This window comes from Rhodospirillaceae bacterium (assembly GCA_016722635.1).
Lineage (GTDB): Bacteria > Pseudomonadota > Alphaproteobacteria > JAEUKQ01 > JAEUKQ01 > JAEUKQ01.
Genome location: JADKIX010000003.1, coordinates 1 through 230,686, shown reverse-complemented (window position 1 = coordinate 230,686; position 230,686 = coordinate 1). Strand labels below are relative to the sequence as shown.

Genomic DNA, 230,686 nt, shown 5'->3' with positions numbered 1-230,686 from the left:
TTTATGATGGCAAAGAAATGACGATTGCCTAAATTAAGGAAATAAGATTGAACCTATTTTATTTCAGCCAGAAAATTGTAGATTTTATACGACTATCCCTATTTGTACTGGCCATCGTAATAATATCAGGGGGTAAGATTTCGCCTTATTCACATTTGTTAGCAGATGTGGAGAAAGGAAGATATGTGTTCACCCTAGCTGGCTGCCAGTCTTGTCATACCGCCGGTTCATCTTCTCCTATAGGGGCGGGTGGAGTTGAGCTTAAAACCCCATTTGGAATATTTTATACGCCGAATATTACCCCGCACCCCAAGCAGGGAATTGGAAATTGGTCAAGGGATCAATTTGCTGACGCTATCAGATATGGCAAAAATAGTGTGGTTGGTTCTTTTTTTCCTAGTTTCCCTTATACTTCTTACACGCAAATGAGCGATGAAGATATTATCTCTTTATATGGGTATATCATGACACTACCCATATCAGAGAACCGGAACCAGCCGCATAATATAGATTTTCCTTTTAATTGGCGCTTTTCAAGTAATTTTTGGCGATTTATGTTTTTCCAACCAGGACCTTATAAATATGATCCCTTGAAAACCGAAGAATGGAATCGGGGTGCATATGTCGTTCGGGCAATTGGACATTGTGCGGAATGCCACTCGCCTAGAAAATTGTTCGGCAATATAGAAAAAGGCCAAGAGTTAAGTGGTAATCCTAAAGATTACGAAGGATCGTTAGTTCCAAATATTACCCCTGATGAGAAAACCGGATTGGGAAAGTGGCAAGAAAGCGATATTATTGCCTTGCTTAAATTCGGCAATTTACCCGACGGTGATGTGGTAGGGGGTAAGATGATGGAATTTGTCATTAATTCCAGTAGTAAACTATCCAATTATGACCTTCAGGCTATTGCTATTTACCTGAAAAGTTTGCCACCCATTTATAATCCTGCAGCCCCTGCAAAGGCACCGGATTTCTAAAAAAAATATACCGTCACCTGTTCATTAAGTTGTGTATTACGTTAAGTCCTTATATAATACTTCATTATTTATAAAACTACCCATGGCTAAAATAGGCTAAAAAATCCTGCCAATATGTTGTTTTTTAAGAAATTAACTACCATAAGAGGTTCAGTTGATACGTTATATATTACCGCCAATCCATCCAAGTGGCTGGGTTTTTATTTTTTTGTTTTTCACTTTAACAGTGTTGTCTTTTTTGCTCTGGATACCTTTAGGGCTTGGTTTTTTATTACTATTTGTTTGGTGTTTATATTTTTTTCGTGATCCCCGTCGAATTATCGATGATAATGACCGAGAAATAGTTGCCCCGGCTGACGGGTTGGTCATAGGGGTTTCCAAAATCTTATTCCCGCCAAAGCTTTTAACCCAAAAACCTTTTGAAGAATGCATAAAAATCAGCATCTTTATGAGCGTATTTAATGTCCATGTAAACCGGATTCCTACGACCGGCGAAGTTATCGCTTTAAAATATCATTCAGGACAATTTTTAAATGCTTCATTTGATAAAGCGAGTGATGCCAACGAACGTCAAGCTATTTGGGTTAAAAGGAATGACGGTCAAGATATTGTATTTGTGCAAGTGGCAGGATTGGTGGCACGACGTATTGTATGCCGCTTGAAGCCAGGACAAAAAGTGATTAAAGGGGCGAAATTTGGTATCATTAAATTCGGCAGCCGTTTAGATATTTATTTACCATTAGGGGTTAAAATCAAAATATTAAAAGGCCAAACAGCGGTTGGTGGTGAAACAGTGCTTGCTGCTGTTAATGAATAAAATAATTGGCGTATAAAAATGTCTAAGAAAAAAAATAATCACATAGCAACCCAACCGCTTCATAAATTAATCCCCAATATGATTACTATCATGGCGCTTTGTGCGGGCTTAACGAGTATTCGTTTTACCTTGCAGGGTCGTTGGGAGGACGCTGTAGCGGCAATTTTTGTGGCCGCAATCCTTGATGGGTTGGACGGCAGGATAGCCCGCTTATTAAAGGCTACCAGCAGATTTGGGGCAGAGCTTGATTCGCTTTCTGATTTTGTGTCTTTCGGGGTTGCTCCGGCAGTTCTTATTTACCAAGCTAGCTTGTTCCAATTACAGGCGATTGGGTGGGCCATTGTTTTGATTTATACGATTTGTTGCGCCTTAAGATTAGCCCGGTTTAACATCAACAGCCAGCTAGGGTATCAGCCAAATTCCTATGACCCGAGATTTTTTACAGGATTGCCTTCGCCTGCTGCAGCCGTGTTAGCCCTTCTCCCAATTATTATCAATTTTGAAATTAAAAAAGAATTTGTTGTTTTCCCTTGGGGATGGGGGATATGGCTAATGGTAGTTGCTATTTTGATGATCAGTCGATTCCCTACTTTATCTTTGAAAAGTTTTCGAATTAAACAAGAATTAATTTCTACGTATCTGCTGATCGGGGGGATGATCACTGCATTAGTGGCAACTTTCCCCTGGCTCGTTATTATTACCTTAGCGCTAGCTTATTTAGCATTTCTTCCTGTGGGTTATCATATGTATCGTCGTGGCCAGAGAGCTAAAGAAAACCCTTTTATTAAAATGCCGAAATCGGAAAATCATCCTTGACCGGAAAGGGAGCAAAAATAAGGTAAATACCTACCTATGCTGAGATTTTTTATGTTGTTGATGTAAGCTTTATTTAATCAGTGTCTCGCTTGGTTTTTTCCAGGCGTTCATGGAGTTCTTGAGCCTCCAAGGTCAAGGTAGCAATCGGCCTGGCTTCTAGCCTTTTAATTCCTATGGGTTCATTCGTTTTTTCACAATAACCGTAGGTTCCATCTTCAATGCGCAGCAAAGCCGCATCAATTTTGGCAATTAGTTTTCTTTCCCGATCCCGTGTTCTTAATTCTCTTGCCACATCCGCTTCATGAACGGCACGGTCTACCAAGTCACTGTCATCTAAGGGCTCTGCTTGCAGATTATTTAAAGTTTCCGCTGTTTCTCTTACCAGGCTGATGCGCCAATCTAAAAGTTTTTTCCGAAAATATTCTAATTGGTTGGGGTTCATAAACGGTTCGTCTTCGGATGGTTTGTAATTTGGCGGTAATTTCTTAGCCATTACGGATCCCCAATATTAAAAAAGTTTAAGTTGGATTATCAAAGTAACCATCAATAAAAATTCAACAAAATCAGAAAATAGCCAAAATCTGACGATGAGCAAGTAAATTTTTATATATTAAATTCCGTCAATAATTCGGATTGCTTTATATTTGTCAAAAATATGTAATAAATTCCTTAAATTTTTTCCATCCCCCTCTTTTAAAAATGGGTCTTTTTGTATCACTAATTTTGCCTGCTGATGGGCGGGTTGAAATAAAATATGGTGGGAATGGATATCGACCAGCTTAAAAACATTGAAACCACTTTGTTGGGTTCCCAATATATCGCCACTACCACGAAGTTTTAAATCTTGCTCAGCAATTTCAAAGCCATCTTGGGTTTTAACCAAAATTTCTAAACGGGATTTAGCTATGGGGGAAAGTGGTTCACGATAGAGCAGTACACAATAGCTCTGGCGCCTATTTCTGCCAACCCTGCCTCTTAATTGATGCAGCTGCGAAAGGCCAAATTTGTCTGCATCATCAATAACCATAATATCAGCTTCGGCTACATCAACCCCAACTTCAATAATTGTGGTAGTTGCTAATATTTGCAAGGTGCCATTCGTAAAATTGTCCAGCACCCGCTGTTTTTCTATGTTTTTTAATTGACCATGAAGCAATCCAACGAGGGGGCCAAAAATTTTTGTAATTGTTCAAAACGCTTCTTAACCGCAACTAGCTGGCTATCAGTTTCATCAATTGAAGGGCAGACCCAAAATATTTTTGATCCTTGTTTAACCATATGTTTCAGCCGATCAACTAATTCGGGCAGCCGTTCATTTCTAATGGCTTTCGTATCAATTGGTAAACGTCCCGCAGGCTTTTCATGCAAGATGCTTACATCAATGTTTCCATAAATCGCCAATGCCAAAGTACGGGGGATGGGTGTGGCAGTCATAACCAAGATATTGGGTTGGTTGCCTTTGCTTCCTAAAATAAGGCGTTGATGAACCCCAAAGCGGTGCTGTTCGTCGATGACAATAAATTCAAGGCTTTTAAACTGGACCTCATTTTCTAATAATGAATGGGTGCCAATCAGTATATGAATTTTTCCTTCCTTCAATTCTTTTAATATAATTTGCCGTTGCTTATTTGCAGTACTGCTGGTGATTAAAGCTACCCGGCATGTTCCATCAGGGGGAAGGATAGCGGCGATTTTTTGATAATGTTGTTGGGCCAATATTTCTGTGGGGGCTAACAGGGCTGATTGATAACCGGCCTCCACAACCATCATCATAGCCATTAACCCGACAATGGTTTTTCCGCTGCCAACATCGCCCTGTAGTAATCTTAAAAGACGTTTCCCGGATAATAAATCTGCCTCAATTTCTTGCACGACTTTCTGTTGGGAACTCGTCATTTGGAAGCCCCATTTTTTAAGGATTAGGGGGCGTAAAGAAGTTTTGGGGAGTAGGGGCGGTTTATAGCCAGTCCTATAATGTTTACGAATCAATTGCATGGCCAGTTGATTCGCTAATATTTCATCGTAAGCTAAACGTTGCCGCACTGAAGAACTTGGATCAATAATTTCCGGATAAGGGGGGAAATGTATTTGTAACAAGGCTTGTTTCCAACTCGGCCACTGTTTTTTAAGAAGAAATTGAGGGTCAATCCATTCAGGAATTTCTGGAATATGGGCCAAAACCGATTGAATAAATTTTTGTAAATTTCTTTGCGATAAGCCTGCCGTTAATGGGTAAACAGCCTCAAATTGGGGTAATTTTTGATAATAATCCAAAGAATTTATTAAACTTGGGTTAACTATTTGATAATGATGTTTGGGGGTTTTCTTAACGCTGCCTACAACGACATATTCTTGGCCTATTTTAAGCCTTTGTTCGACGTGGTCAGCCGGAACATTGAAAAAAACCAGCTCAGCGATACCCGTATTATCATGGCCTAATACTTTCTGGGGCCATTTAAGGTAAGAACGATTTAATATGTGGCGATCAATTTTAATAAAAGTTGCAGCAATGGTATGCTTTTCAGTATCAACCAAATTCCCGATGGGAAGTTTTTCTTTCGTGCCTGTGGGCAAATGATAAAGCAAAGAGATAATTTGATTATTGCCGCATAATTTTTCAATCAAGCTGGCATAGTGGGTGCCAATGCCCATAATGGAGGTATAGGGGGCATAAAGTAAGTTTAAAAAACCCTCAATAGAATTTTTTTCTGTAAAAGGAGTTCCCATCGCGGCAGGTTATTTTTTCTTTTTTATCAATTGTGATCATATGTTATTAATGCTTTAATGATTGTATCCTTCCTTATTCAGATATAAAAGTGATATTTTGACAATAGAGACCATAGAATCAGCCAGTTTATCTTTATATAGAAAAAAACTATACTTCCGCAGCATTCATCGTGGCACTAAAGAAATGGATAAGTTGCTGGGTGAATTTGCCACAAAATACTTATTAAAATTTACCTTTAATCAATTATCCGTTTATGAACAATTGCTGGAATTGAGTGATGATGTTTTATATAGGGGTTTTCTGGATCCAGAAAAATTCTCCACTCTGGTTACCGAAGGGATCGGGGAATTCCTCCAAGAATTTCAATATTCATTTAAATTATCTTAAATTTTTGCAGGTTGATATCCGTGGATATTTAAGAAGTTGAATTTTAAAAAATTATCAATAGTCTTTTGAATAATTTATTGAAGCACCTTTTAATACAAGATATTACTATTAATAATAATTTCATAAAAACAGGTAAGGAGTTGATCGGCATAATGGCTTTACCTCAAGAATGGATGAATATTGCCAAACAACATCGACATGCGGGTCGCTTGGAAGCAGCCGAGGTAGCTTGTAGGCAGGGGTTAGAAGAAAACAGGGATAATACCCAGCTCTTGCATTTGTTAAGCGTCATTTTATACGAAACCCGAAAATTTCCAGAATCCCTGCAAGCAATTGATAAAGCAATCTCAATCAACGGTGGTATCACTTCTTATCATAACAATCGGGCCGTGCTTCTTTATGAAATGGGGCAGATCGGGGAAGCTGAGGCTTCCTTGCGCCGGGCTATTACATTGGATTCCAAGAATGCCAGTGCTTACAATAATTTAGGGAATGCCCAGCGTTTTTTAGGAAAATTAGAAGAAGCAGTGGCAAGTTTTACGCAAGCTTTGCAGATTCAACCTAACCACGTGGATGCACTTAACAATTTAGCGATCAGCTTGCGGGAACTTGGAAAATTGGATGAAGCAGAAGAGGCCTGGCAAAGGGCTCTTCTGCTTTCCCCACAATCTGTTGATATTATTTATAATTTAGGTGTGTTACAATATTCAAGGCAAAAAGTCAGTGAAGCTGAAAACCTTTTCAGGCAGGCCATTGATAACTTACCCACATATCCCCCTCTTTATCGCGGCTTAATCAATTTATTGTTACTAGAAAAACGCTGGAATGAGGCTTTAGTTGTTTTGAAGCAAGCAAATTCTGTGCTACCCCCCAGCCGTGAACTTTCCTATATGAATAGGCAAGTTTATGGTGAAAATGTGGCCAAGGAATTTCTTCATGCAACTTTGGATGACCCTTTATTTGACGCTTATGAAAGTGCTATCCGTAAGGCTGTTACCCCTCGCTCCACTTTAATTGAAATTGGTGATGGGTTGGGGTTGTTTAGCTTAATGGCGGCTAGGGCTGGTATACAACAAGCCTATATTATCGAAAGCAATGAATTGCTGGCAAGCCTCAACCAACAAGTTGTGCGAGCCAATGGCCTGAGCCAGCGGGTAACGGTCATTACCGAAAAATCAATCAACATCACTGTGGGCGATCAACTTTCAGAAGCCGCGGATGTGTTGGTTTATAGCAAGTTTGGCCCAGGGTTGTTGCAGCATGGAACAATTATCACACTGCAGCATGCTAAAACCCATTTGCTGAAACCCGGGGCAAGGGTTATACCGGCCGCTGCTGCCGTATATGCTATATTAGTTGAAACACCCTCTCTGGCAAAAATCAGCCCTGTTAATAATTTACGTGGTTTTGATTATAGCCCGTTTGATTTGACGCGCCCCACCAGTTTTATGAGTTTTGATTATTTACAAGACCAGTATCAAACATTAACTGAGGTCATCTTAGCTTTAGACTTTAATTTTGCCAAGTTTATCCCCTTGCAGGGTAAGAAAGAAACAGCTTTATCGGTTACAAACAATGGTTTGTGTCATGGAGTAGTCTTTTGGTACGACCTTTATTTAGATGATCAAACCGCTTTTTCTCCCGCAAATTTTGCCCAGCAAAGATACTGGAAACAAATGATCCAGTTTTTTGATCAGCCCATTCATGTGACAAAAGGCGATCACATCCCACTACAAGCTTGTTGGGATGAAAATAGGATATATTTTGAATTGTTAAGAAAATAAAACGGTTCATTTTCTTCAACATCTCTTAAATATTTGCAGAGAATATTTTGTTGAAATAGGTTGATAGCGTTATATGCAAATTTATGGTGGGGATAGAACGGTTGTTTACCGACAATTGACGCCGTCCGAAAAAGAAGTAAAAACTTTTTTTGCGGTTGTGCCTGAGGGCATGCGTTCCTTAGTGCTAGCTGAAATTGCCGATTATGTTTATACCCACTCACAATCTGTTTTATTGCATATTGCGAAAAGCCAACTTGAAGCCGATAACATCAAAGAACAATTATCGTTCTATGCCCCCCAACACCAAGTGATATCAATCCCGGAGTGGGATTGCCTTCCTTATGATCGAATCTCACCCAGTCGAGAGGTCATGGCACAAAGAATAGAAGGTTTATCTAAATTATCCCATTTATTACTTAAGGGAACCCAAACCAGTACGATCGTTATCACCACAATAAATAATTTATTACAACGTCTTCCTGTGAAGGAGTTCATTGGTCACTTAACATGTACATTACAGCAAAAACAACAAATCAATATTCAGGAATTTCTTAATCAATTACATGATTGGGGGTTCATGAGGTTGGAAACGGTTACACAACCAGGTGAGTACGCCGTTCGCGGCAGCATTATTGATTTTTTTCCACCTGGACAGCTTAATCCCGTTAGATTGGACTTAGACGATATCATCATCGATCATATTCGTATTTTTGATCCCATAACACAGCGTACTATTGCTGAAATTAAAGATATTACGCTTAAACCTGCGGGAGAAATTTTTCTTAATTCAGGATCAATAGAAAATTTTCGCACCACCTATCGCCAAATTTTTCAAGTAACTGGAAATAATGACCCTCTCTATGAGGCTATCAGTAATAAAAGGCCATATGCTGGGATGGAACATTGGCTGCCATTATTTTATTCAACAATGGCAACAATTTTTGATTATCTGACAAAAAATTGTTTAATGATTTTTGACTCACAAACCTTGGATCTGGCCAAATCCCGGCTAACCACGATTACTGATTATTATCAGGCACGTTCCCAACCGGTTCGTTGGCAAGGACAGACTGTTTACCATCCTTTGCCACCCAATTATTTATATTTGGCTGAGGAAGAATTAGAACCGTTAAGCGATAATTTTCTTAAGCTGTGTTTTACCCCGTTTACCAAGGTATCTGCTGAAAATTCAATTGCAAAAAACAATCATTTACCAGATTTTGGCCAAAACAACTTGTTGTCTTGGTTAAAGGCTAAAGTCGGGATCGATTACAACATTTTAACCCAGTATATCCATGAGCAAAGAAATAAAGGCAAAAGAATTTTAATTGCCGGTTATACCTTGGGTAGTGTGCATCGATTGGAATTGATGTTAAAAGAACATGGATTTGTAGAAGTTGCTCAAATCAACCATTGGGATGACCTTGTTAAACTTCCAGAAAAATTTATTGCCATTACACAATTACCTATTGAAAAAGGATTTTTAACAGAAAATCTTTGTGTATTAAGTGAGCAAGATATTTTAGGGGAAAGAATTGTTCGCCCCTCCGTTGCCAGAAAAAGAAAAACCCAGGATCTACTATTAACCTTATCGCGATTTTCCATAGGTGATTTTTTAGTTCACCAAGAATATGGAATTGGCCGCTATGAAGGAATGGAAATCGTTCATGTGGGGAATGCGCCGCATGATTGCGTCAAACTTATGTATGATGGGAATGACAAGTTATTTGTTCCGGTTGAAAATATTGATCTTTTATCGCGCCATAGCTCAGGCGATTTGCCTGTTTCTTTGGATAAATTAGGTGGCGTTTCCTGGCAGAACCGTAAAGCAAAAATCCGCAACCTTATTCAAGATATTGCGGATGACTTGATTAAAACGGCGGCAGCCAGGGAAATAAAAGAAGGGCATGAAATTGTCGCTGACAACACTTATCAAGAATTTACTAAACGCTTTCCTTATGTAGAAACGGATGACCAAGAAAAAGCCATTGCCGATGTTCTGGCTGATTTGGCACGTGGCCATCCCATGGATAGGTTGATTTGCGGCGATGTGGGTTTTGGTAAAACTGAAATTGCTTTACGGGCCGCTTTTGTAGCTGCCTCAAAGGGTTTTCAGGTGGCTGTTCTAACGCCCACGACCCTTTTATGCCGTCAACATTATGAAACTTTCCAGCGGCGGTTCGCAGGGTTTCCTTTCCATATTGCTATGTTGTCTAGATTTAATAAAGCCAATGAAGCTATCGAGATTAAGAAGCGAGCGGAAGAAGGTAAAATTGATATCCTCATTGGCACGCATGCGCTATTGGCAGAAAGCATGCGTTTCAAAAATCTAGGATTATTGATCGTTGATGAAGAACAACATTTTGGCGTTGTTCAAAAAGAAAAAATCAAAAAAATTCAAGAAGATGTTCATATTCTTACCTTAACGGCCACGCCTATTCCTCGCACGTTACAGATGTCCATGGCCGATATTAAGCAAATGAGCCTGATTGCAACTCCCCCGATTGACCGGTTGCCGGTTAAAACACTCATTACCCCCTATGACCCTATTGTTTTACGAGAAGCGATGCTGCAGGAATTTTATCGTGGGGGGCAAATTTTCTATGTGTGTCCAAGAATTGAAGATTTGGGAGAAGTTTCCGAAGAATTAGCCGAATTGATGCCGGAATTAAAACATATTGTTATTCATGGCCAAATGCGAACTTCCGAATTGGAAAAGGCCATGATGGCATTTTATGACCGTTCTTACCAGTTATTACTGTCAACGAATATTATCGAATCAGGGTTGGACATTCCATCTGCCAACACTATTATTATCCACCGTGCGGATATGTTCGGTTTAGCGCAACTCTATCAATTGCGGGGTAGGGTGGGGCGCAGTAAAGTTCGCGGATATGCTTATTTAACTGTTAAGCCCAATCAGCAAGTCACCCCCGCTGCCCAAAAACGTTTGGAAGTCATGCAAAGTTTGGAAACATTAGGTTCAGGGTTTACTTTGGCCAGTTATGACCTGGATATTCGCGGCTCAGGTAATTTAATTGGGTCGGAACAATCAGGTCATATTCGGGAGGTTGGCATAGAACTTTACCAACAAATGTTGGCGGAAGCTGTTGAACGGGGTAAGAAAGGAGCCAAAGATAAAAAAATGATCCCAGATAACGGGCAACCTCAAATTAACTTGGGTGTTGCGGTGTTAATTCCTGAAATTTATGTTCAGGACTTGGGAATCAGGTTGGATCTTTATCGGCGGATTGCTTCCTTGGCATCAAAAGAAGAGATTGAGGCTTTTGCCGTGGAATTAGAAGACCGTTTTGGGGCTATCCCTCAAGAATTAGAAAACCTATTCACTGTCATCACTTTAAAAAGATCATGTAAAATTTTAGGCATTAAAAAAGTAGATGTAGGGCAAAAAGGTATTGTTTTATTGTTCTATCCGGAAGCGATTAAAAACCCTCAACCTTTGGTGTCGTTGGTTAGTCAATATCCTGGCCAATTCAGTCTTAAACCCGACAATCGTTTTATTTATCATACGGTTATTGACAAAGATCAACAACGTATCCAAAAAACGAAAAAACTGCTGGAACAATTACAAACCTTATCCCTGGTATAATTCAGATTCTTAGCTTTGAATCCAAACAATGGATTTTTAATTTTGTTTTAGAAAACGCCACTTCTTTACGTGCAACAAAAAAGAAAATGTACGGCACAAGTTTTGTTAATTGGAGGCCCGGGCCGGAATCGAACCGACATTGAAGGATTTGCAGTCCTCTGCATGACCATTCTGCCACCGGGCCAATTGAATAATCTACCTCATGCTTTTATAATTAACTGAAGATGTTGTAAATAAATTTTTATCATTTCTGGCCTTTAAAGTTTTAAAGGCATGGGAATAGAAAAAGCTATTAGCTTTCCTTAAGAAATTAAGATATAGGAATAAGGGAATATAAAATTCAGTTTTTTATTTTCTGGTGATAGGTTAAAAAATCTCTTTCAGCGAAACTTTTGTTAATTTAAAGCTAGGTAATAAATTAGGTATCTGGCGGGTAGAGGCAAAATTGGTGGCGAATATTAATTATGAGTTTGCAAGACGTAATATGGTAACAAATCAATTGCGTCCTAATAAAATTCAGGATGAACGGCTTTTGGATCGGGTTTTGGAAGTTCCAAGGGAGATGTTTTTACCAAAAGACGATCGTTGGAAAGCCTATATAGATCAATATGTATCTTTAGGAAACGATCGGTATTTATTTCAACCAATTGCAGTTGCACAGTTACTGCAATTGGCCAAGATCCGAGATATTGATCGGGTATTATTGATTGGGTGTGGGTCGGGTTATATGAGTGCTATAGCGGCAGGGCTTGCCAGTCAGGTTTATGCAATTGATGATGTTGATTCTTTTTGCGTGGAAGCCGCCCAAAATATGAAGGCTTTAGGACTTCAAAATGTTACCATCAAACATGCTAATTTAAAAACAGGTTATGCCAATGCTGCCCCTTTTGATTGTATAATTGTCGAAGGTGCTGTTGAAATATTGCCACCGTCTTTTTTGGAGCAATTAAGTGATGGCGGTCGCATTGTTTATGTAGAATATGTAAAGCCATTTTTAGGGAAGGCTAAAATTATTTCTAAATTAGATAATAACCATATGACCACAGATGCTTTTGATTTAACGTTGCCTTTATTGAAGGCTTTCCAAGTCCATAAATCTTTTGTTTTTTAATTCTTTTCTGTATAATTTTGGTAACATAGGAGTTTGAGGAATGCAATTTTTGACCTTAAAAAAGGGGAAGCTTCTTTTATCCATACCATCGAAAATAAATAAGACGATTCCTAGCTTAATTACCGCTTTTCTACTAACCAACCTATATAGCCATGTTTCTAGCGGACAGACGCTTAATGAGGCCTTAACGCAAGCGTATCTTAATAACCCTGTGCTAGCGGCTGCCCGTTCTGAACTGCAAGCGGTTAATCAGAAAATTCCCCAAGCCTTATCCGGATGGCAGCCAAATATTGCAGTGACAGGTTCAATCGGGCGAGGGTATCAAGTTATTGATAGTGCAATTGGCAATTCGAGTAAAATCAACACTTATCCTTGGCAAGCTGAAATAACTGTTGTGCAGCCATTATATCGCGGCGGTCGAACAATTGCGGCTACCAAACAGGCAAAAAATCTGGTTTCTGCCCAACAAGCTAGTTTCAGATCCACAGAACAGAATATTTTGTTGGAAACGGTAAGGGCTTATATGGATGTCGTTCGTGACCAGGCCATTTTGAGCTTAACAAAAAGCAATGAACAAGTGATTGGTCGGCAATTGTCGGCCTCGCAAGATCGCTTTAGGGTAGGGGAAATAACCAGAACTGACGTTGCTCTCTCTGAATCAAGGCTGTCTGGTGCAACCGCTCAAAGGATTAGGGCGGAAGGCAATCTCGCTATTTCTAAAGCTGCTTTTGTTCGTGTCGTTGGGGTGGATCCAAAGAATTTGCGGTCTCCCTTGGCACCTGCCAATTTACCGAAAACCCAGGAAGAACTATTGCAGGCTGCTGCAAACAATCCCGCAGTGTTGTTATCTGCTTACCTTGAGAAAGCAGCTAGGGATGGCATTGATTTATCTTTTGGTGAATTGTTGCCAACTGTTTCCTTAATTGGATCCTATTCAATGGAAGAAAATAATTTTCGTCATGATAACCGTAACACCCGCCTGAAAACAGGTACGATTATGGCCCAAATATCTATTCCTTTATATCAAGCGGGATTGCCAGAGTCGCGTTTGCGAGAGTCAAAATTGATTGCTAACCAACGCCAGCAGGAATTACGTGCACAACAAGAATTTACCATCCAAAGCGCCATTAGTTCTTGGCAAGAACTTATATCTGTTCGCGCGCAAGCTAAGGCCTATGAATCGCAAGTGCACGCTTCTAAAATTGCTTTGGAAGGCATTCGGCAAGAAGCTGCGGTCGGCTCACGCACCTTATTAGATTCTTTGGACGCTGAGCAAGAATATCTTGATGCTCAAGTTTCCTTGGTAATTACGAAAAGGGATGAAATTGTTGCCTCTTATAGTGTCTTGGCAGCTATTGGTAAACTAAGTTTAGATGACCTTTCGCTGCCGATAAAATAGGCTTTCGTTATAAAATAAATAGCAATCATTTCTTGTATTTTTGTAGTTAACAATGACTGATAAAAAAGATGAAAAACCAGAGATATCGATGTCAGAAATATTGGCCTCTATTCGCCAGATGGTCGCTAAAGAAGTGGTCTCCCAAAAGCAAAATGCGGATAACTTAAGGGGTGCAAACATTAAGGAATCCCCCCCCAGTTCTGTGGGGCAACCTTTGAAAGAACCTGATAACCATTCGCAATCGCCAAAAGATTTGGATGATGATGATGAATTATTGATGTTATCTGAGCGCGACATTATTTTTAAGGAGCCAGCGGAAACCTTCAATCAATCACCACATATACCTGCAACGCAAGCATCGCAAAATACCCGAAGTTCACCGGATTTATTATTGGATCAATCAACTATTAAACAAGCAATGGGAACGATTGACCGGTTGCAGAAAATAAAAACCGAGGGAAAAAATCCCTCGATGACAATTAACGACTTAGCGCAAGAAGCTTTAAAACCATTGTTACGAGAATGGTTAAATAAGAATTTGACGCCAATCGTTGAGAAACTTGTTGAGCGCGAAATTCAAATATTAACCAAAGAACATAAGCAAAAATAGAAAATCGATGATTATTGATAAGCACTTTTTACCGAAAGATAGTGAAAGTCGTCAGTACAAAATTTGGGCTGATTCCTTGTGTTTTAAAACCGGAAAAAATAAGAACCTTCCCCCTTACACCATTATGATGCCACCACCCAATGTCACGGGTCGTCTTCATATGGGGCATGCGCTAACTTTTACGCTTCAGGATATTTTAATCCGTTACCACCGCATGAGGGGGTTTGATGTTTTATGGCAAGCAGGTACTGACCATGCGGGCATTGCAACGCAGATGGTGGTTGAACGGCAGCTTGAGGAAAAACAACAATCAAGACGCGAGATGGGGCGCGACCAATTTTTAAAAAAAATTTGGGAATGGAAAGAACATTCTGGCGGAATGATAGTTGATCAATTAAAGCGTTTGGGGGCTTCAGCCGATTGGTCGCGTGAACGGTTCACCATGGATCAAGGGCTAAGTGAAGCTGTTACGAAGGTATTTGTCACCCTTTATCACGATGGATTAATCTACCGAGATAAAAGGCTGGTTAATTGGGATCCTAAATTACAAACAGCGGTTTCTGACCTTGAGGTCATTAATAAAGAAACCAAGGGGAAATTATATTTTATACGCTATCCTTATCTCAATGACACTACCCAATATATTGTGGTGGCAACGACGCGCCCAGAAACCCTTTTTGGTGATGTGGCAGTGGCGATTAACCCAGATGATAAACGCTATCGCAAAAGCGTGGGTCAACTGCTTAAATTGCCTTTAACCGACCGCCATATACCTATTATTGCCGATGCCTATAGTGACCCTAAAAAAGGTTCCGGTGCTGTCAAAATCACCCCTGCCCATGATTTTAACGATTTTGAGGTTGGGCAACGCCATAAATTACAGCCAATCAATATTTTTAACGAACAAGCCATTTTGAATGACCAAGTCCCTCAGAAATTTATAGGATTATCCCGTGAGAAAGCCAGGGATTTGGTTTTAAAGGAACTGGAGCAATTAGGGTTGTTGGATCATGTGGAAGACCATGGCTTGATGATACCCGTGGGGGATCGTTCCGGGGTGATTATTGAACCACGCTTAACTGATCAATGGTATGTGGATGCCAAAAAATTGGTCCAACCTGCTATTGATGCAGTTAAGAAAGGCCAAATTGTTTTTGTGCCACAGCATTGGGAAAAAGTTTATTTTGAATGGCTGGAAAATATCCAACCCTGGTGTATTTCCAGACAATTATGGTGGGGCCATCAAATTCCGGTTTGGTATGGACCGGATAAAAAGATATTTGTTGCAGAAGCGGAAGATCAGGCGAAAAAGCTTGCCTTTAACCATTATAAAAAGAATGTTTCTCTAAAGCGTGATGAAGATGTGTTAGACACCTGGTTTTCGTCTGCTTTATGGCCGTTTTCAACGTTGGGGTGGCCAGAAGAAACAGCTGATTTAAAGCGGTATTACCCCACCGACGTTTTGGTTACGGGTTTTGATATCATTTTCTTTTGGGTAGCCCGCATGGTGATGATGGGTCTGTATTTTATGAAAGAAGTACCCTTTAAAACCGTTTACATTAATGCTTTGGTGCGGGATCAGCATGGCCAAAAAATGTCTAAAACCAAGGGAAATATCATCGATCCAATTGATTTGATTGATAAATACGGAACGGATGCTTTGCGTTTTGCTTTGGCTTCGCAAGCAGTGCCAGGCCAAGATATTAAATTATCGGAAGAACGGGTTGAAGGACACCGTAATTTTGTTACCAAGATTTGGAATGCGGCCAGGTTCTGCCAAATGAATGAATGTGCCTATGACGCAGTGGTTAATGTTGAGTCGGTTCAATCACCCATCAATCAGTGGGTTTTGTCCCATTTATCAACCGTTATTAAGCAAATGACCGAAGCCTTAAACGGTTATCGTTTTCACGACGCTGCCCAAATATTATATCAATTCGTTTGGAGCCGCTTTTGCGATTGGTATTTGGAACTTGCCAAACCCATGTTAATGGATGTTCAGCCTCACATTCAGCAAGAAACTCGTAAAACGGTGGCATGGGTCTTTAACCATATTTTAAGATTGCTCCATCCATCCATGCCGTTTGTCACAGAAGAACTTTGGCAACATTTTTCAAATGGCAAACAATTGCTTATTTCTGCCAAATGGCCAGAGCAGTTGAAATTAAAGAGTGACGCGCAAGCAATTGAAGATGTCGATTTCATCATTGATTTAATTGCCCATATCCGCTCGATACGCACAGAAATGAACGTGCCAGCAGCAGCCACTCTGGCCATCAGTGTGTTGTTAGCCGATGTCAAGCAATGGCAACGTTTAGATAGTTACATACCCATTATTAAACGGTTGGCCAGGGTCGAAAAAATTGAACGGGTAACAAAGCCCCTTAATGAACGCCAGGTAAGCCATAGTGTATTGGGTGATGTAAGTGTTTTCATACATTTGCAAGGGGTATTGGATATCCAGGCGGAAAGCAGCCGTCTGTCAAAAGAATCTATACGCAATGGCCAAGACATAGAAAAATTAACAGGCAAATTGGCTAATGAGCAATTTTTAGCAAAAGCTGATGAGGATGTTGTAACAGAGGTTAAGGAAAAACTATCTGCAGCCGAAGAAAAACAAAAAAAGATTCTTCAGGCATTGCAACGTATCCAGAATTTAGTTTCGTAGAGTTCTGTTTATTATAAACTACCTTGTTATATTGCATATCAGAAGACCAGGGCATATAATGAACCCAAATGATTGACCTATGTAAATATCCTGAACGGAGAGGATTATGATGCAGCATCAAGATATTCCACACCGTCCTGATTGGACGATTGATCAAAATTGGGGAAAATATACCTCCGCCGAACACGGTATGTGGAGAACTTTATTCCAACGACAGTCAGAAATTTTAAAGAATCGGGCGACTCCGGAATTTATGGATGGATTGAGTAAGTTAAAGGTTGCTGCCAATGGGATTCCTGATTTTCGGCGTTTAAGTGACATATTAATGAAGCATACGGGCTGGCAAGTGGTGCCAGTGCCTTGTATTATCCCGGATGAAGTGTTTTTCGAACATTTGGCTAATAAAAGGTTTGTCTCCACTTGTTTTATCCGTCGCCCAGATCAGATGGATTATCTGCAAGAACCAGATGTTTTTCATGATACGTTCGGGCATGTACCATTGCTGACCCAACCTTTTTATGCCGAATATATGCAAGCCTACGGCCAGGCAGGCTTGCAGGCCTTGAAAAGTGGAAATTTAAAAAAACTGACGCGGTTATTTTGGTATACAATTGAATTTGGGTTGATCAAGCGCAAGGAAGGATTGCGAATTTACGGGGCAGGGATTGTCTCGTCAAAAGGCGAGTCCATTTATTCCTTGGAAGATTCGAAGCCAAAAAGAATAGCTTTCGACCTCAAGCGCGTTATGCAGACAGATTATTATATTGATAGATATCAAGATTGTTATTTCGTGATTGATAGTTTTGAACAGCTTTTCCAAGGATTAAGCCAGAATCTATTGGCAATTTACGACGAATTGAAAGATAAACCGGATATTCCGGCTGGCTATGTTCTATCTTCAGACCGTAAGGTTGCAGCGTGAGGCTTTATAGTTATTTTCGTTCCTCCGCCGCTTTTAGGGTCAGGATAGCCTTGGCTGTCAAAGACATTGATTATCAAATAATCCCCATCCATTTAACCAAAGATGGCGGGCAACAAAAAACGGATGCTTATAAAAAAATCAACCCACAAGGATTAGTTCCCGCTTTGGAAACGGATGGGGGAGATACCCTAACACAATCCTTAGCAATTTTGGAATATATTGAGGAAACTTATCCGAAGCCACATATTTTACCCAAAAATGCTGTTCAACGGGCTTACGTTCGCTCCATTTCCAATCAAATTGCTTGCGATATTCATCCTTTGAATAATTTACGGGTGCTCAAATATTTGGAAGAAAAGCTGTTGCAACCAAAAGACAAGGTAAATCTTTGGTATAAACATTGGATTGAGCAGGGCTTAAAACCACTCGAAGAGACTATTGCAACTTCAAGATATAAAGGGATTTTTTGCTGCGGGGATCAGGTGAGTATGGCGGATATTTGTTTGATTCCGCAGCTTTATAACGCTCGTCGCTTCAATTGCTCAATGGGTACCTACCCAACTTTATTATCGATTGAACAAGAATGTTTGAAACAAAGCGCTTTTCTTAAATCTCTTCCCCAAAATCAGCCAGACGCCGAATAAATTTAAAATGATTTTTAAACCTTTATAGCAGAAGCGTTTATTTAAAGGTGATTTGGCAACTAGGTTGCTTGTCCTGCCAGCAATTAAAAAAAATTAAATGAATGGATTAAAAAGTATAGGGAAACATATAAATTAAAACCGTTATATTGGGGTCGTTCTTGGTCAGAATTTCTAGGAAGATATCCGTATATATCTATCATTATTCTTTATTAAATGTTAAGATGCGAACAACAAATAGGGGGAAATTGAAATGTACAAAACAATTGTGAAAGCTGATGATAATCTTGAAAAAAAACCTGCTAAAAAAGGCTGGCTCATTTTGGGCATCATTGTGGGGCTTATTATAGCAGTTGGAGCCTATGGATTTTCCCAAGTAAATAAAATTCCTGCCTATCAGCAAGATGTTCAGGCTAAATGGAGCCAAGTTCTAAATAATTATCAACGTCGTACGGATTTGGTACCTAATTTAGTAGCCACGGTTAAAGGGTATGCTAGTCATGAACAGGCAACCTTGCAGGCGGTTGTTGAAGCGCGGGCGAAAATTGGCACCATTCAATTATCAGGTGATGCCCTCACCAATCCTGAAGCCATGAGGGTCTTCCAAGAAAGCCAACAACAGCTGCAAGGCAGCCTTAGCCGGTTAATGGCGGTTGCCGAAAGCTATCCGAATTTAAAAGCCGATAAAAATTTCTTGGCGTTGCAATCGCAATTAGAAGGAACGGAAAACCGGATTGCGGTGGCTAGACGTGATTTTATTCTGGCTGTTCAGCAATATAATACTGCCATATTATCCATTCCCGGGCGTTGGATTGCCGCCTGGTTGTATCCAGATGCGAAGCCCATGCCTAACTTCACCATCGATCCTGCGGTGCAAACGGCACCCACCGTACAGTTTAATTAAAGTTGCACCAAAGGATATTTCGTGAAATATATTTTTGCCTTTTTAATTTTTTGTTTAAGCAGCCTTAGTTCACCAAATATTTTTGGGGCACCACCGACTTACCCATCTTTAACCGGCCGAGTGGTTGACCAAGCCGGTATTTTGACGCCTGCCCAGAAGGATCAACTTTCGATTATTCTGGAAAAACATGAGCAAAAAACGTCCAATCAGGTAGTGGTTGCTATTGTCCGTTCTTTGGAAGGTCATGATATCGCCGAATATGCGGTTGGGTTATTACGTCACTGGCAATTAGGTGTTCAAGGGCAAAATAACGGTGTCCTTTTATTGATATCAATTGATGATCGAGAAGTAGACATTGAGGTTGGATATGGATTAGAGGGAACCCTAACCGATGCTATCAGCCATGATATTATCCAAGAAAAAATTATCCCATTTTTTAAAAAAGGCGAATATGAGGCAGGGATTTTTGAGAGTGTCAACTCTATTATGTTGGCATTGGATGGAGGGTATATTGCAACCGGTAAAGCAGTTAATCAAAAAGAAAATGATGATGAAATATCCTGGTTTGTATTGGGGCCGTTTTTATTCTTTTTCCTTATTATGTTCTTTATAAGAAACCGAAGGGGCGGCGGTGGAGGGGGATTTCCAAATACCATGATGGGTCCATCTTCATCGAATCGTTCCCGGTCAAGTGGTTTTTCTGGACGCGGCGGTTCATCTGGCGGCGGCGGTGCTAGGGGCAAATGGTAAGTTTTAAGCCCCCCTTATTTAACGAACCAAGCATTTGTTAGAAAAAATCATAGTTTTTTCATTCTTTGCAAGAATCCGAAGCGTTTAATGTGATATATTGCAAAAGAATTTTGTTGGGATAACCGTCTTGTCTAAGGCCCAGTTTTTTTTGTAGTACCCGGATTGCCAAACGTGTTTTAAGGCCTAATTTACCATCAGCTGTTTCTGACAATAAATTTGATTGGTTTAAATAACATTGAACCAATAATAATTCTTTAAAAGATATTGGGTGAAAGGATGTCGGGACAACCCAGCTGAGCCCTTTATAACCAACAATTTTATCAGCCATAATTCCAACAGTTAAAGCATAGTAAAGAGAGTTATTCCATTTTAGTATAAGATAAAAATTGGCATATATTAAAAAAACCGGCCCGTCGGCACCCATCGGCATCAGCACTGCAGCCATCGGATCATTGGCAGGAAAAGGTTTTGGATCAGCGGCTTTAATTCCAAGGCTTTTCCAGTATGAAAGTGGTTTTAAAATATCGGTTTCAGCTAGTTCATAAGGAAAATCCTTAGGTAAAATAATTTCTTGCCCCCAGCTAATATTTTTATCCCATCCCATGGCACTTAAATAATTGGCAGCTGAAGCCAAAATATCTTGGGGGTTATGCCATAGATCAATTTTCTTATCCCGATCCCAATCAACGGCAAATTTAAGAAAAGTGGTTGGGATAAATTGAATACCACCAAATGCCCCAGCCCATGAACCTTTAAACTGTGATATTTCCAAAGGGATTAATTGCCGATCAATGATTTTGAGGGCTGCTATCAGCTCAGCTTTGAAAAACTTCTCCCGTCTTCCTTCAAAAGCTAAGGTGGCTAAGGCCTGGATAACAGGGAAATTTCCCATAATTTTACTAAAACGACTCTCCAGTCCCCAAAAGGCTATGAGATACTGCTCTGGCACCCCATAGTTTTTATAAAGCTGCCTTAAAAGCGAGCGGTTTTTTTGACGTAAATTTCTGGCTTCTAACATTATCTTATTGGTGACGCGCATTTGATAATATTGGTTAAAACTCTGTAAAAATTCCGGTTGTTTCTGATCAAGGGCTATCGCTTGGGGTAGTAAGGCAATGTTATGAAAAGCTAAATCAATTGTTTGTTGGCTAATCCCAGCCTCTACCGCTTCCTGGCGGAACTGGTTTATCCACATTATAAAATCTTTGTTATGTAAAGGTGGCTGTTGCGCGAAAAGCAAGGCATAAGCGAAAAGAATCTCAACAATAATACTAAATAAAACCCAACGAAAAACCATCATTTCTTTACCCCACTTGCGCTTACTCAAGAAGTTTTTTTATTCAAATTTCCCAACAACTCTGTCTTTTTGAATAAATTTTATGATATGGATCATAGGCAAGTATTAAGAATATCCATTATAGCCTGGTAAACACATTTTTGACACAATTGCGAATTTAATATACATGATATCCAAATTAAAGTGATCATTTTACGTGAATATGGATTTAAGGCAGATTTAAAGTAATTAATTAGAAATTTTATTAACCTAAATTATAGCGAATTTACTGAAGGAACCCTGACATGAGAAAAATCATTTCTCTTTTTATCTTTATCCTTTTTACGTATGGCAGTACGGAAGGCTTGGGTCAAGTTCCGCCACAAAATGACATATTTAGCAAAAGTTTGTTAAGTCGCAGCGAATATTTGATGGATAAGATTAAAAGAAATAATGTAGCTGATGTCAGCGCTAATGATTGGTTGAAACAGGCAGAGAATGATTTAAAAGCAGGGGATATATCGGGGGCGATTAGAAACACCGAAAAGGCTTTAAAGGTTGATGATAAAAACCTGAAAACCTGGCAACAGCTAGCCAATCTATATGAAAAAATAAACAATACCTATTATGCGGTTGCCTCTTATATCCAATTGTATCATTTATCAACTAATCTAACGGATGCCGAAAAATCTGCCGCTTTGATTAAAATTGCCGATTTGCTCATAAAAGAAAATACCCAATCGAGCGCTAAAGAAGCGCTTGAGTTGTACACAAAAGCGAATGAACTTAAGTTCAATACCGTTATCGCTAAGAAAATCAATGATTTAAAAGAAGTTTTAGAATTCAACCCCAAAAACATTACAACCGTTGAAGTGGGGGATGAGCGGCAAGCTTGTATCAATTTTAATGACAATTTATCAACCATTCATACGGTGAGATGGTCTGATTATATCCGTGTTGAGCCAACGGTAAAATTTTCCGTCACCGTTCAAAATGAAAAATCATTATGTATTGACGGGTTGGCTTACGGGAAAGCATATAAAATTAATCTTTTAAAAGGATTGCCTAATTCGGCTGGCGAAGGCTTGTCCAGAAATCGGACGTTAGATGTTGCAGCGGCGGACCGTTCATTTTCCCTGGGCTTTAAAAATGCTGCCTATGTTTTGCCCAAAATTGGCAGTACGGGTGTCCCTCTAATTTCTGTAAATTATAACGAAGCCTATTTAAAGTTGTTACGGATTAATGATCGCAATCTGTTAAACGATTTTGTCAGTTATAACTTTCTTGCCAACATTGCAAAATATAATGTGACTGAAATATCTGACCGGTATGGCGAACTTGTTTGGAACGGTACAGTCACCATCGAAAGCCAAAAAAATCAACGGGTTACTACCTCCATCCCCTTATTAGAGATGGTAAAGAACCAGTTGAAACCAGGCGTTTATATTTTAACTGCTGGTAAATCGGTGGTAAATAAAAATGGAATGAAAGATCAGGCATCTGCGGGGGAGGAAGAAGATTATTATTCCTTGGCAACCCAGTGGATTATTGTCACTGATTTAGGCATCAGTACGTACAGCAGTGATAATGGCTTGACGGTTGCAGCCCGTTCTTTAGAAACGGGTAAGGCAGCTGTCGGAGTAAAAGTTCAGTTATATGCAACCAACAATGAGCAATTGGCAGAAGTAACGACCAATAATGATGGGGTAGCCACCTTTGCCTCAGGGGTTATGTTGGGCCAAGGCGGCAGATCGCCTGCTATGGTGATGATGACCTCGGCCAAAGCCGATGATTTTTCTTTCCTGGATTTAAACAAAGCTGCTTTTGACTTAAGTGACCGTGGGGTCAACGGCCGTTCTTATACAAAAAATTATGATCTGTATTTTTATACGGATCGTGGGGTTTACAGACCAGGGGAAACAATCCGCTTAGCCGGGTTATTAAGGAATAATCAAGGGTTGGCCGCTACCAAACTTCCTTTGATTTTACAAATTATCCGCCCGGACGGTGTTTTGGCTAGCCAATTCGTCGTGAATGACCGTGGGATTGGGGGATATGAAGTTTCTATTCCTACCAATACAGATAGTTTGACAGGCCGTTGGCGGGTTTTAGGGTATGTTGATCCAAAAAGCGACGCCGTGGGTACGGTTAGCTATTTGGTTGAAGAAGTAATACCGGCCCAATTAGAAGTCAGCTTAGCTGCGGATTTTAAAGATATCATCGTTCAACCCAATAAAAATTACGCAGTGAGCTTAAAAGCGGACTATTTATATGGTGCGCCAGCTGCGGATTTGGTTGCTAAAACACAAATTGTTTTCAAACAAAATTCTGATCCATACCCGGAATTTGCTGGCTATAAGTTTGGGTTGGTTGAAGAACCTTTTAAATCCGTCATCGTTCAAACCGAAGCCACCACTACAGAAAAGGATGGCACAGCCAATATTTCTTTACCTCTCCAATTGCCAGATAGCCAGCAACCGCTTCAGGCACAATTAAGCGTATCGGTTATTGAACCCAGCGGTCGGCCTGTCATGCGCTCATTGACGTTCCCAGTTAGGGGAATACATCCGTTGATTGGCATCAAATCAAATAAAGGGGCGGATGTTACTGAAAATAGCGTGGCTGATTTCCAGGTTATTTTGGTTGGCCAAAATGGCAAACAGCAGAATTTTGACAACCTAAAATGGCGTTTGGTAAAAGAAAACTATCGTTATCAATGGTTTTATCACTCTGGATATTGGGATTATAAAGTCTCCATCCAAGAAGAAGAAGTAGGTAGCGGGAAGTTGTCGGGTTCAGAAAATGCACCTGCTATTTTATCAACAAAATTTGGCTGGGGACGCTACCGCCTGGAAGTTTTTAATGAAGAGGGTACATCCGCTTCCAGCATACGCTTATATGCGGGTTGGGGGTGGGGTCTAGAAAGTGCGGATACCCCGGATAAATTAGAGATTGCCGCGGATAAACCATCCTATCTACCCGGTGAAAAAGCAAAAATATCCATTCGCGCCCCATTTAAGGGCGAGCTTTTGTTAAATGTGGCAACAGATAAAATCATTAGCAGCCAAAATGTTGCTGTTTCCCCAGAAGGTGTAGTGGTTGAAATCCCTGTCAGTAAAGATTGGGGCGCAGGGGCATATATTGTGGCCACTGCTTTCCGTCCTGGCAGTACGGCTGATAAAGGTCCTGGCCGTGCAATTGGAGTTGCTTGGTTGGGATTAAATAAAGATGTTTATAAAATTGGGGTTAGCATCAGTGTTCCAGACAAGGTTGAACCTAATCAACAGATAACTATTCCTGTAAAAGTTTCCGGGCTTCAAAATGGCCAGCCCGCTTTTATAACGGTGGCCGCTGTCGATGAAGGGGTCTTAAGCCTGACGGATTTCGTAAGTCCCGATCCGCTTCAGTACTTTTTTGGCCGACGGATGCTGGGGGTTGATCTACGTGATTTATACGGCCAATTGATTGACGGAAAGTCTAGGCGTCGGGGACAGATTCGTGAGGGTGGGGATGCGTCAGCTGAAAAAGGCGCACCTTCCCTAGTTAAACTGGTTGCTTTGTATTCTGGGATGGTGCAGGTAGATGCCCAAGGGAATGCCGCTGTTAAATTTGATTTGCCGGATTATAATGGCAAACTCAGGATTATGGCGGTTGTGCATACCCAAGATAAGGTGGGCTCTGCCAGTGCTAACCTTATTGTGCGTTCGCCGTTGGTTACAACGATGAATATGCCAAGATTTTTGGCATTAGGGGATAAAAGTCAGTTTGTCCTGTCCATCCAAAATATGGATGCCCTTCCTGGGTTATATAAAATATCGCTCACCAGCCCAGGGAAAGAGATCCAGCTGAGTGAGCAACAAGCGGTTTTTCAAACCGAGCTCAATCAGTCCCAACAAATTAACCAAGTAATCGCCGTCCAAGCCGATAAGTTAGGTGTTGCTTCCATCAAATTAAAGGTTGAGGGGCCTAATGGCTTTAGCTTGGAACGTCAATTCGCCATCCGTATTCGTTCTGCCCAAGCCGCCCAAACCGAGCGGACGGTTCAATTACTTAATACGGGTGAAAGTTTTAAATTGGAAGCCAGCTATTTTACAAGGTTTGTACCTGAAACGGTTTCCTTTAAACCTTCGATCAGTAACAGGCCTAATTTTGATGTGGCTGGTTTATTAGATGAACTGGATCGTTATCCGTATGGTTGTTTAGAACAAATAACCAGCCGTGCTTTACCATTAGTATATTTATTTGAGCTTGCCCAGAAATGGGATGTGGGTATTACGGATAATCCTGAGGAAATTAAGGGTAAAATTGAACGGGCTTTACAATTATTAACAGAAAAGCAGCGTTTTGACGGTAGTTTTGGGTTATGGTCATCCGGCTCGAATCCTGAACCTTGGTTGTCGGCCTATGTCATCGAGTTTATGGCAAGGGCGAAAGCAAAAGGTTTTGCCGTTCCTGATCTATCTTACCGCCAAGGGCTATCGTGGTTGGCAAAACATGCGGAGGATTACCAATTGACCAATTCTTCGGCCTTATCTTCCCGTGCTTATGCCTTATATGTTTTGGCCTATACGGGGGCTGGAGATATTTCGACAGCTAAGTATTTCTATGATACATATCTAAAGACTTTGCCGGATGCCTTATCTATCGCCCATGTTGCCGCTGCCTTATCGCTTTATGGCGATCAAGAACGGGCAACAGCCGGGTTTAAAATGGCATTGGCGCGTTATGAAGGCAATATTGCTTCTTGGGCTGATTATGGCAGTTCTATCCGTGATCTTGCCGCGATCATTTCTTTAACCAGCGAAAGCAAAGTGCCGACCATTAACTATAGTACCGAACTAAACCGTTTGGTTGGGTTACTGCAAAAACGCTATTATTTAAGCACACAGGAGCAGGTATGGCTGGTTATGGCTGCCCGTTCTTTGGCAGGAGAAAATGAGCCTTTAAACGTGGTTGTTAATCAATCGCAGAAGATGAGCGGGCTGAAACCCAGCTTGCCTAACCAAAGTTTTGCGGATTTAAGCAAGCAAGGGTTCTCGGTAACGAATGCTGGCAGCCCAATGTGGGTGGCCGCTAGTGTTACCGGTGTACCTGTTCAACCGCTGCCTGCCCTATCAAATGGGTTCATCATCAGTAAAAGGTTTTATGATTTAGACGGGAAAGAAATTGAGCTGTCTAATATGAAGCAAACCGATATCGTGGTAGTGGTTATTGAAGGGATGGCAATGCATAAACCTTGGAATCAAACCCTAATTGTTGATTTGTTGCCAGCTGGGCTGGAATTGGAAAATTCCCGTTTGGCAAATACTAATTCCTTAAAAGATATTGAATGGTTAAAGGATGATATCTCGGTGCTTGACCATGTGGAATATTTGGATGACCGGTTTGTAGCGGCTTTAACAACGCAAGAAGGTCAGAAATTTAAAGTTGCCTATATGGCCCGTGTTATTACCCCTGGCACTTATATGCTGCCAGCGGTACAAATTGAGGCCATGTATCAACCTGAAATTCGGGCGCGTGGAGAAATCTTAAAAATAATCATTAACCCTTTTAAGCTTCAAAAATAGGGAAATGATGTAAGCCATCTACCATGATGTGGATTTTTATTAACATTTTACGAGTATATTCTAAAGTCTTAAAAGCCCTGTTTTTAACAGGGCTTGTTTTCTTTATTTTAAATTTCATATTTCCGCTTGATACGACAAAGCTGCAGGAATATTCCGTGATCGTAACGGATTATCAGGGCCAGCCAATTCATATCTATCAAACCAAAAACGGATATTGGCGACTGCCTGTTAAGGTAGATAAAATTGATCCTAAATTTGTTCGCTTCTTACAAGTGGTTGAAGACAAAAGGTTTTTTCAACATCCAGGGATTGATCCTATTGCTCTTTTGAGGGCTAGTTGGCAATTAGTAACAAACGGCAGAATTGTTTCAGGGGCATCGACTATTACCATGCAAACGGCTAGGTTGCTTGAACCTCGCCCGCGTAATTTTGCATCAAAAATCGTTGAAATGTTTCGGGCCGTGCAATTAGAATTAGGATATAGCAAGCAAGAGATTTTGGAAATGTACCTGAATTTAACCCCTTATGGAGGTAATATTCAGGGGCTTCGCGCTGCTTCTTTATTATATTTTGGTAAGGAACCCTTCGTGCTTAGTGATGCGGAAATTGCCTTACTGATAGGCTTGCCACAATCACCCGAGTCAACCCGTCCAGATCGTTTCCCAGAAAAGGCAAAACTTATTCGGGATTTTGTTTTAGATAAATTGGCAAAAGCGGATGCGTTGACCAAAGACGAGGCAATGCAAGGGCAAGCGCAAACTTTACCCTATCGCCGATTTAATGTACCAAGGCTAGCCCCCCATTTATCTTATCGGTTATATAAAGCAGCAGAAAAATCAGCGCTTCTTCAGATTATTCCCACCTCTTTGGATATTAATATTCAGACAAGTGTTGAACAGTTGGCACAAAACAAACAAACGTTTCTGCAAAATGGGGCAACATTAGCTATTTTGGTGGTAGAAAATAAAACAAGGTTGGTACGAGCGTATGTTGGCTCTGGGAATTTCTATGACCCAAAAATTCTTGGACAAAATGATATGGTTCGCGCCATTCGTTCCCCTGGTTCAACTTTAAAACCTTTAATTTATGGGATTGCTTTCGATCAACTTTTTCTACATCCGGAAACATTGATCAATGATGCGCCTGTCCGTTTTGGAGATTATGCGCCGCAAAATTTCGATCGAAATTTTCATGGAAATGTTAATGCTAGAAAAGCGCTACAATTATCTTTAAATATTCCTGCTGTATTAATACTTGAACGGCTTGGGCCAGACCATTTCTTAGAAATTCTTAAGAAATCTGGCATTGTTTTTCATTTGCCACCAGGTGTTCAGCGGGCGGGATTACCAATTGCTTTGGGTGGAATTGGTATTAATTTGGAACAATTGGTAACCCTTTATACTGGTTTTGCTAATGATGGTTGGGTTAAGCCTTTAAATTATGCGCCTGTAATCCCCGCAACAGAAGGGGTAAGGCTGATGGGTGACATTGCCGCATGGTATATACGGCAAATTTTGCAAGATAGCCCTTCGCCCCCAGGGATGATAGCGGCCAAATATTTGAAACAGGGGCGGGAGGTGGCCTTTAAAACGGGCACCTCTTATGGGTTTAGGGATGCTTGGGCGATTGGGTATGATCAGGATTATACGGTTGGGGTGTGGGTGGGAAGACCGGATGGATCTTTTTCCCCTTATCAAATTGGCCGGGAAGAAGCTGCACCAATTTTATTTGATGTTTTTAACCAGCTTCCTGTTTTGTCTTCAAGCTCACCTAAAAAACCTGATAATTTTCAAGAAATAAAGTGGGAAGACCTACCCACAGCGTTAAAATTTTTTAATAACAAAAAAAACGTCGTGTCTTTAAACAGTTTATATTCTCAAGCCAATCAAATAAAAATTGATTTTCCGCTTGATAAGTCCGTTGTTGAAGTTAAGACCCAACCGGCAATCGAATCAATTATGTTGGAAATAAGTGGAGGAAAGCCACCTTTTTTATGGTTTGTTAATGGGCAACAAATCGATTTTCCTAGGTATCGGCGTAAAATATCTTGGACTCCCGCAGATGTTGGTTTTGCGAGAATTACAGTTATGGACAGCGACAACCAATCTTACACAGTTGAGATATGGCTGAAAGAACATGCTTTATAATCGCCTTTACAGTCTAAAATTTTTTAAGGCAATTTATTTACCTTGCAGTCCACCCACCTTCAATAGGTAAGGCAATACCTGTAATAGAGCGGGCGGAAGAAAGTGATAAGAAAATGGCCGCTTCCGCAATGTCTTCCATTTCTACAAATTTCTTTATGGGTTGCGGGGCAAGGATAATGTCATCCACCACTTTTTCGGCCGGAATGTTGTGTGCTTTTGCCTGATCTAAAATCTGCTTTTCAACTAAACTAGTCCGAACATAACCGGGGCAAATTGCATTGCAGGTGATATTTTTTTGTGCCGTTTCTAAGGCAACCGTTTTGGTTAAACCTATAAGGCCATGTTTGGCTGCAACATAGGCTGATTTAAAGGGGGAGGCAACTAAACCATGGGCAGAAACAATATTGATAATGCGGCCCCAGCCATTTACCATCATGAATGGCAATGAATATTTAATCATATGGAAACAGGCACTCAGGTTAATATCAATAATGTCTTGCCACTTATCAGTTGGGAAATCCTCAATCGGGCTAACATGTTGGATACCCGCGTTATTAATTAAAATATCAATTTTACCAAAATTTTTAACGGCAAAATTTACCAAGTCTTCAATCTCATTAGGCTTTTTCATATTTGCAGGATGGAATAAAATTTGTGGGTGTAAAGAATTTTGATCTTTTCCTGTATGGGCTACATTATTGACCTCATCCATCACTTTTTTGACTATCTCAGCTTTTTCCAAGCCATTAAGGATAATTTTACATCCTTTTTTAGCAAAACCTAAAGCAATGGCTCGACCTATTCCTGATGTTGATCCCGTAATAATAACTACTTTTCCACGTAATTCCGAATACATGACACACCCTATTTTAAATGACGATATTTTTATAGCTCAAAAGGTTAAGTAAAAAATTTGTTTATAGAATTTAGTTTTTTTGTAAAGAGAAGGTTTCTATCATTCCTTTTTTAATTAACAGACCGCTCTCCCCAAGTAATATTTTAAATGCGTCAGCCCCAAAAATCTCATAGCGCCACCCTTCTAACAAACGATTAGGGATGGTGGGGTGAAAAACCATATTTTCAATATCCTGTTGCGTGCCAATAACCCGCACAGCAATTTTTAGATTTTCTGCCTTCATTTTCATGTAAATTTTGATGAGTTCAACTAGAAAAAGATATTCATTTTTACTGTTTTTGAATTCTATCGGCAGGTCTTCCAAAGGCTTTTTAGGCTTTTTGATTATCTCACAAATTTCTGCAATAAATTGATTTTTATAAGAGCTCGTTTTTTGAGGTAATATATAAAGCTCCATTCTTTTCATTTCTTGAGAAGGTCGCTCGCAGATCTTAATAATATGATCATCGCTGATCATGTGTTGTCTAGGAACATCAATTGCTGCTGCTTTTTCCTCACGCCAGGCGCAAAGGTTTTTAAATAAAAAGAAATCTTTACTTTTAATATGACGCAGACCGATTTTTTTCCACGATTCTTGGGGTTTTATAATATATGTTTGCGGTTGCACCAATTCATTAATAAAATCTTCGATCCAGCTCTCTCTTTGAAGTTGGGATAAAAGATTTTGTAAATGTTTATGAATGGGCAGTAGATATAAAACATCATTGCCCGCATATTCAATTTGCTCAACTGACAAGGGTCGTTTTAGCCAATTACTCACCCTTGCAGACTTATCTAAAGGAACACCAATAATTTTCTGTACTAAATTCTCGTAACTGATCGATTCCCCAAAACCGCAAGCCATTGCTGTAACCTGTGTATCAGCGATTGGCGAGGGTATCCTTTTCCATAAATGCCAAAAAACTTCCAAATCTTGGCGTGCAGAATGAAACACTTTAATTTTCTTTTGATCAAATAATAGTTTAATTAAAGGGTCTAAACTTAACTCGGATGATAAAATATCAATAACCGCCACTTCATGTTCCCCCGCCACTTGCATTAAACAAGCTTGTGGCCAGAAAGTGTGTTGACGCACAAATTCTGTATCAAGGCCAATCATTTGTTGGTTGGCAAATTGTTCACAAAAGGCTATAAGCTGATCTGTTGTTGTAATAAAACGTTTTGTCATAGAGTGATAAAAAGTTTCTTGCTAGGTGATAAGGAAATAACAATAATCACGACATTATCTGGAAACTTAATTTTAGCCAAAGATATTTTAATAAACAGAAGGATTTCAGTTTGATGCATGAATATCGTACCCATCAATGTGGGGCATTGCGTAAAGCAGATATAGGTAAGATTTGCCGTTTATCCGGTTGGGTGCACCGGAAAAGGGATCATGGCAATTTGTTGTTTATTGATCTACGGGATAATTATGGAATTACCCAATGTGTGACGGATATATCCAGTGCCCATTTGAAATTATTGGAAACCGTAAAATCAGAGAGCGTCATTTGTGTCACGGGGCTAGTCGTGGCAAGGCCTTTGGAGACGGTAAATCCAAAATTGCCCACAGGGGATATAGAAGTTAAAATATCGGATATAAAATTGTTATCTTCTGCAGAAAACCTACCCCTGCAAGTTAATAGCGAAGAAAACGCCCATGAAGATATTCGTTTAAAATATCGTTTCCTGGATTTAAGGCGCGAAAAAGTCCACCATAATATTCTGTTGCGGTCAAAGGTTATTTCAAGTTTACGGCAAAGAATGATCAAACAAGGTTTTGTTGAATTTCAAACGCCAATTTTAACGTCAAGCAGCCCAGAAGGGGCACGGGATTTTCTGGTGCCAAGCCGGTTGCACCCAGGAAAATTTTATGCGTTGCCGCAAGCGCCCCAACAATTCAAGCAGTTACTGATGGTTGCAGGATTTGACAAATATTTTCAAATTGCCCCTTGTTTTCGAGATGAAGATAGCCGGGCTGACCGCTCTCCCGGGGAGTTTTATCAGTTAGACTTTGAAATGTCTTTTGTAACCCAAGAAGATGTTTTCCAGGCGATTGAACCTGTTTTACACGGATTATTTGTAGAATTTGCAAAAGACAAAATGGTCAGTTCCATGCCTTTCCCGCGAATTACATATGATGATTCGATGTTATATTATGGTTCCGATAAACCAGATTTACGTAATCCTCTTAAAATCCAGGATGTTACCGATATATTCCGTGATTCAGCTTTTGAATTATTTACAAAAGCAATTAAAAATAATTCTGCTGTTCGTGCGATTAACTGTAGCAATACTGCTTCTAAACCTAGAAGCTTTTTTGATAAATTAAATGACTGGGCGCGTGAGCAAGGTTTAGGAGGGCTTGGCTATCTTTCTTTCACGGACGAGGGAGCCAAAGGACCGATAGCCAAAAATCTTGATACGCAGAAAATAAAGCATTTGCAAAGTTTGTTTAAAGCGAAGCCTGGGGATAGTATTTTCTTTGTTTGTGAAAAAGCCAATAAAATTTCTAAAATTGCCGGGCTTGTTCGCACAAAATTGGGAGAGGAATTAGATTTAATCAACCGCCAAAAATTTGAATTTTGTTGGATTGTGGATTTCCCTATGTATGAGCTTAACCCCGATAATGGAAAAATAGAGTTTTGTCACAATCCATTTTCTATGCCCCAAGGCGAGCTTGAGGCCTTAGAACAAAAGGATCCTTTGTCGATTAAAGCCTATCAATATGATATTGTTTGCAACGGGGTGGAATTATCCAGCGGAGCTATTCGTAACCATCGTCCTGATATCATGTTTAAAGCTTTTGAAATTGCCGGATATTCGCGCCAAGAAGTGGAGGCAAGATTTGGGGGGATGTTGAACGCTTTCCGTTATGGGGCACCACCCCATGGAGGGTCAGCGCCGGGTATTGATCGAATTGTCATGTTGTTGGCGGAAGAAAAAAATATTAGAGAAGTAGTCGCGTTTCCGATGAATCAGCAAGCCATGGATTTAATGATGCAAGCACCTGCAGAGGTTCCTGCAGCCAGGATGAAGGAATTGCATATTAAGCTTGATTTACCTGCTGAAAAAAAAGCGAAATAAGCATAGAATGCCGTCAGTAAGTTGTTTTATTAAAATTGAAGGAACAAAATGACTGTCCCTACCGATGAGTCTTTTTATATGCCAGCTGAATGGCAGCATCATACAAGATGTTGGATGGCTTGGCCAGAGCGTGAGGAATTATGGGGCGAACATTTGGAATCAGCTCGGAATGCCTATGCCGAAGTTGCACATGCAATTGCTTTGTTTGAACCTGTAACAATGATTGCTAAATCAAAAAATGTAGCTGAGGTTTCTATCCGTTGTAAAGGCAAGGTCAATACCTTGGCAGTCCTACACGACGACTCTTGGTTGCGCGACAATGGCCCAACTTTTGTGGTAAATCCGAAAAAAGGCGTTGCAGCCATTCGTTGGCAATGGAACGCTTGGGGAAATAAGTATCCTGGTTATGAAAGAGACGCTCTTGTTTCAGAAGCTATTTTAAACCATCTGGGAATTCGTTGGTTTAACGCACCCATGGTAATGGAGGGTGGTGCAATCCATGTGGATGGCGAGGGTACGCTGATCACGACGGAAAGTTGTTTGCTTAATCCAAACCGTAATCCTAATATGGATAAACAAGATATTGAAGAAATTTTTAAAGAATATTTAGGAATTCAAAAGGTCATATGGTTAGCGGGTGGTTTACAAGATGATGATACTGACGGGCATGTTGATGAGATTGCATGTTTCTTTAAACCAGCCGCTCTCTGTATGCTGACCACCCCTGATAAAAGGGATGGCAATTATCATGTTTTACAAGAAAATATTAATAGGATTAAATCAGCCAAGGATGCTAAAGGCAGAGAATTTAATATCGTTGAGATAGAGCAGCCAGCCCCACAAAATTTATCAGATGGACGTCGGATGTCGTTATCATATTTAAATTTTTATTTGGCAAATGGGGCAATCATCATGCCATCATTTAAAGATGATCAAGACCACAAGGCCTTTGAAGCTATTGGCAAACTATATCCGGGTAGAAAAGTGCTTCAGGTTCCTGCAATTGATATTTTCAAAGGTGGTGGCGGTATTCATTGTATTACCCAGCAGCAACCAGGCTTTGTAATTCCTAATCCTGATGTGCAAATAAAATAGAGAATATAAGACAGGAAAATGCCGGATTACAATGGGTAATTGATCAATAAAATTTGCGGCAATCAATCTCCATAAGGAAATTTATTAAAGGGTCATACAAGTTTCTAAAAATGAATAAAATCCCAATAAAAAAGAAAATTTTGATTGTTGAAGATAATGAGCTGAATATGCGCTTATTCAACGATTTGCTTGAAGCCCAGGGATATGAAATTATTCAAGCTAGACAAGGAATTGAAGCACTTAAACTTGCCCATATGCACTTCCCTGACTTAATATTAATGGATATTCAACTTCCAGAAATTTCGGGTCTTGAAGTAACAAAATGGATTAAAGATGATGAAAAACTAAAGAAAATTCCCATTATAGCTGTTACGGCCTTTGCCATGAAAGGCGATGAACAACGAATAAGAGAAAGCGGCTGTGAAGGCTATATTGCCAAGCCTATATCCATTGTGCCATTTTTACAAACAATCCAGCATCATCTTGCTGCATCTGCGAAGAAAGATTAATTTTATGCCAGCATGTATTCTTGTTGTTGATGACATCCTCCCAAATCTACGCTTATTAGAAGCGAAATTAGTTATTGAAAATTTCCAGGTGATTTTGGTTAATTCAGGTCAGAAAGCTTTAGATATACTTAATCAGCAGCATGTGGACTTGGTTTTATTAGACGTGATGATGCCGGAAATGGATGGATTTGAAGTATGTCAACGGATACGTTCTAATAGTGTGATAGCTGATTTACCAGTGGTAATGATAACTGCCTTCGGTGACATCCAACATCGCGTGCGTAGTTTAGAGGTAGGGGCAGATGATTTCTTAACGAAGCCGATTAATGACATTGCTTTATTCGCAAGGGTACGTTCCCTCTTGCAGCTTAAATTTTTACTTGATGAGCTAAATACCAGAGAAAAAACCTTAGGCGATTTTTATCTGCTTCCAAGCAGCAATACAAGCATTGAGGATGATCTTGCCTATGATGACATCTTACTTATCCATGAATCCGGCTCAACTGGGGAGAAGATAAAGAAAACTTTAGAAGACGTCAAAAGCAAAGTTACCTATATAAATAACGATCAAGATGTAGTTAAAGCAATCCATACCCATGATTATTCTCTAATTATTTTAAGTTTAGGCTTGGAAAATAATAAAAATCTAGAACTTTTATCTTTTTTAAGGTCAGAAGACTTAACCCGCCGTATACCCATTTTATTGACCGGTGATGAAAGCCAATTATTAAAATTTGTAGCTGGGTTAGATATGGGTGCAAGTGATTATTTCTTGAGGCCCATCGAAAAAGCTGAAGTATTATTACGCTGCAAGACACAATTAAGAAAAAGCTCCTGCTCAGAAAGATTAAAGTCATTGCAGAACATGAGCGTTTCTGCAACTTTTATTGACCATTCAACAGGTCTTTATAATAAAAAATATTTACTCCGATATTTAGAAGGCTCCATTAAGAATGCTATACAAATGGCGAGGCCGGTTTCCTTGATCATGATGTCGATTGATTTTATAGGTGAGGGGACAACCCCTAAAACATCCCTTGCGGACATAGAGAAGATGATGGGTGAAATAGGTAAAAAAATTTCTGCCTATATATCGATTTCAGATTTATTGATCCGTATGGGTTCTCATGATTTGGCAATTTTAACGATGGATACCCCAACGGAAGTTGCCGTACAATTTGCAAAAAAACTGAGACAATATTTAGTAAAGCAGTCTTTGTTTCAAGATCAACAGGCAATTAAAATAAAAATTTCTTTAGGCATTACCTCATCTTCTGGGGCCAACTTAACTTCTGGCAGTTTTTTACAGAAAGCTGAAAAAGCACTGTTAGATGCTAAACAAAAACCTGCTGATAATGATCAGTCAGTTATTGTTTCATAAAATTGCGCTATAAAACCCACTAAAACGTTTTTTAGTAAAATATTGTTGAATTTTGCTTGACAGAATATGGAAACCACATAATTCTTCTGCAGTCGCTTTGTGTTATTTTAACCGGATAAGGGATTTATTTCTATGGCAAAAACAGGTCGTGTAATGATCAGATTAGTTAGCTCGGCGGATACGGGTTACTTCTACGTTACCAAAAAGAATCCCCGCACCTCAACAGAAAAATTGCAATTCCGTAAATATGATCCGGTAGTTAAGAAGCATGTGGACTTCAAAGAAGCCAAAATTAAATAGATGATTTAGCTGAGGCAAGTTTTTTTATTGGGTAAAGCCGTATTATTGATAAAGGGTGAGGCCTTTATTGGATAACTTGCCAAATTCACTGAAGTAATAGCTGTGCAAATCTTCCACTTTTTATTAATTTCTTGGCAACCAATTCCTCTATGTTGCGTACCGCCGTGCTTTTAGCGCATGTTGCGTTCGATGGCTTTTCTTGCAAGTAATAGCCTTCTAGTTGCTTGTCAATGGTTGTTTCAACTATATCCTGGGTACAAAAGTGAGGAATAATTCCTTTAATATTAATGGGGCTACCGTTAGGCGAATAAAAATTTGCCCAGGTAATGGATATTTCTGCGTTATTTGATAGGGAGGGGATAGTTTGGACGGTTCCTTTCCCGTAGGAAGTGGAACCAATGATGATCGCCCTTTTATTATCCTTTAAAGCCGCGGTAAGAATCTCTGCAGCAGAGGCACTTCTGCCATTAATGATAACTACCGTGGGCAAACGATGGAAATGATCACCCTCTGTTGCTTCAAAAAATTGATAACTTTGTGGATTGCGCCCTTTGACAATAGTGATAACACCTTGATCGAGGAATAAGTCAGCCGCTTCAACGGCTGGCAATAGTAGACCCCCGGATTGCTGCGTAGATCTAAAACAACACCTTCTAAATCTTGTTGCATATTTGCCAGGATAGGAGTGGTTTTATCCAATATAAGTGGTACGGTTAATTCGTTGAAATTAGTAATTTTTATGTAAAGGATTTTGTCCTGAACAAAAACCTTGACCGATGTATTTTTGTTATGTGATTGATCAATCGTAATTTCAAAGGGCGTGGAACTATCGCGCTGAATAGTTAAGGAAAGAGGATTAAGACTTGGATCATATAATAATTGATAAATTTGGGGAATGTCCAGTGCATGCAAAGATTTGCCATTGATAGCTATGATGTAATCTTCCTTCTTTAACCCTGCATTTGCAGCACTGCCTTGGGCTATAAGGGCTGCAATCACAATTCCGGTAGGGTTCTTTGATATTAGAATGCCTAGATTATTTCCTTCGCGCATCAATCTGTTAACGTGGGCTTCAAAAGGATCTACATATCTTGAATAGGGATCCAAGGATTTTAGTATGGTGTTAAAGAAAACCTTGTGCAAACTATCCTGGCTCATGGCAGATAGTTGGGGATCAGATTGCCGCGCCTTGGCAATTATTGTGTTAGCAAAATTAACCCATTCTTCCGTATCTTGCGAATATGGAGATGTAAAGCGAGCCAAAAATTGATGATTTTTTTCTAATAAAATCGCATTCTTATATGTAATAATATTTAGCGAAGAAGATTGCTGGATAACCCCTTTCAATGCCCGTTCAACCAGAGTTTTCGGATCGCTGACCTCAAGATGCAAATCGATAACATCCATAATCCCTTCTTCTAATAAATTTTCATCGAGGTTAGAAGAAGATTGTGTGGAAGTTAAACTATCGTTTTTCGAAGAAGTACAGCCCCATAAAATAGGTAAGAGTAGCAGTTCTATCAAAAATAAAATTTTAAATGGTTTAGGCATGATGCAATACTAACGTACTAAATTATAAAAAAACATCCTAAAACCGATACGGTTACTAAAAGATTAAGAACAGTGCATTAAAAATATCCTTGCGTTATGGTGATTAAAGCAACTTGTAAAAATGCTGCAGTAAAAATATTCATTGAACGAAAGTAGAATTAAAGCCTCTGTCTTATGAAACAATTAAAGCTTTTTATTATAAACTAACTTGCAAAGGAGATTTTTAAGGTGCAGAAAGTGTATAAAAATATCAACAATACAAAAGTTGGCCAAAGATGAGAGAAGCGCCATTTATCCACTCCGTTATTGTTTTACTAGAGGAAATATATAGTACACGTAAGGCTGCAGATAGAATTTGCACATCTTTTTTTCGGGCCAATCATTTTATGGGCAGTCATGATCGGCGCCATATGGGTGATTTCGTTTATGATGTTCTGCGCCACCATGCAAGGTTGCATTGGGTAATCAATCAAACGAATGTATTTCCAAAAAATCAATTGGAACGAATTCGTTTGTTGGTGCTGACCTATCTCAGTGTTATTAAAAATCAGTCTTTTGAAAGGATAAAAAACCATTTTGGCCAACAATTTGGCCCAGAAATGCTCTCTGCACCTGAAATAAAATTACTTGAAATATTGGCACGACACAAATGGGCAGAAAAACTAATGAATGGACCGGAATATGTCCGTTTTGAAGTGCCTGAATGGGTTTACCAATTGCTTTCTCTTGAATATCCACATGTTTTAAAAGAATTGTTAAGCAGCTTTTCTGAGCAAGCTTTCTTAGATTTAAGGGTTAACACCCTTAAAGCTCAGAAAGAAGATATTTATCGTAGATTAGCAGAACAAAAAATTCCTGTAAATTTAACCCCTTATTCTCCCTGGGGTTTGCGCATAAAAAATAAGATTAGTATTACCGCATCAACAGAATTTCAAAAAGGGGAGGTGGAAATTCAAGATGAAGGCTCTCAAATTATTGCTTTATTAACCCAGGTAAAACCCGGGATGCGGGTGCTAGATTTTTGTGCAGGAGCAGGCGGAAAAACCTTAGCTTTAGCTGGAATGATGCAAAATAAAGGTTTTATCCTTGCTTTGGATATTCATGAAGATAGGCTTGAAAGGGCGCGTAAAAGACTGGCTAGGGCGGGGGTACATAATGCAAAATGCCAATTGCTTCCTGAAGATGCTAATCAATGGATGAAAAGGCATATCGAAAATTTTGATCTTGTTTTGATTGATGCTCCTTGCAGCGGTAGTGGCACATGGCGGCGCAATCCAGAAGCAAGATGGCGGGTAGAGGAATCTCAACTCAAAGATTTATCCGCAATTCAAGAAAAGCTTTTAATGGATGCTGCACAATTAGTTAAAAAGGGGGGGCAAATTGTTTATTCAACATGCTCATTGTTTAGTTTGGAAAACGAAGCCGTTGTTAACAAATTTTTACAAAAATCTCAGTCCTTTAAACTTTATAAAATTGCTGACTGGCTTCACTATCACCAGCTAATTTCTTTAATGCCTTTGACACAAAAAAATGAAGATTATCTAAAACTTTTACCGTTTACCCATCACACAGATGGTTTCTTTGGAGCAATATTGGAAAAGAAAACAGAATAGCAAAAGACTTCATTGGAAATAATTTGTTAACCTTTTGTTAATAATTAGCAGATACCCTACCCTCTAATTCATAGATACTGAGGATTTAGAATGGCTGAAGAAAATGATATAATCGAAGGTGAAATGGCTGTTCTGAGCTTGGCTGAAATACAGAACAACAAATTAATGAAATTATTTGATTACTGGAATAATTTACGAAATGGGCGGCTTATGCCTGCACGTTCGGATGTTAACCCGGTGGACTTGGTTTTTATGTTGGGCTGGATTTTGCTAATTGAAATTTACCCTGATCCCACAGGTAACCAGCCATTTCTTTTTCGCTACCGCTTAAGCGGTGCGGAACTTGATAAAATCAGCAGATGTAGTCTTCAGGGGCATTGGGCCAACGAACTAAGTGATAATTTTCAACGTCATGCAACTATCCATGCTTTTAAAGAGGCGGCCAAAACAGCTGCTCCAAATTTTTATCGGGTAAATCTTAAGCGACGTGGTGAGAAATACTTGGTTTATGAAAGAATGACGTTACCCCTTAGCGTAGATGATCCGAATAAGCCGGGAATGCTTTTGGTAGGGATTCAAGGGGTAACGGAAACTGCAAGTCGTCAATATTATGTCGATTTACCAGCCATGCAAGATCTAGGCCAGCCAGCACCATCATCATATAAAACTTAGCAGAGCCTCAAGTAAGGCTGCTGAGAATGTTTTTTCAGTAATGCCTTATGATTTAAACCGTTTTTAATAAATAAGATTTAAACGATAAATTTTTATGCGGCTGACTCATGTTTTCGGTTATATGCAATAACACAATGTTCGGTACAATAAGGTCTTCCAACTTCCGAGTCGTGGCCACAAAAATGAAAATCCGACTGTTTAGGGTCACCGACTGGCCACATACAAGGTTTTTTAATAGCTTGCGTATCTGCTAACGGCTTTAAATCAGTTTGAAAAATTTCAATTGAAGTTTTCACTTCTTGACGTTTAATGGGGGACAGCCTTCCTGTTAAACCCATCCGATGGGCTTTGCCGATGACCGCATTTCTTGTAACTCCCCCAAGCTTTTTAGCAATCTGACTTGCAGAAAACCCTTGTAACCAAAATTTCTTAAGCATTTCTACGCGTTGATCTGTCCAGGCCATTTCTATTACTTCTTTGTTGGTTGTTGCGCGAAAGGTTTGCCAATAAAACATGCTATATGTTGTGTTATTTTTTAAACAATATACTATTAATACTAAATATAAATTTTAGTGAAGAGCAAGTTTTTTAATCACAAATAATGCAAAAAGTATCTTGCCTGATTTGCAAAATTCGTATCTATAATCCAAGTTTAATTTTGCTGAGAATTTTCTTATCCAATGGGATATGGCTATATTTTGATTGGACGCAATCTATTTTAGCTTAAAAAATTGTAACTGGAATAATGTTGCGCCAATGTTGGCACACCAAATTTAATTAAAAAAAGGTTTTTTAATTCTTGTCCCACTGCGATAAGATAATGCCGCAAAGATAGGAGAGATACTTTTGAATGAAATTTTTAGAGAAATTGAAGAAGATATCCGTCGTGACCAAATGTCTAAAATTTGGAAGAAATACGGATCTTGGCTTCTAACGATAATTTTAGCGATCATCTTACTAACTGTTATTCTGGTTTGGTGGCGGCAACAGCAGGAAAACCGACAGTATGAAAGGGCAATAATATATCAAAATGCACAAGACATCATTGCCTCCGGGAATTACACCAACGCTGAAGATTTATTACTAAATCTGGTGAAGTATGAAGACGGCTACTCTATGCTGGCAAGGTTTGAATTAGCAGCTTTGCGTGTTAAATCGGGTAAGCTAGAAGCAGCGATCAATCTTTATAAGGGTATTAGCGAAGATCAAGGGGTATTTTATCCCTACCGTCAACTATCCATGATCAAACAGGCTTTATTGCTTATTGGAATGCCGGAAATAAATGCCGATAGCTTAGCCGACATGAATAGAACCTTGGAAAAGTCTTTAAAAGCTCCCACCCCTCTTGCTTTAGCCCTATCCATTAATGAGGTGCGAATCTTGCTTCATCTGAAACTTGGGCAAATCTTAGAGGCCAAGCAGGGGATTATAAGGATAATAGACAATCCGAACGCTCCTGTTAATATGCGTCGGCGGTTAACGGAATTGTTAAAAACAATTGAATAATCTAATTAGGGCGTTTGGAATGATTAATTCAGATTTGAAGATGAAAGGTTCGTTAATGGGAAGTCATTGCAAGGGTTGGGTTGTATCAGGCCTGTTTTTATTGACATTATCAGCTTGTGGTTGGTGGGGTGCTGAGAAGAAACAACCCCATTTGCCGGGCGAACGAATCGATGTTTTACAAGAATTAGGTCGTACGGAAGGTGATCGGGAATTGGCTCATACAAAGATTATTTTGCCATCTCCGAAAAATTTAGTAAACTGGCCCCAGTTTCATGCAAATGCAAGCCATAATCCTGATCATTTATCTTTTACGGACCAACCTAAAGAATTTTGGCGGACTAATATTGGCCTTGGGCAAGACGGGCGACATTTTTTATTAACTGGGCCTGTGGTAGCGAATGACAGCGTCTTCATCGTCAATGGTAATATGTTTGTTTCAGCCCTTGATTTAGGTACGGGAAGAATTAAATGGCGGCTGAATTTAAAAATTTACGGGGAAACAGATGAATTTACGGGGGTAGGATTATCCGTAAAGGAAGATGGGCTGACACTATATCTCGCAAGTCCTTTTGGCAAAATAATAGCTCTTGATGCTAAAAATGGGAAAAAACTATGGGCAACATATCTTGCGGCTCCTATTCATTCTAGTCCTGTCTTATATAATAAAAAAATCTTCATTACCACTATGGACGGCCGTTTGGTTGCTCTAGAAGAAGATACTGGCGGTATTTTATGGTTTTATAAAGGCTCACAAGAAAATCCAACATTGGTTGGATCACCGGCGGTTGCTGTTGCCGGAGACATAGTGGTTGTGGCATTTAATTCAGGGGAAATATTCGGGTTAAGGGCAGAGACCGGCCAGTTGTTGTGGACTGACAGCATTAGCGCCTCCAAATTTGGTGGGTCGGTTGCTAATCTTAGCAGCGTTAAAGCAGGGGTTATCATTGATAAGGAATTAGTACTGGTCATTAACCATAATTCGTTATTGGTAGCTTTTGATCTCATACGGGGAGGGCGTCAGTGGGAATTGCAGATTGGCTCTGACCAGACGCCTTGGATAGCAGGGGATCATTTGTTTATTTTAACTGACCGTAAGGAATTGCTGGCTGTTCAACGTGGCAGTGGGCGCGTCTATTGGTCTAAATCTTTGCCTGATTTTTTGGATAAAAAACAGACACGGCAGGATATTCAGTGGTTTGGGCCGGTTATTGCACAGGAAAATCTTATCATCACCAATTCGGTTGGGGAAATTCTTTATCTTTCTCCCCAAGATGGCCATTTGATATCAAAGCAAAAAATCAATAATGGATTCGTTATGGCTCCGATTATTGTTAACAACATTATGTTATTAACAATGAAGAATGGCACTATCATAGCTTTTAAATAAATGTTTTGCGGAGCAATAAATTATAAAAACTAGCTTTGCGGGTGGGTGCTAAATAGTCATTATTATGTTGCGACCACAGTTTCTTGCCAAAACAAGTAAATGAAATTACCTTTATATTTTAATAATTTAACGGACATTCACCCATACCATACATGACTCATTTTACTGTTGCCATCGTTGGCAGACCGAATGTCGGCAAGTCGACACTTTTTAATAGATTAGTTGGCCATAAAGCCGCCATTGTATATGATCAGCCGGGCGTTACCCGTGACTGGCAAGAAGAAACTGTCAGTTGGGGGGATATGGAGTTTAAACTGGTTGATACGGCTGGTTTCCAAAATCATTTTTCTAGCCCCTTATCTGCTAAAGCCCAAACGATTAGCTGGGATGTTTTAAAGAATGTAGATTTAATACTATTTGTTGTTGACGGCCGGGTGGGGGTCATTGGTGAGGATAGGGATATTGCTAACCGGTTACGGAAACTTTCAAAGCCGATCCGCGCGGTTGCCAACAAAATTGAAGGAAAAATAGACCCGGATTTAATATCCTCTTTAAATAACCTTGGTTTAGGGGAAGGGTTGTTTGTTTCGGCAGAGCACGGCCTTGGCTTAGCAGATCTTTACCAGACAATTTATCAAGGTTATCAAAAATTCTTAACAGCTTCCCCTTCTTTATCGATTGCACTGAACGCTGAAGAAAAAAAAGTTTTTCCAATTAAATTAGCCATTATTGGTAGGCCGAATGTTGGTAAATCGAGCTTAATTAATGCCTTTCTTAAAGAAGAAAGGCTTATTACCAGCCCGGAAGCAGGAACAACCCGGGATACCATTTGGCTAAAATGGAACTATCGTGGTCATCAATTGGAATTAATCGATACAGCCGGGTTACGGAAAAAGGCAAAAGTTCTTGATGAACTTGAGAGAATTTCAACTGACGAAACTGAAAAAGCCATTAAACAAGCAAATATTGTTGTCCTGGTTGTTGATATTAATTCGGGATTGGAAGGACAAGATTTATCAATCGCTAATCAAGCGGAGAAAGAAGGCAAAGCCCTTATTATTGCTTTAAATAAATGGGATCTTATTTCCGACAAGAATAGTTTTATGGTTAATTTCCGTAAAAAATTAGAAAATTCTCTTCCTCAGAGCAGGGGGATACGTTTTGTGCCTGTTTCAGCAAAAACCTCTTTTAATTTAGAATTATTGCTTCAAGAAGTTATTCAGATTTACGATGTTTGGAACATGTCTTTCACGAATCAACAACTAAATCAATGGTTGGGTCAATCAATTGATAATATGCCGCCACCGCTTGTAAGCCGGCGTCAATGGAATATTAAGGCTATTAAACAAACCAGTACCCGCCCGCCAACACTCATGATATTATCAAACCTGACAGAAAATCTTCCGGAATCCTATCAAAAATATCTTGTGAACAGATTGCGGGATGAATTTGATATGCGTGGTGTGCCGATCAGGTTGCGATTCACGAAAAGACTTCGTTAAATAGCTTTTGTTCTTTTTGACAAAAATCAAATTAAATAATATAGGCCGTTTTTATCCTTGCTTTATGAAAAGCAAATCGTTACCCTGCGGTGCTGCTAATTATTTTAGCTCCTTGCCAGTATGTATATAATTATCTAATTGGCTATATCTGTAAAAATCAGATTGAACACAATCCATAGGGAGATTTTATGGCTTTATATGAGAATATTTTTATTGCCCGCCAAGATCTAACAACTTCACAAGTTGATAGTTTGGTTGAGCGTTTTTCGTCAATTGTTACCACCCAAGGTGGCCAAGTAACAAAGAAAGAATATTGGGGATTGAGGAATCTTGCTTATGCAATTAAGAAGAATAAAAAAGGTCACTATGTTCTTTTTAATTTAGATGCCCCGCCAGCGGCCATTTTGGAAATGGAGCGCAACATGGGTTTAAGTGAAGATTTGCTGCGTCATTTAACCATAAAGGTCGAAGAATTGGAAACCGAGCCATCGGCAATGATGCAAAGCCGTAACCGTGAATATTCACGGGAAGGTTCATTTAAACCTCGCTCTGAAAACGCTGATTCTGAAACGGAAATCAACCTTATCGATAGCGGAGAAAATTCATGAAACCGGCACCACAACAAGAAGATTATTCAAGCCAATCCGGTGGTCGCGAAGGTGGCAACACCCGACGTCCGTTTTTCCGTCGTCGGAAAATATGTCCTTTTTCAGGCGATAAAGCACCGAAGATTGATTATAAAGATGTGCGGTTGCTTCAAAAATTTGTGTCCGAACGGGGGAAAATCGTCCCCAGTCGGATTAGTGCAGTTTCTTGTAAGAAGCAACGTGTGTTATCCCAGGCTATCAAACGTTCCCGCTTTTTAGCCTTACTGCCATATGTCGTGAAATAAGTAAGGGTGATAATATGCAAATTATTCTTTTAGAACGTGTTGAAAAGCTTGGCCAAATGGGCGAAGTGGTTAATGTTAAGGCTGGCTTTGCCAGGAATTTTTTATTGCCCAGGAAAAAGGCATTGCGGGCGACAGATAAAAATCTGGAATTCTTTAAAGGGCAGCGCCAACAATTAGAAGCCACGAATTTACAGCGTAAGCAAGAAGCAGAAAAAGTTGCTGCAAAAATGCAAAATCTTACGGTAGTGGTTGTCCGCCAAGCCGGTGAATCTGGTCAGTTATATGGTTCGGTCACGGTGCGTGATTTAGCCAATGCTATTGTTGAAATGGGATTTACCGTCGATAAAAGACAGATTGTTTTGAATAAATCAATTAAAGCCCTTGGCTTATATCCTATCCAGGTGCAACTGCATCCCGAAGTCAAAATTGAAGCAACAGCTAATATTGCCCAATCCTTAGAAGAGGCTGCCGCGCAACAGAAAAATGGCGGCTATATCCCTAGGAACAGTGATCGCAAAGAAGCAAGTAACATCCAAAACGAGTTTGTTTTGGAAGAAACTGAAGAAAAAGCTGAAGAAGAAACGACAGAAGCTTAAAAACTGCTACATTATTGATGGCAGATTGTCCAATATGGGTAATCTGCCATTATTATTAGCGCAACGAATGTTTATAAGGTAAAAATCTACCTGTAGGGGTTATTGATGAAAGAGCAAGCACCCTTGACGAAAGATAGAGATCTGCCAATTAATTATGAGATTGAGCAAGCATTTTTGGGGGCCTTGCTAGTCAATAACCTAGTATATGAGAAAATTGCCGAATTTCTTAAAGTTGAGCATTTTTCTGATCCTTTGCATGGACGAATATATCAGGCTATTGGCCGTTTAATCCAAAGCGGACAAATCGCCGATGTCATGACTTTAAAAAACCAATTCGACCAAGATGAGGTTTTAAAGGGCCAGGGTGGATCCAAATATCTAACCCAATTAAAAGACTCCGTCATTAGTATTATTAATGCGGAAGATTTCGCGCGCCAAATTCAAGATTTGTTCATCCGCCGACAACTCATTGATGTTGGAGAAAAAGTAGTTAATCAGGCTTTTTCTTTTCAAGAGCCTGAAAAAAACGCCCATAAGCAGATTGAGATGGCTGAGCAAAATTTATATAGCTTGGCAGAAACCGGTCAAATTGAATCTAAAGCTCAACCTTTTTACATTTCCTTAAATAATGCGATTAAAACGGCGGAAGCCGCTGCCAGTAGGACTAGCAAAATTGCTGGTGTTACCACTGGATTAGTTGATCTTGATCGCAAGCTAGGGGGATTGCATCCCTCCGATTTGATTATCTTAGCAGGTCGGCCATCGATGGGTAAAACGGCATTAGCAATGAATATTGCGGTTAATGCGGTTGAGGCATATAAGCTAGAACCTGGTGATAAAAAAGGTGTAGATCCCACATCCGCCGGTGCTGTCACCTTGTTTTTCTCCCTCGAAATGTCATCTGAGCAGTTAGCGACCCGAATCTTAGCCGAAAGAAGCGAAATTTCTTCGGATCGTATTCGCCGTGGCGATATTAAAGGCGATGATTTTCTGAAAATAATTGAAGTCTCAAAGCAATTGAACAAATTAAATTTGTACATAGACGACACACCTGCCTTAAGTGTAGCCTCTCTTCGTACCCGTGCAAGAAGGGTTAAAAGACAATATGGGCTCGGCCTAATCGTGATCGATTATTTACAATTAATGCAATCCTCAGGGCCCGTCAGATCTGATAACCGAGTTCAAGAAGTTTCAGAAATAACTAGGGGGGTTGAAAGCGGTTGCCAAAGAATTAAACGTGCCTGTTCTTGCCCTTTCCCAGTTAAGTCGTGCCGTGGAAACAAGGGAAGATAAACGGCCGCAATTGGCTGATTTACGCGAATCAGGCTCTATCGAACAAGATGCAGATGTGGTCATGTTTATTTACCGGGAGCAATATTATCATGAGCGGGAACAACCGAAACAACGCAACGAAGAAGATGAAGGCAAATTTAACATTCGTTATGAACGTTGGAAGGAAAGAGGCATTAAAGTCCATAATATTGCAGAACTTAACATTGCGAAACAACGCCATGGTCCAATCGGTACGGTTGAATTGTTCTTTGACGGCTCATTAACCCGTTTTGGTAATATGGATCGGCAACATCAGCCTCTCAATGAACGCAGACAAATAAAATAAAATATAAAGTTAAATGAAAGCAAAACTGGTTATTAATCTAGCGGCCATTGGCCAAAATTATCAGCGCATCATACAAATGGCCCAACCTGCTGTGGTCGCCGCAGTTGTCAAAGCGGATGCCTATGGATTAGGGATTCATAAAATTGCGCCTTATCTTTACCTTCAAGGATGCCGGCATTTTTTCGTGGCCACTGTTGATGAAGGGATCATCTTAAGGAACCTTGTTAAAAACGATGTGCAGATATATATATTGTATGGCCCATCCCCTAAAAATTTATCTTTTTTCCAATCGCACCAATTAACTCCCGTATTAAATACAATGGGCCAAATCAAGTTATGGAAAAACTGGCTGCAAAACCAGCCAGTTAAAACAAAAGCTGTTATTCATATCGATAGCGGGATCAATCGATTAGGTTTCGTTCAAGAACAACTAACGGAAATTAAGGCCCATTTAACATTTCCAGTTGCTTTGTTCCTAAGCCATTTGGCCAGCGCCGATGAACCTGATAATCCTTCAAATATTAACCAATTGAATATTTTTACAAATTGTCAAAATCAATTGAAAGCTTATCCTGCCCAATTCTCGTTGGCGGCATCATCTGGGATATTTCTTGGGAAAGCCTATCATTTTGATATGGTGCGCCCAGGTATTGCTTTATGGGGTGGCAATCCGACGCCAACCAAACTAAATCCGATGTTGCCAGTCATCAGTTTAAAAATCCCGGTTATTCAAATAAGGACAATTAGGGCGGGCTGTAAGGTTGGTTATAATGGCACCTATCAATATCCCCATGCGGGTCGGCTTGCAACCATTGCTGCCGGTTATGCCGATGGCATTTTGCGCAGCTTGAGCAATAAAGGGTATGTGCGATTTAAGGATTTTAAATTACCGATTATCGGACGGATCTCCATGGATTTAATTACGATCGATATCACTTCATTACCCGAACATTTAATGCAAGAAGGGGATGAGGTTGAATTGATCGGTACTCATCAACCAATTGATGATATAGCTTCTTTTGCTGGAACAATAAGTTATGAAATGCTAACCTCACTTGGTAATCGGTATCAACGTGAATATATAGGTTAAATCACAAGTGTTTATCCAAAGGTTTCCCGCATCAATAGGTAGGACAACAATCAACAGATTAGAGGCATTGGGAAATTTAGTGACCTTCTGCCTGAAAGCTGTCGGTCATTGTTTATATCCGCCTTTTTATCCGCGATTAATTATCAAACAAATGATCGAAATTGGTTTTTATTCCTTACCGGTGGTGGGATTAACTGCTATTTTTACAGGCATGGTTCTCGCTTTACAAAGTTATACAGGTTTTTCAAGGATTGGGGGGGCGGAATCCGCTATCCCCAACGTAATTATCGTTTCTATTACCCGTGAATTAGGACCTGTTTTGGCGGGGCTAATGGTTGCGGGGCGGATTGGTGCGGCTATTGCCGCTGAATTGGGTACGATGCGTGTAACGGAGCAAATTGATGCTTTGGCAACCCTTTCGACCAATTCCATGAAATATTTGGTTGTCCCCCGAATCATTGCAGGTCTGATTACGTTGCCTTTATTGGTTTTAATTGCGGATATTATTGGCGTGCTGGGCGGGTATGTGGTTAGCGTTTACAAATTGGGTTTTAATCCTGCGGCTTATTTAAACAATACAGTGGGTTTCTTGCAAGTGATGGATGTGGTTTCTGGATTAGTTAAGGCAGGGGTTTTTGGCCTCATTATCACATTGATGGGTTGTTATTACGGATATTATTCCAAGGGCGGGGCGCAGGGGGTGGGGATGGCAACCACCAAAGCGGTTGTTGCCAGTTCTATTTTTATTTTAATATTCAACTATTTCTTAACAGAGGCTTTCTTTGCTATATGACCGATTTGACATCTAAGATTTCCATCAGGAATTTATATAAAAGCTTTGGAAAGAAGGAAGTTCTTCAGGGCGTAGACATGGATATTATGCCCGGTGAATCAGTCGTGATTATTGGGGGATCTGGTACCGGAAAATCAGTATTATTAAAATGTATTCTGGGTCTTCTTCAGCCCGATCAAGGCAGTATTAAAATCGATGGGGAAGAAATGGTTGGGAAACCTTGGAAGGCCAGGGAAAAGCATTTAAAAAAGATTGGGATGTTGTTTCAAGGTGGAGCCTTATTTGATAGTTTGAAAGTTTGGGAAAACGTGGCTTTTGGTTTGTTGCAAACAACCAAAATAACACGGATGGAGGCAAAACAGGAAGCAATTAAGAATTTGCAAACGGTGGGTTTGGATGCGTTGGTTGCGGATTTGTCACCGGCAGAATTATCGGGTGGCATGCAGAAAAGGGTAGGATTAGCCCGCGCGATCACGACAAAACCGGAAATTATGTTTTTTGATGAACCAACCACAGGCTTAGATCCCATTATGAGCGCTGTCATCAATGATTTAATCATCCAAACGGTGCAAAAATTAGGAGCCACAGCGGTCTCAATTACCCATGATTTGGCGAGTGCGCGGAAGATTGCTCACCGGGTCATTATGCTTTATCAAGGTAAAGTTGTTTGGCAGGGCCCTGTCAGGGAAATGGACTATTCTCATAATGAATATGTTGATCAATTCATTCATGGGCGTGCAGAAGGGCCAATCAAAATACCTGGTCAAATGTTTTCGTAAATTGTTCTGGAAAAATTAAATGAATGCCATGGTTTATCAATGCCAAAATTGCGGCACCCGTTTTCGGAAATGGGGTGGTAAGTGTGATGAATGCGGTGCTTGGAATAGCATTACAGAAGAAGCACCCATTGCGGTGCAAGGAAAAATTAAAAAACATCTTTCTAAAACGAAAGCTGACAATATTCAATTTCATGATTTAGTAGGCACTACGGTGCCAGCCTTAAGGTTAGAAAGTGGGTTGGGCGAATTTGATCGGGTATGCGGTGGCGGGTTGGTGCAAGGTTCAGCAATTCTGGTCGGTGGTGATCCAGGGATTGGCAAATCCACTCTATTGTTGCAAGTGTTGGCCGCTTTATCTCAACATAACCAACAACAAGAACTGGTTTATTACTATATTTCAGGTGAGGAGGGGATTGAACAAATCCGGATGAGGGCCCGGCGTCTGGAAATTAGCAATAGAAATATCTTGTTGGCTGCTAACAATGAATTACAAACTATCCTGCAAGCCATGGATAAAATGCCAAAATCATCCGTCTTGGTGGTTGATTCAATCCAAACATTGTATACGGACGCGCTTGAATCTGCTCCAGGTACCGTGGCGCAGGTAAGGACTTGTGCTTCTGAATTGATCCGTTTGGCCAAGCAAAAAGATATATGCTTAATTTTGGTAGGTCACGTAACGAAAGAGGGGGCAATCGCAGGACCACGAGTTTTGGAACATATGGTTGATTGCGTATTATATTTTGAAGGAGAACGCAATCACCAATTCCGCATATTGCGTACGGTTAAAAACCGCTTTGGTGCGACTGATGAAATTGGGGTTTTTGAAATGACCGAGCTTGGCTTAAAAGAAGTCATCAATCCCTCAGCCCTTTTTATCAAAGACCGTTTGCCAATCGCGGGCAGTTGTATTTTTGTTGGAGTTGAGGGTACAAGGCCGGTATTAATGGAAATTCAGACGTTAATATCTCCTTCCTCGTTTGGAACCCCCCGCCGTTCCGTTGTGGGGTGGGATTCTTCGAGATTATCGATGATACTGGCAGTTTTAGAAACTCGGTGCCAGTTGCCACTTGGAGCATATGATATTTACTTGAATGTGGCAGGCGGATTACGTATCCAAGAACCTGCCGCTGATCTAGCGGTGGCAGCTGCCTTAATGTCTTCCGCCCTTAAAAAGGCTGTAAATGACAAATTGGTCATTTTTGGCGAAGTTGGTTTAGGGGGCGAAATACGTAGCGTTGGGCATATAAATGCTCGACTAAAAGAAGCGGTTAAGTTAGGCTTTCACACATCTTATATTCCTACCCAACCTAAGGGGCAAATGAAAGAAATAGAACACTTGATTAAAACCAAAGAAATTGCCACATTGGGAATATTACTGAAACTGATGAATAATCCAGAAATAAATTTATAACGTAGGGTTAGCTTAAGGAGAGGGAAATGAATTGGGTCGATATCATCGTTATGGTTATTTTAGTTATTTCTGGAATTTTAGCTTTCAGCGTCGGTTTTATTAAAGAAATCTTAGGTCTTTTGGCTTGGATAATAGCAGTAGTTGTCGCTATTTACGTTGCTCCGTTGGTTTTACCGATGGTTGGAAGCTTTATCACCAATGATTTGGCCGCCCAATTGATAGCGTGGGGAGGGGTATTTTTTGTTACGTTGATCATTGTCCTCATCATCACATACGCTATAGGCAATTCTTTGGTTACAGGGTCACCAAGCATTATTGATCGTTGGTTTGGCCTGCTTTTTGGGTTAGTTAGGGGAGTGGTCATTGTTTGTCTTCTATATATGTTGACGTTATGGATTTTCCCAGCACAAGAGGATCGTGCATTCTTAGAACACAGCTTTACTAAGCCATATTTAGATAAAGGGGTTGAAGTGATTAGATCATTTATCCCAACCGATCAACCAAATAGTTTGTAAAATAAGCGTTTGGATCAAATGAATAGCGGTAATTCCTCTCAGCGCCTGCTAGGTAAGATTGCTTTAATTACTGGCGCCTCTCGGGGAATTGGTTTAGGGATTGCCCAAGTTTTTGCGGAAGCTGGAGCTAAAATTATCTTGCTTTCAAAAAATCAACGTTCTTTAGAAAAAATTGACGATACGTTTAAAAGCCAAGGACATAACCCCACTCTTTTACCTTTTGATTTAGAACAATGCGATCAAATTGATGCCTTAACCCAGGCTATTTACGATCGCTTCGGAAGATTAGATATTTTGGTGGGCAATGCTGCAGTTTTAGGAACCTTGACCCCACTTGCCCAAATTGAACCGAGCGAGTGGGAAAAAGTTTTAAAAATTAATTTAACTGCAAACTGGCGTATTATTCGTGCGCTTGACCCACTTTTACGGTTATCTTCAGCAGGGCGGGCAATATTTTTGACATCTTCCGTTGCCACTCAAATTAGGCCCTATTGGGGAACTTACGCTATCAGCAAAGCAGCTTTGGAAATGATGGTAAAAATATATGCTGCTGAAACCAGCATGACCAAAATTCGGGTGAACTTAGTCAATCCGGGCGCTACCAGAACAGATATGAGAAAATCAGCTTTCCCAGGTGAAAATTCGGGGCGTTTGCAAACACCTCAAGATATCGCGTCTGCTTTTTTGGGTTTAGCGGAGGATAGTTGTCAGATTCATGGAGAATTAATTAATTTATCAAACTATGGTCGGACTTAAAAATCTTTTGGGTATAAAAATAAGGAGAAGAAAAAATGGGGCTGGCTTTTATTTTTCCAGGACAGGGATCGCAGTTTGTGGGGATGGGGATAGAGCTTGCAAAAAACTTTTCTGTGGCAAGGGAGGTTTTTCAAGAAGTAGATAGTTCTTTAAACCAATCCTTATATAAAATTATCGTTGAAGGGCCAGATTCAGCCTTAATGCTAACCGAAAATACCCAGCCAGCTTTAATGGCTGTTAGCTTGGCGTTTATGCGGGTGCTTGATCAGGAGGTAGGTTATCCGGTTATCCGTAAAGCAGATTTCTTGGCTGGACATTCGTTAGGTGAATATACTGCCTTAACTGTGGCAGGAGTTTTTAGTTTGGCGGACAGCGCTAAGCTATTGAAGATTCGTGGACAAGCCATGCAATCAGCAGTACCGGTTGGTATAGGGGCAATGGCCGCTTTATTAGGAGCCGATTTAGCAATAGCCCAAGCGATCTGCAATCAAGCGGTAAAAGAGGAAAAGGGTGGAATTTGTACCCCTGCGAATGATAATTGTCCGGGACAAGTGGTCATTAGTGGGTTAAAAACCACCGTCGACAAAGCATTGGAATTAGCTCCTAAACATGGTATTAAAAAAGCTATTTTACTTCCTGTTAGTGCACCTTTCCACTGTGCTTTGATGCAACCGGCGGCTGATCGGATGGCAGAGGCGTTAAAGAGTGTTACTTTTAAAAAACCTTCCAAACCAATTATTGCAAATATTAACGCTAAACCAGTCAGCGATCCTTCAAAAATTCAGCTGTTATTGGTGGAACAAGTCGTCGGAATGGTCAAATGGCGGGAATCAGTGTTAACGATGAAAGAAAATAATGTTAACCAATTTATTGAGGTTGGTGCAGGTAAAGTGTTATCAGGATTAATCAAAAGGATTGATAAAGATTTAACCACTATGAATTGTACAGATATTGCTGACATAGGCCAAATTACTCAATGGCTTTTGCAACAATAATCACATACCTAATATTTTTTATAGAAGGCGGAAAATTGGATGTTTAATTTAGATGGAAAAACAGCATTGGTAACAGGGGCTTCTGGCGGAATTGGCCAAGCTATTGTCGCCTCCTTACATCAACAGGGTGCCACTGTTATTATGTCAGGAACAAAAGTTGATACGTTGAATAAAATTGCGGGCAATTTGAAAGAACGAATCCATTTTGTGGTAGCTGACCTTAGCCATGGTGGCGATGTTGAAAATTTGGTAAAAAATGCTGAAATTGCTCTTGGGAAAGAAGTTGATATCCTTGTTAATAATGCAGGAATTACCAAAGACAATTTATCCATTCGCATGAAAGATGAAGATTGGGCATCTGTTATTGATTTGAATTTAACGGTGTGTTTTAAACTGGCGCGACAAGTATTAAGGGGAATGATGAAACGCCGCTGGGGGAGAATCATTAATATCAGTTCTGTGGTTGGGGTTACCGGAAATGCTGGGCAAGCAAATTATGCTGCGGCAAAAGCTGGATTAATAGGTATGACAAAATCTTTGGCTTTAGAGGTTGCGTCACGTAATATTACGATTAATGCTATTGCGCCAGGGTTTATTGTGACACCCATGACAGATAAACTAACCCAGGAACAAAAAGATAAATTGATACAACAGATCCCAATGGGTAGATTAGGAATAGCCGAAGATATTGGTCCGTCTGTTGCTTTCTTGGCGAGCGAAGAAGCAAGCTATATTACGGGGCAGACCCTCCATATTAATGGTGGGATGGCAATGATTTAATTTTAAACTTGAACTTTTCGGTAACTTCAGTAAAACCAGCAATGATGCTTATTTCAGCCATTGATCTCGTCGAGCAAATTGCATTAAGATAACATGATTGTTTTGATAAATATTAAAGGTTACAAATATTAATTAATATTTTAATATCATACAGTGAATTTTAACCATAACATTATAGGACATAAACATGACTGACATTGCCCAACGCGTAAAAAGGATTATTGTCGAACAATTGGGTGTTGAAGAATCAAAAGTCACGGACAATGCAAATTTTGCCGATGATTTGGGTGCAGATAGCTTAGATACAGTTGAGTTAGTAATGGCTTTTGAAGAAGAGTTTGGTTGTGAAATTCCTGACGATGCAGCCGAACGTTTTTCTGTCGTTAAAGATGCGGTCAGTTATATCCAGAAAAACTCAAAATAGCTACTGTAACCCTATATAGCAGGGATAATATTAAAAATGTTGAGGCGCGTTGTTGTTACTGGTCTTGGGTTATTAACGCCATTGGGAAATGGGGTTAAGGTTACTTGGGAAAGATTATTGCAAGGACAATCAGGAATTAAGAAGATTGATTCTTTCGATGTAGCTGATTTACCAAGCAAGATAGCAGCGCAGATCCCTACAGGCCATGCCCCGAATGAGTTTTTTGCAGATAACTATTTATCCCCTAAAGATCAAAAAAAAGTAGAACCATTTATTCTATATGCCATTGCTGCGGCTGCAGAAGCGTTGAAAGATGCAAAATGGGACCCTCAAAGTGAAGAAGATCGTTGTAAAACGGGCGTCATGGTAGGTTCAGGGATCGGCGGACTGCAAGGTATTTACGAATCCTCCATCGTTCTGCATGAAAAAGGGCCTAGGCGTGTCAGTCCATTTTTTATCCCTTCATGTTTGATTAATTTAGCTTCTGGCAATATCTCAATCAAATTCGGTTTAAAGGGTCCTAATCACTCGGTGGTAACCGCCTGTTCAACCGGTGCCCATGCGCTAGGAGACGCCGCCAGGCTGATTGCGTTGGGGGATGCAGATTTAATGGTTGCAGGTGGTGCAGAAGGTTCCGTTAACAGGATCGGCTTGGCTGGTTTTTCTGCGCTTCGAGCCTTATCGACAGCTTTCAACGATACTCCCCAAAAAGGATCGCGGCCTTGGGATATTGATCGGGATGGGTTTGTGATGGGAGAGGGGGCGGGTATTGTTGTTTTAGAAGAATTAGAGCATGCCAAGCGCCGAGGAGTTAAAATTTACGCGGAATTAATCGGTTACGGCTTATCAGGGGATGCGTACCATATGACGGCACCTGCACCAGATGGTGATGGAGCTTTTCGTGCGATGCAGGCCGCCATTAAAAGGGCAGGAATAAAACCGGAGCAAATTGATTATATTAATGCCCATGGTACATCTACCCCACTTGGTGACGAAATTGAATTAAATGCCGTTAAAAGGCTGTTTGGGCCATCCGCCTATAAGCTTTCTATGTCTTCAACAAAATCTGCTATCGGCCACTTGCTTGGTGCCGCAGGCAGTGTTGAAGCAATATTTTCTATTTTGGCTCTACAAGGTCAAATTGTTCCACCGACACTGAATTTAGATAATCCGTCCCCTAATTGTGACATTGATCTTGTCCCCCATAAGGCTAAAAAACGCCAAGTTCGTTATGTTCTATCAAATTCATTTGGATTTGGTGGTACAAATGCCAGTTTAATTTTTGCACCACTGCCTCGATAGGTGAAATTAGTGCTGCCTATTGCCCGATGGCTATTTCAGGTGATATTACTTACAGCCGTTCTTTTAAATTGGCATTACTATTCAGCTGCAAACAATAAGATTTTCAAAGAATTCCAAATAGTTATCCCTTATGGGCAGCCCAATTTGTCTATTGCAAGAACCCTAATTAAAGAAGGGGTTTTTAAAAACACGACAGATTTTACTTTAACTTATTGGCTAGTAACTGGTGGTCGAACGTTAAAGGCTGGCGGATACACTTTTAAAGGGCAAGTTTCTTCCCGGGATGTTTTAAGAAGACTTTATTTAGGGCAAGTGGATCAGTACCGCATCACTATCCCTGAGGGTTTAACCAATTACCAAATTATCCAATTACTACAAAATCATCCCAATCTTGAGGGTATTATCACATCGGAATATTGGGAAAAACTTCCTGAAGGCAGCTTTTTACCAGAAACATATTATTTTACTTTATCAGAAGATAGGTTGAAGTTGCTTCAACGTATGCAAGCTGCCCTAGAAACAGTGATAAATGAAGTATGGAACAGCCGTCCAGCAGATTTTCCGTTAAATAATCCCCGCGATCTTATTGCGCTGGCTTCTATTGTAGAAAAAGAAACAGGCAAAAATGAAGAAAGACCAAGGGTTGCGGCTGTTTTTTTTAATAGGTTAAAGCAAAAGATAAAACTTCAGTCCGATGCGACAGTCATTTATGGGTTAACTTTGGGACGTTTTGAATTAGAAAGATCGCTGAAACGCGAGGATTTAAAAAATCCAACTCCATATAATACTTATACGAATTTTGGGTTGCCACCAACACCTATCGCCAATCCTGGTAAAGCCAGTATAATTGCTGTTGTACATCCATTACAGACGAAGGAATTATTCTTTGTAGCAGATGGCAAGGGTGGGCATTCTTTTGCAGAAAATTTAGAACAGCATAATAAAAATATTCAGGAATGGTTGAAAATTATCCGCAAACCCACTATCCTCAATCCATGATTTATGTAATTTTAGTATTTATGGACCGCCAAATATTAGTCAGGTAGTTTTTGTTTTTTTGGCAAGCGATACAATAATTTATCCGTAATGATGGGTGGTAGAAAATTTAAAAAGCGGATCGCTAAATATGTAATCTTTGGAAAAACAATCAAAGGTTTATAAGATTTAAGAGATTTTTTAATGATTCTTGCGGCTTTATCCGCAGACATCAAAAATGGCATTGGAAATTTATTTTGATCCGTCATCCTGGTGCCGACAAAGCCCGGGCAAATAACTGATAAATTTATTCCCTCCATTTTTAAAGACGGTCGCAAAGCATCTCCCCAGACTTTGATGGCTGCCTTGCTGGCACAATAAGCAGGTGCCCCAGGAAACCCCTTCAGCCCCGCTAACGAACTAACAATGGCAATTTGTCCTTTTCTTCTTTTTTTCATAATCTCAATGGCTGGAATCAAAGAATACAAAACACCAAAAAAATTTGTTTCCATGATTTGGATAGTTTGGTCTACACTTTCCATGTCTCCATCATTTCCACCCGAAACCCCAGCGTTAGCGATAACCAGATCAATAGGTTGCTTTTGATCGGATTCTATAATCCAGTTTTCCATTGTCTTTTGGTTCGTAACATCTTGAATGCGCCAGAAAACAGTTGCTCCTTTTTTCTCACATTGCTCCGCAACATGGACTAGCCGCAATTTATTTAGGCCACAAATAAAAAGCGTACACCCAGGTTTGGCGTAAAGAAAAGCCAACGCTTCGCCGATGCCACTACTGCCCCCTGTAATCAGAACAGAGATGGGTTCATGATGCGGCACTATTTCTGTACCGTTTTAATACCCTTAGCGACCAGTAAGTCTTTTAATTCGCCGCTTTCATACATTTCTTTCACAATATCCGCCCCCCCAATAAACTCACCTTTAATATATAATTGGGGTAAAGTTGGCCAGTTTGCAAAATCTTTGATTGCTTGACGAATAGCTGGATCTGGTAACACGTCAACACCTTTAAATGATACCCCCAAACGATTTAGCACTTGTACAACCAATGAGGAGAAACCGCATTGTGGAAGGTTTGGTGTGCCTTTCATATAAAGGATTACATCATTTTGTTGGACATCCTTTTTTATGACTTCCAGGGCATTTTTTGTATTCATCTTATCTTTCCTAATTTTAAAAACAGGGGTTTATACATGTGTAGATCATATCATTTATTTAGCAGGGGGGTAACCGTGGTTAACGATAAAGCATGTAAGGCACCCCCAATATATCCTTGTAAAGCTGCATATACAATCTGATGTTGCTGAATTTTTGATTTTCCAATGAATCGGCATGAAGTTATGGTCGCCGCATAGTGGTTGTTATCCCCAACTAAATCTATAATATCAACAATAGCGTCTGGAATAGATTTTTTAATTAATCGGGTTATTTCTTCCGGGTTCATTGCCATCAATTTTTCCTTTACAAAAATATGCTCGGTGAAGGTTAAATAGAAACAAAAAGAAAAATATTCAATAGGCCATGATCTTATTGAATAACAATCGCTGTTGCCATCATCTTGCATAAAAAACTCATTAACCTTATAAAAACAATACAGACTTTAATCAAAACTGTAGTAAATTTCGGTAGCAGGCCAATATCATTAAAGATGACAATGATTATAGAATATCATTATATAAACCTAAGATGTGCTATAAATAGGAAGGAAAAAAAAGATTATGACAACTTTTGATGGACGCGAGAAAGCAGCTGAACAAAAATATAAAATGGATCAAGAAACGGAGTTTAAAATTACGGCACGGAGAAATAAATTATTAGGTTTGTGGGTTGCTATATCAATGATTTGGTTGGAATTCAAAAAAATCCGAGGAGTATGCCACCGCCGTTGTGATGGCTGATTTTGAAAAACCTGGGGATGATGATGTGATAGAAAAAGTAATGGCTGATTGTAAGCAATACAAACTCTCAATGTCTGAAGCTGCATTGCGCAAACAAATGCAAGATTTGAGGCAGTTAGCTAAACAGCAAGTTTTAAATGATAAAGAAGCTGGAAAATTTTAATATAAATTAAAATTTTCTCAACTATTTATGTCCGCTTCAAAAACTCTTTGAAAAATAAAGGGAATTTGCTTTAAATAAAAATCGACGTCAAACAAGTTTTCTAATTCCTCAAGGCTTAGTATTTCTCTTATCTCTGGATTTTGTTGGCATAGATGAAGGAAATTTTGACCTTCTTGCCAGCATGCGTGACTGAGTTGCTGAATTAAATGGTATGATTTTTGACGATCTAACCCCTTTTCTGTGAGTTTTAATAAGATTCTTTGAGAAAAGATAATGCCGCCCGAGTTATAGATATTTTTTAACATCTTATCTGGGTAGACAACCAGGCCATCCATCACTTCAGCCAATCGGGATAACGCAAAATCAAGCGTAATAGTGACATCAGGACAAAGAACGCGCTCAACTGAGCTATGAGAAATATCGCGTTCATGCCATAAGGTCACATTTTCCAATGCCGCGATACAACCGGAACGGATTAATCGAGATAATCCTGTTAGATTCTCACATTTAATGGGGTTGCGTTTGTGAGGCATGGCGGATGAGCCGGTTTGTCCTTTGTCAAAGCGTTCTTCCACTTCCCGGACCTCGGATCTTTGCAAATGACGGATTTCTGTTGCCAAATTTTCAATAGAACTTGCGATAACGGCTAAAGTACAAAAGAATATAGCATGACGATCCCTGGGGATTACTTGAGTGGATATAGTTTCAGAACTTAAGCCGAGCTCCTTTATAACATAGTTTTCAACGCGTGGATCAATCGTGGCATACGTTCCGACCGTCCCAGAAATTGCACCTACAGCAATTTCTTTCCTAGCATGTATTAATCGTTGACGATTTCTATAAAAAGCAGCCCAATGAGAAGCTAGTTTTAGTCCGAAAGTCATAGGTTCAGCATGGATCCCATGTGTTCTACCGCTACAAACTGTATCTTTGAACTCAATCGCCCGTCGCTTTAAAACAGCCAGTAATTTTTCAAGTTGTATTAAAATGGCATCAGCAGCTTGCGTCAGTTGGATGGATAAAGTTGTATCTAAAACGTCCGAAGAGGTCATTCCATGGTGTAAATAAGCGGCGGAAGGCCCAATATTTTCAGACAAGTTTTTTAAAAAAGCATTAAATTCATGTTGGGTAATAAGTTCAATTTCTTTGATACGGCTTATTTGGTAATCGGCCAAACGACAAATATCTTGTGCAGCCTTCATGGGGATAATACTAAATTTTGCCTGCGCTTTAGCTACCAAACATTCAATTTTTTTCCACAAATCAAGCCGGTTTTCATCGGACCAAATTTTTGCTGTTTCTGCGCGACTATAACGATCAATGGCCATTATTTTTCCATCTGTGAATGTTTAAATTGTTGATCTGTTTTAAAGCTATAATAACCCAATTTTGAAATGATCAGATGATCAATAATTTCGATACCTAGTTTTTTTAAGATATTACGCAATTCCTCGGTTGTCTGCCGATCCTCAATTGATGGTGTGGTATCCCCCGAAGGATGGTTATGAATAAAGACCAGATAACTTGCGGAAAGTTCTAATGCTCGTTTAATTAACTCTCTGGGAAAAATATTTATATAATTTACTGTTCCCGTTTGTAGGGCTTCATCTTGAAGTAGTTGGAATTGATGATTTAAAAATAAAACATGAAATTCTTCTCGTTGAACATGGGCTAATTTTAAGTGGTAGTAATTGATAACATCTGTATTTTGATGAAAAATCAAGGATTGCTGCATATCTTGTTTTAGCATTCGCAAGCATGTGGCATGAATAAGTTTAATAACCACAATTGAAGCTAAACCAATACCTTGAACCGTTTTTAATTCTTCGCTAGATGCTTGGATGACAGCGGATAAACTACCAAAATGTTGCATCAGTTTTTTAGCAATCGGTTTGACATCCTGCCGGGGATAGGCTTGGAACAAGGCCAATTCCAATAATTCATAATCCGCCAGACCATTTCCCATGCCTTGGATAAATTTTTCTCGTAACCGCTGCCGATGACCTAAATAAGTTGGTTTGTCTTGTAAGTTTGTCATATATAAAAATTTCACGAGGTTATCTTTTAAGGTCTTAGGAAGAGAGGGTAAAGATTATGGCACCGGTTTCAGTAATACCAATGGTATGTTCATATTGTGCAGAAAGAGAGCGGTCACGCGTAACGGCCGTCCAACCATCAGCCAAAATCTTTACATCAGGTTTACCGATATTTATCATGGGTTCAATGGTAAAAAACATTCCGGGTTGCAGTTTTAATCCAGTTGATGGTAATCCATAATGCAAGATATTTGGTTCATCATGGAAAACCTTGCCAATACCATGCCCACAGAAATCACGAACCACCGAAAACTGATGCTTTTCTACATAATTTTGAATGGCATAACCAATATCTCCTAAGGTGTTGCCTGGCATTGCTGCAGCAATGCCAAGCATCATTGCCTGATATGTAACATCGATGAGGCGTTGAGCTTTTAAAGCGATTTTACCCACTGCGAACATGCGGCTGGTATCTCCATGCCAACCGTCTAAAATAACGGTAATATCAATATTTAATATATCGCCTTCAATCAAGGGACGTTCGCTAGGGATACCATGACACACCACATGGTTAACAGAGGTGCAAATCGATTTAGGATATCCTTTATAATTCAAAGGGGCAGGGGTGGCTTGGTGATTGATAATAAAATCGTGACATAAAACATTAAGCTTTTCAGTTGTAACTCCAGGTACGACATGAGGAGTAATAAAATCAAGACAAGCCGCAGCTAAGGCACCTGCATTGCTCATTCCAACAAAATCTTTCTCATTGTGTATTTTAACAGGCAAAGCATCCCTCGCAAAATTATTGAATTATTTAAAAATCTATTTTTTTATCATTAACAATTAACAAAAGATTAATCACAATAAATGAATCATTCATGTAAGCTGAATAACACCCTATATAAGATCATAATTAAGGACAATATATGCCTGAAACAAAAAAAATTGAAGCGGCAATTATCATTATTGGCAATGAGATATTATCTGGGCGTACCCAAGATACGAACCTTCAATACATTGCTATAAAACTGGCAGAAAAGGGGATATATCTCCGTGAAGTGAGGGTAATTCCTGATGTTAAATCCAACATTATTGCGACCGTACAAGAATTATCCATGAAATATAATTATGTTTTCACAACCGGGGGTATAGGGCCGACACATGACGATATTACCACGGAATCAATTGCTGAAGCGTTCCGGCGAAAAGTCATTCTAAATCCTATAGCCAAGCAAATTTTAGAAAAATATTACAATTCGGAATCATTGAATAATGCCAGGCTTAAAATGGCCTGCCTTCCAGAAGGTGCCGAATTAATTGATAACCCAATCAGCGCTGCGCCGGGATTTAAGTTAAATAATGTGTATGTTTTTGCAGGTGTTCCCATTATTATGCAGGCGATGTTACATAATGTTCTGCCAACGTTAATTCAAGGAAACCCGATTGTTTCTATAGTGCTCAAAGTTGAAAGCGGGGAAAGCAAAATTGCAGGTGAACTTCAAACTATCCAGGATAAATACCAAGATGTTGATATTGGAAGTTATCCTTTCCTGCAAAACAGCAAGCCTATGACAAATATTGTTTTTCGGGGAAAAAACAATATTCATATTGATCAAGCAATAGCCGATACCAAATCAATGCTGCAGCAGCTTTCCATTTTTTTCGTCCAGGCTAGTGTCTAACTTCAATAAAATATCAAAAAATCTCATGATGTTTATTTATCGATAGTTTTACGAAATAAATAATCAAAGGATAGACCGCCTGGACCACGGAGGACAATATATAGTAAAGGGCCTAACCACATTAAATGATCAGGGTAACTTTCCGGGTAAACAAATATCTGGATTACCAGGGTCATTCCTAACATGGCGGCGGCAGCTATACGACTACCTATACCAAATAACAGCATTAAGGGTGCAAACAGTTCAACCGATGCAGCTACATAAGCAGTTAGCTCGGGAAATGGCATATGATATTCATCGCGGAACAAAAATATGGTTTGTTGCGATAAAGCCCAACTATTTTCTTGTAGCTTGGCTAAACCGGAGCGAAAAAAAACTAATGAAACCCCTAATCTTAGGATAAAAGCTGGTATCGCTTCCGGTATCATTTCTAATATTTTATAAAAACTTAATATAAAATTTTTGTGGCACCTGACTGAAGGCGGAGAAGGTTCTTCCATTATCAGCTACTCCCTCATTTAAGTATTATAACTAGTTAGGACTTGAAACTGGATCAACCGTCGGATCGTTTTGGTCAGATTAAAATTCGGGTAAATATTGGAGATAACAGAAAACGCTTTTTCAAAAGTCATACCTTGTTTCAAATGCTGAATAAAACCTGCCTCATCTTGATCAATTTTCTCAAAATAAACTGTATTATTTAGCCGGTAAACCAAATAGTTTTCAGGGTTCTTTGCCTTAATAATTTTCAATTCAACCATTTGCTCGATTGAATGATCATTATGAATAGACCAGATGTCATCAATAGGATAAAACGATTGAATCAATTGCAAGGAAGGCTGAAAATTCAGCACTAGGTCGCCGTATTTTTCTGCTGGTATTAAGGAGAGATCTTCCGCTGTTAAGACTGGATAATCTTCTGCATAAAAAGATTGCTGCATCGCATATTCAAAAGATGCAACATCAATGATATAGGGCCAATCCTTAATTTCTATCAGGGAAGATAAAAATTTTGAAAAATTTTCCCCATAAAATATCAAACAACCATTGGTTGGCGGGAAATCAATAATGTATTTTCTAGCTGCTTGGGTAAAAAACTTTTCCCCAAGAATTTGCTGCGATACGGGAAAAGTGGACTTCAAACATTCTTGTAAGCTAATGAAGGTATTATTGCGGTAAATATTAAGACGCTCCATAGGGTTTATAATATCACCTTTAATTAATTTATCTAAAGATGGGTGATATTCCCCATACAAAATATACCGCAAGAATAGCTGTTGGATCTTGATAAATTCCATGATTAGTTCTCACGCTCCAGATAACTTTCTGCGATACGTGCTTGCTCTAATATTACATTCAAAGCCGGGATGTTGCTGTCCCACTCAATTAAAGTAGGTTTTCGGCCCATTATTTGTAGTGTACGCTGGTATAAGGCCCATACTTCATCATCCACTTTACTGCCATGATCATCTAGCAGAATGGAAATTTTTTTGAATTGTTTTTTGGTATGGCCTGCTAAGTGAATTTCTTTAACCGCTTCAACTGGAATTTTCAGTAAATATTCATTCGCATCAAACCGATGATTCTTGCTACTAACAAAAATATTATTAACATCAAGTAATAAGCCACACCCCGTTTTTTTAACGAGGGCCGATAAAAAATCAGCTTCCGAGTAATCGGCCACATTGAACTCTAAATAAGTTGAGGGGTTCTCAATTAAGATCTGTCGTTTGAAATAGTTCTGTGTTTCATCAACATGACGAGAAACAATGGCCAACACTTCATCGGTATAAGGGGTTGGAATTAAATCATTTAAATAAACGCCATTAATGATGTTCCAGGATAAATGTTCTGAAACCAAAGCAGGGGAGATAATATGAATTAATTGCTTAAATTTTTCTAAATGGGTCTGTGATAGGTTGTCAGCAGAACCAAGAGAAAGGCCAACGCCATGCAGGCTGATTGGGTAATCGAGACGAATTTTTTTCAGATAATCAAGTGCTAAGCCGCCGCCAAAATAATTTTCACTATGAACTTCAAGCCAATTAATCCGGGGCTTACTATGTAAGACATCTTCATGATGCTGATATCTCAACCCTATTCCGGCACCATAAACAGGCGGGGGAGAATAGGTATCATTTTCCATATATCTCCCTCCATATTCAACTAAAAATTAAGTTGAAACTACCTATTTAATTTACCACCCGTTTTAGCACAAGTGCCTTCTGGCAACCAAATCCAATCAGTGGCTTGTTTGTCAGCAGTTGATTTGCCAGCACATGCGTGCAGAGCAGTTTTGCAGTCATTCATGCCTTTTTTGGCAATGCCCATGCACTTTTCCATATGTGCTTTATTATCTGTCGTTGTACAGGCACTTAAAGCAAAAGCAGCACTGATAGCAGAAGCAATTAATAATTTATTCATTTTTATCATCCTTATTGTTGAGATCTAAGTTAGATTAATTGAAATTAGAAAAACAATTATTTCTTTAAAGTTAAACTACCGCCGACTATTTTTTCGCATGTTCCTTTTGGCACATATATCCAAGCATCACCTTGACTATCACGGGTAGAAGTGCCAGCGCAGGAAGATTTGGCTGTTTGGCAATCATTTTTGCCTTTTTTGGCAATGCCATAACATTTTTCCTGAGCAGTTTCTTCCGCCATAACCGGGGTTACACTATTCACTATCAAAGCCGCAGCAAAAGCCGAAGCTACGAGTGCAAAATTCTTCTTCATTTTACCACCCTTAATTTTTAATTCACTAGTACGATTTTACTAAGCAATTAAACTTAAACGAACTATCATCAGCATCCGACGAATCAGTAACACAAAATTTAATATAAACAAACAATAAAAAAAATTCTTATTAAGTTGTTATGATTTCATGGGATATAAGTTATAAAAATAATTAAAATCAATTTATAAATAATGATCAAAGAGCAATGGTAGAAAAAACTTTCTCAAACGTACCTTTTAAGCCAATTTTTAAAGCTGGAAATGTGTGGTTGGTGGGTGCGGGCCCTGGCGATCCTTCGCTTTTAACTATTGCTGCCTATAAAGCCATACAAGAAGCTGATATTATCGTGTATGATGCTTTGGTTTCGGAAGAAATTTTAAAACTGGCCCCTTCAAAAGCTAAATTACATTTTGCTGGGAAAAGAGGGGGGAAACCTTCCGCTAATCAATCGGATATCTCACAAAAATTAATTGATTGGGCAAAACAAGGCAATAAAGTACTGCGTTTAAAAGGTGGAGATCCACTCATTTTTGCAAGAGGGGGTGAAGAATTACTGACGCTCGCAAAAGCAAAAATCCATTTTTATATTATACCCGGGGTTACAGCAGCCCTTGCCGCCGCAGCTGCAATGCCTATTCCATTAACTATTAGGGAAGAAAATTCGTCCGTAACGTTTGTCACCGGCCATATCTTATCTAAAGAATTAGAGGGGTTATTAAAAAATTTTGCCACTGGCCTTGCCCCCCCCGTGATGGTTATTTACATGGGGTTGCAGAATTTACCTGCCATCCTTCATTGCCTTATTCAAAGTGGATATAGCAAGCATCATCCCATTGCCATTATCGGGCATGCTTCAAACCATAATCAAAAGATTCTAGTTATTAATATTGAAGATTTTTTAAATGATTGTTCTGCACATATGTTAACCCTTATCCCACCCGCGATTATTATTTTGGGGCCAGTTGTCCAATATTACACAGAACTATCCCATTACTTATTAACGTAATTTTTTCATTTGGGATATTATTATGAACCCACATTTTTTTAACAAAGGATTTATTGTCAGTGCCCTGAGTTCGGATTCGGGCAAAACAGTTATTACCGCCGCTTTAATAAATTTATTACAAAAAAAAGGATATAAAATCGGCAGTTTTAAAGTAGGGCCTGACTATATTGATCCAATGTTTCATCAAAAAATCACCCAAAATATTTGTTTTAATATTGATTTATGGGCGATGCCCCAAACAAGGGTTCATGCAACCGTAGAATATTTGCTGGATCATAATGATTGGGTGGTGGGGGAAGGGGTGATGGGATTATTTGATGGCAGTCAAAGCGTTGGTTTTTGCACGGTTGATATTGCAACCTTAATGAACCTTCCTATTATTTTAATTGTGAATTGCCACCGATTAGCAGAAACCATTCTCCCCATAATCCAAGGGGTTTTAAATTTTCAAAAGCAATTTAAGGTAGCAGGAATTATACTTAATCAGGTGGGCAGTAAGCGTCACGAAGAAATTTTATCTAAAAGCTTGCAAGAAATAGAGGTGCCAATTTTAGGATATTTACCAAGATTAAATGATTTAGTACTGTACCATCGACATCTAGGGTTGCATCAGCCTATTGACATACAGCACTTTCAAGAAAAATTTGAGCTGATCAGCAATTTGGTTGCACATTATATAGATATTGATCGGTTGATTAATATAATTGAAAAAACAGTTCGATAAAGAATCCCTCCCTACAACCTTTGCCTTTTCCTGAAGTTTCTTTGCCTGTCCTTGGGCAACGTATTGCGGTTGCATTTGATGAGGCCTTTAGTTTTGTGTACCCAGTTCTTCTTGAGGCTTGGAGATTAGCAGGGGCAGAAATATTTTTATTTTCCCCTTTGGCCCACCAACAACCGCCTTCTCATGTTGATGCCGTTTATTTACCTGGCGGTTATCCTGAACTTTATCTGAGGGAAATTTCTCAAAATCGTGGATTTTTAAATGCCTTAAAAATTTTTTCAGACGATTCATCAACGGTTATTTATGGGGAATGTGGTGGTTTTATGGTTATGGGGCAAAATATTGAGGACGAAAGTGGAAATTTATGGCCGATGGCGGGTCTATTTGATTTAACGACTTCAATGCAACATAAAAAATTGGTGTTAGGTTATAGGCAGGTTCAAACACTTCAAAAGACTATATTGGGCCCGGCTGGCAGTTGTTACAGGGGACATGAATTTCATTATGCAAGTTCAATTAATGTCTCTTCAGACCAGCATTTATATAGTGTCTTGGATAATCAGGCAGGTCAATTAGGCTTAGCGGGATTACAACGCAAAAAAACAATTGGATCTTTCATCCATCTTATTGATAAAGAATAAAAACAGGATTTGGGCACAATTTTATCTTATTAATATTAGGGTAAATCTTTAAAAAAACTTTTATCTGAAAAAGGAACTTGACTAATTTTAACAGGCTTATATTTTCTCCTAGCCTAATTCTATATTTGTCTTTAGGTAAAGTGGGTGCGTAGCTCAGCGGGAGAGCACTACGTTGACATCGTAGGGGTCACTGGTTCGATCCCAGTCGCGCCCACCATTTACAAGGCTGATTTTAAGACTTTTTATCATTTGTTGTTTTAGTCAACTGGCGTACATTTGGCGCACTTTTTCTTAAAATTCCCCATGCAGCATCTCTTAAATGATCTGGCTTATGTTTTGCATATCGTTCCGTTATTCTCATAACGCTTTGACCAAGCATTCCAGCAATATCAAATATTGAAATACCATTTGAGCATCCTATCTAGCGGCGATATATGATTGCGGAAACCAATGCAAATACTTACACATTTTTCGTATTCGCGATCAAAACACAGGCCTTGAACGGCCAGTAGCGTTTGTAAACGCTTTAATGAATACGAATGGCGAGTATTTCGAGCAACAAGGAATTGCCTTAAGGAATGAAAACAGTAGCGATAGAGATGGAAAAACCGCCACGGGCAATTTAGCTGATAAAAATGCTCAGCCTGAATCGCACAAGGAATTATTGGACAATAACTGTTGACAATGTTTTTGTCATAGCTTTGAAGGCCTTGTTTTGAATATTGAATATAAAATCCCGCCAATCAGTAATATAAGCGTCACAGCCAAAGAAAGTTCAGCGGGAAATTTACCATCAAACAAATCTGCGACAAAAATCTTACTACCAATAAATATCAGAATCATGGCCAAAGCGTATTTTAGGTAATGAAATTTGTGGATGATAGCTGCAAGTGCAAAATACAATGCCCTTAAACCAAGAACCGCAAAAATATTGCTTGTGTAGACAATGTAGGTATCTTGGGTAATAGCAAAAATTGCCGGAATACTATCAACCGCAAAAATTAAATCAATAATTTCAACCATTATTAAAGCCAGGAATAGCGGCGTAACAAATAAACGTTTCTTTCCTGGGTTTTCATGGGTAGCTTCCCTTGAGAAAAAACTATTTCCCCTGAGCTCTTTGGTCACCGGCAGCAGACGGCGCAACAATTTAATAAGAATGTTCTTTTCTAATTGGGGTTCATGGTTTATGAACAAAAGCATTTTTACGCCGGTTAACAATAAAAACACGCCAAAAACATATAAAACCCAGTGATATTGTTGCACAAGAGTGGATCCTAACCCAATCATAATGCCACGTAAAACAATAACTCCAATAATTCCCCAGAAAAGCACTCGGTGCTGATAAATCCTTGGAATAGCAAAGAAGCTGAAAATAAGCGAAATAACAAAAATGTTATCTATGGCTAAAGTTTTTTCAACCAAAAATCCTGTCAGATAGTTTTTCCCTGCCTCATCCCCCAACGAATACCAAATCCACGCTCCAAATAACAGGGCAATGACAATGTATCCTAAGCTCGTATACAAGCTTTCCTTGACAGAAATCTCATGATCTTTTTTATGAAAAACACCTAAATCAAGAATCAATAAAAAAGTAACCAGGCTGAAAAATATAAGCCAGAACCAACCTTCTTTGCCAAGAAAAGATCCCCACAATAATTGATCTAAAAATTCCACAAGCATTTTCTTTTCCTTACATTAATGCTATTGCCACAGTAACTAATAAGCAGGCAATCACTTGTTTTCAAGTGTAGTGACCCATAATAATGGTAAATATTTTTATGATTGAAGGATTTTTATCTTAACTTGCTTGTTTTGGAATAAAACAAAGAAAGATGGTGAATGGGATTGTGAAGTATTGACTATATATTCTAAACGGCATAAGGCCAAACCACAGGTAAGATGGGTTGAGCAAATTTCTCCAACTTCCTGTTGGTCATTTGTCATAATTTTTTGACGTTCCGATATAATTGGATGTTCAAGCCAAACAGGGAACAACTTCTTTTTGGGCATCAGCCGATATTTCATTCGTGCGGTTACTTCTTGCCCTACATAACAGCCTTTTTTCCAACTGATAGCACCTATTTCATCAAAATTATTCTCTAAAGGAAACGATTTATCAGCTATTAAATCTAACCGCCCCTTGGGGATAGAAAGTGACATCCTGTTTTTTTCTTGCTCTTCATGTGTAAAGAAATAATCAACAGGAACATTTTGTGTTAGTTGCCCATTAGATAACCAGCGCAACCCAAGCTCTTGATGCCTAGGGTCAACAATAAACCATCCGTATGAGGCATCATAGAAAGTATCTCCTCTTTCAAGAGCATTTTCTGCAAACTGAGGAAGAAGGTCTGGAAAGTACTTAAGTTTTAAATATTGTATTTTCCAATTTTGACTGACGTCAGTGATTTCAATATTGCTTTTTAATTGATACAATCTTAACCGCTTCATAAACTCCTCTTTTTCATCGGCGGCAATATCAATTAACAAATATTCAAGTATTTCTATGATAAAAAAATCGTGTAAATATTTTCCTTGAGGATTGAGTAAGGCAGAATATACCGTATGGTTCGTTGAAACGCGCATAACATCGTTGGTAACTAATCGGTTGAGGAATTCTTTCCTATTTAAGCCTTCAATTTTAATTAAAGCGCGCACATTTGTTCTTTCCACAAGTATTTTTGATCATAAAAATTCATTAACGAACCAATCTAATATTTAGGTTGTATATCAAAATTTAAAATAGGTTTCGAATTAAAAAAAATAAACTCCTCCTGTTTTTAACAAGAAGAGTTTATTTTCAACGTTCTAGGTTCGGTTTAGAATCCAAAAGATACTTTTAGAAATGGGCCATGCTGTAGCCGATCGCTTTGTTTTTCACCAACTAACGAACCACCCACACGACGTGTCTGGGTATTATCAACATTAACCCAACTTTCAAAATGGTACCCTAAAGCAATCTGTATTCCAGACTGACCGAAATTGTATGCTAAACCAAGATTACCTTCCAAAGAATAAACTGTTCTATTGTCTTTTTGTGCAACTGATCTATTGATGATCGGAAATCCTAACAAACTTAGGGTTGTGTTGGTTTTGGTTTTATGATTGCCAAACAAAGCGGCGGCACCAAAGTCACCCACAAGACTCAAACCACCCGATGAAATGGGCATCTCAAAAGCTACCCCTACGCGTGGACCAATTCCCCAGGAATCTTGTTTTCTTTGTTGGGCAATATTGACCAACCCAAATAACGCAGTGGCTGAGGCGTTAATTTTTTCATCAAAATTTGCATACCGAATACCACCAAAAATTTTCAACTTAAAAGAGTTAAAAGCAAGTGGAAATGCTAATTGGGCATCAACCACGTAATGGCTTTCTTTTAATTTAGCCTGAGTCCCGGTTGAAAAAATTGCGGGTATTGTTACATCAGGATCTAAATTGACGCTAGCGAGGAATCCACCTGGCCCACTATCTTTAACCGGATTTAGTCTTGACCAACCCAAACCAAGTCCTATTTCAATATTATTATCAAGACGGAAACTGGCCGTACCTCTAATCTCCCAGCCTTTATCCAAAGAAATATTACGTGACTGGGGATTAAACAACCCAACACGACCATACTCAATTTCATTTGTACGGGTCATGGTATAAATACCCTCTAAAGAAAATATAAAACGAGGTTGAGCCTGGGTTGAGCTATTATTTTCAGATGTTTGTGAAGTGGTTGTTACAGTAGTGGTTGTTTTTGTCGTTTGTCCAAAGGCATAAGAAGATGCAACGATAGATGTGGTAGCAACAATTAACAATCTTTTTAACATTTCTGATACTCCCAATAACAGTGTATTTAAACTGCTTTATTAAAGGGCCCGAAGTAAGCATAAAAAGCCAAAATAGAGCCTTAAATAATCAGCTAAAAAACATGAATGATTCTTAATTTTACTACCAGGTGTTTTTTATTTTAGGTTCAGAAATTTATTTCATGCAAAGAAAAATTTAATTGATTATGATTGTGCTACAATGGGTTAAATTTAGCTGAAAACGTATCCATCAGGTGATTTATGGCGATAAAGAGCGGTTATGATCTTGTTATTAGGCAAGCCAAAATGCTTGTCGTTGCTAGCATTGCTGAAGTTGATATTGGTATAAAAGATGGAAAAATAGTCGAAATTGGCGATCTATCATCAGCTAAATCTTTTGCATTTTTGAATGCTAAAGGATTGCATATCATTCCTGGCATCATTGACACACAAGTGCATTTTCGGGAACCGGGATATGAATATAAAGAAGATTTATCGACAGGCAGCGCGGCAGCAGTTTTAGGGGGTGTTACCAGTTATTTTGAAATGCCTAACACCAATCCTTCAACCGTTTCTATAACTAACCTTCAAGATAAATTGTCCCGGGCGGCAAAAAAAAGTTGGGCCAATTTTGCTTTTTATGGTGGTGCAACAGTTGATAATATACATATATTACCAGAGCTTGAACAAGTCCCTGGATGCTGTGGTATTAAGGTATTTATTGGCAGTTCAACCGGAAATTTATTGGTTTCTGAAGACAAATTGATCAAAGAAATTTTAAGGGTAACTAAAAAAAGGGTCGCCTTTCATGCGGAAGATGAAGTGCGCTTGCAGGAAAGAAAATACTTGGTTACCAAAGATTCGACGGCAATAACTCACCCTATTTGGCGTGATGTTTTAACAGCTACTATAGCCACGAGCAAGATTTTAAGTTTTGCGAAAGAACTGAACAAAGCTGTCCATATTTTGCATGTTACAACCAAAGATGAAATAGCCATTTTAGGAAATTACCGTAATCTGGCAACGGTTGAGGTTACCCCCCAACATTTAACATTGGTTGCACCTGATTGTTATGAGCAATTGGGAAATTACGCCCGTATGAATCCACCTATTCGGGATGAAATTCATCAACAAGGGTTATGGCAGGGAATAAAGGATGGTACAGTCGATATGATAGGCTCCGATCATGCCCCCCATAGTTTGGAGGAAAAAAAACGTCCCTATGCGGAAAGCCCGTCGGGCATGCCAGGCGTCCAAACATTATTGCCTTTGATGCTTAACCACTATAATTTGGGTCGGTTATCACTCGAAAAATTGGTTCAATTGACCAGCAGCAATTCTGCCCGAATATTTGGTATTCACAATAAAGGCTTAATCGCTAAGGGTTATGATGCTGATTTGGTATTGGTTGATTTAAAGAAAAAATGGAAAATTGATAAGAAATGGTTGGCCAGTAAATGTGGGTGGTCTCCTTTTGAGGGGATGAATTTGAAAGGTTATCCAGACACGACCATTGTGGGGGGGAATATTGTGGTGCAAAATGGCGAATTAATTGGCAATCCAGCTGGTAAAGCGCTTACTTTTTTGTAATTTTTTAAGCGAGGTTAAACATGCTGCAAGGTAGTATTATCGGGTGGAAGCATCTTCCGTTTGGCCGCTATCCTGAAGATAGTTTGGAAACTTTAATGGCGAAGGTTGTTCCACAGGCCATTGCGGATGCAGGCATTGAAGCAAAAGATATTGATGAGGGATTTATAGGGCTTTACAACCCCGGATTCTCTAAACAAGACTTTGTCTCGTCCCTTGTTATGCAGACAGTACCTGCTTTGCGTTTTAAGCCTTTCACACGGACCGAAAATGCTTGTGCCTCAGGTAGTGCGGCGATTTTTAGTGGACTAAAGTCCATCAATGCCAAAACCGCCCGATTTGTTTTAGTCGTTGGTGTTGAGAAAATGACTGATCAGCCTAACGATAAAATTGGGGAGGGGTTGCTGGCGGCAAGCTATGTAAAACAAGAAGCTGTTACGGAAGGGGGATTTGCAGGCATATTTGCAAGCATTGCCAAGCAATATTTTCAAAAATATGGTGATCAAACGGATATTCTAGCAAAAATTGCAGCTAAAAACCATTTGAACGGCATGAAAAATCCTTACGCCCAATTACGCAAAGATTTAGGGTTTGAATTCTGCCGCACGCTTTCTGATAAAAATCCGATGGTGGCATTTCCCCTAAAAAGAACCGATTGCAGTTTGGTATCAGATGGGGCGACCGCTTTAATTTTAACTGATCCTGAAACAGCCCAGTCTATGAATAAGGCAGTCCGATTTCGGGCAGCTGTGCAGGTCAATGATTTCCTGCCTATGGCGAAACGCGATATTTTACAATTTGAAGGAGCTAAATTGGCATGGCAAAAAGCCTTCGCTATGTCTAAATTATCCTTAAAGGATATTAATTTAGTTGAAACCCATGATTGTTTTACCATCGCCGAATTAATCGAATATGAAGCGATGGGCTTGACAAAAATAGGGGAGGGGAAGAAGGCGATTGAAGAAGGCTGGGTTTACCGGGATGGGAAATTACCCATTAATCTTTCCGGCGGTCTTAAAGCGAAAGGGCACCCGATCGGTGCAACTGGGGTTTCCATGCATGTTCTTACCTCGATGCAATTGGTTGGCCAAGCGGGGGAAATGCAATTAGCAGGAAATCCCAAAATCGGGGGAATATATAATATGGGGGGGTCTGCTGTGGCCAATTACGTCAGTATTTTGGAAAGGCAACGCTAATATTCCATTAAAACAACACATTTTAATATTTATATCATGAGTTAAAAATGGCAACTGGTGTTTTTATTACTTTAGAAGGGGGAGAAGGATCAGGCAAATCTACCCAAACCAAGGTTCTTGGAGACAATTTAAGAAAATATTTTACTGATCATCAAGTGGTGGTAACCCGAGAACCCGGGGGTACGGAACGTGCGGAAAATATCCGTCAGTTAATTGTTAATAAAACCAATTTGCCGATGAGTCCTATTGGCCAGTTATTATTGATCAATGCTGCCCGTGAGGATCATTTGCGAGCAAAAATCATTCCCCATTTAAAAAAGGGGGATTGGGTCATTTGCGATCGTTTTATTGACTCAACGACCGCTTATCAAGGATATGGCCAAGGGATAGATTTGTATCAAATCACCCTTCTTTATCAACTGATCTCCGGCAGTTTTTATCCTGATTTAACCATTATTTTGGACGTGCCTAAAGAAACAGCCTCTTCTAGGCTTATACAACGTCAACATACACAGCAAAAAACCTTATCAAATACGGATTATTTTGAAAGTTTAGGATCTAATTTTCATCAACGTGTACAAGATGGGTTTAGGGAAATTGCCCGAATGAATCCAGCAAGATGTATATTATTGGATGCTGAAGGTTCGGTAGATGAGGTACAAAAAAGAATTATTGATATTATTAACAAACGATATGCTTTGCGTATCCAACATCATTCCATCTTCACAGCATAAATGGTTAATAGGTTTTAGCATTGGTGCCTTACCTTTCTCCACAAGAAAATTACGATATAGTTGGTCAGCAGCAGGCGGAAAAAACTTTTCTGGAAGCTTTGTATGCCCAAAGACTAAGCCATGCCATTATCTTTAACGGCCCGAAGGGGATCGGTAAAGCAACAATGGCATTTCGTTTTGCCAGGCTTTTATTAAAACCGAACGTATCCAGACTAGATGATTCCCAATCTTTATTTGGTACACAAGAAAATGCAAATTCTCTTGATAAAGTGGTGCCAACGACTGACACAGATCGATTAATTGCCCAGCTTGCTCATCCAGATTTGCTCTATATTAACAAAGAAAATGAGGAAAAGAAAACACAAAAGACAGAAATAGTCATTGATGATATACGTCAAATTAAAAAATTTATTCACCTGACGCCTTCTTTCGCCAAGTGGAAAATTGTTATCATTGATTGTGCGGATGATCTAAACCGTTCTGCTGCAAATGCGTTGTTAAAAGTTTTAGAAGATCCTCCACCCTATTCCCTCATTTTATTGGTTACGCATCATATTGGCAGGATTCTTAAAACAGTAAGGTCTAGGTGCCAGAAAATTACGTTTAAGTTATTATCAGACAGCGATCTCAGTCAGCTAATAGATCGTTATCATCCCGAGCAGATAAGCGAACAGAACAAAACAAAGATTATAGCACTTGCAGAAGGAAGCATTGGTCGCGCAATGTCATTGCTAGAAGACGGGGTGTTTGAACAATGTCAACTAATGAATGAAATTTTAGAAAAATTACCTGAACTTTCACAAAATTTATTGCAACAATTGATTGATAAAGTATCTAATTTTTCTTTGATAGCTGAATTATTACTTTCATGGGTTTATCAACAGTCTAGGAATCAAATGCTTCAGCAAAGCCTCGAGGAAAATGCATTCTTACAGCAAGACCATCTGCACATTAATTGGGAAAAGATTTATCAAAAAATTGTTGGATTGTTATCAGCTACTTCTCCCTTGCATCTCGATGCAAAACAATCCTTAATGAATATATTCATGATAATAAGCGTAGAACTTAAAAACCATGCTCCGATTGATCAAAACTATTAAGAAAGGTATCAGCAATTGGCAAAAAGTTACTACATAACGACCCCGATTTATTATGTAAATGATCAACCCCATATTGGTCATGCCTATACGACTTTAGCATGCGATGCTTTGGCAAGGTTCAAACGTTTGGATGGCTATCAGGTATTATTTGCAACGGGCACTGATGAACATGGCCAAAAAATTGAAAAATCTGCTCAACAAAACGGCATGCTTCCGCAAGCATTTACGGATAAAGTATCGCAAACATTTCGTGATTTAGCCAGAGAGATGAATTTTTCTTATGATGATTTTATCCGTACCACCGAGAATCGACATATTTTAGCATGTCAACAGATATGGAAAAAACTTGAAGAAAATAAACAGATATATTTAGGGCAATACGCTGGCTGGTATGCCGTGCGCGATGAAGCCTTTTATCATGAAGATGAAGTTAAAACATTAGCCAATGGGCAGAAAATTGCCCCGACGGGCGCTGAGGTACAATGGGTGGAAGAACCCAGTTATTTTTTCCGCTTATCCGCGTGGACAGAGAAACTGCTTAAATTTTATCAAGATAATCCCGATTTTATTGCCCCGGAAAGTCGCCGCAATGAAGTTATCAGTTTCGTCAAAAGGGGGTTACAGGATTTATCAGTCTCAAGGACAAGCTTCCGCTGGGGTATTGAGGTTCCAGGTAATCAAAAACATATTATGTATGTATGGTTAGATGCCTTAACCAATTATTTAACCGTGGCGGGCTATCCGGATGAAAAATCCTCCAAATTTAAAAATTTTTGGCCAGCTTCGCTACATATGGTTGGTAAAGATATTATCCGTTTCCACGCTATTTATTGGCCAGCTTTCTTGATGGCAGCCGATCTACCACCACCAAAACGGGTGTTTGCACATGGCTGGTGGACAAATGAAGGACAGAAAATTTCTAAATCGCTTGGCAATACTATTAATCCGCTTGATTTAACTAAAACATATGGGTTGGATCAAGTGCGCTATTTTCTTTTAAGGGAAGTTCCTTTCGGTCAAGATGGTGATTTTTCTAAAAAAGCCCTTTTACAACGTATTAACAGTGATTTAGCAAATGATTTTGGTAATTTAGTCCAACGGGTATTAACCATGATATACCGTGAATGTGATGGTAAAATCCCCTCAAAGCAACCAGCGGAAAAAAAAGATGAAGATCTTTTGAAAAGTTCAAAAGATCTGCTAGATACCATCAGAAAAGAATATGACATCCAAGCTTTTCATAAAGTTTTAGATTACACTTGGCAAGTGATTGGTTTAATTAATCGTTATGTAGATGAGCAAGCGCCGTGGAGTTTAAAAAAAATCAATAAAGCCCGGATGGAAGCAGTGTTATATTATGCTGCTGAAGCAATACGGAGGGTGGCACTGGTAACCCAGCCAATTATGCCGCAATCCTGTAATAAAATTTTAGACCAATTGGGTTGTTCCATTGATCATCGATCTTTCCAGTTTATTGATCATCCTTTGCAACCCAACCAGCTTATTCCGAAACCTTTAGCAATCTTCCCGCGGTTGCAGGATTAAAGAAAGGGTAATCCATATGCTGGTGGATAGCCATTGTCATCTAAATTATCCTGAATATCAAAGCAATCTTAAGCTATATCTAGATCGAGCTAAAGCAAATGGGGTGCAATTTTTCTTAGCAATTTGTACGGAATTAGATAAATTTCCAGAAATTCTAAATATTGCTAAGAATTTTGATAATATTTTTTGCTCTGTTGGCACTCACCCCCATGAATCAAAGCTGGCAACTGCAGCTAATGCCCAAGCCATTGTTGATTTCACAACAGATGACAAAGTGGTGGGAATAGGGGAGTGCGGGTTAGATTATTATTATAATCACAGCGATCATGCGGAGCAGGTAACTGTTTTCCAGCATCATTTGGAAGCCTCACATCAAAGCGGTTTGCCTGTTATTATTCATACACGTGACGCAGAACAGCAAACGATAAAAATGCTTGAAGAGACTCAGGCCAAAAAACCGGTGGCCGGAGTATTACATTGTTTTACCGGCAGCTTGGAACTGGCTAAGAAAGCTTTAGATTTAGGGTTATATATTTCTATTTCCGGCATCGTCACTTTTAAAAATGCCCAACATTTGCGTGAAATCGTTGCTTGGTTGCCAGAAGACCGGTTATTAATAGAAACCGATGCACCGTTTCTGGCGCCAGTCCCACATCGTGGTCAGCCCAATGAACCGGCATTCTTAAAACATACCGCACAATTCATAGCTGGTATTCGGGGCATAACTTTAGAAAAATTAGGACAATCAACAACAGCAAATTTTTTTACCTTGTTTAAAAAAGCGAAGAAAAACATTTTATGAAAATTATTGTTTTAGGTTCTGGTGGGTCAGGGGGTGTGCCATTAATTAATGGCTACTGGGGGAAATGTAATCCCCATAATCCGAAGAATAGACGTAGGCGGGTTTCAATCATCATCCAGATTCAAGAAACAAATATCTTGATCGATACATCTCCCGATTTACGCAATCAAATTCTAGAGGCTGGTATCACCAAAATTGATGCCATTTTATACACCCATGACCATGCAGACCATACCCATGGCATTGATGATTTAAGGTTTTTGGAACGTCCGAAAGGCAAAAAGTTTTTCCCCTGTTTTGGCACGAAACAAACCATTGAATCATTGCAGCGTCGTTTTCCTTATGCGTTTGGTCTAAACAACAACGATAATATTCCGCAAGAATCGCTTTATGAGCCTTTGTTGAAGCCAACTGTTATTCAAGATCATTTTTCAATTGATGATATCTCTATCCAGGCTTTTCAACAAGGTCATGGGCCGAATTTTCAAAGCACCGGTTTTCGGATAGACAACTTTGCCTATTCGACTGATACGAATTTCCTAACAGGAGAAATTATTCAGTCGTTAAAAGGGCTAGATTTATGGATTGTGGATTGTTTGCGTTGGGAAGCTCATATCACCCATGCCCATGTTGATTTGGCATTAAGCTGGATTGACCGAGTGAAGCCCAAGCAAGCACTTTTAACTCATTTAAGCAGCCAAGTTGATTATGATGAACTTTTAAAACATTGCCCATCCTATGTCCAGCCCGCTTATGACGGACTTATCATTAACTTGTAATCTAATTTTAGAAAAACCGGTAATTCAAAAATGAAAGAATCTCCCATAATAAGATAAATATTTACCACTATTGATTCTCATGCCTGTGATAGTTACATTTTAGCTAGGATTAGGCTTTTTTCTTAGTCGGTTTGTTTTAGATAAAGCGTGAACGAATATTCAAAAGGATTTTTGTATGCATACTTATTTATTTTTAATTTGTAATTCTAGTAAGGCTTTGGTTTATTCTGCACACGAAAAATACCCACAGAAACCTTTATCATTTGTCATTGAATTGGAACATCCAGACAGCCGGAAAAAACGCAAGGATTTGGTAACGGATCGACCAGGCCATTTTCAAACATCACACACAGCCCGTAGTGCTTATGAAGACCATATTGATCCCAAAGAGCGAGAAGCTGATCGTTTTGCTAAAGAAATCTGTTTATATCTTGAGGAGAAGCTCAGTCAAAAAACTTTCGATCATTTAGTTTTGGTTGCTTCCATCCAATTTTTTTCTTTATTAAAAAAACATTTATCAACCCATGTAGCTAATACAATTATTAGAAGCATTCATAAAGACCATGTTCACCAGAGTGAGCCGGAGTTGCGGGCTATATTGAACCAGCGAGAATAATAATTTTTTGATTTTAATTTAATGGATGATTTATTCAATAAAAGTGACAGTTTATGCAAAATTATTTAATTAAAGGCCTATATCAATGAGGAAATTGATTGAAGGGATTGTAGATTTTAGAAATAAATCTCTAATCCAATATCGTGATAAATATGCTCAGTTGGCCGCTGGCCAATCACCCGACACATTGTTTATTGCTTGCTGTGACAGCCGGGTGGTTCCTAACACATTCGCTTCCACGAACCCGGGCGATCTATTCGTTATTCGTAATGTGGGAAATTTAGTATGCCCATGCCAGCAACAGGCAGATCAGTTAGTTGATGAGTCGGTTGGGGCAGCTATTGAATTTGCTGTTTGTCAGTTAAAAGTTAAAGATATCATCATTTGTGGTCATTCTGAGTGTGGTGCAATCAATGCGGCTATCAAAAATGGTCAGTTGGATGTCAAATTGCCGCATTTATTTTTTCAATCTTGGTTAAAGCATGCTGAACCCGCGTTACAAAAATATCGAAGCGGGTTTAGGCTTAAATCTAAGCAAAAATTTGCAGAGCATAATGAAATTTCACAAATTAATGTGATCCAACAGCTGGAACATTTGAAAACCTATTCTGTAGTGAAGGAAGCCTTAAATGACAAAAGAATCCGGATTCACGGGTGGTGGTTTGAATTGTCCACAGCTAATGTTTTTTATTACGATGAAGGTAACCAGAATTTTATGTTAATTGATGACAAGAGCGCTGAAAAGATTCTTCATAAAAATAGGGCTGGGTCAATTTTATCTTAAGTTACGTATTAAAAATAACATGTTCGGGTGAGATGCCACATAAATGCACTTATTGGCAAGCCTTCGATATATTTAAATTATTGTTTTATATCAATATTTTGTTAATGTTAATTAATGTAATTTATAATATATTACATTAAAAATGTATCCCAATAAATTATTTTTTATGGATAAAATAATAATTTCAATGCATTATTGGAGATCGTTGCTTTTATAGGCTTTTTATTTTCCATAATATTAATTATGCGAACAACAGCAATCGCGATAAAGTTAAAAATAATACGCAAGCCATTGATTTTATTGCAACAATGAATAAAAAATAAAAAAGGAAGAATAGATTAATCCTTCCTTTTCTATAGCGGCAGTCTTTTAAGTACCAATGTCCCCGTTATCTTTTTTTGTAATAACCATAACTGTTGGTCGTGGTGGGATATTCGGTTTAAAATCGGGCCAACGGGTGGTTGGGTTGTCAAATGTACTATCTTCCCCAGGATGTTGGATAGCTACAAACAAAGTTTTGTTATCAGGTGTCATAAATGGCCCACACATCTCAGCACCAATCGGGCACCGGAAGAACATTTTGGGTGCAGCCTTCCCTGCCCCATCAATATCGGTAGCATATAAACCGTCATTCGTACCAAATTTTTGATGGTCACTGCCTGAATCCGTGGCAATCCACATGCGCCCCTTATTATCAAACGCCACATTATCCGGGCAATAGAACCAATCGTTTTCGGTTGCATTGGCACCATACTTTGATTTTCCGTCGCCAGGTTTTCCCGCTAATAAGAAGAAATTCCAGCTAAATCCCGTTTTAGTATGATCTAATCTTGTTGTTTTACCTGGTACAGATGGTGGCACCATTTCAATGATATGGCCCGCCAAGTTCTCAACATTCGGGTTAGCAGCATCAAGATTTGTTGCAGTACGTTTTGAATTATTTGTCAACATCACGTAAACTTTACCATTCACCGGATTAGGTTCAATGTCTTCGGGACGATCCATAGGTGTAGCCCCAAGGATATCAGCTGCACGGCGTGCTTCAATAACCACATCTGCCTGGCTATTAAAACCATTTTCTTTAGTTAATTTTCCTTGGCCATAGACCAAAGGTAACCATTCTAAGAGGCCATTTTCAAGAAATTGGGCAACATACAAAGTCCCTGTTTCTAACAAACGCATATTGGCTTTGCGATCGTTGGGGATAAATTTGTTGGCGGAAACAAATTTATAAATATATTCAAACCGTTCATCATCACCCATATAAGCAATAACGTGGCCGTCATAATTGATAATAATATTGGCGCCTTCATGTTTAAAGCGGCCAAGGGCTGTCTGTTTTACGGGTGTTGAGGTTGGGTCATAGGGATCAACTTCGACAATCCAACCAAAACGATTGGGTTCATTAGGGGTTTTTTCAACATGAAAGCGATCGGAATATTTGAAAAAAGCATTATAGGTAAAACCACCTAAGCCATAACGTTTATAGGCATCTTTCTCCTGGGTTTTGTTAATATCACCGCCAAAATAGCCGTGAAAATTTTCTTCGCCAGTCAAAACGGTGCCCCAAGGGGTAACACCTCCCGCACAATTTGCTAATGTACCAAATATCTCTAACCCTTTGGGATCGGCAGCAGTTTTCATCCTGTCATGCCCTGCCGCAGGGCCTGCAATACGCATAGCGGTATTAGTAATCGTTAATCTGCGATTATATGTTGAATCCTTGATAAACTGCCATTTACCACTAACTTTTTTAACTTCAACAATTGAAGCACCATGACCTTCCATCTCTGTTTCTGATTGTTCCTTAGAAACGAGTTCGATTTTGTTTTTAGGAGTTAAGTTAGGAAACATCAATTCTGTATTGGTATATTCGTGATTAACAAATAACACCCCATGATCAGAATTATTGGAATTTAAAGGTAGGGGTAAATAACCAATAAAATCACAATTATATCCGAATTGCTTTTGTTGACTTGCTGCAGTTTGGCTATCAATTTTCAGATCGGCAGCATTGGTAAACATGGCATCACCCCAACGGATTAGAATATCCGCATTATATCCTTCGGCTACATGATGCGTATCATCGATGCCATGGCTAACGGGAGCAAAAGTGAAAGTTGATTGACCTGTTGGAGAAGATGCCAAAGAAAATTTACTGGCCATTGAAGATCCAATGGTTCCCAAAAAGCCCCCTATAGCTAAGCCTTTTAAAAGGCCACGGCGACTTAATTGTGTATTAATGACATTATAAATATTAGGGTTTTGGGTGGGATTGTGAATTTTTTCTTCAGCGCTCGGGTGGTCTTGGTTTTGATTGTTCAGTTGATCGAATGGGGTCATGGCTTTTCCTCTATTATCAGTTGTGAAACAAAACAGAAAAATTAGAAACTACCAACCTGCTCACACAACTACCAAAGTATGGAAAAGACACAACCAAAATCTTAAACTAAAATAATTTTTACTTTAGCAATTAAAATAAAAGCTATTTTATCAAGTATTTAGGGTATAAATGTAGTAATATTATTTTTTTAAAAAAAAATACGAAAAATTTAGATTTGATGCTTAAACAGCAAATTTTTTATAAGAAAAAGCTATTTTTTGGCGTCTGCCGTAGGAGTCGCAGGACGTTTGTCAAATACGGCATCGATTAACCCGAAATGTTGCGCTTCACTCGCACTTAGGAAACGATCGCGTTCCATAGCAGATTCCACAAAGGACAAATTTTGTCCCGTATGTTTCACATATAATTCATTTAGACGTTTGCGGGTTAACAAAATTTCCTTCGCGTGAATTTCAATGTCGGAAGCTTGGCCTTGCACACCACCTGATGGTTGATGAATCATGATCTTGGCATTAGGGGTTGAGAAACGTTTACCCTTGGCGCCTGCCGTCAACAACAATGATCCCATAGAAGCCGCTAACCCTATACAAACGGTATTAATTTCCGGCCGCACGTACTGCATGGTATCATAAATTGCTAAACCCGAGGTTACAACACCACCCGGCGAATTAATGTAAATGAAAATATCCCGGTTGGGGTTTTCTGATTCTAAAAAAAGTAACTGTGCACAAATTAAACTTGAAGTTGTATCATTCACAGGGCCTACTAAAAAAATGATCCTTTCCTTCAGCAACCTGGAATAAATATCATACGCCCTTTCCCCACGACTGGTTTGTTCAACGACCATTGGCACTAGAAAGTTCATATAGGTTTCAACGGGATCTTTATCTTGCATAGTCACACGCCTTTATTCGAATAATAAATAGTTACCAAGGTAATTACTTCTATGCTGTTTCCTTTTGAAGTTCTTCCACCGATACCTGGCGCTGATTTAACTTAATATGATCTGCAATGAAACGAACTACCTTGTCTTCAAAAATAGGTGCCCTAAGTTGAGCTACCGCTTGAGAATTTTTTTGGTAATGCTCAATTACTTGCTTCTCCTGACCTGGGAACCGCATGGCTTCATTCATAACAGCCTTGCTTAAATCATCATTTGTAATTTGGATATTATTTAAACGTCCAATTTCGGATAAAAGCAAGCCAAGCTTTACGCGGCGCTCGGCAATCGCTTGATATTCTTTTTGCAATTCCTGCTCACTTTTCTTGGCATCTTCTGGATCGATGGAACCAGATTGTTTTCTGGCCTGAATTTCCTGCCAAATTGAATTAAATTCCATCTGAACCATCGTGGGAGGCAATTCAAATTTATTCATTTTGTCTAATTCATCGAGAATCTGGCGTTTTAATTTGAGCCACGATAAACGATCTAAAGAAGATTGAATTTGTTGGCGAACGTTTTTCTTCAAATCATCTAAATTATTTACGCCCAATTTTTTTGCAAAAGCTTCATCAATCGCTGGTACTTCCTTGAGGCGACGCAGTTCATTCGTTGTGACGGTAAAGAAGGCTTGTTTGCCTATCAATTCACGGCTGGGATAATTCTCTGGAAAAGTAACCGAGAAGGTTCTTTCTTCTCCCGGCTTTACCCCTAATAGATGCTGTTCAAACTCTGGCAAAACCTGTTTTGTGCCTAACTGCACTGAAAACTTTTTTGCAGAACCTCCTGTAAATTCTTTACCGTCAATAGTACCCACAAAATCAACGGATAAAATATCACCCTCTTCCGCAACGCTTCCGTCCGTGACGGTATATGTTTCACGCCGACGTTCTGCCAAACCTTCTAATTCCTTTGATATTGTTTCTTCAGGAACGTCAGCAACTAATTTTTCAGCTGACAATTTTTTGAAATCTGGGGATTTGATTTCTGGAAGTAATTCCAAGTTCATCTCAAACTCTAAATCCTGGCCATCTTTAAAAGAAACATTTTCAAATTTAGGCTGGAAAGCCAACTTCAAGGTGCGTTCATCAACAACTTTATTAGCGCTTTCACTGACTGTCTGGCTAACTATCTCATTAGCAACGCTAGCACTGAAACGTTGCTTAACAACTCCTACAGGCACCTTACCTGGCCTAAAACCAGATATTTTAACCGTGTTGCTAAGCTCCGAAAGTTTTTTTTCTGTTCTTTCTTCAATCACAGAACGTGGAATCTTGATCTTAAATTGTCGTTTTAAGCCAGATGATAAAGTTTCGTTGACAATCATTATAAGCCACCCAAATTCTTAAAAATAATTCTTTTATAAGCTGATGTAAAAAATAAGCCTCTCATTTGGTGGTGCGGGTGAAGGGACTCGAACCCCTACGACTTGCGTCACCAGATCCTAAGTCTGGCGCGTCTACCAGTTCCGCCACACCCGCTCCATGAAAACCTTATGTTACGGAGGTGACATCTTAAATATATCCGTCAAGATAGCAATCAATTTTTTAACAAGGACTGTAAAATACCCAGTGACCTAGGTATCTCCTTGATAATGTCAGACGCTATAAGCCCTACACCAAATCTTTCCGCACAGTTTGTTTGCAGCCACACACCTATACAAGCAGCTTCAAAATTTGGTACTTGTTGTGCCATTAGACCCGTAATAATTCCAGCTAACACGTCTCCTGTACCAGCCGTTGCCAAATTTGGTGGTGAGAGAGGGTGAACGATTGTTCGTCCACCCGGCTCAGCAATTACGGTATCAGCCCCTTTATGTACAATGATAGCTTGGCTTTCTTGGGCTGCTTTTTTTGTTTTCAATAACTTATCGCCTGTCAAATGAGGAAATAATTTCCGAAACTCCCCTTCATGGGGGGTTAAAACGGCGTTTTTCGCTAGATTCTTTAATAAAAGTGCTGGGTTTTCTGCAAAACAGCTAATCCCGCCGCCATCAATCACGATAGGAATTTGGCAATTAAGAGAATCTAACACTAATTGTTGATTAGTTATATTACTATTAAATCCAGAACCAATTAATAAGGACTGCCCGCATAAATTTTGATTGGCGGCTATTATTTCATGGATGTTTTGATGAGATTTTATTTCAAGAATGATATTTTCTGGATCATCAATTTCATAAACCAGTTTCTTTTCAGGAGTACAAATAATTTTTAAAATGCCTGCTCCAGATCGCATAGCGGCCCTTGCTGCTAATTTTGCCGCCCCAGTCATTGGACCAGCAATAATAAAGGCTGTGCCGTGGTGATATTTATGTTGTTCCGGTCGTGTAAAAGGAATGAGTCCTTTCCAGATACTTGGATCATTCAAAAAAAGATTTAAAGAATTATCCCAATATTTACCAATCCCAATATCAATGGTTGTCAGTTGGCCCATGTAATTTCTACCTGGTAAGAGAAATTGGCCAATTTTAGCCTTCGTAAAAGTGATGGTGTGAGCTGCTTTAAAAGCCTTTCCCATAATCTCACCATTATCAGCATGAACGCCAGTAGGCATATCGATGGAAATTATGGGTAAATTCGTTTTCTCGATTTTTTCCATAAATTGCATAAGATCATCGCTAACCGTTTTATTTAAGCCAATACCAAAAATTGCATCAACAATAATTGGACGATCTTTGAAAAGATTTCCGTCTATGGGCATGCGCGCAAAGGGTGTGTGATGAATTAATAATTTTTTTGATAAAAGAAAATTATCGTCATGCTGCTGTTCCGCCCAATACACAGATATTACCGAAATTTTCCAGCCAGATAATTGGAGAAAAAAAGCAGTATATAATCCGTCTTTGCCATTATTCCCCGGTCCGCATAAAACAACTGCGTGGCCAGAGCAATATATATCATTGATTGTTTCGGCAGCTTTATAAGCAGCTTTTAAGATAAGTGTTTCACGGCTTTCGCCAGCCGCAATGGCTTTATCTTCAGCAAGACAGGCATTAGTTACATTTGTAAGATCAAAATTTTCTGTCACATTTTTTAAAGATGAATATATTGCGGGTTAATTTTTTGCGGCTGTTGCTAAAAGCGGTTCCTTTAAAGAATATCCCCTGCCCCATACAGTATCGATATATTCTTCGCCACTTGCTTTGCTCAGTTTTTTCCGAAGTTTGCAAACAAACACGTCAACTATTTTGCCCTCTGGTTCATCCATCCCATTATACAGGTGATTTAATATTACTTCTTTGGTGATAGTGTTTCCCCTTCTAATCGATAGCAATTCCAAAAGGCTGTATTCCTTATTTGTTAAAGAAATTTTCTTGCCAGCGATTTCTACCTTTCTTTCTTGCAAGTCAACGGTCATCTTCCCAACTTTGATGACGGAATGCGAATGCCCCTGTGAGCGCCTAACAATTGCTTGAATACGTGCAATCAATTCTTTTGCGTTAAAAGGCTTCGTTAAATAATCATCAGCGCCGAACCCTAGCCCTTTAATTTTATTATCTAATTGGGTTTCTCCAGATAAAATTAACACCGGCGTTTTTATTTTGGCGCTTCTTAATTTTTTAAGCACTTCATACCCATCCATGTCGGGCAGTTTCAAGTCCAGGATAATAATATCATAATCATACAATTTTCCAAGATCCAAGCCATCTTCCCCAGTATCAGTGGTATCAACAACGAACTTTTCAGCTTCAAGTATTAATTTGATACTTTTAGCAGTTGAAGTATCATCTTCAACAATCAATACGCGCATAACATATTCCTTATAAGATCAGGGAATTATTTTGTGAAATTCTACTAATTTTTTGATTATATATTTATTGTAGCTAATGTACATGACCTTCACGCAAGAATAAATGATTTTTTACTATCAGATTTTCAAATGTTAGGTTGTCAATTGGTACGTTAATTGCACCAGGCTAGGCAGCTTATTAACTTTAGCATTTATAGGAAAATGACGCGTATAAACCGCAAGTAAAGCCCATAAAACTTTTTTCGTTGTCAATGGGTCTGGGGCATCAAATTTAGCAAAGAACCTATCTAAATCTTCTGTCCAACGGATATCACCTGCCTGTAACTCGCAAATCAGGGTTGATTTGCTTTCGCTAATTTTAATCACCCCCCCTCTAGGCATTGCATCGGGTAGATTTATTAAGGTTAGTAAGAGTAAGCGTGATACAAACAATTTTGTTTCCAGCAATACTAATTTCTCCGGCCATATAATTTGGATTTTTGTTCCTGCAAAATATTGATTGGCTGTATTTTTAATTTCTTGTAGGGGAATATGTTTGTCGCGGTATCCCGTTCCTAGCGATAAACGGAAATACTGTAATAAAGCCAATGCTCGCATGCTGCCTTCTTTGGCTAAAGGAATAATTTGGTCAAGCATTTCAGTATTTTTACCGTCATCACCCTCCAGCAGTTCCAAGCCGTTTGCAATTGCAGAAACCGGACTGATGATATCATGACACAGACGGGAAACTAATAATTCTGAAATTTCTAGAATATTGCTGGTCATGGATAAATTCCCCGGCTAATAAAATTGGGCCAATAAAATTATTTTAGGTGTTTCTGATGTGATATAATTGGTACGCTCGCTTCTCAAATGCGTTGGTCAATTTACGCATAGCTTCCGCAAAGAAAATGGCAGACAAAGTTTGCAATAGGCTGGAACGAAATTGATAACGAATGGTAAAATCTAAATTACAGCCACCATTCTCTTTAGCAATAAAACGCCACCTATTTTCTAAATATTCAAATGGCCCATGGAGATACTCTATATCAATAATAAATTCTTCACGTTTTAAGTAAACGCGTGTCATGAACCGTTCCTTGACCATTTTGAAGCCCACAATCATGTTGGCTTCGATAAAGTTTGGGGTTTGTTTCATGATTTTACAAGCCAAACACCAGGGTAAAAATTCTGGGTATTTCTCAACATCAGCAACCAATTCAAACAGTTGCTGGGGAGTGTAAGGCAAATATTTATATTCTTGATGAGAGGGCATCACCTGCATCCCATTGTTATGCTCGATTTACTAAGAAACAGTTTGTAAATCGGACATTTTAGATGCAATCTTTTCCAACCTTGCTGTACGCAATTTCAAAAAATCTTTATCCGCATGATAAGATGAGCGTGTCAATGGTGAAGATGAAACCAATAAAAACCCTTTTCCGTAAGCGGCTTCCTCATAAGACTTAAATTCCTCTGGGGTTACAAATTTAGCAACAGCTGCATGTTTTAAAGTCGGCTGCATATATTGGCCAATAGTTAAAAAATCGACATTCGCCACCCGCAAATCATCCATCACTTGCAGCATTTCTTGTCGTTCTTCCCCTAATCCTACCATCAACCCCGATTTCGTAAAAATGGTGGGGTCAAGCTTTTTGACCTGCGATAAGAGTTGTAGGGAATGAAAATAGCGTGCACCCGGTCTAATTGTTGTGTAAAGCCTTGGCACAGTTTCCAAATTATGATTATATACATCAGGTTTTGCTTTTACGACAATTTCTATGGCCTTTTCTTTTCGAAGAAAATCAGGTGTTAGAACTTCAATGGTTGTTTGTGGGGACGTTTTTCGAATTGCTCTGATCACTTCAGCAAAATGTTTGGCACCGCCATCTTCAAGATCATCCCGGTCAACCGATGTGATGACCACATGGCTTAATGTCAATTTCGAGATGGCTTCCGCTATTTTTTCTGGCTCATGCGGATCCAATAAGTCAGGCTTGCCGGTGGCAACATTGCAAAAAGCGCAAGCCCTTGTACACACACTGCCTAGGATCATAAAAGTTGCATGCTTTTTTTTCCAACATTCCCCAATATTAGGGCAAGCGGCCTCCTCACAAACTGTATTTAACTTAAGTCCACGCATTAACTGGCGTGTTTCATGATATTCCGGTGACGTGGGTGCCTTGACCCTCAACCAATCTGGCTTCCGAGGCGAAAGATGATCGGCAAGCCCTATTTTTTCCGGGTGGCGTATTTTTGTTAGCTCATTGGCCATATGCAAACCATGCCCTCAATCTTAACATTTAACATTAAAAATGGATTGTTTGATTATAAGCATTTAATACAGATTCATGCATCATTTCAGACAATGTCGGATGGGCAAAAATGGTACTAATCAATTCCTGCTCAGTTGTTTCTAAAGTTTTGGCAATGGTATATCCTTGGATCAGTTCTGTCACCTCGGCCCCAATCATATGGGCACCCAATAATTCCCCTGTTTGGGCGTCAAAAATTGTTTTAATAAAACCATCAACTTCACCCAATGCAATGGCTTTTCCATTGCCTATAAAGGGAAATTTGCCTACCTTGATTGCTCGGCCAGCTGCTTTTAGTGCCTGCTCGGTTAGCCCGACACTGGCAATTTGTGGCATTGAATATGTACAAGCAGGAATATTAGATAAGTTGATAGGATGTGCAGATTTAAGGCCAGCGATCTTTTCTACGCAAACCACACCTTCATGACTTGCTTTATGCGCCAACCAAGGCGCTCCTGCTACATCGCCGATAGCATAAATTCCCTTTACATTGGTTTTGCCCCATTCATCTGTTTTAATGTGGCCTTTGGTTAATTCAACCGATAATTGTTCCAAACCCAAATCTTCTGTATTGGCCGTAATGCCTATGGCCACAATAATTCTATCAGCAGTTAATTTTATTTCATTTTGGGAAGTCTTTACTGTTGCAGAAACAGCATTACCAGTTTTATCTATTTTGGTAACAGTACTATTGGTATAAAATTTGATACCCTTCTTTTCAAATATCTTTTGTGCCGCGGCTGAAATTTCATCATCTTCCACCGGTAAAATTTTATTTTGCATTTCAATAACGCTGACTTGGCAACCCAAAGCATTGTAAAAACTGGCAAATTCAATCCCGATGGCACCGCTACCGATAACCATTAATGATTTAGGCAATGCGGTTGGGATCATAGCTTCTTTATAAGTCCAAACCAATTTGCCGTCGGGTTGCAAGTGGGGCAACGTTTTTGCACGCGCTCCCGTAGCAATGATGATATGGGAGGCTTCGATGTTAGTTGTAGTCGTTGCGGAAACCACAGATATTTTTCCTGCCGCAGTTATCTTCCCTCTTCCATCAAAAACTGCGACGTTATTCTTCTTTAATAAGTGTTTAACACCGCTTGAAAGTTGAGCAGCAATTTTGCGACTTCTGTCCACCAACGATTTCAAATCAAACGCAACTTCTTTTACCGTTAACCCATAATCTTTCGCATGTAGTATGGATTGATAAACCTCCGCACTACGAAGCAATGCTTTGGTGGGAATACAACCCCAATTTAGGCAAATGCCGCCTAAATGTTCTTTTTCTATTAATGCCACCTTCAACCCTAATTGAGCGGCGCGAATGGCTGCAACATACCCACCAGGCCCGCCTCCGATAATTGCTAAATCAAACATCTGTGAATTTGTCATAATACCACTTATTGCTTTTAAAGGAGGATTGATAATGGATCTTGGATAGTCTTTTTGAAGGCATTCAGCAGTTCTGAGCCAATCACTCCATCAACCGCGCGGTGGTCTAATGAAAGAGTACAAGTCATCATATTGGCAATGGCAATTGCCCCCTCTTTGACAACTGCTCGTTGCTCACCCGCACCAATTGCAAGAATGGCAGCTTGTGGGGGATTTACAACAGCAGCAAAGTTTTTAATCCCATACATCCCTAAATTTGAAATAGAAAAAGTTCCGCCCTGATATTCTTCTGGTTTTAATTTGTTATCTTTCGCGCGCTGAGCCAGATCTTTCATTTCTTTTGAAATAGATAAAAGGGGTTTTTGATCAGCTCGCCTGATAATAGGAAAGATCAACGCGCCCGGTATTGCAATTGCCACCGAGATATCGACATGGTCGTAGGAACGAAGGTAACTTTCAGCCCAAGCAACATTGGCAGCCGGAACAAGCTTTAAGGCGATAGCGGCAGCTTTGATAATAAAATCATTAAGGGATAATTTATCTTTATCCAACCTATTATTTAAATCTTGCCGAAGCTTAATCAGGCTATCTAATTCACACTCTATGGTTAAATAGAAATGTGGCGCTTCCCTTTTTGACTCAACGAGCCTTTTGGCAATAGTTTTACGCATATTGCTTAAAGGCAGTTCTTTATAAGTGGGGAACCATTCTTTAACAAAAGCATTGGAGGACGGAGAATATATAGATGCTTGGGACACAGGAGATAACAAATTATTGACAGCCGGTGTTTTATTTAGGTTCTTTTCGATATCAATTTTAACAATACGACCGTTAGGACCCGTTCCTTGTATATTATTTAAATCCAAACCAGATATTTCTGCCATTTTCTTGGCAAGTGGGCTGGCTGTAACTTTTTCCGAGGGTGAGGATATTGACGAGGAAGAAGCAGTATTAGATTTTGTAATGACTTGTTGTTGCTTCAAAACAGGATCTGACTTACTCGTATTTTCCGATTGTGATGATGCAGTGACTAAAGATTGGGGCGGTGACACCCTAGAAGCGGCAGCTGCCGCACTAGGTAAGTTTTCTAATTTTTCACCTTCAGCTAATAAGATAGCGATTGGGGTATTTACCTTAACGGCATTGGTACCAGCAGGTACAAGGATTTTGCCTAATACCCCAGAGTCTGCCGATTCCACTTCCATTGTTGCTTTATCTGTTTCAATTTCTGCAATAACTTCCCCGGGCTTAACTCGATCGCCCTCTTTTTTATTCCACTTTACCAGATTTCCTTCTGTCATGGTTGGTGATAAAGCTGGCATTAAAACAGGAGTTGGCATGATTATTTTTCCTTAAAATCTAAACAATTATCTATATGTTACTTGATGAACAGCCGCCAACACTTTTTCTAAAGATGGCAGGGCTAATTTCTCTAAATTGGCAGCATAGGGTAAAGGCACATCTTCAGCCGTTACACGCATAACGGGCGCATCTAGCCAGTCAAATGCTTGTTCCATTAAAATAGCTGAAATTTCCGATCCAACCCCTGCAAAAGCCCAACCTTCTTCAATGGTTACGATACGGTTGGTTTTTTTAACTGAATTAATAATTGTTTGCGTATCTAAGGGACGGATCGTCCTTAAATTTATGACTTCAGCCTGTATCCCCTTTTTAGGATAATTCTTCCGCTGCCTGCAATGCTAAACTTACAGGCCGGGAAAAACTAACAAGAGTTACGTCTTTTCCTTCCCTGACAATTTCAGCTTTGCCAATCGGAATAATAAAATCTTCACTATCAGGAATGTCAAAACTTTGGCCATACATCAATTCATGTTCTAAAAATATTACAGGATTAGGATCCCGGATGGCAGCCTTTAACAAGCCTTTTGCATCCGTAGCTGACCAAGGTGCAACAACCTTTAAACCTGGACAATGGGCATACCAACTGGCATAACATTGCGAATGTTGGGCGGCAACGCGGCTAGCAACTCCGTTTGGCCCCCTAAATACAATTGGGCATCCCATTTGACCGCCAGACATATAGAGTGTTTTTGCTGCAGAGTTAATGATTTGATCAATGGCTTGCATGGCAAAATTAAAGGTCATGAATTCAACAATTGGTCTTAATCCATAAAAAGCTGCCCCAACTGCAATACCCGCAAAACCTTGTTCCGTGATGGGGGTATCGATTATGCGCTTAGGGCCAAATTCTTCCAGTAATCCTTGGCTAACTTTATAAGCCCCTTGATATTCGGCAACTTCTTCCCCCATTAAAAATACCTTAGGATTAAGGCGCATCTCTTCAGCCATCGCATCCCGCAATGCTTCCCGAACGGTTAATTTTCGTACTTTAGTTAACAAGGAGTTGGTGTTAGGTATCTTAACAAGGGGAACTGATTCCTGAGGGTTAGATCTTTGTACCTGTGGGGGGATCGAAACAACAGAGGTAACTTTCATTAGCGAACTCGTTAATTGGGCAATCGGCATATTAATAGGGACATTGGGCGAGTTGGCAGGTACAAGAATTTTAGAAATAATGCCCGCCTCAACCGCCTCAATTTCCATGGTTGCCTTATCAGTTTCAACTTCCGCTAATATATCGCCTGCTTTTACCTGATCCCCTTCTTTTTTTAGCCATTTGACAATTTTGCCTTCTGTCATGGTTGGGGAAAGGAGCGGCATTAGAATTTCTGTAGGCATCTGATCCTCTAAAATTAATCTAGATAATAGTTGTATCTCTTAAGACCCTATTTATCAATTAAGATATCGGTATAAAGCTCTTTCGCATCGGGCTCTGGACTGGCTTGCGCAAATTCTGCAGCCTTCAAAACAACTTGCTTAATTTCAGCCTCTATTTGTTCAACTTGTTGTTCAGAGAAAGAAAATTCTTGTTTCATTTTAGCTAAAAGTTTGTCGATAGGATCAAATTCATCCTTCATTTTATTAACCTCTTCTTTTGTCCGATATTTTGCCGGATCGGACATAGAATGACCGCGATATCGATATGTTCGCATTTCAATAATAGTTGGGCCATCACCTTTTCTTGCCCTGTCGACCGCAGCATTGGCGGCTTGCCGAACGGCAAATATATCCATTCCATCCACCTGTTGGCCCGGAATGCCATAAGCTTGGCCGCGCAAATATAATTGTTCGGGAGAAGCAGAAGCCCTGGTAACACTTGTTCCCATGCCATACTTATTATTTTCTATAACGTAGATAACCGGTAATTTCCATAAAGCAGCCATGTTAAAACTTTCATATACCTGCCCTTGATTGACTGCCCCATCGCCTAAATAAGTGATACAAACATTGCCATCTTTCAAATATTGATGCGCAAATGCCAAACCTGTGCCTAGTGGCACCTGTGCCCCGACAATTCCATGCCCACCAAAAAAATTCTTCTCCCTGCTAAACATGTGCATAGATCCGCCCTTACCCTTAGAATAACCACCACTTCTTCCAGTTAGTTCGGCCATCACACCTGCAGGATCCATCCCGCACGCCAACATATGCCCATGGTCACGATAACTGGTGATAATCGTATCAGACGCATTAAGCACGGATTGCATGCCTACAACTACCGCTTCCTGGCCGATATATAGATGGCAAAAACCGCCAATTAATCCCATTCCATATAATTGGGCAGCTTTTTCTTCAAAACGGCGGATAAGTAGCATCGATTTATAATATTTTGATAAATTATCTGCAGAATATTTAGTTTCCTTAGATAGTCCGGTAGGTGTAGGCTGGTTTTTCTTATTCACAATCTTTAAACCTTTGGGTTAAAATTTTTTAAAGATTTAATTAACAGGTTCAACATTTTTTTAAACGGTTTTGCTAGGGATTTGATGGGTTAATAACGACGATTTCATCCGCTGCAGCAAAATTTAAAATAATTCTTACTTGTTCTTCTAGTAAATCTAAATCAAGAGTTTCAGGGCTTAAACGTGTAACGCGATTCTGTAGAATATTTTTTTCTGAAGCAATTTGATGGGCTAAACTGTTTGTCTCCCTAACCTCTTGTTTCAGCATAAACCAACGATATAAGCCTCTCTCCCCTTCGAAAGCGTGGTAAAGAAGGTATACCACTAAGCCTGCACCAATAATATGGCGGGTTAATTTCCGTGAGGTAAAATTAGACAAAATCCTTACTTGCATCACTTATATCCTAAATTGCTCAAGATGCTGGTGACTAATACAATTACTTACGTATCAGAATATCCTGTCGGCAAGGGAAAGAAAAGGGATTTTTTGCCTGCAAATACAGCGGCTTTACCCAATTGTTCTTCAATCCGTAACAATTGGTTATATTTCGCCAAACGATCTGTTCTAGACATAGAACCCGTTTTAATTTGTCCGGCATTAACAGCTACTGCTAAATCTGCAATAGTCGTATCTTCAGTTTCTCCGGAACGATGGGAAATGATGGTTTTATACGAAGATTTTTGAGCTAACCTAATAACCGATAAAGTTTCTGTTAAGGTGCCAATCTGATTAGGCTTTACTAAAATGGCATTCGCAATATCTTTTTCAATGCCTCTAATTAACCTAGCAGTATTGGTCACAAATAAATCATCACCAACAAGCTGCATGCGATTTCCCAAGGTTTTCGTTAAAAGGTCCCAGCCGTTCCAATCATCTTCTGCCATCCCATCCTCGATGGAAATGATCGGAAATTCTTGGCTTAAATCTTTATATAACTGCACCAACCCGTTTGCATCCAAAACTTTTTTAAACCCAGTCAAATGATATTTGTTATCTTTAAAAAATTCACTGGCTGCAATATCTAAGGCCAAACCCATTTCCGTTCCTGCTTTATATCCAGATTTTTCAATCGCTTGGGTTATCAAATTTAAGATTTGTTTAGGATCAGATATCAGAGGGGCAAACCCTCCTTCATCCCCCACCATTGTCGAAAAAGATTTTTGACGCAATAATTCTTTTAAGTGGTGAAAAGTTTCATTGGCCATTTGTAGGGCTTGATGGAAGGAATTGGCACCGACAGGAACAATCATAAATTCCTGAAAATCGAGTTTATTATCGGCATGGGCACCACCGTTAATAATATTGATAAAAGGGATCGGCAGCACACACGCATTGATACCACCCAAATACCTATAGAGGGGAAGCTTAAGTTCTGCTGCGGCTGCTTTTGCGGTTGCCAGGCTGACTGCTAAGATCGCATTAGCCCCTAACCTTGATTTATTCGCTGTACCATCTAGTTGGATCATCTGCTGGTCAACCAGTGACTGTTCTTGGGCTTCTATGCCAGAAACAACATCGAATATTTCCCCTTTAATGGAGTCAATTGCCTGAAAAACACTTTTTCCACCGAATGCTTTGGTTTTATCCCTTTTTTCAACTGCTTCATGCTGGCCTGTTGACGCACCTGAAGGGACAGAAGCTATCCCTGAAAGACCACTTTCTAAAAAAACCTCAGCTTCTACCGTTGGATTGCCACGGCTATCAAAAATTTGTCTAGCCTTTATTGCCCGAATGGCCGTCATAGTCATATCTTTCAATTGATTAAAATATTACATTAACTAAGTTCTATATAAATTATTAGATAGTTGCAACTATCGTGTGCAGCAAAAATTTAATAGAAAATCTAATTTATTTCTTTAATTTTTGCGGTTAAAGACAGTTTTTTTGCCACTAAATTAAGGGATTGTTGAAGCTTAAATTTTAATTCTAATGGTAATTGCTCTGGTAATAATAATATGACCTCTTTACCGATCTTTTTTAATTCAGTTTTATTAAGTTTCTCTGGGATTCCAGCTGTTGCTTTATATGATAGATCAATTATTAAGCCAGCTTGATTACAGAATTTCCTTAAGTCTTTAGGGAGCAAATTGAACAGTTTCTTCTCTTTTTTTGAACATTTTGTGTGTTCTACATAGCGATATCTGTCTATATAAGCTAAGGCAATTCTTTCAATATGCGTTAACCCAATTGTTGGCATATACAAAATGCGGTTAAATCGATTTTCTTCTGGGTAACCTTGATGGTCATTCCAACCCCAATCACTTAAATAACAAGCAGCTTGTAAAAGGCGTTGAAAATTCTTAGGTAAGTCATTAAAAAAAAATTTACACCATTTGTACACTGCCTGGCCTTGCTGGTAGCGAGAAATATCGTTGATTGTTCCAGCAAAAAATAGGAGAGGATCTTTTTGGATTTCTTCCTGAGGTAATAAACTGTAAAAATAACCTTCCCTTAAACCGCTGGCCGAAAATTCAATTTCAGCTGGCTTTAAATTTCGGATAATCCCTTGTAAAACCATTGTTGCAAAAGGTAATCCTTTAATTCGATGTTCAAGAACAGGATATTTTGCTACAATCATTTCTTGATTTTGGATAAGATTTTCACAAAATTCCATCACCTCTTTACTATTGACCTTATATTGATGGACAATTTCCAACGGATATTTTGTTATCTGCATATGCAATTTGGCAATTACCCGCCAAGATCCACCGACCGCATAAAATGTTTGCCCAAATATTTTGTTATTTATCCAGGTCACCTGCTTTAATTGTTGTTCAATAAAACTTTTACAAGCTTCATATGAAGCAGCTTCTGAGATATTGGTTAAACGTAAAGGGCCAAGAGGCAGGGTAATATTATCAGGCGAATCTACCTGAAGATTCATTAACTCCAAACTGCCTCCCCCTAAATCTCCCATAATCCCACTTGTTGTTAAAATACCGGCTGAAACGCCTAAGGAAGAATTTCTTGCCTCTTCTTCGCCGGTTAAAATTTTGATGGAAATATTCAGTTTTCGCTCCATTTCTGTAACAAAAACCATTCCGTTTTGGGCATCCCGTATTGCCGCCGTAGCCAGCAAACGAATGTGTTGGACAGGAATTGATTTAGCTATCTTGATATAATGCTTTAGGGTATAAAAAGCTTCTTCCAGTTTTTCTGCATTCAATTGACCAGTTTTTTGTAAATCTTTGCCTAATTCACAAAAAACTTTTTTGCTGACAAGTATTTTAGGAATCCTACTTAAATTCTGGAAAACAATTAACCTGATTGAATGTGAACCGATATCAATGACCGCTAATGGTTTGGTTGGATCCAAAAGATCTCTAGAAATATGTATTGGTTTAGGGGTGTTCATGATTATTTTCGTTCTCGCCATAATTCAGGTGGGCGGGAGGAGTTTTTAATGGCAGTTCCCCGTCCTGAAAGGCTAGGGTTTTTCATAAAAAATGAATGGGCATTAAATTTATCATCTGCTGATTCTTCACGAACATATTGACCATCGGATTTTAAAAGCCAGCTTTGAGTATTATCTTTTAAGGTGGCAATCATAATTTGATCTAGTACTTGTTCATGAACGGTAGGATTTTCAATCGGAATGAAAGCTTCAATACGCCGTTCCATGTTTCTTGTCATCCAATCGGCTGATGAGATAAAAACCTTGGCCTGTTTAGAAGGCAAGCCATACCCGGCACCAAAACAAGCAATTCTGCCATGCTCTAAAAATCTGCCAATAACACTTTTAACCGAAATATTATCAGAAAACCCCGGTATTCCTGGCCTTAAGCCGCAAATACCACGGACAACCAATTCAATCTTTACCCCCTCTTGAGAAGCCCGGTACAACGCATCTATTAATGGTGGGTCAATAATTGCATTAACTTTCAACCATATTTGTCCTGGCCGACCATTTTTTACATGGCTAATTTCGTCTTCAATAAGGTTTAATAACTTATCCCTTAAGAAGAAGGGTGCAATTATTAATTTTTCCATTTTTTCAGGATGGCCATATCCTGTAATATAATTAAAAAGTTTGGCAGCATCCCGACATAAAGCGGGGTCGCACGTAAAAAAAGAAAGATCTGTAAAAGTTCTAGCCGTATCAGGGTTATAGTTTCCAGTGCCAAAATGTACATAACTACGTAGCAAGCCATTCTCTTTCCGGATGACCATGCTAAGTTTCGCATGTGTTTTTAAATCCAAGAAACCAAAAATCACCTGTACCCCTGCCCGCTCTAAATCTCTTGCCCAGCGAATATTGGCTTCTTCATCAAACCTGGCTTTCAATTCAACTAGGGCGGTGACAGATTTCCCTGCTTCTGCTGCTTCAATTAAAGCCTTGACAATCGGCGAGTCATGGCTCGTTCTATAAAGCGTTTGCTTAATGGAGATGACCGCCGGATCACTGGCAGCCTGCCTAATAAAATGAACAACTACATCAAAACTTTCATAAGGATGGTGGATAATCATATCTTTCTGGCGGATAGCTGCAAAACAATCACCACCCATTTCTCGGACTCTTTCAGGATACCGGGAAATTAAGGGATGCCAACGCAAATCAGGCCGATCTAAGTGTATGAGACTTGAAATATTTGCAAGGCCAAGTATTCCCTCCTCCACCATTATATTTTCGGCGGGCACATGTAAGGCTTGTGAAACAAACTTTAATAAATCGGCTGGCATTGCCGCATTAATTTTTAAGCGGATAACATTCCCCCGTCTTCGCCTTTTAAGTGCTGTTTCAAATAACCGGACAAGGTCTTCTGCTTTTTCCGAGATTTCAATTTCACTATCTCTAATAATTCGGAAATACCCGGTATTAATCACCTCAAAACCAGGAAATAACTTATCAAAATATAAGCTAACTAAACTTTCCAACGTAATGAAACGGACGGATTTTCCGGTTAATGGGATAAATCGAGGCAGTTGGGAAGGTAGCGGTAAAAGGGCTTTCATTTCTCGGTTATCAGATCTTCTCAATAATTGTAAAACAGCCGAAAAACCACGATTTAGGATAAAAGGAAAGGGATGCGCGGGGTCAATAGCCATTGGTGTAAGGACAGGAAATATCTGATCCATAAAATAATTATTCAGCCACTTTTTATCTTCATCTGGAACTTCTTGAATATGTAAAATTGAAATTTCTTTCTTTTTCAATTCATTACATAGTATTTTCCAACATTCCTGCTGACATTTGATCAATTTATCCGCTTTTAGCTGGATGGCTTCTAATTGTTGAATGGGAGTCCGGCCATCATGACTTAACCCTACCCCTGCTGCTATCTGACCTTTCAAACCCGCGACCCGAACCATATAAAACTCATCTAAGTTATTAGCAGAAATAGATAAAAAATTAACCCTTTCGAGCAGTGGATGTTCTTCGTTCCAAGCTTCATCTAACACTCTCTCATTAAAGGCCAACCAAGAAAGTTCCCGGTTAATAAACCTTTCCGGTGATTTATTTAAACCATTATTTTTGCTAAATTGATATGTTGACATCGTTTATAATCTTCAAAAGAAGTGAGCCATTATTATAAATAACTTTATTTAGATGTATTGTAATTGCACGTCTTTATTTAGCGGGGATTAATTTTGATTAATAATATTTTTCAGGTGATTAATTGTTATAGGCTTTCCACGACTAAGGCTTATCTGATCCAGAAATTTAATTAGATCCTGTGCTGCCTGATAACTTCTTTCTGAATGTTTTAATAAATAATTGATATGATAGGCTGACAAAGGAATCCCGCGTTCTAGGGATAATTTAGTCAATATTTCTCGAAACATTTGATCATCTGGTTGATGCACTGGAATAACCACCATCGCTTGTAAACGTGATTGAAGGTCATTTAAAGTTATTCCCGCCCAATTAATTGGGGTTTGCCGATGACAAATTAACAACTGGCAGCCATTTTCATTCAAAAAATTAATAAAATGCAGCAAATTTTTTTGATATTCGAGGGTTTTAAAAAAATCAAAATTTTCTGGAAAATCAATAACTACTGCCTGAGGAGTTTTTTCTAAAAAACTATACCATGACGCAGATTTTTCTTGCAGAGATTCAGGGTTTAAGAATAATGCCTTGCTTAATTTCTGCCATATATAAGCCAAATGCGTTTTACCGCAACCCTTTTCTCCATAAATAACTAAACCCCATTTGGGCCATTTGGGCCAAGCATTGATCCAAGCATAGGCATACTCATTCGGTTTGCCGATATAAAAATCTTTTTTAGCAAACGAAGATAAGTAGTTTAAATCTAAGATTAATTGCTGCATACCCATAATATATGTCATGAAAGATTCAAATGATACTTATCACTCTGATTCCAATCTATATCCTTTATAATACATACTTGAGTGATACGCTTTCATTGCGTACTGGCCAAAAACCCGAATGATTACCGCGACTGGAATGGCTAAAAGGATTCCTAAAAACCCAAATAAAGAAGCGCCAGCCATTAAAGCAAAGATGATCCATAAGGCATGTAAACCTGTTTTATTACCGATTAGTTTTGGTGTTAACCAATAATCATCACACAATTGTCCCACCACAAATAATCCGGCGGTTAAAAATATAGGAAGACTGTCGCCAAATTGGATCAAAGCCAATCCTAGGCTTACAAATATGCCGAAAATCAACCCAAAGTAAGGAATTAAAGATAAAAACCCGGCGATAATGCCTATACTTAGTCCGTAATCCAAACCCAAAATAGCAAGACCTGCACCATAAAAAATAGCTAAGAAAAGACAGATGGTTGCTTTGCCCCGAATATAAGCAGCTAACATCAGATCAATTTCATGAAATTGCTGGCGGATAATGGGGGCATTCCGTTCAGGCAACCAACTATTGATTTTGCTGATCATGGGTTCCCAATCCCTTAAAAGATAAAAGGTTACAATGGGGGTAATGAAAATTAATGATAAAATATTCAAGACACTAAATAAATTTTGCAATGCTTTGTTGATAAAACCATAGACTGAGGAATTATCTAAATTACTGAAATTTTGTCTAATCGCATCAAAGAAAAATTTTCCCTCTCCTGTTATAGTGGCTAAATAAGCGGGAATTTTAGTTGATAAAACCTGAAATTGTTCAATAAAAACAGGGAGCATTAGAAAAATAAAAGTTGTAATAAAACAAATGAAAAGAACTATAATAAGTAGAGCTGAGAACCCCTTACCTAATTTCCATCCAACCAAATATTTTTTTGCGGGATTAAAAAGGTAAGCCAATATAATGCCTGCAAAAAATGGCATGATAATATCAGATAATAAGAATATGATCCCAACCAATAAAAGGAACACTGCACCCCAAAAAAAAGTATTCCGCCAACCAAGTTTTAATACTGCAGCCATTACATCACTCTCACTATGGTTTAGTTATAAGATAGGAAGATATTCCCAATTCTTTGATATCTAATCCCGTATTCCGAATTGCTTGAATAAATTTATCATTGGAGCCATTAAACTGAATTTCCAAGTCAATTTGGTGGGTGCCGATTCTGATAAGATCCAATTTTTCTATTAAAGAAATTTTATTAATTTTTTGTCTTATCTCATACCACGTGGCCGAACTTTCAAATGTTACAGAAAATTTTGCTGAATTAACTGAATCATGATTAATCACGTGTTCTATTTTCCATTGCTGATCAAGGTGAGCGATGGTTGCATTGACAAGTGCTTGATAAGAAGAGAAAGGTAAATCAAGCATAATTTCCTCACTATTAGCCAATCCTTCTTTAGCAAAAGTTGTTATTTCAACTTTACTAGAATTTTCATCAATCATAGAAAGCTTTACTAAAATAACTTTGGATACTTGATATTTGTCCGCTAAAAAACGATAAGCATTACCTTCAATCTGCAGCTTATTATCAATAAATGATACAGATTCTATATCTTCAATGTCTCCCAACGGTAAAATGGGCATCAAAAAACTAAATTTAGGAAGACCGGTTTTCCAAGTATTGAGCCAGACATTGCTTTCCTCGAAAAGAATCTCTTTAAAACCTTCGGAGAAAACAGGCAGCAACAATGTTCTGTCGCTAACGGTTTCTACAAAATCAATGTTATATTGCCGGAATAATTTTTTAACAGCATCAGCTTTAAACTGAAAAGACAGGGTAGCGATATACCGTACTGAGGAAGATTTTTCGTTAATGACTTCAAAATCCTGAATTAACGTGGTGATTTCTGTAAATGAAAGATTGGCTAAATTAACCGTATCCTCTACTGATAATGACATCCGGGATATAAGTATATCGAAAGCATTACGTTGTGCTTTATTAAAAGCCTGCTGACGAGCCACAGCGGCGTCCTTGGCAGTGACATCAACAGGAACATCAGTCACTTGATAGACGCTTTGTGCTTGGGCACCATACCCCCCGCAAATAAAAATGACAGTAAGCAAAACCAAAGAAAGTGAAAATATCCTATGCGACATTAATTTATTCTCTTACTTTAAAGATGACAGGCTTAGTAGTATCCTAGGATAGGCTCTTCGCCAATAGAAAAAATTTTTCTATACTTAGTTCCTCAGCTCTAGCGGTTTCGGGCACATCACAATTTTTGAGCCATTCTGCAAGATGGGGTGTTAAAGATTTCAACGATTGACGCAACATTTTTCGGCGATTCCCAAAACCTGCTGCCGTAATTTTTTCAATCTTTTCCAATAAAGGAATTCTTTCGATTATAAGATTTGGTTTTAATTGAACAACGGATGAATGAACCTTTGGAGGCGGAACAAAAGCAGAGGGCGGCAAATCAAAAAGTTTTTTGGAATGCATCAGGAACTGGCTGATTACGCTTAACCTACCATACTGCTTGCTAAAAGGTTGGGCGATAATTCGGTCAGCAACCTCTTTTTGGAACATTAATGTCATGGATTGATAGGCATGGGATTGATGCAACCACCTGATGAACAATTCTGTTCCCACATTATAAGGAAGATTGGCAACAATTTGACGGGGCTCGGGACAAATCGATGGTGTGTCAATTTTTAAAGCATCCTCATGGATAACATGAAGCCTGCCGCTAAATTCCTTCGACAGCAACTGCAATGGCTCAATCAACCGTTGGTCTTTTTCGATCGCCCAAACTTCTTTGGCCCCCGCTTCTAATAGTGCTCGCGTCAAAGTGCCGTGGCCGGGACCAATTTCAATTATATGGCTTAAACGTAAACCTGAAACTTGATTGACAATTTTGCGCGTAATGTTTTTATCTAATAAAAAATGCTGCCCTAAACTATGTTTGGCAAATATCACACTACCCGTTCTACCATTATTTTTTTTATTTTTCATGCAGCTTTCAATTACAATATATATGAAAGAAAAAAAATCCTTACATAATGGCAATTATGTCAGGCTAACCCTTCTAAATCACTTTCTAACGACGATAATTTATCACTGCAAAACGCCTTAAATCCCTTAAATAGCTTCTGGCCGACTGCTCTAATCGTTCAAGGGTTAATTGTTGAGCTATTTTTTCTTTTTGGTATTGCAAGGCCGTAAATGTTTGACAAATCATCAAAATAATAACCCCTTCATTAGTTACGATGGGCTGGGTTTTTTCCTCATTGTTTAAACCCTTCAAAGCGTTTTGGAAATTGGCCGGTAAATCGGATAAGGCTAATTTAGGAAGTGCCGAAGGAATCTCTGTATTTGTTTCCTCAGCTAATCTTACAAATTGATCGCAATTATTAGCTTGGGAAGCTATTTTCTTTGCTTTTGCAACGATTGTATCACGTTCTGATGCAGTCATTTTACTTGAAAAAGGCAAATATAATCTGGCCAATGATAAGCCCATATCATTTGGATTGAGGCCTGGGGCAAGCCGTTGCTCACTAACAAAAATAATATAATAACCATAACCTGTGCGGATTGGTTGGGAAGCTTCGCCCGCTTTAAGCGTTACTAAAACTTTCCGAAGGTTTTCATCTAATTGGTCAGCAAAAATCCATCCTACCTCTCCGCTATTTGCGGCACTTGCTGCTTGAGAAAAATCTTTAGCCAATAATAAGAAATTCGCCCCTGTCCTTGCCTGTCTACTTAATAATTCAGCTGATTGCCGGACTTCGTCCAGTTGTTTGGGATTGTCAGCGATAAGGAAAATTTCGTATAAATGATATTGTGTTTTACCAGCATTTTTTTGAAGATTTTCATAACTTCTTTCAATATCCGATTGCCCAATTGTTATAGAGGATCGTAATTTCATGGAAATAAGTTTTGACCAGGCAATCTCTGCCCTAAAGTTTTCTGCTAAAGATTGTATATAAATCCCGTTCTGTGCGAGAACTTCAGAAAATTGCTTGATTGTTAAATTGTTTTGTCCGGCAATATTTTCTAGTTGTGATTGTAATTCTCTATCACTGACCGTAATATTGTTCCTTCTGGCTTCTTGCAGTTTCAAGCGGTCATCGATTAATAACCGTAACACTTGTGGAGCAATGTCATGTCTGACTTGCGCCGTATTTTCTAATCTTGAAGATAATAAAACCAAAGATATACGCTGTTGCAAATCTAATTCTGTAACAATGTCGTCATTTACAGTCGCCACAATACTTAAGCCAGTCTGAGCATAGGTAAACGGACTGCAAATCAAATTTGCAAATGTATAAATCGTTACCAGAAAAACAAATCGGACATGTAGCACGATACTTCTTCCCTTCGAAATAAATAATGTAGCTTTAGAGCACGTTCGAACCATCCAATTATGGAAGCTCATTAGCTGTCAATAACCATGACTATTACGGTTATTAATGGGCGATACTAAAATGATTCCTTTTAAATCTATCATTTTTTTCGTCACTGATAAATAAATTCCTACTTATTTTCATGTTTTTATTACACTTGTTTGATTAAAAAACATGTCTATGCTGGTACATAAAATTTTTACTACTTATTTTTATAACCACCAAATAATTTATATGAGGGGAAAATGAAGGTTAATTTTGTAAAATCTTCAAGTGCAACTGCTGGGACAGTGGTTGTTGGAGTATTTGAAGAAGGTAATTTTGGCAGCCATGTTCAAAAATTTGACCAGCAAAGTCAAGGGATTATCGCTAAAACCATACAATACCACAATCGTTTTAAAAAGAATTTAGGCGAATTTGTTTGCATCAGCAGCCCCAATCACCTGTCATTTGATCGATTAATTGTGGCAGGATTGGGAAAAAAATCAGCTTTTACGGAGCGAAGCGCTGAAAATCTTGGCGGTCACATTTTCAACCAGTTAATATCAGTTAACGAAAAAGAAAGCACTTGTATATTAGATGAATTTGAAGCATCTGATAAAAAACCCGCGAATATCAATGAATTGGCGGCACATATAGCTTATGGTGTGCAATTAAAAAACTATCGTTTTAGTAAATATAAAACTAACATAAAACCCCAAGATAAACCCATCCTTGAGCAACTGACCATCGTGGTGCCAGATCCTGTTGCTGCAAAAAAGTTTTATGAGCCTTTAGAAAAAACATTGGAAGGGATTTATTTAACCCGTAATTTGGTTTCTGAACCAGGGAATGTGATTTATCCTAAAAGCTTAGCCGAAGCTGCCCAATCTTTAACTCAATTAGGGGTTAAAGTAGAAGTATTTGGTATAGCTGAAATGAAAAAGTTAGGTATGAACTCCTTGCTTGGTGTGGGTCAGGGAAGCGCTCATGAGAGCCAACTACTAGTCATGGAATGGCCGGGCGCTGATAAAGCAGCGCAGCCGGTTGCAATTGTCGGCAAGGGTGTAACTTTTGACAGCGGCGGCATTTCAATTAAAGCGGCTGCCAATATGGAAGAGATGAAAACTGATATGGCAGGTGCTGCAACCGTCATTGGTTTAATGAGGACTTTGGCCGCCAGAAAATCAAAAGCCCGAGTTGTGGGTTTGGCCGGTTTAGTCGAAAACATGCCTTCCGGCACCGCCCAACGCCCAGGTGACGTTGTAACATCCATGTCTGGACAAACAATTGAAGTGATCAATACGGATGCGGAAGGCCGATTGGTTCTGGCTGACGTTTTGTGGTATTGCCAGCAACGTTTTAAACCAAAAGTGATGATTGACTTGGCTACTTTGACAGGTGCGATCGTGGTAGCTTTAGGACATCATTATGCGGGGCTTTTCAGTAATAACCAAACCCTTGTGGATCAATTAATCGACGCTTCAAAAAAGGTTTCGGAACCAATTTGGCATATGCCTTTACATGATCATTATGACAAGATGATTAATAGTGATATTGCTGATGTTAAAAACTCAGTAAACCGGGGCAGCGCAGGCAGTATCACAGCTGCCCATTTCTTGCAACGCTTTGTAAAAGATACTGCTTGGGCTCATTTGGATATTGCTGGTGTTGCCTGGACTGAGAGTGAATATCCAACTACTCCCAAAGGTGCAACAGGGTTTGGAGTAAGGTTGTTGAACCGTTTTATCGCCGATCAATACGAATAACTTTGGATAAAGAGGATTGTTCCGAAAGTGTTGGCAAAAGAAGTTCGATTTTATGTGTTTACAAAACTTTCTCTTGTTAAGGTCTTAAAAGAACTTTTAGAAAAAACCTTAATGCGGGGACAACGTGCCGTTGTCCTCGTATCTACCAAAGATGAGGTGGAGAGTCTATGTTCGAGTTTATGGACGGTAGAACAAAAAGCTTTTCTTCCCCATGGTTCAGCTGTTGATGGTAGGCCAGAGCGGCAATTGGTTTGGATTACGCATCAATTAGAAAATCCTAATCAGGCATCTGTCGCATTTATCATTCCTGGCTTTATAATACCCATAACAACACCATTTGCTTTGCTTATTATTTTGGTGGATGGCTTAAATTCACAAGAAATTGAAACCAGCAACGCTAAGTTCCTTGATTATCGTTCTCAAGGCTTGAATGTTAAATACTATTTACAAAATGAATCTGGCAAATGGCAGGAAAAAACATAAGAAACCCTAGATATAATTTTTTGGTATTAATCCAATCCCTAGTTAATCAAATCGTATCCCTATGCCCTCTTCCCTTATCACCCAATTATTAGAACTGGTTCGTCATCTTCGTCACCCGAAAAACGGTTGTGATTGGGATAAAAAACAAGATTTCAGGTCAATCGCTGCCTATACGCTTGAAGAAGCGTATGAAGTTGTCGAAGCCGTTGAATTAAATCAGCCTCACCTTTTAAAAGAAGAATTAGGTGATCTTTTATTTCAAATTATGTTCTATACTGTTTTAGCGGAAGAAAAAACCCTTTTTACATTTGAAGATATTGTTGAAAATATCCTGAAGAAAATGATTGAACGTCATCCCCATGTCTTTGCAGTAAATAAGGATAATTTTTCCAATCAATCGGAAGCAATTGAAAAATCCTGGGAAATGAGAAAAAATGTGCAGAAATCTTCCAATCCAAATGGCAGCATTCTTGACTTAACCCCTCTCCATGTGCCAGCGATTTTACGGGCTGGAAAACTACAGAAAAAAGCTGCTAGTGTTGGCTTTGACTGGGGTTCAGCGGGCGATATATTCCATAAAATTGATGAGGAGGTTCAAGAACTTAAAGATGCGATCAAAAACCAAGATCTTGAAAATATTGAGGAAGAAATGGGAGATATCTTGTTTACCTGTATCAATTTATCTAGGCACTTAAAAATTGATCCGGAAACTGCCTTAAGAAAAGCCAATCGAAAATTTGAAACCCGTTTCCGCAAAATGGAGAATTTAGCCTCAGATCAACATACTGTTTTGGGTGATGTAACGCAGGAAAAATTGGAACTGTTTTGGAGAGAAGCTAAAAAAAAATAGAAATCAAAAAAGATTTATTGCTGCCTTCACACATCCCGATTTTTTTGCAGTAATTTAATAAGACTGGATGTATCTGACCCGCCACCGTTTTTCTGCTGTAATTGAGTATAAAACTGTGCAATAAGGCTGGTGATAGGTAGGGAGCTGTTATTTTTTACCGCTTCATTTAAGCAAATCATTAAGTCTTTTTTCATCAGGTCCACCGCAAAACCAAAATCAAATTTTCCTTTGATCATCGTTTCTGCCCGGTTGTGCATTTGCCAAGAAGCAGCGGCGCCATTACTAATAGCACGAATAACTTTTCCCTGATCTAACCCGGCATTATAAGCAAACTCCAATCCTTCCGCCAAACTTTGAATGACCCCAGCGATACAAATTTGATTAACCATCTTCGTTAACTGGCCAGAGCCGGACGGTCCCATATAAACACTATTTTTTCCATAAGCGGTAAATATGGTTTCTACCTGATTATATGCTTGTTGGTTACCTCCAGCCATAATCGTTAAAATGCCCTTTTCGGCACCAGCCTGTCCCCCCGACACCGGGGCATCTAAAAAATAGGCCTGGCGTTTTTGAAGTGCAACATGGATATCTTTGGCTACATCAACCGTTGTGGTTGAATGATCAATCACAATTGTACCAGGTACAATATGGTCGATCAATTTTGCTGAACCCCAAAAAATATCTTTTAACGCCTGGTCATTGCTTACACAGGTCACGATATAATCCGCATTAACACAATCTATCAATCTGGGAGCTACCGATCCTGAAAATTTTTTCAGCCATGCCTGACTTTTTGTTATTGTTCTATTATAAACGGTAACAGAATAGCCCTTCTGAGCTAAATGACCGGCCATCGGAGACCCCATCACACCCAGTCCAATAAAACTAATTCTAATACTTTTTAGATCTTTATTCACGGTTCGTTTGGTTTCCAAAGTTTTTTGCGTCCTATTTAGGTAGTTTCCTCAATACAATCTTGACCCAACAATTTGATAACTTGCTGTTGTAATTCAGTACTCCAATGGTATTTTTTTCCTAAATTTACCTCAATCTGGGTTTTTCCATCAATTTCAACAATCAATCGAATAATATCCTTACCAGATTTGCCTTTGGCAAATATTTGGCTTAAAGAGGCAACCACTTGTGTCTCTCTTAAATGTATTTTAATGCTATTCTCTATATCACCAACAGCTTCGGCCAAGGGTTTAAGGGTTTGTGCCGTTAATTTTATTTCGGACTGTTCATCCCTGACATCCACACCGATCAACAATATGTTTCCTGGTTCTAGGAAATCTCTAAAACCATTTAAAATATCTGAAAAAAACATGATTTCAAAAATACCGCTTCGGTCAGAAAAACGGACATAAGCATAGCGATTGCCTTTAGAAGACATTTTTTCTACTTTAGATACAACCACTCCAGCCAGCATAACCCGTCCCTCATATTTAGATCCGTTTAATAAATCGATATAAGGTGTGGCATGAAGATGTTTTAATTGCCGTTCATAATTGTCCAAGGGATGAGCCGATAAATAAAAGCCAATCGCTTCATGTTCCCTTTGTAATTTTTCAATGCTGTTCCAATCCTCAGAATGTGGGATGATAAGTTCATTTTGTGAAAGCGAGGGTATGGAACCAAACAAACCAAATTGTCCGGTTTGTCTATCTTTGGAAGCAACGGCAGCCTGTTGCAGGATAATATCAATAGATTGAAAACCCTGATGCCGATTGGAGAACAAGCTATCAAATGCACCTGCACATATAAGGCTTTCCAATTGTCTTTTATTTAACGATTTACTGTCCACCCGCGCAATAAAATCTTGGATCGATTTAAATATCCCACCGACCTCCCTGACTTGAACAATCATCTCACTTAAATTTGCCCCCACATGCCGGATCGCTGGCAAAGCATACCGTACAGCAAATTTATGGGTAGTTTTTTCAACTGTAAAAGTCACATGGCTATAATTAATATCAGGGGGTAGTAAAGGAATTTTATTTTTTACGAGCTCTTGACGGAATAAATTTAATTTGTCGGTGTTATTCATTTCTAAAGACATGGAAGCTGCAAAAAATTCAACCGGATAATTTGCTTTTAACCAGGCCGTTTGGTAGGCAATCAAGGCATAAGCCGCAGCATGGCTTTTATTAAAACCATAGCCTGCAAATTTATTCACTTCTTCAAATATTCTAGTGGCGGTTGCTGCATCAACCTGATTAACTTTGGCGCCATCGATGAAATCTTTACGTTGCGCTTCCATTTCCTCTTTAATTTTTTTACCCATGGCTCGACGAAGGATATCAGCTTTTCCTAAACTATACCCTGCCAGTATCTGGGCAATTTGCATCACTTGTTCTTGATATATCATGATACCAAAAGTTTCCCGCAGAATTTCTTCCAGCATCGGATGCAAGTAATCTGGCGATTCCCTTTGATGCTTGCAGGCTATATATTTCGGGATATTATCCATGGGGCCTGGCCGATATAAAGCCACTACAGCAATAATATCTTCAAAACGATCAGGCTTTAATTTTCTTAAAACGTCGCGCATACCGCCGCTTTCTAATTGAAAAACGCCGGTGGCGTCACCCTTTCCTAATATTTCATATGTTTTATGATCGCTGAGGGAAATTTGAGATACGTCAACTTTAATCCCACGCTTTAATATCAAAGCTTCAGCAAGCGCAATCATAGTTAAAGTTTTAAGCCCAAGAAAATCAAATTTAATTAGCCCGGCCATTTCAACATATTTCATGTTGAACTGAGTGGCTGGCATGTTTGATTTTGCATCCCTATAAAGGGGTACCACTTCCTCTAAGGGTTGATCGCCAATCACGACACCCGCTGCATGGGTTGAAGCATGGCGATAAAGCCCTTCCAATTGCAGGGCAATGGTGAAAAGCTTATCAACGGCTGTTTCTTGCTTGCGAATTTCTTGTAATTGCTTATCTATCTCGAGAACCTGTTTAAGAGTTACTGGATTGGCCGGATTGTTAGGAATTTGTTTGCAAAGCTTATCGATTTGACCATATGGCAATTGCAAAACACGTCCGACATCTCTGAGAACCGCTCTAGCCTGTAACTTACCGAATGTAATAATTTGAGCAACACGTGCAAACCCATATTTGCTTCTGACATAATTAATGACTTCGTCCCGCCTGTCTTGACAAAAGTCAATATCAAAATCTGGCAATGAAACACGTTCGGGATTTAAAAAGCGTTCAAACAATAAGCCCCAGCGGATAGGATCAAGATCGGTAATAGTTAATGCCCAAGCAACGACTGACCCAGCGCCAGATCCACGCCCCGGGCCTACTGGAATTTGTTGTTTTTTAGCCCACTGAATAAAATCGGCGACAATCAGGAAATAACCTGCAAACCCCATTTTAACGATGAGGTCCAACTCATATTCAAGCCTTTTGCTATATATTTCCGGCAGAAATTTTTTCTGGTATTCTGTTGAATGGTGCAGTTGTTCCATTCTTATTTTAAGGCCATCGCGGGCGTTGTTTTTTAATAAAACGACCTCATCCGTGGCTTTCTCCGAATTAGAGACAAACTTCGGAAAAACAGTTTTTCTTGGCTCCAAGAGGTAGCCGCACCGTTTTGCAATTGCAACCGTATTATCCAACGCTTCAGGAATATCGGAAAACAAATCCATCATCTGGCGGGTGGATTTAAAATAATGATCCGGCGTTACACGTCGCCGTTTAGGCTCCGAAATCGTTGCACCTTCAGCAATACATAGCAGGACATCATGCGCTTCATACAATTGAGATGTCCCAAAAAACGCTTCGTTGGTTGCAACTAAAGGTATGTGATATTGTTGTGCAAATGCAATAAAAGCGTCTTCAGTTTGGCTTTCCTCGCTCATCCCGTGGCGCATCAACTCAATATATAAACGATTTGGAAAGAGCTGTTTTAACTGTAATAATACTTCTTCAGCTTTGTTCTGATTATTAGATTGCAGTAAATACCCGATTAACCCCGAAGGTCCACCTGTTAAAGCAATCATCCCTTCTGTTTTTCCAACTAATTCTTCTAAAAAAACAGCAGGCCCTTGAAGCTGCTGCGCGTTAATATACGCCTTGCTAACCAAATGGCTGAGGTTTTTGTACCCAATCTCATTTTGAATAAGTAAAATCAAATGTGGTGTTAGATTAATAGTGCTGTTGATAAGTTTTGCTTCAGAACTTTTCTCAGCAACAATTGATAACTGGCAGCCCAATATTGGTTGGATGCCGTCTTCTTTTGCTTCTAAACTGAATTCCATAGCGCCAAATAAATTATTCGTATCGGTTAAGGCAACGGCGGGCATGGAATTTTTCTTGGCCAACCCAATCAGATCTTTAATCTTAATCGCTCCCTCAGATAGGGAATAAGCCGAGTGTGAGCGCAAATGAACAAAAGAAACGGTCATATTTTATTATCAAGGAGATTGAGGGATTTACAATTGATGAATAACACCATCTTCCACACGCATAATCCGATCCATCCGTTTGGCTAAATCAAGATTGTGTGTCGCAATAATAGCAGATAAATTCATGGCTTTTGCAAGATTCTTTAACAACAAGAAAACTTCTTCTGTAGTTTTGGTATCCAAATTTCCAGTTGGTTCATCCGCAAGCAAGATTTGTGGTGAGTTGACCAGGGCCCGGGCAATGGCCACCCGTTGTTGTTCCCCCCCCGATAATTTTCCTGGCCGGTGATGAAGCCTATGGGAAAGATTAACCTGTGATAATAAATCAGCTGCTTTTTTTTGGGCTTCTCTCTTACTGTGACCGGCAATTAATTGGGGAATCATAACATTTTCAAGTGCAGAAAAATCTTTCTGCAAATGATGATATTGATAAACAAAACCCAAATGATTTTGACGAAACAGGGAACGTTGATTATCATTCAGTTCATTGACGGATTGCCCCAAAATTTCTATTTTTCCCTGATCGGGTTTTTCCAATAAACCGCACAGGTGCAGTAAGGTGGACTTACCCGAACCGGATGGTCCAAGCAGACCAACTATTTCCCCTTGAGACATAGAAAAACTACTATCACGGATAACGGTGATGATTTGATCCATTTGTTTAAACTGGCGCCCAACGCCATCAGCCACTAAGACCGTGATGGGTGGGGATTGATTATTATTCATAACGCAAAACCTGCACAGGATCTAAACGGGCGGCACGCCAGGCGGGATAGAGGGAAGCCAAAAGCGATAAACCAAAGGCAACCCCTACAATCAACAACACTTGTTTCCAATCAAGCACTGCAGGCAATTGGGAAAGAAAATAAAAAGTATCCGGGAATAATTGTGTTCCTAAAATACTTTGTACCCATTGCCGGATCCTTTCAATGTTTTCAACGAATAAAACCCCCAAAATAAACCCCGTGCCAACCCCTAAAATTCCGGTGCTGGCACCGTTTATTAAAAATATGCTTAAAATAGATCTTTTGGTTGCGCCTAATGTCCTAAGAATCCCAATTTCCTGACGTTTATCTTTGACCATCATAATTTGGCTTGAAATAATGTTAAAAGAGGCCACGATAATAATCAGGAATAGAATAATAAACATCACTGTTTTTTCAACATCCAGTACACCTAAAAACTCTCCATACCGTTCTTGCCAACTCTCAACCAGATAATTTAAGTTGTGGGCTTGAAGATATTGCTGAATTTCCCTTTTGGGTTGGCTAACTTCATCGGCGTTATCGGTCACAATCTCAATATAATCAACCTGTTGATTGCGCGAAAAATACAGCTGCGCTGATTCCAAAGGAATCAAAACAAAATTGCCATCATATTGGGACATCCCAACATTAAAGACAGCAACAATAGGGTATGATTTTATTCGAGGTACATTGCCGATTACCGTGTCACGGTCCTGCGGTGAGATCAGGGTAATAAAATCACCCACAGACAACCCCAGTCGGTTAGCCAATTTGTAACCTATCACAGCACCACCCTGCTGTTCAAATTCTTCAATACTGCCAATAATAATGTTATCGTTGATGAAAGAGCGTTTCTTTAAATCAGTTAATCGAATGCCCCTAATCCTTGCAAAATCGATATTATATTCCGAAGTTACCATCGCCCCATTTTCAATCATGGGGGTTGCTGTAACAATGCCTGGCAATTTTGAAAACTGTTCTGCCAAATGGGCATAATCTGTCACAGGAAATTGATTTGTTTCCATCACAAACAAATGCCCATTAAACCCAAGAATTTTTTTAAATAATTCCCCACGAAACCCGTTCATAACTGACATAACAATAATAAGGGTTGCCACCCCTAAACAAATGCCAAGCAAAGATAAAAATGTGATAACGGAAATAAAACCCTCTTGCCGTCTGGAACGTAGATACCGCCATGCCACTAAACGTTCAAACTTTAACAATTTTTATTCACCTTATTTTTTAGGAAGCGATCATATAACATATCCAATGAGATTGTTTGACGTTCGCCGGATGCACGGTTTTTTAATTCAACTGTTTTTGATTTGATACCTTTTAAACCAACAACAACTTGCCAGGGCAAGCCTATCAGATCCATATTGCTAAATTTTGTTCCCGCTCTTTCATCACGATCATCATATAAAACTTCTATATTATGCTGCTTTAATTCATCATACAGCGTATCAGCCATTTGTTTGCAATCTTTGTCTGCAGCCACCGCGTTGATTAAGCCAATTTGATAGGGGGCAACGCTTTCCGGCCAAATAATCCCTGCCTCATCATGATAGGCTTCAATAATGGCGGCAACCAGCCTAGATACGCCAATACCATAAGAACCCATATGGACAAAACTGTTGTCGCCATTAGATGTGGCAACGGCGGTTTTTAAAGCTTCCGAATATTTTGTACCGAAGTAAAAAATATGCCCAACCTCAATGCCGCGGGCTGATACTAATTGTGCAACCGGCACTGGACACCTTTTGGGATCATGCTTTTCATCGGTCGCGGCATAAAGGGAGGTCCATTCTTCTACAATTGGTTGCAAATCACCTTCATAATAAACAGCATCTTGCAAAGGATTTTTTTCGAGTAAGGCTTTATCACAGAAAACAGCACTTTCCCCGGTATCTGCTAAAATAATAAATTCATGACTTAGATCACCGCCGATGGGGCCTGTTGCGGCTTGCATCGGGATTGCTTTAAGACCCAAGCGTGCAAATGTACGCAAGTAAGCGACAAACATTTTATTATAAGCTTTTCTAGCGCCGGTATAATCAAGATCAAAAGAATAACTGTCTTTCATTAAAAATTCCCGTCCGCGCATCAACCCAAACCTTGGGCGCATCTCATCCCGAAATTTCCATTGAATATGATACAAAAGCTTGGGCAAATCACGATATGATTTGATCGATTGACGAAAAACATCTGTAATTAATTCTTCGTTCGTGGGGCCATATAGCATTTCTCGCTCATGACGGTCGACAAAACGCAACATTTCTTTGCCATAATCATTATAACGACCCGATTCTTTCCATAACTCCGCTGGTTGGATAGTCGGCATCAACAATTCCTGCGCGCCTGCTTTATCTTGCTCTTCCCTAATAATTTGTTCAATTTTCTTCAGTACCCTAAACCCTAAAGGCAACCAACAATATATCCCCGCACTGGTTTGCCGGATCATACCAGCGCGCAACAATAACCGGTGTGAAGCTATTTGTGCCTCAGCTGGATTTTCTTTGAGTGTTGGGGCGAATAGACCACTCAACCGCATAATAGTTCTCCCACATTGCTATAATCAAAAATTGTTGTCTGCAGCTTAGTCAACCACAATCAAAAAGTCCAGGTAGGCGATAATTAAAAATTTCGATAAAAACTAGGTTAAAAAAAATTCAAAGATCATTCGGTTGACAATTCGATAAATAACAGCATCATGAAAGCCATTATTAATCACTGGGGGGAGCCTAGCGGCTGAGAGGTTGCAATTAGCAACGACCCCAAAACCTGATCCGGTTAGAACCGGCGGAGGGACAAGTGACAGAATCATACGCAACGCTTAGTCTACCCGCCCCAAGCATTGCTATTTCTATCAAAAAATTTGCTTACCCTGCATCAAATGTATCCTTGTTTCAAGATCTGCATTTTGAGCTTATGGGAGGCCAGTGGACTGCTTTAATCGGGAAAAGCGGTGTTGGTAAATCAACTATTTTAAGAATCATGGCCGGTTTAGAAAATATGGATGAGTTTTCTGGTTCAATTCATACCACTCCTGACCAATTATCCTTAAAAAACCTTATTTCCTATATGCCCCAACAAGATTCCTTACTGCCCTGGCTAGATGTCTCATCCAATATTATTTTAGGGGATCGCTTACGAAAGCAAATGCCGGATTTAAAGCGGGCCAAGTTCATTATTGAAGAAGTCGGCCTTCATTCCTTTGCCCATTATAAACCAGGACAACTATCCGGCGGAATGAGGCAAAGGGTCAGCTTGGCCCGTATTTTATATGAACAAAGGCCGATTATTTTAATGGATGAACCCTTTCGTGGGCTTGATACCATTACGCGACTGCAAACCCAAGATTTTACTTGGAAACACCTCAAAAACCATACGGTATTGTTGATCACCCACGATCCTGCAGAGGCGATCCGCCTATGCAATGCAGTTTATATGATGAGTGGCAATCCGACGCATATTCGAAAAGTTTTAACCCTTCCCGAGAAGAAAACGCCCCTTCCTGTTAATGACCCATTAATCATAGAGCAAATGCCAAGACTTTTAGAACGAATTTTGGAAGGATCATAAATGGTTATATTACGGTCACTTGCCATCGTTTTTTCCATCGTTCTAATATGGCAAATAGCCTGCTGGGCAATGGATATCCCTCCTTATATCCTGCCATCCCCCATACAAGTTGGTCTAGCTTTTTATAATAACTTTGCTTTGTTGTCCCAAAATAGTTGGGTGACATTTTTAGAGATTATCCTTGGCCTATTAACAGGTGGTACGTTCGGTTTTGTTTTAGCCATGATTCTAGCTTACTATAATGGGTTGCGTCATTGGTTGTTGCCTTTAATCGTTATCAGCCAGGCAATTCCGGTATTTGCCCTAGCTCCTTTGTTCGTTTTGTGGTTTGGATATGACATGTTGCCCAAGGTGTTAATGGCGGCGATTATCATTTTTTTCCCCATTACTACCGCTTTTTTGGATGGATTATTAAAAACCAACAAAAATTGGGTAGATGCGGCAAGGGTTATGAATGCCACTAAATGGAAAACCTTAATTCATATTCGTCTGCCATCCGCTTTACCTAATTTAGCTTCCGGGTTAAAAATAGGCACGGCGGTGGCGCCTATTGGGGCGGTTATTGGCGAGTGGATCGGCGCAGGACAAGGGCTGGGTTATGTAATGATCCAAGCAAATGCCAGGGGCAAAGTGGATGTGGTGTTTGCGGTTTTAATCATCTTATCTATCGGGGGAACATCCCTATTTTTTTTAAGTAGTTATGTGTCAAATAAAATCATTGGGAAATTTTTTCCCCAAGAAGATCAACCCCTATTATACAGCGAGGACAAATGAAAATGAAATTAATAAGCGTTATTCTGGGGTGTTTTTTACCTCTCTTAAGCCTTCAAGCACAAGAAAAATTAACGGTATTATTGGATTGGTTTATTAATCCCGATCATGCCCCTTTATTAATCGCGCAAGAATTAGGATATTTTAAAGATGAAGGATTAGAGGTTCGCTTAATATCCCCGTCAGATCCTAATGACCCGCCTAAATTATTAGCTGCCAAGCAAGCGGATATTGCCTTATCTTATCAACCCAACCTTTATTTATTAGTGGCCGAAGGTTTGCCTATTGCCAGAATCGGTACGTTAATTGATACCCCTTTAAATTCCTTAATAGTTTTAGCAGATAGCCCTATTCAGACGATTGCCGATTTAAAAGGAAGAACTATCGGTTATTCTGTTGGTGGTTTTGAAGATATTTACTTAACCGCTATGTTAGATAAATATGGGGTGAAATTGTCAGACGTAACTTTGATTAGCCCAAATTTTTCTTTAAGCTCAGCTTTACTCACCAAAAAAGTTGATGCGGTCATAGGTGCTTTCCGCAATTTTGAATTAAACCAATTGTCCCTAATGAACATAAAAGCATTAGCCTTTTTCCCGGAGGAGGAAGGTGTACCTTTGTATGATGAATTAATATTTATCGTTCACCAAGACCGTATTCATGATCAACAATTTAAAAGATTCTTAAAGGCAATCCAACGTGCGGTTATTTTTATTTTAAATAATCCCGAAAAAAGCTGGGAAATCGCCCGTAAAGCTTATCCTGATATCAATGATCCGCTTAATCAGTTAGCTTGGATGGATACCCTGCGCCGATTCAGCCATAATCCATCTTTACTGGATTGGAAAAAATACCAAGATTTCGTGGATTTCTTAAAAAACCATAATCCGTCTTTACAACTGCCCGCCATGGAAACATATGTTCCTCGTCTTTGAATATTTAGACCTAATCCGCAGATTTATTTTGCCCTCGCCTATTATCGTGCCCGACAGTTGCAAAATTTTATGCCAGTAGCGTTCTTGCTAACGATTGTGGCTGGAGAGATAATGTAGTCAGCATCACAAAAAACGATTGATCCAACGCGTTGGAGAAATAGAAAGCATAGCCAGATAAAAGAAGGGATCTATTTATCACAAACAAACAAACGGATGATGTCTTTTTGGTTATTGATAGGTAAAAATTCCCGAAGATTACTGCAAGAATCGGCTGCTACACATACCAAATAATCCGATTGCTCCAACCCATTCGCCAATAATAATTCGGACATTTTTTTAATAATGGGCTGAAACTCCCAATGATCATCAATAAATATTGCACCCGCAGGAATATCTACCCCTGCCCCATGCCCCGGGATGGAAACACGCCTAAGATAAAATTGATAGGTTAAGGGATCAATTTTATATTCCTCTTTCCAAACAAAATGTTCAATTGAATGCTGCCAAGACAGGCTGAAATGATCGGTTGGTAAAAAAGCGGTGACCGCACTTGCTAAGGAGGATATACATAAACCTATCATGGTTACCTGATATTTATCTTTGAACGGAAGGTATTGTCCAACCTTTTTCTCGGAAATATTTTAAAGCACCTGGATGAAAGGGTATAGGCATTCCTTCAATCATATGTTGAGACTGAATGTTCGCCATAGCCGAATGCGCGTGCTGTAATTCCGATAAATTTTCAAAAATTAGTTTGGTAAAATTATAAACTTGGTCAATGGTTACATCAGACCGGGTAACAACAAGATTGGTGATAGCAATCGTTGGCACAGCATAATTTTGATTTTGATACGTCCCTGCAGGAATAATACTTGCAATATAGGCAGGATCTTTTATTTTTGCCGTTATTTCGGTTGGGACAGAAATAATGCGGATAGGGAGGGAGTTGGACAGATCATTAATGGAACTTACCCCTAATCCAGCAGATTGGATGGTTGCATCAATTTCATTGTTCAACATCATCTTCACAGAATTACCAAACGGCAGATATTCAACTTTTGCAAGATCCTTATAGGTGATATTGGCTGCTGCAAAAACTGTTCTGGCATTTACTTCGGTTGCCGATTCCAAAGCACCTACGGAAACCCTTTTGCCCTTTAAATCAGCAATGGTTTTTATATTGCTATCCGCCCGGGCTACAATATGGATATAATTTGGATAAATACTGGCAATTCCGCGTAATTTGGTTAATTTCTCTGGAAATCCCGCTGCCTGATTTCCAAACCAAGCTAAAGAAACTGTATCTGCCGTAGCAAAGGCAATTTCACCTTCAGATTTTTGTAACATCAATAAATTTTCAACAGACGCCTTTGTGGCTAAAACAGAAATTTTAGCTGACGGCAGGTTATCCCCGTAAATTTTTGCTAAAACAACTCCTAAAGGATAATAAACCCCACTTGTGCCACCCGTTAAAACTGTGATAGCAAAGTTATTTTGGGCCTTCACTTGAACCGACATACCTAAAGATAGAATCATTAGCCCCCAAAAAATTCTAATTTTTTGTACGGGCCGATGTTTCAATAATTTTTTAATCATTATAAATTCTACCTTTTTAAAAATATACATATGTATAAAAAGAATAATTTAAATTTATTTGTATCGTTTTACCGCTTTGCTTATATAATGGAACGCATAGTATTCCCTAGATAAGACAAAAAATATCACCCGACTCTATCTATTTTGGGGGCATTGAATTCTACAAGTAACCATATAAGCAACTAGAATAAGTATCAATGATAAAACCAATTTTTTGGATGCCTTGCTTAATACTCATTTTGTGTTTATCCACGTGGCTGTTAAGCACCTAAACAACATAACACTTAGATAATAAAGTTAACATGTCTTTTAAACGGCAATGAATAGTTATTTATTAATGATGGCGCAATTTCCAATAATGCTTTATGTATAAAAATTACAATTTCTCCTTGCTAAGCTGGTTTTGCAAGTTATCATACGGCAACAAAAAATATTGAGTCCTTTAAACCTTAATTTGACTTAGAGAGAATAAAATGGCGCAAGTATTAATGCCAAAATCTACGGCTGTTTGGTTAGTTGAAAATACAGCTTTAACTTTTGCCCAAATCGCTGAATTTTGTGGGATGCATCCCCTTGAAATTAAAGGTATTGCAGATGGGGAAGTTGCCGAAGGCATTATCGGATTAAATCCCGTGTCGAACGGTCAGCTATCAAAAGAGGAAATCAGTCGTTGTGAAGAAGATCCCACGACAAAATTGAAAAGGATCTCCTCGAATATGCCTGATCCTTTGACACGCAGTAAAGGTCCCCGTTATACCCCAGTTGCAAAACGCCAAGATAAGCCAGACGCTATCGCTTGGTTGCTAAGGAATCATCCCGAACTGAGTGAAGGTCAGATTATTCGTTTAATTGGAACAACAAAAACCACCATCTTATCCATTCGTCAGCGTAGCCATTGGAATTATAATAATTTGAAGCCCCGTGATCCCGTATTATTAGGACTATGCAGCCAAACCGATTTAAATGCCGCAATTAGTGCCAGTCGTCAGCAACACGGATTATCACCCATAGCTAAAGAAAATAGTGCTAATCAAGATCCCGACCAATCAAAAAGTTAACAACTTTAATTATGTAACATGTCCTTTGGATCTTTAAAACAGGGGTCATGTATCTTACACGTACATGGGTGCAGGTAAAAAAGTAAAAATTACTTCTTATCTTCAGATTTTATTTGGTGTTTTTGTAATAACGGAATATGAATTAATACGAATAAGAAATTTAACCCCATCACCCCTAAAACCTTAAAATTAACCCAGAATTCTTCGGTTTGTGTACGCCAAACGATCTCGTTCAGTAGAGCGATGGCCATAAAAAAAATCGCCCAGCGTTTTGTCAAGATGCGCCAGCCTTTTTCAGAGATTTCCAAGGCTTTTCCTAAAACCATTTTCAAAAACAGTTTATCCTTCCACAGCCCTATTAATAAGCTGCTGCCAAATATTAAATTAACGACGGTCGGCCTAATTTTAATAAAAATATCGTCTTTTAATAGGAGTGTTAACCCGCCGAATATGCTGACCGTCACGGCCGTAAAAATCGGCAGGAAAGGCAGTTTTCGTTCCATGACAATCGTAATAATAATACTGACGACAGTTGCTGCCAGTAAGCCTCCCGTTGCCCAAAATAGATCTTTCTTAACATAATAAAATATAAAAAATACTGCTAAAGGAGCATATTCGGCAACATTTCTTAAAACTTTTTGACTGGCCTTATTAATCATTTTACTGTTTTATCCATTGTTTTAGGGGGTAAACACATAACCGTTTGCAGCATATGGGCACAAACTAACGTTTTGGTACGATCGGTGACAGAAACGCTTACTTCGCAAACACTTAAAGTCTTCCCAGATTTTATCACCCGCCCTATTGCATATAATAATTGACCTTGTGCAGGGTTAAGCAAATTTATTTTGAATTCAACGGATAAAACGATAGCTTGAGCTGGGAACAAAGTAAATGCTGCGTATCCCCCTGCCGTGTCAGCTATTGTGGCTGTAACACCCGCATGAAAAAAACCTGTATGTTGTGTGAGTTCTGGTTTGAAAGGCAAACTTATTTCAACAAGCCCAGGTTCAATTTTTTCAAGTTTAGCACCTAATAATTTCAAGATTCCCTGCTGTTGGAAGCTTGTTTTAACATCGTCTATAAAATTAGGATTTTTGATCACCAGATTAGCATTTATCATATTTGATTCTACGCTTTCTCTTTAGGTAATTTTGCTTTAATAAATCTAATGATTGAAGAAAAATCATCGTTGCCCCCCACCATGTTGCGGTATGAAGTATAAAGGACAGTTGCAATTGCCCCCAAGGGAGTTGAGGCTCCATAATTCTGCGCCATTTGCTGGGATAGTTTGAGGTCTTTTAACATCATTTCTGTGGTAAAACCGGGTTTAAAATCCCTGTTTGCAGGGGAAGTCAGAACTAAACCAGGTTCAGGACAATATTGAGTTAACGACCAGCATTGGCCAGAGGCTTTACTGGCCACTTCAAACAAAGCATCAGCTGGAACTTGCAATTTATCAGCTAAAGCAAAGCCTTCCGCCACGGAAATCATTTGAATGGCCAACATCATATTATTACAAATTTTAACTGCTTGCCCGTTACCTGGACCACCCACATGGATCACTGTCTTACCCATTTTTAACAAAATAGGTTTAGCCTGTTCAAAAGCTTTGAGGCTTCCACCCACCATAAAGGTTAAAGTGCCTGCTTCGGCACCCGCAACTCCCCCTGATACTGGGGCATCAACCATCGCCATTTTCTTTTGTTCAGCCATTTGCGATAAAGAGCGTGATGTTTCTACATCGATGGTTGAACAATCAATTAATAAAACATTCGAATGAATATGGGGGAAGATCATATTTTCATAGATATGTTTTACCTCTTTGCCGCTGGGCAGCATGGTTATTACAATATCAGGCTTATGGGACATAAGTGAATGATCGTCCGTAATTTTTGCCCCTAATGATTGGAAGATATTTAGTTTTGTTTTACTTAAGTCGTAGACAACTAGCTCAAAACCTGCTTTGAGAATGTTCTTCGCCATCGGTTCTCCCATATGGCCAAGTCCGATAAACCCAATTTTTGTCATTTGATAATTCCTGCTATTTAAAAGGCAACAGTTGTTTGACGGGAAAGTTCATAGCGTGATGAATAATTTCAGGGTTGATTTTTCCAGGCTGCCATTTGGGTTGTTGATCTTTATCTACCAAAACGGCTCTTATCCCTTCGTAAAAATCTTTTTGTTCCATAAAAAACTGGCTTAACCGAAGATTTAATTGCATCACGTCTTCAAAAGTTAGTTTCGCACATTTGGGCATATATTCGAACGTGATTCTTAAAGACAAAGGAGAACGTTTTAAAAGACTATCAGCTGTTTTTTTTGACCATTCTTGTCCATCCGACTGCAATAAATCAAGGATACTGTCAAGTGACAAGCGGCTGAAATACCGATCGATAACCGGTTGATAAGTAGCCAAATGACTAGGGGAAGACAAAGCACTGCTAAATTTTTTTAAAATTTCCGCTACGGGTTGCCCCGCAGAAATCAAATGTGACTTGAGCTCTTCCAATTTACTGGCTGGTATAGCATGGGTTGCCAAATGGCTGTACAGGCAGTCGCTGTGATTGATCCTTTCGCCCGTTAAAGCTAAATATAAACCTATCATCCCTGGACATTTGTTTAAAAAATATCCTGCCCCCACATCAGGGAAAAACCCTATGGCTGTTTCAGGCATCGCAAAAATCGTGCGTTCGGTCACAACCCGGTATTGACCGTTCATGGCAAGTCCTGCCCCACCACCCATCACAATACCATCGATTAAGGATATGATAGGTTTCGGGTAACGATATATTTTTTGATTGAGAATATATTCTTGATAGAAAAACTGAAAACCCAGTTCTTTATTACTTTCTTTTCCTGCTTCGTAAACAGCACGGATGTCACCGCCAGCACAAAATGACTTCTCATTATTGCTTTGTAAGATAACCAATTCAACCGTTTTATCTTTCTGCCATTCATTCAAAACTTGCGTTATTTTTTGGATCATCGCCAAGTTTAGGGCGTTTAAGCTTTTCGAGCGATTAAGGGTAATAAAGCCAGCTTTATCTTTTCTTTCCGTTAATATTTCATGCTGTTCAGTCATTATTTTTTCCTAACAATTGACGGGCAATAATTAAGCGCATGATTTCATTGGTACCTTCCAAAATACGGTGAACACGCGAGTCCCTTAAAAATCTTTCAACGGGGAAGTCTTGCAAATATCCGTATCCCCCATGAAGTTGCAAGGCTTCGTCACAAATGGTAAAGGCCATGTCAGTTGCAAAACGTTTCGCCATCGCCGCCATCATTGTAGCTTCAATATGTTGTTGATCCAGCATCACAGCCGCTTTATGTACCATCAAACGCGAGGCTTCCAAATGCGTGGCCATATCGGCTAAGCGAAATTGCAGTGCTTGGAATGAACTGATCGGTTTACCAAATTGCTGGCGCTGCTTCATATAGGCAATGGCTGCTTCCAAAGAGGCCCGGCAGCACCCAAAGAACAAGCTGCAATATTAACGCGCCCCCCATCTAAAGCTTTCAAAGCAAGCTTAAATCCCTCACCTTCTTTTCCTAATAAACTATCCGCGGGAACAATACAATTTTCAAAAAACACCATGGTGGTCGGTTGACTATTCCAGCCCATTTTTTGTTCAGGCTTGCCAAAACTAAGGCCTGGCGATTTTTTATCCACAATAAAGGCGGAAATACCGTTTTTATTTAGATCGGTTTTTGCCATTACAATATAAACATCGCTGTGACCTCCACCCGAAATAAAGGCCTTGGTACCATTCAAATAATAATCATTTCCGCGTTTCTCGGCACGAGTTTTTAACGATGCGGCATCAGATCCAGACCCAGGTTCGGTTAAGCAATAACTGCTGAAATATTCCATCGTTGATAATTTTGGCAACCATTTTTTTCTTTGCGCCTCATTACCAGCGGTTTCAATCATACCAGAAACCATGTTATGGATAGATAAGTAAGCCGCAGTTGAAGGACAGGCAGCAGCTAACTCTTCAAAGACAATGGCGGCGGCAATCCGGCCGAAACCGCTACCACCATTTTCTTCCTTAATATAAATCGAGGAAAATCCCAAGGATGCCGCTTTACGCAAACATTCAACTGGAAAAATTTTCTTTTTATCCCATTCCGCCGCATGAGGAAGCATTTCTTTTTCGGCAAATAACCTGGCGTTTTGTTGAATGGCAGATAGTTCTTCATTTAAATGAAAATCCATTGCTTTCCTCCCTATGGCAGTTTTACCACTTTAAATAGTTTATTGTTCTAGTAGTATCCCAGCTGATATATAATTTAAGCTGGTTTTATTTATAACTGTTTTATTTGCTTTTGCTCAATATAACAAATAAAAATTAATGATGAAGACGATGACTATCCCCATTTCCAATTAATGTATAGATAACATATTTTCCCATGGATTCTTCTTCTATCAATCAATGGCCTGATCAAATGGTTGCTTACCTTGCCCCAGCTGGCTTGGAAAATATCCTTCAAGACTTGCTAGGGCACAGTGTTTTGGCTCAATTAGGCTCTTTGTTCATTTGCGATCAATTGTTGCCTAACCTGTATTGGGCCCAAAATATCTGGCATAATCCCCAAAGGATGCCGATAACTTCTATCAATGATGCGGCTCGGAAGTTAAAATCCATTCAACGAAATTGGTGCGTCTATGATTATCAACTACATCGTCGCAGTCATCTTATCCAAGAGCAATTGCCCAAGCTGAAAAATTTTCCTCTCACTTTCCCTAGTGATCTGCCGCTTACCTCTCCTATCGGTTCCTGGACATTATTATCGCCCCAGATGATGTTGGTTTCCCCTCAGTGCTCAAGCCCTTTTCCTAATGGAGAAGCACATTTTATAGAAAATAAAATCGATCCGCCCAGTCGGGCCTATCTCAAATTATGGGAAGCACTGGCCATATTGGGTAAGAATCCTAAACCTGGCGATATTTGTCTTGATTTGGGCAGTAGTCCTGGGGGATGGAGCTGGGCGTTGGCAGAATTAGGGGCAAAAGTCATAAGTGTTGACAAAAGCCCTTTGGATCAGAGTCTCAACAACCATCCGTTGATTTCTTATATCAAAACAAGCGCTTTTGCGCTTGACCCGTTTTCTTTCCCTCATCTTGATTGGATTGTTTGTGATATTATTTGCTATCCCTTGAAATTATTTCAATTTATCCAAAAATGGATAATTAAATTTCCAAATGCACAATTTATTTGCACCCTTAAATTTCAAGGGGAAACCGACCATCAAACCACCGCCTTATTTGCCAGTATCCCTAATTCAAAAATCATCCATTTATCCCATAATAAACACGAACTAACTTGGTTTCGTGGGGTTTGATGATAATGCTTTCCGTATTTTAAGGAATAAGGTATGGATTGGGCGAGTGTAGAAAATATTTTTTATTAACCACGTTATTTGGATGGGTTCTTTTATATGTTATCACCTGATAAAATCAAAACACTACAAGCAATCGAACAAAAAATCCTATGGTTATCCACCTGGATGATTCATCATGCGAACAATATCCGCCCCAACCCGGATGGCCTGAAAATCGGTGGTCACCAAGCTTCCAGTGCATCCTGTGTAACAATTTTAACCGCACTTTATTTTGCAGCGCTACGTTCACAAGATAAGATTTCAATTAAACCCCATGCCAGCCCGATTTTCCATGCCATCCAATATTTACTGGGAAACCAAAAAGTTGAAAATCTTATAAATTTTCGTGGATTAGGTGGGGCACAGTCATATCCATCGCGCACCAAAGATTATCCGAATGTTGATTTTTCAACCGGTTCCGTTGGATTAGGGGTTGCAATTACGTTATTTACAAGCTTACTGCAGGATTATTTATCTGCACATCAAATGCTTCCGCAAGATCACCAAATGGGCAGGATGGTGGCCTTATTAGGGGATGCGGAATTGGATGAAGGCAATATTTATGAAGCATTGCTTGAGGGTTGGAAACATAATGTCCGCAATCTTTGGTGGATCGTGGACTATAATCGCCAAAGTCTTGATAATGTAACCAAGCATCACCTGAACAAAGTTATTGCTGACCAATTTAAAAGTTATGGTTGGCGGGTTGTTGAATTAAAATATGGTCAACAATTACAGGCGTTATTTCAACAACCCAGCGGTCATTTAGTTAAAGATTGGTTGGAAAAATGCTCCCATGACCTTTATTCTGCTTTAGTTTATAAACAAGAACATGCCTGGCGAGATCAGTTGAGGCAGGATATTAAAGATCCGCAACTTGATAAGTTATTATCAAAATATAATGACCAACAATTAAATACCATCATGACAAATCTTGGTGGCCATGATTTCAATATGTTGCTTCAAGGTTTTGAACAGGCCCATGATAGTCAGCCCACCTGCTTTATTGCCCATACTATTAAGGGGTATCAATTACCGTTCGCCGGACATAAAGATAACCACGCAGGCCTTTTAAACGCGGAACAGATAAAGACATTGCAGGAAAAATTTGCAATCCCTACCGGACAAGAATGGTCTCCATCTGCCGGAATGAGCCAATCAAAAGAGGAAATCCAAAAATTTATCCAATCATCCCCCTATCAACAGAAAATTTCTCAAACTGTTGTTCAACCCATTAAGAATCTACCCCATAAACTTCCCGATATCGGCTACCACGAACGCCAATCAACCCAGGAAGCTTTCGGCAGATTAATGACGGAAATCAGTAAGTTAGATGATCAGTGGGTTAATCATGTGGTAACAACTTCACCTGATGTTACCGTATCCACCAATTTGGGTGGATGGGTTAATAGGCGCAGCATTTTTGCCAAAAATGAGCAGCAAGATTTATTTCGCCAATTACAAATACCATCCGCCCAGCGCTGGCATCCAAACCCAACTGGACAGCATGTGGAACTGGGGATTGCGGAAAACAACTTATTTACAGCTTTAGCCGCTTTTGGTTTAGCTGAACCCTTGTTTGGCCAACAAATGATCCCCATCGGCACTTTATACGATCCTTTTATTGCTCGTGGCCTAGATGCCATGATATACGCCTGTTACCAAGACGCCCGATTCATTTTGGTTTCAACACCCTCTGGCATCAGCTTATCATCCGAAGGTGGTGCACACCAGTCCATTGTCACGCCGTTAATCGGTATCAGCCAAGATAATTTAAACTATTATGAACCCGCTTTTGCCGATGAACTTTCTATCCTCTTATGCCATGCAATCAAAAACCTTCATCATCGCCCAACTATCAACAAGTCAGCTGCATACTCTACTTATCTTCGTTTATCCACCAAATCAATTGCCCAACCAAAAAGAAATGTAACCGCTGCTTTAGAAAATGCGATCATTCAAGGAGGATATTGGCTGAAAGAACCTGCCCCCCAAAGTAAGCTTGCCATTATCAGTTGCGGGGTTATTACGGCCGAAGCCATGGCAGCTTGGGAGCAAGTGTCGGAAGATTGTCCAGAAGTTGGGCTTTTGGTGATTACCTCACCCGATCGACTATATGCTGGCTGGGATCAGCACCAGGATAATGCCAACGAAGAATCACATATTAGCCAGTTATTGTCCGTTTTGGCCCCTTCCGCGCATTTGGTAACCGTTATCGATGGTCACCCGGCCACGCTAACTTGGATGGGCAGTGTGCATGGCCACCATGTTCAAAGCCTAGGTGTGACCCATTTTGGACAATCGGGTTCGGTTAGCGACCTTTACCGCCTGCATCATATTGATCGTCAATCCATTTTACACGCCTGCGCCCAAGCCCTGGTAAAAATGTTTTGATCTGGCCAAGTATATTTACTTTTCATTTAATATTCGCATAAGATTTTCTTCGTTTTCTAGAGGGATCGGCTAGATAGTAATATTAAATTAGGTGCTGTTATAGATGAGGAGATATTTTATTTTGCGGTCAATCTTTTTATACCGAATCTCGAAATATCAATAGTACTTTTCCCCTCTATGGCAAGTTGTGCTACAACTTCACCAATTGCCGCCGAATGTTTGAAGCCGTGACCCGAGCATGGCGAAGCTAAAATAATTGACGGGTGTTTTGGGTGTATATCAATGACGAAATGAAAATCCGGGGTGACGGTATAGAGGCATGAAACTGCTTTAACGCATTTATCACTCAAATCAGGGAAATAAGGTGCAACAAAATCCTTATACATTGCTTTTATTTCCACTTGTCTGACTTCTCGATTTACGGTGTCCGCCGTGGTACTCGTATCATATTGTTCGCTTGCAATTTTCACCCCACCCTTTTGTCCATCAATGGCGGGAAATCCATAAATACTTTGTTTGTTCCCTTGTAATTCCCAAATGAATATCGGAAAATTTTTTGGCTCAAAGCGTTTGATAGAGGTTTTGGCGTCAAACCAAAACAGAACCTGACGCATAACTTTGAAAAATTTTGAATACTCGTCCTCAATAAATGTGGGAATCCATGATCCTGCACTAACAATTAGTTTTTTGGCTTGATATTCGCCAAGGTTTGTTTTTACGCGAACGCTTCCCCTTTTTTCCAAAAAACTTTTTACTTTTTCGTTTTTGTGTATGGTTGCGCCGTATTTTTCGGCAAGAAATAGTTGCGTGCTAACGCATTCCTCGGGACGCAAGAAGCCAGCATTGTGTTCGTAATAAGCGCTTTCATTATCTCGCACGTTGAATTGTGGAAAACGCTTGTGAATTTGATTGGCGTTTAAAATCTCGTGGTTGATGTTGAATTTTTTTGCCGCCGCAACGGTGTTTTCAAAAAAATTTTCAACATGCATGATGCCAGTCTTTGCACCACTTGAAATGATAAGCCCACCGGTAATCTCTAGAAGTTTTTTACCAGTTTCCTTTTCAATTTCTTGCCATATTTCGTAAGAGCGAAGCGCAAGTGGCGTATATTGTTCACCTTCACCGATTGCTTGCCTGGTTATACGCGAATCCCCGTGTGATGAACCTAACATATGCGGCGGCGAAAACTGATCTATCCCTAAAACTCTATTTCCACGTTTTGCCAGCTGATACAAAACAGCACTTCCCGTCGCGCCTAGCCCCAGAACAATTGTATCAAATTTATTTTTCATCATTATCCCAAGTGCTTCTCAGGGCAAACTCCAAGTTTCTTATGACACTGCCGCTGGCTGTTTTTTAGCCTCAATCTCTTTGGCTTTTTTCTCAATCAATTCTACCAAATGATCAACAATTGAAGCATCTTTCAAGCGATGATGCGGAATACCCGCAACATAAACCTGGTGGGTGTTATTTCCACCACCTGTAAACCCAATATCTGTTTCCCTGGCTTCACCGGGACCATTAACCACACATCCAATCACGGAAACCGTCATCGGGGTAGTTATATGGGCGATTCTCTCTTCTAGTTTTTCAACGGTTTTAATCACTTCAAATTGCTGGCGAGCGCAAGATGGACAAGAAACCAAGGTAACGCCACGCCTTCTTAGGCCCAAAGCCTTCAACATATCAAAGCCAACTTTAACTTCCTCAACCGGATCAGCCGATAGCGAAACACGAATGGTATCGCCAATACCGGCCCATAACAAACTGCCCATGCCAATAGATGACTTCACCGTACCAGCCCGCAAACTGCCAGCCTCGGTAATTCCCAAATGCAACGGATAATCGCAAACTTCAGCTAATTGTTGGTAAGCGGCCACCGCTAAGAAGATATCAGAAGCTTTGCAACTGATTTTTGTATTAAAAAAGTCATTGTCCTCTAACAAACGCAGGTGGTTTAAGGCACTTTCAACCATCGCTTCGGGGCAAGGTTCACCATATTTTTCCAATAGTTCTTTTTCAAGCGATCCGGCATTCACCCCAATCCGGATCGAGCATCCATGATCCTTGGCCGCCTTAATAACTTCTTTAACCCGTTCGGATGATCCAATATTGCCAGGGTTAATCCGTAAGCAAGCAGCCCCCGCCTTGGCCGCCTCCAATGCCCGTTTGTAGTGGAAGTGGATATCAGCTACGATGGGGATAGTCACTTGTTTGACGATTTCTTTTAACCCCGCCGTTGACTCTTCATCCGGGCAGGAAACGCGGACAATATCAGCCCCGGCATCTTGGATTTGTTTAATTTGTACAACCGTTGCCTTCACATCGCTGGTCAAGGTGTTGGTCATCGACTGAACGGAAATCGGCGAATCGCCGCCTACCGCCACATTACCAACCATAATTTTTCTTGATTTGCGCCGATGCACATCACGATATGGGCGAACACTACTAGACATTAAACACCTTTCAGTTGATAGCGATATGGTTTATGATTTGGGCAACATTATTTTTGTAGATTAACGCAATCGACATCTAAGATCAATGCCGCGTTTATAATCTTTTAACCGTGGGCATATAATAGTATTTTCTGGATAAATGTTTCAACCAAGCAATAATATTTTGTGACATCCTAAAAAAAATATGTTACCAAGAAAATTGAAAATTAATTTGTTTCTATTCTTATTGGTTATGACTTTACTTAAACGACAGATATAAGAGGAGTTTCCCCTTGTCTATACCTATCATCCAGCAATTACGAGTTGGCAGCTATATTATGAGGCAGCGGCTGAAAGGGGTTAAAAAGTATCCTCTGGTTTTAATGTTGGAGCCTTTGTTCCGTTGTAACTTGGCCTGCTCGGGCTGCGGCAAGATTGATTATCCCGATGAAATACTGAATAAGCGTTTGTCCTTGAAAGAATGTTTGGACGCGGTTGACGAGTGCGGAGCCCCTATTGTTTCAATTCCTGGTGGTGAACCCCTGTTGCATAAAGAAATGGGGGAGATTGTGGCAGGGATTGTGGCGCGCAAGAAATTTGTTTATTTATGCACGAATGCTTTGTTGCTGGAAAAAAAGATGGATCTTTTTAAGCCCAGCCCTTATTTGACTTTCTCTATTCATTTAGATGGTTTGAAACAGGAACATGACAAGTCAGTTTGCCAAGATGGCGTTTTTGATCGTTGTGTTTCGGCTATTAAAGAAGCCAAAAAACGTGGTTTTCGCGTGAATGTCAATTGCACCCTTTTCAATAATGCCAATCCGGAACGAGTGGTTGCCTTTTTTGACTGGTGCAAACAAGAAAAGATTGACGGTATAACGGTTTCCCCCGGTTATGCGTATGAACGCGCCCCTGATCAAGGGCATTTCCTTAATCGCCTTCAAACCAAAGAACTGTTCCGCAATGTATTGAAGGATTCCAAGAAGAAAAAATGGGATTTCAGTCAATCCATGATGTTTTTAGATTTTCTGGCTGGCAACCAATCTTATCATTGTACACCTTGGAGCAACCCCACACGCAACGTATTTGGCTGGCAACGCCCTTGTTATTTACTTGGAGAGGGCTACGCTGAATCGTTCAAAGAATTGATGACTACTACCAATTGGGATTCTTATGGGACCGGCAATTACGAAAAATGTGCAGATTGTATGGTTCATTGCGGATATGAAGGCTCAGCCATCAATGATACGTTAGATAATCCCTTAAAAGTTATGAAAGTTAAGTTGTTTGGCATTAAGACCAAAGGTAAAATGGCCAAGGAAATTGATTTAAGCAAACAAAGAAAGGCAGATTGGATTTTTGATAAGCAGGTTGAAAACTTTTTATCAGACGTTCATTTGGCAACGCCTACTAAATCAAAAGCCACCGAAAGCAAAGTCCGGGCAAAAGAGCCTAGCAACATAGTTTAGTCTTCGCCTTGCTAAATAAAACTGCCTACCAAGATCAAGGAACTCTTTCAAAAGTTTGGGTTCCTTAAGAAGGATTTTGATTATGCCCTTGCTGTCTATTTTTCCATCTGCCTGAAATAAAGCGGCAATCTTGGGGTGTATTTTTTTTTGGGCTGGATCTAAAATAACCCGAATAATAGTAAATGGAATTTGGTAAGCATGAGCAATCTCTGCCATTGCATAACTTTCCATATCAACAGCCACAGCATTGGTCTGATGAAAAACATCTATTTTCTGTTGTGGGTCAATAATGGGATATTTTGATCCTAAAATAGTACCTGTTGAATAAAAGCCACCCAATTGAGCGCCAATTTTATTACCCCACTTGGCCGACGTTAGTATTTCCTGGCCCGATAGGGTAGCAACAGATTTTGCAACAATAACCGTGCCCACATCTAAATCAGGATCCAAGCCACCCGCAAAACCAAAACTAACCAATCCCTCCACCTGTTGTTCAATAAAACCTTGGGTTAGACTTTTGACTTTTTTCTCATTTCCACCCGCAACTCCTACAAATTTTTGGGGAAAATCTTTTAATAAAGCTGCTTCAAGCCCCATTCCCACGATAATTGCAATTTCTTGTTTCAATTATTTTTATCTTTATAAAGAAACAGAAATCGGGTTAGGAAAAAGTAACTTTACCGTCGTTCCTTTTCCAGGAGTGCTATCAATTTCTAAATGGCCTTTATGTAGTTCAATCAGCATTTTGACCATCGGCAACCCTAAACCTGTTCCTTGCTGGGTTTTAGTTAATTGATTTTCAATCTGTCCGAAAGGTTCAATTGCGGTAACAACATCTTCTTTAGTCATACCGATACCAGTATCGGTTACACTGGCTATCACAGCAGAACCGTCATTTGTTTTGGCAAATTCTAATCGGACTGCCCCACCCTTAGGGGTAAATTTACAAGCATTTGACAGCAAATTAACCAGCATTTGTTTCATCGCGCGGGGATCGGCATATATTTTTTCAATATTATCAAAAACTTTGCTAGATAAAGACAAGGATTTTTTGGCAGCCATACCCTCAATTAACGACATACAAGACTTATTAATACTGGAAATATCCAACCATTCACAATATATCTCCATTTTACCAGCTTCAATTTTTGCTAAGTCCAGGATATCATTGATCAATGATAGTAAATGCGTGCCACTATTATAAATATCTTGAGCATAGATAACGTAACGAGGTTGCTGTATTTCACCAAACATTTGTTTGGAGATAATTTCTGAAAATCCGATAATCGCATTTAATGGTGTTCGTAACTCATGGCTCATAAGAGCTAGGAATTCAGATTTTGATCGATTGGCCATTTGGGCCCTTTCCCTTTCTCGAATGGCCTCATCCCTTGCCCTAGCCAAAGCCATTTCCGCATTTTTTCGAGCGGTTATATCGCGGAAGAACCAAACCCAGCCATAGTGATTCAAATCTTGATTTTTTAAAAGGGCGGCATGGATCTCTAAAACCCGTCCGTCGTTTAGGCTTATTTCATCATCGTAACCGGATGTTTTGGTTAATTCAGAGTTCGTCGTCATTGCCTCAATAATTGATTGCGATTTTTTCTGAACTAGGTCCAACATCAAATTTTTTATTTCATCGACAGATTTGCCCTCCAAGCCCGTCAGCATTATCCGCCAAATATCTACAAATTTTTTATTATGGGAGACAATTTTCAGTTCCGGATTGATAACTATAATCCCATCCACGGAAACTTCTTGTTGTACCTGTAATAATAAATTACGCTGGGCCAAATATTGATCCCTTTGGCGTAACTCGTCTGTCGTTAAAGAAAGCGCTTCAACATATTGTTTTAAAGATTGATTTTTTGAAACGACAAAAAAGCTTAAAAATCCCACGATAAGGGATGAGATTAACCCAATACCAATAAGAGTAGAACGGTTAGGTGATTGAAATGACCATCCATCCTTAGGAATTGCGGCCATTTGCCAAGAACCGCCTGGCAAGGAAATATCAACTATTACGGGATTTTCCAAAAAAACCCTGCTGTCGCCAACAAAAATCCCTCCGGAAGATCCCTTGCCGTCAACTCCACGAATTGCCAGTTTCAGCTCATTTGCCGCATCAGAAAAACGAATCTCTGTTAGCATGGTTGAATATTTAATAACGATGGCAATTTGGCCCCAATATGAAAGGGCTTGAATTTCGTTTTCTTCAGCCGATAAAAAAACCGGCAACCATGCAACAAAAGTTTTTTCCCCGTCAATCATTTCCAAGGGACCTGCCATAACGGAATTGCCTGAGGCCATCGCTAAACGAAAAATTTGAAATAACTTTTGGTAATCGCCAATATTTTGACCAATCAGAATAGAATTCCCAGTTCTTGGATAACTGTCCGTAATATGGGTATTGCGGATCAAAAGAATTTTTAAAGAAACCGGACTTTTTGCATACATATCTTTTGCAAAAGCTTGAAATTCTTCTTCTGTTATATCTCCATGGATAGAAATAAATGTGTTTAAACTTTGGGATAGCAAAAGAGTGCTGTTTAAAGTGCTTTCCAAACGCGACCGAACGACGCTTGCCCTATCCAGCACCGCATTCCGTTGCGATTGGACAAACCTTTCCTGGTCAATGCGGTCAATGTAAAACAGCCCAACCAAAATACCACTCATGGGGACAATGATCGCTATTAAAGGTAATAGTCTGCGAGGTGACTTAAACAAACCAATCACACTGCTCCATAAAAATCTTCTCAAACAACCTCCCTAACTTTTTTACATCCCATAGATGGAACGGCTATTATTTGAATTCTTTAAGTTTCGATAACGTGATAAGGCCCATAAAGGAAAATAACGGGCATATCCATGATATTTCAAATAAAAAACGCGTGGAAACCCAACTGAAGTAAATAAATCTTCTTGCCAACGACCTTTTTCACGTGGGCAATTGATCAAATATTTTATTCCTTTTTCAACAGCCTCATGCCCAACTTGACCAGCCGCCATTAAACCTAATAAAGCCCAGGCAGTTTGCGAGGGGGTACTTGCTTTACATTCTTGTTTTCTCTCCACCCAATAACTTGCACCATCCTCCCCCCACCCCCCATCTGGGTTTTGCCGTGCGAATAACCAATCAATTGCTTTTTGAATGTATGGTTGCCCCATATCTTCATCTACAGCGTTTAAGGCACATAAAACCGACCAAGTACCATAAATATAGTTGGTGCCCCACCTGCCAAACCACGATCCATCTTTTTCTTGATTTTTCTTAAGGTATTTCATGGCTTTTACCATTAGAATATCATCCTTTTTAACGCCCAATTGCGCTAAAAAACTAATGCAGCGAGCGCTAACATCTGCCGTGGGCGGATCTAATAAAGCACCATGATCCGAAAAAGGAATATGATTTAAATAATAATGATGGTTATCTATATCAAAAGCGCCCCATCCCCCATTATGTGATTGCATTCCTTTAATCCAGGTTGATGCTATATCAATTTGTTCTAAATAATGATGACGATCCGCACGGTCCAAGATCATTCCCACCACAGCAGTATCATCGACATCTGGATAATAAGCATTGTTATATTGAAACGCCCATCCCCCCGGTTTCAGATCAGGCGTTTTGACTGCCCAATCGCCCTTAATATCAGTAATTTGTTTGTGCTTTAACCAATCCAACCCTTTCATAATTGTTGGAGCGTGGTTAGCTTCCCCCGCTTCAACTAACGTATGTAAGGTTAAAGCTGTATCCCACACAGGTGAAACACAGGGTTGACAGTAAGCCATATCTTTTTCTTGATCAATAATCAAAAGTTTATCGATGGATTTTTTAGCCGCAACAAATTGCGGATTATTTTTTGGATAGCCCATGGCTTCCATGGCCATCACGGAATTTGCCATTGCTGGAAAGATTGCTCCCAAGCCATCTTCTGCATTTAAACGTTCTGAAAACCAATCCGTAGCCAGTTGCAATGCTTTTTTACGCGTTTTTTTAGGGAAGACGGGCTCCACAATTTTTAACAATTTATCAAGCCCCAAGAATAATCGTCCCCAAAGAAAATGACCCGTATTTGTTAAGTATTTGCGCTGCTTATCCGGTGGGATAACAAATAATTCGTCAATCCTAACCCGTTTAGGATTTTTTGCCCTGGGTTTTAAATTCATTAACACCAACAAGGGTACGATAACAGTTCGGGACCAATAAGAAACCTTATCCAAATGAAACGGAAACCATTTAGGCAGCAACATAATTTCAATTGGCATAGTTGGCACGGCCCGCCAAGGCAGTAGCCCAAAAATTGCTAACGCAATTCTGGTAAAAACATTTGCTGATGCAGCGCCGCCTTTGGCTAAAATAGCATTCCTGGCTCTACGCATATGAGATGTATTGGGATCATCGCCAACTAGTTTTAAGGCAAAATAAGCCTTGACGCTGGCACTTAAATCCATGTCTCCTTTGTGGAAAAGTGGCCACCCTCCATGATCTTCTTGCGTGTGGCGAAGGTACCGGGCAATTTTTTCTTCAATTTTAGGATTGGGTTCATCTAAAAAATGTTGCAACATGATGTATTCAGCAGGAATGGTAGCGTCCGCTTCCAATTCAAAAATCCAATGGCCATCCCCCGCTTGTTGCTTCTTTAGGTGCAAACGATTTTCATTAATTAAATTGTCTAATTGAACATCAAAACTAACTTGTCTTACCATCGGATCCATCTTTTAAAAGCGAATTTTCGGATTTTATCTTATCATCAGATATTCACAAGAAAAACAATTTTCAAAATTTATAATAAAAACGATGCAACCTTCTTTCCAGAACTGATTGCCCCCTCTATTGTTGCTGGTAAATTTGTATCCGTCCAGTCGCCTGCTAAGTAAAAATTAGGGATTGAGGTTACACATGAAGGACGGTTAAAACGGCAATTATGGGAGGTTTGTAAAAAAGTCGCCCTTTTCTCCATAATAACCCTACTCTTGATATAAGATAGTTGCTCAATACCATAATAAATTTTTATAGATTTTTTGACCTCATGCCAAATGTGATCTACCTCTATCTTTTCATCCATATCGTTAGCAGCACTTTTGGTAATTGAAATCAAATTTGGCCGAAGGAATATCCAATCACTGATGCCATGGGTTAATCCAATTATACTGGGTAGTTGGGATAAAAATTTTCCCCAAACATCTGGTAAAACAGAAAAATGAACATTGAATATAGATTCATATTCTTGAGGATGAGCAATAGGAAGATTTAATTTGTTAATGATATAGGGAGGGACTGCTAGAATAACCTTATCATCTGAGTTAATTGCTACAGTTTTCCCAGCAAAAACCAACTTGGGAGCCTTATCCGTAAAATCTATTGCTTTTAAAGGACAGTGAAAAAACGTCTGTACCTGAAATTTTTCTAAATAGTCTAAAGCGGGCTCAATAAAAATTTTTGATAAACCGATTTTGCTGATAAAGGGTTGAATACCTCCCTTTTCAAAAAATATTTTTTTTAATGTTTTACCAAAAACTTTAGCTGATGCTTGCTCTGGTTTTGCATTCATGATTGCTAATGTTAGGGGTTGCCATAATTTCTCATACAAAATTTTGTTAGAACCTAAAGATTGGCTGACCGTGCTTGAAGGTTTGGCAATAAATATTTTTATGATTTCTAAATAATCCAGCGCAGCGCTTTTTGAAAAACGGCGGGACTTTGAAAAAATCCACCAGGGAATTCTGCCGACAGTTGGTTTTATGGCAGACATGGTTTCCTTGGATAAATCAATCATATTGAATTCAAGGGGCAATCGATGAAACACACGGTCGATGTCAACTTTTAAGATATTTAAATAATTAAATATTTCATGATTAGCTCCCAGAATAAGGTGGTTGCCATTATCAATTTCTTGGCCAAGAATTAAATCATCAAAAGAACGGCATCGTCCACCCGCTTGTCCGGCAGCCTCGTATAAGATAATATCCTTGGCACCTTTAGCTAAATTTACGGCGGCTGACAATCCGGCAAGGCCTGCCCCAATGATGTGAATGGTCATAATATGCTTTAAAATACCTGCTGTAACATAAGCCTTATTTTTTCAAATTTTGTTAACCGCACCTTCTGATGAAAATTTTCTAAGCCGCGCTTCTCCATTTTTTGTAAGATTTTTTTGTACATGATTGCCATAAGTCGCATGGGGCGTTTTTGTTCCTTGGTAAAATTATTCATACAGGAATCAGCATATTTAAAATGGGCAAAAGCTTGTTGATAGATTTCTTGACAGACAAGCTTAATATGAGGATGACTCAGAATTTGATCGATATCTTGCCCGTCTATAGGAACTTGATGTTTCAATAATAATTCCTTCGGTAAATAAAGCCGGGAAGACAAAGAATCAGGCTCAACATCCCGCAAAATATTGGTTAATTGCAAAGCCCGCCCTAAATGGTAGGCAATGACCTTGCCAGCTTTAGGGGGAATACCAAATATCCTGGTTGACAAATGCCCCACCACTCCTGCAACCCTTGCACAATAAAGGTCTAATTCGGCACAGGTAGGAGCAAAAATAGGCCCGTTTAAATCCATCTCCATTCCGGAAATTAGTGCACATAAATCTTCTTTTAATAGATTATATTCTTGAACCGCAATAGCCAACTCCCTACCAATGGATGTCCGACATTTTTTTTTAGAAAAAATTCTTTGAACTTCTTCTTTCCAGAAATCCAGTGTTTGAAAATCAATGGAAGAATTTTCAGAAGAGGAACCCAAGGCAATTTTATCACTATCTCCATCCGCAATATCATCCAAAATCCGACAAAAAGCATAAATTGCGTACATAGCAAATCGTTGTTGGGAGTGAAGGAATCGCATTCCCCAATAGAAGGAACTGCCACTATTGCGAACGATCCCTGCAACCTCTAATCGATCATTCTTGCATATCTCTTGCGGTTCAGGACGGGTCATATAAAAACGGAGATAATAAAAGTAATAAAAAATTCATTTTATCCATTTGCTTGTAAGCGCCCCTTCCAATTTCCACCTTTACCGACTTTATGAAGATAAGCGGAATGAATTGTCATCATTAGATAAAAAAAAGCAGCTATGGGCAAGAATAAAGACCAAATTTTAGGCAATTGATATAAATTGAGCGTTGGCAGATAAGTTCTTATCATTAAAATAATGGTCAGAAAAGATAAAAAAAGGTACAGCCAGTTAAATATAACCAGGGATAAAATAATGAAAATCCACGGCAGTAAGTAGGTAGCCACCATCCCTACACAAGTTAAAATCAATAAAATAAAAGAGTTATCTAATTGTCTGTAAGCAGATCTTGTAACCATGCGCCATAATTGGTTTAAATTTTCGTATGGCCTAGCCGCGATACTGGTGTTCGTCAAACCCAACCAGAGTTGTCCCCCGGAGTTTTTGACTTTCTTGGCCAAGGAGCAATCATCAATTAACTGATTCCTTATCGAAGCAACACCCCCGATTTTTTCCAAAGTTTTCTGGCGTATTAAAATACATCCACCAGCCGCAGCAGCAATTTTGCTTTTATCTGATGAAACAGCTGCAAAAGGGTACAGTTTTTGGAAAAAATAAATAAAAGCTGGGATCAAAAGCTTTTCCCAAAAAATTTTGGCAGATAATTTGACCATCACCGAAACAAGATCCACCCTTTTCTCCTGCACAATTGATAGCAAATGAGACAAAGTTTGTGGATGGTGAATAACATCCGCATCAGTCAACCAAACATAAACATCTTGCTGTTCATTGGCTAGCGATAGATCGGAAATCTTTTGAATCCCTTGGTGAACAGCCCATAATTTACCTGTCCAACCTGCAATTAAGGGTTTTCCTTGCAATAACAATATTTTTTTTAGCGGATCGGATTCCTTGATAAGCTGATTAATCATCGTTACCGTTTGATCGTCGCTATTATCGTTAATAACAATAATTTTTTTTAGCGCGGGAGAGTTCTGCTGTAAAACAGAAAATAGGGTTTTTTTAATCACTTCTGCTTCATTCCGCGCCGGGATAACTGCAAAAACCTGTAAATCTTTAATCGGATAGGTAGAAATATTTGAGGGAAGAACTATGGGACGCCAGAAAAAATAACGAAAGAACCCCAGATATATCCAAATAAACAAGGGTAATATACAAAAAAACAGCAGTAGCGAATTTGCCATATTTTCTGGCATGATTATATCAATAGCATTATTTTTTAAACGGGATGCCTAAACATAAAGCAGCAGTTTGTACGATATGTTTAGCTTGCAATCCACATTTTTCATATTGTTTATCCTGGGTATCATGATCCAGAAATACATCGGATAAAACCATTGACCTAACCTTTAAACCTTTATCAAGCAATCCCTTATTAGCTAAGAAATGTAAAACAAAACTTCCAAACCCACCAACCGATCCCTCTTCAATCGTGATCAGTACTTGGTGTTCTTTGGCCAGGCGTGCAATAAGCTCATGATCTAAAGGTTTGGCAAATCTTGCGTCAGCCACAGTTGTGGAAACACCCATTTGGGTTAAAATATCATGGGCTTTAAGGCTTTCAGCCAAACGTGCCCCATAAGATAAGATGGCCACTTTATTACCTTCACGAATAATCCTGCCTTTACCAATAGGTAAAACCTCCCCTCGTTCCGGCCTGAATTGCCCGCTGGCATCCCCACGGGGATAACGAAAGGCAGAAGGCCGGTCGTTAATTTCAGCTGCCGTACGCACCATGTGCATGAGTTCAATTTCATCTGCAGCCGCCATTAATACCATGCCGGGTAAACAGCCTAAATAGGCCACATCAAAAGAACCGGCATGTGTCTGTCCATCTGCCCCTACCAACCCCGCCCGATCAATGGCAAAACGTACCGGTAAAGATTGGATGGCCACGTCATGCACGACTTGATCATAACCTCGTTGTAAAAATGTTGAATAAATAGCAGTAAAAGGCTTTAACCCCTCTGCAGCAAGACCAGCAGCAAAAGTGACAGCATGCTGTTCAGCAATCCCAACGTCAAAAGTCCGTTCAGGAAATTTCTTGGCAAAAATATTCAAGCCCGTGCCACTAGGCATGGCGGCTGTAATAGCCATAATTCTCGGATCAATTTCCGCTTCTTTAACCAAAGCTTCCGCAAAAACTTGGGTATAACTAACCGGCGGAGTAGCAGGTTTATGTTGTTTACCGGTTGCTACATCAAATTTAACAACGCCATGATATTTATCAGCAGATGCTTCCGCCGGGCTGTATCCCTTTCCTTTTTGGGTAATTACATGGATTAGAATAGGGCCTGCTTCCCAAGATTTAGCATTTTTCAATACGGGCAATAAATGATCGAAATTATGGCCATCAATCGGACCTACATAATGGAAACCCATTTCTTCAAATAAAGTCCCGCCTGATATGATACCGCGGGCATATTCTTCCGTTTTGGCTACAACATTTGCCAAGCGCGTTGGCAAGTGATGAAAAGTTTCAGAACCCAGTTTTTTTAAGGATTGGTATGATTTGGATGAGATAAGCCTGGAAAAATACGCACTCATGGCACCAACCGGCGGGGCGATCGACATATTATTATCATTCAAAATAACAATTAATTTTTCTTTACGAATTCCCGCATTATTCATGGCTTCATAAACCATGCCCGCGCTCATGGCGCCATCGCCAATAACCGCAATCACATGATTATTTGATTTTTTATAATCCCGTGCGACAGCAAACCCTAAACCTGCTGATATGGAGGTAGAACTATGGGCCGCGCCAAATGGGTCATATTCGCTTTCACTACGTTTGGTAAACCCACTTAACCCATCCCCTTGACGGATCGTTCGAATACGGTCACGGCGACCTGTTAATATTTTATGCGGATAAGCTTGGTGTCCGACATCCCAAATAAGGATATCCCGCGGCGTATCAAAAATGTAATGTAAGGCGACCGTTAGTTCAACAACACCCAAGCCTGCCCCCAGATGCCCACCTGTTAGCGATACCGCTTCAATCGTCTCGCCACGCAATTCATTGGCCAATTGCACCATATCTTCTGGTGGCAATTGCCGCAGATCAGCTGGTGTACGCACTCTATCCAACAAGGGGGTAGAAAAAGGCATAAAAAAATCTCCATCATTTAGATGATGTCATTGGTTATTAGCGCTATAATGATCAGAATTTTTTAAGCTCTGCAACGTTATATTTTCATTTGCAGTAAAATTAATTTTATCCCATAGCTCACAACTGCTTTTCCTGCCAAAACCATGCTAGCTGATTTTGATAATTTCACATGCGATTTCAAGACATCTTGTCGGCGCAGTAATTGAGTTATAGCACACGCAAGTTCAATAATAACTGCGCTTTCAAGTGCCAAACGTCGATTTTTCAAACCACCTGGCAGTCTTTTAGCGATATCCAACAATTCCTCCACTTTATCCAAATATGAATGGAGTAATTTGAGAAAAGCTGGGGGAGATACTTTTTTACTTAAATCATGAAGATCAAATTGAAATTTACTTACCATATCAAGGGGAAGATAAACACGATCTAATGTTACATAATCATCCTGGCAATCTTGGAGATGGTTAATAAGCTGCAGGGCATTGCAAAGAGCATCGGAAAAGATGTAATTAACCCTATTTTCCTGATGGAGATCTAAAAGAAACCGACCAACTGGTGCTGCAGAATGGTTACAATAATTGATCAATTCTTCCCAATTTTGATATCGTGATTTTACGGCATCTTGTCTAAAAGCGGTCAACAAATTAACTGCATGGGTTGGATCAATTTTAAATTGCCGGATGACAGAACCAAAATTTGCAGCAGCGGGGCCAGCACCTGAATAATCAGGGTTGTAAAGTAATTTTTCAAAGAAATCTAGACGTTTGATTTTTTCTTCAGCACTTAATTGCGGGTTATCCGCAATATCATCCCCTGCCCTTGCAAATTGATAAAAAGCTACAATTGGCTTTCTTAAAGCTTTGGCGATTAAATAAGAAGCAACAGGAAAATTTTCTGTTTTAATATTTTTGCCTGAAGGAGTTTCAATTCCTTTATTGTCTGATAGCTGATTGCCCATGTTATATTATTGTATTAGTAACTTTTGGATTTTTTCGAGTCAAAAGAAAGGCTGGCAAGAAAAAAATACTCACAGTTAACGTATATAATAGCGAAATGGCTAATAACAATCCCATATCTGCCGTGCCTGGGTGACTTGAAATTGCTAGGCTGCCAAAAGCTACCCCTGTTGTCAGGGCGCTAAAAATAATTGCCCATGTTATACTGGAGGAAATCAAGCTCTTTTCCCCATTCCTCCATTCCATCACATAATATATTGTAAAAGCTATCCCAATTCCAAGTTGCAAAGGTGTAGTAATAATATTGGCTAAATTAATATGGATATTTAGTAACACACAGGTAGCACCTGTTAAACAGGTGGCCATTAAGGGTGGTAATAATACATATAAAACATGATACAAATTTTTTAGCACCATCCATAAAATTAGGATCGCAGCACTTAAAGCCAATATCGCAGCAAACATAAATGAGTATGTAATGGTGGCAGAAGATTCAATAATATTGGTTGGCAATCCTGTTACATGCGGCGTAATTGCTTTAATGGATTGAAGGAATTTTTCAATATTTTCGGGTTTATCCAACTTAAAGGCCGGATATATGGTCAAGCGGTGGAAGCCATCGGCTGTCACCCAATCTGATCGAATTGACTGCGGAATATCCGCTTCGGTTATCCTTTTGGCTGAAACCAATCTTTTAATCAATAACAGCAAGGGATATACGTTGCCTTGGAATTTCTGCTGAGTGGATAACAACCGATCATCTGGCATGGCAGAAAGATTTTGAAGGGTGACATAAAAATCTCTAAATTTTTGGTCCGTTTCTAGGTAAGGTTTTAATGTTTCCAAGCCAGTAAGAAGTGACTGTTTAATGTCTAGAACTGTTGGGGTTGGTTTTGGATCAACGGGATCCAAAACTGTTCTTAACAGAACCTTCAAATCGTCAATGACCAATAATTTATCTTGCTGATCTTTCGGCACAAATGTCTGTAGAGAGATAACCTTTGAGACAGTAGGTGTTTGTTCAAGTTTTTGAACTGTTTCAGCTAAGTTTACGTTGGGTTCTATAAATACGTCTGTCACATAGGGCGAATAAATTGGATCATTGTATAAGTCTATTAAGGTTGCCATAGATTCGGTTTTAGGATCTTTCAGATTTAAGGGATTGGCATCAAAACGGATGGAAGGTAAAAGCCAGCAAGAACCCATTGTCAAAAGGGCAAACAACAGAATGAAATACCATTTTGATTGAGAGACAAAGGCGTCAATTTGATAAGAAAAACCAAGGGTAACCAAATTTTTCTGCTGGGCAGGACGTAATCGGGCAAGAAGGGCCGGTAGTAGCGTTAAATTTAATAACACCGCAATTATCATGCCAATACCTGCTATTAAACCAAGTTCGGCAACACCTAGATAAGGGGTTGGAATGAAAGAAAAAAATCCCCAAAGATGTTAAAATGGCTGCTAGAATTAAGGAAGGCCCTATGGTCCCAGATGTTTCAAGTAACGATAAATTAAGGTCAGTATTACGATACCGTTCTTTACGAAAACGAACGCAATATTGAATGCCAAAATCAACCGCTAAGCCAACAAAAAGTACAAAAAATGCAATTGAAATAATATTAAAAGGCCCAACCGCAAAAACGGCAAAAATCGTTGTCCCCAACAAGCCTGCCAATAAAGTAACAACAACGGCCAATATTAACCGCCAAGAACGCAAGGCTATGAATAACACGACTAATACCAGTAAAAAAGAAACGATCCCGGCAGTTCCATTGCTTTCTGCAACCGTCGAAAATTCGTCATCCGCTAATGCCACCGCCCCCGTAATGCGAAAATTAGTTTCCGGATACTCAATGTTTACTTTCTGAATGGCCTCTCGAATGTCTTGAACTGCATTTTTACCTGGTGTTAAAGATCCAAAATCCAAAACAGGTTTTATCAGGATAACCTGTCTGGTCGGCATTAAATTGGTTGGCAGTTCCATTTGATCAAAAAAACTAGCTTGGGGCTTATTATTGGAAGAAAATTCATGAATAATAATATTAAGCCTGGCGATGATGGCGGTTGCTTGTGTAAGCGAGATTTTATTCTCCCTCACTCCCAACATAATAAAATCCACAATTTGAATAAAACCCCTTAGGCTATTATCAGCAGCCAAGGTTGCAAGTATCGGTTGAGCATTAGCTAATTGGTCGGAAATTTGTTCAATTTGGTCAATGTTCAGAAATAGCAAGCCGTTATTTTGGAAAAATTCATCTTCTCCCGGAATATTAATCGTTTTCAATCTTGTAGAATTGCTAACTAAATATTGTTTTAATTTTTCTGATGCCTTTAAAGCCTGCAAAGGGGTTGGGTCATCAACAACTATCAACAGATTATTTGCAAAAATAGGAAATAGTTTTTCAAAAGCCAGTTTATCTTTTCGCCAATCTAAGCCAGGGTCAATAATGTCCGTCGTATCAGTATTGATACTAAATTCCTTTAAAGCAAAAAAGCCCAAGGGAAGCAGAATTGCCATATAAAAAGCAATCACTGTCCATGCATTTTTTTGGGAAAACCGAGTTAATTTTACTAAAAGACTTGATAATTTCACGTATTGCAACAACCCATTTAATAGTCAAGAACCCTATAGTAGAGTAGCTTTAATTTTATTTTAAAAGATTTTCAGTTTGTTTTTTGACCGCCAATAATAAAGCATCAACCGATTGGCTGCGGATAACAGATGTATATTCCGACCTTCGCGTGGCCATTTCACTAATGGATCCATTTAATAACACATCCACCACTTTACCTTCTTGGAAAAAATAGTTGATTGATATAGGTTGCCTGGTTTTATCCCCCAGAATCAATTGGGTTTTTACCCATATGCCTTCCCCAGCAGCCGTCGATTCTACTCCGATGATTTCGAAACTTTGGCCACTAAAACTTGAAAAGCGACTAGCATAAGTTGCAATTGACATATCTCCAAAAATACTTACCCAAGAATCTTGTTGGGATTTTGCCATATTAGCCCAATACCTTCCGATAGAAAATTGGGCCATTGAGGAAAAGTTAAAAACTTTTCGGATAATGGGGGCTAAAAATTTTTGTCGCTCTAAAATATTGTTCTTTTTTGTGCCTTCAATTAAATGGTCATGTAATTCCTGGATCAGCTGCCGTGCATTTTTTTCCGCAACATTTTTATTATTTAATTGTGCCAAAAGTATAATTTCTGCTGTTTCCTCTGCTTGAACAGTTTTTTCAAGATTAAAAATTAACGTTCCTAAAACAACTGCCAGTAAAGTTTTGCCCAAATGAACCTGAAAAAAAATGCCCATTTTTATTCCCCGTGCTAAATACCTAAATATATTCCCGTTATCCTATCAATCTTAAGTATCTCGATACTTTTAAATATCGAGCGGTTTATCCCTTAAAGTCACAAAGGTTTTGCAAAAAGGGCAAATACAACAATAAAATTTTCTGCCTATGATACTATCAATCTTTCTTGATAAAGGGCAGATATGTTTTATTATTTTTAAACTAACCTTGACTGTTGCAAGGCTGCATGAATAAAGGAAACAAATAAAGGGTGTGGTTCAAAAGGTTTTGACTTTAGTTCGGGATGAAATTGTACCCCAATGAACCAGGGATGATCAGCCCTTTCTATAATTTCCGGTAGTATATTGTCTTTTGACATACCCGAAAAGATTAATCCTGCTTGCTTCTCAAGTTTTTCACGATACGTAATATTAACTTCATACCGATGGCGATGCCGTTCGGAAATTTTATCTAGTTTGTAGATGTCATAAATCTTGCTGCCGGTTTTCAGGTAGCACTCATAGGCCCCAAGACGCATAGAACCACCTTTATCCGTATGAATAGTACGTTTTTCAAGGGAATTGCCCTTTAACCATTCCTCAAGCAACCCTACCACTGGTTGGCCACAATTACCAAATTCTGTTGAACCAGCGTCTTTAAGACCCAGAATGTTGCGAGCTGTTTCAATAACCGCCATCTGCATACCAAAGCAAATCCCAAAATAGGGAATCTTATTTTCCCTAGCCACCTTGACCGCCTCAATTTTGCCCTTGGTACCTCTTTCACCAAATCCGCCCGGCACTAAAATTCCGTCGCTAGCAAGTAATAATGAACGTTCCTCCCCTTTTTCAATTAGCTCACTATCCAGCCATTGAATATTTACCCTTACATTATTGGTAATGCCGCCATGCCGCAAAGCTTCCGTCAAAGATTTATAAGCATCTGGAACAGACGTGTATTTTCCAACCACCGAAATTGTAACTTCACCCTCTGGCGACCCAATCCGATCAACGATATTTTGCCAAATTTTCAAATTAGGCTTGGCAGATTTTAGTCCAAAATATTTGCAAACCTCTTCATCCAAATTTTCCTGATTATAGGCCAGCGGAACCCGGTAAATTGTGTCAACATCCAAAGCCTGAATGACTTTAGCAGGATCTAAATTGCAAAAAAGTGCGATTTTTTTTCGCGCATCCAAAGGAATGGCGCGTTCACAACGACATAATAAAATATCAGGCTGAATGCCGACGCTCAACAATTCTTTGACGGAATGTTGCGTAGGCTTTGTCTTCAACTCTCCTGCCGCTGATATCCAAGGAACCAACGTCAGATGGATAAAAAGCGTGTTTTGCTTGCCTAATTCATTGCCTAACTGTCTGATGGCTTCCAAGAAAGGTAAACTTTCAATATCACCAACTGTCCCGCCAATTTCACATAGGACAAAATCTTCGTCTTGGGTTTCTGCTTTTATAAATTCTTTGATAGCATCAGTTACATGGGGAATGACCTGGACCGTAGCCCCTAAATAATCCCCCCGACGTTCTTTCGCAATCACTGTTGAAAAAATACGCCCGGATGTAACACTGTCTGCTTTTCTGGATGCAACGCCCGTAAATCTTTCGTAATGCCCCAAATCAAGATCTGTTTCCGCACCATCATCCGTGACATACACTTCACCATGTTGGAAGGGGCTCATAGTACCCGGATCAACATTTAAATATGGATCTAGCTTACGTAAGCGTACTTTAAATCCCCGTGCTTGCAAAAGGGCGCCGAGGGCCGCGGTTGCCAACCCTTTGCCTAATGAAGAAACCACACCGCCCGTAATAAATATATACCGTGCCATCACAACCTAATATGTCTAAAAATATTTTTTCAATAAACGATATGCCACTATTTTATTTTTTCTTAATTATTGGCCGACCGGAATGGAAGGCTGGGTAGTGGAATTAGGGGTCGGTGCAGCTGTAATAGGTGGTGGAATAAAGGTTGGCGGGACAGCCGGGATATCCAAGCCATTTCTATTATCTGCCAAAACCACCAGCGCTAGACTCGTAATAAAAAATAAGGCCGCCAGCCATGCCGTTGTCCGGGTAAGAAAATTAGCCGACCCGCGAGTGGTAAGAAATCCTGACATTCCACCCCCACCGCCCAGACCTAACCCACCCCCTTCGCTCTTTTGCAACAAAATAATTCCAACTAATAAAACGGCTAATATCAAATGAATTACAAGAATTATGGTTGTCATATCTTTCTCTTCAGGTTCTGTGAGGTGGTTATATACCAATTATTAATCAAATTATTACCCTTTTAATTATAAGATAAATTATATTACTGCAAGTAAGACTTCGATAATTATCTAAAATGTCGCTTTTTATCCAAAATTAACGACTACGCTTACATATCAACTTAACTAAGCGATACAGAAGATTTTTTGATAATATCAAAGAAATGATCAGCTTGAAGGCTGGCTCCCCCTACCAATAATCCATCTACTAGCTCCAAGCCAGCAATCAATCCCGCATTATCCGGTTTTACAGACCCCCCATAAATCACTGAAAAAAGCTGGTTGGAAGAAAATTTCACCAAATATGTATAAATATGTTGATGGATAAGGGAAATTTCTTTATCTTCCGGAATTCTTCCAGAGCCTATCGCCCAAACTGGCTCATAAGCGACTACAAATGATTTACTGGCCAATTTTTCTTTAGGCAAGCATTCTTCTAACTGGCGGTTCAGGATTTGGAAAGTTTGCCCTTGATTCTTTTCTTCCTCTGTCTCCCCAATGCAAATAATAGGGATAAGGTTATTTTTTACACAAGCTGAGACCTTCATAGAGATTAGTTGGTTGGTTTCGTTGTGGAACCGCCGCCGTTCTGAATGCCCCACAATAATATATTTGCAACCTAAGGAAGCTAACATTCTAGCCGATACATCGCCTGTAAAAGCTCCTTGTTCTTGCTCGTGACAATCTTGGGCCCCTACAGCAACTTTCAGTTCTACTAGCACATCTTTGACAAGGCTAATAAAGGGAAAGGGTGGAGATATAACAACTCTTATCTGCGAATCATATTTCTCAAGCAGGGTCTTATGAGACAATAATTGCTTGGCAATCAGTGCCGCCTCTAAGGCATTTGCATTCATTTTCCAATTCCCCACAATGAGAAACTTTTTTTCAATCATGAAGATATACCTATTAATTAAAAAGTTATTTTTAAAGATTAAAATCTAGAAACAATGTATAGCTGAAATTTATTTTTAATGCCATCCTGATAAAAATTCCTACCCTTTGATCATAGGCATTGAATTGTTTAATAAAAAAAGCTAACACTTGTTTAAAGGTTATTCGATTTTTTACTTTGCGACATTAATTCAACCCAACCTTATACCAATTCTCTGTGGATAGATTGTTCAATCATGCTGACAGCAATTCGTACGAAAGCTTCTTCTTGGATTATTAAAGTTTTACTTTTTTTATTGGTGGGCTCTTTCGCTTTATGGGGAATTGGCGATATTATTCGAGGCTTTCAACGAGATCCAGCCATCGCCACTGTCAATGGTGAAGACATTCCAACCGTTGAATATATACAGGCGTTAAGAAAAGTTATCTCCCAGTATGAAAGGCAAACTGGCCAAACTTTTTCTTATCAAGAAATGAAATTACGGAATATAGATCAGCGTATTATCGATAACCTGATTGAGCGGAAATTGCTTAATGCCCTTGCCGCTGATTTAAATATCGGGATTACTGATCCCATTATTAGCAAAATCCTTACAAACTTGCCGATTTTTAAGAACCAAATGGGAGTTTTTGATCCAGCCCTCTATCAGGCCTATTTACGGTCAAATGGTTTGACTAGCAATGAATTTATACAACAATCTAAAGATCAAATTTTATCTGCCACCGCTTTTGGTTCTGCGCTAGGGGACATTGAAACTCCAGATATTTTAGCAAAAAACATCTATCAGTTTAGAAATGAAAAAAGAGTAGTCGAAACTTTTGTAATGGATTTTGATCAGATAGAAGATCCGGGCATGCCATCCGATACGGAAATTGATAATTTTTATAATATTGTCAAACAAACCCGCCTAACTCCGGAGCGCCGTAATATAATCATCGCAAAATTGTCTATAAAAAATTTGGCAGCCGATTTAGTAACAAATATGTCTTTTCGAGAAGAAGATCTGCATCAGGAATATGATAACAATATCCCCATTTTCCACAAAAATGAAAAGAGGTCGATTGAACAGATCGTTTTTACAACTAAAGAGCAAGCAGAGGATGCCTATCAAAAATTGCAAAATGGCCAATCTTTTACAGAATTTGCAGTGAATTTAACTGGCACTTCGCCAATCTTTATTGAACAAATAGAAAAATCAACTCCTGTTTTAGGCTTATCGTCTGATGTTATTGAAAGTGCTTTTTCTTTAAAAGACGGCGAAATATCAAAACCTGTCAATGGTATTGCTGGCTGGCATATTATCCGTCTTGTTCGAATCCAGCCTGAAAATAAAGTTGGTTTTGCAGAAGCTATCCCCCAATTGAAAATGATGTTAGCACGGAATGAAGCAGAAATTCTTGCCGATAAACGCCGTGTTTTATTTGAAGACCAATTAGCGGCGGGGGATAATTTTCTTGATGCCGCCAAAGCGGCTGAATTTGAAGTAGTGGAAGTTTCGCAATTAACCATGGATGCAGGTACCGCCCAGAAATTATCTGAGATTTTAGGATATCCCATTGACCGTACTACATTGCTGCAAATCACCCGTTTGAACCAAGGGCAATATAGCAACATGTTGATCACTGCCGCTGGGGATTACACCTCTTTCTTTGTTGAAAAAATTGACTTATCCACCCCCCGCCCTTTACTTGAAGTTCGTGAAGAATTGATAAAACAATGGCAGAGTCAACAAAAATTGCAAAAAGCTACCGAAAAAATTGAAAGCGTAATCGGGCAAGCTGCCAATCAAGATTTTCTATCTATTGCCAGTCAGGTTAAAGGTACAGTTATTACTTCAAGTGCTTTAACCAGAAATAAGCTGGATCAGCAAGCCAACATTGATGCCATATTAAACAGCAGGATTTTCTCTATGACAAAAATTGGGGAAATTATTTATCAGCCCTCAGAAAATTATATAGTGGTTGCTAAGTTAACAGAAATTCAAAAACCTGATGTTAATGTTGAAAGTGAAGATTATAAAGATTTACGAGCAACCTTATCTGCTGAATTTTCCAATGATATAGGCGAACAACTGATCGATTATTTAAAATCCTTTTATCATGTTGAGATCAATCAAGAAGTTTTGGATAAAGCTTTTCAATAACATGTTATAAAATAAAAATTAACATTCCCGTTATTTTGGTTCACTATAAAACAGCTGGGGCTTTTTCATTGCTTTAAAATTTAAGAATTTTTTTATGATTTTTGGATCAGATAATATTTCGGTGCTTTTATCTTGAAAATGGCTTATAATCAAAACAGAAAAATGGGAGAATGATGATGAACAAGCCAAATCTAAATGCTACGCCTGCAATTACTGCCCCCACAACGGTGGTACAAGCGCTTAATCAATTGCTGGCGGAAACTTACGTAGTTTATTTAAAAACACAGAATTTTCATTGGAACGTAATAGGGCCAATGTTTTATTCTTATCATTTGTTATTTGAATCTCAATACAAAGAGTTGTCTGGAGCTGTTGATGAACTTGCCGAAAGAATCCGAGCCCTTGGATCTTTTGCACCGGGTAGTTTTGTAGCCTACGAAAAACTCTCTAAAATCAAGGAAGAAACAAATTTACCCAAGGCTTTGCACATGATTTCTTTGCTATGCGATAATAATAAAATGATTATTGAAACCATAAAAAAGGCTTTGCCTGTAGCTGAAGCAGCAGGTGATGAAAGTACCGCTGATTTGTTAATTAAGCGCTTAGGCGTTCATGAAAAAAGTGTGTGGATGCTGGAAAGCCATTTGGAAGAATAAATCGGGTTTTTAGTTATAATTTCAATGAAATTTTTTCAATAAATCTTGTACAGATATTAAGTGTAATTTTTTCTCTGGTAATGTGAGCAACCATTTTTCAAGAATATCCATAGTTTGGGGGTGTGGATGGGCAATTGCCACAACATATCCCCTTTTCAAAGCGATATTTTCAAGGCTTGCTAATTGTTGGTAGATAGCTTGCTCATTTTGGAAATGGTCAATGAAAACATCCCGCTGAACAAATGGTAAGCCCATATTTTTAGCCATTGTAAACGCTACCGATTGGGCGGTTGTTCTTGAATCTAAAAAAAACAACCCGCGCTTTTTAATTGATCTTAATAAAACCTCCATACCTTCTGGCCACTCGGTAAAACGGCTGCCCATATGGTTATTCACGCCGGTAAATTGAGGAATTTGGGAAAAAGCCCAGTTTATTTTTTCTTCTAATTCACTGGGTGTCATTGATACCATCAAAATGTTTGGTACTGTATCTTGGCCCATCATTTGATGGGCTTCCATAGGTAAATGAAGCATAATTTCATGACCAGCTTGCAATGCATTCGTTACCTGTTTTTTAAGATGCAAGGCATAAGGCAAATACGACAAGGTAACTTTGGGGGGCAATTTGACCGCGCGGGATGCAAACCCATGATTTAAACCCATATCATCAATGATAAGAACAATGAATCCTTGAATTTTATTATCCGAAGATAGTGGGATATGAAGGCGAGCGAATGCTTCCAGTGATGAATCCATAACAGGCTTGTCAATCATAACTAGACCGGAAGGTAGTTCATAATTTTCCAAAGATAAAAGATTGGTAGGTTTTTCTGAACAACCCACGAATGTAAAACAAAAACACATAAGGATAATTTTAAAAAATGAATGGCTATTTTTATACTTCCCCAATCCTCCCACTCTATTCATTAACTTTATAGTCATTTTAGTCATTCTCAGAGACCATTTAAAACTTTCTTATGATCATCAACATCTGCAAAAACATTACAAGATCAAATTATTTTTGACTGCTTCTTTATAATAAATCTATTGCTATTCAATAATCATTTATACTTGACGTTTACTAAGAACACCCTTAGAAAAAGATAATGTTTCTTTTATGTTCCATAGGTGCCATAATGTTGACGCGAAAACAGTTAGAATTATTAGAATTCATTCATTCTTATACGTTGGAAAATAAAATATCGCCCAGTTTTGAAGAGATGAAGATTGCTGTCAATCTTCGCTCAAAATCGGGGATTTTCCGCTTAATTAATGGATTAGCGGAGCGAGGATTCATCAAACAAATTAAACAACGGGCACGTGCTTTAGAAATTGCCAGAATGCCTCATAGTTTATTGGAACCCATCAAAAATCCTTCCCTGCTGAAAAAATCCAGCCAATCTGATGCTAACGCTTTGCAGTTTAATCCAGCTTATATGGGAAATAAAAGTGATTTTTTAAATATTCCCCTATATGGTAGGATTGCAGCCGGATCCCCGATCCTTGCCGTTGCTGACCCTGGCAAAACATTAGATGTGCCTAGTAGCTTTTTAAGCACGAGGAATTCAAAAAATTCTCATAAAATGTATTATGCTTTGGAAATTTCTGGTGATTCCATGGAGGAGGCAGGAATTTTTGATGGGGATATGGCAATTATTGAAAAAAGTGAAACCGCGGAAGATGGGAATATCGTTGTAGCACTGATTAATGATCATGAGGCAACATTAAAAAAATATTACCTTAAACAAAAAAAGATTCTGTTGGCTCCTGCCAATAAAAGATATGAGACACAGATTTATTCTCCTAATCAGGTAAAAATCCAGGGTCGCCTGAAAACAATTATTCGCAAATACTAAATTTATTTTGAATAATCTTTGATCCACGGCCTATTACCGAGCAAATCTGTTGTTGATAAGATTTCGATTTTTTTTGGTGTGATCCATCCCCAATACATAGGTTGACCGGGTGATTTTTGGATCACTGGCACGGTATTGCAAGATATAGGTCCCCTATCATTTAGATTAATAACTAAATCCGCTGTTTCACATGAATAGTCCTGGGGATTGTTTTGCCATAAAATTAAAATGGTTTTATCCTGTATTTTGTAGGAACAACCTGTGGTATCACACACAAAATCAGGATGTTTATAAAAATAAGCCCAAGGGATGATTCTTGTTTTTCTTAAACTCTCTTGCCATATTTTTAATAAAAAAGAGCTTTTTTGGGAGGTAATGATTAAATAACCATTCGCATTATTTTTTAAGACAATCATTTTTTCATCAATAGAAACAATTATATCTGGAATATTTGGCTTTCTGGTTGTAAAAAATGCGATCCCTAATAATATCACGATCATACTTGTTTTGTACGGAAACGATGGGGCAAGAATAAGAAATATTATCAGGGTAAAGATAAGAGCTGCCGCCAAGCTTATGAAGCTAACATTAACAGTTGCGTAAGGCATTTGCGTAATAAAATTGGCAATATTAAGGATCCAGCTGATCCCCTCCCCCATAATAATAAAGGGTATATTTTCTAAATTACATAAAGATAACAATACCCCCATTAACGCCGCAGGCATCACCCAGAATGAAGTGATGGGAATAGCCAAAAGGTTAGCTAATATGCCGTAAATGCTCGCTTGATTAAAATGATATAAAGTAATTGGCATAATAGCCAAACTGATCCAAAAACTGACCTTTATTAATTGGGAAATATATCGCCCAAACCTTAAAAATAAAGAATTCGTTTTTCTTAAATTGGATTGTTCAGAAGTTTTTTGGCTAATTTCATCTTTTTTGACAATCGCAATAATCACCGCCACGGCTACAAAACTCATCTGAAAGCTGGCTGTTAACAAGCTATAGGGATTAAATATTAGAATGATAATCGCCGCCCAAGCCAATGTATATAAACCAATGATTTGTCGATCAAGCAAGATTCCAATCATCACCAAAGCAACCATCATGAAGGAACGTTGGGTTGGAACAGCGGCATAAGTTAATAAAAGATAAAAGAAAGCAATTAAAATGGTCAGCAAGGCTGCGATTTTTTTCCTGGGCCAATCAAACTGGCTAAGAGGATATAAAATCAATACGCGCCTAAATAATCCGAAAGTTAATACGCCAACCAAACTGAGATGTAATCCAGAAACAGACAAGAGATGCGATAACCCGCTATTTTGCATATCATTAACAATTTTTTGCGGAATGCTGCCTTGATCGCCTAGGATTAGAGCTTTCGCAACACTGGCTTCATCACCAGGTAATATGGTAATTATCTTTTGACTTAAGCTTTGCCTTGTTTGGTTTAATAAAACCGTTAAATGGTTATGAAGAAAAGAAGTGTTTTGGGATAAAATTTCCGCATGCCCACGGGCAAAGCCAATCGCGCCAATTCCTTCAAACCAAAAATTTTTACGGAAATTATATCCCCCTGGAAAAGCTGGTAAGCCCGGAGGGAAAAGATCTACCCTAACCCTAATATGATCTGCATATTGTAAAATTTCTTTCTTTGATCTTATGGTTATTTGGGCAGTTTTTAAGTGGGTTGGGTGATGAGGGGTTAAAATTTTAATATTTTCAATAATAACCTTTTGATACCCCTTAGACGTTATTTCAATATGTCTTATATCACCTTCAATATTCACATTGTTTAAGGGATAATTTAATAGTTCTGTGTTTGTTAAAATTGTTTGAAGATGGGCTAAAATAAACCCTAAGAAACAAAAATTTAAAATTCCTATTATTTTATATAGGCCGGACCATTTGTTTCTTTTTAAATAAACTAAACTGAACAAGAATATCATTGCCGTTGGCAACATACCGAATGTCGCCCACAGCGACGGCTCATGATAAAGGAAATGATACAAACCTATACCAACGGCCAAAAGGGGGGCGATAAGTAAGATAAGGATAGGAAACAAATAATAGTCCCATCTTCAAAAAATCTTAAGATAGTTTATAAGCATAGCGGAAAATAAAATTTTTCAAAAACAAAAGCGAAAAACAACAATTTATGGATCAAGAAGTTTTATTCAAAAATGTTCCGATGAATTTTGCAGTGCAAAAAGAATTGATCTAGGCTATTGATTCGACAAAAGATATCCTCTATTTTAATCAGGTAACTATTAAAACGAATGATGAGTAATCGCATGACTACTGCACCCGAAAATACCAATAAAACAAAATCCAGCAGCCTTAATGCTGATACTGTGACAATTATTGATAATAAAACGCAAAAACGTTTTGATTTGCCTGTTCTTTCCCCGACGATTGGTAGCCGTGCTATCGACGTGAGAAAGTTATATTCAGATTATCAGTTATTAACCTATGATCCCAGTTACTCTTCAACTGCTAGTTGTGATTCTAAAATCACTTATATTGATGGCGATGAAGGTATTTTATTGCATCGTGGATATTCGATCCAAGAATTAACCACTAAAAGTACGTTTTTAGAAGTTGCTTATTTACTGCTGCAAGGCCACTTACCTAATAAAAACCAAATGGATACGTTTGCCGATACGATTACCCACCACACCATGATCCATGAACAATTGCAATTTTTCTATCGTGGATTCAGGCGGGATGCCCACCCAATGGCAATCATGATTGGGGTGGTTGGTGCTTTATCCGCGTTTTATCATGACAGCACGGATATTAATGATCCGCAGCAACGAATGATTGCCTCCCACCGCTTAATTGCGAAAATGCCGACGCTTGCGGCGATGGCTTATAAATATTCAATCGGCCAGCCTTTTATTTATCCACAAAATAGTCTGAGTTATTCTGCTAATTTCCTGAATATGACTTTTGCTGTACCTGCGGAAGAATATAAGCTAAATCCAGTGGTGGTAAAGGCGATGGATAAGATCTTTATCCTTCACGCTGATCATGAGCAGAATGCCTCCACTTCAACCGTACGTTTAGCTGGGTCAAGCGGTGCTAACCCCTTTGCATGTATTGCAGCCGGGATGGCTTCTTTGTGGGGGCCCGCCCATGGGGGGGCTAATGAGGCCGTCGTCAATATGTTGCGGGAAATTGGAGATAAAAAAAGGATCCCTGAATTTATTAAAAAAGCCAAAGACAAAAATAGTTCTTTCCGCTTAATGGGCTTTGGTCACCGTGTTTATAAAAACTATGACCCGCGTGCTGCCGTTTTAAAAGATACCTGTCATGAAGTCTTGGAAGCGCTTGGGATGCACGATCAGCCATTGTTCCAGTTAGCGATGGAATTAGAAAAAATAGCCCTGCAGGATGAGTATTTTATTGAACGCAAATTGTTCCCGAATGTTGATTTCTATTCAGGAATTATCTTACAAGCGATTGGCTTCCCAACTTCAATGTTTACTGTTTTGTTTTCCTTGGCTCGAACAGTTGGATGGGTAGCGCAGTGGAAAGAAATGATTGAAGACAGCAGCATGCGAATTGGCCGCCCTAGGCAACGTTATATGGGTGAAGTGGCCCGGAAATATGTACCCATTGAAAAACGTTAACTCTTAAAACGTAAGATTTGTGCCTACAGCTAAATAAAATTAGCCTCCTGGCATTTATCACATATAAAAAAGGCTGTAATTTGATATATTATGGTCTTTTTTTATGGGACTTAACCCAACACCTGCGTTAGCAAATACACAAAGTAACATCGATTAGTCAAGTACGACCATCAAGAGACTCCTTATCTCTAATTAAGACTAGGGCATGTGGTCAATTGAGCCAGGCGATCACACGCCCTAGAACATGGAATGTTTATTTATCGCGAATCATGGCAGAAAATTCTGCCTCAGCAACCAATTGCTGATTAACTTTTGCTTCAGCCCTGAAACGCCAGACAGGCCCTCGGCTACGTTCTTTATAAACATACAAAAGCAATTGATCGCCGGGTACCACAGGATGCCGGAAACGGGCATTATCAATCGCCATAAAATAGACAAGTTTCCCCTCAGCCTCCGGTCCCAATGTAGAAACAACGAGAACGGCGGCCGTTTGAGCCATGGATTCAATAATCAATACACCCGGCATAACAGGAACACGGGGAAAGTGTCCGAGGAAAAAATTTTCATTAATAGATACATTTTTTAACCCCACCGCCATCACATCGTTTTGAAATTCAATGATACGATCGACTAATAGGAAAGGATAACGATGCGGAATCATTTCCATGACCCGCATGATATCAAGGGTTTTTGAAGGTGTTTCTGATATCTTTAAATCAGTCATATCCCAATCACTTTCGTTATTATCGTTATATCATTTGTTCCTAATTCTGGATGGTAATTTTTACTGCTGGCAATTTTTGGTCAAGCAATTTGATGATTTCATCCGTAATATCAAGACTATCTAATGAAAAAATGACAACTCCTTTATCTAATACCAAATTATAACCACGCTGTTTTGCAAGATTCTGGGCCACTTCAATAAGCGTATTACGGATTGTTTGTGATCCCGTTTGATCGATGGTTTCTAATCTTTTCTTTCTTTGTTGAAAATCCGCCTGGTAGCGGGCAATTTGTGCATTTAATGCTTCTTGTTTCTTTTGTAATTGTTCTGGGGTTAGTTTATCAGACTCAAGCTGTAATTCCCGCTGGGCATTTCTTAAGGCATCTTCTTGTTTCGCTATTTCCAGCTGATAGCTTTTGGTTAATTTTGTGAGTTCCTCATTTAAATTCTTTGCAGCCTTACTTGTCAGGATTGCCCGTTGAAAATCAATGACTACAATAACCGGCGCTCTCGGTTGTTGGGAAAAACTTGGTTGAATAGACAAAGTTGCCAAGATAGAGATGACAATAATTGCGCATAATTGACGAAGTGATAATATTCCTTTTTTCATCTTAAACTCCTCGGTAAACGATAAATTAAACTATACAATGGTAACCCAAATCTTAGATAAAAAATATCTTAAAAACGTGTCCCTACACTGAAACGGAAAACTTGTTTAACGTCATATTTTGCTTTCATAAGCGGAAAGCCAAAATCTACTGCTAAGGGTCCGAAAGGCGAACGCCACGTAAACCCAAAGCCTACCGATACACGCAGTTTTGTATCATCAACAACAGAGGCAGCTTTAAAATCACTTCTAAAAACGGTACCAAAATCAGTAAATATCCGACCACGGATTTGGTATTCTTCAGGCAGCCCTAAGGGGAAACTAAGCTCAACAGTTCCTTTTAAGCTAATATTTCCACCCAGTGCATCATCCGTTAATAAATCCCTCGGACCAATACCAGCAGCTTCAAAACCTCTCAAATTATCTCCACCGAGATAAAACGAATCAACAATTCTAATTTTTTGTCCAATCCCAAAAATATAACCAGCTTCGCCCGTAAGTGCCAAAGTTACATTTTTATTAAAAACAGGAACCCAATAACCTGCAGAAACCCTAGATTTCAAATAGGAAATATCACCACCTAGTCCTGCAAATTCATTGGATATCCGGATAGAATAACCCTCGCGTGTATCAAAACGGCTATCCCTATAATCTAGAACTAATGAGTGCGACAGAGAAGATTTTATACTGTTGCCTTTTTGCTGTTGAACAGCAGCGGATACCCCATTTTTGACCTTAAAAATTTGATCATATGAAAGCGAATAACTCCAGTTCTGACTTAAATGCTCGCTGAGGTCATACCCAGCGCGCAAGGTAAAACCCGTGCTGGTTTCTCTGTAAGATTGATCATCTACGCTACCAATCTTAAAGAGGCCAGCCTGCGTCCGGAATATATCGAAACCAGCACGAAGATCGCGCCCCATGAAATAAGGTTCATCAAAACTGATTTGCGCAGAAGAACGCAACCCTGACAATGTCAAGTTAACACTTAAAGCTTGCCCTTTGCCCAAGAAATTTTGTTCGCTAAGCGTCACTGTTCCAACTGGCCCGTCTGATGTTGAATAACCTAAACCAAAATTCAAACTGCCCGTCGATTGTTCTTGCACATCAACCACCAGAACAACCTTATCTGGGGCACTGCCTTGTTTTGTTTGGATATCAACCTTGCTAAAGAAGCCTAGATTAAATAATCGTTGACGGGTTGTCCTTAGTTTAGATGCATTGAAGGCATCCCCTTCTGCAATTTGAAATTCACGACGGATAACCCGGTCCAAAGTTCGGACATTTCCAACGATATCGATACGCTCAACATATACTTTGATACCTTCTTTAATCTGATAAGTGATATCAACCCGGCGATTTTCCCGGTCAATGTTTAAGGCTGGCTCCACACCAGCAAAAGCGTACCCCAACGTCCCTATTTCTTCGGTTAAATCTGATATTGTTTCTTCAACAAGACTGGAATCAAACCATGAACCTGCTTTTGACCTAATCAGTTTTTTTAATCGGTCAACATTTAGATTACGCAGATTGGTGGTTAAATTGACAGTGCCAATTTTATAACGATTGCCTTCTTCCACAGTAAATGTCACGAAAAAAGCATTACGTTCCGGGGAAAATTCAACCACATTGGATAATACATTAAAATCAACATATCCATGCTGACCATAATAATTTTTTAATAACTCAACATCCGCTTGGATGCGATCCGGGTCATAATTATCATTAGTTGATAAAAACCGGTACCAAGCACTACGATGTGTAATAATTTGGGAACGCAAGGTCCGATCACTAAAAATTTTGTTGCCCACAAATAATACACTGGCTACCGTTGTACGGGTTCCTTCTTTAATCTCAAAAACTAAATCAACGCGGTTTTGTTCTAATTGGATAATTTTTGGCTCAACCGTCGTTGCAAACCTGCCATTGCGCCGATAAACATCTTGGATCCTTTTCGCATCTGCAATGGCTTTAGTGGCCGAGTAAACAACCCGTGGCCTTAACTGTACTTCTACTGTTAAGGTTTTATCGTCAATCCTTTTATTTCCCTCAAAAGCTACTCGGTTAATGATAGGGTTTTCTTTGACCTTTATGACTATCCCATTGCCTTCACGCAAAATTTGCACATCAGCAAAAAAGCCAGTGGCGTACAGGGACTTCAATCCTTCGTCAATTAAACGTAAATCTACAGGATCCCCCACTTGAAAACCAAGATAAGCCCTAACTGTATCCGCTTCTATCCGCTGCACCCCCTCAACCCTTATACCAGTAATAGTAGGTGTGTTCTGTGCCTTCAAATAAGTGGCAGATATAAAAATGGTGCTAATGAAAAAACAAAAACCCAATGTTAGAAAAAAAAGCTTTTGTAAGAGGTTTAATCTTGTAGATTTATTGGTCATGGTATTTTCTTTTTTCCTGGTAATTGACGGTTTTAATATATTCAAGTGGATATAAAATGATAGTAGGAAACTGGGTTTAACATTTAGGATTCGGCTGCATTTGGAAAGCCCCTATTAGATCATTGTATAAAGCTAATATGAAAATTCCACCAATGAGGAACAATCCAATCTTAAAAGCGGCTTCTTGTATTTTTGTACTCAAGGGCTTGCCCCGAAGCAATTCGATAAGGTAAAATATTAAATGCCCGCCATCAAGTAAAGGAATAGGGAATAGATTAAATAACCCAATTGCCACAGATAGAAATCCTGCTAAAAACAGCAGCGACAAAATGCCCATTCTGGCTGCTTCCCCTGATACCCTAGCAGTTGAAACAATCCCTTGTAACTGTTTTACCGAACGTTCACCCGTAATAATTTGGGATATAGCCGTTAAACTATCACTGATGATATTCTGTGTCTGAACAATAGCCATCTCAAAAGATTGAAAAAATGCAAATTCTTGATGTGAGGTTTCTGCAAATTTTATGCCAACTTGCCGAATACACTGTCTATCGCCCAATATGTCCGTAACGGCTTTTAGGATCGGCTTAATAATTAAGGTTGAAGATTTTCCATTCCGTTCAATAAGAAAACTAATGTCTTGTCCGGTATTTAATTGTATATAGCGGGCAATATCTTCAAACGAATTTATTTTTTTTCCATCTAACGCCAGAATTTTATCATCCGGCATCAGCCCAGCCGCTGCCGCTGGCATATCTGTTTGTATTTCGGCGATGACAGGTGCGGTAACCATCTTTCCAAAAGACCAAAAAATAAGCGTAAATAGCACAATAGAAAAAATAAAATTTGCGATGGGGCCAGCTGCAACTATAGCTATTTTCTGCCCTATCTTCTTGTCAATGAAAGCCTGACTTGATCTAGGTAATTGCGGAAGATTATTGTTGTGTTGTAGGTTTGGCTCTCCGAGCATTTTGATATAACCGCCTAACGGGATCCAACTAACACGCCATCTCGTGCCATATCGATCTGTTAAACCAAATATTTCTTTGCCCAGGCCGATTGAAAAAATTTCAACCTTTACATTATTCCAACGCGCAACCAGAAAATGACCCAGCTCGTGCACAAACACCACAAGGGTGATAACTGCAATAAAACCACCGACGGTATATAGGGCAGATAAAAAATTTTCCATGGTGATCAGGGTGTTCCACTTTTTCTGTGGTTAGGGAAAATCAGGATAATTCCATTCATTATTGATTTATATATCTTACTTTATTGCTGGTTTTTCCGTGACAGATCATTTTAGCTTTTTCTCGTGCTAAATGATCCATATGAAAAATTTCATCAATATTTTTGATGTCAAAATTTGAAATACTATCCAAAGTAGCCTCGACCACCGCTGGGATATTCAAAAAAGAGATTTTTCGATTTAAAAAATATTGCACAGCTACCTCATTTGCAGCATTTAAGGCGGTGGTTGCCCCTTCACCTAATTTAATAACTTGCCTAGCCAACCTTAAACAGGGAAAGCGTTTAATATCCGGTGCTTCAAAGGTCATCGACATAATATCAACCAAATTCAAGCGTTTAACCGGAGTTTTTACTCGCGTTGGCCAGCTTAAGGCATAAGCAATTGGAGTCCGCATGTCCGGCATTCCTAATTGTGCCAAAACAGAGCCGTCGATATAGCTGACCAAGCTATGGATAATAGATTGCGGGTGAACGACAACATCAATTTGCTTCTCATCAATACCGAAAAGATGAAAAGCCTCAATAAGCTCTAGCCCTTTATTCATCATAGTAGCTGAGTCGATTGAAATTTTTGTTCCCATGGACCAATTCGGATGAGCAACGGCTTGCTCGGGAGTAATATCTGCCATTTTTTCAATTGGCCATTGCCGAAATGGACCGCCCGAAGCCGTTAAGATGATCTTTTCAATAGTTTCACAATGTTGGTTTTCAAATACCTGGAAAATAGCACTATGTTCGGAATCGGTTGGCAACAATTGGGTCTGATATTTTTGAACTTCCTGCATTAATAACCGTCCCCCGCAAACAAGTGATTCTTTATTTGCTAAAGCGACCATTTTACCTTGCTTAATAGCAGCCATGGTTGGTTTTAAGCCAGCTGCACCTACAATTGCTGACATAGTCCAATCGGTAGGATAAGAAGCTGCTTCAACAACCGCCTCCTCGCCAGCGGTAATTTCAACCCTGGTATCCGATAAAGCATTTTTTAAATCTTTATAATAGGCCGTATCCCCAATAACGACTAGTTTAGGGCGTAGTTGCTTTGTCTGCTGGGCTAATAATTGCCAATTCTTATTGGCAACCAATGCCTGAACAGGAAAGCTATCTGGATAGCGTGCAACAAGATCTACTGTGCTGCAACCGACTGATCCTGTTGATCCAAGAATGCTGACTTTGCGCGGCTCAATCGGACCTAAAGGGGTTGGGTTCATTTTCATGCCAATTTCCACCATTCAATTTTTAAAAAATAAAAAATCAACGCCATACATATGCTTAACAATAATAATCCATCAATTCTATCTAAAACTCCGCCATGACCGGGAATAAGTTGACTACTATCTTTGACCCCGAATTTTCTTTTAAGCATTGATTCAAGCAAATCGCCCATTTGTTCAATAATACCAAAAACTGCCCCCAAAACAGTGCATAATAGCAAATATGGGCTATCTTGCATATAGGCAAATATGAAAGAAACGGTAGATGCAGCAATCATTCCACCCACTAATCCTGACCAGGTTTTATTAGGACTGATGCGAGGGGCAAGCCTTGGACCCTTCACTTTTTTGCCTACCACCATAGCAAATATGTCCGTAGCCCACACAACCAAGAAAAGCCACAAAATATTATATACACCGAACTGTCCGTCATAACGTAACCACAACATAGCATAAATAGCCATAGCAATATAAATCACCCCTAGCCAAGATAAAAATAGGGCGCATATTTTTAGCCACCAAGCAATCAAAAACAAAACAACTACCAATCCCAAAGTGATTGCTGAAAATATCACGATATTTTCGCTCCTGGAAGTTCCTGCTAAAACCGCAATAATTATTAGGAACAATAAGACGGGAACAGCTAACATGAGCATGGTTTGGCTGGCAATTTTTTGGTTAACCGGGCAAGATTTTTGACAAATCAAGAACCATTCGGAAATTGCTAGAAAACCCATGATAATAAGTAAAATATCAAACCAAGGATGACCCCATATCATAGGTATGAGTACCAAAGGCAATAATATCAGTGCTGAAATTAAGCGGTGATACTTCATGATTCCATCTCATTAATCATCCCATATCGACGTTGGCGTTGCTGGAATGTATGAATAGCTTTAATAAAATCATCTTTTGAGAAATCAGGCCATAGTACATCCAAAAAAATTAATTCGGCATAAGCACTTTGCCAAAGAAGAAAATTACTTAACCGCTTTTCCCCGCTTGTCCGAATAATTAAATCTGGATCTGGTATGCCGGACGTCCACAAAAACTGGCTAACCATATGCTCATCGATCATCGGATGAGTAATGGAAGGATATTGGAGCCTTTGTTCAACAATTTGTTGGATGGCCTGAACAATCTCTTGGCGGGAACCATAACTGAGGGCTAAAGTTAACTGTAATTTTTTATTATTTTTTGTGACATCTTCAAGAATATCAACTTGTTCCATAATTTCAGGCGTTAATCGATCTCGCTGGCCAATGACACGGAACTGAATATCCTTTTCTTGCAGAAGTTGTCTTTCATGTTGCAGGTAAAATCCCAATAAACCCATTAATTCTTTAATTTCACCGACGGGCCTTTTCCAATTTTCTGCAGAAAAGCCAAATAACGTCAAAAATTTAACCTTTTGACTAATTGCGGCACTGATACATTCCCGGACGGCCAGAACACCTTGTTGATGGCCAGCAATTCTAGGTAACTGGCGTGATTTGGCCCATCTGCCATTACCATCCATAATTACCGCAACATGTTGGGGGATTGATAATCCCATTAGATCTGACAATCCGTTGACCTGCCAAACTTATAATAACACTAGATTTGCTGAATTTCCTTTTCTTTATGCTGCAGAAGATCATCAATCTTCTTAACATATTCATCCGTAATTTTTTGCACCTGCTCTGCCTTTTGGCGATGCTCATCTTTCGACAAGTTTCCATCTTTTTCTAACTTTTTTAGGTGTTCAATGCCGTCACGACGCACATTGCGAAGGGCTACTTTCGTCTGTTCTGCATATTTATGTGCCACCTTAATTAATTCCAAACGACGCTCTTGGCTTAATTCAGGAATAGGAACCCTAACAAACTGGCCATCTGCAGCCGGATTTAAGCCCAAACCCGCTTCCCTGATTGCTTTTTCAACAGCAGTGACAAGACCTTTATCCCAAACTTGAACAGTTATCATTCGTGATTCTGTTACAGAAATAGTACCGACTTGCAAGATAGGCGTTTTAGTACCATAGGCATTGACGATAACACCATGTAATAAACTAGCAGAGGCACGACCTGTGCGTAGTCCTGCAAATTCCCGGCGAAGCGCTTCAATCGATCCATCCATCCGGCGTTTGATATCATCAAATAATTCTTTCGTCATTTTCCTACTTCCTCTTCAACTTATTTAATCCGTAATTATTGTATAGGTACCCTTACCGGACAATACATTAGCAAAAGCCCCCGCTTGATGGATGGAAAATACAATAATTGGGATTTTGTTTTCACGCGCTAAGGCAATCGCCGCAGCATCCATCACCTTTAAGTCTTGGGACAAAACTTCTAAATGAGTCAAACGCTGATAACGAATAGCTTTCGGGTTTGTTTTCGGATCAGCATTATAAACGCCATCCACTTTGGTTCCCTTGAATAAAGCTTCACAACCCATTTCAGAAGCTCGCAATGCTGCTGCCGTATCCGTGGTAAAAAAAGGATTTCCGGTACCCGCCGCAAAAATTACCACCCGTCCTTTTTCCATATGCCGTTGAGCCCGCCTACGGATATAAGGCTCGCAAACAGTTGCCATCGGAATAGCCGACTGTACGCGCGTTTGAACGCCAATCTGCTCCAAAGCATTTTGTAAAGCCAAAGCGTTGATAACGGTGGCAAGCATTCCCATATAATCAGCTGAAGCGCGCTGCATCCCTTGTGCAGCCCCCGCAACCCCACGAAATATATTGCCGCCACCGATAACCAAACAAACCTGAACACCCAGAAGGTGAACGGTTTTTATTTCCGCTGCCAGCCGGCTTACAGTATCGGGATCCAAGCCAAAATCCCGATCTGCCATCAGGGCTTCCCCAGAAATTTTTAGTAACACCCGTTTATATAATGTTGGCGCCATTTAAAAAGCTTTCTTTAAGTTGTTTACCTTCTTAACTGGGTGGCAACTTCCGCCGCAAAATCCTTCTCTTCTTTTTCAATCCCCTCCCCTAAAGCCAAGCGGATAAAGCCAGTAATCTTAACTGAGGTTTTTAGTTTTGCAGCCAAATCATCCACAAGTTTTTTAATTTTGGTTTCGCCATCAACAACAAATAGCTGTTCCAATAAAACCACGTCCTCGTAAAATTTCTGCAATCGGCCCTCAACTATTTTGTTTAGAATATCACCCGATTTTCCAGCATGCTTTGCTTGATCAAGTAAAACCGCCCTTTCTCTTTCAACAAGAGCTGGATCTAATTTGTCCAAACTAACCGAAACAGGTTTTGCAGCTGCAATATGCATTGCAATCTTTTTTCCTAAGGCTAGTAAATCTTGTGGGTTTCCGCTGGATTCAACCCCTACTAAAACTGCGATTTTCCCCATTGTGGGGGTTTGCGCTAAGTGAGTATAACTTGCCACAACCCCTTGCTTAACTGAAAGAAATTGGCTGTGCCTTAATGATAGATTTTCGCCAATTTTTGCAATCAGCCCAGTTAAGACAGTTGCGACAGTATCTTTAGACATCGGATACTTTGCCTGTTTTAACTTTTCAATATCAGGACTGGTCAAGGCTAATTTAGTGACGTTTCCAACAAAATTTTGGAAATCAGGATTGCGCGCCACAAAGTCTGTTTCACTATTTACTTCGACCGCTACCCCTTTTGTGCCATCGACCGCAACACCCACTAATCCTTCAGATGCTATACGTCCTGCTTTTTTTGCTGCTGCCGAAAGGCCCTTCTTACGAAGCCAATCCTGTGCTTGTTCTAAATTCCCTTTTGTTTCAGTAAGGGCTTTTTTGCAATCCATCATCCCCGCGCCCGTTGTTTCACGAAGCTGCTTGACCAGGGCTGGTGAAATTTCTGTCATTGTCTATCTCCACAATATAAAACGGCAAATATTTTAACAAAAACTCAAAGGCAAGATACCTAATCTTGCCTTTTATACCTAGGCTTTCTTAAGGAAGTCGTGCGAGTTTTCAGAATTTTTAGCTGTGCTTTCTGCATCCACGGAAAGATCTTCAATAATTCCTTGTTCTGACTCGCCAATATCTTTTCCTTGCGCAACCGCTTCTTGCTCCAACCCTTCAAGAACGCAAGAACTAACCAAATCACAATACAGGGAAATTGCTCGGGTTGCGTCATCATTACCGGGGATTGGGTAATCAATCAAGCGAGGATCAGAATTGCTATCCACGATCGCCACAACCGGGATTTTTAACTTACGGGCTTCTAAAATGGCGATATGTTCTTTAATCGTATCAATGACAAATAACATGGTGGGCTGTCCTCCCATTTCCTTAATTCCGCCTAAGGTACGTTCTAATTTATCCCGTTGCCTTGTAAGATGAAGAAGTTCTTTTTTGGTAAACCCGGTATGATCGCCCTGTAATTTTTCTTCAAAATCTTTCAGTTGTTTAATAGAATTGGAAATTGTTTTCCAGTTTGATAACATACCACCCAACCAACGATGGTTAACATAATATTGGCCACACTTCTTTGCGGCTTCTGCAATTTTTTCAGAAGCTTGCTTTTTTGTGCCAACAAACAATAATCTACCGCCCTCTGAAACCACCGAACGAATGGCTTGCAAAGCTTCGGTTAACAGAGGAACAGTCTTGGTTAAATCAATGATGTGGATATCATTGCGCACCCCATAAAGATAGGGGGCCATTTTTGGGTCCCAACGGCGACGATGGTGGCCGAAGTGAACACCCGCTTCTAAAAGTTGCCGCATAGTAAAATTGGCATTGGTTACAGACATAACGATTCCTTTCTTTCCGGTTAGTCCGCCGCAAAATGGAGTTAACGATCTTCCAATCGATTAACACCGGATATTGCCAGTCAATTGGTGACGGCAATTTTTGCGTGTGAATTTATCTTATATAATCCTTTATTAGACTACATGTTGCTGTTGATACCTTCTGATAAGATTTTTAGCAAGTTTTTTATTATCATGTTTATTGCTTAAAATAGGGAAAGCGAGGCAAAATTTTGTCAGCCCAAAATAAATTTGAAATTACCTGCACTTTATAGTCTTAAAAATTTGTATTAAAAGATTGTTTTAGTGGGTAAAAATTGATTACAATCCAGCTCTACTGTTAAAAATAATATGTTACCCGTCTTTCAAAAAGAATAAATGAGCAGAGAGTATCAGCCGCTTCCTTTCTCTTATAACATTGAATTAAGTGATCCCGTTCCTTGCCCTTATTTGCCTAATCGCCAGGAGAGAGATCTAGTTGTTTCCTTAACTCAAAACTCTCCCTCACCGAACACCACCCACTCTTTATATGATAATCTTTGCCAGCTTGGATTTCGTAGAAATGGCCAACATGCCTATAAACCTATGTGTGAAGCTTGCCAAGAATGTGTTCCTGTGCGCGTTTTAGTCAATGAATTTAATTGGACTAAATCCATTCGGCGCATCATGAAAAAAAATCAAGACATTACATTTGCTTTATTAGAACCTATTGCAAAAATAGAACACTTTGAAATTTTTAAAAATTATTTAATGGAACGACACCATCACCAGATAGAACGGATCACTTTTGCAGGTTATCGTCAATGGATTGAAAACGCACCAGTTGCCACAAAGATAATGGAATTTTGCCGGGGAATGGAAGTAATAGGGTGTATGATTGTTGATATAGTCAATGACGGACTGTCTGCCGTTTATAGTTTTTATACTTGCCGGTTCCCTTCTAAAAGCTTAGGGAATTTTATTATTTTATCCGCAATCAACTATACCAAATCTATCGGGCAACCACATTTATATTTGGGTTATTTTATTAAAAACAGCCCTCATATGGATTATAAATCCTCTTTTTCCCCTCACCAGACTTATAGCAATAAAAATGGTTGGCAAACCTTAGAAAAACCATCACTCCATAAATCAACCCTTAAAAAAATTACTGAAAATCATCTGCAAATAAAATAGATTTTATATGATAGACTTTTATAGCACATAAAATATAACTTATGGACAGACTAAAAATAATTACGGCAGCAATTTATTAAAAAGGAATGACGTATGAAAAAATTAAATAGACGCGAAATTTTAACCGGTGCTGCAGCAGCCTCAGCTGTAGCGGCTGTCTCCATGATATCCGCTCCTACCATTGCCCAATCAAGATTAGAATGGAAAATGGTAACCAGTTGGCCGAAAGGGTTGCCGGGTCTTGGTACTGGTGCAGAACGCTTAGCCAAACGCATTACTGATTTAAGTAATGGCCGGTTGAGTATTAAGGTTTATTCTGCCGGTGAACTGGTTCCTGCCCTGCAATGTTTTGATGCCGTTTCTAATGGTACAGCCGAGATAGCTCACGATGCTTCTTATTACCATCTAAGTAAATCGCTTGGCACTGCCTTTTTTACAGCTGTACCTTTCGGGCTAACTGCAGCCGAGTTAAATGCCTGGGTTTATTTTGGTGGCGGACAAGAATTGTGGGATGATCTTTATGAAAGTTTTGGAATCCGCGCATTTCTAGCTGGAAATACCGGCGTACAAATGGCTGGATGGTACAGAAAAGAAATTAAGTCCCTCGAAGATATGAAGGGGCTTAAATTCCGTATGCCAGGCCAAGGGGGGGATGTTTTGCGGAAGCTTGGGGTAACGGTTGTTACAGTACCGGGCGGAGAAATTTTTGCCAACTTACAATCCGGTGCCATTGATGGCGCTGAATGGGTTGGCCCATATAATGACCTGGCTCTAGGTTTTTATAAAGTTGCCAAATTCTATTACTGGCCGGGGTTCCATGAGCCAGGTGCCGGATTGGAATGTATGATTAACAAATCAAAATTTGAAGCTCTGCCAAAAGATTACAAGAATTAGTGATGAGTTGTTGTCGCGCAGAAAATGATTTGATGTTAGCTGAGTTCAATGCTCGCAACGGGGACGCTCTTGAAACATTAATTCGTCAGCATGGCGTTCAGTTAAAGCAATTGCCTAAAGATGTTTTAGAAGGCATTGGAAACGCTGCCGGAGAAGTTGTCCAAGACCTGTTGGATAAAGGTGACGCTAAAACGAAAAAGATTGCCGAATCTTATGTTAAATTCCGTACCAATATCCGCCGTTGGACACAAATCAGTGATCAGGCCTATGTTAATGCCCGTTCTTTGAATTTCAAATACCCCAACTAATTCGATTTCGATTTTGCTTATTTTTTCTAATGAAAAGCCGCAAGTCCTGTTACTTGCGGCTTTTATTATTGCAAAAAATACCCGTTATATTATTAGAAATCGGGTGCCAAATTATCCTCAATCAAGCTGCCGGATGGAAAAATTAAATCACCATTTTGATCAACAGGCGCTGGTGTAAATTCTTCCTTATATATTTCATTTGGAAGCCATGTAACTGTTTGTGGCCATGCCACTAACAGCACTATCGCCACTATTTGCAATACAACAAATGGAATAATCCCTCGATAAATATCAACCGTTTTAACCGAGGGCGGTGCAACCCCCCGCAGATAAAAAAGAGAGAAGCCAAAGGGCGGCGTTAAGAAACTTGTTTGCAAGTTAACTGCCATGATAACGCCTAACCAGACTGGGCTTACCCCATCAAATGCCAATAATATTGGCGCAGTAATTGGTACAACAATAAAAATGATTTCAAAGGTGTCTAAAAAGAACCCTAATAAAAACATCAGTAGCATCACGGCAAATATAGCCCCATACTTACCACCGGGCAAAGCCGATAGAAAGTCTTCTACAATCACTTCCCCTTGAAGGCCCCGGAAAACCAGCGAAAAAACTGAAGCGCCAAGTAAAATAACAAAGACCATCGAACTAATTTTCAAGGTTTCTCGCATCACATGCTTCAATACAGGTAAGGTCAATTGCCGTTGCAAAGCGGATAATAGCATTGCCCCAATCGCCCCGACCGAGGCCGATTCCGTGGGGGTAGCAAAACCCATAATAATTGATCCCAATACCGCCATAATAAGCAACAATGGTGGAATAATTGCTTTGACAACCCTTAAAGGAAGTCGTTGGCGTTCTTCCCTGGTCATCACCAAAGCTGGCGCTGAAGACGGTTGGGTAATGGCTTTAAATATTACCCACAGCATATATAAAAGAACCAACACAAATCCTGGGATAATTGCACCCACAAATAAATCCCCAACGGATACCGGATCTGGATTAAAATTGCCTTTATTTGACTGGGCTGTTGAATTGGCTGTCTGGATAAAATCAGCAATAAAAATTAATACTGTAGAGGGGGGAATAATTTGTCCCAAAGTACCGGAGGCACAAATAATACCGGTCGCTAATTTCGGATCGTAATTAGCGCGCAACATTGCAGGCAAGCTAAGCAATCCCATGGTGACAACTGTCGCCCCCACAATCCCAGTGGAGGCCGCTAAAAGGGCCCCAACTATAATAACCGATAAACCCAAACCTCCTCTTAAATTGCCAAATAACTGCCCCATCGTTTGCAGCAAATTCTCGGCAATTTTTGATCTCTCTAACATCACCCCCATAAAAATAAACAAGGGCACGGCTACAAAGGTTTCATTCACCATTTGATAGCTATATCTTGATACCAAGGCCGTGAATAAAGAAAAATCAAAATGACCCAACAAATTGCCAATAAAGGCAAAAATCAGCGAAATTCCTGCCAGAGAAAAAGCTATTGGGAACCCAAGCAACACCACCAAGATGGTCGCTGCAAATAATCCAAGCGCTAATATTTCATTCATTTTCTTGCCCTGACTTAATAGAACGGATCAATGGCAATTCGCGACCCATGACAATGAGTAACAAACTGCGGCAAATGGTTGCTAAACTTTGTAACAACAACAGCCCACAAAAAACATATATAACCGTTTTTAATAAGAAATATCCTGGTAAACCACCACTTTCCGGAGAATTTTCTAATAATTGCCAAGAACTTGTAATATAAGGCCAGCCATAATAGGAAACAATAATCAGCCAAGGCCATAAAAAAACCAACGTTCCCAAAAGATTAACCCAGGATTGGCCACGCGGAGACAATTTGGAATAGAAAACATCAACCCGGACATGTCGTTCGTGTAACAAGGTATAGCCAGCACCTAGCATGAAAACCAAGGCATGTTGCCAAACATACAATTCTTGCATCCAAACAAACCCTGTATTCCAAACATATCTTAGCAATACCACCAAAAAACAGGTTAATACGCAGCCCAAAACAAGCCATGAAGCTAAGCGCCCTATATGTTCATTCAACGAATCAATAAAACGGACATATCGGTTGATGATTTTCAATGAAAGTGCTCCCTGATTTTTTTTCTAAAACCTATATCCAAGTAAATCTTTTGGCAATATAAATTGGGTGCATATTATTAAATAATTCAAACAATGGCGAAGAGATTACAAAACATTATATATTGGCTTTTGCAGATATGTCCCCCAAGTGAAAATCCTGATCAACCGATGCGCCCGCATACCCTCTTTTGCCAATCCACTTCCCTAGATCAGACAAAATTTGGCTTTTCTGACGTATGGAACAGGGGAGCCCTTGTTGACGGTTAAAGAGACAAATTTGTTTTAAATAAGCCCCATGCAGATATTTTTGTAAAATAACCCCCTGCCCTTTGGCCATTTGAGGGACAGCTTCTGTCGAAATAATTAGCAATTTATTTTGTGAACTTAATAGGGCTAATCCTATATCTGTTGGATTCAAGGGCTTCACAAACTTTAATCGGTCATCGGTTTGCGGCTGAAAAATTTGCTTGCCGTTTTTTGTTTGGGCCAAGGCATCCGACTGTTGAATGATAAAAGCTTTTGCCTGTTCAGAAACCAGTAAAATCTTGCTGTCGGGCTGATAGGCGGTCATGGCAATAATGTTTTGATCTTGCGGCAGGTCAATCATCAAACGTAACGGCTCACCAAATCCCCTGCCCCCCGGCAAAGCTTTTGCATCTAATGAATACGCACGGCCTTGATCCGAAAAAAGCAATAATTGGTCATTGCTTCCGGCTGCTACGCTTAAATAAGCCTCGTCGCCTTCTTTGTGTTTAATATCCTCGGAATTCAGGTAGCTGCCTTTATAAGATCTGATCCATCCTTTCGCTGAATAGAAAATAGTCATTGGTTCTGAGGGCAGGCTAATATCGATCGCTTCTAATTTGTCGCTCCTATGAGACGGATTAGATATTTGGGTACGCCTTTTCCCGAGGGGGGTATTTTTACTGAACCTTTTTTTTAATCCTGCAATTTCTTGGCCTATATACTGCCATTGCAACGAGGTATCCTTCAAAAGAATATTCAGTTTACTCTTTTCCTCGGTTAATTTTTGAAATTCCTGCTCAATTTCAAATTGCTCTAGTTTCCGCAATGACCTTAAGCGCATATTAAGGATGGATTCAGCTTGTACATCCGTCAAATGCCATTTTTTTATAATAGCTTGATGCGGGTGATCTTCTTCCCGGATCAAGCGGATTAATTCATCCAGATTTAAATATACCTTTAGTAACCCCTCTACAATATGCAACCGGTTATTAACTGCCGATAACCGAAACTGGCTGCAACGGGTCAACACTTGCTGACGATGGGTCAAATATGCTTGCAGGATTTCCTGGAGAGACATGATTCCTGGAACATTCTCCGCATTTAGCAAGTTCATATTCAACGAATATTTAATTTCAAGATCCGTTTGACGGAACAGATGTTCCATCAAAATATCAGGTTCTGTATTACGGCTTTTGGGCTCTAAGACAATGCGGATATCAGTGGTTGATTCATCCCTAACTGTATCCAGAAGCGGCAACTTTTTATGATCAATTTGCTCTGCAATTTGCTCAATTAACTTTGATTTATGAATTTGATAAGGTATCTCGGTAACGACTGCCTGCCATTGGCCGCTTTTAAGTTTTTCTGTCTGCCACTGCGCCCGCAAACGCACGGAACCTTTGCCTTGTTCGTAAATCTTATTAAGGTTTTCTTTGGTTTCCAGTAAAACCCCTCCAGTCGGAAAGTCAGGACCTTGAATGATTTTTAAGACTTCTGCATTCGTCGTTTGGGGATTTTTGATGAGCAATACGAGCGCATCACAAATTTCTGCCACATTATGGGGCGGAATATTCGTTGCCATTCCCACCGCAATCCCCTGCGACCCATTGGCCAACAAATTGGGGAATGCCGCTGGCAAAATGATAGGTTCTTGGCCTTCATTATCATAGGTAAACCTAAAATCAACAGCATCTTCATCAATACCTTCCAGCATCAACATGGCGACTTCCGTCAACCGAACCTCCGTATAGCGCATGGCCGCCGGATTATCCCCATCAATATTACCGAAATTTCCCTGGCCATCAACCAAAGGATACCGTTGGGCGAAATCTTGCGCTAACCGGACCATGGCTTCATAAATCGCGGTATCACCATGGGGATGATATTTACCAATAACATCGCCAACCACCCGGGCTGATTTTTTAGGGTTAGTTTCCGGTTGAAGTTGCAGTTGTTTCATCGCATAAATTAATCGCCGGTGAACCGGTTTCAACCCATCCCGAACATCGGGCAATGACCGCGACATGATTGTGGACAAAGCATATGCTAGATAGCGTTGGCTTAAGGCAGGAACTAATTGGACGGACTGAATGGAAGCACGAGAAAGATGATCTGAAGATAGGGGTTCTGTATTTTCTTGAGATGCCATAAAATGCTACGCCTTTAAAGATCAAATATTGGGTTGTTAAATTACCTTACTCAAAACGGTCAGCAGAATAATCAGCAATATCAAAGCCTGGATCACGATCGGCAACTAAATCACGTATAATCCGTCCAGCAATGGCTGCAAAACTAATTCCCATATGGTCATAGCCAAGTGAGAAAAAGACATTCCGGTGAATGGATGAATTACTGATCAAAGGCAAAGCATCTGGTAAAACTGCCTGATATTCAATTGATTCTGCGTGGTTATTAATATTGATTGCCGGAAATTTTTCTTGGATCTTTTGCTGCAACCACATTGTCCGGCGAAAATTGGGGGGGGTATGTAGGCTTGTCCATTCTTTTCCTCCAACACATTTGAGACCCATGTCAGAAGGAATCATCCAAAGATCGTCAGCAGGAAAAAAGCTTGGGATTTTTAGATTAATCGCTGGTTCATAAAAATTTAAATGATAGGTGCGGTTAAGAAGAAGAGGCAGATTGTAGCCAAGTTCCTTTAAAAAACTTTTGGACCAAACCCCGGTTGCTAAAACTACAGCATCAACCGGATAATTTCCTTGTTCGGCAATCACATGCGATGGCCCCAGGGCTTCCATAGTGAAGCCTTTCACAAGCTGCCTTTCAATAATTCCCCCTGCCTGTAAAAATTGCTGCTGCAAAACCCGCAACAACAAATTCTGATCGGGTACGGAAGCAATTTGTGGAAAATACATTCCAGCGATAACCTTTTTTGGCAAATGCGAATCAAAATCTTGAAGGGTAGACGGTTCCAGATACTCATGTTCTACGCCACATTCTTGCAACAATTGACTAACAAATTGAAATTTATGGTTGTCATGCAAATGATCATTAAGGATCAGGCCACCGGTTTCAAAAAAAATCCGGCTGGTTATTTCCTCACCCAGCAACTCATTATAGGACTGATAGGTTAATTTCAATAACTTCCCTGAATTTTTAATCTGCTCGGGCCATTTCGATTTTTTAGCCATTCGCGTTATGGCAGCCGCCGCTTTAACATTTCTAAGGAAATAAGGCCATTTCGTTGCCCAAGTTCCTTGCGACCCTTTTAAACCTAATAAAAAATTTCGCAAAAAACCTTGAACCAACATAAAAGAAGATTCAGGGGCTATACCAGCAATACCCGAAATAATTTGGGTTTGGTTTGCAACAATTTCAGGTGAAGTAAAGATCGTTACTTGATGCCCATCCCGTTTCAGGTAATTGGCGACACATAATCCTGCATATCCAGCCCCAATCACAGCTATTTGGCGTGGTCCAAACAATTTTGTCATTTAGTGCAACCCTGTTCCTACAAAATCAACCGCTGTAGTGGCTTTATGCCGCGAACGAATCATCGTTATCAATCTTTCCCTGGCTTGCAGTTTTGGTATAGAAGTTAATTCTGATAAGGCATATTTTTCAAGAAAAAACCCTGTTAATTCAAGCCCCTGTAGAAGTTCTTTAAAAGACTGGGTTTTACCTTCAGAAGTTGCTGAAGTTAAAAAATCAGGTAAAGCCAGCAACCGTTCCTGCCAAGCTGTACTGGCTTCCCTCCCTACAGCGCGTCCAGATTTAGGGGAAACATACTTCAAATCATCTTTTTGGCCAGTCACCGCACAACAGGACAAATCCAACCCGAACCCTATATCTGACAATAAAACTATTTCCCACTGGATGTAATGGGAAATAATTTGGCAAAAACCATTATCCAAATCCTCCAATAAAGCACAAAAAGCATGATAGGTTTTGGGGTGCGTCTGCCGATCTGGAAGCACCCTATAAACTATCTCGGTCGCTGCTGTTATAATGTAGGATGACCAAGGGTTGTGAATAAGATAGATACTATTATCCTTTAATAACTCTAAGCTAAAATAGCCCAATTGATCCTCAAGCCTGGACTTCCAAGTGGCATGAACGAAATTGCCCGTTTGTATCGCCGCCCGGTTATTTTGGCTTCGCCCTCCATATACAAGCCCTTGGCAGCGGCCATGTTGCTCTGTAAAAATGCTTAATATGACTTGGCCATTGCCATAATCTTTGGAAGAAAGCACAACTCCTTGACTGGTCCATTCCATACTTGAAAACACCTAATGTCATTATTTATTAAAGGCTTTAAATCGATTAACCCTTCTAACAGATTCTTGTATTTTCTAGTAACATAAAAATAGATTTTTTTATCCCAAGCTGTTCATGTTACCTTTATCATCCAATTTCTGAAACAAGAATTTCATTCTCAATAAATTGTTAAGTTCTTAGTTTTTCCTAAGGATTTTTACTTTTGCTCACATGCGGAATAAAAAATATCTATTTTAATGTGGGTAATGGTTGCCTAACTGATCCGCAATATGATAAGAGCTTGCATACTATAGTTGAAACTTTTTTTATAAACACCCCTGCCATTAATTTATCAACCATTTATAAGGAGTATATTGGCCATGATTCGCCGATTTACAATTGGTAGTTTATTACCATTTTTTGCCAGTTCTTTGATAGCAAATGCCCAAACCCCCACTTCTAATTACACATTAACAATCCTTCATCACAATGATCTACATGCGCGTGTAGACCAGGTAACGATGAGCGGTTCGAATTGCACCCCCAAAGATGCGGAAGCCCAAAAATGTTTTGGTGGATATGCAAGAATCGCCAGTTTTATTAACCAAATCCGTCAACAAAAAGCCAATCAGGCTGTTATCGTTTTAAATGCCGGTGATTCATTTCAAGGAAGTCTTTTTTACACGTATTATAAAAGTGCCGCTTTATGGCCTTTTATCAATTACATCCAATATGATGCAGTAACTTTGGGCAATCACGAATTTGATAACGGCGTACCAGAGTTAGTAGAATTCTTGAAAAACAGCGAAAATTTAAAATTGGTTGTTGCAAATATCAACACGGATAAAGAACCCACCCTCAAGCCTTACATTTCCCGTTCAACTGTTATTACCAAACAAGGGGAAAAAATTGGCGTTATCGGCTTAATTACCGAAGAAACAGCGATTTTAGCAAGCCCAGGGCCGAATGTTGCTTTTGAGAATTTAAGAAACTCTTTGGAGCGCGAAGTCAAAATCCTTCAATCGCAAGGGGTTAATAAAATCATTGCCCTTACCCACATTGGCCTAGCAGAAGATGTTAAATTGGCTGCAGCTGTTGAAGGGGTAGACGTGTATGTAGGCGGTCACAGCCATACGCTATTAAGCAATACCGGTAAAGACGCCGGCGGCCCCTACCCGATTGTGGTGAAACGCCCCTCCGGTGATCCAGTGCTGGTTGTGCAATCATATTATGCTGGAATTTATTTTGGTGATTTGGAAGTTACCTTTAATGAGAAAGGCGTTCCGATCAGTTGGAAAGGGGATACTGTTTTACTTGACAGCAAAATCCCGCAAGATCAACAATTGGCGGCCATGGTTGCCAAATTGGCAGAACCCTTGCAAGTTTTCCGTCAGAAAGAAGTTGGTATCACGAGTGTCGAACTTATAGGTAACCGGGATGTTTGCCGTTATGAAGAATGTAATTTGGGGAATTTGATTAGCGATGCCTTGCTTTATGCAACAAGAAAACAAAAAACACAAATTGCATTCCAAAATGGTGGAGGTATTAGAACAAGCATACCTCAGGGTAAAATCAATTTGGGTCAAATCCTTGAAGTTCTGCCTTTTTCTAATAACATATCGGTATTTGGGTTAAAAGGCAGTGACATCCGTTTAGCCTTAGAAAATGGCGTTAGCCGCGCGGAAACCAATACCAATGAAGGTACAGGCCGTTTCTTGCAAGTTAGCGGGTTACGCTATAGTTGGGATCCTAAAAAACCGGTTGGCAGCCGTATTCTAGATGTTCAAGTTAGGCAAGTGGATGGAAAATTTACCCCTCTTCAAAACAACATCGTTTACCAAGTGACGACCAACGATTTTTTACGCATCGGCGGCGACGGTTTCTCTGTATTTAAAGAAAAAGCCATTAATCCCTCAGATAATGGGATGAATTTGGAAGATGCGCTGGTAGAATACATTGAAATGTTATTGATAGATTCTCCAGCGATTGCGCCTAAAACCGAAGGCCGCATCAATCGTCAATAAAGAATACTCAATTGTTAAACCTGCAAACCGCCGCAGCATCTTGGTTGCGGCGGTTTTATTTAACTTAGGAAATTTTATACGGAAGTAAAGCCCACCAAAGCCAGCAATTTTTTGTCTTCCCGCCATTTTGGATAAACTTCAACCTTGATATACAAATGAACTTTTGCCTGCAAAAGTTCTTCCATTTGATGCTGGGCTGATTGACGAATCGAGCGGATTTTGGTGCCGTTTTCTCCAATGATGATGGCTTTCTGGCCCTCTCTTAAAACATAGATAATTTGGTGGACGATGAATTCACCATTTGGTTTTTCTTGCCAGGTTTCAGGTTTTACAACAGATTCATGAGGGATTTCTTCGTGTAATTGCCTAAATAATTGTTCTCTGGTAATTTCTGCAGCCAGTAACCGCAAAGATAAATCGGAAACCTGATCACTGGGGAAATGCCACGGTTGTTCGGGTGCTTGTTCAATTAAATATTCCACCAATTTATCAACCCCGTCCCCTTCGGCTGCAGAAATCATGAAAACTTGTTCAAAAATTTTCTTATCCCATAATTTCTGTGCTAATTCCAATAATTTTCCCCGCTCAATTAAATCAATCTTATTCAAGACGCAAACAACAGGGGTTTGCTTTCCAAGTTTTTTGATAATCAGCATGGTTTCTTCAATCGATTTTGCCCGCGAACAATCGACCAAAACAATGGTGACATCAACCCCTTGCTGGCCTTGCCACGCATTTTGTACCATATTTTTTTCAAATTCTTTTTTAGCGTCAAACACGCCGGGTGTGTCAATAAAAACCAACTGCACCTCATTTTTCATCCAAATGCCCAAAACCCGGGTGCGTGTTGTTTGAACGCGGGGGGAAACAATCGATATTTTTTGTCCCACAAACCGGTTAAGCAAAGTTGATTTCCCCGCATTGGGGGCACCCATAATCGCTATAAAACCGCAACGTTGACTTGGAGTCTCTGTCATAAATATTTTTCTTTCTCAAGCGAATTTTTTTCGTTTGTTTTGCCTGTTAATAGTCTCAAATTATCCGGGTAGAAAACACTTCTTAGATTTAACTGGGTTTAATCATTATCATCAGTCCGTTTAGACCACCCCACTATCTCAATAAAGTTTTCGGCAGCTTGACGTTCTGCAAGTTTTTTAGAAGAACCGCTGCCCCTGCCCATCTGGTAACCTGGAATATGTACCGCAACCTCAAATAAAGGTTGGTGAGATGGGCCTGATTGGGATAAAATTTGATACTGGGGTAATGCCAACCCTTTTGCTTGGGCCCATTCCTGCAAAATTGTTTTTGGATCGCGCGGCGGGGGCTGATCAATCATCAAATAATCTTTCCAATGATTCATGATAAAATGCCTTGCTGTGTTCCAACCAAATTCTATATATAATGCGGCAATAACAGCCTCACAGCAATCAGCCAAGATCGTTGAGTTAGTTCGACCGCCAGTATTTTCTTCAGATTTAGAAATAATAACAATATCATCTAAGCCGATTTTTATTGCCACCTCGGCTAAGATGTCTTTACTGACTAACCTTGCAAATCTTTTTGCCATATGCCCCTCTTCCTCTTGGGGCTTTTTATGATAGAGATATTCAGCGATAACCAGGCCAAGCACCCGGTCGCCAAGAAATTCTAACCTTTCATTATCTTTTTCCCCCATACTGCTATGGGTTAAGGCATGGCTTAACAAGCGAGCTTGCGTTATATCAACCCCTGAAATTTCTTTCAAATGATTAATTTGCGTAGCCGATAGAAGTGTATTAATCCCGCCCAACTCGCCCAAGTTCTTTATCCACCTTATCCTTAATGAATGACCGTGAATAAACGTTCGGTTCTGACCTTACTGGGCCATAACCATATTTGCCAAATACTAGCCGCATCTCTCAAGGAAAAGAACCGGAGCTGTGCTTTCCCTATCAAATTGCGATAAGGAACAAAACCTACCTGCGATAAAACCCTGCTATCTGCTGAGTTATCACGATTATCCCCCATCATGAAATAATGACCAGCAGGTACCTTATAAACCGGGGTGTTATCTGCCGTGTTATAGGGTAACGGTACTAACGGATCTGAGGCCGAACCATGGTTATCGCTTACTTCAATGATCCGATGTTGGTTGCCATTGGGAAATGTTTCAATATACTGGGTAAATGCCGCTGTGACTCCAGGCCTATATGTTTCAACATAATCCTCAATTTTTTCCCTTTTCACAGGCTGTCCATTGATATACAGCAACCCTTGCTTGACCTGAATCTCATCGCCTGGTAATCCCACCAATCGTTTGATGTAATCGGTTTTGCCATCTTTAGGCAAACGGAACACGACAACGTCACCCCTTTCCGGTATTGACCCAAACAACCTGCCTTCCACGGGCAAGCTGAAAAAAGGCAAGGAGAATCCACTATATCCGTAAGCGAATTTAGATACAAAAACGTAATCCCCATCCAATAAGGTTGGCACCATAGATTTCGTGGGAATATTAAAAGGTTCGTAAGCAAAAGTCCTAATAACCAATGCAATCAATACGGCATAAATAAGTGTTTTTAAGAAAGAGCCGAAAGAGGAAGGCTTCTTTTCTGAAGGTTTTTGTGGCGCTGTTGGATTCGGCACTAAATTGTTAGGTTGATTAACTGGTGACATGGTACTCCTTAATTTTGTTGGCCATATGGTATGGCAGATATAATCACGAATGCTTGAGCCTGAGGATAATCATCCGTCAAACTTAAATCAATTTTTGTTTGCATGTTGGTAGGTGTCATTTCTTTTAACCTTCGGGCCGCCCCTCCTGTCAATACAATCCCTGGCTGCCCGCTGGCTTGGTTAACAACACCAATGTCATGCCAATATACCCCTTGATAGATACCGGTTCCTAGTGCTTTTGCGCAAGCCTCCTTCGCCGCAAACCTTTTGGCTAAAGTGGGCGCTATATCCTGGCGCGTCTGCGCTTTAGCAATTTCTAACGGTGTAAAAATCCGTTTCAAGAAACGTTCCCCGAATTTGTCGAAAACATTTCTGATGCGGCTAATATCAATGATATCAATGCCAATTCCTAAAATCATGAATATTTTTCCAATGTCATACTTGGTCCCGTAAAATGAACAGCTTGTCACATTTTAAGCATAGTGGATGCTAATCTGTTAAAAATGATTGTCCAACAAAAAGCACCCGCCATTTAAGAATATACTTTTATACCTTGATTACTGTAGGAAATGATAACTAAGTTACAAAGTTAATTTTTTACACGCTCTACAACACTGACAATAGGAAGGGCTTTTAAGGAAGCAATCGTATTCATTAAGTGTGCAAGATCTTTAACCTCAATATCGATGAGCAGCTCAAAAAAATCATCTGAGCGCTTTTTTATTTTCAGATTAGTGATATTTGCATCACATCGGCCAATGGTGGTGGCTAAATTACCCAAAGCCCCGAGCTTATTAGCAACAATAATATCTAAGCGACCCGTGTTGACTTGGTTTTTATTATATTTATTCCATTCAACATCTAGCCAACGATCCGGTTGATCTTGAAATTGTAATAAATTATAACAGTCTTTTGTATGAATAGTGACGCCGCGACCCGTACGAACAATTCCTACAATCTTATCCCCGGGCAAGGGATGGCAACACCCCCCATAGTGAAAAGCCATCCCCGGTATTAACCCGCTGATCGGACCAGTTTTTTCTAAAATCTTATCTAGGTGCTTTTCTGTTTTTGCCTGATCTATCTGCGGGATAATCGTTTTCAATAATTCTATATCACTGGAAGCATGTGGAAGAGTTTGGTCAGAATGATGGCTAGAAAAGATATCTTTAGCGGATAATTTCCCCTCACCTAATCCAGCAAAAAATTCATCGGAACTAGAAAATTTTAATTTTTTCATTAACGCATCAAAAGCCTGATCATTGATTTCGATCTTCTCAGCTTTTAAATGTTTTTGAAAAAAGCTTTTTCCTAAATCAATAGATTCGCCATGTTTTTGATTGCGGACAAACCGCCGAATAGATGCCCGGGCTTTGCCTGTAACCACAATACGTTCCCAAGCTGGCGATGGCGTTTGGGTACGGGAAGTAATAATTTCAACTTGATCACCATTTTGCAGAAGGGTCCGCAAAGGCATTAAACTGCCGTTAATTTTTACCCTGGCACAGTGATTGCCGACATCCGAGTGAACCGCATAGGCAAAATCAATAGCAGTTGCACCTTTAGGCAAAGCAAATAAATCACCCTTTGGGGTAAAACAAAAAACTTGGTCTTGAAACATCTCAAGCTTGGTATGTTCTAAAAATTCTTCTGGTCCTGAGGCGTTTTCCAAAATATCAAGCAATTCTCTTAGCCAGCGATATTGCCTACCCTCTTGGTTAGGGCTATTTTGTTTATATTGCCAGTGGGCGGCCACGCCACGTTCCGCCACTTCATGCATTTTTTGTGTACGAATTTGTATTTCAATCCGTTGTTGTTCAGGGCCAATGATGCTTGTATGAAGCGATTGATAACCATTGGGTTTAGGCGTGCTGATATAATCCTTAAACCTTCCCGGCACGACAAAAAAGAAATTATGGATAATTCCTAAAACTTGGTAACATTGGGCAATACCCGTAACAATAACCCTAAAGGCCATAATATCTGACAGCTGATCAAAACTAATGTTTCTATTTTGCATCTTGCGCCAGATGGAATAAAGGGTTTTTTCGCGACCAATAACAACGGCTTCTACACCTTCTTTAAAAAGCAAATTTTTTAAAGCGTCTGTAATCCGCTGAATAACGCCCCCTTTTTCCTGCAGAAACCCTAAACGCTGAATAATTGAATTCCTGGCATCTGGAAATAATTCAGCAAACGCTAAATCTTCCAACTTTTCTTTCATTTCCTGGATACCCATCCGCTCAGCCAAGGGGGCATAAATTTCCAAAGTTTCTTGGGCTATCCTGTGTCTTTTTGTGGGGTCTTGGATGTAATGCAACGTTTGCATATTATGTAACCGGTCAGCCAACTTAACCAATAAAACCCGAATGTCATCAGACATAGCCAAAACGAGTTTGCGAAAATTTTCGGCATATTTGGTGCGGTCTGATTGCAGTTCAAGTTTGGATAATTTGGTGACTCCATTCACTAATTTGGCGACTTCTTTACCAAATAAGCCCTCAACCTCTTTTAAGGTGGTGTTCGTATCCTCAACGGTATCATGTAAAAGCGCTGTGATAATGGAGGCAGTATCCAAACGCATCCCCGTTAAGATATTGGCAACTTCTAAAGGATGAGAAAAATAAGGGTCACCATTTGCACGTGACTGTGACCCATGCACCTTCATTGAAAACACATATGCACGGTTTAAGGCATCTTCATCCGCATCGGGATCATAGGCTTTAACCCGTTCCACAAGTTCATACTGACGAATCACGTGTCAACCTCACATACCTTACCGAAGTTAAGGGAGGGTCGATATAGCAGATATCAAACAGCTCATTAAAGAAATTTACATCAATAAACAAATATTATTGTTCATCGGCAAGATTGATATCTTCAAACTTCCCATCAATCACCGCTTGTGTAACCTCATCTTGCATATTTGACTGGGCTTCATTAATTTCCTGAAGCAATTCATTGTCACCAGCAGGCTGGGTTACCATTTTCTTGTGTACAGCTTGGCTTGAAACGTTGCGCTGCAATGATTTAATTACATTCTCACGCAATCCATCTAAAGAGACGTCGGTATCGGCAATTTCCCTCAATGACACGACCGGGTTTTTATCGCGATCGCGGTTCACGGTAATCTGTGCCCCGGCAGCTATATCTCGGGCCCTTTGTGCCGCTAAAACTACCAATTCAAAGCGGTTTGGCACTTTTTGGATGCAATCTTCGACGGTTACTCTAGCCATTTTATTATTAGTCCCCTTATACCTTATGCTTCATTTATTGGTAACAAATTACCCGAACATTTTATTTTTGGCAACCCAGTTTCAACCGTGATCGATTTTCGTTTTTTTATTCTGCCGTTTTTAAGGCATTTAATCGATCTTCCGCCAGAACGGGCTTTGACTGCAATCTTAATTAATGAGTACCAGAAAAACAACCGCTTGAAACAATTTCTAAAAACGCAGGCCGCTGTTAATGATCAGGGGCAATTCAGCGCGGAAATTCTTGATGGCCAAGAATCTTTCAAAATTCAGCCTTTACTTAAAACCAACGGCTGGATCATGGCTGATGAAAGCGATAATGTTTTATCAGCAGGCATGAAAAAAGGATTTTATCCTTGGCTGCCTGTTTTTAAATAAAAAAGTAAGGGTGGCCAGAAAAGCCACCCTTATGTAAAACTGATAAGCCAATTGTTGGACACTAGCCAGCAGTAACGAGGGAGAATCCAATTTTTGTGCCCTTGCCTTTGCCGTAAGCCAATTGGATTTGCAACTGCGCCAATGGTTCCAGATAGCGGGCAACCAGCAGGTTTCCAGCATCAACCGATTCAAAACCAAAGGAGGTGGCTAGTACTGTGACGGTCTTTTTAGCCGCCTCATCATTGCCAGCCACCAGCACCGTGGCAGAACCCCTCCCACCATCCAAGCGGGTTTTTAAGACATCCGCAAAAATCGTATTAAAGGCTTTGACCACCTTAACCCCGGCCAGTTTTTTGGCAATTTCCTCAGCGGCTGAGGTGGTGTGACCAACCGTTAAGCTCATATAATCGGGGGCTAACGGATTGGTGATATCCACCAATATTTTGCCCGCTAGATTTTTAGCAATCTCCTTGTTGTCGGCAAGAGCCAAGGCTTCCGCATAAGGCACCGCCAAAACCACCATATCAACCCCTTTAATGGCGGCTAATACCGGCTGTTTGGGATCACGCGAACCAATAGTTACCGTATGGCCAGCCTTTTTAGCTAATTCTGCCAAAGATGAACCCATTTTACCTTTGCCTATAATTGCTATTTTCATAATATTTTCCTTACATTATAGAATGTGTTATTTGGAAGAAATTTTTGAGAAAGCCAAGCCGTAAACGCCGTACCTAATTAAATCAGGCAAAGCATAGTTGGGGAAAGCTTTGACAAATTCAGCTTGGATCTCTTGGAAATGGGCCTGTGACTTCACGGGATCGGTTAATTCAGCCAAGGCATTATTCCCTAATTTTTTAACATAATTGGTGACAATTTGGTCAGCTTTATCCAGGTAAGCGATTTGCACGGGCACCACTTCAGTAACAAGCCCAAATTCGCCCCGTCCACCATAAACTTTGCCTTTGCCTAAAGTCAGCAATTGCTGTAAATCAGCCTTCCAGCCAGCGATATTTGGCTGAGTTTTACCATCAACAATCCCCCCTTCCAACCAGGCATGGGCTTTGTAAGCTACCAAGTCACCAACGATTAAATCACCGGTTGTATCAATCCGCACCACTACCTGATTGTTGGATACGCCAGGTTCTTTCAACTCAATCAGGGTAATGGTTTCACCTGATTTCAGCTTGATCACTTTCTGACCGCTGAAGGTCGTTTTCACGGGCTCCACTTTTGGATAGGTTTCATCCGTAAAAACATGAGCGATTTCTACCCAGAAATAGCGTTTGTAAGCATCAACGCCGGGAATGGCAGCGGCGGTTTTAGCCGATGCAATGCTTTCGGCGCCCAATTTATGAAACACTGATAAGGCATTAAATTTATCGGGGTTGGGATAGGTGATAATAATACGGGTAATCGGTGATTTGGTTTGTTTTTGGATATCGGCCACCAATTGTTGGGCCACCTCAATGGTGAATTGGGTATCAATCACCGTGACTTCTTTGCCGTCATCATACCAGACAGAATGGGTATTGAATCCGGCATCACCGGACGTGAAGACATGCAATTGACCCGCTTCAGCCGCAAGCGGACTGTTAAGGGTTAGAACAACCGCAGCCACCCCTAAAAATGATTTCGTAAAACGCATCAGAACCTGACTCCTTTATTTGGCAATTGAACCTGCACTTGACTATAACCAAATATTTTCGTTATTATAGGCATATTTAGAAAAAAAATATGGCAAAACAGACAAAATGATATCATTGATTAACCCAGATGAGGCACCAAGGCCGCTCGTGGTGGTCGCTGAAAAATACAGCGCTTATCAAGGCGAGTGGCACAGCCACAGCCGCGCCCAACTGATTCATGCCAGCCAAGGGGTGATCCATGTGCAAACCACGGAAGGGCGTTGGGTGGTGCCGCCGCAACGGGCGGTTTGGATATTACCGGGTGTATTGCATCAAGTGTCTTCCCGCCAAGGTTTCTGGCTGCATACGCTATATGCCAAACAAGCCGCCCTGCCCTTGCCCGACCAATGCGGGGTAGTAACCGTTGATCCCTTGATGAACCAATTATTGGTTACGGCTGCTGGATTCGGCCTGGATTATCCGCCGGATGGGATGGAAGCAAGATTGATGCGGGTGCTGGTGGATTGGCTGCCGCGCTTGCCCAGCACCCCCTTGCATTTACCGCAACCCCAAGATAAAAGGTTACGAAAATTGGCGGCCCTTTTAGAAGATAATATCGGGAATAGCAACCCCTTGGAACAAATGGCGCCGCTAAGCGGCCTGACACCACGCACTGCCGCTCGTTTATTTCTGAAAGAAACCGGATTAACTTTTGGCCAATGGCGGCAACAATTGCGCTTACTAACCGCCCTTGAAAAGCTTGGAAATGGAGAAAAGGTGACTAATGTGGCCTTGGATGTGGGCTATCAGGATGTGTCGTCTTTCATCACCTTGTTTAAAAACGCCTTCGGTCAAACCCCCGCACGCTATTTCGGCTGAATGGGCGGGACTACTCCCTTAATAGTTTTTATCAATGGCAATTTGGTTGCCATATTCCTCAGACCATTCATGCATGGCCGTTAAAATTGGTTTTAATGATAGGCCCAAGGGCGACAACCGATATTCCACATGGGGCGGAATCTCCTGATAAACCGTGCGGATCACCAGGTTTTGGCTTGCCATCTCCCGCAGATTTTTGGTGAGCGTGCGGTGGGTGATCCCGCGCAATTCCCGTTGCAATTGGTTGAAACGGCGCGAGCCCAGCAGCAATTGATGGATAATCATCACCTTCCATCGTCCGGCCATAATACTCAGCGTTAATTCAACCGGGCATGAAACCGTTTTTTGTACCATTTCTCCACCTATTGCTATTGCGGTATCCTTGGGGTGCGTACTTGCAAAAAGATCGTTGCAAGATAATTTATCATGATGAGGGCAAAAAAAGAAGGAGAAATACCATGAAAAATAAGAAAATAATCCGGGTCAACCGCGGCACAGCTATACATTGGGTGGGCGATGGTTTTCCCGTATACACCCTATTTTCCTATCACCATTTGGCCGATGAAATCAGCCCATTTTTATTGCTGGATTACGCGGCCCCTGCCGAATTCACCCCAACCACACAAAAGCGGGGCGTGGGATTTCACCCACATCGCGGTTTTGAAACCGTGACGATTGTCTATCAGGGGGAGGTTGAGCATAAGGACAGCGCTGGCAATTCCGGTAAAATCGGCCCCGGCGATGTGCAATGGATGACGGCTGGCAGCGGCATTTTACATGAGGAAATGCATGGGCAGGATTTCACGCGCACCGGCGGCACCATGGAAATGGTGCAGCTGTGGGTGAATTTACCCGCTAAAGATAAAATGACCAAGCCAGGTTATCAGGGCATTTTGAAGAAGGATATTCCGGTGATTAAACTGCCGGAAAATGGGGGCGAAATCCGAGTGATTGCGGGCCATTATGGCAAGCTTAAGGGCGCCGCCAAAACCTTTACCCCGGTGAATTTGTGGGATATTTGGCTGCAAGCAGGCCGTCAAATAAGCCTGACTATACCGGCAGGGTATAACACGGCGTTGCTGCTGTTGAAAGGCAAGGTGACGGTGAATGACGCTGAGGGGTTAAGCCCCAAAGAACTGGCGTTGTTTGAACAAAGCGGTGATCAAATCACCCTAAAGGCCAGCATTGATGCCAAATTATTGCTGGTAAACGGCGCCCCACTCAATGAGCCGGTGGTGGGATATGGCCCGTTTGTGATGAATACACAAACAGAAATCCGCCAAGCCATGGCCGATTTCCAAGCGGGCCGTTTCGGCATTCCCCCCGAATAGCCAGAATAAAATGGATGGGAAACGGGCGCGGAAAGCGACTAACTAGCTATCTTATTTTTCCTGATAATAAAAGGCTGCGTTTCTTACGCACCTTTTTTATCTAGGGATTTTAAGCGCTCAATCACCAGGGCCGCCACTTTTTCGCTAGAGGCGGGATTTTGACCGGTGATCAGATTACCATCGGCAATCGCGAAAGCTTGAAAATTGGGGCCTGTTTTAACCAAAGCCCCCAGTTCCCGCAATCGGCTTTCCAGAAGAAAGGGAACGGTTTTGGTTAGCCCCACCGCTTCCTCTTCCGCATTCGTAAAAGCTGACACTTGCCTGCCTTTCACCACCGGCTCACCTTTATTATCTTTGGCTGAAACCAGCCCCGCTGGCCCATGGCAAACAGCGGCAACCACCCGCCCGCTTTCTAAAGTTGACGAAACGATGGCTGCTAATTTCTCGTTTCCCGGCAAATCCCACATGGTGCCGTGACCCCCGGGCAGGAAAACAGCCGCATAATTTTTGGCATCAATCTTACTGATCGCCGGAGTATTTTTAACAGCAGCCAAAACTTCTTTATCTTGTAAAAAACGATCAACACTGGTTGGGTTTTGGCCAATTGTTTTTTGTGAAGAAGGATCAATCGGAACCACTCCCCCAGCAAGGGACGCGATTTCAACCCCATAACCTGCATCTTTGAAAGCATAATAGGGGGTGGTTAATTCTTCCAACCACAGGCCAGTGTTTTTACCTGTGTTTGATATTTTGGCATGGGAGGTAACGATAAAAAGGATGGTTTTGTGCTGCATATTTTTGTCCCTTTGCACTTATCGGAAGTGGGATTTACCCTGTATTATATATGTATATATCAGTTGCCTATGTTTTTGCGGCAAGGGGGTGATAGCGGAAACAACTGGTGATGTGATCATTCACCAATCCTGTTGCCTGCAGATGGGCATAGATGATGGTCGAGCCTACAAAGGACATACCACGTTTTTTAAGATCTGCGGACAGGGCATCTGATTCGGGGCTGGTGGCTGGCACGTCGCTAAGGTTTTTCCATTTGTTAATCTTGGGCTTACCGCCCACAAATGGCCAAACATAAGCGTTGAAGGAGCCAAATTTCTGCTGAATTTGCAAAAATACCTGGGCGTTTTTGCGCGCGGCATAAACCTTTAATTTATTGCGAATGATATCGCCATTTTGCAGCAGAGCATCCAATTCCTGATCGGTCATGCGGGCAACCGCTTTCGGATCAAAATTCTTGAATGCTTTGCGGTAGCCTTCGCGCCGTTTCAAAATGGTTTCCCAGCTTAGGCCCGCCTGCGCCCCCTCCAAAATCAAGAATTCGAAATGCTTGCCATCATCATGAACGGGCACGCCCCATTCCTGATCATGATACTGCTCATAAAAAGCCTTGCCGGTACCCACCCACCCACAACGGGTTTTATCTGCTGTCATTTCATTCTGCCTTTAAGAAATTGTTGAAAAATTTTCAATATGATGACTACCATCACAACCGAAATAGATAGCTTTTCTCCCGTGAATATACACCTCATAATGGCAGCAACCCGCTGCCATTATCGTGCGCAGAAAAGTTGGATAATCTATTTTCTTTTGCTGACTATCTTGAATGGCCTTTTTAATGCCAGGGCTGTTAAAACTTTTACTGGGCTTAGACGGATTGACAAAACGCAAAGAGGCCAGCAGATATTCCCCATTAATACCATAAGTTAATTGATTCAAGCCAATCAAATCAATGATATAGCGTTCAACATCGGCTTCTTTCAATTTCATGACCATTTCACCAAAATTGGCTTTACCGGAAAGCGAAGCCGTCATGCATTCCTTAACAAGACCTATATTCACTTCGTTCTCCTTTATTATTTATGGTTAACAATTCAACCGTTTCACGATTTCAGCAGCTTAAATAAACGACGCCTTAGAAATTTCAAATCTTTCGTGCCGACCTTATCCAATAAATCTTGCATCATGGGATATGAAAGTTTTGCCGCCAGCTTTTTATAATTGAAAATATCGGGCCGCCAAGAAATGCTAAAACCATTCCCTAACATCAAATTTTTTGGAACTTTTTCCCCAACAATTTCGATACATTCAGCGAAGGTTTTGATGTTTTCTAGGCCCAAGCGTTATATCCTTTTTTATACTTTTTTGTTTTGATATAAATTCTATCTTAGAATAATGATGGAAATGCTTTATGCATACAAAGGATTTTTTATAGAAGAATGAATAATAATATCGATCTAATAAACAATCCCGAAGAATTTAAAAAATGGATTGAAGAATTTCATGCGATTGATGAAGTACAAGAATTGGTAAAATTTATAAATAAGAAATTATACCCTAAAAGAACTATTTCTAATCAAGCAACTGCAATCGAAAATCTTGCAAGTATTCACTCAAAAAAAATTAAATACGCCAAAGAATTTGAACTAGAAGTTGAGCCTTCGCTAAAATTAGCGAATTACTTACAAAGAACATCACAGGGGTCAAAAATTGAACTTCGCAATCTTCTTGGGAGTCAACCTGGTTATGATGCTGAAGTAAAAATTAACGGAAATATTAAAAAAATTCAAATAACAAGTTTCTTTAATGAATCAACAAAAGGCATACTCGTTCATTCAAAACTGTTTGGACCTGCTCCAACATTACAAGAATATAAACAAGATGGGTCAATTAAAGAAAAAGTAGATAGCGCGGTATCCAAAAATAAATTAATTGAGGAATTCGCAAAAGAATTCCAAATAAAATTGGAAAAGAAATTAGATCCAAAACATACTTATAATCAAAGCACTTGGTTACTTATTTATTTGCCTTGTCCCCACAGGTTATGCCCTACAATTTTATTTTCATTTGAAGAAAACATTCGACACACAGGTTTTGTTAGCTTGGAAGCACCAGCCGAATGGATAACTATAAAAACTGACCTTTATCCCAAAAAAATTATAAAAACTTTATGGGCTTCGGTTAACAAATTGAATTTGGATAGATTATTTTTTGTTTCGGATATAATAAATCCTCAAAATGATACCTTCATATATTTTGACTCAGACAATCCCTAACCTATTTCTAGCTATTTTATAATTTATGGATTACATTTAGGTTTGTTTAAGACCAGGAATCAAAACTCAAAATTAAAAGTCAGAAACTGATCTTCCTGCACAAACCCCAGTTTTTTGTATAGGTTTTGGGCGTTGGTATTATCTTTGGCGGTTTGCAGGGTGACCCAGGCAGCTTTGTCTTGACGGCAGAAATTCAACAGATGCTCAATCAATTGTTTGCCAATGCCCAATTTGCGCGCATCTTCACGCACATATAAATCATTGAAAATCCAAGCTTTTTGCATGCTAACGGAAGACCAGGTGGGGTACAGTTGGCAAAATCCCATGATTTGTCCCTTATCTGCCTCCGCCACAAAAATCGTTGAATCCTGCTTGATCAGCCGCTGCTGCATAAACTGCGTGGCCTGCAGCGGGTTGTCTTTCTGCTTATAAAAACGGCGGTAGTCATTGAATAATTCAGCTAATACATCCAAATCCTTATGCTGCGCTTGGCGTATACCGATAGTTTTTGTCATTTTTCCACTTTCAATTTCATCAAAATAAATCTTTTAACGCTTATCTTTTAAAAGCCCTTTAGGCACTTTATATTTATCACATACCATAAATAATAACCAATTTTAAGGAGAGATTATGACTATTGCTATCATTACCGGCGGCAGCCGCGGGCTTGGGAAAAGCACGGCCTTGCATTTGGCAGATCGCGGAGTTGACATCATCTTAACCTATAACAGCAAGCAGGCTGAGGGCGACAAAGTGGTGAAAGAAATTACCGCTAAAGGTCGTAAGGCTATCGCTTTGCAGCTTGATGTAACCAACAGCGCCTCTTTCCCAGGCTTTGTCACGGCTGTCAAACAAGCGTTGCAATCAAATTGGCGGCGCGTGGATTTTGATTTTCTGGTGAATAATGCTGGCAGCGGCATCCATGCCTCATTCATGGAAACCACCGAAGAGCAGTTTGACCAATTGATGAAAATGCATCTGAAAGCACCCTTTTTTCTTAGCCAGAAACTATTGCCATTGATGAAAGATGGAGGTCGCATCATTAATGTATCGAGCGGCCTGGCTCGTTTCAGTTTCCCTGGCTATTCGGCTTATGCCACCATGAAAGGCGGGGTTGAGGTATTAAGCCGTTATATGGCCAAGGAACTGGGAAAACGCAAAATCACGGTGAACACCATTGCCCCGGGCGCCATTGCAACGGACTTTGGCGGCGGTGCCGTCCGCGATAATAAAGAACTTAATTCTACGATCGCTTCCCAAACCGCGCTCGGTCGGGTTGGTTTGCCGGGTGATATCGGCGGCGCCATTAGCATGTTATTACTAGATGAAAGTGGCTGGATTAACGGCCAGCGGATTGAAGCATCAGGCGGGATGCTCCTTTAAACCAACGCCAATGAAAGCTGTTGGCCGCGTTACCTGCAGCTTTTAACATCGTAAATGATGCTCTAAAGATAGTAGGTTTTAAAGTTACATGGGCTGAGCCAAGGGTTCCGGATGTCAACGGTCGGCATTAGATCAAGCCGGACGATAAACTAGCTTATAACATATGTTTTATTGATTATTTTGGATTTGTTTGGATTGTCTAAGACAGGAAATTGGCGGGGGGGCGGGATTCGAACCCGCGATATGAGTTAACACATACACGCTTTCCAAGCGTGCGCCTTCAGCCGCTCGGCCACCCCTCCACAGGGTTTTTCTACATTAACCAACCATCTTTAATAAGGCAAACCTTCTTTTCTATAAAATAGCTTAAGGTAAAAAAGCAACAACATTATTCGAATAGTGTCATCAAAGGCTTCTTTCATGGTTAAAATAAGGCAAATTCTTCTGTCACAATAACAATGTTTTCAGCAAAGTTGATTTTATTGCCTACAACGTGCTGGACCTATCGGAGTTCAAACATTTCCGCATCAACCACAGCTTATTGTTCGCAGACCAAACCAATCATATTAATGGTATGGAAAACTTCTGGAACTAAGCTAAGCGGCACATGCGAAAGTTCAATGGCATCCCTCAACAACACTTCAATCTTTTCCTGCAAGAATGCGAATGGCGCTTCAATAATCCAAACCCCAACCATACCGTTGAACCTACTCAACCAATGGATTAAGATTAGGCAGATAACCTAAACATCTATCCCAGCCCCTTCTATTTTAATTATGTTTTTTAATTATTTAATTAAAAGCAATCCGTTGTTTTGATAAGCTTCTAACATTTCCTGAATCGTTTTACCTGATATCGGGTGTGTCCATAAAGGATTAATGTCATTCCATGGCTTTAAAACAAATATGCGGCCAGAAATTCTTGGATGCGGCAATTCAAGGGAAGATTCTTTTATAACCAATTGATTATAAGCCAATAAATCTAAATCTAAACAACGGGATTCATTCCTTTTTTTTCTTACCCTGCCAAACAATTCTTCTATCTTTAACAATTGATTTAAAAGTTGTTGGGGTTGGAAATTTGTCTCCACCTCTACCACCCCATTAATATAAGGTGCCATAGTATGGTCAGGTTCAGCAACTGTTTGATACCAAGGGGAATTTTTGCTAACCTTAATATGGTGTTTATTTAAAAATTCAATGGATTTTTGGCAGTTTTGTAGGGGGCTGCCATAAGGTTCTGGCAGATTTGATCCGATCGCAATATATATATTACTACGAATAAAAATATACTTTATCCTTGTTTATAAATAACTTAGATTAATATTCAGCCGTATGAATGAATATAATGATTGAAGTATTTATGATCATATCAACAACATCAAAATTAGCTAAAGAACCCTATTTAATATTTCAAACAATCCATTTTATCTACAAAATCATCTATCCCCTATCTCTTAATAAACGAGCCTTTTGGCGCTGCCAATCACGTTTTTGAATATCCTCCCTTTTATCAACTTTCTTTTTCCCGGTTACTAAACCTAATTGAATTTTTGCAAACCCCCTATCATTAAAATATATAGATAAAGGTATAAGGGTCTTTCCTTTTTGTTGTACGGCGCCAATAAAGTAGTCAATTTCTTTTCTTTTGATTAAAAGTTTCCGTGGCCGCGTCGGAATGTGGTTAAAACGATTGGCGGCTGCATATTCAGGTATATGGCAATTATAAAGAAAAAACTCGCCGTCTTTTTCATCCGCATACGCATCAGCCAGGCTGGCGCGCCCACCTCGCAAGGATTTAACTTCACTGCCAACTAAGGCTACACCCGCACTAAAAGTTTCTTCAATAAAATAATCATACCGGGCACGACGGTTTTGTGTAACGATACGATTGTCATCAGTTTTTTTTTGGGACATGTTTATTTTACAATATATTAGTTTAATAGTGCGCTATTATGATAACGACGCACTACTCCATAGTAAGCTATTTATCAAAAAATTTCGATTGTTTTTTTGTAGGCTTCGTATTTCATATATTTAACAACCAATACAATATGATTGTCACCTTTTTTAATTTATTATGACGGACAATATGTGGGTGAATAAAATTAATAAAAATATTAGGCAATTATGTCATGATATGTAATATTCTCAGGCTATTACCCAGAATTTCCTTGCCTATTTTAGTTATTTTATCAATTTTTTCTTTTTCAAGCTCCCCGCTTTATAGCCAAGAAATTAATGGCGCCCAGCGAAAATTGATTGCTCAAGCTTTTTCTTTGTTAGAAACCCATAAATTTAACGAAGCCTTAGAACTCGTAAAAAAAACCGACATTCCTTTATTAATAAATCTTTTTCATTGGTATATTTTAACCGACTCGCAAGCGCCTATATCTTTCCCGATTGCCTCCAATTTTCTTCAATTAAATCCCAATTGGCCTAGCCAAGGGGTTATTACGAAAAAAGTTGAAGATAAGCTTATTCCCAAGCTTGCTTTAGAAACCCGTTTGGAATGGTTTAAAAACTTTCCCCCGGATAACTTAAAATCATATCAACTTTATGCTTTAGCTTTATTAGAAAAATCTTCTAAAACCCCTTCCCCATTCTTTTTAGAGGTTGTTCGCAAGGGCTGGCAAACAACCCTGGGCAGTGTGGATGAACGAAAGAACTATTTAAGAAATTTTCAAAGATTCCTTCGCTCCGAAGACCATGAACGCCGTTTAGAAAAACTGCTTTGGACGAAGGAATCGTTGGCAATTCATGAATTAAAGCCTTTTGTTACCCATTATTATCAACTGTTAATCAGCCTATATGATGCGGTTAGGCATAAGCAATCATCGGTTCCTAACCTTGTTAATAAATTACCCGCAATTGTATTAAACACCCCCATAGTCACCTATTTGCAAGCCAAGTGGTATCGTCAACAAGAAAATGAATTTAAAGCCGCCGAGGTAATTTTATCATCCCCTATCAAAATCAACTTCAATCCTTTGTTATGGCAAGAAGCGCAAATGATTGTCAGGGGCCTTTTAAAAAAGAACAGTTATGCAATGGCTTACCAACTCATCCGAAATCATGATGAAAAACGGGGTGTTATATTTGCGGAAGCTGAATGGATGTCAGGCTGGATAGCCTATGAGTATAATGAAAAGCCCAGCATTGCGATAGAGCATTTTACCAAATTATATAACCAATCCAAATCTCCGATTAGCCAAGCCAGAGCAGCTTATTGGAATGGTCGTGCTTATGCGGCAGCAAAAAACACGCAAGAGTCGGAAAAATGGTACCGTCTGGCTTCCCAATATCAAACAACATTCTATGGCCAGCTAGCCGTCTACAAAGTAAATCCGGGTTTATCGCGTCTTAGTTTAAAAGAGACGCCTTTAGAAATTGTACCAAAAGAAAAAGAAATTTTTTCTCAACAGGGACTGGTTCAATTAATTAAATTGTTAAGCCTTGTCAATAAATCAGATCTCGTGGATCCTTTTTTCTATTATTTGTTGTCTGAAAACAACCAAAACTTAACCCAAATAAAACTTTTGGCTATGTTAGCCCTTGAGATTAAGCGGCCGGATTTGGCATTAAGTGCCGCGAGAATTGCCTATAGCCAAGGGGCTATATTTCTTAACCACCTTTATCCGGTAGATTTTAAACAATTTATAGGTCAAGAACCAGCAATTATTCTGGCTATAATTCGACAAGAAAGCAGTTTTAACCCCCTGATTGTCAGTGACAAGGGGGCTCATGGCGTCATGCAGTTGTTACCTGGCACTGCGAAGGGGGTTGCCAAACAATTATCTGTTGCGTATAAACGTTCAAAATTGTTCCAACCTGATTACAACATTAAACTGGGCAAGCAATATTTACTTGGTCTACTAACTAGGTGGGAACGTTCTTATATTTTAGCAATAGCTTCCTATAATGCGGGCCCTGGCAATGTAAAAAATTGGATCGATGAGTTCGGCGATCCTCGTGATCCCAGCGTTGACCCTATATTATGGATCGAAAACATACCGTTTGCTGAAACAAGAAATTATGTGCAGCGTGTTTTAGAAGCAGCCGAGGTTTATAGATATCGATTAAATCCACAAAATGCTTCAATCGAATTAGAAAATTATTTGCATGGGAAATAATCAAGCGATGACATCTTTTGAAGAAAAATACTATGTTTCGTTCGATGGGTTGCGATTATATTATCGTTCCTATACTTCTTCCCTCAACCCTAAAAAAAGACCTATGATTTTATGTTTAAGTGGACTAACCCGTAATTCTGGGGATTTTCATGAACTTTCACGGCAATATAAAGAAAGCTTTAATATTGTTTGTGTTGATTATAGAGGGCGTGGGCTTTCTGAGTATGATAAGAACTGGCAAAATTACCGGGCAGAAATTTACATCAGGGATTTACTTCAATTACTTAGCCAATTTTCCCAAGAAAAACTCATAGTGATCGGTACTTCCATGGGGGGGTTGTTGGGAATGGGATTAACCCAATTTATCCCCAACAGAATTCTGGGAATGGTTTTAAATGATATAGGGCCTGCTATTATTGACAATGGCTTGGAACGTATCATTCAATATATACGATTAGATAATCCTCAAAAATCCCAACGTGAAGCGTTACAATGGTTGTTGAAACTATATCCCTTATTAGGCAAACGTCCTCAAGAACAGCAAGATAATTTTGTAAAGTCGACATACAGACTAAGGGAAGACGGCCTGCTGCATTATAATTGGGATACGAATATCGCTTTAGCTTTACAAAAAGAAAGCAACCATCCGATTGATTTATGGAAATTTTTCCGTGAACTTTCCCCACGCCCAGTTCTGGGTTTCAGAGGAGAGCTATCTGATGTTTTATCCCCTGAGACCTTTAAAAAAATGGGTCAAGAATTGGCTTCTTTCACGCCGGTGACAGTAGCCGGTGTTGGACATACACCCTTCTTGAATGAGCCTGAATGTAAAGTTGCCTTAAGGAAATTTTTAGGACAATTTGAATGACCGTAACTGCCCTAGACATCATTGAATGTTACCAAAAAATTAAATCTCAACTTTGGGTTACCCCTTTATTATTCCACCCAACGCTTCATAACTTAATTCAAGGCAAAGTGTATTTAAAAGCAGAAAACCTTCAAATTGGGGGGTCTTTTAAATTTCGCGGCGCTACCCATAAAATATTAAAAACCATGCAGGCTTTCCCTGAAACCAAGAAATTGGTTGCAGGCTCATCCGGCAATCATGCCATTGCCGTCGCGACCATCGGCAGGATCACGGGAAAAGAAGTTATCTTGATAATGCCGGAAGATGCCCCTTTAGAAAAAATAAACAAAGTTAAAAAACAAAAAGCCGAAATTGTTTTTTATAACCGTTATCAAGAAGATCGCGAAGCCATTGTTAAGGAAATATCTGGGAAAGTAGGTGGAGCAATTATCCCCCCTTTTAATGATCCTGACGTCATTGCTGGCCAAGGAACCATTATCCCGGAAGTTTTTAACCAATTATCTGCTATCGGAGGGGGTGTTAATCCGCAAGCAATCTTAATACCCTGTGGTGGTGGTGGATTGGTGGCTGGATGTGCGGCTGCGGCTGCCCATATATTTCCACAAAGTCAAATATATGCCGTTGAACCTGAAAATTATAATGACTTAGAACGCACGTTAAATTCAGGGGAAAAACAGAAAAACGCGATGACAACCCCATCCATTTGCGATGCTATTTTAACCCCCACGGTTGGCGATATCCCGTTAACTCTTATTCGGAAACTGTCGGTTAAAAGCCTAACAGTCAGCGATGAAGATGTGCTGAAAGCCGTTAAATTTGCTTGCATAGATATGAATGTGGTGGTTGAACCAGGTGGTGTTGTGGGATTGGCAGCTTTAATGAAACATGCTAATTTATTCTTTGGCCAACAAGTTTTAATTATTTTAAGCGGCGGCAATATCGATTCTCAAATCTTGATCAAAGCCTTAAATATGTAAGGGATATTTCTGAGCTATAAGCGACCATTGCTTTAATGGGCGCGCGCAAGGGTAACCATTGGACACACCCCCCTTGCAAATTCCAGTTAACTATTTTAATTATTGCGCCCGGATTTATGGCTAACACCGCCCATTATCGGGGAGTTTGGGGTTGATGCTGCACCAATCTGGCCAGGAATTAAGGGTTGTTGTGTATTTACGGGCTTGTCGCGCAAATTAACTGGTTTTACATCAACCGTATTAGTGGTTCCGTTAATAGGACGACATTGGCCATCTAAAAAAGCGCCTGGTTCGATAGCTAAAGACTGATGCAAAATGTCCCCAATAACTTTTGCCGTCTTGGCTAACATCACATTGTTACCGCGCACCTGCCCAGTGACGGAGCCTAAAATACGAACATTCTCCGCCGAAACAGACCCCTGAACATGCGCCCCCTCTGAAATGGTTGCTCCACGACTTTGTAAATTCCCTTCTACAATGCCATCCAACTGCACATCACCCGAACAAATAACATCCCCGACAACACGTATATCTTTCCTGATGACCGAGGCCATTGCTGGTGCGCCGGTTTTACTAGTTGTACCCATCGCTTGGCTATTACTAAAACGACTGGTATTGTCAGAATATCCCATTTCAGAGCCGGTCAATTTTGTGGACATATAAAAGCGCCCTTCATTATAAAAATAAATCTTTATCTACAAACTAATCGATACCGCTTCACGGCCTTTATCAGAGGAAATAACCTGCATCCGCAATTGTTGTTCCGGATTAAGATTGGCAACCCCGGCCTCAGCTAAGACTGACGCATGGACAAATATATCTTTTCCACCATCTTCCGGTAAAACGAACCCGAACCCCTTAAAGGTATTATACCATTTTACCTTCCCTTGAATTTCGATCGCCTTTGATAAATCTGTCTGCGGCCGATTAAGCGCCATAAAATCTTTATTGGGCGTCAAACTCTTCTCAGCAGTACTATCATCAACAGAAACGACCCTAGTCACTTGCTGGCCTTTGGGGCCATCCTCAATTTGGCACTCAATCATCGTTCCCGGCAGCACATTTCTGATGCCTTTTTCCAAAAGAGATGAAATATGTAAAAAAATGTCTTCTCCACCCGCGTTTACGCTAATAAATCCAAATCCTTTGGAAGGGCTGAACCACTTAACTTGCGCCCAATGTAAGTTAGCATTTGATGGTTGCAAAGAAGAAGCAGAGGTCTGAACATGAATTTCATTGGGGTTATGCATTAGAGGAACCTTTATACATATCAAGATCAATTTCTAACATTGCTTATATCAAGCATCAATTACTTTCTCGATCTTATTTTTGCTTTCTAATATGCTACAATGATTCGTATTAGTATTCTATGTGATTAAAATTTGCAAGCACCCAACTAATCTTATTTCTGTTTTTATTTTCATTTTTTTGAGATAGGCTTTAAGAATAATCCGCATGTTTAGGAAGTATTGTTGCTGACATGTCATTGACAAAATTTAGCGTAGTGGCGGCTCAGAGTGAAGAAGCCCGCAAAACATATCAACAAATCCAAGCAAAATACATGTCTTGGCTAGAGCCTGAAGTTAAAAAATCGTCCTTAATCGTGGTGTTAGGGGGGGACGGTTTTATGCTTGAGACCATGCATCAATATATGTCTTTAGGTATCCCGTTTTTTGGGATGAATTGTGGGACAGTGGGTTTTTTAATGAACACCCATAAAATCCTTGATTTGCCAAAACGGTTACAACAAGCCCATCCGGTTGGTTTGCACCCCTTGTCAATGCTTACAACAGATATGAACGGCAAGCAGCAGCAAGCTTTGGCCATCAATGAGGTTTCCCTTCTTCGGCAAACGCGGCAAGCCGCAAAGATTTCCATCAAAATTGACAGCATCACGCGTTTGCCAGAATTAAGCTGTGATGGAATTTTGTTATCCACCCCTGCTGGCAGCACGGCTTATAACCTATCCGCGCATGGGCCTATTTTACCCCTTGGCTCCTCAGTATTGGCTTTAACCCCCATCAGTGCGTTCCGTCCCAGGCGTTGGCGGGGGGCAATTTTGAAACATACCGCTATTGTCGAGCTGGATATTTTAGAACAAGATAAGAGGCCCGTCAGTGCCGTTGCTGATTCTGTTGAAATCAGGAATGTTCGTTCGGTAAAAATTTATGAAGACCGCACCCAACGAATTGATCTTTTATTCGATCCTGACCGTGGGTTAGAAGAACGCATTTTAAACGAGCAGTTTTTATACTAAATATTTTCTTAGTTTCAGGGAATAAAAAAGGCTGCTGAACTTGATTTCAGCAGCCTTTTTAGTTTCAAGAACGGTGTTTAATTTCCAAAAAGCGGGAAATTTTTACCATTAATTAAAATCCTTCCATCTTGACTGACAACGATATGGAATTGATATTCATCACCCACACCTTTTTTGCCAAAATTACGCAAAGATTCAAAGAAGGCTTGCAACTGCTGGGCATCATTTGGGCCATCCTCCTTGCCGGTAATCTCAACCAATTTCTTGGCAAGGTTATCAAAAGATTTAACTAACCAATCAAATTCTGCGGTAACCCCAAACAAAGCTTGGTTATCTGCTTTAAATTTGCCATTATAGCTGTAAGTACTTACCGCCATCTCCATTAAACCATCTTTCAAAGTCAAGACAGTACCCGCTTGGGACAATTCTGCAAGCAGCAAGGAAATTGCACTACCTGCATAGGGATCAGGATTTTGATCAGGTGCATTCCCTGCGTCAAATATATAGGTTCCCAAAAAACGTACCAGGGGCAGCCGTTCGAGAGAAGCTTTAATCCCTACATTAAAGGGAAAAAATTCGGCCGGTATGTCTGCTTTCGGCGCCTTCAGATTCTGATGCTGATAGGCAAGATTGGCGACAGCCAATTCTTTATTAATATCACTTAACAGAAAATCAAAAGAAAATTGGTCCGCCGAAAAATCTTCAAACCCATTTTGAACAGCAATTTTATCGCCGCTTAATCCGAATGAAACACCGGAAAGAATTTTAGAAAGTTGGATAAAATCTTCTGATCCCTTTGCGCTTAACGATCCGTTTTGAAGATGCTGGGTTATAAATTCCGACAACAGATCATAACGGATACCCTGCGCCCCTAGATAAAGCGATAACCGGCCAATTTGGACAGGCTGACCGCTTGGTTTATCATTGGGAAGTAGTGCGTCTTGGATTGCCAGGGCGATTTTGAAGTCTTTCCCGACCTGATTACCTGAGGCAGGCATATCGATACTCAGGGTAATATCACCAATTTGAACTTTATCATTGCCAATACCAGAAAATACGTCCTGATACCGAATATCATGGACATTTACTTGGGCATTGGCCTGATAAGAAGGCGGCAAAATTTCTCTTAATAATTTCAATAGTTCTACAAGATTTTGGCTCGATTCTTGACGATTGGTAGGTTCTTTCATTTGTTCCAACAGCAATTGGAATTTCTGTGCCGCCAGGAATGCACTGTCTGGCATTCCCTTGTCCGTGCCCGAACCTATTATCGAACCAAGCTTAAACAGTTCTTTCCCAGCAATAGTTACGGTCAACGGTCCCATCGAGAATTTTTGCTCGCCAGACCACAAACCGTCTGAACCTTTTTTATAAAAACTATCCCCCAGAATTTTATCCAGTTTAACCGAACCCAGGCCTGGTTGGACGAATTCAATGTTTTCTAGGGATACATGTGATTGCGTCATAAAGTGAAGATAAGAGTTCCAAACGCCCCCAATATCTTGCTTGCCAATTGTGCCCCATAAGAATGTTTTAGGGTTGTCCCTCAATAACAGGTTGTTGGGTAAAGAGACTTTGATTTCTATGTCTTGGTCATTTTTGGGTGTTGCCAAAATCCGCAAAGTGCCGACGTCAATCCCGCCCGTACCTTGTATGGGAAAAATGCTGACCGCTGGCAAGCGGATATCAATATTTTGATTGTTTTCAAGAACCTCAATCTGGCCTGCCAGTTGTAAGGCTCCACCCGGAAATATTTCTTGCAAATCCCGATTGGCAAATTTTTGTAACTCGAAACCTTGCAATATTTTTTGGGCGGTCGGCGATAATTGTTTGGTTTCCCAGCCATTAGCCTTCCCATCCTTATCCAATTGCAGAACCCAAAGATCCTGAACATTGTTGCCGGATTCCTCTTGGTAACTACCGCTAACCACAACACTATCCCCGTAAGGGACGATAGTATTATATTCATCATTTTTCTTGCCACCAAAAGTTTGTGACCAGATTTGTTTCCCATCCTTTTGATAACGGCCCACCCACCCATCGGTTGTGGAATCGACCGTATTCACTTGGCTGCCAGCTATCACAAAACTGCCATCGGCTAAGGTGATAAACTGATTAGGAGATTTGTGGCTTTCCTTGATGGAGGTACGGCTGATTTCCGTGCCATCGGCTTTCAATTGCAAAATAACGGGATATCCACTGCCTGCCGCATCCGTTCTTTCCATCTGGGCCAGAACAGAATATTCCCCATTACCTAAGGATTGGACGGCCAAGCCATAATCGCTTTTTCCCGAGTCAAAACTCTTTTGCCATTGAATACTTCCAGACGCATCCACTTGGCTGACCCAAACATCAAAACTTCCATTGGTATCGGCACTTTTCCAGCCGCTTAAAATCCACCCGTCTTTGCCGTTACTGACCCCTGCAACAAAAGCCGCATCACCCTTTTCCTCTAGAATCTTCCGGCTGATTTCTTTTCCCTTAGCATCCGTTTTAATAGTGGTTGCATTCCAATCGCTATTATTGGTTGTCGATGACATGCCAGCCAGCAAAATCTGTCCGTCTTTTCCTTCATAGGCGGCATAAGCAACCATTCGCCCCGAAGCCGCCCCATATTCTTCCTTCCACACAAACCGTCCGTTGGCATCAAGCTTCACTAAAAATGCCTTGGCATTGGCCCCATAATTCACCTCTTCCAAACTGGAACGGTCGGAATTGGTCGTGCCAGAAATCAAAAAACCACCATCTTGCATAGTTACAACATTCGCAACCACCCCGCGTTGAATACCAGGGATAGCGGTTGTCCATGCCAGTAATCCAGAGGGGTCATACCGTAACACCCACACATCTTGTTCAGGACGGCCGAAGGAACCGGTCTGGCCAACAATCACATATCCTTTATCTTGGGTAAGGGTGGAGGCAATCGCCGATTCCGCCATATCACCTCCATATAAACGTCCTGGAACCATACTAGGTTGCTGGGTTAAAGCTGTCGTGGCCAGCAACATACTGATGGATAACGTGCCGAATAAAACGCTTGTATTACTTTTCTTCATAAAGACCTACTCCTAAGATATGTCAGGATAAGATTTGATAAGGTGAACAGATTGTCCAGCTTTAATTTGGTATTTTACTATCACATTAATGCTTGAATGGCAATTGTTAGTTATTTATTCAAGAGAATTGCTCAATCATCATTTTTTATTAAAATAGATTAATAAGCATTAATGTTTTAGGCCAAATCGATAACACCCATATCGCTGCCGATGTCATAACCGCAGTTGTTAATCCTGAATAAGCCAAATACTTTCGTTTATTTGGGCTTGATTGATGAATAATTTTAATCCCCAAATATAACGACCATAACCCTGCCCCCATAAGCAATAAGATACGTAAATTTTGCAAATAAGCGATATCAATCCCTTCCCGTTTTAAGAATTGGATCGTCAAGCCAAAAAGCCCCAAGAAGACACCGCATCCCGCCAAAGGAATAAACGCTTGTACTAAATGGTGAAACCGGCGCCACGACCAAGGCCCTAAAAAATAATTTGTGATAACCAGCTGGCAAAACAAAACAGACCCAATTAATAGGGCTGAAATACCAATATAGCCCAGCAATACTATGCCATCCAATAAGGTCATGACATCATTTTGCAACGGATAATTTGTTAGTATCCACCATGGTGCTGTTAAGGTGATAGGAAACAAAATATCCTGATTAATCAGCCATTCTGCTAACAATTGTTTTAACCCCACATACCAAGAACTGCCGCTCCATTGAAAAGCAGCACTGGCAATCCCCATTAACCCGAACAATATTAAAATTGTATCCCAATGGCTGTTTTGTCGCTGCCCGACGTTAAGGATTTCATGGTTGGGCGACCTGACGGATAATTCAACGGCCTGGCGGAATCCCTGGCAACGCCCGCACATATGGCAATCGGATGCCCCTTGCATTTGCCTGATAACCACCATCGGCGCACAATTAAGCGTTGAAGATTGGGTATCTTCATGACCACGATTTTGGGACTCAAGCCAAGCTTCTTGATCAACGCGGTAATGGACAGGTGCCACCTTTGCAAGCAATTTAAAAACACCGTTAACCGGACATAAATACCGACACCAAACACGTTTGCGGCGACCATATAAAAAACCTATAACCATGGCAGCTAAAGTCGATCCCCCAAGGATTATCAATACCGCTTTTGGATATTGGTAAACACTGATCATTTGACCATAAATTGTCGTCAAGCTAAAAGCTACAAAAGGCCAGCCCGGCCATTTCAGCCATTTGGGGATAGCGCGCCCTAATCCCCTATGGCTGATGGCTTCGGTTAAGGTACCCTCCGGACAGAAAATGCCGCACCAAGTTCGCCCGACAAGCACCATACTTAATAGGACAAAAGGCCACCATATGCCCCAGAAAATAAATTGGGCAAAAACCGTCAAATTATCCCAAATATGCGCCGAACGCCCTGGCAAGGGAAGAATGGCTGGTACAATAATCAAAACCAGATAAAATATCACCACCATCCACTGGATGATTTTAATAGTGCGCTGGTGGCGCAACAACCAATCACCCAAAACTTTAAGCCATGATGTTGCCGGATGTGCCTTAATCTTACTGTTCATAGGTTGGGCTGCTGCGATCTATTCGTTACCCTTAGTAATACCATGACAAACAGCCAGTAACACCCATAGCTAATCAGCCAAACAATATCCGGGCGGGCGCGATATCCCGTAAGACCTGCCAATAGATTGCCAACCACGCTTGTATCATCAATGATCGCCGAACTATCCCACAAAATCGGGCCGCCGTCTTCAATAATCCCCAAGGAAAACAGATGATCAATGCCATTGATCAATAGGGAAGCCCCCAAGAATAACAGCATCAGTTCCGTCATACGAAAAAATGTTTTCCAAGAGATATACCGTTGGCCCAGCTGAATTAAATAATAGGTGAATAAAGCACAGGCAAAACCTATCACAATAGCGGTGATTAACCCCCATACATTAATGGCGGAATGAGACGCGATAATGCCATACAAAAAAATGACTGTCTCACTGCCTTCACGCACAATCGCCAGCATTGTTAAAAGAAATATTCCTCCCCATTGCGCTTGTTCAGCAAAGCGGCTCGCATGTTTTTCTAAATTTTTCTTTAACCCCCGCCCATGTCGCCTTAACCACACAACCATTTGCAAGATCAGGATAGCCGCAATAAATACCATCCCAATCTGGAAATATTCAAAAGTTTCTTCAGACAATGCTTGGCTAAAAGTTAGAATAATATAAGCAAAAAATATAGCAACCAAGCAACCCGCGATCGCCCCCATCCCTAAAAAAAATTGCCCGCGCTTCGCAACATCCCCCCCCTGTTGCGTCAGCCACGCATTTAAAATACCGATGATCAATAAGGCTTCAACACTTTCACGCCAAACCACAAAACTTATCTGCCCAAATTGTCCCAGCAAGGCCTTTACCTCCCTATCATTTTAGGATTGCCCGGATGACCGCATGCGGGGCATCCAAATGAAAATCATCAAAAAACTTGTATTCACCGGGGGCCAATCTGCGAATAACCATAAAAGATTGTGTCTGCGGGCCCAATACTTTTTCTTTGCGCAGCTCCAAGCTTTCGAACTCCACCGGGGTTTTTCCCGTATTAAAAAGTTCGATTTTAAAAGGCTGGTTGGCAGGTACCTCCAGCAGCAAAGGAGTGATTTTCCCATCATTAAACTCAATTTTAAACACCGGCATATCTTGTGCTTTAGCCCCTATAGGCCAATATATCATCAGCACTAAAGCCAAAATGCTAAAAACAGGCAACCCTGGTCTCTGCAGTAACATGTTAGACCTCTTGATCATTTATAAAAACTAATATCCACCCTTCTTACCAACACCTGCGAATACAAAATCATACTCCACGGTAAAAGTTTTAAACCAAGGATCAACACCGGTTTCTGGGTCCACATGTCTGCCGAAATGGGCATGTTGATTATCAGCGGGAGACATAATGGTCAGCGACAAAAGATACCGCCCTGGCCCCATTAGTTTGACGTTATCACCATAGTGAGGGCCGTCACTGGCGACCATTGGCATCATCTCGCCCGTCATTTCTTGTCCGTTATCCAATTTTTTTAATGTATAGTGAATGTCTAAATAAGGCATCCATTCCCCATCGGCAAAACCATTTTTATTATCTGCAGTTGCGTGAATATCAGCTTCCAAATGAATATCTGCAAGTCCTGGGTCACCCATCATTCCAGCAGGTTCCATCTCAATCGGCTGTAAATAAACCGCAGCAATTTCCATTCCATTGATTATTTTGGGTTTGCCAATGGGATATTCGGCTGCTTGCAAGTGAGCAGCACCTATAAAACCAGCGGATATAAGCCCCATAGTAATATAAAATGAAGATTTCATTATTTTTCCTTTTTTGCTAGATTAGCGATATTGATAATCATTATCAATTTCTAACCACATCCCGTTGCAATAAGCAAGTATATTTTTATGTTGTTTTATCTATCTTGCGATATTGGCTTATTACTAGGCTGAAAACTTTTTATTATAAATGAGGCACTATTGCCAAACTGCGGCGATGCAGCACCCGTTCACGGTACCAAACATAGACACCGCTGGCAATAATGATAGCAATACCGACCCACCCGCGTGTATCCAGAAAGCTGTTGAAGAAAATCATGCCGATAGTAATCGCCCAAATGAGCTGACTGTAACTGAATGGTGCAATCACTGAAGCAGAAACCAAACTGAAAGCCCGGATAACCAGGAACTGGGCAATGGTATAAAGCAATCCGATTAATGCCATGAACACCCATCCCTCAAAATCGGGGGTTAACCAGAAAAAAGGAATTAAAGTACTGGTAATCAGGAATCCACCTAATGTTGTATAGTACAATGTTGTGAGGGGATGCTGCCTATCCCCCATCTTACGGGTAATAACCATCGCCATGGCCCAGCTTGCGGCGGAAAAAAGGGGATAAAGTACCGTTGGATCAACCAGCTGTTCGCCGGAAATGGGAAATATTAAAAGAACTCCAATAAACCCTGTAGTTACCGCTGTCCAACGACGAAGCCCGACCTTCTCGCCCAAAAACGGGATTGAAAGAAGGGTAATAAAAAACGGTGAGGCAAAACTGATCGCGGTGGCTACGGGTAAGGCGAGATGTTGTTGACCTAGTATAAAAGCAGTCCCCGATAAAAAAACAAAGAACGCGCGCAATAACTGAAATTTCCAAGCGGCAGTTTTGACTGTTTTTATCAACCCATGGCGCCAAATAAACGGCAGTAAAACGATTGCACTAAAACCATATCGCATCCAGATGACTTGGAAAGCAGGATATTTACCAGCCAAATGCTGCGATATACCATCGATCATTGCAAACACCAAAGCAGCACTTAATATCAATGAAATTGCGAAGAAAGAATGGTCTTTAGAAGAATGGGAAGTTGAAGATGCCATGAAATATGCCTAAAAAATTAACACATGTACACAGTTGAGTTGCCGCAATAATCAGACACTGTCTGTCCCAATTCTATAAATTGGTTAAATGATACCTTTAACAGAAACGCTCAAGCAGTTAGTCAAAAATTACTTTTTTTGTCAATCGATGTTTGTTTGCCTATTTTTCCTTTTTTATTATAAATATGGTATTTTTTGGTGATCATGGGATAATATTTCATTGATGAAAAAACTAATCGCTTATACTGGGGGAAAAATGAAATTTGCTTTATTACCTGGATCGCTGCGGACAGACTCACTAAACAAAAAATTGGCTAAACAAAAGGATTACCCAAGGGCATTATGAAACTGGATAAAACCCTCAAAAACACCAGTTATATTTTTTGGCCATGGGTTACCTAGGAATGTTATTCATCAAAACCCCTTTGTCGATTTCCTTTGCCAAGCTGCCCAAAATATCCCTAAACCAAAAACCATCTTTTGCATCTCCACCCCTTGGGAAACGATCGGCACGAAGGTTTTAAAAATTCTTAAACCCCCGACAATTCATGATTTTTATGGATTTTCCCAGGTCTTGTATGATGTGCAATATCCGGCTCGCGGTTCGTTAGCAATTGCCGATGAAGTTATTCAGTCGCTACGCCCCATTCTTGTGGAACCAGATACCAGTTGGGGACTAGATCATGGGACTTGGTCGATTCTCAAACATCTTTATCCTAAAGCTGACGTTCCCGTTTTACAATTAGAGGCTAGTGACCGACAAGATATATTGTCTTTTCCCTATGAAGGAATGGAACTAGGATCTTTATCCATGCGGGCTGTCCAATTCCAATCTTAATTATGGATAATTTTTAACAACTCTCTTGGTAGAAGCAGGATATTTATTTAATAAATGACTGGGGCGAATTGGTCGATCTGCCAGATTACCACCACAATTTGGGCAAGTCATATGAAATTTATCCTGGGCACATAATCTACAGAAAGTACACTCAAACGTACAAATCATGGCCTCTTCGGAAGCAGGCGAAAGGTCTTTATTACAACATTCACAATTTGGACGTATTTCTAGCATAATACTGCAACCCATTCTTACATTATGGTAAATTCTTATAAAGAATCAAATATCTAATCAAACGCTAATAACATTTATACTGCAATAAAGCCTATTTTTTAACAGCTTTTTGCACCACTAGCCAAATCCCAGAAATCACCAACGCTGTCCCAGCAACCATTTGTAAGGTGATCACCTCATTTAAAAAAAGATTTGCCCACATCATTCCAAAAACAGGCATTAAATAAGCAACTGTCATGGCACGTGTTGGGCCAATATTGGCAATTAATTGGAAAAAGAGTACATAAGCCAACGCACTTGACAATAAGGCAAGCCCTAAAAGATTAATGATGACATGTGTATCAATCATTCCGCTAATCTCCTGTGTTGCGGAGATAGGCAACAGCACCAGTGCTGCCAACAATTGGCTGCCAGCAGCTATTCCTAGTGGTTTGATATGCCCGGCAAATTTTTTAACATAAACGCCTGCCAATGCGTAACAGGCGGTAGCCGCTAAACAAGCCAATACCGCTAACAGGAAATCCCCATCTACTTCAGATGAGCCTATGTTAACAACCAGGGCTACTCCAGCGGCAGCGACGATAAAACCAGCCACTTTCTTTATGGTCATCCCCTCCCCCAACCATATCCAAGCAAATAGGGCGGCAAAAAGTGGTGTGGTGGTATTTAAAACCACCGCGTATGAAGCAGGGATATGTAAAAGAGCGTAAGCATAGAGAGAAAAAGGTAAAGCGGAATTAACAAGGCCGATCATCAAATATTGCCTCCAATTATCCCGCCATCCAATAGGTATTTTGGCAAAAAAGTAATATACTAACAAAACCACCCCGCCGATTAACAACCTGGAATTGGTCGTCATGATAGCGCCTAATACAGGGGATATTACCCGCATAAATATGAATGATCCCCCCCAGATAGCTGCCAATAGTAATAGTTTTAAAATATCTGTATGACGCATAATGGCTATTTTCTTTACATATAAAATTCTTGATACAAGCCAATTATCCTGGCAACCTGCTAAAAACCGCTTCTACTTGAGGAAGATTTTTTATAAAAATTCACGAACAAGTTGTAATAGTTATTGCCTTATTCAAACAGAGATTAATTATGATTATTTCCCCAGTTACCCTTGAAGGCTTACATGTTAAGTTAACACCCATGAATATCAGCCATTTGGACGGGCTTTACGAAGCACTTGTTGGCAATAACAGATGGCAAGATATCTGGAAATACCGCGTTGATAAAGTAAAAAACAAAGAAGATTTAAAAAAATATATGGAAGTCGCATTAGCTGGGGTTGAAAAGAAGGAGATTGTCCCTTTTATCATTTTTGATAAGGTATTGAATAAAATTGTTGGCACCACCCGCTTGGCTGATATTTCCTTAGAAAATAAGTCTTTAGAAATTGGTTGGACATCAATTGCACCAGAAGTGATGCGCAGTCGCGTTAATACGGAATGCAAATATTTACTGCTAACACATTGTTTTGAAACTTTAAGATTTGTTCGCGTAGCCCTGAAAACGCTATCCATTAACGAACGCTCCCAAAAAGCAATTCTGCGAATTGGCGCTAAAAAAGAAGGCGAATTGCGTTGGACCGCCCAAACCGCCGAAGGGGAATATGTAAATACGGTTTATTTCAGCATCATCCAACCCGAATGGCCAGGGGTTAAAAAAAAGCTAGCAGGGTTTTTAGCAGAAAAATAAAAGTAAAAAAACAGCGATCATCCATCTGATTTATAAGGAAAGTCTATTTTTATACCCATAAATACTATCTGCGATTTTACCTATCATTATTTTGAACATTGATTATGGGGCTGTACTAGATAAACGAAATATCTAGGATGGAAATATGGGGCTAAGACATTGTCGTATTAGGATAAATCAATGAAGTAAACTGACTGAATATTTTGTGATGGAGGTGACGGCCCGTTCAGCTGTGGATGTGATTGGAGTACATCCAAATACAGCCGCTCTTTTTTACCATCAGTTACGGGAGATTATTGCTAAGAAGATTACAGATGATGTGCCGTTTGATGGGGAGATTGAAGTGGATGAGAGTTACTTTGGCGGGGTTAGGAAAGGTAAACGCGGTCGACGAGATGCGGCTGGCAAGGTGCCAGTCTTTGGCGTGCTCAAACGTGGCAGCAAAGTCTATGCCGATGGGTATCGTTCCTATAATGTCCTGGAGCATCGGGGTTCAGACATTTTCGCATCAACCATTTTCCTGATTTTGTTGATGGTCACAATCATATCAATGGCATTTAAAACTTCTGAAACCAGGGCTAAGCGGATCTTGCGAAAATACAATGGCACGCCTCGCAAAAAATCCCCCTCTTGACCTGGTTTTAAAAATGAAATCAGCAGCATTTGATCCTGCTAAAGCCGATATAAATTGCTGATAATAATCAAATCTATCGCAATCAACGCATTGATTGACATTTCGGGATTTATTTCTCTGTAACAATAGGTTTGTTAGGCGACATCAATAAGCTGTAAAGGACGCCTGAAATAAAGAACCCCACAAACCAAGAATAATTATATAATTCTGCAACCCAGCCAGGTACGGTATTCAGCGGGATTAGATGAATAGTGGTTAAAAATCCTGGAATGTTTGGCAATATGCCCACCAACAAAGCGATGATAGCTGGATAATTAAACCCTTTATGAAAGCTATATTGCCCCTGATGTTGATACAAGGCTTCAACATTTAACTGCTGCTTACGAACAAAATAATAATCAGCGATCATAATACCACCAATAGGCCCCAATAAAGCAGAATAACCCACCAGCCAGGTAAAGATATAGCCGCTTGGATCCGCAATCAATTTCCAAGGCATAATTAAAATTCCAATAATACCTGTGATTAATCCGCCCAATTTAAAATTAATTTTTGACGGTGCAAGATTAGAAAAATCATTGGCCGGGCTTACAATGTTGGCTGCAATATTGGTGGCCAATGTGGAAATGGCGATGGCGATCATGGCTACACTAATTAATATCTTGCTACTGAATTTACTTGTTAAAACTATCGGGTCCCAAATAGCATCACCATAGATGATAACCGTAGCCGAAGTAACGACCACGCCAATAAAGGCAAATAAAGTCATGGCTGGTGGCAAGCCAATAGCTTGGCCTAGCATTTGTGCTTTCTGGCTTTTAGCATAGCGGGTGAAATCAGGGATATTGAGCGATAGAGTGGCCCAGAAACCAACCATCCCTGTTAACGCCGGAAAAAAGAAGTTAAAGAACTCTGCATTGGAAGCAAATTTGGAAGGCTGATTTAAAATCGGACCCAAACCGTTGCCAGCATCAATTGCCCAAAATAGCAACGCTAACGCTGCAATAGGTAAAAAGATGGCTTTAACAACCAATAATTTGCGAATGCTTTCAACCCCCAAAAAAACAATCAACATGTTGAGCAGCCAAAATAATAAGAAACAAATGGCTGGTCCTGTTGGCAATCCAAAAGAATCAGGGAAAATCGGTGATAATGTTTCAAGGGAAGGAATCCATAAGCGGAGCATTTGATAAGTTGCAAATCCCCCTATCCAGGTTTGGATACCAAACCAGCCACATGCAACGATGGCACGCAGCATAGCAGGAATATTAGCTCCCTTAACACCAAAACTCGACCTTGCAAGTACGGGAAAAGGAATGCCGTATTTTGCCCCAGCCTTACCATTTAAAATCATGGGAATTAAGACAATCACATTTCCTAAAAAGACGGTCAGAATGGCTTGCCACCAATTCATGCCACCCCCAATCAAGGAACTAGCCATCATATAAGTTGGGATGCACAAACTCATGCTAATCCATAAGGCCGCATAGTTCCAGGTATTCCAGCTGCGTTTATCGGCAGGAATGGGTGCTAAATCTTTGTTATAAAGAGAGGAATTTTGTTCGGGAAATTGAGACATTAGGAATGGCCCCACTGGAAGTGATATCAGTTAATATTGATTCCAGACTCAGTAGTAAGTGGAACCCACAACCTTGTCAATTTAATATGGAAAAAATTTAAAAATGAGTTTCCATTTCAAAATTATTTTGAAAGAAGTCAATAAAAATTATTTTTGAATAATGACATAAAAATAAGTTTGGTTGCGGGGGCAGGATTTGAACCTGCGGCCTTCAGGTTATGAGCCTGACGAGCTACCGGGCTGCTCCACCCCGCGTTAGGGTATGTGTGTTGGGGTGTGGTGGGATTATATGGAGGTGAGGGAGGATATGATGTGTTGACGGGACCTGGCAGTGACCGACTCTCCCGTGCCTTAAGACACAGTACCATGGGCGCGGAGGATTTTCACGGCCGAGTTCGGGATGGGATCGGGTGTAGGCTCCTCGCTATAACCACCAGGTTTCGTCAACACATCATGCGTGAAGTATAGAACAGATAAGAAGTTGGGGTATCCGTGTCACTGTTTTTCCTTGATCCAACAGAGTTTGATCTCTGTGCGCGGATCAGCAAAGATGCGATAAGCCAATGAGGCGATTAGTACCGGTTAGCTACATGCCTTACGGCACTTCCACTTCCGGCCTATTAACGTGGTGGTCTACCACGGCCTTCATAGGGAGAACTTATTTCGAGGTGGGTTTCCCGCTTAGATGCGTTCAGCAGTTATCCCGTCCCAATTTAGCTACTCAGCCATGCCGCTGGCGCGACAACAGGTACACCAGAGGTACGTCCATCCCGGTCCTCTCGTACTAGGGACAGATCCTCTCAATACTCCAACACCCACGGTAGATAGGGACCGAACTGTCTCACGACGTTCTGAACCCAGCTCACGTACCACTTTAAATGGCGAACAGCCATACCCTTGGGACCTGCTCCAGCCCCAGGATGTGATGAGCCGACATCGAGGTGCCAAACCTCCCCGTCGATATGGACTCTTGGGGAGATCAGCCTGTTATCCCCAGCGTACCTTTTATTCGTTGAGCGATGGCCCTTCCACTCAGAACCACCGGATCACTATGGCCGACTTTCGTCTCTGCTCGACTTGTCAGTCTCGCAGTCAGGCGGGCTTGTGCCATTACACTCAGCGGTTGATTTCCGACCAACCTGAGCCCACCATCGCGCGCCTCCGTTACCTTTTGGGAGGCGACCGCCCCAGTCAAACTACCCACCATGCAGGGTCCCGGCCCCCGTTTTTGAGGCTCGGTTAGATATCAGAGAACAAAAGGGCGGTATTTCAAGGTTGCCTCCACACCAGCTAGCGCCAGCGCTTCATCGGCTCCCGCCTATCCTACACATCTCTTCCCTAATACCACTGCAAAGCTATAGTAAAGGTGCATGGGGTCTTTCCGTCTAGCCGCGGGTACTCCGTATCTTCACGAAGAATCCAGTTTCGCTGAGTTGATGTTGGAGACAGTGGGGAAGTCGTTACGCCATTCGTGCAGGTCGGAACTTACCCGACAAGGAATTTCGCTACCTTAGGACCGTTATAGTTACGGCCGCCGTTTACCGGGCTTCAATTCAGAGCTTGCACTCCTCCTCTTAACCTTCCGGCACCGGGCAGGCGTCAGACCCTATACGTCGCCTTCCGGCTTCGCAGAGTCCTGTGTTTTTGTTAAACAGTCGCTACCCCCAATTATGTGCCCCCTATTCATGGTTGCCCACAAATAGGGCCCTCTTCTTCCGAAGTTACAAGGGCAATTTGCCGAGTTCCTTCAACATCATTCTCTCAAGCGCCTTGGTATACTCTACCAGTCCACCTGTGTCGGTTTGGGGTACGGTCTATACGCTAGAGTTATTTCCTGGGACACCTTCACAGGCCCTCACCACTTCCATCCGGCAAGAACAATTTACAGCATCCGTCACTTCTAGCAGGCCCTGAATATTAACCAGGTTCCCATCGATTACGCCTGTCGGCCTCACCTTAGGGACCAGCTCACCCTGCGCGGATTAACCTTGCGCAGGAACCCTTGGACTTACGGCGAAAGTGTTTCTCACACTTTTTATCGCTACTCGTGTCAGCATTCTCACTTCCGATACCTCCAGCATTCCTCACGGAACACCTTCACAGGCCTACGGAACGCTCCGCTACCGCTTGTGGACACTCCCGTGTTTCACAAACCCGCAGCTTCGGTACATGGCTTAATCCCCGATACATTTTCGGCGCAGGACGACTTTTCTAGATCAGTGAGCTATTACGCTTTCTTTAAAAGATGGCTGCTTCTAAGCCAACTTCCTGATTGTCTTGGTCTTCCCACATCCTTTCCAACTTAGCCATGATTTAGGGACCTTAGATGGCGGTCTGGGCTCTTCCCCTCACGACCACGGACCTTAGCACCCATGGTCTGCCTATTGACTTCTACTCACCGGTATTCGGAGTTTGGTTAGGTTTGGTAAAGCTCGCGCTCCCCTAGCCCATCCAGTGCTCTACCCCCAGTGGTAATCCATCAACGCTCTACCTAAATAGATATCGCGGAGAACCAGCTATTTCCAAGTTTGATTAGCCTTTCACCCCTAACCACAGGTCATCCCCGTCTTTTTTCAACAGACGTGGGTTCGGTCCTCCAGATAGTGTTACCCATCCTTCAACCTGCCCATGGCTAGATCACTTGGTTTCGGGTCTAATCCCACGAACTATCGCCCTATTCAGACTCGCTTTCGCTACGCCTACACCTATCGGCTTAAGCTCGCTCGTGACTAACTCGCTGACCCATTATACAAAGGTACGCAGTCACCACACACAACCCGAAGGTCATGATGGCTCCTACTGCTTGTAAGCATTCGGTTTCAGGTCTATTTCATTCCCCTCATCGGGGTGCTTTTCACCTTTCCCTCACGGTACTTGTTCACTATCGGTCACTAAGGAGTACTTAGGCTTGGAGGGTGGTCCCCATTTTCAAACAGGATTTCACGTGTCCCGCCTTACTCAAGGATTATATTGCTTTCTACCCGTACGGGGCTATCACCCTTTCTCGCTTGCCTTTCCAGACATTTCCGGTTCTTACATTATAACCACTGGCCTCTTCCGCTTTCGCTCGCCACTACTCGCGGAGTCTCGGTTGATTTCTTTCCTCCAGTTACTGAGATGTTTCAGTTCACCGGGTTCGCTTCACAAACCTATGTATTCAGTTTGTGATAACCCCTAAGGGTTGGGTTCCCCATTCGGACATCCACGGATCACTGGTCATTCGCACCCTCCCCGTAGCTTATCGCAGCGTATCACGTCCTTCTTCGCCTCTTAGTGCCAAGGCATCCACCAAATGCTCTTATTCGCGCTTGATCGCAACCGCTTCTCCTCGCACAGAGATCACTCCCCGCTCAATTCAAAACAGTCACACTTAATCCCTCAACTCATTTCTTTCTTCTTCGTAAACTCTCAGCCACTACCTCGCCACTATCAAGCCTAAGCCCAACAATAGCACAGCAATAGCCAAGGTTAACCTTCTTTTCTATACTTCACGTATTCCGGTCTGTCACCTTCGCCCACATCAATCTGCAACCCTTAAGGCCACACCATCAACATAAACTTCGCCAACTAAGTTATACCAACTCCCCTCAGCCAGCCTGGCTAACCATCCCCATCACCACAAGACTCACGTCCCACAGCAATAGCTACAGCTAACCCCTAACATTCCTTCCTCTCTCACCTGTCATATAACATCGGCTGCTTCGTAAAGCGGCCAAATATCATTACCATAAACACTGGCAACGGGTTACGGTTATAAGCTGAAGATACCCCCCTGTCAATAAGTTTCTAATAATATTTTATTATGATTATTAGGAATAAAAAACCCTTATATAATAGATGGATAAATAGTTTATTTGCCCTTTAAAATGTTTCTGAATCTTATTCCTGCCGTTACTAATCGACCAATAATCACATTTTCTTTCAAGTCTATCAAGAAAAGAAGAAAAGAAACACTTCCCCAGTTGAACTTTTGATCATTAAGAATAAAGAAACTAACTGATCAACAAAACTAGCAAGTTTAGTCAAGCAGCTTGATAAAAAACTAGCTATCATCTGCCACACCAAGGAGAAATAGTTCAACCTACTGGTCGAAAAACACGGGAAATCATGAGAATAAAAATGGTACAACGCAAATATATATTGATCGCATCCAGCGTTCTTAGAATATATTTGCCAGCATCTTGATCAATCCGTTTCTTTGGAAACGCTGGCCAAGATTGCCTGTTTTTCACCTTTCATTTTCATCGGATTTTTCGGGGATTGACAGGAGAAACGGTTGCCGACCTAACCCGGCGCATCCGTTTGGAATATGCTTATTACATGCTTATGCAGCAAAAACTGGATGTAACCGAAGCTACTTTTGAAGTTGGTTATGAGAATGTTGAATCATTCAGTCGGGCTTTCAAAAAGCATTTTGGCTTTAACCCATCAAAAGTAACCATAGGAAAAGCAATGGCAGATTTTCAAACCCATGCTTCCTATGCTGTCCGGTTGAATTTTTTCCCCTTAAAACTAGACTTACAACCTATTATCGGAGAGACCACCATGAAAGTACGAATCGAAGAAATCAAAGAACACCCCATTGCCTATATTCGCCATATTGGACCCTATCACGAAGTTGGCGATACCTATAAGCAATTATTTGCCTGGGCAGGCTCAAACGGACTACTGCACCCCATGCCAAATATGTATGGTTTTTCTGCGGATGACCCAACCGTGGTTCCAGCCCATCAATTACGTTTTGATGCAGCTATTTCCATGCCAAAAGATACAAATTTAAAAAAGGAAAAACTTGTCCAAATCATTAAATTCCCCGCTGGGTTATGGGCGATTACTCGCCATCAAGGTTCTTATAAACAAATTGGGGAAATCTTTCAAGAAATGATGGGAACTTGGGTACCAACAAGTGGCTACATGCCCGATGATAAAAGACCATGTTTGGAAATTTATTTAAACACCCCTATGTCCACCCCAGAACCAGAACTTCTGACGGATATTTGCATTCCCATCCAAAAAATTTCTTTGAAAAATAAATTTTAACAACCTAGGGTGTGTGATCAGTTAAGGGGTTGTGAAAGAAAGGAGGAAGTGATTCAGTATGGATAGGCTGGATGGAGGGGTCTATGAATGAAGAGACGATATGGGTTGCGGGATGATCAATGGGATCGGATCAAGGATTTATTACCTGGACGGGAGGGACATGTTGGAGGTAGAGCTAAGGACAACCGGTTATTTGTGGAAGGTGTGTTGTACCGGTATGGTGCGGGGATTGCGTGGCGTGACCTGCCCGAAAGGTTCGGGAACTTCCATATCCCACCAAAATCCAACCGGATCATCAAACGAACTGACGATCCCCATACCTACAAAGCTCGACACCTGATTGAGAATTTCTTCGCCAACCTCAAGCAATACCGCGCTATCGCCATAAGGTACGATAAGCGAGCCGTTAACTTCCTTGCAGCTATTTATCTCGCCGCTTCCATCACCTGGCTCAACTGATCACACGCCCTAAGATTTAAGCAGTTTTTCTTTTTTAAAATGAATTTTAAAAAAGAAAAACAACCAGCTCATTGCAATTGCCTGTTTGCATCGAATTAAAATGATTCGTTGTTTCGATGAGTAAATCCTAGAGGATGCACGATATCTTTCATTCATCAAATATATAATAGTCGAGCGATGTCAAACGAGCGTCTCACCAGTTTAATCAGAGAAATTTTAAAAGTTTAAGAGGTGCTCAGAATTGCTTAGGCATCCTCTAATCCTTACCTCTAATAACTGGGTAAAGTGCTTCTAAAATAATAAGTGACAAAGTTTAAACTAAAAACTGTTTTCCCTGCATGATCTTCATTTTTATATAATTAAATTGGGTGAGCCGCTAATAAGTAGTTTATTTGTTTAAGTTGTATCTACGATGATATCATCATACTCTGGCAAGCTTCGTTCGCAATTTGCCCGCATAAGCCAGTAAAGCCGCTTCATCGGCCTGATTAACAATGTCGTCCATGTCACTTGATGATATTTGACCCATTATGGTCTTGTCGATAATAAATCGAGCTTTTGCGTCTATCTCCTCATCTGTGCAATCCGCATAAGAAATATTTGTTAATACAAAGCTTGATAATAAAGCTACAATAAAAGCGTATTTTTTAAACATAATGTTTCCTTTCAAATACTTTTAGCATATATTTATACCACAAAAAACAAAATTTGGAACTTACTTCTCGCTCATCATTTTTATTTTCGTGAGAATAGCTTCGGCCAATATTTGATGTTATGCTTCCCAATGCACCCCATCCAATTTACTAGAAGTGACAATCTTGGAAGCGTCTAAAACCCAATTTCTTGTTTTGTGATAATTTTGGTAAAAAAATAGGTAATTTTTCTGAATTTTGATGGCTTCTAGTGGAAATTCAAGTTGAAATGAAGCAGAAAAATTTCAGGTTGTCTGATGATCGGCGGCGCTATCAATAAAATTTCGGGGCTTGGCCTGATGGACCTTGTTGGAATTTCAACTAATTCAATCAGTTGGCTCATTGCTTGCGTAATTTGCTCAGGCGTGCGATTAAATCGTGCCCTGATATCATTTGTTCCTAAGCTTAAGCTAACAATCTCAAGGGGATAATGAGACTCTAAAAACAACTGTAAATCCTTCCAACCGTTTCTTGGGGTTTATTAGGAATAAGCTCATCAAGATTAGTCGTTCGACCAGCCAATCCTTCTTCAATAATATGATATTGCTTGCAGCTTTCTTTGCAAAATACCGGGCCAGCGTTGATCGCGCGCATATCTCGAATGGAGGGATGTTTTTCATCAAAACTTGCTGGAATGCATCCCCGCAAATTTGAATCGCCATAACATAATATATTTTTCATAATAGTTTTCTTTCACCAGGCTAAGTTATAACATTTTATTTCGGTAAGACGGGGTGTAATAGATGATAATCTTCAATAACCTGATCATAGATTGTGATGCTATTTGCAAATCGCGCGGATTGCTACTGTTTGGATAACTTCCAGTCTACGAGAAATTTCTTCTGACTCAGTAATTAAAGAACCTATTTTTATTTACGGCATCTTCGAGCACGCTTATTTTGCCACAAAATCCTTTATTGAGCAGGTTCCTCTATACCGTGAAGCTGTTACGGCGCTTGGCATTATAATAAAAATCAAAAACTATTTTTCTGACGCTCATCCATGGGCTTTATTAGAATTTCGTCCTTTAAATTAGTCAATTAATTTTTGAATTTACTCAAATGTATAATTAACCAAAAAAACAAAAAGCGATACCAACCAAATGGTATCGCTTCACAAATAAGAATCTCTAAAGATGATAAATGAGTAAAGGAGGAGAAGGGATGGGAGGGAGGTGGGTTGGGTGTGGGGTTGAAGATAGGGTATGAATTAGTAGTATATTATGTAAGGTTGGTTAACCATTGCTGGTTAACATCCTTAGAAAGGAGGTGATCCAGCCGCAGGTTCCCCTACGGCTACCTTGTTACGACTTCACCCCAGTCACTGACCCTACCGTGGTTGGCTGCCTCCTTGCGGTTAGCAACACCAGCTTCAGGTAGAACCAACTCCCATGGTGTGACGGGCGGTGTGTACAAGGCCCGGGAACGTATTCACCGCTACCTGCTGATTAGCGATTACTAGCGATTCCAACTTCATGCTCTCGAGTTGCAGAGAACAATCTGAACTGAGATGGCTTTTGAGGATTTGCTCCAGGTTGCCCTATTGCGTCCCTCTGTCACCACCATTGTAGTACGTGTAGCCCAGCCCGTAAGGGCTATGAGGACTTGACGTCATCCCCGCCTTCCTCCGGCTTATCACCGGCAGTTTGTTCAAAGTGCCCAGCTTAACCTGATGGCAACTGAACATGGGGTTGCGCTCGTTGCGGGACTTAACACCAACATCTCACGACACGAGCTGACGACAGCCATGCAGCACCTGTGTGGAAGCCAGCCGAACTGAAGGATCTCATTTCTGTGACCCATACTTCCCATGTCAAGAGCTGGTATGGTTCTTCGCGTTGCGTCGAATTAAACCATACTCCACCGCTTGTGCGGGCCCCCGTCAATTCCTTTGAGTTTTAATCTTGCGACCGTACTCCCCAGGCGGAGTGCTTCATGCGTTAGCTGCGACACTGAAAGGTAAACCTTCCAACGTCTAGCACTCATCGTTTACGGCGTGGACTACCAGGGTACTAATCCTGTTTGCTCCCCACGCTTTCGCGCCTCAGTGTCAGTTCCGTTCCAGATAGCCGCCTTCGCCACCGGTGTTCTTCCTAATATCTACGAATTTCACCTCTACACTAGGAATTCCGCTATCCTCTCCCGGACTCAGCTTTACAGTCTCAAATGCCATCCCCAGGTTAAGCCTAGGCCTTTCACATCTGACTTGTAGAGCCACCTACGCGCCCTTTACGCCCAGTCATTCCGAACAACGCTAGCCCCCTCTGTATTACCGCGGCTGCTGGCACAGAGTTAGCCGGGGCTTATTCTCACGCTACCGTCATCATCGTCGCGTGCAAAAGAGCTTTACAACCCGAAGGCCTTCATCACTCACGCGGCATCGCTGGATCAGGGTTGCCCCCCATTGTCCAATATTCCCCCACTGCTGCCTCCCGTAGGAGTCTGGGCCGTGTCTCAGTCCCAGTGTGGCTGATCGTCCTCTCAGACCAGCTACGGATCTCAGGCTTGGTAGGCTTTTACCCTACCAACTACCTAATCCGACGTAGGCCCTTCCTTCGGCAATATATCTTTCCCCAAAGGGCTTATAGGGTATTAGCTATAGTTTCCCATAGTTATCCCCTACCCAAGGGCAGGTTCCACTTTGTACTCACCCGTTCGCCACTAATGATATTGCTACTATCCGTTCGACTTGCATGTATGAAGCGTGCCGCCAGCGTTCGTTCTGAGCCAGGATCAAACTCTCAGTTTAACTTACTCGATCCACAGCCTAAACTGCAAATCAGAGCCCAATTTAATCTTCAAACCTTCCTCAAACGTCTCTCGTCCAAACATATCAAAGGCTCTCACCCTAACATGCCTAAACGCTAGCGCTCATTTCTATCTTCAAAGAGTTAAAAGATACACCTATCCCCCACTCACTCCAATTCCTCCTCTATCCCTCTCTCTCTCTCACTCACTTGTCATACAACACGCCAAACCGGCTAAAAATTCGTTTAAAGCAGCCAATCGATCATCCGGCTATTTTAAACAGCTCAGGGACTTTATAAACTACGCCACTGATTGTCAACTATTTTCATAACAATTTATAGATTCTTTTAAATGGTAGATTTCTTCAAGATACTACAGAAAAAAAGCATTAATCTTTCTTTAATTGTTTCGATGCGATCGCAACATCCGCTTTTGATGAATTAGGCCGCTTACAAATTTGCTGATCCATTGCCCCACAGATACCAGCCAATCAAGGTTAATTCCTGTTTGGATCCCCATCTATTTAATCCATATACCACATCCTCAGTCGCCACATTCCCTTGCCCCAACAGCATACGGACAGCCGCCGAGCCCTGCAACCGAGCTGTCAACTACCGTAACCCCATCTGTAATGCGACTATAATGTTGGCAAGCGCTTGCCCATATGCTCGCGGAAGTGCACCGCTATTTTTTCAACTGGGACTGACCGCCTAACTGCGTCGATTAACGCATAGGTTTCTGAAACAACACCCACCCCAATAGTATCACCCAAGGAAATTTCATGACATCCTATATCCCATAATTTTTTGATAACACCGCGACTTTTTGAACAGAAATTTTTCCCTTCATAGGGACAACCTAGAACACAAGACAAATATCCTCTAACAGGAATTGTTGCCTGTTTGGCAGCGTGCATAACCGGTGCAAAACGTTCAAAACTTTCGTCAATTGTGCAATTAATATTACGCTTTGAAAACGTTTCTGAAGCAGCCGCAAATATGGCAACTTCATCTGCTTTGGCAGCTAGTGCAGCCTCTAACCCCTATCAGGTTTGGCACCAAGCCTGTGTATGTAACATTTGTATGATCAATCCCTTCAAATACTTCGGAAGAATTCCGCTATTTGCGGAATTTTTTAGGGAAACAAATGCCCCGGCTTCAATATGTTGGAGTACTCGCCTGTGCCAAGCGGTTAATCAACTCAACTTTGGTTTTTATTTTCTAAAATATCAGGTTCATTTTGCAACCCATCTCTGGCACCCACCTCAACAATTTTAACTTTTTTAGGAAAATTTGTTAGTTGGTTGGGTTAGTTGGAATGACATGATCCATTCCTTTATTCAAATTTGATTAAAGAGCTATTTTGAACGAATTGCCCTGTCTGGCATAAATTTGGGCAATCTTCCCTCTGCTGGCGCCCGAATTGTGTGTTCCATTTTCATTGCTTCTAACACCAATAGAGGGTGGATTTTTTCAACTTGATCGCCAACCTTAACAAAAATCAGTAAATTTGACCCGGCATGGGCGCGGTTAATTTCGTTATAACGCCCACTTCGTCTGCAGCCACTACCTTCAAAGGACTCATATAGGTGCTTTATAATTTTTACTATCCATAGTGGTATGAAATTCTTGCCGGTTCCAATAAGTCGGTATATTCCATCGATCATTGACAAATTGATCACCAGGTTTGTTGGTTTCTAGATACTATCCCTACTTCAAATACCTGCTGATTTATATGGATAGCCCAAAGCAAAGATTTATCCTCTTTTTCTCCACATAGACTTGGGTTTTTGATCTTGACCTTTTGGTAAAAGATAAGGTTTCCGCTTTGATATAATTCATACGCCAATTATGATCATTATACCAGGGAGAAGAGATAGCCTGATTTTGCCGCTTTTTCAAGAAATCGGCCGTTGCAGCCAATGCCAATTTTTCTTGCAAAGACGTTGATGGTTTAGGCAGCAAATCTTGTTGATAGGTCCGAATAAAATGGGTATCGATAGTACCCTTAACAAAGGCAGGGTGGTTCAATACGACCTGTAAAAATGAATATTATTGGTTACCCCTAAAACAATGGTCTTGATAAAGCGGTAGATAAATTCTGATTGCCCTTCCGCGGTCTTCTTCTCCGCCCAACTGACCATTTTCATCATCATCGGACCGTAATGGATGGTCGCATCATCGCTCGGACAATCGCGCAATCAACTAAAATATGTTCAGCTGCTCTTTGGGTAATTGCAGATGATGGACATGCCCGCTTGAAGGCAGGAAATCACGATCTGGACCTTCTGCATATATGCGCGCTTGAATAGAATGGCCGTAAATTTTTAGTTCTTTTTGGGATAAGGGCAAAGGTTTGCCGCTTGCAACTAATAATTGCCACTCTACCAAATCTTGACCGGTAATTTTCTCAGTGACCTGATGTTCAACTTGCGTAACCTGGTATCCATTTCATAAAATAAAATCGACCCTGTTGGATCAACAATAAACCAACCGTACTAGCTTCCTGATAACCGACTGCTTTTGCCGCATTGATTGCAACCCGTCCCATCTCTTGGCGAAGTTTAGAGTCATCAAGACTGAGGGGGTTCTTCAATGACTTCTTGATGCCGCCTTGGATGGAACATTCCCGTTCAAAGAGATGCACGATATTGCCCTGTTGGTCGGCAAACACTTGATCTCAATATGACGGGGTGATAAAAATATTTTTCAACCAACACGGCTTCATCGTCCCAAAAGCGGCCTTCGCTTCTTCTTGCCGAAGCTAAGGCGGCCATAAAATCGGCTGACTGATCAACCCGGCGCATCCCCTTACCGCTACCACCAGCCGCCGCCTTGATTAAAACGGGAAATCCACCCTTTGGGCAGCTTGCAATAAAATTCTATCATCCTGCTGATCCGCCCGGTGGTGACCGGGTAAATAGGCACCCCGCAGCTTCCATCAGCTTCTTGCTTCAATTCTTTGAACCCATCGCACGGATAGCGGATGCAGGGGTCCTATAAATACACGCTTGGCTTGTTGCACTGCTTCAGCAAAATTGGCATTTTCAGATAAAAACCATATCCTGATGAACGGCCTCTGCCCCACACCGGCGCAAGAGCATCAATAATATTTTCAATTTTTAAGTAGCTTTGTTGGGCGGCTGTTGCCCCGGACCCCTAAGCTTCATCTGCCATTTGGGTATGTTTGGCGGATTTATCAGCATCCGAATAATAGCAACTGTGCGAATATTTAAATCAGCCGGGCTGTTTCCATAATACGACAGGCAATTTCCCCCCGGTTGGCAATCAATATCTTTTGGAACATGGCTTTATTCCTTATTCTTTGTTTTTGCCAAGACGGCGGCATTTTTTAAGGAAGGCGTTGATACCTTCTTGTCCTTCAACGGACACACGGCGGCGGGCGATCCGTCCGGCAGTATTGGCGTGATAGGGCTATATTAATTGTTGGTTGGACCCGACACTTCGTGGACTAGTTTTTTGTCTCCCGTTGCGCTAAGGGCGCCCCTTTGCAATAAAGACTCAATAATTTTTTCAATTTCCAAATCCAGATCAGCCGGTTGGACAATAGCATGGATCAAGCCAATTTGTTGTGCTGTTCTGGCATCAAACGTTTCCTCCGTTGTAACATACGACCCGCCTGCCTTTCCTCGATTGCTTTAATCACATAAGGCGAAATAACGGCAGGAATAACCCTCAATTTGACTTCAGACAAACAAAAATTGCCGAATGGCTGGCCACCGCAATATCACAAGCAGCGATTAATCCAACCCTCCCCATAGCCGCACCCTGGATTTAACGATAGTTGGTTTTCCCGCTATTGAGGCTTGCCATCATCCGAGCTAGACAAAGGGCATCTTCCGTATTTTCCGTTCACCGAACCGCGACTTTCTGCATCCACTGTAAATCAGCACCAGTTGAAATGTTTTGCGTGCTGCAGCCAAAACCATCACCCGAACGTTTGGTTCATTATCGATGTGGCGGAATATTTTTTCCAGTTCCTGGAATTAAAACCTTCAAAGGCGTTATGAACCTCAGGGCCTATTCAAGGCCTTCACATAAGCAACCGGAGCTTTTTATTTGAAAATCAATCAAGTGTTACATCCGGAAATGCCGAAATTTGTTTGTCAATAGGGGGCGTTCAAGGCCGCCGTTAAACTTAAACCTAGAACTTGCCTAGTATCAATGGGGGTCATAATTCCATCATCCCAAAGCCTGGCGCGCATAATAGGGGTGCCCTGCGTTTCATATTGTTGCCGGATGGGGGCTTTAAAGGCA

General features: G+C 40.1%; 209 protein-coding genes, 5 tRNA genes, 3 rRNA genes, 8 pseudogenes and 1 riboswitch. Of the genes and pseudogenes, 89 read left to right on the top strand and 136 right to left on the bottom strand.

Annotated features, from left to right (window positions below):
• The first annotated feature begins 47 nt into the window (after positions 1 to 47).
• From IPP67_01405 to pssA, 3 genes are all read left to right on the top strand, one after another.
• A complete protein-coding gene (locus IPP67_01405) occupies positions 48 to 980 on the top strand; it encodes a cytochrome c (protein ID MBL0337860.1) in 933 nt (310 codons plus the stop codon).
• 154 nt (positions 981 to 1,134) lie between these two features.
• The gene (locus tag IPP67_01400) at positions 1,135 to 1,797 is read left to right on the top strand and encodes a phosphatidylserine decarboxylase (GenBank protein ID MBL0337859.1); all 663 of its coding nucleotides are present in this window, start codon (positions 1,135 to 1,137) and stop codon (positions 1,795 to 1,797) included.
• 18 nt (positions 1,798 to 1,815) lie between these two features.
• On the top strand, positions 1,816 to 2,613 hold the full coding sequence (pssA, locus tag IPP67_01395; GenBank protein MBL0337858.1) for a CDP-diacylglycerol--serine O-phosphatidyltransferase: 798 nt from the start codon (positions 1,816 to 1,818) through the stop codon (positions 2,611 to 2,613).
• 73 nt (positions 2,614 to 2,686) lie between these two features.
• Here pssA and dksA read toward each other — a convergent pair whose 3' ends face one another.
• The 3 genes from dksA to IPP67_01380 all read right to left on the bottom strand — a co-directional run bounded on the left by dksA (position 2,687) and on the right by IPP67_01380 (position 5,340).
• Positions 2,687 to 3,106, bottom strand: a complete 420-nt coding sequence (gene dksA, locus IPP67_01390) for an RNA polymerase-binding protein DksA (protein ID MBL0337857.1) — start codon at positions 3,104 to 3,106, stop codon at positions 2,687 to 2,689.
• A 117-nt stretch (positions 3,107 to 3,223) separates the two neighbouring features.
• The gene (locus tag IPP67_01385; protein MBL0337856.1) at positions 3,224 to 3,769 is read right to left on the bottom strand and encodes a hypothetical protein; all 546 of its coding nucleotides are present in this window, start codon (positions 3,767 to 3,769) and stop codon (positions 3,224 to 3,226) included.
• Complete coding sequence (locus IPP67_01380) at positions 3,751 to 5,340, bottom strand: DEAD/DEAH box helicase (protein MBL0337855.1); 1,590 nt, start codon at positions 5,338 to 5,340, stop codon at positions 3,751 to 3,753. Before IPP67_01380 ends, IPP67_01385 begins: the two co-directional genes overlap by 19 nt.
• Positions 5,341 to 5,437: 97 nt before the next feature.
• Between IPP67_01380 and IPP67_01375 the strand changes: the two genes are divergently transcribed.
• The 3 genes from IPP67_01375 (at position 5,438) to mfd (ending at position 11,122) form a co-directional block, all read left to right on the top strand.
• Positions 5,438 to 5,728 carry a succinate dehydrogenase assembly factor 2 gene (locus IPP67_01375; protein ID MBL0337854.1) on the top strand — a complete coding sequence of 97 codons (291 nt, stop codon included), beginning with the start codon at positions 5,438 to 5,440 and terminating at the stop codon, positions 5,726 to 5,728.
• 152 nt (positions 5,729 to 5,880) lie between these two features.
• Entirely contained in the window at positions 5,881 to 7,512 is a 1,632-nt protein-coding gene (locus IPP67_01370; protein MBL0337853.1) for a tetratricopeptide repeat protein, read from the top strand.
• A gap of 73 nt (positions 7,513 to 7,585) precedes the next feature.
• Positions 7,586 to 11,122 (top strand): transcription-repair coupling factor, encoded by a 3,537-nt coding sequence (gene mfd / locus IPP67_01365; protein MBL0337852.1) that lies wholly within the window; start codon positions 7,586 to 7,588, stop codon positions 11,120 to 11,122.
• A gap of 110 nt (positions 11,123 to 11,232) precedes the next feature.
• Here the strand turns inward: mfd and IPP67_01360 are convergent.
• Positions 11,233 to 11,306, bottom strand: a tRNA-Cys gene (locus IPP67_01360).
• Between the two features lie 264 nt (positions 11,307 to 11,570).
• Here IPP67_01360 and IPP67_01355 point away from each other — a divergent pair.
• The 8 genes from IPP67_01355 (at position 11,571) to IPP67_01320 (ending at position 20,127) form a co-directional block, all read left to right on the top strand.
• Positions 11,571 to 12,233: a protein-L-isoaspartate O-methyltransferase gene (locus IPP67_01355; GenBank protein MBL0337851.1), complete on the top strand. Its 663-nt coding sequence runs from the start codon at positions 11,571 to 11,573 to the stop codon at positions 12,231 to 12,233.
• A gap of 40 nt (positions 12,234 to 12,273) precedes the next feature.
• Positions 12,274 to 13,632, top strand: a complete 1,359-nt coding sequence (locus tag IPP67_01350; protein MBL0337850.1) for a TolC family outer membrane protein — start codon at positions 12,274 to 12,276, stop codon at positions 13,630 to 13,632.
• Between the two features lie 52 nt (positions 13,633 to 13,684).
• Positions 13,685 to 14,242 carry a DUF2497 domain-containing protein gene (locus IPP67_01345; protein MBL0337849.1) on the top strand — a complete coding sequence of 186 codons (558 nt, stop codon included), beginning with the start codon at positions 13,685 to 13,687 and terminating at the stop codon, positions 14,240 to 14,242.
• A 10-nt stretch (positions 14,243 to 14,252) separates the two neighbouring features.
• The gene (locus IPP67_01340) at positions 14,253 to 16,910 is read left to right on the top strand and encodes a valine--tRNA ligase (protein MBL0337848.1); all 2,658 of its coding nucleotides are present in this window, start codon (positions 14,253 to 14,255) and stop codon (positions 16,908 to 16,910) included.
• A gap of 106 nt (positions 16,911 to 17,016) precedes the next feature.
• Positions 17,017 to 17,832, top strand: coding sequence for a phenylalanine 4-monooxygenase (locus IPP67_01335; protein ID MBL0337847.1), 816 nt, complete (start codon positions 17,017 to 17,019; stop codon positions 17,830 to 17,832).
• Positions 17,829 to 18,476, top strand: coding sequence for a maleylacetoacetate isomerase (maiA, locus tag IPP67_01330; protein MBL0337846.1), 648 nt, complete (start codon positions 17,829 to 17,831; stop codon positions 18,474 to 18,476). Before IPP67_01335 ends, maiA begins: the two co-directional genes overlap by 4 nt.
• 250 nt (positions 18,477 to 18,726) lie before the next feature.
• A complete protein-coding gene (locus IPP67_01325; GenBank protein MBL0337845.1) occupies positions 18,727 to 19,377 on the top strand; it encodes a LemA family protein in 651 nt (216 codons plus the stop codon).
• Between the two features lie 21 nt (positions 19,378 to 19,398).
• The gene (locus tag IPP67_01320) at positions 19,399 to 20,127 is read left to right on the top strand and encodes a TPM domain-containing protein (protein MBL0337844.1); all 729 of its coding nucleotides are present in this window, start codon (positions 19,399 to 19,401) and stop codon (positions 20,125 to 20,127) included.
• A 58-nt stretch (positions 20,128 to 20,185) separates the two neighbouring features.
• Here the strand turns inward: IPP67_01320 and IPP67_01315 are convergent, their stop codons facing one another.
• Positions 20,186 to 21,427 (bottom strand): lytic murein transglycosylase, encoded by a 1,242-nt coding sequence (locus IPP67_01315; GenBank protein ID MBL0337843.1) that lies wholly within the window; start codon positions 21,425 to 21,427, stop codon positions 20,186 to 20,188.
• 281 nt (positions 21,428 to 21,708) lie between these two features.
• On the opposite strand from IPP67_01315, the gene IPP67_01310 reads away from it, so the two are divergent.
• Both IPP67_01310 and pbpC read left to right on the top strand, forming a co-directional pair.
• A complete protein-coding gene (locus IPP67_01310; protein ID MBL0337842.1) occupies positions 21,709 to 26,970 on the top strand; it encodes a hypothetical protein in 5,262 nt (1,753 codons plus the stop codon).
• 23 nt (positions 26,971 to 26,993) lie between these two features.
• A complete protein-coding gene (gene pbpC / locus IPP67_01305; GenBank protein MBL0337841.1) occupies positions 26,994 to 29,117 on the top strand; it encodes a penicillin-binding protein 1C in 2,124 nt (707 codons plus the stop codon).
• A 37-nt stretch (positions 29,118 to 29,154) separates the two neighbouring features.
• Here pbpC and IPP67_01300 read toward each other — a convergent pair whose 3' ends face one another.
• Complete coding sequence (locus tag IPP67_01300; GenBank protein ID MBL0337840.1) at positions 29,155 to 29,973, bottom strand: 3-hydroxybutyrate dehydrogenase; 819 nt, start codon at positions 29,971 to 29,973, stop codon at positions 29,155 to 29,157.
• 70 nt (positions 29,974 to 30,043) lie between these two features.
• Complete coding sequence (rnd, locus tag IPP67_01295; GenBank protein MBL0337839.1) at positions 30,044 to 31,201, bottom strand: ribonuclease D; 1,158 nt, start codon at positions 31,199 to 31,201, stop codon at positions 30,044 to 30,046.
• Positions 31,202 to 31,314: 113 nt separating this feature from the next.
• On the opposite strand from rnd, the gene aspS reads away from it, so the two are divergent.
• The 5 genes from aspS (at position 31,315) to rpmG (ending at position 36,387) form a co-directional block, all read left to right on the top strand.
• The gene (gene aspS / locus IPP67_01290) at positions 31,315 to 33,102 is read left to right on the top strand and encodes an aspartate--tRNA ligase (protein ID MBL0337838.1); all 1,788 of its coding nucleotides are present in this window, start codon (positions 31,315 to 31,317) and stop codon (positions 33,100 to 33,102) included.
• 48 nt (positions 33,103 to 33,150) lie between these two features.
• Complete coding sequence (locus tag IPP67_01285) at positions 33,151 to 34,197, top strand: agmatine deiminase family protein (GenBank protein MBL0337837.1); 1,047 nt, start codon at positions 33,151 to 33,153, stop codon at positions 34,195 to 34,197.
• A gap of 125 nt (positions 34,198 to 34,322) precedes the next feature.
• Positions 34,323 to 34,706, top strand: coding sequence for a response regulator (locus IPP67_01280; GenBank protein ID MBL0337836.1), 384 nt, complete (start codon positions 34,323 to 34,325; stop codon positions 34,704 to 34,706).
• A 4-nt stretch (positions 34,707 to 34,710) separates the two neighbouring features.
• A complete protein-coding gene (locus tag IPP67_01275) occupies positions 34,711 to 36,087 on the top strand; it encodes a response regulator (GenBank protein ID MBL0337835.1) in 1,377 nt (458 codons plus the stop codon).
• Between the two features lie 132 nt (positions 36,088 to 36,219).
• Complete coding sequence (gene rpmG, locus IPP67_01270) at positions 36,220 to 36,387, top strand: 50S ribosomal protein L33 (protein MBL0337834.1); 168 nt, start codon at positions 36,220 to 36,222, stop codon at positions 36,385 to 36,387.
• A gap of 85 nt (positions 36,388 to 36,472) precedes the next feature.
• On the opposite strand, the gene IPP67_01265 is transcribed toward rpmG, so the two are convergent.
• A complete protein-coding gene (locus IPP67_01265) occupies positions 36,473 to 36,877 on the bottom strand; it encodes a hypothetical protein (GenBank protein MBL0337833.1) in 405 nt (134 codons plus the stop codon).
• Entirely contained in the window at positions 36,865 to 37,938 is a 1,074-nt protein-coding gene (locus tag IPP67_01260) for a PDZ domain-containing protein (GenBank protein MBL0337832.1), read from the bottom strand. Before IPP67_01260 ends, IPP67_01265 begins: the two co-directional genes overlap by 13 nt.
• 410 nt (positions 37,939 to 38,348) lie before the next feature.
• On the opposite strand from IPP67_01260, the gene IPP67_01255 reads away from it, so the two are divergent.
• Positions 38,349 to 39,551, top strand: coding sequence for an RsmB/NOP family class I SAM-dependent RNA methyltransferase (locus tag IPP67_01255; protein ID MBL0337831.1), 1,203 nt, complete (start codon positions 38,349 to 38,351; stop codon positions 39,549 to 39,551).
• Positions 39,552 to 39,641: 90 nt separating this feature from the next.
• Positions 39,642 to 40,223, top strand: a complete 582-nt coding sequence (locus IPP67_01250) for a PAS domain-containing protein (GenBank protein MBL0337830.1) — start codon at positions 39,642 to 39,644, stop codon at positions 40,221 to 40,223.
• Positions 40,224 to 40,315: 92 nt separating this feature from the next.
• On the opposite strand, the gene IPP67_01245 is transcribed toward IPP67_01250, so the two are convergent.
• Positions 40,316 to 40,687: a global cell cycle regulator GcrA-like protein gene (locus IPP67_01245; protein MBL0337829.1), complete on the bottom strand. Its 372-nt coding sequence runs from the start codon at positions 40,685 to 40,687 to the stop codon at positions 40,316 to 40,318.
• 382 nt (positions 40,688 to 41,069) lie between these two features.
• Between IPP67_01245 and IPP67_01240 the strand changes: the two genes are divergently transcribed.
• From IPP67_01240 to mltG, 18 genes and pseudogenes are all read left to right on the top strand, one after another.
• Entirely contained in the window at positions 41,070 to 41,729 is a 660-nt protein-coding gene (locus IPP67_01240) for a tetratricopeptide repeat protein (protein MBL0337828.1), read from the top strand.
• Positions 41,730 to 41,748: 19 nt separating this feature from the next.
• Positions 41,749 to 43,116, top strand: coding sequence for a PQQ-binding-like beta-propeller repeat protein (locus tag IPP67_01235; protein MBL0337827.1), 1,368 nt, complete (start codon positions 41,749 to 41,751; stop codon positions 43,114 to 43,116).
• Between the two features lie 152 nt (positions 43,117 to 43,268).
• Positions 43,269 to 44,618 (top strand): ribosome biogenesis GTPase Der, encoded by a 1,350-nt coding sequence (gene der, locus IPP67_01230; GenBank protein ID MBL0337826.1) that lies wholly within the window; start codon positions 43,269 to 43,271, stop codon positions 44,616 to 44,618.
• 188 nt (positions 44,619 to 44,806) lie between these two features.
• Positions 44,807 to 45,226 carry a 30S ribosomal protein S6 gene (rpsF, locus tag IPP67_01225; protein MBL0337825.1) on the top strand — a complete coding sequence of 140 codons (420 nt, stop codon included), beginning with the start codon at positions 44,807 to 44,809 and terminating at the stop codon, positions 45,224 to 45,226.
• The gene (locus tag IPP67_01220; GenBank protein MBL0337824.1) at positions 45,223 to 45,510 is read left to right on the top strand and encodes a 30S ribosomal protein S18; all 288 of its coding nucleotides are present in this window, start codon (positions 45,223 to 45,225) and stop codon (positions 45,508 to 45,510) included. Before rpsF ends, IPP67_01220 begins: the two co-directional genes overlap by 4 nt.
• Positions 45,511 to 45,524: 14 nt before the next feature.
• On the top strand, positions 45,525 to 46,106 hold the full coding sequence (gene rplI, locus IPP67_01215; GenBank protein ID MBL0337823.1) for a 50S ribosomal protein L9: 582 nt from the start codon (positions 45,525 to 45,527) through the stop codon (positions 46,104 to 46,106).
• 105 nt (positions 46,107 to 46,211) lie between these two features.
• Positions 46,212 to 47,724 (top strand): annotated as a pseudogene (locus IPP67_01210) (replicative DNA helicase).
• A gap of 13 nt (positions 47,725 to 47,737) precedes the next feature.
• Positions 47,738 to 48,814: an alanine racemase gene (alr, locus tag IPP67_01205; GenBank protein MBL0337822.1), complete on the top strand. Its 1,077-nt coding sequence runs from the start codon at positions 47,738 to 47,740 to the stop codon at positions 48,812 to 48,814.
• 13 nt (positions 48,815 to 48,827) lie between these two features.
• Positions 48,828 to 49,607 (top strand): ABC transporter permease, encoded by a 780-nt coding sequence (locus tag IPP67_01200; protein ID MBL0337821.1) that lies wholly within the window; start codon positions 48,828 to 48,830, stop codon positions 49,605 to 49,607.
• Positions 49,604 to 50,386, top strand: a complete 783-nt coding sequence (locus IPP67_01195) for an ATP-binding cassette domain-containing protein (GenBank protein MBL0337820.1) — start codon at positions 49,604 to 49,606, stop codon at positions 50,384 to 50,386. Before IPP67_01200 ends, IPP67_01195 begins: the two co-directional genes overlap by 4 nt.
• 19 nt (positions 50,387 to 50,405) lie before the next feature.
• Complete coding sequence (radA, locus tag IPP67_01190) at positions 50,406 to 51,800, top strand: DNA repair protein RadA (protein MBL0337819.1); 1,395 nt, start codon at positions 50,406 to 50,408, stop codon at positions 51,798 to 51,800.
• A gap of 26 nt (positions 51,801 to 51,826) precedes the next feature.
• Positions 51,827 to 52,315: a CvpA family protein gene (locus IPP67_01185; protein MBL0337818.1), complete on the top strand. Its 489-nt coding sequence runs from the start codon at positions 51,827 to 51,829 to the stop codon at positions 52,313 to 52,315.
• A gap of 18 nt (positions 52,316 to 52,333) precedes the next feature.
• The gene (locus IPP67_01180) at positions 52,334 to 53,071 is read left to right on the top strand and encodes an SDR family NAD(P)-dependent oxidoreductase (GenBank protein MBL0337817.1); all 738 of its coding nucleotides are present in this window, start codon (positions 52,334 to 52,336) and stop codon (positions 53,069 to 53,071) included.
• Between the two features lie 35 nt (positions 53,072 to 53,106).
• Complete coding sequence (gene fabD / locus IPP67_01175) at positions 53,107 to 54,066, top strand: ACP S-malonyltransferase (protein ID MBL0337816.1); 960 nt, start codon at positions 53,107 to 53,109, stop codon at positions 54,064 to 54,066.
• A 39-nt stretch (positions 54,067 to 54,105) separates the two neighbouring features.
• Positions 54,106 to 54,846: a 3-oxoacyl-[acyl-carrier-protein] reductase gene (fabG, locus tag IPP67_01170; GenBank protein MBL0337815.1), complete on the top strand. Its 741-nt coding sequence runs from the start codon at positions 54,106 to 54,108 to the stop codon at positions 54,844 to 54,846.
• A gap of 187 nt (positions 54,847 to 55,033) precedes the next feature.
• Complete coding sequence (locus tag IPP67_01165) at positions 55,034 to 55,270, top strand: acyl carrier protein (GenBank protein ID MBL0337814.1); 237 nt, start codon at positions 55,034 to 55,036, stop codon at positions 55,268 to 55,270.
• A gap of 39 nt (positions 55,271 to 55,309) precedes the next feature.
• Positions 55,310 to 56,572 carry a beta-ketoacyl-ACP synthase II gene (gene fabF, locus IPP67_01160; GenBank protein MBL0337813.1) on the top strand — a complete coding sequence of 421 codons (1,263 nt, stop codon included), beginning with the start codon at positions 55,310 to 55,312 and terminating at the stop codon, positions 56,570 to 56,572.
• A 39-nt stretch (positions 56,573 to 56,611) separates the two neighbouring features.
• On the top strand, positions 56,612 to 57,571 hold the full coding sequence (mltG, locus tag IPP67_01155; GenBank protein ID MBL0337812.1) for an endolytic transglycosylase MltG: 960 nt from the start codon (positions 56,612 to 56,614) through the stop codon (positions 57,569 to 57,571).
• Between the two features lie 35 nt (positions 57,572 to 57,606).
• On the opposite strand, the gene IPP67_01150 is transcribed toward mltG, so the two are convergent.
• Genes IPP67_01150 through IPP67_01140 form a run of 3 tightly spaced genes read right to left on the bottom strand, consistent with a single transcriptional unit; the run spans position 57,607 to position 59,017 of the window.
• The gene (locus tag IPP67_01150) at positions 57,607 to 58,386 is read right to left on the bottom strand and encodes an SDR family NAD(P)-dependent oxidoreductase (GenBank protein MBL0337811.1); all 780 of its coding nucleotides are present in this window, start codon (positions 58,384 to 58,386) and stop codon (positions 57,607 to 57,609) included.
• Positions 58,386 to 58,724, bottom strand: a complete 339-nt coding sequence (gene grxD, locus IPP67_01145) for a Grx4 family monothiol glutaredoxin (GenBank protein ID MBL0337810.1) — start codon at positions 58,722 to 58,724, stop codon at positions 58,386 to 58,388. Before grxD ends, IPP67_01150 begins: the two co-directional genes overlap by 1 nt.
• A 50-nt stretch (positions 58,725 to 58,774) precedes the next feature.
• Positions 58,775 to 59,017: a BolA family transcriptional regulator gene (locus tag IPP67_01140; protein MBL0337809.1), complete on the bottom strand. Its 243-nt coding sequence runs from the start codon at positions 59,015 to 59,017 to the stop codon at positions 58,775 to 58,777.
• Positions 59,018 to 59,285: 268 nt separating this feature from the next.
• Between IPP67_01140 and IPP67_01135 the strand changes: the two are divergent.
• Positions 59,286 to 59,628, top strand: a pseudogene (locus IPP67_01135) (DUF1476 domain-containing protein).
• Positions 59,629 to 59,645: 17 nt separating this feature from the next.
• On the opposite strand, the gene IPP67_01130 reads toward IPP67_01135, so the two are convergent.
• From IPP67_01130 to map, 3 genes are read right to left on the bottom strand one after another with little or no spacing between them, the layout of a single operon-like run.
• Complete coding sequence (locus tag IPP67_01130) at positions 59,646 to 60,956, bottom strand: adenylosuccinate lyase (GenBank protein MBL0337808.1); 1,311 nt, start codon at positions 60,954 to 60,956, stop codon at positions 59,646 to 59,648.
• On the bottom strand, positions 60,956 to 61,681 hold the full coding sequence (radC, locus tag IPP67_01125; GenBank protein ID MBL0337807.1) for a DNA repair protein RadC: 726 nt from the start codon (positions 61,679 to 61,681) through the stop codon (positions 60,956 to 60,958). Before radC ends, IPP67_01130 begins: the two co-directional genes overlap by 1 nt.
• Before the next feature lie 19 nt (positions 61,682 to 61,700).
• Complete coding sequence (gene map, locus IPP67_01120; GenBank protein ID MBL0337806.1) at positions 61,701 to 62,414, bottom strand: type I methionyl aminopeptidase; 714 nt, start codon at positions 62,412 to 62,414, stop codon at positions 61,701 to 61,703.
• A gap of 179 nt (positions 62,415 to 62,593) precedes the next feature.
• Here map and IPP67_01115 point away from each other — a divergent pair, with 179 nt between their 5' ends.
• Positions 62,594 to 63,349 carry a competence/damage-inducible protein A gene (locus IPP67_01115; protein ID MBL0337805.1) on the top strand — a complete coding sequence of 252 codons (756 nt, stop codon included), beginning with the start codon at positions 62,594 to 62,596 and terminating at the stop codon, positions 63,347 to 63,349.
• A gap of 32 nt (positions 63,350 to 63,381) precedes the next feature.
• Here the strand turns inward: IPP67_01115 and IPP67_01110 are convergent, their stop codons facing one another.
• Genes IPP67_01110 through IPP67_01090 form a run of 5 tightly spaced genes read right to left on the bottom strand, consistent with a single transcriptional unit; the run spans position 63,382 to position 66,087 of the window.
• Positions 63,382 to 63,849, bottom strand: a complete 468-nt coding sequence (locus IPP67_01110; protein ID MBL0337804.1) for a DoxX family protein — start codon at positions 63,847 to 63,849, stop codon at positions 63,382 to 63,384.
• Positions 63,850 to 63,867: 18 nt separating this feature from the next.
• On the bottom strand, positions 63,868 to 64,647 hold the full coding sequence (locus IPP67_01105) for a putative DNA-binding domain-containing protein (GenBank protein MBL0337803.1): 780 nt from the start codon (positions 64,645 to 64,647) through the stop codon (positions 63,868 to 63,870).
• Positions 64,648 to 64,649: 2 nt separating this feature from the next.
• Positions 64,650 to 65,495 carry a DUF692 domain-containing protein gene (locus tag IPP67_01100; protein ID MBL0337802.1) on the bottom strand — a complete coding sequence of 282 codons (846 nt, stop codon included), beginning with the start codon at positions 65,493 to 65,495 and terminating at the stop codon, positions 64,650 to 64,652.
• A gap of 38 nt (positions 65,496 to 65,533) precedes the next feature.
• Complete coding sequence (locus tag IPP67_01095) at positions 65,534 to 65,782, bottom strand: DUF2282 domain-containing protein (GenBank protein ID MBL0337801.1); 249 nt, start codon at positions 65,780 to 65,782, stop codon at positions 65,534 to 65,536.
• A gap of 47 nt (positions 65,783 to 65,829) precedes the next feature.
• Positions 65,830 to 66,087 (bottom strand): DUF2282 domain-containing protein, encoded by a 258-nt coding sequence (locus IPP67_01090; GenBank protein MBL0337800.1) that lies wholly within the window; start codon positions 66,085 to 66,087, stop codon positions 65,830 to 65,832.
• A 206-nt stretch (positions 66,088 to 66,293) separates the two neighbouring features.
• Here IPP67_01090 and cobA point away from each other — a divergent pair, with 206 nt between their 5' ends.
• The 4 genes from cobA to IPP67_01070 all read left to right on the top strand — a co-directional run bounded on the left by cobA (position 66,294) and on the right by IPP67_01070 (position 68,676).
• Positions 66,294 to 67,094, top strand: coding sequence for a uroporphyrinogen-III C-methyltransferase (gene cobA / locus IPP67_01085; GenBank protein MBL0337799.1), 801 nt, complete (start codon positions 66,294 to 66,296; stop codon positions 67,092 to 67,094).
• Positions 67,095 to 67,116: 22 nt separating this feature from the next.
• Entirely contained in the window at positions 67,117 to 67,818 is a 702-nt protein-coding gene (locus tag IPP67_01080) for an AAA family ATPase (protein MBL0337798.1), read from the top strand.
• A gap of 20 nt (positions 67,819 to 67,838) precedes the next feature.
• Positions 67,839 to 68,459 (top strand): hypothetical protein, encoded by a 621-nt coding sequence (locus IPP67_01075; GenBank protein MBL0337797.1) that lies wholly within the window; start codon positions 67,839 to 67,841, stop codon positions 68,457 to 68,459.
• Positions 68,460 to 68,601: 142 nt separating this feature from the next.
• A tRNA-Val gene (locus IPP67_01070) sits at positions 68,602 to 68,676 on the top strand.
• 476 nt (positions 68,677 to 69,152) lie between these two features.
• On the opposite strand, the gene IPP67_01065 is transcribed toward IPP67_01070, so the two are convergent.
• The 3 genes from IPP67_01065 to IPP67_01055 form a co-directional block, all read right to left on the bottom strand.
• Entirely contained in the window at positions 69,153 to 70,142 is a 990-nt protein-coding gene (locus tag IPP67_01065) for a TerC family protein (protein ID MBL0337796.1), read from the bottom strand.
• A gap of 96 nt (positions 70,143 to 70,238) precedes the next feature.
• Complete coding sequence (locus tag IPP67_01060; GenBank protein MBL0337795.1) at positions 70,239 to 71,117, bottom strand: folate-binding protein YgfZ; 879 nt, start codon at positions 71,115 to 71,117, stop codon at positions 70,239 to 70,241.
• Positions 71,118 to 71,278: 161 nt separating this feature from the next.
• Positions 71,279 to 72,277 (bottom strand): hypothetical protein, encoded by a 999-nt coding sequence (locus IPP67_01055; GenBank protein ID MBL0337794.1) that lies wholly within the window; start codon positions 72,275 to 72,277, stop codon positions 71,279 to 71,281.
• Positions 72,278 to 72,523: 246 nt separating this feature from the next.
• Between IPP67_01055 and IPP67_01050 the strand changes: the two genes are divergently transcribed.
• The 9 genes from IPP67_01050 (at position 72,524) to IPP67_01010 (ending at position 81,399) form a co-directional block, all read left to right on the top strand.
• Positions 72,524 to 73,846 carry a dihydroorotase gene (locus IPP67_01050; GenBank protein ID MBL0337793.1) on the top strand — a complete coding sequence of 441 codons (1,323 nt, stop codon included), beginning with the start codon at positions 72,524 to 72,526 and terminating at the stop codon, positions 73,844 to 73,846.
• Positions 73,847 to 73,869: 23 nt separating this feature from the next.
• Positions 73,870 to 75,039 (top strand): acetyl-CoA acetyltransferase, encoded by a 1,170-nt coding sequence (locus tag IPP67_01045; GenBank protein MBL0337792.1) that lies wholly within the window; start codon positions 73,870 to 73,872, stop codon positions 75,037 to 75,039.
• Between the two features lie 47 nt (positions 75,040 to 75,086).
• A complete protein-coding gene (tmk, locus tag IPP67_01040; GenBank protein MBL0337791.1) occupies positions 75,087 to 75,773 on the top strand; it encodes a dTMP kinase in 687 nt (228 codons plus the stop codon).
• A gap of 23 nt (positions 75,774 to 75,796) precedes the next feature.
• Positions 75,797 to 76,873 (top strand): DNA polymerase III subunit delta', encoded by a 1,077-nt coding sequence (locus IPP67_01035; GenBank protein ID MBL0337790.1) that lies wholly within the window; start codon positions 75,797 to 75,799, stop codon positions 76,871 to 76,873.
• 15 nt (positions 76,874 to 76,888) lie between these two features.
• Positions 76,889 to 78,418, top strand: a complete 1,530-nt coding sequence (locus IPP67_01030; protein MBL0337789.1) for a methionine--tRNA ligase — start codon at positions 76,889 to 76,891, stop codon at positions 78,416 to 78,418.
• A 16-nt stretch (positions 78,419 to 78,434) separates the two neighbouring features.
• Entirely contained in the window at positions 78,435 to 79,220 is a 786-nt protein-coding gene (locus tag IPP67_01025) for a TatD family hydrolase (GenBank protein MBL0337788.1), read from the top strand.
• The gene (locus IPP67_01020; GenBank protein MBL0337787.1) at positions 79,217 to 79,999 is read left to right on the top strand and encodes an MBL fold metallo-hydrolase; all 783 of its coding nucleotides are present in this window, start codon (positions 79,217 to 79,219) and stop codon (positions 79,997 to 79,999) included. The genes IPP67_01025 and IPP67_01020 overlap by 4 nt, the downstream gene beginning before the upstream one ends.
• Before the next feature lie 175 nt (positions 80,000 to 80,174).
• Positions 80,175 to 80,615, top strand: coding sequence for a host attachment protein (locus IPP67_01015; GenBank protein ID MBL0337786.1), 441 nt, complete (start codon positions 80,175 to 80,177; stop codon positions 80,613 to 80,615).
• Between the two features lie 85 nt (positions 80,616 to 80,700).
• Positions 80,701 to 81,399 (top strand): carbonic anhydrase, encoded by a 699-nt coding sequence (locus IPP67_01010; protein ID MBL0337785.1) that lies wholly within the window; start codon positions 80,701 to 80,703, stop codon positions 81,397 to 81,399.
• Positions 81,400 to 81,768: 369 nt separating this feature from the next.
• Here the strand turns inward: IPP67_01010 and IPP67_01005 are convergent, their stop codons facing one another.
• The 22 genes and pseudogenes from IPP67_01005 to IPP67_00900 all read right to left on the bottom strand — a co-directional run bounded on the left by IPP67_01005 (position 81,769) and on the right by IPP67_00900 (position 106,534).
• On the bottom strand, positions 81,769 to 83,742 hold the full coding sequence (locus IPP67_01005; protein MBL0337784.1) for a PhoX family phosphatase: 1,974 nt from the start codon (positions 83,740 to 83,742) through the stop codon (positions 81,769 to 81,771).
• 251 nt (positions 83,743 to 83,993) lie between these two features.
• A complete protein-coding gene (locus IPP67_01000; GenBank protein ID MBL0337783.1) occupies positions 83,994 to 84,638 on the bottom strand; it encodes an ATP-dependent Clp protease proteolytic subunit in 645 nt (214 codons plus the stop codon).
• 49 nt (positions 84,639 to 84,687) lie between these two features.
• The gene (locus tag IPP67_00995; GenBank protein MBL0337782.1) at positions 84,688 to 86,010 is read right to left on the bottom strand and encodes a trigger factor; all 1,323 of its coding nucleotides are present in this window, start codon (positions 86,008 to 86,010) and stop codon (positions 84,688 to 84,690) included.
• Positions 86,011 to 86,079: 69 nt separating this feature from the next.
• A tRNA-Leu gene (locus IPP67_00990) sits at positions 86,080 to 86,164 on the bottom strand.
• Between the two features lie 58 nt (positions 86,165 to 86,222).
• Positions 86,223 to 87,713: an NAD(P)H-hydrate dehydratase gene (locus IPP67_00985; GenBank protein MBL0337781.1), complete on the bottom strand. Its 1,491-nt coding sequence runs from the start codon at positions 87,711 to 87,713 to the stop codon at positions 86,223 to 86,225.
• Positions 87,714 to 87,740: 27 nt separating this feature from the next.
• The gene (locus tag IPP67_00980; protein MBL0337780.1) at positions 87,741 to 88,436 is read right to left on the bottom strand and encodes a response regulator transcription factor; all 696 of its coding nucleotides are present in this window, start codon (positions 88,434 to 88,436) and stop codon (positions 87,741 to 87,743) included.
• A gap of 132 nt (positions 88,437 to 88,568) precedes the next feature.
• Positions 88,569 to 89,201 (bottom strand): hypothetical protein, encoded by a 633-nt coding sequence (locus IPP67_00975; protein MBL0337779.1) that lies wholly within the window; start codon positions 89,199 to 89,201, stop codon positions 88,569 to 88,571.
• Positions 89,202 to 89,244: 43 nt separating this feature from the next.
• Positions 89,245 to 89,691 (bottom strand): type II toxin-antitoxin system RatA family toxin, encoded by a 447-nt coding sequence (locus tag IPP67_00970; GenBank protein MBL0337778.1) that lies wholly within the window; start codon positions 89,689 to 89,691, stop codon positions 89,245 to 89,247.
• A gap of 30 nt (positions 89,692 to 89,721) precedes the next feature.
• Positions 89,722 to 90,690 carry a lipoyl synthase gene (gene lipA / locus IPP67_00965; protein ID MBL0337777.1) on the bottom strand — a complete coding sequence of 323 codons (969 nt, stop codon included), beginning with the start codon at positions 90,688 to 90,690 and terminating at the stop codon, positions 89,722 to 89,724.
• 34 nt (positions 90,691 to 90,724) lie between these two features.
• Complete coding sequence (lpdA, locus tag IPP67_00960) at positions 90,725 to 92,125, bottom strand: dihydrolipoyl dehydrogenase (GenBank protein MBL0337776.1); 1,401 nt, start codon at positions 92,123 to 92,125, stop codon at positions 90,725 to 90,727.
• Between the two features lie 17 nt (positions 92,126 to 92,142).
• The gene (locus IPP67_00955; protein MBL0337775.1) at positions 92,143 to 93,465 is read right to left on the bottom strand and encodes a pyruvate dehydrogenase complex dihydrolipoamide acetyltransferase; all 1,323 of its coding nucleotides are present in this window, start codon (positions 93,463 to 93,465) and stop codon (positions 92,143 to 92,145) included.
• Positions 93,466 to 93,492: 27 nt separating this feature from the next.
• Positions 93,493 to 94,825: pseudogene (locus IPP67_00950) on the bottom strand (pyruvate dehydrogenase complex E1 component subunit beta).
• A gap of 47 nt (positions 94,826 to 94,872) precedes the next feature.
• Positions 94,873 to 95,802: a pyruvate dehydrogenase (acetyl-transferring) E1 component subunit alpha gene (pdhA, locus tag IPP67_00945; protein MBL0337774.1), complete on the bottom strand. Its 930-nt coding sequence runs from the start codon at positions 95,800 to 95,802 to the stop codon at positions 94,873 to 94,875.
• Positions 95,803 to 95,962: 160 nt separating this feature from the next.
• Positions 95,963 to 96,283 (bottom strand): septum formation initiator family protein, encoded by a 321-nt coding sequence (locus tag IPP67_00940; GenBank protein ID MBL0337773.1) that lies wholly within the window; start codon positions 96,281 to 96,283, stop codon positions 95,963 to 95,965.
• A 47-nt stretch (positions 96,284 to 96,330) separates the two neighbouring features.
• Positions 96,331 to 97,632: a phosphopyruvate hydratase gene (gene eno, locus IPP67_00935; GenBank protein MBL0337772.1), complete on the bottom strand. Its 1,302-nt coding sequence runs from the start codon at positions 97,630 to 97,632 to the stop codon at positions 96,331 to 96,333.
• A gap of 101 nt (positions 97,633 to 97,733) precedes the next feature.
• Complete coding sequence (locus IPP67_00930) at positions 97,734 to 99,245, bottom strand: hypothetical protein (protein MBL0337771.1); 1,512 nt, start codon at positions 99,243 to 99,245, stop codon at positions 97,734 to 97,736.
• Positions 99,246 to 99,247: 2 nt separating this feature from the next.
• Positions 99,248 to 101,386 (bottom strand): RNA degradosome polyphosphate kinase, encoded by a 2,139-nt coding sequence (locus IPP67_00925; protein ID MBL0337770.1) that lies wholly within the window; start codon positions 101,384 to 101,386, stop codon positions 99,248 to 99,250.
• Between the two features lie 87 nt (positions 101,387 to 101,473).
• Positions 101,474 to 101,998 carry a hypothetical protein gene (locus tag IPP67_00920; GenBank protein ID MBL0337769.1) on the bottom strand — a complete coding sequence of 175 codons (525 nt, stop codon included), beginning with the start codon at positions 101,996 to 101,998 and terminating at the stop codon, positions 101,474 to 101,476.
• Between the two features lie 204 nt (positions 101,999 to 102,202).
• Positions 102,203 to 103,243: an AI-2E family transporter gene (locus tag IPP67_00915; protein MBL0337768.1), complete on the bottom strand. Its 1,041-nt coding sequence runs from the start codon at positions 103,241 to 103,243 to the stop codon at positions 102,203 to 102,205.
• 13 nt (positions 103,244 to 103,256) lie between these two features.
• Positions 103,257 to 104,327, bottom strand: a complete 1,071-nt coding sequence (locus tag IPP67_00910; GenBank protein ID MBL0337767.1) for a DUF2066 domain-containing protein — start codon at positions 104,325 to 104,327, stop codon at positions 103,257 to 103,259.
• A gap of 43 nt (positions 104,328 to 104,370) precedes the next feature.
• The gene (gene rsmA / locus IPP67_00905) at positions 104,371 to 105,183 is read right to left on the bottom strand and encodes a 16S rRNA (adenine(1518)-N(6)/adenine(1519)-N(6))-dimethyltransferase RsmA (GenBank protein MBL0337766.1); all 813 of its coding nucleotides are present in this window, start codon (positions 105,181 to 105,183) and stop codon (positions 104,371 to 104,373) included.
• A gap of 85 nt (positions 105,184 to 105,268) precedes the next feature.
• Positions 105,269 to 106,534 carry a peptidylprolyl isomerase gene (locus tag IPP67_00900; protein MBL0337765.1) on the bottom strand — a complete coding sequence of 422 codons (1,266 nt, stop codon included), beginning with the start codon at positions 106,532 to 106,534 and terminating at the stop codon, positions 105,269 to 105,271.
• A 285-nt stretch (positions 106,535 to 106,819) separates the two neighbouring features.
• Here IPP67_00900 and IPP67_00895 point away from each other — a divergent pair, with 285 nt between their 5' ends.
• The 3 genes from IPP67_00895 to mazG all read left to right on the top strand — a co-directional run bounded on the left by IPP67_00895 (position 106,820) and on the right by mazG (position 109,655).
• The gene (locus IPP67_00895; GenBank protein ID MBL0337764.1) at positions 106,820 to 108,322 is read left to right on the top strand and encodes a leucyl aminopeptidase; all 1,503 of its coding nucleotides are present in this window, start codon (positions 106,820 to 106,822) and stop codon (positions 108,320 to 108,322) included.
• Between the two features lie 27 nt (positions 108,323 to 108,349).
• Entirely contained in the window at positions 108,350 to 108,805 is a 456-nt protein-coding gene (locus IPP67_00890) for a DNA polymerase III subunit chi (GenBank protein MBL0337763.1), read from the top strand.
• 61 nt (positions 108,806 to 108,866) lie between these two features.
• A complete protein-coding gene (gene mazG, locus IPP67_00885) occupies positions 108,867 to 109,655 on the top strand; it encodes a nucleoside triphosphate pyrophosphohydrolase (GenBank protein MBL0337762.1) in 789 nt (262 codons plus the stop codon).
• 26 nt (positions 109,656 to 109,681) lie between these two features.
• Here the strand turns inward: mazG and IPP67_00880 are convergent, their stop codons facing one another.
• From IPP67_00880 to IPP67_00860, 5 genes are read right to left on the bottom strand one after another with little or no spacing between them, the layout of a single operon-like run.
• Positions 109,682 to 110,554, bottom strand: coding sequence for an NAD(P)-dependent oxidoreductase (locus tag IPP67_00880; protein ID MBL0337761.1), 873 nt, complete (start codon positions 110,552 to 110,554; stop codon positions 109,682 to 109,684).
• 56 nt (positions 110,555 to 110,610) lie between these two features.
• Complete coding sequence (gene dnaE, locus IPP67_00875; GenBank protein ID MBL0337760.1) at positions 110,611 to 114,078, bottom strand: DNA polymerase III subunit alpha; 3,468 nt, start codon at positions 114,076 to 114,078, stop codon at positions 110,611 to 110,613.
• Positions 114,079 to 114,105: 27 nt separating this feature from the next.
• On the bottom strand, positions 114,106 to 114,804 hold the full coding sequence (locus IPP67_00870) for an ABC transporter ATP-binding protein (protein MBL0337759.1): 699 nt from the start codon (positions 114,802 to 114,804) through the stop codon (positions 114,106 to 114,108).
• Complete coding sequence (locus tag IPP67_00865; protein MBL0337758.1) at positions 114,797 to 116,050, bottom strand: lipoprotein-releasing ABC transporter permease subunit; 1,254 nt, start codon at positions 116,048 to 116,050, stop codon at positions 114,797 to 114,799. Before IPP67_00865 ends, IPP67_00870 begins: the two co-directional genes overlap by 8 nt.
• Positions 116,044 to 117,378, bottom strand: coding sequence for a proline--tRNA ligase (locus IPP67_00860; protein MBL0337757.1), 1,335 nt, complete (start codon positions 117,376 to 117,378; stop codon positions 116,044 to 116,046). The genes IPP67_00865 and IPP67_00860 overlap by 7 nt, the downstream gene beginning before the upstream one ends.
• 172 nt (positions 117,379 to 117,550) lie before the next feature.
• Positions 117,551 to 117,653, top strand: a riboswitch (TPP riboswitch).
• Between IPP67_00860 and IPP67_00855 the strand changes: the two genes are divergently transcribed.
• The 3 genes from IPP67_00855 (at position 117,639) to IPP67_00845 (ending at position 120,115) form a co-directional block, all read left to right on the top strand.
• Positions 117,639 to 118,409 (top strand): ABC transporter ATP-binding protein, encoded by a 771-nt coding sequence (locus IPP67_00855; protein MBL0337756.1) that lies wholly within the window; start codon positions 117,639 to 117,641, stop codon positions 118,407 to 118,409. (Overlaps the previous riboswitch by 15 nt.)
• Positions 118,410 to 119,183: an ABC transporter permease gene (locus IPP67_00850; GenBank protein MBL0337755.1), complete on the top strand. Its 774-nt coding sequence runs from the start codon at positions 118,410 to 118,412 to the stop codon at positions 119,181 to 119,183.
• On the top strand, positions 119,180 to 120,115 hold the full coding sequence (locus IPP67_00845; GenBank protein MBL0337754.1) for an ABC transporter substrate-binding protein: 936 nt from the start codon (positions 119,180 to 119,182) through the stop codon (positions 120,113 to 120,115). The genes IPP67_00850 and IPP67_00845 overlap by 4 nt, the downstream gene beginning before the upstream one ends.
• 188 nt (positions 120,116 to 120,303) lie before the next feature.
• Here IPP67_00845 and IPP67_00840 read toward each other — a convergent pair whose 3' ends face one another.
• Together IPP67_00840 and IPP67_00835 are read right to left on the bottom strand one after the other, a co-directional pair.
• Positions 120,304 to 120,696: a DUF1850 domain-containing protein gene (locus IPP67_00840; GenBank protein ID MBL0337753.1), complete on the bottom strand. Its 393-nt coding sequence runs from the start codon at positions 120,694 to 120,696 to the stop codon at positions 120,304 to 120,306.
• 13 nt (positions 120,697 to 120,709) lie between these two features.
• Complete coding sequence (locus IPP67_00835; GenBank protein MBL0337752.1) at positions 120,710 to 121,711, bottom strand: TAXI family TRAP transporter solute-binding subunit; 1,002 nt, start codon at positions 121,709 to 121,711, stop codon at positions 120,710 to 120,712.
• A gap of 473 nt (positions 121,712 to 122,184) precedes the next feature.
• Here IPP67_00835 and IPP67_00830 point away from each other — a divergent pair, with 473 nt between their 5' ends.
• Complete coding sequence (locus tag IPP67_00830) at positions 122,185 to 122,769, top strand: DUF1013 domain-containing protein (GenBank protein MBL0337751.1); 585 nt, start codon at positions 122,185 to 122,187, stop codon at positions 122,767 to 122,769.
• A gap of 89 nt (positions 122,770 to 122,858) precedes the next feature.
• Here IPP67_00830 and IPP67_00825 read toward each other — a convergent pair whose 3' ends face one another.
• The 5 genes and pseudogenes from IPP67_00825 to IPP67_00805 all read right to left on the bottom strand — a co-directional run bounded on the left by IPP67_00825 (position 122,859) and on the right by IPP67_00805 (position 126,991).
• Positions 122,859 to 123,428: a septation protein A gene (locus IPP67_00825; protein MBL0337750.1), complete on the bottom strand. Its 570-nt coding sequence runs from the start codon at positions 123,426 to 123,428 to the stop codon at positions 122,859 to 122,861.
• Positions 123,425 to 123,892, bottom strand: coding sequence for a PaaI family thioesterase (locus IPP67_00820; GenBank protein MBL0337749.1), 468 nt, complete (start codon positions 123,890 to 123,892; stop codon positions 123,425 to 123,427). Before IPP67_00820 ends, IPP67_00825 begins: the two co-directional genes overlap by 4 nt.
• Positions 123,893 to 123,900: 8 nt before the next feature.
• Positions 123,901 to 124,800 (bottom strand): 3-hydroxyisobutyrate dehydrogenase, encoded by a 900-nt coding sequence (gene mmsB, locus IPP67_00815; protein MBL0337748.1) that lies wholly within the window; start codon positions 124,798 to 124,800, stop codon positions 123,901 to 123,903.
• Positions 124,801 to 124,813: 13 nt separating this feature from the next.
• Positions 124,814 to 125,854: an enoyl-CoA hydratase/isomerase family protein gene (locus IPP67_00810; GenBank protein ID MBL0337747.1), complete on the bottom strand. Its 1,041-nt coding sequence runs from the start codon at positions 125,852 to 125,854 to the stop codon at positions 124,814 to 124,816.
• Positions 125,847 to 126,991: pseudogene (locus IPP67_00805) on the bottom strand (acyl-CoA dehydrogenase family protein). Before IPP67_00805 ends, IPP67_00810 begins: the two are co-directional and overlap by 8 nt.
• A gap of 230 nt (positions 126,992 to 127,221) precedes the next feature.
• On the opposite strand from IPP67_00805, the gene IPP67_00800 reads away from it, so the two are divergent.
• Both IPP67_00800 and IPP67_00795 read left to right on the top strand, forming a co-directional pair.
• Positions 127,222 to 128,118 (top strand): hypothetical protein, encoded by an 897-nt coding sequence (locus IPP67_00800; GenBank protein ID MBL0337746.1) that lies wholly within the window; start codon positions 127,222 to 127,224, stop codon positions 128,116 to 128,118.
• Positions 128,119 to 128,214: 96 nt separating this feature from the next.
• Positions 128,215 to 130,551, top strand: coding sequence for a transketolase (locus IPP67_00795; GenBank protein ID MBL0337745.1), 2,337 nt, complete (start codon positions 128,215 to 128,217; stop codon positions 130,549 to 130,551).
• 116 nt (positions 130,552 to 130,667) lie between these two features.
• Here IPP67_00795 and solA read toward each other — a convergent pair whose 3' ends face one another.
• Both solA and ispG read right to left on the bottom strand, forming a co-directional pair.
• The gene (gene solA / locus IPP67_00790) at positions 130,668 to 131,846 is read right to left on the bottom strand and encodes an N-methyl-L-tryptophan oxidase (GenBank protein MBL0337744.1); all 1,179 of its coding nucleotides are present in this window, start codon (positions 131,844 to 131,846) and stop codon (positions 130,668 to 130,670) included.
• Between the two features lie 36 nt (positions 131,847 to 131,882).
• Entirely contained in the window at positions 131,883 to 133,007 is a 1,125-nt protein-coding gene (gene ispG, locus IPP67_00785; protein MBL0337743.1) for a flavodoxin-dependent (E)-4-hydroxy-3-methylbut-2-enyl-diphosphate synthase, read from the bottom strand.
• Between the two features lie 272 nt (positions 133,008 to 133,279).
• Between ispG and hpnH the strand changes: the two genes are divergently transcribed.
• Positions 133,280 to 134,455 carry an adenosyl-hopene transferase HpnH gene (gene hpnH / locus IPP67_00780; GenBank protein MBL0337742.1) on the top strand — a complete coding sequence of 392 codons (1,176 nt, stop codon included), beginning with the start codon at positions 133,280 to 133,282 and terminating at the stop codon, positions 134,453 to 134,455.
• On the opposite strand, the gene IPP67_00775 is transcribed toward hpnH, so the two are convergent.
• The 14 genes from IPP67_00775 to IPP67_00710 form a co-directional block, all read right to left on the bottom strand.
• The gene (locus IPP67_00775; protein MBL0337741.1) at positions 134,402 to 135,082 is read right to left on the bottom strand and encodes a hypothetical protein; all 681 of its coding nucleotides are present in this window, start codon (positions 135,080 to 135,082) and stop codon (positions 134,402 to 134,404) included. The two genes, hpnH and IPP67_00775, sit on opposite strands and share 54 nt — an antisense overlap.
• Positions 135,083 to 135,094: 12 nt before the next feature.
• Complete coding sequence (locus IPP67_00770; protein ID MBL0337740.1) at positions 135,095 to 137,215, bottom strand: CHASE domain-containing protein; 2,121 nt, start codon at positions 137,213 to 137,215, stop codon at positions 135,095 to 135,097.
• Between the two features lie 18 nt (positions 137,216 to 137,233).
• Complete coding sequence (gene shc, locus IPP67_00765) at positions 137,234 to 139,174, bottom strand: squalene--hopene cyclase (GenBank protein MBL0337739.1); 1,941 nt, start codon at positions 139,172 to 139,174, stop codon at positions 137,234 to 137,236.
• A gap of 68 nt (positions 139,175 to 139,242) precedes the next feature.
• Positions 139,243 to 140,463, bottom strand: coding sequence for an FAD-dependent oxidoreductase (locus tag IPP67_00760; protein ID MBL0337738.1), 1,221 nt, complete (start codon positions 140,461 to 140,463; stop codon positions 139,243 to 139,245).
• Positions 140,464 to 140,507: 44 nt separating this feature from the next.
• Complete coding sequence (locus tag IPP67_00755) at positions 140,508 to 141,407, bottom strand: squalene/phytoene synthase family protein (GenBank protein MBL0337737.1); 900 nt, start codon at positions 141,405 to 141,407, stop codon at positions 140,508 to 140,510.
• A gap of 38 nt (positions 141,408 to 141,445) precedes the next feature.
• A complete protein-coding gene (locus IPP67_00750) occupies positions 141,446 to 142,642 on the bottom strand; it encodes a glycosyltransferase (protein ID MBL0337736.1) in 1,197 nt (398 codons plus the stop codon).
• Positions 142,643 to 142,658: 16 nt separating this feature from the next.
• Positions 142,659 to 144,557, bottom strand: a complete 1,899-nt coding sequence (locus IPP67_00745) for a 1-deoxy-D-xylulose-5-phosphate synthase (protein MBL0337735.1) — start codon at positions 144,555 to 144,557, stop codon at positions 142,659 to 142,661.
• Between the two features lie 77 nt (positions 144,558 to 144,634).
• Positions 144,635 to 145,516 carry a squalene synthase HpnC gene (hpnC, locus tag IPP67_00740; GenBank protein ID MBL0337734.1) on the bottom strand — a complete coding sequence of 294 codons (882 nt, stop codon included), beginning with the start codon at positions 145,514 to 145,516 and terminating at the stop codon, positions 144,635 to 144,637.
• A 1-nt stretch (position 145,517) separates the two neighbouring features.
• A complete protein-coding gene (locus IPP67_00735; protein ID MBL0337733.1) occupies positions 145,518 to 146,885 on the bottom strand; it encodes a hypothetical protein in 1,368 nt (455 codons plus the stop codon).
• Entirely contained in the window at positions 146,776 to 148,032 is a 1,257-nt protein-coding gene (locus tag IPP67_00730; GenBank protein MBL0337732.1) for an MMPL family transporter, read from the bottom strand. The genes IPP67_00735 and IPP67_00730 overlap by 110 nt, the downstream gene beginning before the upstream one ends.
• A 130-nt stretch (positions 148,033 to 148,162) precedes the next feature.
• The gene (locus IPP67_00725) at positions 148,163 to 148,831 is read right to left on the bottom strand and encodes an ABC transporter substrate-binding protein (protein ID MBL0337731.1); all 669 of its coding nucleotides are present in this window, start codon (positions 148,829 to 148,831) and stop codon (positions 148,163 to 148,165) included.
• A gap of 197 nt (positions 148,832 to 149,028) precedes the next feature.
• Positions 149,029 to 150,657 (bottom strand): CTP synthase, encoded by a 1,629-nt coding sequence (locus IPP67_00720; GenBank protein MBL0337730.1) that lies wholly within the window; start codon positions 150,655 to 150,657, stop codon positions 149,029 to 149,031.
• 66 nt (positions 150,658 to 150,723) lie between these two features.
• Positions 150,724 to 151,059, bottom strand: coding sequence for a preprotein translocase subunit SecG (gene secG, locus IPP67_00715; protein MBL0337729.1), 336 nt, complete (start codon positions 151,057 to 151,059; stop codon positions 150,724 to 150,726).
• A 161-nt stretch (positions 151,060 to 151,220) separates the two neighbouring features.
• Complete coding sequence (locus IPP67_00710) at positions 151,221 to 151,994, bottom strand: triose-phosphate isomerase (protein MBL0337728.1); 774 nt, start codon at positions 151,992 to 151,994, stop codon at positions 151,221 to 151,223.
• Between the two features lie 234 nt (positions 151,995 to 152,228).
• Here IPP67_00710 and IPP67_00705 point away from each other — a divergent pair, with 234 nt between their 5' ends.
• Positions 152,229 to 154,136, top strand: a complete 1,908-nt coding sequence (locus IPP67_00705; protein MBL0337727.1) for a SurA N-terminal domain-containing protein — start codon at positions 152,229 to 152,231, stop codon at positions 154,134 to 154,136.
• Positions 154,137 to 154,312: 176 nt separating this feature from the next.
• Positions 154,313 to 154,792, top strand: a complete 480-nt coding sequence (locus tag IPP67_00700) for a DNA starvation/stationary phase protection protein (protein ID MBL0337726.1) — start codon at positions 154,313 to 154,315, stop codon at positions 154,790 to 154,792.
• Between the two features lie 21 nt (positions 154,793 to 154,813).
• Here IPP67_00700 and IPP67_00695 read toward each other — a convergent pair whose 3' ends face one another.
• Positions 154,814 to 155,635 carry a divergent polysaccharide deacetylase family protein gene (locus tag IPP67_00695; protein MBL0337725.1) on the bottom strand — a complete coding sequence of 274 codons (822 nt, stop codon included), beginning with the start codon at positions 155,633 to 155,635 and terminating at the stop codon, positions 154,814 to 154,816.
• 293 nt (positions 155,636 to 155,928) lie between these two features.
• Between IPP67_00695 and lexA the strand changes: the two genes are divergently transcribed.
• Positions 155,929 to 156,648, top strand: coding sequence for a transcriptional repressor LexA (gene lexA, locus IPP67_00690; protein MBL0337724.1), 720 nt, complete (start codon positions 155,929 to 155,931; stop codon positions 156,646 to 156,648).
• Between the two features lie 2 nt (positions 156,649 to 156,650).
• On the opposite strand, the gene IPP67_00685 is transcribed toward lexA, so the two are convergent.
• On the bottom strand, positions 156,651 to 158,717 hold the full coding sequence (locus tag IPP67_00685; protein MBL0337723.1) for a ComEC/Rec2 family competence protein: 2,067 nt from the start codon (positions 158,715 to 158,717) through the stop codon (positions 156,651 to 156,653).
• 228 nt (positions 158,718 to 158,945) lie between these two features.
• Between IPP67_00685 and gltA the strand changes: the two genes are divergently transcribed.
• On the top strand, positions 158,946 to 160,286 hold the full coding sequence (gene gltA, locus IPP67_00680) for a citrate (Si)-synthase (protein MBL0337722.1): 1,341 nt from the start codon (positions 158,946 to 158,948) through the stop codon (positions 160,284 to 160,286).
• A gap of 253 nt (positions 160,287 to 160,539) precedes the next feature.
• Here gltA and fabZ read toward each other — a convergent pair whose 3' ends face one another.
• The 11 genes from fabZ to rpsB form a co-directional block, all read right to left on the bottom strand.
• Positions 160,540 to 161,010 (bottom strand): 3-hydroxyacyl-ACP dehydratase FabZ, encoded by a 471-nt coding sequence (fabZ, locus tag IPP67_00675; GenBank protein MBL0337721.1) that lies wholly within the window; start codon positions 161,008 to 161,010, stop codon positions 160,540 to 160,542.
• 40 nt (positions 161,011 to 161,050) lie between these two features.
• Positions 161,051 to 161,620 carry an OmpH family outer membrane protein gene (locus IPP67_00670; protein ID MBL0337720.1) on the bottom strand — a complete coding sequence of 190 codons (570 nt, stop codon included), beginning with the start codon at positions 161,618 to 161,620 and terminating at the stop codon, positions 161,051 to 161,053.
• Between the two features lie 68 nt (positions 161,621 to 161,688).
• A complete protein-coding gene (gene bamA / locus IPP67_00665; GenBank protein ID MBL0337719.1) occupies positions 161,689 to 164,016 on the bottom strand; it encodes an outer membrane protein assembly factor BamA in 2,328 nt (775 codons plus the stop codon).
• 76 nt (positions 164,017 to 164,092) lie between these two features.
• Positions 164,093 to 165,208 carry an RIP metalloprotease RseP gene (gene rseP, locus IPP67_00660; protein MBL0337718.1) on the bottom strand — a complete coding sequence of 372 codons (1,116 nt, stop codon included), beginning with the start codon at positions 165,206 to 165,208 and terminating at the stop codon, positions 164,093 to 164,095.
• Positions 165,209 to 165,266: 58 nt separating this feature from the next.
• Positions 165,267 to 166,484, bottom strand: a complete 1,218-nt coding sequence (locus IPP67_00655; GenBank protein MBL0337717.1) for a 1-deoxy-D-xylulose-5-phosphate reductoisomerase — start codon at positions 166,482 to 166,484, stop codon at positions 165,267 to 165,269.
• Complete coding sequence (locus IPP67_00650; protein MBL0337716.1) at positions 166,481 to 167,317, bottom strand: phosphatidate cytidylyltransferase; 837 nt, start codon at positions 167,315 to 167,317, stop codon at positions 166,481 to 166,483. The genes IPP67_00655 and IPP67_00650 overlap by 4 nt, the downstream gene beginning before the upstream one ends.
• A complete protein-coding gene (locus IPP67_00645) occupies positions 167,314 to 168,036 on the bottom strand; it encodes an isoprenyl transferase (GenBank protein ID MBL0337715.1) in 723 nt (240 codons plus the stop codon). Before IPP67_00645 ends, IPP67_00650 begins: the two co-directional genes overlap by 4 nt.
• A 41-nt stretch (positions 168,037 to 168,077) precedes the next feature.
• Complete coding sequence (gene frr / locus IPP67_00640; GenBank protein MBL0337714.1) at positions 168,078 to 168,635, bottom strand: ribosome recycling factor; 558 nt, start codon at positions 168,633 to 168,635, stop codon at positions 168,078 to 168,080.
• A 24-nt stretch (positions 168,636 to 168,659) separates the two neighbouring features.
• Positions 168,660 to 169,376: a UMP kinase gene (locus IPP67_00635; GenBank protein ID MBL0337713.1), complete on the bottom strand. Its 717-nt coding sequence runs from the start codon at positions 169,374 to 169,376 to the stop codon at positions 168,660 to 168,662.
• Positions 169,377 to 169,399: 23 nt separating this feature from the next.
• Positions 169,400 to 170,323 carry an elongation factor Ts gene (locus IPP67_00630; protein MBL0337712.1) on the bottom strand — a complete coding sequence of 308 codons (924 nt, stop codon included), beginning with the start codon at positions 170,321 to 170,323 and terminating at the stop codon, positions 169,400 to 169,402.
• 78 nt (positions 170,324 to 170,401) lie between these two features.
• A complete protein-coding gene (rpsB, locus tag IPP67_00625; protein ID MBL0337711.1) occupies positions 170,402 to 171,190 on the bottom strand; it encodes a 30S ribosomal protein S2 in 789 nt (262 codons plus the stop codon).
• 402 nt (positions 171,191 to 171,592) lie between these two features.
• On the opposite strand from rpsB, the gene IPP67_00620 reads away from it, so the two are divergent.
• A complete protein-coding gene (locus IPP67_00620) occupies positions 171,593 to 172,390 on the top strand; it encodes an arginyltransferase (GenBank protein MBL0337710.1) in 798 nt (265 codons plus the stop codon).
• Between the two features lie 93 nt (positions 172,391 to 172,483).
• A pseudogene (gene dctP, locus IPP67_00615) lies at positions 172,484 to 173,592 on the top strand (TRAP transporter substrate-binding protein DctP).
• A gap of 92 nt (positions 173,593 to 173,684) precedes the next feature.
• On the opposite strand, the gene IPP67_00610 reads toward dctP, so the two are convergent.
• The 5 genes from IPP67_00610 to recO form a co-directional block, all read right to left on the bottom strand.
• Positions 173,685 to 175,154: a TRAP transporter large permease subunit gene (locus IPP67_00610; GenBank protein MBL0337709.1), complete on the bottom strand. Its 1,470-nt coding sequence runs from the start codon at positions 175,152 to 175,154 to the stop codon at positions 173,685 to 173,687.
• Positions 175,147 to 175,662: a TRAP transporter small permease subunit gene (locus IPP67_00605; protein ID MBL0337708.1), complete on the bottom strand. Its 516-nt coding sequence runs from the start codon at positions 175,660 to 175,662 to the stop codon at positions 175,147 to 175,149. The genes IPP67_00610 and IPP67_00605 overlap by 8 nt, the downstream gene beginning before the upstream one ends.
• 154 nt (positions 175,663 to 175,816) lie before the next feature.
• Positions 175,817 to 178,096, bottom strand: coding sequence for a DNA topoisomerase IV subunit A (parC, locus tag IPP67_00600; GenBank protein ID MBL0337707.1), 2,280 nt, complete (start codon positions 178,094 to 178,096; stop codon positions 175,817 to 175,819).
• Between the two features lie 46 nt (positions 178,097 to 178,142).
• On the bottom strand, positions 178,143 to 179,402 hold the full coding sequence (locus tag IPP67_00595) for an FAD-binding oxidoreductase (GenBank protein ID MBL0337706.1): 1,260 nt from the start codon (positions 179,400 to 179,402) through the stop codon (positions 178,143 to 178,145).
• On the bottom strand, positions 179,403 to 180,185 hold the full coding sequence (recO, locus tag IPP67_00590) for a DNA repair protein RecO (GenBank protein MBL0337705.1): 783 nt from the start codon (positions 180,183 to 180,185) through the stop codon (positions 179,403 to 179,405). It abuts the gene before it with no gap.
• Positions 180,186 to 180,545: 360 nt separating this feature from the next.
• Between recO and IPP67_00585 the strand changes: the two genes are divergently transcribed.
• The gene (locus IPP67_00585) at positions 180,546 to 182,189 is read left to right on the top strand and encodes a 5'-nucleotidase C-terminal domain-containing protein (GenBank protein MBL0337704.1); all 1,644 of its coding nucleotides are present in this window, start codon (positions 180,546 to 180,548) and stop codon (positions 182,187 to 182,189) included.
• 74 nt (positions 182,190 to 182,263) lie between these two features.
• Here IPP67_00585 and era read toward each other — a convergent pair whose 3' ends face one another.
• From era to IPP67_00555, 6 genes are all read right to left on the bottom strand, one after another.
• Complete coding sequence (gene era / locus IPP67_00580) at positions 182,264 to 183,166, bottom strand: GTPase Era (GenBank protein ID MBL0337703.1); 903 nt, start codon at positions 183,164 to 183,166, stop codon at positions 182,264 to 182,266.
• A 98-nt stretch (positions 183,167 to 183,264) separates the two neighbouring features.
• On the bottom strand, positions 183,265 to 183,987 hold the full coding sequence (gene rnc, locus IPP67_00575) for a ribonuclease III (GenBank protein ID MBL0337702.1): 723 nt from the start codon (positions 183,985 to 183,987) through the stop codon (positions 183,265 to 183,267).
• Between the two features lie 20 nt (positions 183,988 to 184,007).
• Positions 184,008 to 184,844, bottom strand: a complete 837-nt coding sequence (gene lepB, locus IPP67_00570; protein ID MBL0337701.1) for a signal peptidase I — start codon at positions 184,842 to 184,844, stop codon at positions 184,008 to 184,010.
• An 8-nt stretch (positions 184,845 to 184,852) separates the two neighbouring features.
• Positions 184,853 to 185,263 (bottom strand): holo-ACP synthase, encoded by a 411-nt coding sequence (locus IPP67_00565; GenBank protein MBL0337700.1) that lies wholly within the window; start codon positions 185,261 to 185,263, stop codon positions 184,853 to 184,855.
• A gap of 170 nt (positions 185,264 to 185,433) precedes the next feature.
• Entirely contained in the window at positions 185,434 to 187,602 is a 2,169-nt protein-coding gene (locus tag IPP67_00560; protein ID MBL0337699.1) for a bifunctional (p)ppGpp synthetase/guanosine-3',5'-bis(diphosphate) 3'-pyrophosphohydrolase, read from the bottom strand.
• A 94-nt stretch (positions 187,603 to 187,696) separates the two neighbouring features.
• A complete protein-coding gene (locus IPP67_00555; GenBank protein MBL0337698.1) occupies positions 187,697 to 188,080 on the bottom strand; it encodes a DNA-directed RNA polymerase subunit omega in 384 nt (127 codons plus the stop codon).
• Between the two features lie 87 nt (positions 188,081 to 188,167).
• Here IPP67_00555 and IPP67_00550 point away from each other — a divergent pair, with 87 nt between their 5' ends.
• Positions 188,168 to 188,476, top strand: a complete 309-nt coding sequence (locus IPP67_00550) for a hypothetical protein (GenBank protein ID MBL0337697.1) — start codon at positions 188,168 to 188,170, stop codon at positions 188,474 to 188,476.
• A 61-nt stretch (positions 188,477 to 188,537) separates the two neighbouring features.
• On the opposite strand, the gene IPP67_00545 is transcribed toward IPP67_00550, so the two are convergent.
• Together IPP67_00545 and IPP67_00540 are read right to left on the bottom strand one after the other, a co-directional pair.
• Positions 188,538 to 189,134, bottom strand: a complete 597-nt coding sequence (locus IPP67_00545) for an NADPH-dependent F420 reductase (GenBank protein ID MBL0337696.1) — start codon at positions 189,132 to 189,134, stop codon at positions 188,538 to 188,540.
• A gap of 27 nt (positions 189,135 to 189,161) precedes the next feature.
• A complete protein-coding gene (locus tag IPP67_00540) occupies positions 189,162 to 190,121 on the bottom strand; it encodes an MBL fold metallo-hydrolase (protein MBL0337695.1) in 960 nt (319 codons plus the stop codon).
• Positions 190,122 to 190,227: 106 nt separating this feature from the next.
• On the opposite strand from IPP67_00540, the gene IPP67_00535 reads away from it, so the two are divergent.
• Entirely contained in the window at positions 190,228 to 190,980 is a 753-nt protein-coding gene (locus tag IPP67_00535; GenBank protein ID MBL0337694.1) for a helix-turn-helix transcriptional regulator, read from the top strand.
• Between the two features lie 18 nt (positions 190,981 to 190,998).
• On the opposite strand, the gene IPP67_00530 is transcribed toward IPP67_00535, so the two are convergent.
• Positions 190,999 to 191,334 (bottom strand): helix-turn-helix transcriptional regulator, encoded by a 336-nt coding sequence (locus IPP67_00530; GenBank protein MBL0337693.1) that lies wholly within the window; start codon positions 191,332 to 191,334, stop codon positions 190,999 to 191,001.
• Positions 191,335 to 191,438: 104 nt separating this feature from the next.
• Here IPP67_00530 and IPP67_00525 point away from each other — a divergent pair, with 104 nt between their 5' ends.
• Complete coding sequence (locus tag IPP67_00525; GenBank protein ID MBL0337692.1) at positions 191,439 to 192,311, top strand: pirin family protein; 873 nt, start codon at positions 191,439 to 191,441, stop codon at positions 192,309 to 192,311.
• An 83-nt stretch (positions 192,312 to 192,394) separates the two neighbouring features.
• Here the strand turns inward: IPP67_00525 and IPP67_00520 are convergent, their stop codons facing one another.
• The 4 genes from IPP67_00520 to IPP67_00505 form a co-directional block, all read right to left on the bottom strand.
• Positions 192,395 to 193,105, bottom strand: a complete 711-nt coding sequence (locus IPP67_00520; GenBank protein ID MBL0337691.1) for a type 1 glutamine amidotransferase domain-containing protein — start codon at positions 193,103 to 193,105, stop codon at positions 192,395 to 192,397.
• Positions 193,106 to 193,172: 67 nt separating this feature from the next.
• Complete coding sequence (locus IPP67_00515; GenBank protein ID MBL0337690.1) at positions 193,173 to 193,757, bottom strand: DNA-3-methyladenine glycosylase I; 585 nt, start codon at positions 193,755 to 193,757, stop codon at positions 193,173 to 193,175.
• 12 nt (positions 193,758 to 193,769) lie between these two features.
• Entirely contained in the window at positions 193,770 to 194,093 is a 324-nt protein-coding gene (locus IPP67_00510; protein ID MBL0337689.1) for a DUF1398 family protein, read from the bottom strand.
• Between the two features lie 113 nt (positions 194,094 to 194,206).
• Positions 194,207 to 194,443, bottom strand: a complete 237-nt coding sequence (locus IPP67_00505) for a hypothetical protein (protein ID MBL0337688.1) — start codon at positions 194,441 to 194,443, stop codon at positions 194,207 to 194,209.
• A 99-nt stretch (positions 194,444 to 194,542) separates the two neighbouring features.
• On the opposite strand from IPP67_00505, the gene IPP67_00500 reads away from it, so the two are divergent.
• Positions 194,543 to 195,379 (top strand): hypothetical protein, encoded by an 837-nt coding sequence (locus tag IPP67_00500; GenBank protein ID MBL0337687.1) that lies wholly within the window; start codon positions 194,543 to 194,545, stop codon positions 195,377 to 195,379.
• 59 nt (positions 195,380 to 195,438) lie between these two features.
• Here IPP67_00500 and IPP67_00495 read toward each other — a convergent pair whose 3' ends face one another.
• Complete coding sequence (locus IPP67_00495; GenBank protein ID MBL0337686.1) at positions 195,439 to 195,894, bottom strand: GNAT family N-acetyltransferase; 456 nt, start codon at positions 195,892 to 195,894, stop codon at positions 195,439 to 195,441.
• A gap of 115 nt (positions 195,895 to 196,009) precedes the next feature.
• Between IPP67_00495 and IPP67_00490 the strand changes: the two genes are divergently transcribed.
• A complete protein-coding gene (locus tag IPP67_00490) occupies positions 196,010 to 196,762 on the top strand; it encodes an SDR family oxidoreductase (protein MBL0337685.1) in 753 nt (250 codons plus the stop codon).
• Positions 196,763 to 196,975: 213 nt separating this feature from the next.
• Here the strand turns inward: IPP67_00490 and IPP67_00485 are convergent.
• Positions 196,976 to 197,064: transfer RNA gene (locus IPP67_00485), tRNA-Ser, on the bottom strand.
• A 176-nt stretch (positions 197,065 to 197,240) separates the two neighbouring features.
• On the opposite strand from IPP67_00485, the pseudogene IPP67_00480 reads away from it, so the two are divergent.
• A pseudogene (locus IPP67_00480) lies at positions 197,241 to 197,489 on the top strand (transposase).
• A 60-nt stretch (positions 197,490 to 197,549) separates the two neighbouring features.
• Here the strand turns inward: IPP67_00480 and folK are convergent.
• Both folK and smpB read right to left on the bottom strand, forming a co-directional pair.
• On the bottom strand, positions 197,550 to 198,059 hold the full coding sequence (folK, locus tag IPP67_00475; GenBank protein MBL0337684.1) for a 2-amino-4-hydroxy-6-hydroxymethyldihydropteridine diphosphokinase: 510 nt from the start codon (positions 198,057 to 198,059) through the stop codon (positions 197,550 to 197,552).
• Positions 198,060 to 198,204: 145 nt separating this feature from the next.
• On the bottom strand, positions 198,205 to 198,678 hold the full coding sequence (gene smpB / locus IPP67_00470; protein ID MBL0337683.1) for an SsrA-binding protein SmpB: 474 nt from the start codon (positions 198,676 to 198,678) through the stop codon (positions 198,205 to 198,207).
• 218 nt (positions 198,679 to 198,896) lie between these two features.
• Between smpB and IPP67_00465 the strand changes: the two genes are divergently transcribed.
• The 3 genes from IPP67_00465 to IPP67_00455 are packed head-to-tail and all read left to right on the top strand — an operon-like array spanning position 198,897 to position 202,739.
• A complete protein-coding gene (locus IPP67_00465; protein MBL0337682.1) occupies positions 198,897 to 200,894 on the top strand; it encodes a transglycosylase SLT domain-containing protein in 1,998 nt (665 codons plus the stop codon).
• A gap of 7 nt (positions 200,895 to 200,901) precedes the next feature.
• Positions 200,902 to 201,762, top strand: coding sequence for an alpha/beta hydrolase (locus tag IPP67_00460; protein ID MBL0337681.1), 861 nt, complete (start codon positions 200,902 to 200,904; stop codon positions 201,760 to 201,762).
• Entirely contained in the window at positions 201,759 to 202,739 is a 981-nt protein-coding gene (locus tag IPP67_00455) for a threonine/serine dehydratase (protein ID MBL0337680.1), read from the top strand. The genes IPP67_00460 and IPP67_00455 overlap by 4 nt, the downstream gene beginning before the upstream one ends.
• A gap of 95 nt (positions 202,740 to 202,834) precedes the next feature.
• On the opposite strand, the gene IPP67_00450 is transcribed toward IPP67_00455, so the two are convergent.
• Both IPP67_00450 and IPP67_00445 read right to left on the bottom strand, forming a co-directional pair.
• The gene (locus IPP67_00450) at positions 202,835 to 203,398 is read right to left on the bottom strand and encodes a polymer-forming cytoskeletal protein (GenBank protein ID MBL0337679.1); all 564 of its coding nucleotides are present in this window, start codon (positions 203,396 to 203,398) and stop codon (positions 202,835 to 202,837) included.
• Between the two features lie 36 nt (positions 203,399 to 203,434).
• Positions 203,435 to 203,989 carry a cold shock domain-containing protein gene (locus tag IPP67_00445; GenBank protein MBL0337678.1) on the bottom strand — a complete coding sequence of 185 codons (555 nt, stop codon included), beginning with the start codon at positions 203,987 to 203,989 and terminating at the stop codon, positions 203,435 to 203,437.
• A 230-nt stretch (positions 203,990 to 204,219) separates the two neighbouring features.
• Here IPP67_00445 and IPP67_00440 point away from each other — a divergent pair, with 230 nt between their 5' ends.
• Positions 204,220 to 204,996 carry an NAD kinase gene (locus IPP67_00440; protein MBL0337677.1) on the top strand — a complete coding sequence of 259 codons (777 nt, stop codon included), beginning with the start codon at positions 204,220 to 204,222 and terminating at the stop codon, positions 204,994 to 204,996.
• Between the two features lie 77 nt (positions 204,997 to 205,073).
• Here the strand turns inward: IPP67_00440 and IPP67_00435 are convergent, their stop codons facing one another.
• From IPP67_00435 to IPP67_00410, 6 genes are all read right to left on the bottom strand, one after another.
• A complete protein-coding gene (locus IPP67_00435; protein ID MBL0337676.1) occupies positions 205,074 to 208,052 on the bottom strand; it encodes a hypothetical protein in 2,979 nt (992 codons plus the stop codon).
• A gap of 148 nt (positions 208,053 to 208,200) precedes the next feature.
• A complete protein-coding gene (locus tag IPP67_00430; GenBank protein ID MBL0337675.1) occupies positions 208,201 to 209,628 on the bottom strand; it encodes a 4Fe-4S binding protein in 1,428 nt (475 codons plus the stop codon).
• Positions 209,625 to 210,467, bottom strand: coding sequence for an FTR1 family protein (locus tag IPP67_00425; GenBank protein ID MBL0337674.1), 843 nt, complete (start codon positions 210,465 to 210,467; stop codon positions 209,625 to 209,627). Before IPP67_00425 ends, IPP67_00430 begins: the two co-directional genes overlap by 4 nt.
• A 19-nt stretch (positions 210,468 to 210,486) precedes the next feature.
• Positions 210,487 to 210,864, bottom strand: coding sequence for a cupredoxin domain-containing protein (locus tag IPP67_00420; protein MBL0337673.1), 378 nt, complete (start codon positions 210,862 to 210,864; stop codon positions 210,487 to 210,489).
• A gap of 9 nt (positions 210,865 to 210,873) precedes the next feature.
• On the bottom strand, positions 210,874 to 211,422 hold the full coding sequence (locus tag IPP67_00415) for an iron transporter (GenBank protein MBL0337672.1): 549 nt from the start codon (positions 211,420 to 211,422) through the stop codon (positions 210,874 to 210,876).
• Positions 211,423 to 211,564: 142 nt separating this feature from the next.
• On the bottom strand, positions 211,565 to 212,479 hold the full coding sequence (locus IPP67_00410) for a DMT family transporter (GenBank protein ID MBL0337671.1): 915 nt from the start codon (positions 212,477 to 212,479) through the stop codon (positions 211,565 to 211,567).
• A gap of 352 nt (positions 212,480 to 212,831) precedes the next feature.
• On the opposite strand from IPP67_00410, the gene IPP67_00405 reads away from it, so the two are divergent.
• Positions 212,832 to 213,317, top strand: a complete 486-nt coding sequence (locus tag IPP67_00405; protein ID MBL0337670.1) for a dioxygenase — start codon at positions 212,832 to 212,834, stop codon at positions 213,315 to 213,317.
• On the opposite strand, the gene IPP67_00400 is transcribed toward IPP67_00405, so the two are convergent.
• Both IPP67_00400 and IPP67_00395 read right to left on the bottom strand, forming a co-directional pair.
• Positions 213,318 to 213,551: a DUF1272 domain-containing protein gene (locus IPP67_00400; GenBank protein ID MBL0337669.1), complete on the bottom strand. Its 234-nt coding sequence runs from the start codon at positions 213,549 to 213,551 to the stop codon at positions 213,318 to 213,320.
• 91 nt (positions 213,552 to 213,642) lie between these two features.
• Complete coding sequence (locus tag IPP67_00395; protein ID MBL0337668.1) at positions 213,643 to 214,509, bottom strand: DMT family transporter; 867 nt, start codon at positions 214,507 to 214,509, stop codon at positions 213,643 to 213,645.
• Between the two features lie 149 nt (positions 214,510 to 214,658).
• Between IPP67_00395 and IPP67_00390 the strand changes: the two genes are divergently transcribed.
• A complete protein-coding gene (locus tag IPP67_00390; protein ID MBL0337667.1) occupies positions 214,659 to 215,258 on the top strand; it encodes a GNAT family N-acetyltransferase in 600 nt (199 codons plus the stop codon).
• A gap of 205 nt (positions 215,259 to 215,463) precedes the next feature.
• On the top strand, positions 215,464 to 215,892 hold the full coding sequence (locus IPP67_00385; GenBank protein ID MBL0337666.1) for a hypothetical protein: 429 nt from the start codon (positions 215,464 to 215,466) through the stop codon (positions 215,890 to 215,892).
• Positions 215,893 to 216,001: 109 nt separating this feature from the next.
• Here IPP67_00385 and IPP67_00380 read toward each other — a convergent pair whose 3' ends face one another.
• The 4 genes from IPP67_00380 to IPP67_00365 all read right to left on the bottom strand — a co-directional run bounded on the left by IPP67_00380 (position 216,002) and on the right by IPP67_00365 (position 220,786).
• Positions 216,002 to 217,471, bottom strand: a complete 1,470-nt coding sequence (locus IPP67_00380; GenBank protein ID MBL0337665.1) for an NCS1 family nucleobase:cation symporter-1 — start codon at positions 217,469 to 217,471, stop codon at positions 216,002 to 216,004.
• A gap of 178 nt (positions 217,472 to 217,649) precedes the next feature.
• Positions 217,650 to 217,726 (bottom strand) — tRNA-Met (locus IPP67_00375).
• Positions 217,727 to 217,794: 68 nt separating this feature from the next.
• Positions 217,795 to 217,909, bottom strand: a 5S ribosomal RNA gene (gene rrf / locus IPP67_00370).
• 113 nt (positions 217,910 to 218,022) lie between these two features.
• Positions 218,023 to 220,786 (bottom strand): 23S ribosomal RNA (locus IPP67_00365).
• A gap of 945 nt (positions 220,787 to 221,731) precedes the next feature.
• On the opposite strand from IPP67_00365, the gene IPP67_00360 reads away from it, so the two are divergent.
• The gene (locus IPP67_00360; GenBank protein ID MBL0337664.1) at positions 221,732 to 222,511 is read left to right on the top strand and encodes a GyrI-like domain-containing protein; all 780 of its coding nucleotides are present in this window, start codon (positions 221,732 to 221,734) and stop codon (positions 222,509 to 222,511) included.
• An 87-nt stretch (positions 222,512 to 222,598) separates the two neighbouring features.
• Positions 222,599 to 222,970, top strand: a complete 372-nt coding sequence (locus tag IPP67_00355) for a transposase (protein MBL0337663.1) — start codon at positions 222,599 to 222,601, stop codon at positions 222,968 to 222,970.
• A gap of 421 nt (positions 222,971 to 223,391) precedes the next feature.
• Here IPP67_00355 and IPP67_00350 read toward each other — a convergent pair whose 3' ends face one another.
• The gene (locus tag IPP67_00350; protein ID MBL0337662.1) at positions 223,392 to 223,625 is read right to left on the bottom strand and encodes a hypothetical protein; all 234 of its coding nucleotides are present in this window, start codon (positions 223,623 to 223,625) and stop codon (positions 223,392 to 223,394) included.
• A gap of 475 nt (positions 223,626 to 224,100) precedes the next feature.
• Positions 224,101 to 224,343, bottom strand: a complete 243-nt coding sequence (locus IPP67_00345) for a hypothetical protein (GenBank protein MBL0337661.1) — start codon at positions 224,341 to 224,343, stop codon at positions 224,101 to 224,103.
• A 103-nt stretch (positions 224,344 to 224,446) separates the two neighbouring features.
• On the opposite strand from IPP67_00345, the gene IPP67_00340 reads away from it, so the two are divergent.
• The gene (locus IPP67_00340; GenBank protein MBL0337660.1) at positions 224,447 to 224,698 is read left to right on the top strand and encodes a hypothetical protein; all 252 of its coding nucleotides are present in this window, start codon (positions 224,447 to 224,449) and stop codon (positions 224,696 to 224,698) included.
• A gap of 225 nt (positions 224,699 to 224,923) precedes the next feature.
• Here the strand turns inward: IPP67_00340 and IPP67_00335 are convergent.
• The 11 genes and pseudogenes from IPP67_00335 to IPP67_00285 all read right to left on the bottom strand — a co-directional run.
• Positions 224,924 to 226,410: ribosomal RNA gene (locus IPP67_00335) — 16S ribosomal RNA — on the bottom strand.
• A gap of 398 nt (positions 226,411 to 226,808) precedes the next feature.
• A pseudogene (locus IPP67_00330) lies at positions 226,809 to 227,681 on the bottom strand (hydroxymethylglutaryl-CoA lyase).
• A gap of 85 nt (positions 227,682 to 227,766) precedes the next feature.
• Complete coding sequence (locus tag IPP67_00325; protein ID MBL0337659.1) at positions 227,767 to 228,075, bottom strand: hypothetical protein; 309 nt, start codon at positions 228,073 to 228,075, stop codon at positions 227,767 to 227,769.
• A gap of 64 nt (positions 228,076 to 228,139) precedes the next feature.
• Complete coding sequence (locus IPP67_00320; protein ID MBL0337658.1) at positions 228,140 to 228,439, bottom strand: hypothetical protein; 300 nt, start codon at positions 228,437 to 228,439, stop codon at positions 228,140 to 228,142.
• A 174-nt stretch (positions 228,440 to 228,613) separates the two neighbouring features.
• Entirely contained in the window at positions 228,614 to 228,814 is a 201-nt protein-coding gene (locus IPP67_00315) for a hypothetical protein (GenBank protein ID MBL0337657.1), read from the bottom strand.
• 19 nt (positions 228,815 to 228,833) lie between these two features.
• Positions 228,834 to 229,082, bottom strand: coding sequence for a hypothetical protein (locus IPP67_00310; protein MBL0337656.1), 249 nt, complete (start codon positions 229,080 to 229,082; stop codon positions 228,834 to 228,836).
• Positions 229,042 to 229,284 carry a hypothetical protein gene (locus IPP67_00305; GenBank protein MBL0337655.1) on the bottom strand — a complete coding sequence of 81 codons (243 nt, stop codon included), beginning with the start codon at positions 229,282 to 229,284 and terminating at the stop codon, positions 229,042 to 229,044. Before IPP67_00305 ends, IPP67_00310 begins: the two co-directional genes overlap by 41 nt.
• A 78-nt stretch (positions 229,285 to 229,362) precedes the next feature.
• A pseudogene (locus tag IPP67_00300) lies at positions 229,363 to 229,757 on the bottom strand (hypothetical protein).
• Positions 229,758 to 229,848: 91 nt separating this feature from the next.
• Positions 229,849 to 229,989 (bottom strand): hypothetical protein, encoded by a 141-nt coding sequence (locus IPP67_00295; protein ID MBL0337654.1) that lies wholly within the window; start codon positions 229,987 to 229,989, stop codon positions 229,849 to 229,851.
• Positions 229,986 to 230,123, bottom strand: a complete 138-nt coding sequence (locus IPP67_00290) for a hypothetical protein (protein MBL0337653.1) — start codon at positions 230,121 to 230,123, stop codon at positions 229,986 to 229,988. The genes IPP67_00295 and IPP67_00290 overlap by 4 nt, the downstream gene beginning before the upstream one ends.
• Before the next feature lie 412 nt (positions 230,124 to 230,535).
• A partial coding sequence (locus tag IPP67_00285) for a hypothetical protein (GenBank protein ID MBL0337652.1) occupies positions 230,536 to 230,686 on the bottom strand: 151 nt, incomplete at its 5' end.

Coding starts and splice junctions, on each gene's coding strand:
- pdhA (MBL0337774.1), bottom strand. CDS start 95,802: ATGCTACTTATCCGCCGTTTTGAAGAAAAAGCTGCCCAATTATATGGA.
- IPP67_00635 (MBL0337713.1), bottom strand. CDS start 169,376: ATGGCGCCAACATTATATAAACGGGTGTTACTAAAAATTTCTGGGGAA.
- grxD (MBL0337810.1), bottom strand. CDS start 58,724: ATGAATACAAAAAATGCCCTGGAAGTCATAAAAAAGGATGTCCAACAA.
- IPP67_01110 (MBL0337804.1), bottom strand. CDS start 63,849: ATGGAAGAACCTTCTCCGCCTTCAGTCAGGTGCCACAAAAATTTTATA.
- alr (MBL0337822.1), top strand. CDS start 47,738: ATGAAAGCAAAACTGGTTATTAATCTAGCGGCCATTGGCCAAAATTAT.
- radA (MBL0337819.1), top strand. CDS start 50,406: ATGAATGCCATGGTTTATCAATGCCAAAATTGCGGCACCCGTTTTCGG.
- rpmG (MBL0337834.1), top strand. CDS start 36,220: ATGGCAAAAACAGGTCGTGTAATGATCAGATTAGTTAGCTCGGCGGAT.
- IPP67_00380 (MBL0337665.1), bottom strand. CDS start 217,471: ATGTCTCAATTTCCCGAACAAAATTCCTCTCTTTATAACAAAGATTTA.
- IPP67_01260 (MBL0337832.1), bottom strand. CDS start 37,938: ATGCCTAAACCATTTAAAATTTTATTTTTGATAGAACTGCTACTCTTA.
- IPP67_01025 (MBL0337788.1), top strand. CDS start 78,435: ATGCTGGTGGATAGCCATTGTCATCTAAATTATCCTGAATATCAAAGC.
- IPP67_00545 (MBL0337696.1), bottom strand. CDS start 189,134: ATGAAAATAGCAATTATAGGCAAAGGTAAAATGGGTTCATCTTTGGCA.
- lpdA (MBL0337776.1), bottom strand. CDS start 92,125: ATGACAAATTCACAGATGTTTGATTTAGCAATTATCGGAGGCGGGCCT.
- gltA (MBL0337722.1), top strand. CDS start 158,946: ATGACTACTGCACCCGAAAATACCAATAAAACAAAATCCAGCAGCCTT.
- rseP (MBL0337718.1), bottom strand. CDS start 165,208: ATGGAAAATTTTTTATCTGCCCTATATACCGTCGGTGGTTTTATTGCA.
- IPP67_01195 (MBL0337820.1), top strand. CDS start 49,604: ATGACCGATTTGACATCTAAGATTTCCATCAGGAATTTATATAAAAGC.
- IPP67_01080 (MBL0337798.1), top strand. CDS start 67,117: ATGAACCCACATTTTTTTAACAAAGGATTTATTGTCAGTGCCCTGAGT.
- IPP67_00525 (MBL0337692.1), top strand. CDS start 191,439: ATGAAAAATAAGAAAATAATCCGGGTCAACCGCGGCACAGCTATACAT.
- IPP67_00495 (MBL0337686.1), bottom strand. CDS start 195,894: ATGACAAAAACTATCGGTATACGCCAAGCGCAGCATAAGGATTTGGAT.
- IPP67_01090 (MBL0337800.1), bottom strand. CDS start 66,087: ATGAAGAAGAATTTTGCACTCGTAGCTTCGGCTTTTGCTGCGGCTTTG.
- IPP67_00540 (MBL0337695.1), bottom strand. CDS start 190,121: ATGCGTTTTACGAAATCATTTTTAGGGGTGGCTGCGGTTGTTCTAACC.
- IPP67_00400 (MBL0337669.1), bottom strand. CDS start 213,551: ATGCTAGAAATACGTCCAAATTGTGAATGTTGTAATAAAGACCTTTCG.
- solA (MBL0337744.1), bottom strand. CDS start 131,846: ATGATGAAAAATAAATTTGATACAATTGTTCTGGGGCTAGGCGCGACG.
- lepB (MBL0337701.1), bottom strand. CDS start 184,844: ATGTCACCAGTTAATCAACCTAACAATTTAGTGCCGAATCCAACAGCG.
- IPP67_01100 (MBL0337802.1), bottom strand. CDS start 65,495: ATGGAAAATGATACCTATTCTCCCCCGCCTGTTTATGGTGCCGGAATA.
- IPP67_01055 (MBL0337794.1), bottom strand. CDS start 72,277: ATGTTAAAAAGATTGTTAATTGTTGCTACCACATCTATCGTTGCATCT.
- IPP67_01130 (MBL0337808.1), bottom strand. CDS start 60,956: ATGGCCATTGATCGTTATAGTCGCGCAGAAACAGCAAAAATTTGGTCC.
- IPP67_01350 (MBL0337850.1), top strand. CDS start 12,274: ATGCAATTTTTGACCTTAAAAAAGGGGAAGCTTCTTTTATCCATACCA.
- parC (MBL0337707.1), bottom strand. CDS start 178,096: ATGGCATCTCAAGAAAATACAGAACCCCTATCTTCAGATCATCTTTCT.
- IPP67_00845 (MBL0337754.1), top strand. CDS start 119,180: ATGAAAATGAAATTAATAAGCGTTATTCTGGGGTGTTTTTTACCTCTC.
- IPP67_00735 (MBL0337733.1), bottom strand. CDS start 146,885: ATGATAATTGCGGTGTTATTAAATTTAACGCTACTACCGGCCCTTCTT.
- IPP67_00980 (MBL0337780.1), bottom strand. CDS start 88,436: ATGCGCGTATTGATTGTTGAAGATGATACTTCAACTGCTAAAAGTATC.
- shc (MBL0337739.1), bottom strand. CDS start 139,174: ATGGATCCGATGGTAAGACAAGTTAGTTTTGATGTTCAATTAGACAAT.
- IPP67_00565 (MBL0337700.1), bottom strand. CDS start 185,263: ATGATTTTAGGAATTGGCATTGATATCATTGATATTAGCCGCATCAGA.
- IPP67_01300 (MBL0337840.1), bottom strand. CDS start 29,973: ATGTATTCGGAATTACGTGGAAAAGTAGTTATTATTACGGGATCAACA.
- mazG (MBL0337762.1), top strand. CDS start 108,867: ATGCCCTCTTCCCTTATCACCCAATTATTAGAACTGGTTCGTCATCTT.
- secG (MBL0337729.1), bottom strand. CDS start 151,059: ATGACAACCATAATTCTTGTAATTCATTTGATATTAGCCGTTTTATTA.
- cobA (MBL0337799.1), top strand. CDS start 66,294: ATGGTAGAAAAAACTTTCTCAAACGTACCTTTTAAGCCAATTTTTAAA.
- IPP67_01065 (MBL0337796.1), bottom strand. CDS start 70,142: ATGCTTGTGGAATTTTTAGATCAATTATTGTGGGGATCTTTTCTTGGC.
- IPP67_00430 (MBL0337675.1), bottom strand. CDS start 209,628: ATGAACAGTAAGATTAAGGCACATCCGGCAACATCATGGCTTAAAGTT.
- IPP67_00710 (MBL0337728.1), bottom strand. CDS start 151,994: ATGATTGAAAAAAAGTTTCTCATTGTGGGGAATTGGAAAATGAATGCA.
- IPP67_00595 (MBL0337706.1), bottom strand. CDS start 179,402: ATGACAAAATTGTTTGGACCACGCCAAATAGCTGTGATTGGGGCTGGA.
- IPP67_00455 (MBL0337680.1), top strand. CDS start 201,759: ATGACCGTAACTGCCCTAGACATCATTGAATGTTACCAAAAAATTAAA.
- IPP67_00705 (MBL0337727.1), top strand. CDS start 152,229: ATGCTGACAGCAATTCGTACGAAAGCTTCTTCTTGGATTATTAAAGTT.
- IPP67_01245 (MBL0337829.1), bottom strand. CDS start 40,687: ATGGCCTGGACAGATCAACGCGTAGAAATGCTTAAGAAATTTTGGTTA.
- IPP67_00720 (MBL0337730.1), bottom strand. CDS start 150,657: ATGGCACGGTATATATTTATTACGGGCGGTGTGGTTTCTTCATTAGGC.
- IPP67_01165 (MBL0337814.1), top strand. CDS start 55,034: ATGACTGACATTGCCCAACGCGTAAAAAGGATTATTGTCGAACAATTG.
- IPP67_00930 (MBL0337771.1), bottom strand. CDS start 99,245: ATGAACACCCCTAAACCAATACATATTTCTAGAGATCTTTTGGATCCA.
- IPP67_00350 (MBL0337662.1), bottom strand. CDS start 223,625: ATGTTTAAAAAATACGCTTTTATTGTAGCTTTATTATCAAGCTTTGTA.
- IPP67_00630 (MBL0337712.1), bottom strand. CDS start 170,323: ATGACAGAAATTTCACCAGCCCTGGTCAAGCAGCTTCGTGAAACAACG.
- IPP67_00725 (MBL0337731.1), bottom strand. CDS start 148,831: ATGGGCATTTTTTTTCAGGTTCATTTGGGCAAAACTTTACTGGCAGTT.
- IPP67_01010 (MBL0337785.1), top strand. CDS start 80,701: ATGAGGAAATTGATTGAAGGGATTGTAGATTTTAGAAATAAATCTCTA.
- IPP67_00870 (MBL0337759.1), bottom strand. CDS start 114,804: ATGAATAATAATCAATCCCCACCCATCACGGTCTTAGTGGCTGATGGC.
- IPP67_00840 (MBL0337753.1), bottom strand. CDS start 120,696: ATGATAGGTTTATGTATATCCTCCTTAGCAAGTGCGGTCACCGCTTTT.
- IPP67_00645 (MBL0337715.1), bottom strand. CDS start 168,036: ATGGGATTATCAATCCCCCAACATGTTGCGGTAATTATGGATGGTAAT.
- IPP67_00730 (MBL0337732.1), bottom strand. CDS start 148,032: ATGGCAATTCTGCTTCCCTTGGGCTTTTTTGCTTTAAAGGAATTTAGT.
- hpnC (MBL0337734.1), bottom strand. CDS start 145,516: ATGGGCAATCAGCTATCAGACAATAAAGGAATTGAAACTCCTTCAGGC.
- IPP67_01095 (MBL0337801.1), bottom strand. CDS start 65,782: ATGATAAAAATGAATAAATTATTAATTGCTTCTGCTATCAGTGCTGCT.
- IPP67_01020 (MBL0337787.1), top strand. CDS start 79,217: ATGAAAATTATTGTTTTAGGTTCTGGTGGGTCAGGGGGTGTGCCATTA.
- IPP67_01335 (MBL0337847.1), top strand. CDS start 17,017: ATGATGCAGCATCAAGATATTCCACACCGTCCTGATTGGACGATTGAT.
- era (MBL0337703.1), bottom strand. CDS start 183,166: ATGACAGAGACTCCAAGTCAACGTTGCGGTTTTATAGCGATTATGGGT.
- IPP67_00895 (MBL0337764.1), top strand. CDS start 106,820: ATGAAGGTTAATTTTGTAAAATCTTCAAGTGCAACTGCTGGGACAGTG.
- IPP67_00745 (MBL0337735.1), bottom strand. CDS start 144,557: ATGCCTTTTTCTACCCCCTTGTTGGATAGAGTGCGTACACCAGCTGAT.
- IPP67_00750 (MBL0337736.1), bottom strand. CDS start 142,642: ATGCCAGAAAATATGGCAAATTCGCTACTGCTGTTTTTTTGTATATTA.
- IPP67_00970 (MBL0337778.1), bottom strand. CDS start 89,691: ATGCCCTCTCATCAAGAATATAAATATTTGCCTTACACTCCCCAGCAA.
- IPP67_01345 (MBL0337849.1), top strand. CDS start 13,685: ATGACTGATAAAAAAGATGAAAAACCAGAGATATCGATGTCAGAAATA.
- IPP67_00440 (MBL0337677.1), top strand. CDS start 204,220: ATGTCATTGACAAAATTTAGCGTAGTGGCGGCTCAGAGTGAAGAAGCC.
- IPP67_01005 (MBL0337784.1), bottom strand. CDS start 83,742: ATGACCCCATTCGATCAACTGAACAATCAAAACCAAGACCACCCGAGC.
- ispG (MBL0337743.1), bottom strand. CDS start 133,007: ATGTCTAGTAGTGTTCGCCCATATCGTGATGTGCATCGGCGCAAATCA.
- IPP67_00410 (MBL0337671.1), bottom strand. CDS start 212,479: ATGGCATCTTCAACTTCCCATTCTTCTAAAGACCATTCTTTCTTCGCA.
- IPP67_00460 (MBL0337681.1), top strand. CDS start 200,902: ATGACATCTTTTGAAGAAAAATACTATGTTTCGTTCGATGGGTTGCGA.
- rnd (MBL0337839.1), bottom strand. CDS start 31,201: ATGACAAAACGTTTTATTACAACAACAGATCAGCTTATAGCCTTTTGT.
- IPP67_01310 (MBL0337842.1), top strand. CDS start 21,709: ATGAGAAAAATCATTTCTCTTTTTATCTTTATCCTTTTTACGTATGGC.
- IPP67_00535 (MBL0337694.1), top strand. CDS start 190,228: ATGATATCATTGATTAACCCAGATGAGGCACCAAGGCCGCTCGTGGTG.
- IPP67_00755 (MBL0337737.1), bottom strand. CDS start 141,407: ATGACCCGTCCTGAACCGCAAGAGATATGCAAGAATGATCGATTAGAG.
- IPP67_00850 (MBL0337755.1), top strand. CDS start 118,410: ATGGTTATATTACGGTCACTTGCCATCGTTTTTTCCATCGTTCTAATA.
- IPP67_01255 (MBL0337831.1), top strand. CDS start 38,349: ATGGGTGATTTCGTTTATGATGTTCTGCGCCACCATGCAAGGTTGCAT.
- IPP67_00510 (MBL0337689.1), bottom strand. CDS start 194,093: ATGAAATTGAAAGAAGCCGATGTTGAACGCTATATCATTGATTTGATT.
- IPP67_00655 (MBL0337717.1), bottom strand. CDS start 166,484: ATGAAAATGAACCCAACCCCTTTAGGTCCGATTGAGCCGCGCAAAGTC.
- IPP67_01370 (MBL0337853.1), top strand. CDS start 5,881: ATGGCTTTACCTCAAGAATGGATGAATATTGCCAAACAACATCGACAT.
- rsmA (MBL0337766.1), bottom strand. CDS start 105,183: ATGAAAAATAAAAAAAATAATGGTAGAACGGGTAGTGTGATATTTGCC.
- IPP67_00860 (MBL0337757.1), bottom strand. CDS start 117,378: ATGCGGTTGAGTGGTCTATTCGCCCCAACACTCAAAGAAAATCCAGCT.
- mmsB (MBL0337748.1), bottom strand. CDS start 124,800: ATGACAAAAATTGGGTTTATCGGACTTGGCCATATGGGAGAACCGATG.
- IPP67_00500 (MBL0337687.1), top strand. CDS start 194,543: ATGAATAATAATATCGATCTAATAAACAATCCCGAAGAATTTAAAAAA.
- IPP67_00515 (MBL0337690.1), bottom strand. CDS start 193,757: ATGACAGCAGATAAAACCCGTTGTGGGTGGGTGGGTACCGGCAAGGCT.
- IPP67_01115 (MBL0337805.1), top strand. CDS start 62,594: ATGCCTGAAACAAAAAAAATTGAAGCGGCAATTATCATTATTGGCAAT.
- IPP67_01250 (MBL0337830.1), top strand. CDS start 39,642: ATGGCTGAAGAAAATGATATAATCGAAGGTGAAATGGCTGTTCTGAGC.
- IPP67_00820 (MBL0337749.1), bottom strand. CDS start 123,892: ATGATAAATGCTAATCTGGTGATCAAAAATCCTAATTTTATAGACGAT.
- pssA (MBL0337858.1), top strand. CDS start 1,816: ATGTCTAAGAAAAAAAATAATCACATAGCAACCCAACCGCTTCATAAA.
- IPP67_00415 (MBL0337672.1), bottom strand. CDS start 211,422: ATGAAATCTTCATTTTATATTACTATGGGGCTTATATCCGCTGGTTTT.
- IPP67_00610 (MBL0337709.1), bottom strand. CDS start 175,154: ATGAATGAAATATTAGCGCTTGGATTATTTGCAGCGACCATCTTGGTG.
- IPP67_01180 (MBL0337817.1), top strand. CDS start 52,334: ATGAATAGCGGTAATTCCTCTCAGCGCCTGCTAGGTAAGATTGCTTTA.
- IPP67_00520 (MBL0337691.1), bottom strand. CDS start 193,105: ATGCAGCACAAAACCATCCTTTTTATCGTTACCTCCCATGCCAAAATA.
- IPP67_00910 (MBL0337767.1), bottom strand. CDS start 104,327: ATGTCGCATAGGATATTTTCACTTTCTTTGGTTTTGCTTACTGTCATT.
- IPP67_01220 (MBL0337824.1), top strand. CDS start 45,223: ATGAAACCGGCACCACAACAAGAAGATTATTCAAGCCAATCCGGTGGT.
- IPP67_00670 (MBL0337720.1), bottom strand. CDS start 161,620: ATGAAAAAAGGAATATTATCACTTCGTCAATTATGCGCAATTATTGTC.
- IPP67_01285 (MBL0337837.1), top strand. CDS start 33,151: ATGACTGTCCCTACCGATGAGTCTTTTTATATGCCAGCTGAATGGCAG.
- dnaE (MBL0337760.1), bottom strand. CDS start 114,078: ATGACCGTTTCTTTTGTTCATTTGCGCTCACACTCGGCTTATTCCCTA.
- IPP67_00555 (MBL0337698.1), bottom strand. CDS start 188,080: ATGGCTAGAGTAACCGTCGAAGATTGCATCCAAAAAGTGCCAAACCGC.
- IPP67_00465 (MBL0337682.1), top strand. CDS start 198,897: ATGATATGTAATATTCTCAGGCTATTACCCAGAATTTCCTTGCCTATT.
- aspS (MBL0337838.1), top strand. CDS start 31,315: ATGCATGAATATCGTACCCATCAATGTGGGGCATTGCGTAAAGCAGAT.
- IPP67_01315 (MBL0337843.1), bottom strand. CDS start 21,427: ATGATGGTTTTTCGTTGGGTTTTATTTAGTATTATTGTTGAGATTCTT.
- dksA (MBL0337857.1), bottom strand. CDS start 3,106: ATGGCTAAGAAATTACCGCCAAATTACAAACCATCCGAAGACGAACCG.
- der (MBL0337826.1), top strand. CDS start 43,269: ATGACTCATTTTACTGTTGCCATCGTTGGCAGACCGAATGTCGGCAAG.
- IPP67_00650 (MBL0337716.1), bottom strand. CDS start 167,317: ATGAAGTATCACCGCTTAATTTCAGCACTGATATTATTGCCTTTGGTA.
- IPP67_01325 (MBL0337845.1), top strand. CDS start 18,727: ATGTACAAAACAATTGTGAAAGCTGATGATAATCTTGAAAAAAAACCT.
- IPP67_00450 (MBL0337679.1), bottom strand. CDS start 203,398: ATGTCCACAAAATTGACCGGCTCTGAAATGGGATATTCTGACAATACC.
- IPP67_01380 (MBL0337855.1), bottom strand. CDS start 5,340: ATGGGAACTCCTTTTACAGAAAAAAATTCTATTGAGGGTTTTTTAAAC.
- fabD (MBL0337816.1), top strand. CDS start 53,107: ATGGGGCTGGCTTTTATTTTTCCAGGACAGGGATCGCAGTTTGTGGGG.
- IPP67_00445 (MBL0337678.1), bottom strand. CDS start 203,989: ATGCATAACCCCAATGAAATTCATGTTCAGACCTCTGCTTCTTCTTTG.
- IPP67_00325 (MBL0337659.1), bottom strand. CDS start 228,075: ATGATCGATGGAATATACCGACTTATTGGAACCGGCAAGAATTTCATA.
- IPP67_00940 (MBL0337773.1), bottom strand. CDS start 96,283: ATGCAAGTAAGGATTTTGTCTAATTTTACCTCACGGAAATTAACCCGC.
- IPP67_00585 (MBL0337704.1), top strand. CDS start 180,546: ATGATTCGCCGATTTACAATTGGTAGTTTATTACCATTTTTTGCCAGT.
- IPP67_01015 (MBL0337786.1), top strand. CDS start 80,175: ATGCATACTTATTTATTTTTAATTTGTAATTCTAGTAAGGCTTTGGTT.
- eno (MBL0337772.1), bottom strand. CDS start 97,632: ATGACGGCCATTCGGGCAATAAAGGCTAGACAAATTTTTGATAGCCGT.
- IPP67_00435 (MBL0337676.1), bottom strand. CDS start 208,052: ATGAAGAAAAGTAATACAAGCGTTTTATTCGGCACGTTATCCATCAGT.
- recO (MBL0337705.1), bottom strand. CDS start 180,185: ATGGAATGGACCAGTCAAGGAGTTGTGCTTTCTTCCAAAGATTATGGC.
- IPP67_00810 (MBL0337747.1), bottom strand. CDS start 125,854: ATGACTGAACAGCATGAAATATTAACGGAAAGAAAAGATAAAGCTGGC.
- rpsB (MBL0337711.1), bottom strand. CDS start 171,190: ATGCGGCAACTTTTAGAAGCGGGTGTTCACTTCGGCCACCATCGTCGC.
- IPP67_00975 (MBL0337779.1), bottom strand. CDS start 89,201: ATGACCAGCAATATTCTAGAAATTTCAGAATTATTAGTTTCCCGTCTG.
- IPP67_00390 (MBL0337667.1), top strand. CDS start 214,659: ATGATTATTTCCCCAGTTACCCTTGAAGGCTTACATGTTAAGTTAACA.
- lexA (MBL0337724.1), top strand. CDS start 155,929: ATGTTGACGCGAAAACAGTTAGAATTATTAGAATTCATTCATTCTTAT.
- IPP67_00835 (MBL0337752.1), bottom strand. CDS start 121,711: ATGATTAAAAAATTATTGAAACATCGGCCCGTACAAAAAATTAGAATT.
- IPP67_01275 (MBL0337835.1), top strand. CDS start 34,711: ATGCCAGCATGTATTCTTGTTGTTGATGACATCCTCCCAAATCTACGC.
- IPP67_00825 (MBL0337750.1), bottom strand. CDS start 123,428: ATGATTAATAAGGCCAGTCAAAAAGTTTTAAGAAATGTTGCCGAATAT.
- rplI (MBL0337823.1), top strand. CDS start 45,525: ATGCAAATTATTCTTTTAGAACGTGTTGAAAAGCTTGGCCAAATGGGC.
- IPP67_00420 (MBL0337673.1), bottom strand. CDS start 210,864: ATGATCAAGAGGTCTAACATGTTACTGCAGAGACCAGGGTTGCCTGTT.
- pbpC (MBL0337841.1), top strand. CDS start 26,994: ATGATGTGGATTTTTATTAACATTTTACGAGTATATTCTAAAGTCTTA.
- IPP67_00700 (MBL0337726.1), top strand. CDS start 154,313: ATGAACAAGCCAAATCTAAATGCTACGCCTGCAATTACTGCCCCCACA.
- IPP67_01105 (MBL0337803.1), bottom strand. CDS start 64,647: ATGGAATTTATCAAGATCCAACAGCTATTCTTGCGGTATATTTTGTAT.
- fabG (MBL0337815.1), top strand. CDS start 54,106: ATGTTTAATTTAGATGGAAAAACAGCATTGGTAACAGGGGCTTCTGGC.
- mfd (MBL0337852.1), top strand. CDS start 7,586: ATGCAAATTTATGGTGGGGATAGAACGGTTGTTTACCGACAATTGACG.
- map (MBL0337806.1), bottom strand. CDS start 62,414: ATGAGCAATGCAGGTGCCTTAGCTGCGGCTTGTCTTGATTTTATTACT.
- IPP67_00795 (MBL0337745.1), top strand. CDS start 128,215: ATGTTATCACCTGATAAAATCAAAACACTACAAGCAATCGAACAAAAA.
- tmk (MBL0337791.1), top strand. CDS start 75,087: ATGGCAACTGGTGTTTTTATTACTTTAGAAGGGGGAGAAGGATCAGGC.
- IPP67_00925 (MBL0337770.1), bottom strand. CDS start 101,386: ATGTCAACATATCAATTTAGCAAAAATAATGGTTTAAATAAATCACCG.
- rpsF (MBL0337825.1), top strand. CDS start 44,807: ATGGCTTTATATGAGAATATTTTTATTGCCCGCCAAGATCTAACAACT.
- IPP67_00530 (MBL0337693.1), bottom strand. CDS start 191,334: ATGGTACAAAAAACGGTTTCATGCCCGGTTGAATTAACGCTGAGTATT.
- IPP67_00830 (MBL0337751.1), top strand. CDS start 122,185: ATGGCGCAAGTATTAATGCCAAAATCTACGGCTGTTTGGTTAGTTGAA.
- IPP67_00395 (MBL0337668.1), bottom strand. CDS start 214,509: ATGCGTCATACAGATATTTTAAAACTATTACTATTGGCAGCTATCTGG.
- IPP67_00995 (MBL0337782.1), bottom strand. CDS start 86,010: ATGATTGTCAACGAAACTTTATCATCTGGCTTAAAACGACAATTTAAG.
- IPP67_01140 (MBL0337809.1), bottom strand. CDS start 59,017: ATGGCAATGAACCCGGAAGAAATAACCCGATTAATTAAAAAATCTATT.
- IPP67_01185 (MBL0337818.1), top strand. CDS start 51,827: ATGAATTGGGTCGATATCATCGTTATGGTTATTTTAGTTATTTCTGGA.
- IPP67_01000 (MBL0337783.1), bottom strand. CDS start 84,638: ATGCAAGATAAAGATCCCGTTGAAACCTATATGAACTTTCTAGTGCCA.
- IPP67_00620 (MBL0337710.1), top strand. CDS start 171,593: ATGAGCAGAGAGTATCAGCCGCTTCCTTTCTCTTATAACATTGAATTA.
- fabZ (MBL0337721.1), bottom strand. CDS start 161,010: ATGACTGATTTAAAGATATCAGAAACACCTTCAAAAACCCTTGATATC.
- IPP67_01235 (MBL0337827.1), top strand. CDS start 41,749: ATGATTAATTCAGATTTGAAGATGAAAGGTTCGTTAATGGGAAGTCAT.
- IPP67_00355 (MBL0337663.1), top strand. CDS start 222,599: ATGAAGAGACGATATGGGTTGCGGGATGATCAATGGGATCGGATCAAG.
- smpB (MBL0337683.1), bottom strand. CDS start 198,678: ATGTCCCAAAAAAAAACTGATGACAATCGTATCGTTACACAAAACCGT.
- frr (MBL0337714.1), bottom strand. CDS start 168,635: ATGACGAAAGAATTATTTGATGATATCAAACGCCGGATGGATGGATCG.
- IPP67_00490 (MBL0337685.1), top strand. CDS start 196,010: ATGACTATTGCTATCATTACCGGCGGCAGCCGCGGGCTTGGGAAAAGC.
- bamA (MBL0337719.1), bottom strand. CDS start 164,016: ATGACCAATAAATCTACAAGATTAAACCTCTTACAAAAGCTTTTTTTT.
- IPP67_00915 (MBL0337768.1), bottom strand. CDS start 103,243: ATGGCTGCAGTATTAAAACTTGGTTGGCGGAATACTTTTTTTTGGGGT.
- IPP67_00800 (MBL0337746.1), top strand. CDS start 127,222: ATGGTTGCTTACCTTGCCCCAGCTGGCTTGGAAAATATCCTTCAAGAC.
- lipA (MBL0337777.1), bottom strand. CDS start 90,690: ATGGCCAATGAGCTAACAAAAATACGCCACCCGGAAAAAATAGGGCTT.
- IPP67_00345 (MBL0337661.1), bottom strand. CDS start 224,343: ATGAAAAATATATTATGTTATGGCGATTCAAATTTGCGGGGATGCATT.
- IPP67_00955 (MBL0337775.1), bottom strand. CDS start 93,465: ATGCCAACTCCTGTTTTAATGCCAGCTTTATCACCAACCATGACAGAA.